Genomic DNA, 223,998 nt, shown 5'->3' on the forward strand with positions numbered 1-223,998 from the left:
ACGGTCCGACGTCATTCGGCGCTGGGATACTTGACGCCGCGGGAGTTTGAGTTAGGGTATCGGCATCTAGACGAGATCGCGCAACTTGCAGCTTAATCCCGTGTCCACGAAACCGGGAACGCTCCAGGGCGCATCTGGAGCGGCTGGGAGGCGACCGATCCGGCCTGGGAGGGACCCGCGGTCCAACTGCTGGACTCCCCCGCACCGGGGCATGTCGTCGGCCTCTGGTGGGACTAGGCGGCCGGCGACACAACCGGGAGAAAAATCCCGGCCTGACTGTAGGTGAGGTGGGGCGGGTGCCGGATTAAGCATCCCTGGGTCGAAGGCTGCGGGCACCCCTATGGGCTGCATGGATCGCTAGGGTCTATACACACACCTTGACCGTCTGTTGGCAGCCCACAAGATTGTACAGGCCCGCTTGCCTGGCTGTAACAGTCCAGCCCAGGAGCCATGTCAGCCCCCTTCACGAGCCGTCCGGCCCAGGCGTCAGGACGCTGACTCCTACTGGCACCAGGAGGACGTTGACGGACACCGCAGACTTGATCACCTACCAGCAGGTCCAGGACTCTTCCGCGTCCGGAGGCTCTTACATCGACCCTGTATCGGCTACCCCTCTGCACTTGGACAGCCCCGCGTCTTCTGACTCCTGGATGCAGAAGAGCCCCGAGCCCATGGAGGCTCGGGGCTTCTGTCGGCTTTCGGGCTGCCGCCTCGTTCGGTCCGTGTTCGGTCCCTGTTCGGTGGGATGGGGTGCCACACCGTGTCTTGGAGTGTCGCGGATGTAGCCAGATTCGCTGTCTCAGAACGAGAGCCGAAACGTCCTCCCAGGTCCAGGACCCGGGGTGATGAAGTTATGAGTTCCCTGCTCTGACCGACTGAGCTACCGCCCCGCGCGGCCCGCGAGCCGCCCGGTGAGGATATCCGAGGCGGGGCGCCGCCCTCACCCGCCGAGCAGCGCCGACCGCCCCTGCTCCCACGCCCCCAGGACGTGCCGCCCCAGCCGCTCGTCGAGCGCGACCGCGGCCTGGATGCCGAACACGACGTCGGCGGCCAGAGCGGGGTCGGAGGCGACGAGCGGGGCGATGATGCCGTGCCGCACGACCTGCTCGTGCACGGCGTCGGCCTCGACGTGCTCGGCGTAGAAGCGCTCGGTCGCCGGGCCGCAGCCGAGCCGGCGGGCCGCGTCGACGAGGCGCTGCGACCCCGGGGACGAGGTGAGTTCCACGACGGCGAACTGCCCCACGAGCGCGCCGCGCAGGCTGCGGTGCAGACCGAACATCGACATGAGGTTCACCTCGGCGAGGACCTCGGCGGGGGCGACGTCGAGGAAGTCCCCGTAGGCGTCGCTGAGGCCGAGTTCGCGCATCATGGCGGCGAACAACCCCGAGTGCATGCGGTCCCCGCGGCCCGCGCCGTACTCGTCGTGCTCAACCGTGACGAGGGCGGCCTTGGCCGCGCCCTCCAGCCGGGGGATCACCCACGCCTGCGGGTCGGCCTCCTTGAGGTGGTACACCGAGCGCAGCGCGATGTACTCGCGGAACTGCTCCAGGGTCCCGCGTTCGCGCAGGGCGTGCGAGGTCCCGCCCTCGCCGTCGCTCGCGACGAGCAGGGCCGCGATCTCCCCGTCGAGGTCGTCCCCACCGGCGACGACGGATCGGACTGCGGCGCAGAAGGACCGCTCCAGCTCCCCGCGCAGCGCGAGGAGCGCCGGGTCCCACTCCAGGTCGTCGTCGACGTCGGCGAAACCCCGGTAGTGCAGTTCGTAGCAGAGGTACAGGGCGAGCTGCAGGTCATCGCCCCACGGGTCGGCGCCACCGACGTCGACCGCCGGCACCTCCTGCCCGCGCAGCCGGGCCCGGACGGCTGCGCTGACCGGCCCCCGCGAGGGCGGCAGGGCAGGGCGCGTGCGAACGGGTTCGGTCGAGGTGGTGCTCACGCGTTCTCCTCCGGTGGTTTCCTGCGGGCGCGACGGCGGTGGCTGGTGTCGCACCAGGGGTGGATGGCACTGCGCCGGCACACGCACAGGGCGACGACGGGCCGTTCGGACCGCGCCGTGGTCCCGTCGGGCAGCTCGACCTCGACGGGACCCTCCAGCAGGAGGGGACCGTCGCCGGTGAGGACGACGCGCTGCGCCGCGTCGCCCGCGTCAGGCGACACGGGGTGCCTCCACGGCGGCGGGGAGTTCGGCGCGGATGACGACGAGCTCCTCGTGGTCCTGGCCCGGCCGCAGCAGGCCGCGGGCGCGCAGGAGCTCGGCGCGGCGGCGCATCACCGGCCCGAACGGCTCGGGCGCCCGAGCCACGACCTGCGCCCGCAGGCCCGCCGCCGTGACGCGCTCGACGGTGCGCTCGGCGTCGGCGAGGACGGACTGGGTCAGCAGCAGGTGCCCCCCGGGAGCCAGCACCCGGTGGACGTCGTCGCAGATGCGGTCGAGCACGGCGCGGCCGTCGGTCCCCCCGTCCCAGGACCGCCCGGGGCGGTGCCGGGGCAGGCGGTCGGTCGCGGCCGGCACGTAGGGCGGGTTCGCCACGACGAGGTCGAAGCGGCGGCCGCGGACGGGGGCGAACAGGTCCCCGCGGCGGACGTCGACCGTCACCCCGGCCAGGACCGCGTTCGCGCGGGCGGTGAGCACCGAGCGCATGGACAGGTCGATAGCCGTGACGCGGCGGGCACCGGCCCGCGCCGCCGCGAGGGCGAGGGCTCCACCGCCGGTGCAGACGTCGAGGACGTCCCGCCCGCCGGCCAGGTCGAGCTCGACCAGGGTGCGGGTCAGGAGCCTGGTGTCCCCCTGGGCGGGGTAGGTGCCGGGCAGTCGCAGGAGCACGTGCTCATCGTGGGTCGGGCTCGCTGGCACCGCTCGGCGAAACGGGAGTCCGTTCCACAGCGTCGGTGGGCGCGCAGCCCCGCACGCACGAGAGGGCGCACCGGAACCGGTGCGCCCTCTCGTCGGAAGCTCCCGCAGTTGGACTCGAACCAACAACCTGCCGGTTAACAGCCGGCTGCTCTGCCAATTGAGCTATGCGGGACCACTCCACGTCCGTGCGGTGGACCCGCCGTGACGACTCTCCCACCGTACCAGCCCATCAGGCGTCCCCGTGCACGCGCGGTCACGGGTCAGGCCCCGCCCTGGGCCCGTTCCTGCCACGTCCGGCGGGCCTGCTCCAGCCGGAACAGCTCGGCCGAGGCGGCCTGGTACTCCTCGGCCTGGGCCGCCGGGTCCAGGCGCATGAGGGTGCGCCGCGCGTCGGCCACGGCGCGCGTGGCGGCCTGGCCGGCGAGAGCGGCCACGAGGGAACGGCCCCAGCGTTCGAGCTCCTCCTCGCTGGAGACGGGCAGGTCGGCGGCGGCGAGCTCGTCGACCAGGGCGGCCACGGGCCCGTCGGCGTAGTCGAGCACCCGCGCCAGCCAGGCCGGGCCCTGCGGCGCCTCGACGGGCCCCCCGGCGGCGACGATCGCGTCGTGCACGGCGCGGTGGCCGGGTGCCCCGAAGGCGTCCGCCTCGAGGGCGTCGAAGACCTCGGCCACCGACCACGGCGCCTGCAGCGCGCACGACAGCACGCGCCGCTCCAGCTGGGCGACGGGGTCGTTGAGGTCGACCGCGGGGCGCGGGGGCGGCGGCGCGGCCTGGGACCGGGCCCCACCCGGCCCGGACCCGCCGGAGTGGCGCCGCACGCGGTCCAGGACGAACCGCTCGTCGAGGAACCCCGTCCAGCGGTCGAGGTTGATGGCGTACCGCTGCTGCAGCCCGCGGTCGCGGATCGCGCCGATGATCGGCGCGGCGGCGTCCAGGGCGGCGAGCCGGCCGCTCTCGGAATCGAGGTCGTAGCGCTCGATGGTGGAGCGGATGGCGAACTCGAACAGCGGCACCCGCCCCTCGACGAGCTGGCGCACGGCCTCGTCCCCGGCGGACAGGCGCAGCTCGCACGGGTCCTGACCGCCAGGGGCGACCGCGACGTACGTCTGCGCGCTGAAGCGCTGGTCGAGCTCGTAGGCCTTCATCGCGGCCTTCTGCCCGGCCGCGTCCCCGTCGAAGGTGAAGACCACCTCGGCGGCCACGTCGGCCCCGCCGAGCATCCGCTGCACGATCCGGGCGTGCTCCTCGCCGAAGGCCGTCCCGCAGGTGGCGACGGCCGTGCCCACGCCCGCGAGGTGGCAGGCCATGACGTCGGTGTAGCCCTCGACGACGACGACGCGCTTGGTGCGGGAGATCTCCCGCTTGGCCAGGTCCAGGCCGTAGAGGGCCTGGGACTTCTTGTAGACGGGCGTCTCGGGCGAGTTGAGGTACTTCGCCTCGATGCGGTCGTCGTCGAACAGGCGCCGCGCCCCGAAGGCGACGGTGTGCCCGCTGACGTCGCGGATCGGCCAGACGAGGCGGCCGCGGAACCGGTCGTACAGCCCGCGCTGGCTCTGCCCCGCCAGCCCGGAGGCGACGAGGTCGTCCTCGCCGAACCCCTTGGCGCGCAGCTGACGCAGCAGCGCATCCCCGGTGTTGGGCGCGAACCCGACGCCGAAGCGGGCGGCGTCCTCGCGGCTGAAACCCCGCTCGGCGAGGAACTGCCGCGCGGTCTCGGCCGGCCCGGGCGCCTCGAGCTGACGCGCGTAGAACTCCTCGGCCACCTCGTGCATCCGCAGCAGGCGCTGGCGCTGGCCGGCGTTGCCGGCGGGACGCTGGGCGGTCCGGCCGCCGTCGTCGACGTAGCGCAGCTGGATCCCGGCGCGCTGGGCCAGGCGCTCGACGGCGTCGGCGAACCCGAGGCCGTCGATCCTCATGACGAACTCGATGGCGTCCCCGGACTCCCCGCAGCCGAAGCAGCGCCAGCGGCCCGTGACGGGGCGGACGGTGAAGCTCGGGGTGCGCTCGTCATGGAAGGGGCACAGGCCCTTGAAGGACCCCACGCCCCCCGAGCGCAGCGTCACCTGCTCGCCCACGACCTCGTCGAGGCGGACGCGCTCCTTGACGGCCTGGAGGTCGTCTGGATGGATGCGCCCGGCCACGGGTGGAGTGTAGGCGCCGGTGCCGGCGCCCCCGGCGGGCGGCGGGTGGCAGGATCGCCCCGTGAGCAGCGAGCAGAGCAGCGGCGACGACCGCACCTGGGGCTTCCGCACCCGCGCCGTGCACGCGGGCGCCGTCCCCGAGCCCACCACCGGGGCCCGGGCCGTCCCGATCTTCCAGACGACGAGCTTCGTCTTCGAGGACGCCGCCGACGCCGCGAACCTCTTCGCGCTGCAGAAGTACGGCAACATCTACTCGCGCATCTCCAACCCGACGGTGGCCGCCTTCGAGGAGCGCATCGCCTCCCTGGAGGGCGGCCTGGGCGCGCTGGCCTGCGCCAGCGGGCAGTCCGCGGAGTTCCTGACGTTCGCGGCCCTGGCCGGAGCCGGCGACCACGTCGTCGCCTCCAACAACCTCTACGGCGGCACCGTCACCCAGCTCGACGTGACGCTGCGCCGCTTCGGCGTCGACACCGTGTTCGTCGACCCGACCCCGGAGGCGGTGCGGGCGGCGATCACCGACACGACCCGGTTCGTCTTCACCGAGCTCGTCGCGAACCCGTCCACGGTCGTGGCCGACGTCCGCGCCCTGGCCGACGTCGCGCACGAGGCGGGCATCCCGCTGGTCGTCGACGCCACCACCGCGACGCCGTACCTGTGCCGGCCGATCGAGCACGGCGCCGACATCGTCATCCACTCGGCCACGAAGTTCCTCGGTGGCCACGGCACGACGCTGGGTGGGGTCGTCGTCGACGCCGGCACGTTCCCGTGGGACAACGGGAAGTTCCCCGCCATGACCGAGCCCGTCGCCTCCTACGGCGGCCTGTCGTGGTGGGGGAACTTCGCCGAGTACGGGTTCCTCACCAAGCTGCGCAGCGAGCAGCTGCGCGACATCGGCGCGACCCTCTCGCCGCACTCGGCGTTCCTGCTGCTCCTGGGCGTCGAGACGCTGCCGCAGCGGATGCGCGAGCACGTCGCCAACGCCCAGCGCGTCGCGGCCTGGCTCGAGGCCGACGACCGGGTGTCGTGGGTGCGGTACTCCGGGCTGCCCTCGCACTCCCACCACGCCCTCGCCCAGCGGTACCTGCCCGAGGGTCCCGGGGCGGTGTTCTCCTTCGGCGTCGCCGGCGGACGCGCTGCGGGGGAACGGTTCATCGACAGCGTGCAGCTGTGCTCGCACCTGGCGAACATCGGCGACGCCCGCACGCTCGTGCTGCACCCGGCGTCCACCACGCACCAGCAGTTGTCCGCCGACCAGCTCCAGGCGGCGGGGGTGCCCGCCGACCTCATCCGCATCAGCGTGGGCCTGGAGGACGTCGAGGACGTCCTGTGGGACCTCGACCAGGCCCTCGCCGCGGCCGTGAAGGGGAACTCGTGACCGATCCGCAGACCAGCTCGGGCAGCCCCTCCGACGTCGGGACCGTCGCGGCCCCGGAGAACCTGCGGGAGCAGCCCGCGGCCACGGGGTCCAAGGACGCCCCGAGCACGACGTGGACGGCGCCCTCGGCCGGGGAGCGGCTGCGGATCCTGCGCCGCACGAAGACCGTCGCGGTCCTGGGCGCCTCGAACAAGCCGTCGCGGGCCTCGTACTTCGTCCAGACCTACCTGCTCGCCGACTCCGACTTCGAGCTGTGGTTCGTCAACCCGAACGAGACCGAGATCCTCGGCCGCCCGGCCTACCCCTCGCTCGCGGAGCTGCCCGGCGTCCCCGACCTCGTCGACGTCTTCCGCCGCCCCAGCGAGCTGGACGCGGTCCTCGACGACGTCATCGCCGTCGGCTCCCCCGTGCTGTGGATGCAGCTCGGCCTGGCCGACGAGGCCGTCGCCCGCCGCGGCGCCGAGCACGGCGTGACCGTCGTGATGAACCGCTGCCTGAAGATCGAGCACGCCCGGTTCCACGGCGGGCTGCACCTGGCCGGGTTCGACACCGGGGTCATCTCCTCGCGGCGCCGCTCGCGCTGAGGCCGGCCCGTCGGGGCCTGGTGCCGTCCCGGTCTCCACAGGGCCCCGCCGTCCACAGCCGGCTCGCGGCCGCGTCCCGGGAACGGCCGGCCCGCCTAGCGTCCCGGGCATGACCAGACGACTCCCCTGGGTCGCCCTCGGCGCCGGCGGCGCCCTCGCCGTGCAGGTCGCCGCCGGGCTCGGCGTCGCCGCGTACGCCGTCGCGACCGACCGCGGCGACTCCGAGACGATCATGAACCCACCCGTGGCCCGGGAGCTGGACTCCCCGCCGCCCTGGCCCGTGGGCACCTGCCTGCGCGAGCAGCGACCGGCCCCGTGCACCGAGGGGCACGACGCCGAGGTCGTGGCGATCACCGACCCCGGCGGCGTGCCCACCGACGACGTGCGGCGCTGGACGGCCGACGCCGTGTGCGCCCGGACGGTGACCACCCTCGCCGCCGGCCTGCGGCCGGCGCTGTTCACCTACGCCTCGCTCTACCCCTCACCGGAGGTGTCCCGGCGCGACGCCCGCGTGACGTGCCTCCTGGTCGCGCCCCGGCGCACCCCGCTGGTGGGCTCGCTCACGGCCGGGGACCTGCGTCCCCCGCAGCCGCCCCTGCCGTTCGAGTGACCCTCAGCGCGACCCGGTGAGCCTGTCGTGCCAGGCCAGGGCGGAGACGTCGGTGAGGGAGGCGACCTGGTCGACGACGACGCGCAACCGCGCGGCGTCGTCGGCGGCCTGGGCGTGGTCCTCGCGGAACGGGGGTTCGAGCACGTCGGGCCCACCCGCGACGAGGGCGGCGAGCAGTTCGTGCAGAAGTTCGCGCTGGCGGGCGTAGAACGGCTGGCGTTCCTGCGCGCTCATGACGAACGTGGCCGCGACGCCCTTGAGGACGGCGACCTCCAGCGTCGTGTCGGCCGGCACCACGACGTCGGCCGCGTACCGGGTGAGGCGGCCGTCCCCGTGGCGTTCGCGGGTCGCGCGCTCGGCGGCGTTCGCGAACCGGCCGATGAGCTGGGAGGTCATGTCCTTCAGGGCCGCGAGGTGGCGCCGCCCGCCGAAGACCTCACCGGGTCGTTCGCCGGCCCAGAAACCGGAGGAGGACAGCCGTTGCAGCGCAGCGTCCACCGCGTCGTCGGAGGCCTCGGGCAGGTACCAGTCCCGCACCTGCGCGGCCACCCGGGCCCGGATCTCGGCCTGCTCCAGCCAGTCGAGGCGGACGTGCCCGGCCACGACGGCGTCCTCGACGTCGTGCACCGAGTAGGCCACGTCGTCGGCGAAGTCCATGACCTGCGCCTCCACGCACGGGCGGTTCTCCGGCGCCCCCGGTTCCCCGCCGCGCAGCCAGGCGAAGACCTCGGCATCCTCGGCGTAGGCGCCGAACTTCGACGTCGCCCGCGGGGCCTTGCCGTGCAGCCAGGGGTACTTGGTGGCCGCGTCCAGGCTGGCCCGGGTGAGGTTCAGCCCGACCGGGGACCCGTCCGCGGCGACCGACTTCGGTTCCAGGCGGGTGAGGATGCGCAGCGTCTGGGCGTTGCCCTCGAACCCGCCGATGCCGGCGGCGGCCTCGGCCAGGGCGCGTTCGCCGTTGTGCCCGAACGGCGGGTGCCCGAGGTCGTGGGCCAGGCAGGCGGTGTCCACGACGTCGGGGTCGCACCCGAGGGCGGCCCCGAGTTCGCGGCCGACCTGGGCGACCTCCAGGGAGTGCGTCAGCCGGTTGCGGACGAAGTCGTCGGTGCCCGGGCCCACGACCTGCGTCTTGGCCGCGAGGCGGCGCAGCGCCGAGGAGTGCAGGACGCGGGCCCGGTCGCGCATGAAGGCGCTGCGGCCGTGGGTCTTCGGGGGCTCGGTGGCCCACCGTTCGACGTCGGCCGGTCCATAGCCGCTCATCCGCCAGACACCGACAGCTCGGCCTGGCGGATCATCTCCGCGGCCGCGCCGGTGAGCTCCTGGGACTCCAGCCACCCCTCGGGCAGCGCGACCCGCGCCTGCGGCGACCCGGCCCGGCCGCGCGAACCCTCCGCGGCCGCCCCCGGGTGGGGCTGGTCCAGGTCGAGGTCGGCGATGAGCTCGTCCAGCGCCTCCAGGGTGTCGACCAGGCCGAGCCGGGCCCGCATGTCCCCGCCGACGGCGTACCCCTTGAAGTACCAGGAGATGTGCTTGCGGATGTCGCGGCAGCCGCGCAGCTCGTCGCCGTAGAAGTCGACGAGGAGCTTGGCGTGCCGGCGCAGCACCTGCGTCACCTGGCGCAGCCCGGGCCGCACGCGCTCGGGGCGGCCGGCGAACCCGGCCTCCAGGTCGGCGAACAACCAGGGCCGCCCCAGGCAGCCGCGTCCGACCACGACCCCGTCGACCCCGGTGCGCTGCACCATGTCGAGGGCGTCCTCCGCGCTCCAGACGTCCCCGTTGCCCAGGACCGGGATGGAGGTGACGGTCTCGCGCAGCCGGGCGATGGCGTCCCAGTCGGCGTGCCCGGAGTAGTGCTGGGAGGCGGTGCGCCCGTGCAGGGCGACGGCGGCCACGCCCTCCTGCTCGGCCGTGCGGCCGGCCTGCAGGTACGTCAGGTGGTCGTCGTCGATGCCCTTGCGCATCTTCACCGTCACCGGGATGCCGCCCCTGGAGGCTTCGGTCACCGCCCCGCGCACGATCTGGCGGAACAGGTCCGCCTTCCACGGCAGGGCCGACCCGCCGCCCTTGCGCGTGACCTTCGGGACGGGGCAGCCGAAGTTCAGGTCCACGTGGTCGGCGAGGTCCTCGGCCACGATCATCTCAACGGCCTTGGCGACGGTCAGCGGGTCCACCCCGTACAGCTGCAGGCTGCGCGGGCGCTCGGCCGGGGTGAAGGAGATGAGCCGCATCGTCTCCGGCGTGCGCTCCACGAGCGCGCGGGAGGTGATCATCTCGCTGACGTAGAAGCCCTCGCCCTGCTCACGGCAGAGCTGGCGGTAGGCGGAGTTGGTGATGCCGGCCATCGGCGCCAGGACGACCGGGGTCGCCGAGACGAGGGGGCCGATCCTCAGCGGCCGGACGGCGGTCGTCGTGGGTGCACTCACGCACCCATTGTGGACCCCGCCGGCGGCCCGACGTGGCCTGCCGCCTCAGCTCCGGGACGTCGCGTGCCGGCCCGGCGGCGCCGGCCGGCGCAGCACCGCGAACACCACCAGCCCGGCCAGCAGGCCCCAGAACGCGCTGCCGATCCCGGCGAACGTCAGCCCCGAGGCCACGACGGCGAACGTCGCACCGGCGGTGACCCGGTGCGCGGTGTCGGCCAGGGCCGAGACGAGCCCGCCGACGAAGGAGTCCAGCAGCGCCAGGCCCGCGACGGCCTCGACGAGCACGGGGTCGGTGCTGCCGACGAGCCCGGCGATGGGTGCGGCCAGCAGCCCGAGGACGAGGTAGCCCGCTCCCCCGGCGACGGCGGCGATCCAGCGCCGGCCGGGGTCGCGGTCGGCGCCGGGCCCGGCGATGATCCCGGCCGCGAGCGCCGAGAGGTTGACGGTGTGCCCGCCGAAGAGGGCGGCGGCCCCGCTGCCCAGGCCCGCGCCGACGAGGACCCGGCCGGTGGGCACGTCCCGGTAGCCGAGCTGCTCCAGGATCGTGAACCCCGGGATGTTCTGCCCGGCCATCGTCACGACGTACAGGGGCACGCCGAGGGAGACGAGCACGAACGGGTCGAGCTCGGGCAGGACGGGGGTGAGCCGGGGCACCCAGTCCAGCGCGACGCCCCCGGGCAGGTCCGCGACGGTGGCCGCGAGCGCGACGAGCATCGCGGCGGGCACGGCCAGCGCCGGCCGGGACCGCCGCAGCACGAGCCAGACGAGGACGACGAGCAGGGCCGGGGCGGGCACCCGGCCCACGGCGGTGACCGGCGCCAGGCACAGCGGGAACAGGACCCCGGCCAGCAGCGCCCCGGCGACGGGGGTCGGCACGCGGCGCACGAGCCGGGCCAGCGCGGGCCAGGCGCCGGTGACGACGACGAGCAGCGCGCACAGGCCGAAGGCGCCGACGGCCGCGTCGAGGGAGCCGGTGCGCCCCTGGGCGGCCACGAGCAGCGCGGCCCCCGGCGTCGACCAGACGAAGGACAGCGGCAGCCGCGTGCGCCAGGACAGCAGCGCGGCCAGGGCGCACTGCGCCAGGCACAGCGCCAGCAGACCAGACGCGGCCTGCGCCGGGCTCGCCCCGACGGCCGTGAGGCCGGCGAGGACGAGCACGAACGAGGAGGCGAACCCCGTGACCGAAGCGACCGCCCCGGCCGCCAGCGGCTGGCTCAGCGGGCCGGACGTCGCCGGTGCGGTGGGCACCACGGGACCCACCGGGGGTCAGGCCCCGAGGAGGCGGGCCCCCAGCCACTGCGACACCTGGGACAGGCCGACGCGCTCCTGGGCCATGGTGTCGCGCTCGCGGATCGTCACGGCCTGGTCCTCGAGGGTGTCGAAGTCGACGGTGATGCAGTACGGCGTGCCGACCTCGTCGTGGCGGCGGTAGCGGCGGCCGATGGCCCCGGCGTCGTCGAACTCGACGTTCCAGTGGGTGCGCAGCTCCGCGGCCAGGTCCTTGGCCTTGGGCGAGAGCTGCTCGTTGCGCGACAGGGGGAACACGGCCGCCTTGACCGGGGCGAGCCGGTGGTCCAGGCGCAGCACGGTGCGCTTGTCCACGCCGCCCTTGGTGTTGGGGGCCTCGTCCTCGGTGTAGGCGTCGACGAGGAAGGCCATGAGCGAGCGGGTCAGGCCCGCGGCGGGTTCGATGACGTAGGGCACCCAGCGCTCGCCCTTGGTCTGGTCGAAGTACGACAGGTCGACGCCGGACTCCTCGGCGTGGGTCTTCAGGTCGTAGTCGGTGCGGTTGGCGATGCCTTCCAGCTCGCCCCACTCCGAGCCCTGGAACCCGAACCGGTACTCGATGTCCACGGTCCGCTTGGAGTAGTGCGACAGCTTCTCGGCCGGGTGCTCGAAGAACCGCAGGTTGCCCGCGTCGATGCCCAGGCCGGTGTACCAGGACATGCGCTCGTCGAGCCAGTACTGGTGCCACTGCTCGTCGGTGCCGGGCTCGACGAAGAACTCCATCTCCATCTGCTCGAACTCGCGCGTGCGGAAGATGAAGTTCCCCGGCGTGATCTCGTTGCGGAAGCTCTTGCCGATCTGGCCGATGCCGAACGGCGGCTTCTTGCGCGCCGAGCCCATGACGTTGGCGAAGTTCACAAAGATGCCCTGCGCGGTCTCGGGCCGCAGGTAGTGCAGGCCCTCCTCGTTGTCGACGGCGCCGAGGTAGGTCTTCATGAGGCCGGAGAAGTCGCGCGGTTCGGTCCACTGCCCGCGCACGCCGGTGTCGGGGTCGGGCACGTCGGCCAGGCCGTTCTCCGGCGGGTGGCCGTGCTTGGCCTCGTAGGCCTCCAGCAGGTGGTCGGCGCGGTAGCGCTTGTGGGTCTGCAGGGACTCCACGAGCGGGTCGGTGAAGACGGCGACGTGACCGGAGGCCTCCCACACGCGCCGGGGCAGGATGACCGAGGAGTCCAGGCCCACGACGTCCTCGCGGGTGGTGACCATCCGGCGCCACCACTGGCGCTTGATGTTCTCCTTCAGCTCCACGCCCAGGGGGCCGTAGTCCCAGGCCGAGCGGGTACCGCCGTAGATCTCCCCCGACGGGAACACGAACCCCCGCCGCTTGGCGAGGTTGATGACGGCGTCGAGGCGGGATGCGGCCACGCTGGGGTCTCCTGTCCGGCTGGGTGTCGGCGGCGTCCGCGCGCTCGGGGCGCGGACCCCTGGGAGGTTACGCGCTGAGCGAGCACCCGCGCCGCGGGGCCCGCAGCGTTCGGTCCCGGTGGCCCGGCCGCCGTAGGCTGACCCGACGGGCCCGGCGGTGCGACCGGGCCCGACCCGAGGAGAGCGAGGAACCGTGTCGGTGCCGGCCCGTCGGTCCACCAGGCAGCGCTCGGCCGTCTCGGCGGTCCTCGACGAGACGGACGCGTTCATGTCGGCCCAGGACCTGCACGCGCGGTTGCGCGAACGCGGGGAGAACGTGGGCCTGGCCACCGTCTACCGCGCTCTGCAGGTGCTCGCCGAGGACGGCGACGTGGACGTCCTGCGCACCGACGACGGCGGCGAGGCCGTCTACCGCCGCTGCAGCACCGGGCACCACCACCACCTCGTGTGCCGGCGCTGCGGGGCCACGGTCGAGGTCGAGGGCCCGCAGGTCGAGGCGTGGGCGAAACGGGTCGGCGCCGAGCACGGCTTCACGGCCGTGCAGCACGTCGTGGAGGTCTTCGGCGTCTGCGCCGCCTGCAGCGCCCGGTCCTGACCCGCACCCGACCCGCACCCGACCCGCACCGCCCGACCCGCCCCTCAGCGGTCCCCGAGCCAGGGTTCCAGACCGTCCTGCGGCGCGGTCCAGGCCGCGCTCTCGGCGGGGGTGGCCAGGATCCGCTCGAAGGCGGCGCTGACGCGCTCGGCGTCGCCCTCGTCGACGCCGGTGACGACGAGGCGGGTGCGGGGGCGCTCGCCGCGGCGGGCGTCCCAGGTGCCGATCGTGCCGATGCTGAGCTGCCCGCCGGCGCCGTCCCACGCGCACACCACGTCCGGGCGCGAGGGCACCCAGAAGAACCCCCGGGCCCGCAGCCGGCCCGCGCCGACGGCCTCGATCTCGGCCAGCAGCCGGCCCGGGTGCAGCGGCGCGGTCGTGCGCAGGTCGAGGGTGAACACCCCCAGCCGGTCGTCGGCCCCGCTCGGGCGCGCCGCGCGCAGGTCGCTGCGGCGCAACGGTTCCGCGGTCCGGCCGGGGGTGGCGAGGCGACGCGGGGCGAGGACGTCGGCGGCGTCGGCGGCGAGCAGGTCGGCCACGACGCACCCGGGCGCGGTGACGTGGTCGAGCAGCACGGCCGAGCGGGCGGGCAGCTCGCCGTCGACGAGGACGAGGTCGGCCTCGTCGAGCTGGTGGGCCAGCACCTCCCCCACGGCGCGCTCGGTCTCCGCGCCACCGGCGTCGACGACGAGCTCGTCGCCGAGGAGGTCCTCCAGCAGGCCGGGACCGTGGGTCACGGCGACCACGCCGGTGACGGTGACCAGGTCGGCGAGGTCGTCGCCGCCGTCGGTGCCCAGGGTCAGGGCCTGCAGGACGGCCAGGGGTTCGGCGGCGACGGGCAGGGCCAGCACCAGGTGCCGCACCCGCCCGGCCCGGGCGAGGGCGGCCACCGCGGGCAGGACGTCCTCGCGCAGGGCGCAGCCGAGGCAGGCGTGCTCCAGCGGGACCTCGACGTCCTCCAGCACGTGGTCGAAGGCGGCGGCGAGGCGGTGCAGCCGGCCGGGGGCCAGGTCGTAGCGCAGCAGCACCGTGCCGGGCCCGCCCCACAGGGCGGTGGCCGTGGCGCTGTCGCGCAGCACGGGGTCCATCGACGTCAGCACGGTCACGGGCAGGGGCACGGGCACTCCTTCTTGAGATCCATTCTCAGGTGGAGGACGCTACCAGAGGCCCCGACGCGCCCCACGCCCTCCCACGTGCCCGGTACCGGCGGTGACCCCCGGTAACGTCGGGGGCCAACCACCGTCCTCGACATCCCCGGGAGTACCCGTGAACCGCTCCGAGCTCGTCACCGCCGTCGCCCAGCGCGCCGGTCTGACCCAGTCCGACACCGACTCCGTGATCAACGCCCTGGGCGACGTGCTCGTCGAGGCCGTCGCCAAGGGCGAGCCCGTCAAGCTCCCCGGCCTGCTGACCGTCGAGCGCGTCGAGCGGGCCGCCCGCACCGGCCGCAACCCGCGCACGGGCGAGACCATGGAGATCGCCGCCTCCTACGGCGCCAAGCTGACCGCCGGCTCCAAGCTCAAGGCCGCCGCCAACGGCAGCTGAGGCCCGCACCGCCCCGGCTCCCTGCCGGGACCCCCCTCGGTTTCGCATCGGAGGGGCGACACGCAAGACTGCTCCGCGAGAAGCAGTCAGCACGTGCACACGGAGTCAGCGTCGACCCCCGGGCACCCGGCAGGGAGGCGAGGCGACGCATGAGCGCACCGACGGACGAAGGGCTGCAGCCGGAGCTGCAGACCCCGCCCGGGCAGAGCACGCCCGGAGCGACCCGCGCGTCGAACGACGTGCTCACGGTCGACGGGGTCTCCTCCGACGAGGGGCACGCCGCGTTGCGGGCCTCGGTCCGCAAGCTGGGCGAACTGCTCGGGGAGTCCCTGACCCGGCACGAGGGGCGCGAGCTGCTCGACCTCGTCGAGCAGGTCCGCCAGCTCGCCCGCCGCCCCGACGACGGGGCCGAGCTGGCCCAGCTGCTGTCCGGCGTCGACGACGCCACCGCCATCAACCTGGCCCGCGCGTTCACCGCCTACTTCCAGCTCGCCAACGCCTCCGAGCAGCTGCACCGCGGCCTGGAGCTGTCCCGCGCCTCCGCCGGCGGCCTGGACGGCACCCTGGAACGACTGGGTGAGGCGCTGCGCTCGGGGGACCTGGACCGGGGCGCGGCCCAGGACATCCTCGGGCGCCTGCAGCTGCGGCCGGTCTTCACCGCCCACCCCACCGAGTCCAGCCGCCGCTCGGTCCTGGACCTGCTGCTGCGCATCACGACGATCGTGGAGGCCTCCGAGGACGCCTCCCAGCGCCCGCTCGACGCCCGCCGCGGCCAGCGCCGCCTGGCCGAGCTCGTCGACGAGCTGTGGCAGACCGACGAGCTGCGCGTCCTGCGCCCCCGCCCCGCCGACGAGGCGCGCTCGGCCCTGCACCACCTGCGCAACCTCACCTCCACCGTCCTGCCGGACCTGCTGGAGGACCTCGCCGTCGGCCTCGACGAGCTCGGCCTGGCCCTGCCCGCCGACGCCCAGCCCCTGCGCTTCGGCAACTGGGTCGGCGGCGACCGCGACGGCAACCCCAACGTCACCCCCGAGGTGACGGCCGAGGTCCTGGGCATGCAGCACGACGCCGCCCTGGACGTGCTGACCGCCGCCACCCGCGACCTCATGACCGAACTGGCCGCCTCCACCCAGATCGTCGGGTTCTCCGAGGACCTGCTGGCCTCCCTGGAGGCCGACGCGCAGGCCCTGCCGCAGGTGCGCACCGCCCGCGCCCACCTCAACGGCGAGGAGCCCTACCGGTTCAAGCTGTCCTACGTCCTGGCCCGCCTGGAGGGCACCCGCGCCCGCCTGCACAGCGGCGCCGAGCACGTGCCGGGCCGGGACTACGCCGGGGTCGAGGAGTTCACCGCCGAGATCCGGATGCTGCAGGACTCGCTGCGCGCCAACGACGGCGACCTCGTCGCCGACGGCGCCGTCGCGCGCCTGCTGCGGGTGGCCCGGGCCGTCGGGTTCGGCCTGGCCACCCTCGACGTGCGCGAGGACGCCGGCAAGCACCACACCGCCCTGGCCGCGATCTACGACCGCCTCGGGGAACTCATCACGCCCTACGCCGACCTGGACCGGACGGCCCGCACGAAACTGCTGTCCAAGGAGCTGACGGGCCACCGGCCGCTCATCGGCTCGGCCGCGCGGACCCTCACCGACACCCCGGCCACGGTCCTGCAGCTGTTCTCCACGATCCGCACCGCGCTGGAGCGCTACGGCGACGACGTCATCGAGACGTACATCGTCTCCATGACCAAGGGCATCGACGACATCTTCGCCGTCGTCGTCCTGGCCCGTGAGGTCGGCCTCGTGGACCTGGCCGAGACGCCGGGCGCGAACGACGTGGCCCGCATCGGGTTCGCCCCGCTGTTCGAGACGGTCACCGAGCTGGAGAACGCCGAGGAACTCCTGGAGGGGCTGCTGTCGGACCCCTCCTACCGCCGCGTCGTCGCCGCCCGCGGGGACGTGCAGGAGATCATGCTCGGCTACTCCGACTCCTCCAAGGACGCCGGCATCGCGGCCTCGCGCTGGCAGATCCACCGCGCCCAGCGCGCGCTGCGCGACGTGGCCCTGCGCCACGGGGTGACCCTGCGGCTGTTCCACGGCCGCGGCGGCTCCGTCGGCCGCGGCGGCGGGCCCACCGGCGAGGCGATCCTGGCCCAGCCCTACGGCACGCTCGACGGGCCGATCAAGGTCACCGAGCAGGGCGAGGTCATCTCCGACAAGTACGTCCAGCCCCGCCTGGCCCGGCACAACCTCGAGGTCGCCCTGTCGGCCGCGCTCGAGGCGTCCACGTTGCACCGCACGCCGTTGCAGCCGCGGGAGGTGCTCGACGGCTGGGACGAGACGATGTCGGTCGTGGCCGCCGCGGGCCAGAGCGCCTACCGCTCGCTGGTGCGCGACCCCGGCCTCGTGCCGTTCTTCCTGTCCGCCACCCCGGTGGAGGAACTGGGCAACCTCAACATCGGCTCCCGCCCCTCCCGGCGCCCCGGGGGGACCGGCGGGCTGGAGGACCTGCGCGCCATCCCGTGGGTGTTCGGCTGGACCCAGAGCCGCATCAACGTCCCCGGCTGGTTCGGCGTCGGGTCCGGGTTGCGGGCCGCCCGCGAGGCCGGCCACGGCGAGGACCTGCGCGCGATGGTCACCGACTGGGCGTTCTTCCGCAGCTTCATCTCCAACGTCCAGATGACGCTGGCCAAGACCGACCTCGGGATCGCGGCGCATTACGTCGAGGAGCTCGTCGACGCCGACGCCCGCAGCGCCTTCGAGACGATCCGCGCCGAGCACGCCACGACGCTGGAGCAGGTGCTGTGGCTGACCGGCCAGGACGAGCTCCTGGAGTCCGCACCCGTCCTGCGCCGCACCCTGGAACTGCGCGACGCCTACCTCGCGCCGCTGCACGCGCTGCAGGTCTCGCTGCTGGCCCGTTCGCGCGCCAGCGGTGAGGACGTCGACCCGGCCCTGCGCCGCGCGCTGCTGCTGACGATCAACGGGATCGCCGCGGGGATGCGCAACACCGGCTGAGCCGCCCCTCGCGGGCGGCGGTCACTCCCCCGGGGTGACCGCCGCCCCGTCCGCGGGATCGGGGGTGTCGGCCGCGCCGCCGTAGCGGCGGTTGCGCGTCGCGTACGTCTCGATCGCCGCCCACAACGCCCGCCGGTCCACGTCGGGCCACAGCACGTCGGAGAACACCATCTCGGCGTACGTCGACTGCCACGGCAGGAACCCCGACGTCCGCTGCTCCCCCGAGGACCGCCAGAACAGGTCCACGTCCGGCATGTCGGGTTCGTCGAGGTAGCGGGCGAACGCCCGCTCGTCGACGCGGTCGGGGTTCACGACCCCGGCCGCGACGTCGCGGGCCAGGGCGCGGGCGGCGTCGGCGATCTCGGCGCGCCCGCCGTAGTTCACGCACATCGTCAGCGTGCAGACGGTGTTGTCCCGCGTCATCTCCTCGGCCGCCTCCAGCTCGTTGATGACGCTGCGCCACAGGCGGGGACGACGACCGGCCCAGCGGACCCGGACCCCCCAGGAGTCCATGACGTCGCGGCGGCGGCGGATGACGTCGCGGTTGAACCCCATGAGGAACCTGACCTCCTCGGGGCTGCGCCGCCAGTTCTCCGTGGAGAACGCGTAGGCCGAGACGTGCCTCACGCCGATCTCCACGGCCCCGGCGACGACGTCCAGCAGGGACGCCTCCCCCATCTTGTGCCCCTCGATGCGCGACAAGCCCCGCTGGTTGGCCCAGCGGCCGTTGCCGTCCATGACGATCGCCACGTGCTGCGGGACCAGCTCGGCCGGCAGGTCCGGCGGCCGGACCCCCGAGGGGTGCGGCGGGGGCGGGACGACCGGGCGTCCCTCGCGGGCGGCGGGCGGGGCGGAGCGGCGTCGTCGGGGTCCGGTCACGGGCACGGGCACCAGGGTGCCAGGTGGGACCATGGGGCACGTGCCCGACCACGTGACCCCCGCCCGTTCCCCCCGCACCGCCCTCGTCCGCCACGGCGAGACGGACTGGAACCGCGACGGGCGGTTGCAGGGCCGCACCGACGTCCCGCTCAACGACACCGGCCGGGAGCAGGCGCGAGCCCTGGCCGAGCAGCTCGCCGACCCGCTCGGGGACGTCCGGTGGGCCGCGGTCACGTCCTCCCCGCTGTCCCGGGCCCGCGAGACCGCGCAGATCATCGCCGACCGCCTCGGCCTGGACCTGCTGCCGGCGCACGACGACCTCGTGGAGCGGCACTTCGGGGAGGCCGAGGGCGGCACCCTGGCCGAGCTGACGGCCCGCTACCCGCAGGGGGAACGCCCCGGGCAGGAACCGTGGGAGGACCTCGTCGCCCGGGGGTCGGCAGCCCTGCGCCGGCTGCGCGCCGAGCACGGTGACACCCCGCTCGTCGTCGTCGCGCACGGGACGTTCCTGCGGGCCACGGTCGAGGGTCTGGCCGGGGTCGAGCTGGCGCGCATGGCGAACGCGACGTCCGTCGTCGTCGAGGGGTCCGGTGGGGACTGGCGGCTGGACCGGGCGCCTCAGCGCGCCTGAACCGCCTCGGGCACCTCGAGGGGCCGTTCGACGTGGCGCAGGGAGCGGATGCCGCGTTCGAGGTGCCACTGCAGGAAGGCCGCGACCAGACCGCTGCCCTCGCGCCGGCACCGCTCCTCGGCGTCCTCGGCGAGCGCCCACTCCCCGCTGAGCAGCGCCGCGAGCAGGCCGAGGGTCTGCGGGTCCGGCGCGGCCGACCCCGGCGGGCGGCAGGCGGCGCACACCGCACCCCCGGCGGCGACGTTGAACGCCGTGTGCGGGCCGGGGTCCCCGCAGCGGGCGCAGTCGACGAAGCTGGCGGCGTACCCCGCCACGGCCAGGGAGCGCAGCAGGAACGCGTCCAGGACGAGGGGGGCGGGGTGCTCGCGGCGCGAGAGCGTCCGCAGCGCGCCGACGAGCAGCAGGTACTGCTGGGTCGCGTTCTCGCGCTCGACCTCGGTGAACCGCTCGGCCGTCTCCACCAGGGCGTGCCCGACGGTGTAGAGGCCGTAGTCGGCCGCGAGCACCTGCCCGTAGGGGGCCAGCACGTCGACCTGGGTGACCGTGTCGAGGGACCGGCCGCGGTGCAGCTGCACGTCGACGCACGTGAACGGTTCCAGCCGCGCCCCGAACCGGGAGGAGGTGCGCCGCACGCCCTTGGCCACGGCGCGGACGCGGCCGTGGTGGCGGGTCAGGAGGGTGACGATCCGGTCGGCCTCACCGAGCTTGGTGGCCCGCAGGACCACGGCCTCGTCGCGGTAGCTCTTGGCCCCGCCGATGCTGGACCCGCGCCTGCCGGACCCGCGACTGCCCGAACCCCCGCTGCCGACCACGCGACCACTGTAGGTCGCCCCACCGACAGCGCCCGTCAGCCGGCGACGAGCCGGTCGCGCCCGGAGCGCTTGGCGTCCAGGACCGCGCGGTCGGCCGCGGCGAGGGCCACGGCCGCCGAGGCCGGCCCGGCCAGGCCCGCCGAGACGGTCACGCGCAGCCCGAGGGAGATCTCCAGCCACGGCTCCTTGCGCACGACCTCCAGGAGCCGCTCGGCCGTCTGCTGCGCGCCGTGGCCGCCGGGGACCAGGACGACGAACTCGTCGGCGCCGTAGCGCACGACGACGTCGTTCGCGCCCACGGTGCGCTGCACCAGGTCCGCGACGCGGCGCAGGACGGCGTCCCCAGCGTCGCGGCCGTGCTCCTCGTTCACGGCGCGGAACCGGTCGACGTCCAGGAGGACGGCGCTGAAGCGCTGGTCGGGCCGTTCCAGGACCTGCTGCAGCCGGCGGCGGTTGCCGAGCCCGGTCATGGGGTCGACGAGGCTGGCCCGGCCCAGGCGTTCCTGCTGCTCGGCCAGCTCCCGCTGCCGGACGCGGTCCTGCAGCGCCTCGAACCGGCTCTCGCGGTCCTCCCACAACCGGGTGAGGGACACCTGGGCGAGCAGTTCCAGGGCGTCGGCGGCCTCGCTGCGCCCGTCGTGCTGGACGGCGTGACGGGCCCGCACGGACAGGGCGGTGAGCCCCCACACGTCGAGCTGGGTGGCCGAGGACACCCGCTGGACCGCGGCGAGCAGGTCCGCGGCCTCGGCCCGCTGCCCCGCGTCGGAGGCGAGCGTGGCCAGGGCGATGCGGGCGATCTGCGTCTCGGCCAGCTCCTCGCGCAACCGGAAGGCCTCCACGGCCGGGCGCAGCCGGGCCCGGGCCAGCCCGGTGTCCCCCGTGCGCTGCAGGACGAACGCCTCGACGGCCTCGGCCCGGGCCAGCATCTCGGGGTAGTCGGCCTCGGCCGCGAGCCGGCGCATGCGGGCGGTGCGCGCCAGGGCCTCGGTGTAGTGGGGCCACGCCTCCCCGGCCCGGCCGGCCACCTCGAGCATCGAGGCCCAGGCGACCTGCAGGACGGCGGCCTCCTGGGCCACGTTGAGCCGCACCCGCGCCGGGGGGAAGGTCAGGGCCAGCATCTGGACCATGAGTTCGTCGGCCGGTTCGAACAGCGCCAGGGCGTTGAGCGCCAGGGCGACCGACATCGTCGCCGAGAGGTGGTCGTAGGTGCGGATGGGCTGGGCCGAGACGATGAGCTTGCCCTCGGCGAGGTGGTCCATGGCCAGGGCGGTCATGCCGAGGTCGACGCGGGACTCGGCGAGCAGGGCCAGGGCCTTGGCCCGCCAGACGGGCTCGGCCCCGGTCCCGAGGCGGCGCAGCAGGTGCCCGGCCTCCTCGCTGGCCTCACCGGCGCGGCCGAGCTGGTGCAGCGCGACACCGCAGATGAACTGCAGGTACCGGGCGGTCCGCTCGTCCCCGACGGCCTCGCAGAACGCCAGCCCCTCGCGGCTGGCGGCGATGGCCCGCTCGCCGAAACCGTCCAGGTACAGCTTGTGGGCCCACTCGGCCAGGGTGTCGAACGGCCCGAACGGGCTCACGGGTTCGAGCTCGCCGCCCACGCCGCCCCCTCCCGATGTCGCCACCGGTGACCGCATGTCACAGGTGGTGACTGATCCTAACCGTCCGCGCCGTCCGGGGGGAGTCGAACCCGGACGGCGCGGACGTCGACCGCGGGGGCGGGGCCGTGGACCCGCGCCGGTCAGCGCAGGGCGCGGTTGACCGCCGAGACGATTGCCTTCAGCGAGGCCGTCGTGATGTTGTGGTCGATGCCCACGCCCCACAGCACGCGCCCGTCGACGGCGCACTCCACGTAGGCCGCAGCCTGGGCGTCCCCACCGGCCGACAGGGCGTGCTCGGCGTAGTCCAGGACCCGCACGTCCACGCCCTGCCCGGCCAGGGCGGCGCAGAACGCGGCGATGGGACCGTTGCCGGTGCCCTGCACCGTGCTGACGGTGCCACCGTCCCAGAGGTCGACCTCCAGGGTGTCGGCCCCGTCCACGACGCTGACGGACCGGGTGCCGCGCAGGGCGAACCGGCCCCACTCGGGGGTGCCCGTCGGGGAGGGCAGGTACTCGTCGGTGAACACCTCGAAGATCTGCCGCGAGGACACCTCCCCGCCCTGGGCGTCGGTGCGCTCCTGGATGACGCGGGAGAACTCGATCTGCAGGCGGCGCGGCAGGTCCAGCTGGTGCTCGGCCTTGAGCAGGTAGGCGACCCCGCCCTTGCCGGACTGGGAGTTCACGCGGATGACGGCCTCGTAGGAGCGACCGAGGTCCTTGGGGTCGATGGGCAGGTACGGCACGGCCCAGGTGATCTCGTCGACCCCCTTGCCCGCGGCGGCCGCGTCGCGCTCCATCGCCTCCAGGCCCTTCTTGATGGCGTCCTGGTGGGAGCCGGAGAAGGCCGTGAAGACGAGGTCGCCGCCGTAGGGCACGCGCTCACCCACGGGCAGCTGGTTGCAGTGCTCGACCGTGCGGCGGACGTGGTCGATGTCGGAGAAGTCGATCTGCGGGTCGATGCCCTGGCTGAACATGTTCATGCCCAGCGTGACGAGGTCGACGTTGCCGGTGCGCTCGCCGTTGCCGAACAGGCAGCCCTCGATGCGGTCGGCCCCGGCCAGGTACCCCAGCTCGGCCGCGGCCACGCCCGTCCCGCGGTCGTTGTGCGGGTGCAGCGACAGGATGACGTTCTCGCGGTGGTGCAGGTGCCGGGACATCCACTCGATCGAGTCGGCGTAGACGTTGGGCGTGGCCATCTCGACGGTGGCGGGCAGGTTGACGATGACCTTGCGCTCCGGCGTCGGCTCGAGAACCTCCAGGACCGCGTTGCAGATGCGCGCCGCGAACTCCAGCTCGGTGCCGGTGTAGGACTCCGGGGAGTACTCGTAGTAGACGGTCGTGCCCGGGATCGTCTCCTCGAACTTGCGGCACAGCCGGGCGCCCTGCAGGGCCAGGTCGACGATGCCGTCCTCGTCGGAGCCGAAGACGACGCGCCGCTGCAGCACCGAGGTGGAGTTGTAGAGGTGGACGATCGCCTGCTTGGCCCCGCGCAGCGACTCGTACGTGCGTTCGATGAGGTGCTCGCGGGCCTGGGTCAGCACCTGGATGCGCACGTCGTCGGGGATGAGGTCGTTCTCGACCAGCGTCCGGACGAAGTCGAAGTCGGTCTGGGAGGCCGAGGGGAACCCGACCTCGATGTCCTTGTAGCCCATGTCGACGAGCAGCTGGAACATGCGCAGCTTGCGCTCGGAGTCCATGGGGTCGATGAGCGCCTGGTTGCCGTCGCGCAGGTCGACCGCGCACCAGCGCGGGGCCTGCGTGATGCGCTTGGTCGGCCAGGTGCGGTCGGGCAGGTCGACGGTGATCTGCTCGTGGAACGGCACGTACTTGTGGAACGGCATCGGGCTGGGCGTCTGGGTGTTCTGCACGTCGTCATCTCCTGCGGGGCGGGCGGTGTGGGCGGCCGGCACGCACGACGAGGTCCCGCGACGGGGAGACCGGCCTAGCTGGCCCCGCCGCGGCGACGAAGGAGGAGGTTCTCCAGACGGGCCACGGGGCCACCGTACCCCCTCCCCTCCGGGGCGCGCCCGGCGCGCAGGGTATTGCCCTGCCGGATAGCCACTGATATCCACCATCGTCATGCGCCTCGATCGCAGGAGCGCACCGTGCCGACCGTCACGTTCACCACCGGCGCCCAGGTGGGCCGCTGGCTGCACGGGCTGCGCCGGCAGGCCGGGCTGACCCAGACGCAGCTGTCCGAGCGGACCGGCGTCTCGCAGCGCTGCATCTCCGAGCTCGAACGCGGCAAGACCGACCTCACGCTGTCCCGGCTGTTCCTGCTGACCGAGACTCTCGGCGCCACCCTCAGCGGCGGCACCTCCCCCGACGGCCCCTCGTGACGACCCTGGACGTCTGGCTGCACGGACGACGGGTGGCCGACGTCACCGACGACCCCGGGCGCCTCGTCCCCACCTGGTCCACGGACCTCCTCGAGCACGTCCCGGCTGGGCCCCGTCCTGTCGGTCCGCCTCGCGGCGCAACCGGTCGGCGTGCGACCCCCGCCTGCGCTCGTCCGCGCCCACCTCGGCGGCCTCCTGCCCGAAGTCTCGACGAGGCGCTGAGCTCACGAGCAGCGGAGGCGGTCGGGTTGCGCAGCGCCGTCTCGCGCGGCGTCGAGTTCGACGGGTTCCCCGCCCTGGTGGTCCCCCGGTTCGACCGGCACGTCGACCCCGCGACCGGCGAGGTGTCCCGGTCCCACCAGGAGGACGGAGCAGCGGCTCTGGGACTGACGAGCGATGAGATCGAATCCACGTCCGACGGGCACGGCCGGCTGCGGGCGGAGCGCAGGCCCTGCACGGTCTCGGTCTCGGGCTCGTCCTGCAGGTCGACGTAGTCCCCACCCTCCAGGACGCCAGGGCGTACCGCAGGTTCTACGCCGTCGTGCGGTAGTTCGACGTCAGCCGGCGCGCGCGGCCACGGATGTCGATGCCGTACCGGCTCAGGACGACACGCTGCCCGTGGATGCGCTGATGGGAGTCCTCGGCGATGAACAGGTCGTTCGCGCCGGGGGCGACGAGCGCGCGCAGGGAACGCCACTGACTCGGGGTGAGGTCCTGACCCTCGTCGACGAGGACGTGGCCGGAGAGCGTCGTGGATCCCTGGGCCAGTCCGGCGGCGGCGCTCGGTCAGGAGGCGGGCCAGCCGGTTGTCCTGCGAGGTGGAGTTCGTGACGTCGTGGGACTCGTCGATCACGACGGCGTCCCAGTGCTGCTTGCGCAGGTGGGCGAGGTACCGGCCGGACTCGAGGGTGTCGATGGAGATGACGACGCGCTCGTAGTGCGCGAACGGAGTGCGGTTGGCGGGCAGGTGCTGGCGGATGCGCTGGATCCCGACCGGGTCCAGCCGGACGAACGGCAGGGCGAACCGCGTCCACAGTTCGAACTGCATCTGCTCCAGGACGTGCGTGGGCGTGACGACGAGGATCCGGTCGCCCCGGCCCCGGCGAGCGACGGAGCACCGACTCCAGCCACAGGCTCGTGCGGCGGTAGCCGGGGGTGGGGTCGGCGACGGCCCGGGCGTCGGCGGGATCGACGACCTGGACGTCGTCGAGGGCGGTGGAGAAGGTCGCGGTGGTGTCCCGGACGAGCTCGGTGAACCCCTGGACCGCGACGTTCCAGTCATCGGCGGCCGACACGCCACCCGCAGAGGCGATCACCTCGTGTTCAGCACGTCGACGAGAGCAGCAGGGCCCCCGGGGACAGGACGACACCGTACCGACGATCCCGCTTGTGCTTTGGTAGCCGCTAAACCACAAGCAGGCCCACGGCAGGAGGGGTGGAGTGGGGATTCAGCCTGGAGGCGAGGCCTGGGACGACCGCCGGCGGCTGACCGCAGCCGACGAGCGCGCCCTGGCCCTCCTCGCCCGCGGCGCGAGCGCCGACGCCGCCGAGACCGAGCGGGTCGACTTCAAGGAGGAACGCGGCCGCCGCGCCTCCGGGGGGCGCGTCCTGCCCGGGGAACCCCGGTCGGGGTCCACGAACAACCGCACCCCGCGTTCCAGCGGGGAGATCACCCAGGCATCCCGCACTCCCCGGGCGAAGGAGAACGGCACCTCCTGCCACGTCTCGTCCCCGGGCGACTCCAGCTCGACGACGACCTCCCCGGAGGACACGTAGAGCTCGGCGCTGAGCCGGTGGGCGAACTCGCCGTGGTCGCTGCGTGCGTGCGGAACCGCGTGGTGGACCCCGTCCCAGACCTCGTCGCGACCGTCCTGCCCGAGGCGGCGGCGTTCCTCCAGCCAGTCGTCCAGGCCGCCGTCGTTCACGACGAGCGCACCCGCGTCCCCGTCGTCAGGTGCTCTCCCCGCTCACCCGGCGTCCCGGGCCAGGGTGCCACGCGAGGCCGGGGCCGGGGCGAGGTCCACGTCCACCCCGCCCGGACGCGGGGCACCGCGTCCACCCACAGCACCGGGGACCGCGGTGATCCCGCGCGTGTAGCGTCGGCGGCGCACCGGCGGTCACCGAGGACCCCGGCCCGACGAGGAGGAGACGGCGTGTCCCTGCACGAGATCGAGTTCGCTTCAGCCAACGGCCGCGACACCGTCCAGGCCTGGTTGTACCGGCCGCCGGGGACGGTGCGGGGCGTGGTCCAGGTCGTCCACGGCCTCGGCGAGCACTCGCGCCGGTACCTGCACCTGACGTCGACGCTGCTCGACGCCGGATTCGCCGTCGTCGCCGACGACCACGCCGGGCACGGGCGCACCGCGGTGCTGCAGGGCACCTGGGCCGACGCCGGCGCCGAGGCCGACCGGGTCGTCGTGGCCGACGAGATGACCCTGCAGCGGCACGCGCGCGAACTCCTGCCCGACCTGCCCCACGTCGTCTTCGGGCACAGCTGGGGTTCGCTCATCGCCCGCGCGATGGCCACGGACCCGGCGGCGCGGCTCAGCGGTCTGGCGCTCGGCGGGATCGCGGCCCAGATGCAGGGGTTCGAGTCCGGCCTGGACCGGTCGGCCCTGCGAGCCCTGGCCGAGGGCGAGCAGGCCACGCAGCCGGCTCCCCCGGAACTCGTGGGTCAGCTCTTCGCGGGTTTCCTGGAAAGGTTCGGCGAGGGCGCGGGCCCGACCGCTTGGGTCGCGCTCGACGAGGACGTGGTGGCCGACCACGGCCGGGACCCGCTGAACAACTTCGGCGCCCCGTTGAGCAACCGGTTCCTCATGGGGTTCGCCGACCTGTACGACCGGGTCACCGGGGACGAGTGGTACGCGGCCGTCCCGCCGGAACTGCCGGTGCTCATCACGGCCGGGGACCAGGACCCCGTCGCGAACTACGGCGAGGGCGCCTACCACGTGGCGAACCGGCTGCACCGCAGCGGCCACGCCGACGTGCGGACCCGGGTGTTCCCCGGCGTGCGGCACGAGGTCCACAACGAGCCCCCGACGCGGGCGGAGCTGGAGCGTGAACTGGTGGAGTTCGCCACCCGCGTCTGCGGCGGCTGAGGTGGCCCACCCCGGGCACGCCTCACCCCGGGTCGCGGGCGTGCGGGTCGTGCCCGTGGCGGGGCAGGACTCCATGCTCCTCAACCTCTCCGGGGCGCACGCGCCGTTCTTCACGCGGAACGTCGTCGTGCTCACCGACACCGACGGCCGCACCGGCGTCGGGGAGGTCCCCGGCGGGGAGCCGATCCGGGCCACGCTCGAGGCGGCCGGGGACCTGCTGCGCGGCCGGCTCGTGGCCGACCACCGGAACCTGCTGCGGGCGGTCGGGCAGACGTTCGCGGGCCGCGACGTCGCCGGCCGCGGCCTGCAGACGTTCGACCTGCGCACCACCGTGCACGTCGTCACCGCCCTGGAGTCGGCGTTGCTGGACCTGCTGGGGCAGTTCCTCGGGTTGCCGGTGGCCGACCTGCTCGGGGAGGGCCGGCAGCGCGACCGCGTGCAGGCCCTGGGGCACCTGTTCTTCGTCGGGGACCGCAGGTCCACGGACCTGCCGTACCGCAGCGCGGCGGACCCCGTGGACGACTGGACCCGGCTGCGGGACGAACCCGCCCTGGACGCGCAGGCCGTCGTCGCCCTCGCCGAGGCGGCCCACGAGCGCTACGGGTTCGCCGACTTCAAGCTCAAGGGCGGGGTGGTGCCCGGGGAGGAGGAGGCCGAGGTCGTCACGGCGCTGGCCCGGCGGTTCCCGGACGCGCGGATCACGCTGGACCCCAACGGGTGCTGGCCGCTGACCGGGGCCGTGGCCCTGGGCCGGCGGCTGCGCGACGTGCTCGCCTACGCCGAGGACCCGTGCGGGGCCGAGGGCGGGTTCTCCGGCCGCGAGACGATGGCCGAGTTCCGCCGCGCGACGGGGTTGGCGACGGCGACGAACATGGTCGCCACCGACTGGCGCCAGCTCGCGCACGCGGCGCAGGCGCACGCCGTGGACATCCCGCTGGCCGACCCGCACTTCTGGACGATGGCGGGGTCGGTGCGCGTCGCGCAGCTGTGCGAGGCGTGGGGCCTGACGTGGGGGTCGCACTCGAACAACCACTTCGACGTGTCGCTGGCGATGATGACCCACGTCGCCGCCGCCGCCGCCGGGAACGTGACGGCGATCGACACGCACTGGATCTGGCAGGACGGTCAGCGCCTGACGAGGGAACCGCTGCGGATCCGCGACGGGTTCCTCGACGTGCCGACCGTTCCGGGTCTGGGGGTCGACCTGGACGAGGACCGGCTCGCAGAAGCGCACGAGCTGCACCTGACGCACGGTCTCGGCGCCCGCGACGACGCGGCCGCGATGCGGTTCCTCGTCCCGGGCTGGACGTTCGACGCCAAGCGGCCCGCGCTGGACCGGCCGGGCACCCGTGGGGTTCCCGCGTGACGTCGCCCACCTGGGACCCGGCGCAGTACGCCCGGTTCTCCTCCCCCCGGTCCCGCCCCTTCCACGACCTCGTGGCGCAGATCGGCGCGACCGCACCGCGCACCGTCGTCGACGTCGGCTGCGGACCGGGGAACCTCACGGTCGAGCTCGCCCGACGCTGGCCCGGGGCGAGCGTGCGCGGCCTCGATCCCTCCGCCGAGATGGTCGCGGCGGCCCCGGCCGACGCCGGGGTGGAGTTCGCCGTCGCGAGCGCCGAGGAGTTCGACGCGACGGGGATCGACGTCGTGGTGTCGAACGCGGTCCTGCAGTGGGTCCCGACCCACCGGGACCTGCTGCGGCGGTGGGCCTCCCAGCTCTCCCCCGGCGCCTGGCTGGCGTTCCAGGTGCCCGCGAACTTCGACGCCCCCTCCCACGTCCTCATGCGGGAACTGGCGGCCTCCCCGCCGTGGCGGCACCGCCTCGCCGGCGTCCTGCGCGGGACGGAGTCGGTCGCGGCCCCCGGGGAGTACCTCGACCTGCTCACGGGCGCCGGACTGCTCGCCGAGGTGTGGCAGACGGAGTACCTGCACGTGCTGCCCGGCGAGGACCCGGTGCTGGAGTGGGTGCGGGGCACCGGGTTGCGCCCCGTCCTGCAGGCCCTCGACCCCGCGAGCGCGGCCGAGTTCGAGCGCGAGTACGCGGCCCTGCTGCGCGAGGCCTACCCGGCGCGCGACTACGGCACGCCGTTCCCGTTCCGGCGGACGTTCGCGGTCTCGACGCTGCCCACCTGACCCGCGGGCACCGCGCCGTCGACGTCCAGCAGTTCCAGCAGGTGCGGCGCCGGGGAACTGCCCGCCGACGTCACGACCGACACCACCCACTCCGGGGCGTCGGCCGGCATCGCGAGGACGCTCAGCCGCGCCGCCTCGGGCTTGGCGGCGACGTGCCGCGGGACGACCGCCGTCCCCAGCCCCCGGTTCACCAGATCGAGCAGGGCGTGGACGTCCCCCACGGAGAACCGGACGCGGCGGTGCACGCCTCGGGCCGCGCACGCCGCGTCGGTCAGCGGCCGCACCCCCCACGAGGCGACGAAGTCGATGAACGGCGAGGCCGGCAGGTCGGCCCAGTCCACGCCCGCCCGGCCGGCGAGGGGGTGCTCCGGGGGTACGAGCAGGACGAGGGGTTCGCGACCCAGCTCGGTGGCCGGGAGGACCCCGAGGTGCTCGGTGGTGGCGACGAAGGCGAGGTCCAGCTCACCGTCGCGGACGCGGCTGACGAGGTCGTGGGACCCGGCCTGCTCGAAGTGCACCTCGACCTGGGGGAAGCGGCGGTGGAACCGCTCCAGCAGCGTCGAGACGTCGACGACGCCGAGGCACTGCTCGGCCCCCACCCGCAGCGTCCCGGACAGCCGGTGGGTCGCCTGCACGACGGCGTCCCGGGCCGCCGTGGCCTGCGCCAGCATGGTCCGCGCGAACGGCAGCAGCGCCAGCCCCGCGTCGGTGGGCTGCACCCGGCGGGGGCTGCGCTCGAACAGCGCGGTGCCGAGCTCGTCCTCCAGCGTCCGGATGGCCGCGGACAGCCCCGACTGCGACACCCCGCTGAGGGCGGCGGCGCGGGTGAACTGCCGCTCGTCGGCCAGCGCCACGACGTACTGCATCTGTCGGAGGTCCATGCAGAAATCGTACTCATGGACTTGATGAGTCCCAGTTGTTGGACTTCTGGGACCGGGGTTCCTAGGCTCGCCGACGTGAAGCAGCGCAGCCTCGGGCGCCCCGGCGCCCCCACCACCCGACAGGTCTCCGCCATCGGCCTCGGCGGCATGCCGCTGAGCATCGAGGGCCGCCCCGACACCGACCGCGCGATCGCCACCGTGCACGCCGCCCTCGACGCGGGCGTCACCCTCATCGACACCGCCGACGCCTACCACCGCGACGCGAACGAGGTCGGCCACAACGAGGAGCTCATCGCCCGCGCCCTGCGCGAGTACGGTTCCTCGACCGACGACGTGGTCGTCGCCACCAAGGGCGGGCACCTGCGCCCCGGCGACGGCTCCTGGACGAAGAACGGCGACCCGGCCTACCTCAAGGAGGCCGCGAAGGCGTCCGCGCGCCGTCTCGGCGTGGAGGCCATCGGCCTCTACCAGTTCCACCGCCCCGACCCGGACGTCCCGTACGCCGACTCCGTCGGTGCGCTGGCCGAACTCCTCGACGAGGGCGTCATCGTCCGCGCCGGCATCTCCAACGCCGACGTCGACCAGATCGAGGAAGCCGACCGCGTCCTCGGCGGCCGGCTCGTCTCGGTGCAGAACCAGTTCTCCCCCGCGTTCCGCAGCAGCCTGGGCGAGCTGGAGCACTGCGCCTCGCGCGGCATCTCGTTCCTGCCGTGGTCGCCGCTGGGCGGCATCTCCAACGCCGCCGAGCTCGGCAGCCGGCACGCGGTGTTCGCCGAGGTCGCGCAGGCCCACGGGGTGAGCCCGCAGCAGGTGACGCTGGCCTGGGAACTCGCCCTCGCTGACGTCGTGCTGCCCATCCCGGGTTCCTCGCGGCCCGCGAGCATCACCGACTCCCTCGCCGCCGCCGACCTGGAACTCTCGGCGGACGAGATCGCCCGCCTGTCCGCCGCGACCACCGGGGACGCCGCGTGAAGACCTTCGCCCTCGGCACCTCCGACCTGCAGGTGCCCAACGTCGTCCTCGGCCTCATGCGCATCGCGGAGATGCCCGACGAGGACATCCGCACCCTCGTGGCCACCGGCCGCGAGGTGGGCATCACGATGGTCGACCACGCCGACGTCTACGGCGGGTCCAAGCACCGGTGCGAGGAACGCTTCGCGCAGGCCGTGCAGCTCAGCTCCTCCGAGCGCGAGCGGACGATCATCCAGTCCAAGGCCGGGATCGTCCCCGACGGCCCGTACTTCGACTTCTCCCACGAGCACATCGTCGACTCGGTCGAGGGGTCGCTCAAGGCCCTGGGCACCGACCACCTCGACGTGCTCCTCCTGCACCGGCCCGACGCCCTCGTCGAACCCGAGGAGGTCGCCAGGGCGTTCGACGAGCTCCACGTCGCGGGCAAGGTCCGGCACTTCGGGGTCTCCAACCAGACGCCGGGCCAGATGGACCTGCTGCGCAAGCACGTCCGCCAGCCGCTGGTGGCCAACCAGCTGCAGTTGTCCATCACCCACGCCCCCCTGATCGCCCAGGGCGTCGCCTCGAACATGCAGGGCCTGGACCAGTCGGTCTCCCGCGAGTCCGGGACGCTGGACTACTGCCGCCTGCACGACATCACCGTGCAGGCGTGGTCGCCGTTCCAGGCCGGGTTCTTCGACGGGGTGTTCCTCGACGACGACCGCTACCCCGAGCTGAACGCGGTGCTGGACCGCCTCGCGGCGCAGTACGACGTGCCGAAGCTCGCGGTGGCGACGGCGTGGATCACCCGGCACCCGGCGAACATCCAGGTCGTGCTCGGCACGACGAACCCCGAACGGGTCCGCGCCGCGGCCCAGGGGTCCGACCTGCCCCTGACCCGGGCGGAGTGGTACGAGCTGTTCCGTGCGGCCGGTTACACCGTGCCCTGACCCGCCCTGGACCACCCGTGGTCGTGCGGGATGTCTGCACGGTGACCCGTCAGGGCCCCTCGTCCGGGCTCGTCGGGCGTCGGCGTGCAGACATCCCGCGCACCTGAGCCGCGTCGTCGAGGCGCACCCGCCCGCCCACCCCGACGTCGAGCGCGCCGCCGGCCCCGAGGCGGCGGGCGTGGGCGACGAACGCCGGCCCCGGCGCCGAGAAGCGGTCCCCCATCGTCCGGCCCAGCGCCACGGGGTGCAGCGTCCCCCAGTGCACCGGCACCGAAACCCCCGGCCGCACCCGGGCGACGAGTTCGGCGGCCTGGCGCGGGTCCAGGTGGTGCGGGCCGAGGGTGTGGCCCCACCCGCCGACGGGCACGAGGGCGACGTCCGGCGCGCGGCCCCCCGCGGTGAGGACGTCGTCGGACCCCTCGAACTCCCCGGTGTCACCGATCGCCCACAGCAGCAGGTCGTCGCGGTCGCGGGCGGGGAACGCGCCCGGCACCCGCACGAGGTGCTCGACGGCGACCGCGTCCCGGGGGGCGCGGCTGAACCCGCTGCCCGTGCGGTGCCCGGCGTGGTGGGCGGGCAACGCGGTGACCGCCACCGCCCGCCCCCGCACCCGCAGCTCACGCGTCTGGCCGACCGCGACCTCCACGACGTGGGTGCCGGGGCGGTCCAGGCGCCAGCGCACCCAGTCCGAGGACCCCGGCGGGGTGACGAGCACGGCCGGGCGCAGCCGCCGCAGCGACGGCAGGTCGAGGTGGTCGTGGTGCAGGTGCGAGACCAGCGCCACGTCGCACCCCTGGGAGGCCGAGGCGGCCGGGGTCCGCGGCCGGCGCCGCAGGTGCCCCAGCCCTGCCCGCAGCACCGGGTCGGTGACCACCCGCAACCGGCCACCCGGTGCGTGCACGTCCACCGTCACCGTCGAGTGCCCCAACCACGTCACGTCGACCGCCACGGATGTCCCTCCTCCTGGTTCACGGCCGGAGCCCGACCTGCTGCATCCACCGCACGAGCTGGTCGTGCACCGTCGCGGCCCCGACCAGCGGGGCCTCGCCCGCGACGGTGCGGTCGCGCAGGTCCTCGTCGACCGTCCACTCCGCCGGGTGCACGAGGACGGCCTCGTTCTGCCAGCCGCCCAGGCCCCCGTGGGACCCGACCTGCTCCTCGAACGCGTGCACCTCCCCCGTCACCGGGTCGACGCTGGAGTGCACGAACAGCGCCGGGGCGGTCTCGAAGCGCATGACGCGCAGCAGGTCCACGGCCGCTCGGGGACCGAGGACCGCCAGCGGGTCCGTGCCGGCGACCTCCCCGGACACCAGGTGCCGCTCCCCCGCCGGACCGCGGACGACCACCTCCTCCCCCCGGTGCCCGGCGACGAACCCGATGCCCGGCGTCGTGAGCAACCCCGGCAGCAGCGCCGGCCACCGCGCCTGCAGCGCGTCGAGGTCCAGGCGCCCGGAAGGGGCCTGCGGGACCGACAGCAGCGCCGTGCACCCGGAGGTGGCCACGACCACTGCGTCGGGGACGGGCACCGGTTCGGCCTCGTGCCGGGTGCTGACGCGTTCGGAGCGCGCGGGGGTGGAGAACTCGCGGACGAGGACGTCGACGCGCCCGCGCATCTCCTCCCCGGCCGCGGTCGTGACGACGGGGTGGGCCTGGCCGCCCTGCCCGCCCGGTTCGCCGTCGTGCCCCGGACCGGCGGCGTCGAGGAGTTCGGTGACGAGGTCCTGCAGGGACCGGCCGCTGACCTGCGCGAAGGTCGGTCCCTGCGCCTGGCCGTGGTCGGAGACGACGACGACGCGGTACTCGCGCGGGGCGACGTCGGCCACGTCGGCCAGGGTCTGCAGGACGCGGTCGATCCCGGCGAGGGCGTCGAGGGACTCCGGGCGTGCGACGCCGGCGTGGTGGGCGACCTCGTCGTAGTCGAGGAAGTCGACGAACACGACGGGGCGGCCGTCCTCCAGCGCCTGCGCGACGAGGGCCACGTTGAGGTCGCGCAGCAGCGCGTTCGTCAGGGCCCGCAGCAGGACGTACCAGCCGCGGCGGGCGATGCGCGGTTCGATGCGGCGCACCCGTTGCTGCCACCCCTGGTACAGCTCCTTGACGATCTCGCCGAGGGTGAGGATCAGGCTGCGCAGCAGCACGAACGGGCGGGCGACGTACCGCAGGTAGGGCCGGCCGGACCCCCCGGCGCGGGAGGTGGACACGACGAGGTGGGCGTGGGCGGCCTCCCCGGAGAACAGGTTGCCGATGCTCGCCCCGCCCCCGGTGAGCAGACCGGTGCGGCCGGCGGCGTGGCCCGCGGCCCGCGCCCGGCGCTCGATGACGGCGGCGTCGGCCGGGCGGTTCGCGACGAGCACGCGCCCCAGCTCGGGGTCCCACCAGCGGAACGCGGGGATGCCCTCGGTGCTGCCGTGCAGCAGACCGGCCTGGCTGGCGGGGGTCGTGGAGGGCAACTGGGCCCGCCAGCCCTCGGCCAGGTGGCTGCCCTGCCGCAGCCAGCGCGCGACCGTCGTCAGCGTCCCGGAGTGCAACCCGAACCGCAGCAACGGCATCGACAGGCCGTCGACCTGCACGACGAGCAACCCCGGCGGCCGGCCGTCCCCGGGGCGCCGGGTGCGGTGGCGCAGCAGACCGCGCACCACCCAGCGGCTGTCGTTGGACCCGACCAGCCAGCGGACGACGACCCCCACCAGACCGGTCCAGAAGTAGACCTGCCACAGGGCGTTGAACGAGTCCAGGTCCAGGCCGGGGACGGCCGTCAGCGCCGTGTGCAGCAGCAGGAGCTGGACGGCCACGCCGAGGACGACGGTGACCAGCGGCCCGAGCACCGCCACGAGCGGGCCCAGCAACGGCCGCACGAGCAGGTCCCCGACGGCCAGCACGGCCGCGGAGGCCAGCAGCCAGAACGGGGAGGAGACCTGGACGCCCGCCACGAGGTGCACGCTGATCCACAGCGCGAACGCCGTGGGCAGCAGCGACAGCAGCAGGTCCCGCGCGTCACGGGCGGTGAGGGCGGACCAGGAGCGCACGGGCGGGAGGGGCCTGGGACGGGGGCGGGGGCGGGGGCGGGGGCGGGGTCAGAATCCGAGCCGCTGCAACTGCTTGGGGTCGCGCTGCCAGTCCTTGGCCACCTTGACCCGCAGGTCCAGGTGCACCCGGGCCCCGAGCAGCGCCTCGATCTGCCGGCGGGCACGGGTCCCGACGTCCTTCAGGCGCGCGCCGCCCCGGCCGATGACGATGCCCTTCTGGGACTCGCGCTCGACGTAGAGCCACACGAAGACGGTGAGGACCCCGTTCTCGCCCTCGGTCATCTCCTCCACCACGACGGCCAGGGAGTGCGGCAGCTCGTCGCGCACCCCCTCCAGCGCCGCCTCGCGGACGAGCTCGGCGACCATGACGGTCTCGGGCTCGTCGGTCAGCTCCCCGTCGGGGTACAACCGCGGGCCCTCGGGCAGGTGCGAGAGCAGGACGTCGGCGACGGTGTCGACCTGGCGGCCGGTGACGGCCGAGGCGGGCACGACGTCGGCGAACCCGCCGAGCACCTCCTCCCCGAGCGCGGCGACGGCCAGGAGCTGCTCGGCCACCTGCTGCTGGGAGGCCTTGTCGGTCTTGGTGACCAGGGCGACCTTCGTGGAGCGGGGGACGGCGCCGAGGGCGTCGGCGATGAACCGGTCGCCGGGGCCGATCTTCTCGTCGGCGGGGATGGTCAGGGCCACGACGTCGACCTCGGCCAGCGTCTCGTGGACGAGGTCGTTGAGCCGCTGCCCGAGCAGCGTCCGCGGCCGGTGCAGCCCGGGGGTGTCGACGAGGACGAGCTGGGCGTCGGGGCGGTGGACGATGCCGCGGACGGTGTGCCGGGTCGTCTGCGGCCGGGAGCTGGTGATCGCCACCTTCTGCCCCACGAGCGCGTTGGTCATCGTCGACTTGCCGGCGTTCGGGCGGCCGACGAGGCAGGCGAAACCGGACCGGTGGGGCCGGGCGGCGGAGTCCTGGGACGCGTTCTGCTCAGTCATGTTCTCGCCCTCCGGCGCGGTCGTCGACCAGTTCTGGATCGGGGTCGGGCAGGCGGTGGACGAGCACCGTCCGCACCTGGTTGCGCCGGCCCTCGCGCCCGTCGGCCTCCAGCCGCAGGCCGTGGACCTCACCGACGGACCCGGGCACGAGGACCTCGCCGAGGGTCTTGGCGAGCAGGCCGCCGACGGTGTCGACGTCGTCGTCCTCGATCTCGCGGCCGAACAGCTCCCCGAGGTCCTCCACGTGCAGGCGCGAGGAGACGCGGAACCCGCCGTCGGGCAGCTCCTCCACCTCCGGGCGGGCGCGGTCGTACTCGTCGGAGATGTCACCGACGATCTCCTCGATGATGTCCTCGATCGTCACCAGGCCGGCCGTGCCGCCGTACTCGTCGACGACGACGGCGACGTGCACGTTGTCGCGCTGCATCTGCCGCAGGAGGTCGTCGACGGGCAGGCTGTCGGGGACGAACACCGCGGGCCGGGCCACGTCCTCCACGCGCACGGCGCGCGCCCCGGTGGGGTCGGCGTGGAAGCGGCGGGCGATGTCCTTGAGGTAGACCACGCCCAGGACCTCGTCGGCGTCCTCCCCCACGACCGGCATCCGGGAGAAGCCCGAGCGCAGGAACAGCGCCTCGGCCTCGTGCAGCCCGGTGCCGCGCCGGGCGGTGACGACGTCGGTGCGCGGCACCATGACCTCCCGGGCGAGGGTCTCGCCCAGCTCGAACACCGAGTGGATCATGCGGTGCTCGCCGGCCTCGATGACCGAGGTCTCCCCCGCCAGCTCGACGATCTCGCGCAGCTCGGTCTCGGAGCCGAACGGACCGTGGCGCAGGCCGCGACCGGGGGTGACGGCGTTGCCGATGGCGACCAGCCCCCGCGCCACCGGCCCCAGGACCGTCGTGAGCGGGGCCAGGACGGGGGCGGCGAGCAGGCCGACGGACTCGGCGTGGAAGCGGCCCAGGGTGCGGGGGCCGACGCCGACGAGGACGAAGTCGAGCGCGGACATCCCCAGGCCCGCCAGCAGCAGGACCAGGAACCAGGAGTCGACCCAGCTCGCGACCACGACGGTGACGCAGACGGCGGCCAGGGTCTCGAACACGACGCGCAGCAGCGTGCAGACGGCGATGACCGGGGCGGCGCCCTCCAGCACGCGCGAGAGCGCGGGAGCCCCGCGGCGGCCGTCCTCGACGAGGTCCCGGGCCCGGCGGCGGGAGGTGACCGCGATGGCGGACTCGGCGGCCGCGATGAGCCCGGCGGCCACCACGAGGACGAGGGCCAGCACCAGCAGGGGCCCGGTGGGGGCGCCCACGCTCAGTCCCCCGAGGGCAGCGCGCGGTGCCCGACCGTGGGGGTCGGGTCGCCCGGGCGGCCGATGCGGGCCAGGAACCCCAGCACGAGCCGGCGCTGCAGCGTGAACATCTCGCGTTCCTCGTCCGGTTCGGCGTGGTCGTAGCCGAGCAGGTGCAGGATCCCGTGCGTGACGAGCAGGAGGACCTCGTCGGCCGTGGCGTGGCCCGAGGCCTTGGCCTGGGCCGCGGCGACCTGCGGGCAGACGACGACGTCGCCGAGCAGGCCCGGTTCGCTCGTGCCGCCCTCCCGGCCCGGCCGCAGCTGGTCCATCGGGAAGGACATGACGTCGGTGGGGCCCTCCTCGTCCATCCACTGCACGTGCAGCCGGGACATGGCCTCCTCGTCGACCATGAGGACGGACAGCTCGGCCAGGGGGTGGACCCGCATCTCCTCCAGCACGTACCGGGCCAGGTGCGACACCTCGACGGTGTCCACCCCCCGGCCGGCGGCGAAGGAGCTCTCGTCGACGACCTCGATGCTCACGCGCTCACCGCTTCCGGGGGCCGTGGCCCGTGGTCGAGACCCGCGGGCGGGCCTCCTCCCAGCGCCCGTAGGCGTCGACGATCTCGCCCACGAGGCGGTGGCGGACCACGTCGCTGGAGGTCAGGCGCGAGAAGTGCACGTCCTCGATGCCCTCGAGGATGTCCTGCACGACGCGCAGGCCCGACTCGGTGCCCGAGGGCAGGTCGACCTGGGTGACGTCACCGGTCACGACGATCTTGGACCCGAACCCCAGGCGGGTCAGGAACATCTTCATCTGCTCGGGGGAGGTGTTCTGGGCCTCGTCGAGGATGATGAAGGCGTCGTTGAGCGTGCGCCCGCGCATGTACGCCAGCGGCGCGACCTCGATGGTCCCGGCCGCCATGAGCCGCGGGATCGAGTCGGGGTCGAGCATGTCGTGCAGCGCGTCGTACAGCGGCCGCAGGTACGGGTCGATCTTGTCCGTCAGGGTGCCGGGCAGGAAGCCCAGCCGCTCCCCGGCCTCGACCGCCGGCCGGGTCAGGACGATGCGGTTGACCTGCTTGGCCTGCAGCGCCTGCACGGCCTTGGCCATCGCCAGGTACGTCTTGCCCGTGCCCGCCGGGCCGATGCCGAAGACGACGGTGTGGTCGTCGATGGCCTCGACGTAGTGCTTCTGGTTGACCGTCTTGGGCCGGATCGTCCGGCCCCGGCTGGACAGGATGTTCATCGTCAGCACGTCGGCCGGGCGGTCGTCGGCCGTGCCGGCGGCCTGCGCGCGCAGCATGGTGACCGACCGCTCGACGGCGTCGGGCGAGAGGGCCTGCCCGCTGCGCAGGACGGCGGTCATCTGGTCCACGAGCCGTTCGAGCAGGGCGACCTCGCCCGCCGCGCCGGTGACGGTGATCTCGTTGCCCCGCACGAGGACGTCGGTGCGGGTGAACGCCCGTTCCAGGACGCGCAGCAGCTCGTCACGAGCGCCGAGGAGACCCACCATCGGCACCTCGGGCGGCACCACGATGACGTGCCGCGCCTGCGCCGGGGGTTCGGGAGTGGTGTCGGTGCTGGCCATGATCGCCCCGAGGGGCTGTTCGCCTCCGTGCTGAGAGGGTGCGGTGGGGTCCGCGCTGTCGGGTCGATCCTAACGAGGGGCGCCAGCCGGGGCTCGCGGGTTCACCGTCGGCGGAGCCGGCCCGGCCCCGGAGCACCGGACGGGCAGAACCTCTCGCCGCCGCGACACGGGCCCCCGGTCCAGCACGGGCCCCCGGTCTAGGGTGGGAGGTGCGCGGCGGCCGCCCTGACCGGCGGCGCGGACCGGGTGGGGACGCGGGAGGGCACGATGGCCTGGATCGACCACCACGACCGACGCCGCGCGACCTCCCTGGCGGTCGCCGCGGCGATCACCGCTGTGCTCTCGTGCCTGCCGGGGTGCACCCAGGACGGGCGCGGCACCGCGGGGGCGACCACGGTGCCCGCCCCTCGAGCAGGAGGTGGGCAGGAGATGGTCGAGCGGGACCCGCAGGTCCACGTGCCGCGGCGGGAGCGCCGCGTGCGCCCGCCCGCCCCGGCGCGGTGGCAACCGCAGCCCGGCTCGGCGTGGCAGTGGCAGCTGTCCGGCGAGCTGGACCTCTCCCTCGACGTGCCCGTCTACGACGTCGACTGGGAGGTGCCGCGCAGCGTCGTCGACCGGTTGCGGGCCGATGGCCGTCGGGTGATCTGCTACGTCAGCGTCGGCACCGTCGAGAGCTACCGGGAGGACGCGGACAGCTTCCCCGAGGTGGTGCGGGGTGAGCCCCTCGCGGACTGGCCGGACGAGCGCTGGCTGGACGTCCGGCGCCTGGACCTGCTCGCCGAACCCCTGCTGAGGCGTCTGGACGTGTGCCGCGCGAAGGGTTTCGACGCGGTCGAACCCGACAACGTCGACGCCTACACCAACCGCAGCGGGTTCCCCCTGACGGCCCAGGACCAGTTGCGCTTCAACCGGTGGATCGCCCGGGCCGCCCACGAGCGCGGTCTCGCGGTGGGGTTGAAGAACGACGTGGGCCAAGCGGCTGAGCTCGTCGACGACTTCGACTTCGCCGTCAACGAGCAGTGCCGCAGGTACGAGGAGTGCGATGCGCTGCAGCCCTTCGTGGCCGCGGGGAAGGCCGTGTTCCACGTCGAGTACGGGATGACCCCCGAGGAGTTCTGCGCTGCGCCCCCGCTGCCGGGTTTCTCCTCGATGCTGAAGAACGTCGAGCTGGACGCGTACCGCTTCACCTGCCCGCCGGCCTGACCGGTCCCGGGAACGACGGCGACCGGACCGGTGCGCGAGCCGAGAACCCCTCCGGACAACTACCTCGAGTAGCTGGATTTCTACTCTCCGCGAGATCATCTCGGTATCCCGGCACCATTGCCGGAATCGGGACCTTCAACGCTCCACCATCCGTTACGGTCGTCGCGGACGACGTGGGGAGACGGGGCGGTTCCGCCCGCGAGGAGTGGCATGACGACGGTGCGCTGGTGGCGACGCGGCGGAGCGGCGGGGGGTGACACGGCTGAGCTGCACCGCGAGGTCGAGCGGCTCACCCGGGAGAACATGCGGCTGAGGCTGGAACGGCAACGCCCGCACAGCCTGAGCCAGGTCGCGGAGCAGTTGCGCGTCATCTCCGAGCAGTCCCCCGAGACGCTGGAGGCCCTGGAGGCCCAGGACGAAGCGCACCACGTGCGAGCGCAGACGGAGTCGATGCGCCGGGCCCTCGTGGACGCCCTGGACGCGCTGACCGTGGCGGTCGCCCAGACGCGGCGCCAGCTGGCCGTGGACCTGCCCCTGACCGAGATCGACCGGCGCGTCGTGGAGCGGCGCCGGTCCCGCGGCGCGCACGTCGCCGACTCCGACGCCGACGCCGACGCCGAACGCGCGCCGGCGTGAGCGGTGGGTTCACCCGTTGGCTCGGCCGCGCCGAACCGGCCGGGGTGAGCACCGACCTGCGCGTGCTGCTGCTGGCCGGGGCGGACGACGATCCCACCACCCGCGCCTGGCGAGCCGTCCTGGACCGCACCGGGACCGACCACGTCGTGCTGCGTCCCGACGAGGAGCGGCCGCTGCGCGCGGAGGACCTGCTGCGTGACGGTGACCCCGACCACGGCCGGTACCACGCGGTCATCGCGGGGACGGACACGTCGGCCTTCTGGAGCAGCGCCCCGGTCCTGCTGGACTACCGCCGCCGGTTCGGGGTCCGTCAGCTCGCCGCCTTCGAGTTCCCCCGCGCCTCCGCCGGGTTGCAGGAGGGGGGCGGGCGCGACACCACGGGCCTGACGGCCCGGGTCACCGCCGCCGGCAGCGGTGTCTTCGGCTACCTGCGCGGCGAGATCCCCCTCAGCCCCGGCAGCTACGGGTACCGCGCCACGGTCATCGAGCCCGCGCGGTTCACCACGCTCGTCGAGACCGACGACGGGCACCCGGTCGTGGGGGTCGCCGACGACGGCGAGGGCCTGCAGGACGGCCTCGTGCTGGTCAACCACGACGAGTGGATGCTGCACGGGCTGCTGCTGGCCCGGGGGTTGCTGACCTGGGTCGCGCGCGGGGTCCACACCGGTGTCGACCGCCACCACCTGTCCTGCCACGTCGACGACGTGCTGCTGGGCAACGCCACCGCGCGCGAGGGCCAGCCGGCGCCGATCGACCGGCCGGCCGTCGTGCGGATGGACCCCACGGACGTGGACGCCCTGAGGAGGTGGCAGTCCCAGCGCGGGTTCGTCCTCGACCTGGCCTACAACGGGTGGGGAGCGGACCCCCGGGACCCCCTCACCCGCTGCCTGCTGGACCACGCGGAGGACTTCCGCTGGATCAACCACACCTGGAGCCACCTCGACCTCGGGCGGGCGGCGGTTCCCGGAACCCCCGGTGGGACCCCGCCGTGGCTGGACACCGCCGCGTTGATCGAGGAGATCGGCGCCAACCAGCGGTGGGCCGCCTCGGTGTCGCTGCCGGCCAGCACCACCGCCCTGGTCACCGGGGTGCACTCCGGTCTGGACAACCCCCACCTGCCGCAGGCGCTGCAGGCCTGCGGCATCACCGCCGTCGCCGAGGACGCCTCCCTGCCGGGGCACGGACCGACGATCGGGCCGGCGACGACGGTGCCGCGTCACCCCAGCAACGTCTACGCCCACGTCAGCACCTGGCGCGACCTCCTCGAGGACTACAACGCGCAGTACGCCGCCCAGGGGATCCACGCGGCCACGGTGGAGGACTTCCTCCGCGCCGAGACGGCGATCGTGCTGCGCCACGTGCTGACCAACGACCCCGCCCCGCTGTTCGCCCACCAGGTGAACCTGGCGGGTGAGCGCGTCCTGCTGACGTTCCTCGGCCACGTCCTCGACGTCGTCAGCTCCCACCTGGCCGACCACGCGTCCCTGGTCAACGCCTCGATGGACGACGTGGCCCTCGAGCTGCGCCGGCGGCAGCGGTGGGGGGCCGCGCGCCAGCGCGGTGAGGCCCGTGCGGTGCTGCGGGGGGACGTCGTCGAGATCGAGGTCGACCACGACGTCGAGGTGCCGCTGACGGCACCGCCGGGAACCCGTCCGATGGCCGCTCCCCGGCGTGCGCGCTTCGGGGAGGAGTACGCGGGGTCGCGGTCGGGGTGGGTCCTGGTGCGCACCGGGAAACCCCTCCGGCTGAGGGTCCCGGGTCCGGGGACCGCGTGAGCGCGCAGGTGGCCGCGCAGGTTCCCGCCCCGGTCGACGCGACCGCCGGGAACGGCGCGACGGGTGCTCCTCGCGTGCTGCTGCTGACCGAGGGCACCTACCCCCACGTCGTGGGCGGGGTCAGCACGTGGTGCGACCTGCTGGTCCGCGGGTTGCCCGACCTGCAGTGGGCGGTGTTCGCCTTCACCGCCGGCGACGTCGGGGAACCGGTCTTCGAGCTGCCGCCGCAGGTGCGCGCCACCGGACGCCTGCACCTGTGGGGGACGGCTCGCGTCCCCCGGCCTCCGGGACCACGACGTGCCCGGACCCGAACCCGCAACCGCGTGCACCTCGCCGCCGAGATCGTCGAGGGGCTCCTGGGGTGGTCCTCGGACCCGCTGGCCCTGGTCGAGGGCCTCGTCTGGTGCCGTCTCCACCCCGACCGCCTCGTCTCCACCTTCCGGGACGAGGACACCTGGCACCACTACACCGTGGCGCTGGCCCGGGTGCTGACCGGAGCCGACGGGAGCTCCGGACCGGCACCGGCCTTCGACCTCTCCCGAGCGGTGGACCTCTACCAGACGGTGTACTGGCTCGCCCGTGCCGCTGCCGAGCCGACCCCGTCGGCCGACGTGTCCCTGGTGACCGCAGCGGCGTGGTGCAGCCTGCCGGCAGCGGTCGACAAGGCGTTGCACGGGCGCCCGGTGGTCCTGTCCGAGCACGGGCTGTACGTGCGGGAGAGCTACCTGGCCGCCGTGCGCTCCTCCGACCCCGCCGCGGCGCGGTTCCTCACCACGCGGCTGGCGCGGGGACTGTCCCGGTTGACGTACGCGATCGCCGACGTGGTCGCTCCCGTCACGGAGGCCAACGCGGCGTGGGAGGAGGCGCTGGGGGTCGCCCGCGAGCGCATCGTGGCGATCCCCAACGGCGTTCCCGTCCCCGGGGACCCGCGACCGGCGCCGCGGAGCCGGACCGTGGTCTCCGTCGGCCGCCTCGACCCGCTCAAGGACGTGCACACCATGCTGCGGGTGGCCGCGGCGGTCCGCCGACGTGTTCCCGACGTCACCTTCAGGCACTACGGGCCCGTCCCCCAGGGGCAGGAAGCGTACGGCGACAGCTGCCTGGCCCTGCACCGGGAGCTGGACCTCGGGGCCTCCTTCGAGTTCATGGGTGCCACCACGGACCCCACCGGGGTGATGGGTGAAGCCGACGTGGTGCTGATGACGAGCATCTCGGAGGGCTTCCCGATGTCCGTGCTCGAAGCCCTCTCCCAGGCCCGCCCGGTGGTCACCACCCTGGTCGGGGGCGTGCTGGACGCGGTTCGCGGAGCCGGGCTGACCGCGCCCCCCGGTGACGTCCACGCCCTGGCCGACGCGGTGACCACGCTGCTCGTGGACCCCGACCTGGCCGAGCAGCTGGGTGAGCGCGGGCACCGGCGCGTGCTGCGGTTGTTCGGCCAGCAGCGGTGCCTGGACGGCTACGACGTCCTGCTGCGCGCCGTGGCCCCCTCCCCCCTCGACGTGGGACCCGCCGACCTCCCGACCACCACCGCAGCAGGAGCAGGACGATGAGGAGACGATGAGGATCACCCCCGAGCAGGCCGCGGCCCGGGTGCGGGCGGGGCTGGGACGCGACCCGCAGGACGCCTTGGAGGCCAGCGTCGTCCTGGAGGCCTGGGGAGGCCTGACCGCACGCTCGGCCCTCCCCCTGGCCCGTCAGGTCGCGGCGATCCCCCGTCCGTCCTCACCGGCCGGCTTCTCCCGCCGCGTGACGGGCGTGGTGCAGTCGGAGTCCACCCGGGAGGTCCTGGGGCTCATCGCCACGCTGCTGGCGACCACGGCGTGGGTCGCTCCGCTGGCGACCGCGCTCGGCGCGGGATCGACCGAACGGGCCTGGAAGATCGCGTTGCCGATCAGCCTGGCGGTGCAGTGGTTCCTGCGCAGGCGCTACCTCACCGACGCCCGGGGCCTGGGCAGGTTGCGCACCGACCGGGGGGTCGCCGCGGGCGGCACCGTCCTGTCGCTGCTGGTCGTCGTGGCGATGCTGCTGCAGCCGGCCGCCGCCCTGCCCGCGGCCCTGGTGGTGACCTGGGTGGGGGGTCTGCTCGTCGTGGTGCGCGGGTGGGGCATCCCCTACGCGGCGTGCCTGCTCGCGGCGACCGCGGCGATGGGGCTGGGACTGCCCGTGGTGACCGACGTCCTGCTCGTGGTGACGCTCACGGTGGCGGCGGTCGCCGCCGCGATCGTCACCTGCCCGCCCTCCTCGCTCGCCCCCACCCCGTGGCCGCGCTCCCTGGTCGCCGGCGCCATCGGCGGGACCACCGCCCTGCTCATCGTGGTCGACCCCACGGTCGAGTGGTCCAGCTGGCGCCCGTTCCCCGTCATCGCCCTCGTGCCCTGCCTGCTGGGGACCGTGTGGGCCAGTCGCCACCTGAACCGGATCTGGACCGTGCTGCTGGCCGCGCTGGCCTCCACCGACTTCGGCGACCGGTCCAGCCGACGCCACCGGCGGGTGTTCGGTCGCATCATCGTGGGCGCCTTCGGGCGGCTGGTCCTGCTGACCGCTGCGGTCTCGGTGCTCACCTACGCCCTCGTGCACTCGGTGGCGACCTCCGGTCGCGGGCTGGCCCTGCTGCTGCTGGGACTGGGCTGCTTCGGGGTCGTCGGGTTCGTCGCGGCCCTGCTGGAGTCCTTCTCCCGCCTCCTCGCCGCCGGCGTCGTGGCGGTCGTGGCCGTGGTCGTCGCCGCGGCCGCTGCGAGCGGACGGCTGCCCGGACCGGACCTGCCCCCGCTGGCCGCCGCGGCCGTGGCCGCCGCCGTCGTGGCGCTGTGGCCGGTGGCGCGGCTGGTGAGCCAGCCGGACCGCACCCTCGCCACGATGATCTGAGCCCGGCCCCCGCCGGCGCCGGCCGATGCACGACACTCCCGCTGTGGACCCCCGCCCCCGCCCCCGCACCGCCGTCCTCGGCGCCGGTGAAGTCCCCTGGGACTCCCCCGTCGCGCCGGCCGACGACGCGGGCCTGCGGGGGGACGGCTGCTTCGAGACCCTGCTGGTGCACGGCGGGGACCCCGCGCGCACGGTCCGGCTGGAGGAGCACCTGGACCGGTTCGCCCGCGGAGCGGGCCAGGTGGGGATCCCCTTCGACCGGGCGGGGTGGGTGGCGCTGGTGCGCTCGCTGACCGGCGACGTCCCCGCCGGGACCGAGGCCGCCCTGCGGCTCTCGCTCTCGCGCAGCGAGCTGGGGGTGGCCACCCTGCGCCCGGTGCCGGCGACGGTGCGGGCCGGCCGGGACGGCGTCCACGTCGTGACGCTGGCCCGCGGCACGAGCACGGTCCCGGACGCGCCGTGGCTGCTGACGGCGGCCAAGACGTCCTCCTACGCCGTGAACTCCGCGGCGCTGCGGGAGGCGCGGCGCCGCGGCGCCGAGGACGCCCTGTTCCTCGACGCCGCCGGCGAGGTCCTGGAGGCCCCGACGGCGAACCTGCTGTGGCGGGCGCAGGGGCGCTGGTGGACCCCGCCGCAGGCGGGTCGCGCCGTCCTGCCGGGCACGACCCTGGCCGCGGTCACCGCGCGGTTCGGCGTGCAGGAGCGGGCCTGCCGCCCCGGCGACCTGCTGCGCGCCGAGGGGGCGTGGTTGCTGTCGAGCCTGCGCGGTGCGGCGCCGGTCCGCTCCCTCGACGGAACCCCCCTGCCCGTGGCGGCGACGCTGACCGGGGCCCTGCAGCGCACCGCCCTGGGGCTCTGACCCCCTCCCGGCAGGGGCCCCGTCCCCGGTTCGAGGGCCGGCTCAGCCCACGACCCGCGTCGTCAGCGCCGCGAGCGGGGCCCGCAGCTTCAGCAGCACCTCGGCCACCTCGGCGTCGGGGTCGGAGTCCAGCACCACCGCGCCGCCGGCCCCGACGTGCCACTCCTGCCCGACGCGCACGGCGGTGCGGATGACGACGGCGAGGTCGGCGGCGCCGGTGAGGGAGAACCAGCCCAGCGTGCCCGAGTAGATCCCCCGCGGGCGCCGTTCGAGGGCGTCGATGATCTCGGTGGTGCGCAGCTTCGGCGCCCCCGTCATCGACCCCGGCGGGAAGCAGGCGCGCAGGCACTCCACGGCGGAGACGTCGGGGCGCAACCGGCCGCGGACCGTCGTCACGAGCTGGTGCACGGTGGCGAGGGTCTCGGTGACCATGAGGTGCGGAACGGTGACCGTGCCGGGCACGCAGACCCGGCCGAGGTCGTTGCGCAGCAGGTCCACGACCATGAGGTTCTCGGCGCGGGTCTTCGGATCGGCCTGCAGCGCCGCGGGATCGGTGTCCAGCGGGGCCGTGCCCTTGATGGGCCGGGTCTCCACCGCACCGTCCTGCCCCACGTGCAGGAACCGCTCGGGGGAACTGCCCACCACCTCCACGCCGCCGGTGCGCAGGTACGCCGCGTACGGGGCGGGGTTCGCGCGCCGCAACCGCCGGTAGGCCGCGACGCCCGCACCGGGGGTGCCCTCGACGGGGACCCGGGCCCGGGTCGTGAGGCAGACCTCGTAGCTCTCCCCGGCGCGCAACTGCTCCTGCGCCGCCACGACGTCGTCCCGGTAGCGGTCCGGGGCCGTGTCCAGGACGACGGGCAGGTCCGGGGCGGGCGCGGGCTCGCCGACGGGTTCCAGAGCGTCCAGCGCCGCGAGCGTCCGCCCGGTCCAGGCCGGCTCGTCCTGCCCGTCCGACAGCGCGCACACCCACGTCGCGTCCTCGTCGTGGTCCAGGACCAGGAACCGGTCGACGAACACCCACCGGGCCGCGGGGGTCCCGGCATCGCGCGAGCCGTCGCCGGCGACGGGGAAACCGCACTCGTCCTTCGCCTCGTACCCGGCCCAGCCGACGAACCCGCCGGCGAACCCGAACGGGACGTCGTGGGCGCCGTCGACCCCGACGCCGTCCAGGCACGCCGACACCGCCGCGAGGGAGGTCTCGGCGGGGCCCGTCAGCGGTCCGAGGAAGGAGAACCGGCCCGACCCCGCCCCGCGGCTCGCCGAGTCCAGCCAGAACACGTCCTCGCCGGTCAGCACCTGCGTCAGCACGGCCTCGGCGTCCACGACACCGGGGACCCGGTGGCGGTGCAGCCGGTACCGCTGCGGGTGCCCCCAGCGCCGGCACCAGCGGACGAAGTTCTCCACGATCAGCGCCCCGGAGGAACTGGCGACCGACTCGGGGTGGAACTGCACGCCGACCTGCGGGCGTTCCCGGTGCCGCACCGCCATGAGGACGCCGTCCTGCCCCCACGCCAGCGGTTCCAGGACGTCCGGCAGGGGTTCGGCCACGCGGAAGGAGTGGTAGCGGGTGGCGGCGAACCCGTCGGGCAACCCCGCCAGCACGGACCCGCCGGTGTGCCGGACGTGGTCGACGAACCCGTGCCGCGGTCGCGGCGCGGCGTCCACGACGGCCCCGGCGGCCAGCGCGATCCCCTGCATCCCCAGGCACACCCCGAGGACGGGGACCTGCGCGCGGGCCAGCACGTCCGCGGACAGGGCGAAGTCGCGCGGGTTGGCCGGGTGGCCCGGCCCCGGGGAGACGACGACCCCGGCGAAACCCGCCAGGTCCAGTTCCCCCGGGGCCACGTCGTCGTCGCTGACGACGACCGGGTCGGTGCCCGAGGCCACGGCCAGCAACTGCACGAGGTTGTGGGTGTAGGAGTCGTGGTTGTCCACGACGAGCCAGCGCACGGGGGGATCCTGCCAGGCCGGACGGGCCGGGTCAGCCCTTGCGCAGGTCCCGCGCGAGCTCGGCCTGCGCGACCACCTCGGCCAGCCCCGCCCCGGTGGAGGCGGTCACCACGGCGGCCACGGCCCCCTCGACGAACGGGGCGTCCACGAGGGCGACGGGCGCGCCGTCGGGCAGGTCGGCCAGCACGGTGCGGGCCGTGAGGACGGCGCTGCCGAGGTCGACGAGCACGGCCACCTCCTCCCCGGCGGCCAGCCCCGCCTCCACGGCCGCCTCCAGCGCGTCGGCGTCGGTCCCCAGGCGGCCGTCCGCGGTCCCGCCCACGGGGACGACGGCGGCCGAGGACGCCACCTGCCCGGCGAGGTCGGCGACCCCGCGGGCCACGTCGGCGCTGTGCGAGAGGAGGACGACGCGCACGCTCACGACCCCTCCCCCGCACCCGACCCCGCGAGCGCCGCGAAGAGCAGCGCGATGGACACGGCCCCGGGGTCGCGGTGCCCGGTCCCGCGGTCACCGAGGTAGCTCGCCCGTCCCTTGCGGGCCACGAGGTCGTCGGTGGAGGCGGCCCCGCGCTCGGCGGCCTCGGCGGCCTCGGCCGCGGAACCACCGGCCTCCAGCGCCTCCACGGCCGGGGCCAGGGCGTCGACGAGGGTCGCGTCGCCCACCTGCGCCCCGCCCAGGGCCACGACCGCGTCCAGACCGGCCCGCAACCCGGTGGCGAGCGCCGCCCCGTCCACGGACCCGCTGTCCCCCAGCGCCTTGCCGGTCCGGCGCAGCAGGGTTCCGAACAGCGGCCCGCTGGCCCCGCCGACGGTGCTGACGAGGGTGGACCCGGCCTTGGTCAGCGCCGCGCCCGGGGTGGGCGGGTCGGCGGCCTCCAGCGCGGCGAGGACGGCGCGCGTCCCGCGCTGCAGGTTCACACCGTGGTCGGAGTCGCCGATGGGGCGGTCGAGGTCGGTCAGCTCGGCGGCGTGCTCGTCGACGGCGGTCGCGAAGCGCTGCAACCACTCCCGCGCCCCGGCCGCGGTGAGCGCGGGGTTCACGCGCCCCACCGCAGCGCGGGGGTGCGGACGGGGGCGTCCCACAGCTGCAGCAGCTGCGGGGTCGCGCGGCAGACGCTGACCATGCTGCCCGCCATCTCCAGGCTCGTGACGTGGTTGCCGACCAGGGCCCGGGCGATGCGGGCGCCGCGGCCGGTGAGTTCGGCGACGACGTCGCCGGCGAGCACCTGCAGCTCCAGCAGCGGGGTGCCGCCCATCCCGTTGACGAGCAGCAGGAGGTCCTCCCCGTCCAGCGGCATGTCCTCGGCGATGGCCGCGACCGACGTGCGCGCCACCTCCCGGGCCACCCCGGTGGCCGGGACGGGCACGCGGCGGCGGCCCGGTTCGCCGTGGATGCCGATGCCCAGTTCCATCTCCCCGGGTTCGAGGTCGAAGCCGGGGCGGTCCGAACCCGGTGTGATGCAGGGGCTCAGCGCCACCCCGAAGCTGCGGCTGCGGGCGACGACGTCCCGCCCGAGGGCGGCGAGCTCGGCCAGGGCCGTGCCCTGCTCGGCGGCGGCACCGAGGACCTTCTCGACGAACAGCGTCCCGCCGGTGCCGCGCCGGCCGGCGGTGTAGAGGCTGTCGGTGACGGCCACGTCGTCGTCGACGAGGACGGTCTCGACGGCGATGTCCTCGTCGTCGGCGAGGTCGGCGGCCATCTGGAAGTTCAGGACGTCGCCGGTGTAGTTCTTCACCACGTGCACGACGCCGCCGCCGCTGGAGGCGGCCGTGGTGGCGGCCAGCACCTGGTCGGGCACGGGGGAGGTGAACACCGCCCCGCACGCGGCCGCGTCGAGCATCCCCAGGCCGACGAACCCGGCGTGCAGGGGTTCGTGCCCGGAGCCGCCGCCGGAGACGAGCCCGACCTTGCCGGGCCGGTGGTCGCCGTGGTGGTCGTGGTTGCGGGAGACGACGTGGTGCTCGAGGTCGACGGTCAGCTCGGGGTGGACCGCGGCCAGCCCGCGCAGCGCGTCGGTGACGGCGTCGGCGGGGTCGTCGAGCAGCTTCGTGGGGACGTGCATGGGAGCTCCTTCGCCCGGGAGCGCCCAAGCTATCCCTCCGCGCCGGCGTCCGGAACCGTCCCCCGGCGGGAAGGCCTGCCCTCGGTGGCCCCGCGCGGTCGATGATCGACCGCGCGGGGCCAACGGGGCAGAACCCCGGCCGCGGCGCCCTTCAGTCCGTGACGACGGTCCGGTCGAGGGGTTCGGGGTCGGCCGGCTGCACGCTGCGGCTGGGGAAGTCCGCGAGGGGGCCGGCGTCGGCCTGGTCCCAGTCGTCGAACGTGAGCCCGCTCTGCAGGTACACCACGAGCAGGCGCGCCAGGGCGACGAGGCCGTCGACGTGGGCGCGCTCGTGGCCGTGGCTGGAGTCCAGCCCGAACCCCAGCAGGGCGTGCCGGGCCTCGATGCCGGCCTCCAGGGCGGGGGCGGCGTCGGAGCGGTAGTGCCGGTAGACGTCCCGGACGGCGGGGATGTCGTGCTCGCGCGCCAGGCCGTGCAGCCGGCGGGACAGGTGGTAGTCGAACGGGCCGGTCATGTCGAGCATGGCGACGCTGGCCATCTCCTCGCGGGAGTTCTGCCCCTCGGCCACGACGGCGTTGTCCACCGCCACCAGCTCGGCCACGTCGGGGGCCAGCCCGTGGGTGGCGCCGAACCCGACCTCCTCGCCGATGGTGACGAGGAACTGCGCGCTGACGGCCAGGGGCAGGCCGGCGTCGCGCAGCGCCTTGAGCGCGGCCAGGCACGCGGCGAGACCGGCCTTGTCGTCGAGGTGGCGGGACTTCACGTAGCCGCGACGGGTCAGCTGCGGGGCGGCGTCCAGGGCCACGTAGTCGCCGACCTCGACGCCGAGGGCGCGCACGTCCTCGGCGGAGGAGACGGGCTCGTCGATGCGGATCTCGACCTGCGGCCAGCCGACGCCCTGGGTGTCGATCTCGTCGCCGAAGGTGTGCCCGCTGCTCTTCAGCGGCAGCACCGTGCCGGTGTACACGCGGTCGTGGTCGTCGGTGAAGATCGTCACGTGCGCGCCCTCGGAGAAGCGGGCGCTGTGGCTGCCGACGGGCACGACCTCCAGCCGGCCGGACTCCTTCACCCGCTTGACCATGAGCCCGATGGTGTCGGCGTGCACGACGACCGCCCGGCGCACCGTGTCGGTGCGCCCGGTCAGGGTCGCGCGCAGGATGCCGCGGCGGGTCAGGTCGAAGGGGATGCCGAGGGCGGCGACGTGGTCCCCGACGGCCTGCATGACCGCGTCGGTGCGCCCGGAGGGGCTGGGGATCCGGAGCATCTCCATGAGGGTGCTCGTCAGGTACTCGACGTCGATCGGGACGTCGACGGTCGCGGGACTCTTCTGGTCGCTGGTGCGGGCCTGGCTGCTCATCACCGGTGATGGTCTCAGGGCCCGGGCGCGGACGCGCCGGGGGACCTCGCGGGCGGGGCGACCGCGGCGCCGCACCCACCCTCGCACCCACCGGTGTCACCACGTGGAGCGAGCCGCGGGTGTCCTGTCCCGGTCGTCCCGGCGACGTCCCGGGGCACCCACGGCTCGCTCCACGGCCCGTCCCACGGCTGGTCTCACGGCCGACCCGAGGTGGGAGCGGCCGTCGGACCGGCGAGGACGTCACCCCGCCCCCCGCCCGGCCGGTCCCACCGCTGTTCCGATCCCGCTGCCCTCCCGCGGTGCGCGGGCGCGCAGTCATCTCGCGGACCGCCTGCCCGTGGCCCACGCTGGAGCGGTGGCTGACGTCACCTCCGGCCCCGCGCCCGGCCCACCCCGCCGCCCGGGGCGGCGGGGACGCGGTACGGCTCCGCGGTCGCCCGGGTGGGTCGTCCTGGACTGCGTGACCGCCCTCGTCGCGCTGATCGTCGCCTTCGTCGCCCTCGTCGCCCTCCCCCTCTGGGTGGGGCTTGTCTTCACCGCCGTCGCGGGCCTGGCCCTCTTCTTCGCCGTCCGGGAGGTGTTCCTGGGGGTGCAGCACTTCGCCGGGGTCTGCCGCACTGGTCGATGACACCTGATCGTGCAGCAGACCCGCAGACCCTCCATGTGGGGGCGGTCAAGAGTGCGCCACCCGCAGCTGCCGGTGACAGCCGTACATCGAGGCTCGTCCCGCCCCAGTGTCCCGAAAGTCGGTGTCCTCGGGACGTTGCTGGAGACGTCACGGTCATCCCGCGAGGTGCGCGGTCGCCAGCGGCTGGCGACGTCGCGGTCTTGGCGAGAAGCCAGCGGCCCTGCAGCTGCCGGTCGGTCAGCCGTTACCCGCTTCAGCGATCAGCCACGGCTCCTGGTCGCTGTGCCGGACCAGCACGTACCCCCACCCCGAAGGTTCCCCCGTGGGAAAGCCCTGATCGGGGTCGGTCACGGTGAAGGTCACCGGCACCGACACCACCTGCTCGTACGCCTTCAGCGCATCCGGGCTCCAGGTGGTGTCGTACGGCGCGACCTTGGAGGAGACCTCCACGTCCTTCAAGCCCGGGTCATCCCCGTGCTGCCACTGGTCCTGCGCCGCGAATCCGGGAGTCGAGACCTGCGCTGCGCTGTCCGCATCCTCGTGCTGGATCGCGTCCAGGTAGCTGCGGACCACGTCATCCGGGGTCTCGGAGGCCGTGTGCTGCTGGGCCACCTCGGCCCGCGCCTGCCCAGAGGAACCGCAGCCGGCCACTGCCACGGCGAACGCCAGCGCCAAGCCCGTCGAGGACCACACGACCACGCGGCGTTGCTCTCTCATCACTCCGGTCTAGCAGCAGCCGCGCAGGCTCGTCCGCACTGGCGACACTCGTCTGCAACATCCGCACATGCCGCGCGACCACTCGGTCATCCCGCGTTGTGTGCGCCGCCGCAGCTACCTTCCCGTCGAGGTCAGACCCTCTCCTCGTAGAGACGGAACCCGTAGTCGGGGTCGGCCAGCCACTGCAGCAGTGAGTCACCGTCATCGGCCCATACGTCCCAGCCGTGTCCGGCACCGGTCAGGTACAGGTGCCGGCCATGCGGGTCCCGGTCGTCGGGCTCGACGTGCAGCGTGTCGCCAGCCCACCGACCGGCCGTCACCGTTCCCGTGCGCGCACGGCGCTGCACGATCCACTCCGGCAGGGCCGTCGGCTGCTCGACGGGTGAGCTCACCGGTGCACCGGCCGCGAAAGTGAAGCCAGAGGCTCTCGCTCGGCACGGTTGGGCGGGGGCGTCGGGGTCTTCGTGCTCGATCTCGTACAGGCAGTCGTCGCAGCCTTCGGCGGGGTCGTGCCCGCGCCAGTCGTGGCGGCAGTGCGGGCAGTCGCCGTAGAACGCCTGCAGCGCCCGTTCGGTGCGCCAGCGGTCCCGTCGCCGCCTGAGGTAGCTGAACACCGGATCACTGTGTCAGGACGACTACCCGGTCATCCGCGTCGTGTGCGCTGTCACTGACTGCTGGTGACTCCACTCCACATCGAGCCGCACGTGCGGTGGGTGCAGGAGACCCGCCCTCCTCCTCCACCGTCCTCAGCCGCACCCGCTCCCCCGAGCGCAGCTCGCGCGGAACCCGTCCTGCCGGGTCCGGAGCCGCGACGTCCCGTACTCCCGCACGCCGACGCAGCCGGAGCCGACGTCGTCGTCTCGCCGGCGGTACGGCACACCAGGCGACACCTCGTTCGACGGCGGCGATCATCGACGCGTGACCGGAGCCCTGCACGACCGCGTCGTCATCGTCACCGGCGCCAGCCGGCGCATCGCCATCGGCGCCGCCTTCGCCCGCCGCGCCGTCGCCGACGGCGCCGCGGTCCTGCTGCACACCTGGTCCCCCCACGACGCCGGGCAACCCTGGGGCGAGGACCCCGGCGGCCCGGCGGCCCTGCTCGCCGAACTGCGAGCCGCGGGCGGCCGAGTCGAGCACCTCAGCGCCGACCTCGCCGACCCGCAGGCCCCCGCCGCCGTGCTCGAGGCAGCCCGGGGCGCCTTCGGCCACGTCGACGCCCTCGTCGCCAACCACGCCCGCAGCAGCGGTCAGGACCTCGAGCACCTCACCGCCGCCGAGCTCGACCTCAGCCACGCCGTCAACACCCGCGCCACCCTGCTGCTCACGCAGGCCTTCGCCGCCCAGCACGACGACACCCGCCCCGGCGGGCGCGTCGTCCTGTTCACCTCCGGGCAGTACCACGGCGCCATGCCTGCCGAGCTGCCGTACATCGCCTCCAAGGCCGCCCTGCACGGGCTCACCCGCAGCCTCGCCGTCCACCTCGCGCCCCAGGCGATCACCGTGAACTGCGTCGATCCCGGCCCCAACGACACCGGGTACGCCGACGAGGAGCTGCGCGCCGCCGTCGCCGCGGCCCACCCGGGCGGTCGGTGGAGCACCCCGGTCGACACCGCCCGCCTGGTCGGGTGGCTGCTCAGCGACGAGGCGGGCTGGATCACCGGGCAGACCATCGCCTCCGACGGCGGCTGGTCCGCCCGCTGACCTCCCGCGGACGACCCTCCAGCGTCACCGGAACGGTCGTGCGCCCCGGGCACGGGGCTAGCCATGCTGCCCGTGCTGCCCCTGCTACCCCTGCTCCGACTGCCTGCCCCCGGTCCGGCGGGTCTCGGGGAACAGCAGGTCCAGGAACCGCTGCGCCGTGGGCCGGGGCGAGTGGTTGGCCAGGCCCGGCCGCTCGTTGGCCTCGATGACGACGTGCTCGGGGCCGGAGACGTCGGGGACGAGGAAGTCCAGGCCCGTGACGGGGATGCCGATGGCCCGGCTCGCCGCGACGGCCGCGTCGACGAGGTCGGGGTGCAGGTCGTCGGTGACGTCGTCGATGGTGCCGCCGGTGTGCAGGTTCGCCGTGCGGCGCACCTCCAACCGCTGCCCGCGGGGCAGGACGTCGTCCATCGCGTACCCGGCGTCGGCCACGACGGACTCGGTGGTCGCGTCGAGCGGGATGCTGGACTCCCCGCCGGTGGCGGCCTGCCGGCGCCGGCTCTGCGCGGTGATCAGCGCCCGGATGTCGTGGGTCCCGGTGCCGATGACGGCCGCGGGCCGGCGCACCGCGGCGGCGACGACCTCGTGGTCGATGACGACGATCCGCAGGTCCTGCCCTGCGACCAGTTCCTCCACGAGGACGTCGGGGCAGTGCCCCGCGGCCGCCGCGACGGCCGCGCGCAGCTCGTCCCCGCCGCGCACGCCGACGGTGATCCCCTTGCCCTGCTCCCCGCGGGCGGGTTTGACCACGACGGGGCCGGTCTCGGCGACGAGCCGGTCGCACTGCTCCAGTCCCCCGCTGTCCTGCAACGGGTCCTGCGCCAGTTCCACGGCCCGCGGCACCCGCACGCCGTGGCTGGCCAGCAGGCGGCGGGTGACGCGCTTGTCGTCGCACCGCGACATCGCCACGGCACTGGTGAGTTCCGACAGCGATTCGCGGGTCAGCAGGGAGCGGCCCGCGTACGTCAGGCGCATCTCCCCGCTGGGGGCGTCGGTGACCTCGACCCGCACCCCGCGGCGCAGGGCCTCGTCGGCCACGATCCGCGCGTAGGGGTTCAGGTCGCCCAGCCCCTCGGGCTGGGGGGAGAACAACGGCCGGTTGATGGGGTTCTTGCGCTTGACCACGACGGGTGCGGCGGGCCGGAAACCCAGCCGCCGGTACAGCGCGATGGCCCCGGCGTTGTCGTGCATGACCGACAGGTCCAGGATCGCCCGCCCGCGGGCGACGTAGCGTTCGGCCAGCACCCGCACCAGCGCCTCCCCCGTGCCGCGCGGGGCGGCCTGCGGGTCGGCGGCCAGGCACCACAGGCTCGTGCCCTGGTCGGGGTCGCCGAAGGCCAGGACGTGGTCGACCCCCGTGACGGTCCCGACGACCTCGCCCGTGCGGGTGTCCTCGGCCACGAGGTAGGTGAACGTCCGCGTCCGGTGGTTGGCCCACATGACGTCCACGTCGGAGACGACCATCCCGCAGGCCGCGTAGATCCGGTTCACCTCGTCGAGCTCGGCGCGTTCGCGGACCATCCGGACGAAGACATCGGGGTTGCGGTCCTTGGGCGCCCGGTACCGCGCGAGCGGGAGCCGGAACGTGATCGAGGGGTCCATGAACAACTCGTGCGGGGCGAGCCCGACGAGCACCTGCGGTTCGCGCACGTACATCGCGATGTCGCGCTCGCCGGTCTCCTCCGCGCGCAGGGCGTCGACGACGGCCCGCTGGTCGGTGAAGGTCTGCCCGAGCACGAGCCGGCCCCACCCCATGTCCAGGACGACGTCGCGCGTCATGTCCTCGGTGAACCACTGCGGGGGTCGCTGCCAGGTGCGCCCGGAGATCGTCGGGACGTCCAGACCGCGCTGGCGCAACCCGGCGACCGTGGTGCGGCGCTTGGTGTTCGACACGTGTTCCTCCCCGTGTCCCGCGTCAGCCGATGCCGTGCTGCTGCAACCACATCTCGAGCAGGCCCAGTTGCCACAGCTTGTTCCCGCGCAGCGGGGTGAGGCCGCCGTTGGGGTCGCCCAGCAGCCCCTCGACGTACTCGGGGCGGAACAGCGCGCGGTCCCGGGCGGCCTGGCTGGACAGCGCGTCGCGGACCAGGCCCAGCACCTTGCCCTCCAGGTGGGTGATGGCCGGGACCGGGAAGTACCCCTTGGGCCGGTCGATGACCTCGCGCGGGATGACGCGGTACCCGACCTGCTTGAGGATCCCCTTGCCGCCGTTGGCCAGCTGCAGCTCCGGCGGGATCGCGGCGGCCAGTTCGACGAGCTCGTGGTCCAGGAACGGCACGCGCGCCTCCAGACCCCACGCCATCGTCGTGTTGTCCACGCGCTTGACCGGGTCGTCGACGAGCATCACCTCGGTGTCCAGCCGCAGCGCCGCGTCCACGGCCGTGTCGGCCCCGGGCCGGGTGAAGTGGCGTTCGACGAACTCGCGGGAGACGTCGCTCGCCGTCATCCACTGCGGGTTCAGCACCTGCGCCATCTGCGCGTGGTCGCGGTCGAAGAACGCCCGCGCGTAGGCGTCGACCCCCTGCGCGGGGGTCAGCCCGGTCAGCGGCGGGTACCAGTGGTACCCGCCGAACACCTCGTCGGCGCCCTGCCCGGACTGCACGACCTTGATGGTCTGGGAGACCTGCTGGGAGAGCAGGTCGAAGGCGACGACGTCGTGGCTGACCATCGGTTCGGCCATCGCCCCGACGGCGTGCGGGAGGGCCCCGACGAGTTCGTCACCGGTGACGCGGATGCGGTGGTGGTCCGTGCCGAACCGCTGCGCGATGACGTCGGAGTACTCGAACTCGTCGCCCTCGCGGCCACCGACGGACTCGAACCCGATGGAGTACGTCGCCAGGTCCTGCTGGCCCTGCTCGGCGAGCAGGGCGGTGATGAGGCTGGAGTCCAGCCCGCCCGACAGCAGCACCCCCACGGGCACGTCGGCGACGGTGCGCCGGCGCACGGCGGTCCGCAGCGACTCCAGGACGGCGTCCTCCCAATCCCGCTCGGAGAACCCGGCGAACTGCTCGCGGCGCACGTGGTCCGGGGACCAGTACCGGTGCTCGCGGGAGGTGCCGTCGCGCTCGACGACGCGGACCGTCGCCGGCGGCAGCTTGCGCACCCCCTGCAGGACGGTGTGCGGGGCCGGGACCACGGCGTGCCAGGTCAGGTAGTGGTGCAGCGCGACGGGGTCGATCGTGGTGTCCACGTCCCCGGCGGCCAGCAGCGCGGGCAGGCTGGAGGCGAACCGCAGCCGGCCCGGCGTCTCGGCCAGGTACAGCGGCTTGATGCCCAGGCGGTCGCGCATGAGCACGACGCGGCCGGTGTCGCGCTCGTGGACGACGACGGCGAACATGCCGACGAGGTGGTCCACGACGTCGGTGCCCCAGCGGTGGTAGCCCTTGACGATGACCTCGGTGTCCGAGGTCGAGGTGAACCGGTAGCCGTACCCCGTCAGCTCCTCGCGCAGCTGCGGGTAGTTGTAGATGCAGCCGTTGAAGACCGCCGTCAGCCCCAGCTCGGGGTCCTGCATGGGCTGGGCGCCGCACGCCGACAGGTCGATGATCGACAGCCGGCGGTGCCCGAAGGCGACGCGGCCCTGGGCCCAGACACCCTCCCCGTCGGGGCCGCGGGGCGCCAGCGTCTGCGACATCCGCTGCACCGCCGCCACGTCGGCCGCGTGCCCGTCGAACCTGACCTCACCGCACAAGCCGCACATGGCGCACCATCCAACCGTGTGATCAGCCGGGGGGCCAGGTGAAGTCCCGGCCACCGAGCACGTGAGCGTGCACGTGGAAGACCGACTGGCCCACCGCCGTGCCCGTGTTGAAGACGAGGCGGTGCTCCCCGCCGCACCGCTCGTCGGCGATGCGCTGGGCCACCTCCACGAGCCGGGCCAGGGCCTGCGGGGAGGCCGCGGCGAGCTCGGCGACGTTCTCGTACCGCTCGCGCGGGACGACCAGGACGTGGACGGGCGCCTGCGGGTTCACGTCCTCGAAGGCGACGACGAGGTCGTCGGAGTGGACGATCGTCGCGGGGATCTCCCCGGCCACGATCTTGAGGAACAGGTCGTCGGGGGCGCGCTGCACGCGGGAGACCTCGGCCATGCCCCCGCACGCTACTCGCGGGACCCCGGGGCGCACCCTCGGCACCCGGCGCGAAGATTGTCCGGTTGGATGTCAACCGTGACCCTGCGTGACTCGTCTACACGGTGTGATGGTGATGAGGGAGCGCGCGGTGGTCGCTGACGACCCGCGCTCGTGGTCGGCCGACGAGGCCGTCGGGGCGCTGTACGCGGCGCACTGGCGGCGCTTCGTGGCGCTCGCGGCCTCGCTCATGGGCGAGTCGGCGAGCGCCGAGGAGGTCGTGGCCGACGCCTTCGTCACCCTGCACCGCCGGTGGGACCGGCTGGCGGACAAGGGGTCCGCCGTCGCCTACCTGCGCACGAGCGTCGTCAACGGGGCCCGGGACGTGCTCAGGCACCGGGTCGTGGCCGACCGGCGGCGACCGCTGCCCGACCCCGCGCCGGAGGGTCCCGAGGAGCACGCCGTGCGGGCCTCGGAGCACCGGGCCGTGCTGGCCGCCCTCGACGGGCTGCCGGCGCGGCAGCGGGAGGTCCTGGTGCTGCGGTACCAGGGCGAGATGTCCGAGCAGGACATCGCCGACGTCCTCGGCATCAGCCGGGGCGCCGTCAAGACGCACGCGCACCGCGGGCTGTCCGCGTTGCGCGAGGCGATGAGCCGGGAGGACCACCAGTGAGTGACGTGACCCCGTCGGGTCCGCTGCCGGACCCCGACGGCGACGACGACCTGAGCCCCACCGCGCGCAGGCTGCGCGACGCCCTGGCCGCCCGCGCGGCCGACGCACGACCCACCGACCGACTCGAGGAGATCCGCATGACCAGCCGAGCCGCCCGCCGCCGTTCCCGCGCCTGGTCCGCCGTGGCCGGGGTCGCCGCCGTCGTCGTCGTGGGCGGTGGCGCCTACGCGGTCACCCAGCGCGCCGACGACAACGTCAGCACGGTCGCGGCGAGCACGTCCGCCGCCCCCGAGACGTCCGCCGCGGACCCCTCGTCGCCCGCCTCCTCGTCCGCCGCGACGTCCGCCTCGTCCGCCTCGACGTCCGGGGCCACGAGCTCCGCCTCGACGACCGACGCCCCCGCCACCGGTGCGGGGACCGGGGCCGCGACCGGGTCGCTGCCGTCCGGCGCCGCGACGGTCCCCGTCTACTGGGTCGGCGGCCAGCCGGCGAGGCTGTTCCGCGAGTACGTGGAGGCCGGGACCGGCGAGAACGACCCGACGAACGCGCTGCGCGCCATGCTGGCCGGGAAGCCGTCCGACCCGGACTACTCCAGCCCGTGGTCGGCGGACCCGGACGCGACCGTGACCGCCGGCGGCGGCCGCCTCGTCGTCGACCTGTCCGCGGCGGCCGCGAGCGGCACCGCCGGGGCCGGCGGGGCGCAGCTGGCGGTGCAGCAGCTCGTCCACACCGTCACCGCGGCCGCGGGCTCGAACGACCCGGTCGAGGTCCGCGTCGACGGGCGGGCCCGGCCCTCGCTGTTCGGGACGACCGTGGCCGAGACGGTCTCGCGGGCCCCGCAGGCCGAGGTGCAGGCCCCGGCGTGGATCACCTCGGTGACCCCGGGCGCGGGGTCGGTGACGGTGAAGGGCGTCGGGACCGCCTTCGAGGGCACGCTCCTGTACACGCTGACGGACGCGGCGGGGACCGAGGTCGCCCGCGACGCCGTGCAGGCGGGGGCGAACGGGACGTTCGGGGAGTTCACCTTCACCGCGCAGGTGCCCGCCGGCACCTACACCGTCGCCGTGTTCGCCCCGGACGAGTCCGGCGGCGAGGCCGGGCCGGTGACCGGGGACACCAAGACGGTCACCGTCTCCTGATCGAGGTCCGGTGGGTCCCCGAGGGGGGACCCACCGGTGGTGCTCAGCGCCGGGCGCGGGGCCGGTCGTAGGACAACCCCGCCCCGCGGGGGAAGAGCGGGTCGGCCGAGTCGTCGGCCACGTCGGGCAGTTGCGCCTCGACGGCGGCCGTGGAGGACGGCAGCTCGAACGGCAGCCGCCCGCCCGGTGCGCGCACCCCCAGGACGGTGTCGAGCAGCACGCCGTCGGAGACGCCGTAGTTGGCGAGCACGGCGTCGGCGGTGGCGGCGACGCCGGTGAGGATGAGCGGGCGGTCCAGCTTGGGCACGGCGACGGTCGGGGTCCCGGTCGCCGCGGCGGCGCGCAGCAGCCGGACGTCCGCCTGCTCCCCGGTCGGTTCCAGGCCGGTGAGGTCGGCCCCCGCGCGCGGGTCGGCGATGCGCACGACGGCGAGGTCGGCCTGCGCCGGGTCGTCGGTGACGCGCAGGCCGCGGGCCGCCGCGGCGGCGGGGTCGACCCCGGCCAGGTAGACGGTGCGGACCGAGGCCCGGTCGACGGGCAGCAGGCCACCGGTGTTCTGCAGCAGGGTGAGCGAACGTTCCTGCGCCTCGTCGCCGATCCGCTGGAACCGGTCGTTCCCGGCGAGCCGGGCGGCGGCCGCGGGGTCGACGAAGGGGTTCTCGAACAACCCGAGCTGGAACTTCTGCACCAGCACGCGGCGGGCGGCCCGGGCGACGCGCTCGGCGCTGAGCAGCCCCTGCTCGACGGCCGCCACGACCTGCGCGGAGTCGGGGTCCCCGCCGATCTGGTCCACCCCGGCGTTGAGGGCCTTGGCGAACCGCTCGGTGCGGGAGGCGTCCTCCATCCCCCAGGGCATCCCCACGCCCCAGGGGCCGACGAAGCTGTTCGGGGGCCTGTTGTCCTTGGCCTCCTGCGGGCAGTCGCCGGTGATCGCCCAGTCCGACAGGACGAGTCCGTCGAACCCCTTCTCCCCGCGCAGCACGTCGCGCAGGAGGTAGGAGTTGAACCCGGCGCCGACCTGCTCGACCTCGTGCCCGCCGCGCACCAGACCCCGAAGGATCGAGTAGGTCGGCATGATGCCGGCCGTCCCCGCCTCGAAGGCCCCGTCGTAGGGGAGGAGGTGCTCGTCGAAGTTCCCGCCGGGGAACGCGGCGTAGCGACCGTAGAAGTAGTGCGAGTCGTAGCCGTCGACCTGGGCGCCGTAACCGGCCCAGTGCTTGGTGACGGTGGCGACGCTGTCGCGGGTCAGCCCACCGGCGCCGCCCTGGACTCCCTCGACGTGGGCGCGGACCTGGTCGCGGACGGCGAGGGCGTCCGACCCGAAGGTCCCGTCGATGCGCGTCCAGCGCGGTTCGGTCGCGAGGTCGGCCTGCGGCCCCAGGAGCTGGGCGATGCCCATCGCGCGGAACTCCTGGCGCACGACGTCACCGGCGCGGCGGGTCAGGTCGGGGTCGCCGGCGGCGCCGAGACCGGTCGGGTTCGGCAGGGAGGTGGTGCCCCTGCCGGCCACGGTCTGGCCCTCGACCTCGGAGAAGCCGTTGCGGGGGTCGCTGGAGATCAGCACGGGGATCGCGAACGGCTGCTGCTCGGCGATGAGCTGCACGAGGTTGTTGGCCTCGGCGATCTGCTGCGGCTCGGCCGACAGGCGCGTGATGAACGTGGTGACGTGCCGCTCGGCGATGTCGCGGGCGGTGGCGGCGACGTCGTAGGTGGTGCCGGCGGTGGTGAGGCTGCCGTGGACGAGCAGGCCGGCGCGCTGGGCGAGGTCGAGGCGGGCGAGCAGGTCGTCGGCGCGCTGCTGGGGGGTCAGCCGCCAGTCCTCGAAGGGGGCGAGCCGGCCGTCGCGGTCGAGGTCGCGGAACCGCAGTCCGTCGACGTGCAGGACCTGCACGTCACGGGTGGACAGCACCGGCTGCGCGGGGGGTCCCGGGGCCGGGGGGTGGGGGTCCATGGTTCTCCTCCGGGCCGGGCGGTGTCGTCCCCCGACGGCACCGCCGGAGCACGGGCACCGTACCCGGGGCCCCCACCGCCGCGGGAACCGGGCGGTGACCGGGGTGACCGGTCACCGCCCGGTCACCCCGGTCACCCGGTGCGGGGCGCCTCAGCGCCCGGAGAACCGGTCGCGCAGCTTGGAGAAGACGCCCTGGTGCGTCTCGGACAGCTTCCCGGCGGGCCGGACCTCCCCGCGCAGCTCGGCCAGGCGGCGCAGCAGCTCCTCCTGCTCCTCGTCGAGGTCGCGCGGGGTGAGGACCTCCAGGGTGATGAGCAGGTCGCCGCGGCCCTGGGCGCGCAGGTGCTCGGCGCCCTTCTGCTTCAAGGTCACGACCTCCCCGGCCTGGGCGCCGGGACGGACGTCGACCTCCTCGTCGCCGTCGAGGGTCTCCAGCGGGATGCTCGCCCCGAGCGCGGCGGCGGTCATCGGCACCTGCAACGTGCACAGCAGGTCGTCCCCGGAACGGGAGAACACCGGGTGCGGGCGCTCGTGGATCTCCACGTACAGGTCCCCGGGAGGACCACCGGCCGTGCCGACCTCGCCCTGGGAGGCGAGCTGGATACGGGTGCCGGTGTCGACGCCGGCGGGGACCCGGATGGTCAGGGGGCGACGGGCGCGGACGCGGCCCTCCCCGGAGCACTCCAGGCACGGCGAGGGCAGCACGGTGCCGAACCCGCGGCACGTCGGGCACGGCTGCTGCGTCATGACCTGCCCGAGCAGGGAGCGGACGACGCGCTGGACCGAGCCCTGCCCGTGGCAGATGTCGCAGGTGGCGGGGCTGGTGCCGGGCTGGCAGCAGGACCCCTTGCACGTCGGGCACAGGATCGCGGTGTCGACCTGGATGGAGCGCTCGCCGCCGAAGGCCGCCTCGGCGAGGTCGACGTCGACGCGGATGAGGGCGTCCTGGCCGCGCTGGGTGCGGCTGGCCGGGCCGGGACCGCGACCGCCCCCGCCGCCCTGGCCGAAGAACGCGTCCATGATGTCCGAGAAGCCGAACCCGGCCCCGAAGCCGGCACCCGCACCGCCGGGCACGGACCCGCCCCGGTCGTAGGCCGAGCGCTTGTCGGGGTTGGACAGCGTCTCGTAGGCCTGGGAGACCTCCTTGAACTGCTCCCCCGCGTCGGGGTTGACGTCGGGGTGCAGCTTGCGCGCGAGCTTGCGGTACGCGCGCTTGATGTCCTCCGTGGAGGCGTCGCGGGAGACGCCCAGGACGTCGTAGTAGTCGCTCACGAGGTCGGGGTTCTCCTGTCGGTTCTCTTCCGGGTGCTGGTCACTGGAGGGTCCGCCGCCGGTTCACGAGGCGAGGATCCGCGAGACGTAGCGCGAGACCGCTCGCACCGCGGCCATGGTCGTCGGGTAGTCCATGCGCGTGGGGCCCAGGACGCCGAGGCGGGCCAGGACCGCCTCGCCGCCGTAGCCGGTGGTGACCACGGAGGTCCCGTCCAGGCCCAGGTGCAGGTTCTCCGCGCCGATCCGGACGCTGAGGCCCCCGCGCTCGCCGAGGTCCTCCTCGGCCAGCTCCTGCACGAGCCGCAGCAGGACGACGTGCTCCTCCAGGGCCTCCAGGACGCTGCCCAGCGACAGCGACAGGTCCGCCCCGGACTTGACCAGGTTCGACGTGCCCGCGATGACCACGCGCTCCTCCAGGGAGGCCGTCAGGCAGTCCCCCAGGGAGGCGGCCACCTCCGCGGCGATGGCGATGTCGGCCGGCGGTGTCTGCTGGACGAGGTCGGTCAGCGCGTCGCGGGCCTCGCGCAGCCGCTTGCCCGCGACGGAGGCGTTGACCCGCGTGCGCAGGGCGGCCAGGGAGACCCCGAGCGTCTCGACGTCGACGGCCGAGCGGACGTCCAGGACGCGCTGCTCGACGCGGCCGGAGTCGGTGATGAGGACCAGCAGGGCGCTGCGCCCGCCGACGCCGACGAGCTCGACGTGGCGCACGCTGGCGCGCGAGAGCGAGGGGTACTGCACGACGGCGGCCTGGCGCGTCAGCGAGGCCAGCAGCCGCACGGTCCGGTCCACGACGTCGTCGAGGTCGTCGGCCCCGTGCAGGAACGTCTCGATGGCGCGCTTCTCGGCCGGCGTCATGGGTTTGACGTTGGCGAGGCGGTCGACGAAGAGGCGGTAGCCCTTGTCCGTGGGGATGCGCCCGGCGCTGGTGTGCGGCTGGGTGATGTACCCCTCGTCCTCCAGCACGGCCATGTCGTTGCGGATCGTGGCCGGGGACACCCCGAGCTGGTGGCGCTCGACCAGCGCCTTGGACCCGACGGGTTCGTGGCTGGAGACGTAGTCTTCCACGATGGCCCGCAGCACCGCGAGCCTGCGGTCGTCGCTCATCCACCCCTCCCGTGCTCGGCTCCGGCACGCACGTTGGCACTCCTGGCGCGTGAGTGCCAAGTCTAGGACGTGCGTCCCGGCCGCGCCTCCACCCCGCGGCACGGATCGCTCGTTAGCGTGCCGCGGGTGAGCCCCACGCCCCGCACCGACGGCCGCTCCCACGACCGGTACGGCACCGACGTGCTGTCCTCGGACCCGCACGCCCGCACCCGCCCCCGGCCCGTGCACCGCGACGAGCCGGCCGTGCGCGGCCTGGTCGTCGAGGACGTCGACACCGGCTGGGTCGGCGCCGTGGTGCGGGTGGAGAAGAGCGGCGGCGTCCACGTCGTCGTCCTGGAGGACGCCAAGGGACGCACCCGCACCTTCCCCCTCGGCCCGGGGTTCTGGGTCGAGGGCCAGCCGGTCCGCCTCGTCGCGCCCACGAGCGCCGGCCCGGCCCGCCCGGCCCGTACCGCCAGCGGCTCGGTCGCCGTCACCGGGGCGGCCGCCCGCACCGCGCGCGCCTCCCGGATCCTCGTCGAGGGCCGCCACGACGCCGAGCTCGTGGAGAAGGTGTGGGGCGACGACCTGCGCGTCGAGGGCGTCGTGGTCGAGATGCTCGACGGCGTCGACGACCTCGACGCCGCCATCCGCGCCTTCGGCCCCCGCCCCGGGCGGCGCATCGGCGTCCTCGTCGACCACCTCGTGCCGGGGTCGAAGGAGTCGCGCATCGTCGCGAAGGTCGCCACCAGCCCGCACGTCCTCGTCCTGGGGCACCCGTTCATCGACGTCTGGCAGTCGGTCCGCCCGCAGCGGCTGGGCTGGACGACCTGGCCCACCATCCCCAAGGGTCAGGACTGGAAGCACGGCATCCTCGCCGAGCTGGGCTGGCCGCACGCCACGCAGGCCGACGTCGCCCACGGGTGGAAGAAGATCCTGGGCACGGTCCGCACCTACGCCGACCTCGAACCGGCCCTGCTGGGCCGGGTGGAGGAACTCGTCGACTTCGTCACCGCCGACCTGGCGGACCGCTGAACGAACCGGGAGGATCGACCTCGTGAGCCAACCGCCGTACCCCCAGCAGCCGCCGTACGCCCCCGTGCCGATGCCGCCGTCCGACGAGCGGATGTGGGGGATGTTCGGGCACCTGTCCGCGATCGCCGCGACGTTCGTCGGGTTGCCGTTCCTCGGCCCGCTCATCGTCTTCCTGGTCTTCAAGGACCGCAGCGGTTTCGTGCGCGGGCACAGCGCCGAGGCGCTGAACATGACGATCTCGCTCATCGTCTACGAACTGGTGCTGGGCCTCGTCCTGGGCGTGTTCACGCTCGTGACGCTGGGGATCGGGGCCATCTTCTTCTTCGTGGCCTGGATCCCGGCCGTCGTTTTCCTCGTGTTCACGATCCTGGCGGCCGTCGCCGCGAACCGGGGCGAGGTCTACCGCTACCCGCTGATCTTCCGCCTGGTGCGCTGAGGTTCACGCCACCGCGCGCAGGTCGCCCTCGGCGTCGGCACCGAGGGGGACCAGCGCGACGGTCGTGACGCCGGCGCGCTCGTAGTCCGCGAGCCGCCGGCGCACCGCGTCGGCGGACCCGACCAGGCTCGTCGCCTCCACCAGACCGGCCGGGACCCGTTGCACCGCTTCGTCCTTGCGCCCAGCCAGGTAGAGGTCCTGCACGGCGTCGACGGCCTCGCCGAACCCCAGGCGGCGGCCCAGGTCGGCGTAGAAGTTCGCCTCCTTCGACCCCATCCCTCCGACGTAGAGCGCGATGAGCCGGCGGACGGGGAGTTCCGCGCGGGCCCGGTCCTCCCCGGTGGCGTCGGTCAGGACGAACGGCACCGAGGCCGTCACCTCGAACCGCTCCGGGGGGCTCGCCCGGCGCGCGAACCCCGCGGCGAGCCGGTCGGTGGACTCGGCGGCGTTCTCCGGCACGAGGAACGAAGGCAGCCAGCCGTCGGCGATCTCCCCCGCCAGTTCCACGTTCCGGGGCCCCACCGCGGCGAGGTGGATCGGCAGGTCCGCCCGCGGCGGCAGTTGCATGAGCTTCAGCGGGACGCCGGGCCCGCCCGGCAGCGGCAGCGTGAGGTGCTCCCCCGTGAACGTCGAGTCCTGCCGGGCCAGCAGCTGCCGGACGAGGGCGACGTACTCGCGCGTGCGGGCCAGGGGTTTGGCGAACGGCTGGCCGTACCAGCCCTCGGCGACCTGCGGTCCGGACACCCCCAGGCCCAGGCGGAACCGCCCGCCGGACAGCCCGTCCAGCGTCGCGGCCGTCATCGCGGTCGAGGCGGCGGCCCGGGCGGGGACCTGCAGGACCGCCGACCCCAGGCCGATCCGGCGTGTCTGCCCGGCCAGCCAGCCGAGCACGCTGACCGCGTCGGTGCCGTAGGCCTCCGCGACCCACACCGAGGCGAACCCGGCGTCCTCCGCCGCGCGCGTGAGCTCCAGCGCCCGCGCGGCGGCGGGCCCGACCGGGCCGGTGAGGTAGCCGACGCTGAGCCCGAGGTCCATGCGCCGCACGCTACCGGCGCCGGTCAGTCCAGCAGCCGCCGCACCACCGCGTCGGCCAGCAACCGCCCCCGCCGGGTCAGCGCGACCCGGCCCCCGGCGGCGGGGGCGAGCAGCCCGTCGAGCAGGAGCTGGGCCGCCTGCGGCCGCACGCCCCACCACGCCGGGTCGAACCCCTCGGCGAGCCGGGAGCGCAGCAGCACGTCCTCCACCCGGCGGTCCTCGTCCGAGAGGCGTTCGCGGGCGTGGGCGGGGGACGTCCCGGCGTCCAGCCGGCCCGCGTAGGCGCTGGGGTGCTTGACGTTCCACCACCGCACGCCGCCGACGTGGCTGTGCGCGCCGGGTCCGATCCCCCACCAGTCCCCGCCGCGCCAGTAGGCGAGGTTGTGCCGGCAGGCGAACTGCGGCCCGCGGGCCCAGTTGCTCACCTCGTACCAGCCGTACCCGGCGGCGGTGAGGGTGTCGTCGAGGACCTCGTACTTGTCGGCCTCGTCGTCGTCGGAGGGTTCGGGGACCTCCCCGCGGCGCATCTGGGCGGCGAGCTTGGTGCCCTGTTCCACGATGAGGGCGTAGGCCGAGACGTGGTCGGGGTCGCAGGCCAGGGCGGCGTCCAGGCTGGCGCGCAGGTCGTCCACGGACTCCCCCGGCGTGCCGTAGATGAGGTCGAGGCTGACGTCGAGACCGGCCTCGCGCGCCCAGCGGACGGCGAGCGGGACGCGGGCGGGGTCGTGCGTGCGCTCCAGGACGGCCAGGACGTGCGGGACGGCCGACTGCATCCCGAAGGAGACGCGGGTGAACCCGGCCTCGCGCAGCGTCGCGAGCCCCTCGGGCGTCACGGAGTCGGGATTGGCCTCCGTCGTGACCTCCGCGCCGGGGGCGAGGCCGAACTCCTCGCGGACGGCGGTGAGCATCGTGGCGAGGTCGTCGGCGGGCAGCAGCGTGGGGGTGCCGCCGCCGAAGAACACCGTCCCGGCCGGGCGCAGCGTGTCCCCGCGGTCCCCCAGCACGCGCGCGGCCAGCCTCACCTCGGCCGTCGCCGTCCGGGCGTAGGCGGCCTGGGAGGCGCCACCGCCGAGCTCGGTGGCCGTGTAGGTGTTGAAGTCGCAGTAGCCGCAGCGGACGGCGCAGAACGGGACGTGCAGGTAGACGCCGAAGGTGCGGTCGCCGGCCCCGGCGAGGGCCTCGGGCGGCAGGGCGCCGTCGGTGGGGACGGTCTCGCCGTCGGGCAGGGTGCTCGGCACGTCCTCCAGTGTCACCCCTGGCCGGGGGTGCCCGGGTACCCGTAGGGGGTAGGGGTTGCATCACGTACCCCGGAGGGGTACCAAGGAGGTATGGAGCACGGACCGGGCTACGCCGGGGAGAAGGACGAGGTCCTCAAGCGGTTGCGCCGCGTCGAGGGCCAGGTGCGCGGACTGCAGCGCATGGTCGAGGAGGACGCCTACTGCATCGACGTCCTCACCCAGGTCTCGGCGGCGACGAAGGCCCTGCAGGCCGTGGCCCTGTCGCTGCTGGACGACCACCTCGGGCACTGCGTCGCTCACGCGGCCGCCGAGGGCGGCGCGGTGGCCGACGAGAAGATCAAGGAAGCGAGCGCGGCGATCGCGCGGTTGGTGAGGTCCTGATGGAGTTCGGTGTCACTGGCATGACCTGCGCGCACTGCGTGGCGGCGGTCACCGAGGAGGTGTCCGCGCTGCCCGGCGTCGCCTCGGTCCGCGTCGACCTCGTCCCCGGCGGCACCTCGACCGTCACGGTCGACTCCAGCACCCCCCTCGACCCGGCGGCGCTCGCCGCCGCCGTCGACGAGGCGGGGTACGAGCTGGTGCGCTGATGGCGGCCCCCCTCGGCCCCTCCGTGGACGGGGTCGCCCCGGTCGAACTGACCATCGGCGGGATGACCTGCGCCTCCTGCGCGCACCGCGTCGAGAAGAAGCTCAACCGCATGCCCGGCGTCGAGGCCAGCGTGAACTACGCGACCGAGAAGGCCACCGTGCGGCTGCCGGCCGGCACCGACGTGGCCGAGGCCATCGCCGTCGTCGAGAAGACGGGGTACACGGCCACCGCACCCGCGCCGGACCCCGAACCGGCTGCGGTGCAGGACGACCCCGTGACCGCCGAACTCGGCCGGCGGCTCGCCGTGACAGCCGCCCTGGCCCTGCCGGTGCTGGTGCTGTCGATGGTCCCGGTCCTGCAGTTCACGAACTGGCAGTGGCTCGCGTTCGCCCTGGCCTCCCCCGTCGCGGTGTGGGGAGCGTTCCCGTTCCACCGCGCCGCCGTCGTGAACGCCCGGCACGGCGCGGCCACGATGGACACCCTCGTGAGCATCGGCGTCGCCGCCGCCTGGCTGACCTCCGTCGCGGCCCTGTTCCTCGGCGAGGCCGGGATGCCGGGGATGCACATGGAGTTCCGGCTCTGGGGGTCGACCGGCGACGAGCTGTACCTGGAGGTCGCCGCCGTCGTCACCGTGTTCGTCCTCGCCGGCCGGTACCTGGAGGCCCGGGCCCGGCGCCGGTCCGGGGCCGCGCTGCGCGCCCTGCTGGCCGTGGGGGCCAAGGACGTCGGGGTGCTGCGGGACGGCGCCGAGCACCGGGTGCCCGTGGCCGACCTGCGTCCCGGCGACGAGTTCGTCGTCCGGCCCGGTGAGACGGTCGCCACCGACGGCACGGTGGTCGACGGCAGTTCGGCGGTCGACGCCTCCGTGGTGACGGGCGAGTCCGTGCCGGTCGAGGTGGCCGCCGGTGACGACGTCGTCGGCGGGACGGTCAACGCCGGTGGGCGGCTCGTCGTGCGCGCCACCCGCGTCGGGGCCGACACCGCCCTGGCCCGCATCGGCCGCGCCGTCGAGCAGGCGCAGTCGGGCAAGGCCGCGGCCCAGCGCCTCGCCGACCGCGTCTCGGGCGTCTTCGTGCCCGTCGTGCTCGCCGGGGCGCTCATCACGTTCGCGGCGTGGTGGCTGGCCGGGGCGGGCGCGGCGCACGCGCTGACCACCGCCGTCGCCGTCCTCGTCATCGCCTGCCCCTGCGCCCTGGGGCTGGCCACCCCCACCGCGCTGCTCGTCGGCACCGGCCGGGGCGCCCAGCTCGGCATCCTCGTCAAGGGCCCGGAGGCGCTGGAGGCGACCCGTCGCGTCGACACCGTCGTGCTCGACAAGACCGGCACCGTCACCACGGGCCGGATGACGCTGGCCGCCGTCGTCCCCGCCACCGGGGTCGACGCCGCGGACCTGCTGCGGCGCACCGGCTCCCTGGAGGACGCCTCCGAGCACCCCGTGGGCCGGGCCGTCGCCGCCGCAGCTCGCGAGGCCGGCCCCCTGGCCCCGGCCAGGGACGTCGTCGCCACGGCGGGCGCCGGGATCGCCGGGACGGTCGAGGGCGTGGCCCTGCGGGTCGGCCGGCCGGACTGGACCGCGGGCGAGCTGCCGGCCGAGCTGCGGGCGGCGCTGGAGGACCACGAGTCCGCGGGCCGCACCGTCCTCGTCGTGACCGCGGACGGGCACCCCGCGGGGGTGCTCGCCGTCGCCGACGCCGTGCGCCCGACGAGCCGCGACGCCGTCGCCGGGTTCCGGGCCCTCGGCCTGCACCCGGTGCTGCTGACCGGTGACCACGAGCGCACCGCGCGCACCGTCGCGGAGGCCGTGGGCATCGACGACGTCGTCGCCGGGGCCGGCCCGGAAGACAAGCTCGCCCACGTCCGGGCGCTGCAGGCGCGGGGCCAGGTCGTGGCGGTCGTCGGGGACGGCGTGAACGACGCCGCGGCGCTGGCCGCGGCCGACCTGGGCATCGCCCTGGGCAGCGGGACCGACGTGGCCGTCGAGGCCGGGGACCTGACCCTGGTGCGCGCCGACCTGCCGGCCGCCGTCGACGCGGTGCGGCTGTCCCGGGCGACCCTGGGGACCATCCGCGGCAACCTGTTCTGGGCCTTCGCCTACAACGTCGCCGCGCTCCCCCTGGCCGCGGCCGGGCTGCTGAACCCCGTCGTCGCGGCGGCGGCGATGGCGTTCTCCTCGGTGTTCGTCGTCACGAACTCGCTGCGGTTGCGCCGGTTCCGCTGAGGCCCCGCAGCCGGCGGTGACGCCTCGTTGGCCCCACGCGGCCGATGATCGGCCACGTGGGGCCAACGAGGCGAACCCCGGGCGGACGTCAGGGCAGCGCGTTGGCCCGCGCCACGCCGCCGTACCAGTGCGCGCTGGGCTTGGGCGTCCGCTCGAACGTCTCGCGGTCCCAGGCGACCAGCCCGAACGTGGGCCGGTAGCCCGAGGCCCACTCGTAGTTGTCCAGCAGGCTCCAGTGCAGGTACCCCCGCACGTCGATCCCCTCGGCCAGGCAGTCGTGGATCCCCTCCAGCGACGCCTGCGTGTAGGCGATCCGGCGGGTGTCGTCGGCCGTGGCGATGCCGTTCTCGGTCACCATCAACGGCACCCCGCCGGTCAGCTCCCACGCCGAGCGCAACCCGTCGGCGGCGGCCTGGGGGTAGAACTCCCAGCCCGTCAGGGTCGTCTCGACGTCCTCGCGCACCGGCAGCGGGCCCTCGGGGCCGACGAAGGTGCGGGTGTAGGCCTGGACGCCGACGAAGTCGTTGCCCTTGGCGGCCTCGAGGTACCAGTCGTCGCGCGGGTGGCCGTACTCGGCGACCTTGTCGTCCGCCCCGGGCTCACCGGTGCTCTTGAACGCCTGGGTGGCGACGGTCCAGCCCGTCTTGGCCTGCGGGAGCTGCGACAGCACGTCCCGGGCCCGCTCGTGGGAGGCCAGGAGCTGGTCGGCGACGTGCAGGTCCGGGTTCGGCAGGCCGTGGGCGACGAGGTTGGAGGCGTCCTCGCCGCCGGCGAGCATGGCGGCGATGTTCGGCTCGTTGACCGTGCAGATCCACTCCACGTCCCGGACCACGGGCAGCGCGGCCTCGACGTAGCGGCCGAACAGGTCGGGGGCGTCCTCGGCGCGCCAGAACCCGTCGCGCTCGAACCAGCGGGGCACCGTGAAGTGCATGAGCGTCACGACGGGTTCGACGCCGAGCTCCCGGCAGGTGTCCACCATCCGCCGGTAGTGGTCGACGGCGGCGCGGGAGACGACCCCGCGCTCGGGTTCGATCCGGGCCCACTCGATGCTGAACCGGTAGGAACCCAGCCCCAGGTCGGCCAGGACCCTGATGTCCTCGCGGTAGCGGTGGTAGCTGTCGGCGGCGTCGCCGGAGGGTTCCACGATCCCCCACGCCGCGGCCAGCGCCGGGTCGTGCTCGTGCTGCCACCAGTTGCTGGCGACGTTGCCGCCCTCGACCTGGTGGGCGGCCGTGGCCGCGCCCCAGAGGAAACCGTCGGGGAAGGTGCGCATGTCAGGACTCCTGGCGGGCTCGTGCCGGGTTGAGGACGGCGTCCAGCAGGGACACCGTGTACGGGTGGGTGGGGTGCTGCAGCACCTGGGCGGTCGGACCGCGCTCCACGACGCGACCCTCGTGCAGGACGAGCAGGTCGTCGGTGATGAGCCGGGCGCTGAGCAGGTCGTGGGTGATGTAGAGCAGGGACACCCCGAGGCGTTCGCGCAGGTCCTCCAGCAGCGCCAGGACGCCCGCACGCAGCGTGACGTCGAGCATCGAGACCGGTTCGTCGGCCACGATGACCTGGGGTTCGCAGGCCAGGGCGCGGGCGATGACCACGCGCTGGCGCTGCCCGCCGGAGAGCTGGTGCGGCAGCTTCTGGGCGAACTGCCCGGTCGGGGTCAGCCCGACCGTCTCCAGCAGTTCGTGGACCCGCCGGCGCGCGTCGGCCCCCCGGCGGCCGGTGTGGTTGAGCACCGGCCGGGTCAGGGCGTACTCCACGGTGTGCAGGGGGTTCAGGGCCGCGTAGGGGTCCTGGAACACCATCTGTACGCTGCGGTGCAGCGTCTTGAGGTTCCGCCGCTTGAGGCGGCCGACGTCGAGGTCGCCGAAGCGCACCGACCCGGCGGTGGGCGCCTCGACCCCGGTCACCATCTTGGCCAGCGTCGACTTGCCCGACCCGCTGGCCCCGACGAGGCCGAGCGCGGACCCGGGTTCGAGGGTGAAGGAGACGTCGGAGACGGCGTGCACCTCGGCCTCCCCGCGCCGCGGCGGCGGGTAGGTCTTGGAGGCGCCCTCGACCACGACGGCCGACCCCCCGGCGGGCGGGGCGGGGCGCGGGCGCAGCGAACGGTCCTCGAACCCCGGCAGCGAGACGGTCTCCGCGCGCGGGTCGGCGTAGTGGCTGAGCAGCATCCGCGTGTACTCGTCCTGCGGGGCCCGCAGCACCTCGCGCGAGGGGGCGTCCTCGACGATGCGGCCCTCGTGCATGACCAGGACCCGCTGGGTCGCCTCCAGCACGATCCCGAGGTCGTGGCTGATGAGGACGGCGGTGAACCCCTCGGTGCGCTGCAGCTCGACGATGGTGTCCATGACGGCGTGCTGGACGAGGACGTCCAGCGCCGTGGTGGGTTCGTCGAACACGACGAGCTGGGGGTCCAGGGACAGGGCCAGGGCGATGGACACGCGCTGGCGCATCCCGCCGGACAGCTCCCCGGGGTAGCGGTCCAGGACCTTGGGGTCCAGCTCGACCTTGGCGAGCAGTTCGCCCGACCGCTCCTCCCACCGCTGCTTCGGCACGTGGCCGTGCGCGCGGTAGATGTCGGCGAAGTGGTCCCGGATCCGGCGCACGGGGTTCAGGGCGTTCATGCCGGACTGCAGGACCATGGCGAACCCGCCCTGGCGCTGCCGGCGCAACCCCTCCTCGTCGAGGTCGCGGACGTCCTGGCCGCCGAAGAGGATCTGGCCCCCGTTCGTGCGGGCGGGGGGTTTCTGCAGCCGGGTGATCGCGTAGCCCAGGGTCGACTTGCCCGACCCCGATTCCCCGACCAGCCCGACGAACTCCCCGCGGCGCAGCCCGAAGGAGACGTGGTCGACGGCCTGCACGGCCTGCTGGCCGTTCGACTCGTAGACGACGGACAGGTCGCGGACCTGCAACAGCTCCTCGCCCAGGGCGGTCGGGGTCCCGGTGCTCGTGGCCTGCGTGCTCATCGGTCCGCCTTCCGGGTCCGCGACCTCTCGCGTAGTCGCGGGTTGCTCACGGCGTCGACGCCGAAGTTGACGAGGGTCAGGGACAGGGCCAGCAGCGCGATGCACAGACCGGGGGCGAACAGCAGCGCCCACTGCCCCGTGAGCAGGGCGCTGGAGTTCTGCGCCCAGTAGATCATCGTGCCCCAGCTGACGATGGAGCTGTCACCGAGGCCGAGGAACTCCAGCCCCGCCTCGGCCAGGATCGCCGCGGTCGCCGCGCCGAAGAAGCTGCCCGCGATGAGCGAGGTCATGTTCGGCAGGATCTCCCGGAACACGATGCGCGGGGCGCTGTCGCCGGAGAACCGGGCGGCCTCGACGAAGTCGCGCGAGCGCAGGGACTGCGTCTGCGAGCGCAGGACGCGCGCGCCCCAGGCCCACCCGGTGATGACGATGACGGCGATGATGACGGTGATGCCGCCGTTCTGCAGGTACGCCGCGATGACGATCATGAACGGCAGGCCGGGGATGACGAGGAACAGGTTCACGACGAACCCGACGACCTCGGCGAGCCACCCGCGGGTGTAGCCCCAGGACAGGCCGACGAGCACGGCGACGGCCGTGGCGAGCAGCCCGGCGGTGAACCCGACGAGCACGCTGATCCGGGCGCCGTGGACGAGCTGGGACAGCACGTCCTCCCCGGCGGCCGTGGTGCCCAGCCAGTGCGCGGCGCTGACGTCCTGGCTGCGCTCGAACGTGTTGTCCTTCGCGCCGTGAGGGGCCAGGAGGGGCCCGGCGAGGGCGAGCAGGAGGAAGAACGCGAGCAGGACGAGCCCGACGCGCGCCTTCTTGTTGTCCCACAGCGTCGCCAGGACGCGGCCGGCGCTGCGCCAGGTGCTGGGGGCGTGCTGGACGTCGAGTTCCGACGAGGTGCCGGTGGTCGTTCCGCTCATCGCGCCGCTCACCTCCGGGTCCGCGGGTCGAGGAGGCCGTAGAGCACGTCGACGAGGAAGTTCGCGACGAGCACGCTGACCGTGATCATGAGGAAGAGCGCCTGCATCAGCGGGTAGTCCTGGCCGATGACGGCGTTGAACAGCAGGTAGCCGATGCCGGGGTACCCGAACACCTGCTCGACGAGGACGGACCCGCCGACGACCCCGCCCAGGGCCAGGCCGAAACCGGTGAGGTTCGGCAGGATCGCGTTGCGGGCGGCGTAGCGCAGGGCGACGGTCCGCCCGCGCAGGCCGTTGGCCTCGGCGAAGGTGACGTAGTCGTCGCCGAGGGTGTTGATCATGGCGTTGCGCATCCCGAGGATCCAGCCGCCCAGGGAGGTCAGCAGGATCGTGATGGCCGGCAACGCTGCGTGGGTCAGCGCGTCCCCGAGGAAGTCCAGGCTGAACCCCGGCGTCGTGGTGGCCGAGTAGGCCCCGGTCGTGGGGAACCAGTGCAGGACGTACCCGAGGAAGAACAGCAGCAGCAGCGCCGTCCAGAAGTACGGGAACGTCGACAGGAAGCTGCCCGACAGGGTCGGCAGCGCGTCCAGCCAGGTCCCGCGCTTCCACGCCGACAGGACGCCGATGAGGGTGCCGATGGCGAAGGCCAGGACCGTGACCAACCCCACGAGCAGCAGCGTGTAGGGCAGGGCCTGGGAGACCATCGAGGAGACGGTCTGCGGGTAGAACGTGTAGGACACCCCGAAGTCCAGGGTCGCGACCTGGCGCAGGTAGGAGCCGTACTGCGCCAGCAGGTTGCCGTCCGGCACCCCGAGCTGGGCCTCGATGGCGGCGCGGGTGGCCTCGCTCACGGGCCCGTTCTGCGACAGCTTGGCGACGGCCGCGTCCGCGGGCGTGCCGGGCATGAGCCGGGGCAGGACGAAGTTGACGGTGACGGCGGCCCACAGGGTGAGGACGAACAGCCCCAGCCGTCCGAGCAGGTAGCGGCCGGGGAAGGACCCGCGGCCGGTCCGCCCGGCCGGCGCCGGTGCGGTGTCGGTGGGGTTCAGGACGCTCACGCCGCACCTCCGGCCAGCTTCAGCCGCGTGAAGATCCCCAGCGGCGCGGAGTCGTAGTTCTGCGGGGCCATGTAGGGGTCCTCCTCGGAGGGCCAGCCGACGAACTTCGCGTCGTTGTAGAGCCCCCACAACCCGCCGTAGTACATCGCGATCGCGGGCAGCTCGTCGTAGACCTGTCGCTGCAGGCCCCGGGCCGCGGCGAGCTGGGCCGCGGGGTCGGTGCTGGACTTGAACTCCAGCAGGAGGGCGTCGGCCTCCGGGTCGGAGAACCGTTCGTAGTTCGCCTGCGTCGAGGTGCCGACGTCGACCTTGAACTCGCTGGACATGAGGGTGTTGAACGCGCGGAACACGTCCCCGCCCCCCATCCCGCCGAGGGCGACCTGGAAGTCGCCGTTGGCGATGGCCGCCTGGTACCCGGCCGGCTGCGGGAGCTGGAGGCTGACGTCGATGCCGACGGCGCCGAGCTGCCCGGCGACCTCCTGGGCGGCCCGCGTCCAGTCGGTGTAGCCGTTGGCGGAGGTGAGGGCGAAGGAGAACTGCTCACCCGCCGCGTCGAGCAGCCTGCCGTCGCGCAGGGTGTACCCGGCGCGGGCGAAGGACTCCAGCGCGGCGGCCCGGTCCTGCGTGATCATGCCCGCGTCGGGGATGTCGGGGTCGAGCCAGTCCTGCTGGTTCGGGAGCACGAGCCCGGTCTGGCCCGCGGGCTGCATGTAGCCCTCGGTCGCCACGTCGGCGATCCGCGCCCGGTCCAGCGCGAGCGACAGCCCGCGGCGCACGTCGACGTCGTCGAACGGGGCGACCGTGTGGTTGGGCAGCAGGCCGATGATGCCGCCCGGCGGGAACCACCAGCGGTTGCTCGGGCTGGCCGCCCCCCACGTGCCCTGCACGTCGGAGATGAACGAGTAGCTCCAGTCGTAGCCGCGGGTGACGGTGTCGAGCTGGTCGTTCGTGGCGGGCAGGATCAGGTGCTCGATCTCGACGCTGTCGGCCTGCCAGTACCGGGGGTTCTTGTCCATCGAGTACTGCTGGGAGTTGTAGTTGCCCAGCACGAACGGGCCGGTCCCGACGGGGTTCTCGTCGCGGTGGGTACCGGGGTCGGCGACCTGCGACCAGTGGTGCTGCGGGACGAGGTAGGTCGCCCCGATGATCGGCAGGGCGGGCACGTCGTCGGTCTGCAACCGGCACACGACGCGGTCCCCGTCGGCCTCCACCGAGGCCAGGTGCTGCCACACGCCCTTGGCGTCCAGCGCCGGGACCTCCTTGAGCAGCTCGAGGGTGAACACGACGTCGGCGGCCGTGAACGGTTCCCCGTCGCTCCACTCGGCCTCGCGCAGCGTGAACACGATGGTCCGGGCGTCGGGCAGCTCCCACGACTGCGCGAGCCACGGGATCTGCTCACCGTCGAGGGGGTTGACGAGGACCAGCGGTTCGTAGATCCACTTCGCCGCCGTCCGGGTGTTCACCAGGTAGGGGTTGAAGACCCGGTTGAACAGCGGGTTCCCCTTGTCCGCGTTGATGAGCATCGTGTCCTGCCCGATCGTCGGATCGGGTTGGCTGCGCACCTGCACGCTGCAACCGCTCAGTCCGGTGCCCACCAGGGCGGCTCCTGCACCGAGCCCTGCCAGCACCCCCCGGCGGCCCAGCGCCGGTCCCTGCCGAAGCGTCATCGCTCGACCTCCACGTTCGTCGTGGACGTCAGCGTATGCGCTTACATCGACGTGTCAACCGGGGGGCAGCTCTCCCGCAGCAGCACCTCGACCGGCAGCCGGGCCGACAGCGGCGCGGCGGCGGGGTCGGCCAGCCGCGCCACCACGGCCCGCACGGCGGCCCGGCCCAGCTCGGCCATCGGCTGGGCCACCGTGGTCAGCGGCGGCTGGGTGAACCGCCCCACGTCCAGCCCGTCGAAGCCCGTGACGTACACGTCGCCGGGCACCGACAGCCCCCGGCGCCCCAGCGCGTCCATCGCCCCCAGGGCCGACTGGTCGTTGGCGCACACCAGCGCCCGCGGCACCCGGCGGGCCAGCAGCTCGGTGACGGCCGCCTCGGCGGTGTCGCGGCGGAAGTCCCCGCGCACGTGGGGCACCGCGGCGCGGTCCAGACCGACCGCGTCGAGCGCGGCGAACAGCCCCCGCTGGCGTTCGGCGTCGTCCGGGGAGTCCGGCGGCCCCGCGACGTAGACGACGTCGCGCACCCCCAGCCCGCGCACGACGTGCGTCACCAGGGCCGCCATCCCGGCCGCGTTGTCGACGCTGACCTGGTCGAGCCCGGCCAGCGGGTTCGTCCCCGTGCGGGCGGCGTCGGCCAGCACGACGACGGGCAGGCGCCGGGCCACGTGGACGAGCAGGTCGTCGGAGACCGTGCGGGCCAGCACGGCCAGACCGTCGACCCGGCCGGCGATGTCGTTGACGATGACGTCGCGCGCCGGGCCGCGCCCGGCGGCCACCATGAGGGCGAACCCCCGCCGCCAGGCCTCCACCTCGGCCCCGCGCAGGACCTCGTCGAAGTACAGGTTGGGGCTCTGCCAGCCCGCCCCGCGCCGGCGGTCGTCCACGATCCGCACCCCGCCGGCCGCGGCGGACCCGGGCGCGGGCCGGTCGGCCTCCTCCAGGCCGTCGTGACCGGGGAAGCACAGCCCGATGACCCCGGTCTTGCGGCCCGCGAGCGCCCGCGCGTTGCCCGAGGGCACGTAGCCGAGGTCGCGCACGGCGTCCAGGACGCGCGCCCGGGTGGTCTCGCGCACGGCGTCGGGGGTGCGCAGGACCCGCGAGACGGTGGCGATCGAGACGCCGGCGCGGTCGGCCACGTCGTAGACGGTCGGGGTCTTGGGCCCGTCGGTGGTCTCCCCGCGCGTCGGGTGGCGGGCCATGCCCACGCCTCCTGCTCTGCTCCGGCTCCTGGGTGCGCCGATGCTAACGACCCGGGGCGCCGGGGGTGAGCGGGGTCGCCCGGGGCCGGGCGCGCGAGCGGTTGCGCGCCGCGGCCGGGGGCGTTTCCCTGCTCCCATGCCGGATTCAGCGAGGTCCCAGGTCCGCGAGCACGCCCGTCGGGGCGAGGCGTTCGCCCAGCGGCACGAGCACGGTCTGCGGCTGGTGGGCCGGGCCGGGGTGGCGGCCGAGGGGGTCGTCTACCTGCTCGTCGGCTGGCTGGCGGCCCAGGTCGCGCTCGGCGGGGCCTCGACGTCGGCGGACTCCAGCGGGGCGATGGCCCAGATCGCCGCCCAGCCGTTCGGGTCGGTGCTGCTGGTGGTCCTGGCGGTCGGCTTCGCGGCCCTGCTGCTGTGGCAGGTCGTGGAGGTGGTCACCGAGGACGAGACGTCCCACCGGCTGCGGGCCGTGGTCAAGGGGGTGGCCGCCGCCGCGCTGGGCTTCTCGTGCGTGCGCTTCGCCACCGGGAGCGGGTCCTCCTCGGCCTCCCAGCAGCAGACCCTCACCCAGCGCGTCCTGGAGGCTCCCGGCGGGGCGGTGCTCGTCGTCCTGGTCGGTGTCGCCGTCGTGGTCGTCGGTGTCGTCACGGCGGTGAAGGGCCTCAAGGGCGACTTCGAGGACAAGATCGAGGGGTCGCTGTCGCCGGCGCTGCGGCGGCTGGGGAAGGCCGGCAAGCTCGCCCGGGGCATCGCCTTCGCGGTGCTGGGGGTGCTGGTCGCACTCTCGGCCACCGGGGACACGGGCAAGTCGCGGGGGCTGGACGCCGCCTTCCACGAGATCGCGGCCCAGCCCTACGGCGTGGTCCTGCTGCTCGTGGTCGCGGCGGGGGTGATCGCCTTCGGCCTGTTCCAGCTCGTGACGGCCCACCGGCGCGTCCGGGCCTGACCGGCGCGGGCGGCGCGGGCGGCGCGGGCGGCGCGGGCGGCGAGGACGGCGCGACTCGCCCGCTCGGGGAGTGATCCAGGCCACAACGGCTCGGGGAACCCATCCGATCACCGATCGGTTGCGAACTGAGGATGCCCTCACGCGGGGTGCGCTGACCGTGCACACTGTCCCGGGGGACTCTCGTCCGGTTCGACCTCGAAGCAGGAGTGCACGTGTCGCGCAAGATCATCACCCCCGGGGACATCCGCGACCACGTCCTGCGCCTGGGCGAGAAGTACCCGCCCATCCCGCTGGACTCGGTCGACCGCACGGTCCACGACCCCCGCGGGGTGCGCGAGCGCTTCGGGCACGTCATCGACTACCTGGCCCGCGTCGAGCTGGAGGTCGACCGCAACGTCCTGGAGCTGCTGACCCTGCTGCCGGACGTCTCCGAGACCGACCGGCTCTTCTACGCCGACGTCTGGCAGCCGCAGGAGATCCAGCACGGCCTCATCCTCGACCGGCTCCAGCAGGACATCGACCTGTCCCCGGCCGACCCGAACACCGACCACGTGAGCCCGAAGATCCGCATCCTCGGCTCCCTGGCCCACCTCAGGCCCGTCCAGGAGGTCGCGCGGCTGCTGTACTACCTGACGGGGGCCGCGACGGAGAAGGCCGCGGTGGTCGCCTACAACCTGCTCGTCGACGGGCTCGACGAGATGGGCGAGGACGCCGTCTCGCGCACCGTCGTCCAGCCGATCCGCCGGCAGGAGCCGGGGCACTTCGCCTTCTACCGGCTCTCGGCGACGGAGATGTTCCAGCAGAACGTCCTCTCGCCCTGGCAGCTGCGGCTGGCCCGGGTGCTGCGGCGGGCCTCCTTCAGCCCCGTCGGCGCCCACACCCCGCAGCACCGCGCCCAGTTCGGCGGGGTCCTCACGACGCTGGGCCTGCACGAGAAGGTCGAGGACTTCGGCGCCCAGATCGGCCTCGTGGAGCGCGAGCTGCTGTGGGCGCGGGACCAGGGGATGCGGGTGCCGGACTACATCCTCGCCGCGCTGCGCGACACCCTCGAGCAGTTCCGCGCCACCGCCGCGCCCGTCCCCGCGTGAGGAGGGCGGGACGGGCGGTGGGGCCGGGCAGTAGCGTCGGGGCGTGCCGCTGACCGACCTGCCCCTGGACGAGCTCCGCACCTACCGCGGGGACGACACCGACCTGGCCGAACCCGCCGACCTCGACGCGTTCTGGGCCGGGAGCCTGGCCCAGGCCCGCCGCCACGACCTCGACGTCGAGCTGACCCCGTGCACGGGCCCGGCGCTGCCGGCGCTGCACGTCCAGGACGTCCGGTTCGCGGGGTGGGGCGGGGACCGCATCGCCGCCTGGCTGGTCCGCCCCGCGCACCTGCCCGGGCCGTTGCCGGTCGTGGTGGAGTTCATCGGCTACTCCGGCGGGCGCGGGCTGCCGGTGGACCGGACCGCCTGGGCCGCGGCCGGTTTCGCCCACCTCGTCGTGGACACCCGCGGGCAGGGCCACGACACCCCCGACCCCGACCCCGACGTCACCGGCGGGCAGTGGGCGCGGGGGTTCATGACCAAGGGCATCGAGGACCCGCGCACGTACTACTACCGCCGCGCCCTCGTCGACTGCGCCCGCGCGGTCGACGTCGCCCACGCCCTGCCCGGTCTCGGGATCGAGGTCGACACCTCCCGGATCGTCGTGCGCGGCGGCAGCCAGGGCGGGGCGTTCTCCATCGCCGCGGCCGCGCTGTCCGGGGACCGCGTCGCCGCCGCGCTCGTCGACGTCCCGTTCCTGTGCCACGTCCGGCGCGGGACCCACGTCGCCGGTGACGGTCCCTACCTGGAGGTCGTGGACTACCTGCGCCGGCACTCCCCGGAGAACGTCGAGCGCGCCTTCGCCACGCTGGCCCACGTCGACGGCGCGAACCTGGCCTCCCGCGCCCGGGTCCCGGCGCTGTTCAGCGTCGCCCTCATGGACCCGGTCTGCCCGCCCTCGACGGTGTTCGCCGCCTACAACCGCTGGGGCCACGAGGACCGCGAGATCGACGTGTGGGAGTTCGCCGACCACGCCGGCGGGATCGGGTTCCAGGTCCAGCGGCAGTTGCGGTTCCTGGACCGGCGCGGCCTGCGGTGAGCGGACCGGAGCCACGGGTGCCCGTCGAGGACGAACCCGACCCCTGGTCGCTCTCGCTCGTCGCCCGCGTCGAACGCGACGCCCCCGGCCGGCGCCGCCCCGCGCACACCGACGTCCTCGTCGCCGCGGCGCGCGCCGTCGTGCTGCTGCTGGACGACCCGCGCGTCACCGACCCCGACGGGGAGCTGCACGCCGCGGTGCAGGCGTGGCGGGACCGGCGCATCCGCAAGATCTGCCGCCGCGCCCGCGGGGCGGCGTGGGAGCGCACGGCCGCGCTGGCGCACAGCGAGGCGGCGTCCGGCGACGCCGTCGTGCGGGTGTTCGCCCCGCACCCGCGCGAGGAGGTCCCGGACCTGCTGCGCCCGCTGCAGGTCGGTGGGCTGGACCTCGACGACCCCGACGACCTCGCGGTCCCCGGGCCGGACGGGGTGCTGACGGTCCGGCTGACGCCGGGGGTCGCGATGACGACGGGCAAGGCCGCGGCCCAGGTCGGTCACGCCGCGCAGCTGGCGTACGAGCGCCTCCCGCACACCGGCGCCTGGCGCCGCAGCGGTTTCGGCGTCCGCGTCGTCACCGGCCCCGTCGTGCTGGCCCCCGCGGACCGGGTGGACGTGCGCGACGGGGGTTTCACCGAGGTCGCTCCGGGGACGGTCACCGCGAGCGCGGGTTTCGAAGGGACGGTCTGACGTGCCGCAGCAGGGAGCGCCGTTGCGGCGCATGGGGTTCCTCACCATCGGGTCGTTCGACCCGGCCGACCCGCGGCCGGGGCACGAGAGCACCCTGCGCGTCGTGGAGCTCGGCGAGCGCCTCGGGTTCGACAGCGCCTGGCTGCGCCACCGCCACCTGCAACCGGGGATCTCCTCCCCCGTCGCGGTCCTGGCCGCGCTGACCCAGCGCACGACCCGCATCCACCTCGGGACGGCCGTCACCCCGCTGGGGTGGGAGAACCCGCTGCGGCTGGCCGAGGACCTCGGGACCGTCGACGTGCTGGCGGGCGGGAGGTTGCAACCGGGCGTCAGCGTCGGCCCGCCGATGCAGTTCGAGCACGTGAAGTCCTCGCTGTACCCGGACACCGCCGACGTCGAGGACTTCGGCTACGAGCGGGTCCTGCGGCTGCACCGGTTCCTGCGCGGGGACGAGGCCAGCGACGTCGCCGGCACGCAGGGCGTCGAGGTGTTCTCCGACCGCGTCGAACCGCACTCCCCCGGGTTGGCCGACCGGCTCTGGTACGGCGGGGCGAGCCTGCGCTCGGCGCAGTGGACCGGGCAGCAGGGGTTGCACCTGCTGGCCTCCAGCGTCGTGCGCGCCGAGGACGGTTCCACCGACTTCCCGACGATCCAGGCCGCGCACCTGCACGCCTACCGGGAGCTGAACCCCACCGGGCGCACGTCGCAGGGGCTCGTCGTCATCCCCACCGACTCCGCGAGCGCGGCGCAGCGCGAGCGGTACCGCGCCTACGTCGAGCACCGCTCGGCGCGGGTCGGGGTCCCGCAGGGGCCCGGGCGGCTGCTGTTCGCGCAGGACCTGCTGGGCACGAGCGCCGAACTGGCCGAGCGGTTGTGGGCCGACGCGGGGTTCCAGCTCGTCGAGGAGGTCGTGTTCGCCCTGCCGTTCGGGTTCGAGCACGAGGACTACGTGCAGATCCTCACCGACATGGCGACGCACCTCGGACCCCGGCTCGGGTGGACCCCCGCTACGGGGTGAGCACCAACCGCAGGACCGTCGCGTCGGCCAGCCGGTCGAACCCGGAGCCGATCTCGTCCAGCCCGAGGTGCCCGGACACGAGCCGTTCCAGCGGCAACCGGCCCTCCCGCCACATCTGCACGTACTGCGGGACGTCGCGGGCAGGGACGGCCGAGCCGAGGTAGCTGCCGACCACGGTGCGCGCCTCGGCGGTCAGCACGAGCGGGTCGAGGGCGACGTGCGAGCCGGGTGCGGGCAGGCCCACGGTGACCGTCGTACCGCCCACGGCCGTCGCCGCGAAGGCCGTCTCGAACGCACGGGCGGACCCCGCGGCCTCCACGACCTTCTCCACCCGCCGGCCCGAGGCCGCCAGCTCCTGCGGGGTGGCGACCTCGTCGGCGCCGAGCTCCCGCGCGGTCCGCAGCTTGTCCGGCGAGGTGTCCACCGCCAAGGTGCGCACCCCGTCCAGGCCCGCGGCGACGAGCAGCGCGGCCATCCCCACCCCGCCCAGGCCGACGACCGCGAGCGTCTCGCCGGGTTCGGGCCGGGCGGCGTTCCGGACCGCGCCGCCGCCGGTGAGCACGGCGCACCCCAGCAGCGCGGCGAGGTCGGCGGGCACGTCGGGCGGGACCGGGACGACCGAGCGGCGGTCGACGACGGCGTGGGTGGCGAACGCCGAGACCCCGAGGTGGTGGTGGACGGGCATGCCGTCCCGGCTCAGCCGCCGCGCGCCCGAGGGCAGGACGCCCTCGGCGTTCGTCGCGCTGCCCCTCGCGCAGGGGATCCGGCCACCCGTCGCGCAGGCGGCGCAGTCCTCGCACCGGGGCAGGAACGTCGTGACCACGCGGTCCCCCGGCGCGACGTCCCCGACGCCCGGCCCCACGGCCTCGACGGTCCCGGCGCTCTCGTGGCCCAGCAGCATCGGCAGCGGCCGGGGCCGGTTGCCGTCGACGACGGACAGGTCGGAGTGGCACAGGCCCGCCGCCTCGACGCGCACCAGCAGTTCCCCGGGGCCGGGGTCGTCGAGCTGGACCTCGGTGACGACGAGCGGGCGGCTCCTCGCGTAGGGGCGCGGCGCGCCGGACCGTTCGAGCACCGCACCCCGGATCGTCCGCACGCACGGCAGCGTGTCAGAGCGCCGGCCGGGGCGCCCGCGCGCACACGGCCGCGAGCGCCGCGACGCCGGCCAGGACGAGGAACCCGCCGCCGAGGGAGGTGGCCGCGGCCACCGCCCCGAGCACGACGGGGCTGAGCGTCGAGCCCAGGCCCTTGGCCACGGAGTCGGCGGCCGTGACGCTGCCGCGCAGGTCCGGGTGCCACCCCACGAGGACGGCGGGGCTCAGGGGCATGAGCATCCCCAGGACGACCCCGAGGCCGACGAGCAGCACGAGCAGGAGGGCCACCGCGCCGTCCCCGCGGCCGCCGACGACGAGGGCCAGCACCGCGCAGGCGAGCGGCAGGGCGGGGTAGGTGCGGCGGAACAGGTCCTCGGCGCTGCGCCGGCCGAGGACGACCTGGTTGGCGCCGGCCCCCAGGAACACCCCGGCCGGGATCATCACCGACAGCGCGATGCGTTGCGCCAGCGGCGGATCGAGGTCCTGCGCGAGCAGGCTCACCGCGTAGTGGGTGGCCTGGATCGCCCACCCGACACCGGCGGCGGCCAGCAGCAGGGCCGCCGTGCGCGGCACCCGCAGGGCCAGCGACGCCTCCCGCACGACGGTCCGCAGCCCCGTGCGGGCCCCCGGACCGGCGGGACGGGCGCGGGCGGGGGGCATCCGGCGCACGGTGAACGGGGTCAGGACCAGGACGAGGAGCCCGTAGGCCACCACCGTCCACGACCACACCGCGGGCGCCCCCAGCCCGGCGGCGGCCGCGCCGAGGCCGAGACCGACGACCGCGCCCAGGCTCGTGAACGTCTGCAGGACCGAGAACCCCCGGTCCCGCCCGCCGGGGTCGTCGCGGAGGGCGTCGGCGACGAGGACGGCTGCGCACAGGACGAGGGCGCTGTTGGCGACCCCGGTCAGGACCCGGGCCAGCAGGACCCCGGCGTACCCCGGGTCCAGCAGCAGCGCCGCCGAGAGCAGGACGTTGGCGGTGACGGCGACGGGCAGCACCCGGCGGGGTGCGACGAGGTCGACGACGGGACCGAGGACGGCCGTGGCGAGGGCGGCGGCCGCGGCGTAGACCCCGACGGTCAGCCCGACCTGCCCGACGCTCAGGCCCAGCCGTTCCCCCAGCACCACCGAGACCGGGGTGAACCCCAGCTGGGACACCGGGGACAGGGCGACCAGCAGACCGGGCAGCACCCCGACGCGACGACGGGAGCGGGGGTTCCGGGACACGGTGCCGAGCCTAGGGCGGTCACCGCGGCCGGCGACCCGCCGGTCACTCCTTGCCGGTCCGGCAACGAACGACGACGGCCGGGCCGGCGGTGCCTACCGTTCGGGACATGACCTCGAACTCCCCCGGGCACGACGGGACCGCCTCGCCCCCGCCCTCCGCCCGCACCTGCGACGTCGCCGTCGTCGGCGGTTCGGCCGCGGGCCTGGCCGCTGCGCTGCAACTGGTCCGTCAGCGCCGGTCGGTCCTCGTCGTCGACGACGGAACCCCTCGCAACGCCCCCGCCGCGCACATGCACGGCTTCCTCGGCCACGACGGCCTGCCGCCGGGGGACCTGGTGGCCAGGGGGCGGGAGGAGGTGCGCGGCTACGGCGGGGAGGTCCTCACCGGGCGCGTCCTGGGGATCGGCACCGGACCCGACGGCGGGTTCGACCTCGCCCTGACGGGCGGGAACCGGCTGCGCGCCCGCCGGGTCCTGGTCGCCACCGGCATCGTCGACGAACTGCCCGACATCCCCGGTCTGGCGCAGCGCTGGGGACGGCAGGTCATCCACTGCCCGTTCTGCCACGGCTACGAGGTCCGGGACCGGCGCGTGGTCCAGATCGTCACCTCACCGGCGGGGTTGCACCCCACGCCGCTGGTGCGGCACCTGACCGACCGGCTCACCGTCGTGCTGCACGACGGCGCGGGAGTCGACCCGGTGGCGGTCCGGGCGCTGACCGAGTCCGGGGTGCCGGTCCTGGAGGCCACCGTGGCCCGCGTCGGCGACGGGGACGACGGAGCTCTGGTCGTCGAGCTCGGGGACGGGAGGGCGCTGCCGGCGGACGCGGTGCTGACCGGCGGTCGCTTCGCCGCACGGACCTCGATGCTCGAGGGACTGGGGGTGGCCACCGCACTGCACCCCAGCGGCCTCGGCGACGTCCTGGTCGCCGACCCGACCGGCAGCACGACCGTGGACGGCGTCTTCGCCGCGGGCAACGTCACCGACCCCGCGCTGCAGGTCCTGCCGGCGGCGGCGCACGGGAGCTTCGTCGGTGCGCAGATCGCCTTCAGCCTCGCCGCCGAGGACGTCGCCACCGGCACCCGCCCCTCGGGGGTGCAGGCCGAGTGGGACGACCGGTACGGCGGGACCGACCGCGTCTGGAGCGCGAACCCGAACGGCACCCTGGTCGCCGAACTCACCGGCACGCCTCCGGGGCGGGCCCTGGACGTGGGCGCCGGCGAGGGCGCGGACGCGCTGTGGCTGGCCGAGAACGGGTGGGAGGTCACCGCCTCCGACGTCTCCGACCGGGCCCTGGCCCGGATCCGCGCCGAAGCCACCCGCCGCGGGACGGCCGTCGAAACCCTGCACCGCGACGTGAACGACCTGGCCGGTCTGGAGGGCCGGACGTACGACCTGGTCAGCCTGCAGTACGGCTCCTTCCACCGGACGCCGGACCAGCGAGGTCTGCACACCCTGCTCGACGCGGTCGCGACCGGCGGGATGCTGCTCGTCGTCGGGCACGCACCGCACCGTGCCGGCGAACCGGTCGACCCCGCCGAGCGGACGGTCCTGTGGGATCCGCAGGCGTACGTGGGGATCGAGGAGATCGCCGCGGCCGTAGCGGCGTCCGGGCGGTGGCGCGTGGAGGTGCACGAGACCAGGCCGCGACCCGCCGGAGCGGTCAGCTCCCACCACGCCGAGGACGTGGTGTTCCGGGCGGTCCGCACCGCCTGAACCCGCCCCACGCACGGACGGCCCGCCCCCGACGGGGAGCGGGCCGTCCCGGCGCGCGGTCACGGCACGCGGCGCCTCACTTCTTGGCGTTCTTCTCCTTGGGCTTGTCCCCGGAGGCGTCGGAGGACAGCGCGGCGATGAAGGCCTCCTGGGGCACCTCGACCCGCCCGACCATCTTCATCCGCTTCTTCCCCTCCTTCTGCTTCTCCAGCAGCTTGCGCTTGCGGGTGATGTCACCGCCGTAGCACTTGGCCAGGACGTCCTTGCGGATCGCGCGCACGTTCTCGCGGGCGATGACCCGGGCCCCGATGGCGGCCTGGATCGGCACCTCGAACTGCTGGCGCGGGATGAGGTCCTTGAGCTTGCCGGCCATCATCACGCCGTAGCCGTAGGCCTTCTCGCGGTGCACGATCTGGCTGAACGCGTCGACCTGCTCGCCCTGCAGCAGCACGTCGACCTTGACCAGGTCCGCGGCCTGCTCGCCGTCCACGTCGTAGTCCAGGGAGGCGTACCCGCGGGTGCGGGACTTCAACTGGTCGAAGAAGTCGAAGACGATCTCGGCCAGCGGCAGCCGGTAGCGCATCTCCACGCGGTCCTCGGACAGGTAGTCCATGCCCTGCAGGTCACCGCGGCGCTGCTGGCACAGCTCCATGATGGCGCCGATGAAGTCCGAGGGGGCCAGGATCGTGGCGCGCACGACGGGTTCACGCACCTCGGCGATCTTGCCCTCGGGGAACTCCGAGGGGTTCGTCACCTCCACGACCCGCTTGTCCTCCAGCGTCACCTCGTACGGCACGCTCGGCGCGGTCGAGATGAGGTCGAGGTTGAACTCCCGCTCCAGGCGCTCGCGCACGATCTCCAGGTGCAGCAGGCCGAGGAACCCGATGCGGAACCCGAACCCCAGCGCCACCGACGTCTCGGGTTCGTAGGTGAGCGCGGCGTCGTTGAGCTTGAGCTTGTCGAGCGCGTCGCGCAGCAGCGGGTAGTCCGACCCGTCGATCGGGTACAGCCCGGAGAACACCATCGGCTTGGGGTCGCGGTACCCGCCGAGGGCCTGCGCGGAGGGTTTGGCCGCGTTGGTGACGGTGTCGCCGACCTTGGACTGCCGGACGTCCTTCACCCCGGTGATGAGGTAACCGACCTCCCCCACGCCCAGCCCGCGCGAGGGGGTGGGTTCGGGGGAGCTGACCCCGATCTCCAGCAGTTCGTGCGTGGCCTTCGTCGACATCATCGCGATGCGCTCGCGCGGGGACAGGCTGCCGTCGACCACGCGGACGTACGTCACGACACCGCGGTAGGTGTCGTAGACCGAGTCGAAGATCATCGCGCGGGCCGGGGCGTCCGGGTCACCCACGGGGGCCGGGATCTGCCGGACGATGTGGTCCAGCAGCACGTCGACGCCCACGCCGGTCTTGCCCGAGACGCGCAGGCAGTCGTCCGGTTCGCAGCCGATGAGCTTGGCCAGCTCCTCGGCGAACTTCTCCGGCTGGGCCGCGGGCAGGTCGATCTTGTTGAGGACCGGGATGATCGTGAGGTCGTTCTCCATGGCGAGGTAGAGGTTCGCCAGGGTCTGCGCCTCGATGCCCTGCGCGGCGTCCACCAGCAGCACCGCGCCCTCGCAGGCGGCCAGCGAGCGGGACACCTCGTAGGTGAAGTCGACGTGCCCCGGGGTGTCGATCATGTTCAGGGCGTACGCCGTGCCGTCGACGTCCCAGGGCATGCGCACGGCCTGCGACTTGATCGTGATGCCGCGCTCGCGCTCGATGTCCATCCGGTCGAGGTACTGCGCGCGCATGGCCCGCTCGTCCACGACGCCGGTCAGCTGCAGCATCCGGTCGGCCAGCGTCGACTTGCCGTGGTCGATGTGGGCGATGATGCAGAAGTTGCGCAGCAGCTGCGGCGCGGTCGCGGCCGGTGCCGGTGCGTCGGCGGCTCTCGGGGACACGGGCGGGGGGCACCTCTCGGTCGGACGGACGGGCAGCCCCCATGGTCGCACGAGCGGAACCGCCGGGCCGGTCGCGGCGTCCCAGCGCCGCGGTCACGGCGGCCGCCCCGACGGAGGTGTCCGATGCGCGCTCCCACCCCTGCCCCCGCTCCCGCCTCCGGCCCCGCGCCCGGCCGCGCGCCCGGCCGCGCCCGCCGGTGGGCCGCCCCCGCCCTGGCCCCCGTCCTGGCCCTGGGCCTGCTGCTGGGGGCCGCGGCCTGCACCGGCGGCGGCGCCGACTCCGCCGGCTCCACCGGGGGTCCCGCGGCCGAGACCGCGGGCACCGCCGGGGGCGGGTCGGCGGCGCAGGCCGGGGCAGCGGCCCAGGACCAGGCGGGCGTGGACGTCGCGGCGCCGGGCCGGGCCGTGGTCTCCACCGCCACCCTGGCCGTGCGGGTCCCCGACGTGCCCGCCGCGGTCCGGGCGGCCACGGCCCGCACGACGGCGGTGGGCGGGATCGTGGCGGCGAGCCGGTCCGGCGGCGCGGACGGGGTCGAGACCGCCCACCTGACGCTGCGCGTGCCGGCACCGGCGTACCCCGGCGTCCTCGACGACCTCGCCGGGCTGGGCCGGGAGACCGACCGGACCACGACGAGCACCGACGTCACCGCCGAGGTCGCCGACGTCGACAGCCGCGTCACCTCCGCCCGGGCCGTCCTGGACACGTTCCGCTCCCGGCTGCCGCAGGCGACGACGATCCCCGACGTCCTCGCCGTCGAGGGCGAGATCGCCCGCCGGGAGGCCGACCTGGAGGCCCTGCAGGCCCGCCAGCGGGTGCTGGCCGACCAGACCGCGCTGGCGACCGTGGACGTCGACCTGACCCGCGACGCCCCGCCGGCCACCGCCACCACCGGTCCGGGGTTCCTCGCCGGGCTGGCCGCGGGGTGGGACGCGCTGGGCGGGGCCGTGCGGCTCGCCGCCCTCGTCGCCGGCGTTCTGCTGCCCTTCCTCGTCCCGGCCGCGGTGGTCGGCCTCCCGCTGTGGTGGCTGGTCCGCCGGCGCCGGGCCCGCAGCGCCCAGGACCCCGCCTCGACGGCCCCCTGAGCGGGCCGCCCCCGGTGTCCCCGGCCCCGTGCCCGCGCTGGTAACCTTGACGATGCCTTCGCTGCGTGCGGAGGTCACGGTCACCCGCCGTCCCTCCCGGTGTCCCCACGCCGGAGTCCCCGGTGGAGCGATCGCCCTCTGACACTGATCCAGACCGACAGGAAGACGGAGCACGTGGCGAACATCAAGTCGCAGAAGAAGCGCATCCTCACGAACGAGAAGGCGCGCCTGCGCAACAAGGCCGTGAAGTCGGAGCTGCGCACCGCGGTGCGCGCGTTCCGCCAGGCCCTGGCCGCCGGCGACACCGAGAAGGCGCAGGCGACGCTGAAGGTCGCCAACCGCAAGCTCGACAAGGCCGTGAGCAAGGGCGTCATCCACAAGAACCAGGCGGCCAACCGCAAGTCGGCCATCTCCAAGGCTGCGGCCAAGGCCTGATCCTCGGATCCTCACCGGAGGGCCGGTCCCCGTCGGGGGCCGGCCCTCCGTGCGTCCGGGCCCGACCGTTCAGCGGCGGGCGGCGGCCACCACCCGCACGGCCCGCTCCAGCGCGTGCTCGGCGTGCGCGCCACCGCCCTTGACCGCGTGGTCGGCGGCGGCCACGGCCAGGATCGCCTCGGCCATGCCCTCCGGGGACAGCCCGCGCACCTCCCGCTGGGCCTTCTCCACCAGCCACGGCGCCATCCCCAGCTCGCGGGCCAGGTCGGCCGGCCGTCCCCGGCCGGCCCCGGCGACCTTGGCCAGCTGCCGCAGCCGGGAGGCGAGCGCGGCCACGACGACCACGGCCGGCACCCCCGTCGCCTCGGCGTGGCGCAGCAGGACCAGCGCCTGCCCCTCGCGCCCCTCCACGGCCGCGTCGGCGACCTCGAAGCCGCTCGCCTCGCGCCGGCCCCCGTGGTAGCGGTGCACCGCGTCCTCGGTGAGGGGTCCCTCGGTGTCGGTGAGGAGCTGGTCGACGGCGGCGGCGAGCTCACCCAGGTCGCTGCCGAGGGCCGCGACGAGGGCACGGGCGGCCTCCACGTCGATCGACCGGCGGGCGCGGCGGACGTCGGAGACGACGAGGTCGACCTTGTCCTGGTCCCGCTTGAGCGGCTGGCAGGACACCTCGGCCACCCCCCGGACCGTGCGGGCCGCGTCCAGGACCTTCTTCGCGCGGTTGCCCCCGCGGTGGCGCAGCACGAGGACCACCGAGTCGGCGGGAGCCCGCAGGTACTCCAGGACGTCCTCGACGAAGGCCTCGCTCGCGGCGTCGACCCCGTCGACGAGCACGAGGGAGCGCTCGTCGAACAACGACGGCGACGTCCACGTCGCCAGCTGCCCCTTCTGGTACCCGGCGGCGGCGACGTCGGTGCGCTCGAAGGACGGGTCGAGCCCGCGCATCCGCGTCAGCAGCGCCGTCAGGGCGCGGTCGGCCAGCGCCTCCTCCGAGCCGGCGAGCAGCACGACGGGGGCGGGGGCCAGGTCGTGCGGGGAGATCCCGGGCGCCGCGCCGGCGGCCTTCTTCGCGGGGGACTTCGCGGCGGTCTTCTTGACGGCGGGCACGGCGTCACTGTGGCACGGGCCCCGGACACGACCCGACCGGTGCTCAGCCGGCCCGGTGCGTGAGGACCCCGCCGACGAGGGTGGCGACGACCTCGCTGCGCCGCAACGCCTGCGCTCCCCCGGCGGCGAACGTGCGCGCGGGGTCCTCGGCGAGGAGGACGAGGTCGGCGGTGTCCCCGACGAAGACCCCGCGCCGGCCCCCGCACGCGGCGGCCAGGGCGACGTCGAACGGCAGGTGCTGGTCGGGGTGCCAGGGCGCGCGGTCGTCGACGGTGCGGTGCACCGCGCTGGCCAGGGCGTCCCACGGGTCCAGCGGCGCGACGGGCGCGTCGGACCCGAGCCGCAGGTCGGCGCCCGCGGCGTGCAGGTCGGCGTACCGGTAGGCGCGGGCGGCGCCCTCGGGCCAGTGCACGGGCACGGCGTCGCGGTCGTCGACGACGTGCCGGGGCTGCACGCTCGCCACGACCCCCAGCCGCGCGAACCGGGGCACGTCCCCGGGGTGGACCTGCTGGGCGTGCTCCAGGCTGCCCCGGCAACCGGCCGCGGCGAAGGCGTCGAGGGTGACGCGCACGGCGTCGTCGCCGATGGCGTGGACGGCCACCTGCAGCCCGTGCGCGGTGGCCCGCCGCAACGAGGCCTCCAGCTCGGCGGGCGGGATGCGCAGGACCCCGTGACCACCGGTGGGGTACTCCTCGTGGCAGAACGCCGTCCGGGTGCCCAGGGACCCGTCCACGACGAACTTCACCGGCCCGACGCGGACGCGGTCACCGGCCAGGACGTCCCCGCTGCGGCGCCCGGCGGCGATGGTCTCCTCCAGCCAGTCCGGCCACACGCCGGCGGCGACGCGGACCGCCGGTTCGGCCCGCCGGCACCAGACGTCGACCGGTGCGTACTCCAGGTCGACCAGGCCGGTGACCCCGCGGGCGGCGGCGGCCGTCGTGGCCTCGGCGACCCAGCGGTCCTGCACCGCGTCCTGCACCGTGCTCGCCCGCGCCAGCAGCTCCATCGCCGGTGCCTCCGTCAGCACCCCGGTCGGCTCGCCGACCCCGAACCGGTGGGCGGCAGCGGAGTTCACCCAGACGGCGTGCAGGTCCGCGCCCACCACGAGGACCGGCCGGTCGCCGCAGCGGGCGTCGAGGACGTCGCGGTGCGGTGGGCGGTCCCACAGCGCGTCGCGGTACCCGTGCCCGACGACGAGGTCGTCCCCGGGCCCGGCCCCGGCCCGCACGAGCTCGGCGACCTCGAGCGCGGACCGGGCGCCCAGGACGTCGATGCGCCGGCGCGCGGCGGCCCACTGGGTGAGGTGGACGTGGCTGTCGACGAACCCGGGCAGCAGCACCGCGCCGTGGGCGTCGAGGCGCTCGGCCGCCGACCACGGCGCGGCGCTCGCGAGCCCGCGGCCGATGGCGACGACGCGGCCGTCGGCGAGCGCCACGTCGACGGGCTCTGGTCCGCCGAGGGGGCGGCGGACGTCGTGCAGGACGAGCACGGGGGACCTCCGGTCGGTGGGACTGTTCTGCCGCGACTCTGACGCGACGCCGGCTCCACCCCGTGGGCCGGGCCGGCGACCCGGGTGGATCAGGCCGGAGGCAGGATCGCGCCGAGGGCGTCCGCGGCCCACCCGGCCGTGCCGGGGTCGCCGTGCCAGGTGCTGGTGCGGGTGACCGGGTCGACGACCACGTGGAGGGGGATGCCCCACTCGGCGTAGACGGCGCGCTTGGTGACCGTGTCGGTCAGCCGGGTGGAGGGGGACACGACCTCCACCGCCAGCAGCACGTCGCCGGAGTCGAGGTAGGTCCCTCCCCCCGCAGCGGCAGCGGCCACCACGACGTCGGGGATCAGCAGGTCGCTCTCGCCGTCACGGGTGTGGCGCACGTTCGCCCCCGGGTAGACCGTGACCGTCTGCGGCGCTGCGCTGCGCAGGGCGAAGTAGGCGTCCCCGACCACCGCCTGGTGGGTCGTCCCGGCCCACGGCGTCACCAGCAGACTCCCGTCGATGACCTCGTGCCGGGGCCAGGTCGTGTCCTCGGGCAGGTCCTCCAGGCGGACCCGGCCCTGCACCTGCAGCGTGTCCATGACGCTCCTCCGGCTCCTCCCGAACCCCTCGGCGGCTCCAGGTTACGGCCCCCGGGGAGGTCGTCGTCGCTCCCGTGCGCACCGCCCCGTCCCGGCGCGCTCACCCGCTGCCGTACCGGGCCCGCCGCTCGGCCTGGCGCGCGTCCGGCCCGCGGTCCAGCGTCCGCAGCGCCGCCGCCGTCCCGGCCACGGCGACGTCCCCGCCGGTGTCGGTGCGCAGCACCCGCGCCCCGGTCGAGGCCAGGACGTCGAGCGTCGAGGCCGCGGGGTGGCCGTAGTCGTTGACCGCCCCCACCTCGATCAGCGCCACCCGCGGCCGGGCCGCCGCGTACAACGCCGGCACCTGCGTCGGGGACCCGTGGTGGGCGACCTTGACGACGTCCGCGACCGCCCCGGCCGGCCACCGCGCCAGCACTGCCCGCTGCTCCTCTCGCTCGGCGTCCCCGGTCAGCAGCACCCGCACCCCCTGCACGTCGGCCAGCAGCACGACGCTGGAGTCGTTGACCTGCGCGGAGTCCGGGTCCCGCACCCCCGCCACGTCCGGCGCGGGCCCGAGCACCGTCCAGGTGACCTGCCCGGCGCCACCGGTCTCCCCCGCGCTGAGCGGGACGACCGGGGTGGCCCCGGCCTGCGCGCGCACCCGGGCGGCGGCCGGTTCCACCGCGAGCGGGGAGACGTGGACGACCCCCACCTCCCGCCCGGCCAGGGCACCGGCCAGGCCGCCGACGTGGTCGGCGTGGAAGTGGGTCAGCACGACGGCGTCGAGCCGGTCCACCCCGAGCCGGTCCAGGCACCCGTCGACCAGCACGTCGTCCGGGCCGGCGTCCACCAGCACCGCCGAAGCCGGCCCCGAGCGCAGGACGACCGCGTCGCCCTGACCGACGTCGCAGCCCACGACGAGCCAGTCCGGGGGTGGCCACGGGCCCGCCGGGCCGCCCCAGCGCGGGGCGCACCGCACGAGCAGCGCCGCGGACAGCACGAGCACGAGGGCCAGGGCCGGCCACCGCCGGCCCGGACCGTGCCGCCACCGCAGGGTCGCGGCCACCGCGCCCAGGACCAGGACCGTCAGCAGCGCCACCACCACCACCCCGGCCACGCCTGGTGGCACGGCCACCGAGGTCGGCACCCGGGCCGCGACCCGCGCGACCGTGGCGATCCACGCCGCGCACCAGCCCGCGGGCCAGGCGAGCACGGTGGCCCCGGCCGGCCAGGACGGGGACAGCACCGTGGCGGCCAGGCCGAGGACGGTGGCCGGGCCGACGGCGGGCGCCACGAGCACGTTGGCCGGCACGGACACGACGTTCACCGCCGGTTGCAGCAGGGCGACGACGGGACCGCACACCGCCTGCGCGGCCACGGGAACGGCCAGCGCGTAGGCCACGACCCGCGGGGCTCCGGCCCGCACCAGCCGGTCCGCCCACGGCCGGGCCAGCAGGACCAGCGCCGTCGTGGCCAGCACGGACAGGACGAACCCGAACTCCCGGGCCAGCCACGGGTCGGCCACCAGCAGGACCAGGGCCGCGCCGGCCACGACCGGGATCCCCCGCACGGGACGGCCCGCGGCCAGCCCCGCCATCCCCACCCCGCCCATCACGGCCGCCCGCAGGACGCTGGGTTCGGGCCGGGCCAGCACGACGAAACCCACCAGCCCGGCCCCGGCCACGAGCAGCCGGGACCGTCGCCCGAACCCCGCCCACGAGGCGGCCAGGACGAGGAACCCCACCACGAGCGTCGTGTTCGACCCGCTGACGGCGGTGAGGTGGGTCAGGCCGACCGAGCGCATCGCCGCCTCCAGGTCCGGCGGCAACGCCGAGGTGTCCCCCACGACGAGCCCGGGCAGCAGCCCGCGGACGTCGGGCGGGCGGCCGGACACGGCCTGCCGCAACCCCCGGCGCAGGGTCTCGGACACCTCCAGCACCCCCGAGGGGCGGTCGGTGCCGAGCAGGTCACCGGCGGCGACCGTGACCACGGACCGCTCCCCCGGGTCGGCCGGTCCGAGCCGGCCGCGGAAGACGAGCCGGTCCCCCCAGCGCACGTCGGCCCACTCCTCGGCGGCCGCGAACACCGTCGCCGGGGCGGCGAGCTCCCGCGTCGAACCCCGCGCATCGACGGCGGTCAGCCGCACGTCGAGGACGACCCGTGGAGGTTCGCCCTCGCGCCGGGCCGGCAGCGCGTGCGGGTCGGCGGTGACGACGGCCGAGAACTCCCCCGACACGCGGCGCTGCGCCAGGTCCTGCACGCCTGCGGCGGTGAACCGGCTGTGCTGCAGGCAGACCGAGAACACCACGAGCGTGGTCGCGGTGAGGACCAGCGCGAGGCGGGCACCCCGCCCGCGCCGCAGGAGCACGCCGAGGACGACGACGAGCAGGGCCGCGGACCCCGCGAGGACCCACCCCGCGACGGCCGGGTGGCCGGTCGCGGCGAACGCGGCGCCCCAGGCCGCGAGCGCCGCCGCGGCCAGCCGCAGGTCCACCGGCACCGGTGGCGGTCCCACCGCGCGGGGCGCGCCGGGCCCGGCCGGGTGGTCCGCGCTCACACGCTCACCAGGTCCCGCAGGCCGTCGAGCACCTTCGGGCCGATGCCCCGCACCTCCCCCAGGTCCTCCACGGAGCTGAACCGCCCGTTCTCCTCGCGCCAGGCCACGATGCGCCCGGCCAGGACCTCCCCCACCCCGGGCAGCGCGTCGAGGTCGGCGGCCGTGGCGGAGTTCAGGTCCACCCGTGCGGCCGGTCCCGCCGCGCCCGCCGCCGGGGCCGGCACCGCCGCTCCCGGTTGGCCGGGGGCCGGGACGAGCACCTGCTCACCGTCCTGCAGGACGCGCGCGAGGTTGAGCGCGTCCAGGTCCGCCTCCGGCGCGGGTCCGCCCGCGGCCGTGAGCGCGTCGGCCACCCGGCTGCCCGCGGACAGGGTGACGATCCCCGGCCGCAGCACGCGGCCGGCGACGTGCACGACGACGGTGGCCGGGCTCGACGTCTTCGAGGGTGTCGCGGTGGTGGGGTCCGGCGCGCTCCCGGTCGCAACCGCCACCGGCGCCGTGCGCGCGGGCAGCGCCTGGCCCTGCGGCGCAGCGGGGTCGGGCCAGGACCGCCACGCGGCGAACCCCAGCCCGGCCGCGACGAGGACGCAGACCAGGACGGCACCGGCGACCGCGCGCGGACCCACCCGCAGCCGCACCGCCCGCCACCCCGGCGGGGTGCGGTCGGCCAGGCGCCGCGACCACTCGCCCACCACCCCCGGGGCCGCGCGGGGACCCGTGGGGTGCGCGTCGAGCCCGTCGTCGAACTCATCGCTGAACTCAGCGTCGAGCTCGTCGTCGATCTCGTCGTCGAGCTCGTCGTCGATCTCGTCGTCGAGCTCGTCGTCGAGCCCGTCCCCGGCCGTCCGGAACTGCCGCACGGCCAGGGCGCGGGCACGGACCGCCGCGTCGCGGCGGGAGGGGGACGTGGACACCCGGGAAACCTAGGCAGCCCCGGGGTCCTGCGGGCCGGACGCGGGGGCCGCTGTGGACGGCGCGGTGCCCACCGCCCCCTGTGGAGCCCGGGACGTCACCGGCCGGTCGTCGTCCCCGGTTCCTGGTATCACGTCGCAGGACATCGGTGAAACTCCCAGCCGTCGAGGTGGAGGCACTTCCCGACCTTGAGACCCCGCCCTGGTGCGCCGCACCGGTCACCGCGCAGTGCGGAGTTCGCCCCTGCACCAGGCGACGCGCGCGGTGGGCACGGAGCCGGCGGACGGGTGCCGCGAGGCGAGCAGCGTGCGAGAGGCATCGACGACTCACCTGCAGTGCGCCGACTGCTCGGTCACGGACGTCACGGTCTTGGCGAATTGAGGATGACCTGCATCGTCGGAGCGGTGGCACCAGACCAAGCAGTGCAGCGACACGCCATAGTCAAACGATCGGTATGCATCGTCTGACTGACTATGTTCGGGTCATGGCATCGAGCGAGATGCGCGAACCGACCTTCCTGCTGCTGACCGCCCTGGCCGGCCAGCCGCAGCACGGCTACGCGCTCACCCAGGAAGTCGCCCACCTCTCCGGCGGCCGCGTCCGCCTCAAGCCCGGCACCCTCTACGCAGCCTTGGACCGCCTGGCCGACGAAGGACTCATCGCCCTCAGCGGTGAGGAAGTCGTCGACGGGCGCCTGCGCCGCTACTACTCCCTGACCTCAACCGGCGCAGGCACGCTGGAACGCGAGACGCAGCGCCTACGCGCCAACGTCGAGGCCGCCACCGTGCGCCTGCGCACCCACGGAGCAACCTCTGCAGCGACCTCGCAGGTGACCCCATGAGCACGACCGGACGCTACGAAGCCCGGTGCCGACTGCTGCTGCGCACCTACCCCCGCTCCTGGCGCGCCCACCGCGAACAGGAGATCCTCGGCGTGCTGATGGACATGCACGATCAGCACGACGAAGACCCCAGCGCGAGCCGTGCCCCGGCCCACCGCCCCTCCTGGGGAGTGCACCTGGACCTGCTCACCGGCGGACTGCAGACCCGCTGGGAGCGGCTGTTCTCCTTCCTGCCCACAGCCGTCCGTGACCGCATCGCGATGCTGGGCCTGGTGCTGGGGGCCGCGGTGTCCACGGTCATCGTGGCCTTCGGTGAGATCACCTGGCCCTGGCGAACAGCACCGGTCACCACCCTGACCGACGGCTCATCCTCCAGCTACGTCGCCCCCGTGATCCAGACCGCCGGGCCCGTCATCTACGGGCTGTGGGTGCTCGCCTTGCTCCTCACCCTGGCCGGGCGGGCTCAGCTGGGGCGCTGGCTGCTGGCCGGTGCCGCCGCCGGCGCGTTGCTGCTGAGCATCGTCCGGGTCATCCCGCACCCGCCGGTCTACGTGCTGGCTCCCTTGGCCCTGGCCGCGGGGCTGAGTACGACGGGGCGCCTACCCACTGCCCGCACCACCCGAGGCTGGATGGCCGCCGGGTACATCGCGCTCACCGGAGCGCTGGCCGCCACCCAACTGAGCCAGGCCGACACCTCGACGATCTGGAACCCTTTCCAGGGCTTCTACCGGCCCGGGTACGCCGACCAAGGCATGCACTCGCTCAGCGTCGCCGTCCTGGCCCTGAGCGCGGTCTGCGTCGTTGCGGGCGCCATCGCCTCCCTGACCGGCCGCCGGTGGTTCGTGGCGGTCCTGGTGACTGCCTTGCCCTACCTGTACTTGACGCTGCTGTCCTTCAGCGGGGTCGATCGCCACCAGATGCTCTCCACCGCAGCCGAACTGACGACGGTCCTCCTCGTCGGGACTGCGCTGGTGGCTGCCGGCGCGAAGTGGGCCCGGCGCGACGCGTCCCGTCCTGCAGATCACCAAGACCCGCTGTCGTAGCCGGCCAACCAGTGGGCATGGACTGCGCGAGGGGACAGCCCGTGCCCACCCGGGGGGGGTAGCTGCAGAGTGATCTACCGGTCATCCCGCGTTCCGCGCTGCGCTCGGCCAGGGCGCGACAGGGACGCACCTCGACCACCACCGGCCCGTCTCAGCAGCGCGTCAGGGGCTCCTCACGTCGAGCAGCGCGCCCAACCCCCGGTAGTCGTCGAGGTTGGCGGTGATGAGCGCGAGGTCGTGCGCTCGAGCGGTCGCCGCGATCATCAGGTCCAAGCGCCGGGGCCTGGGCTTGCGACCGGTCGCCACCACGGCCGAGTCGATGTCGTGGTGGGCGTCCAGAACCCGCCGGGACACGGGGAAGGGGTCGAAGACGGCTGCGGCGACGTCGTACCGGCGCTGTCGCGCCGCCCGAACCTCGGGGTCGGCGACGCTGTCGATCCCGCCGGCCAGCTCGAACATGGTCAGGATGGAGATGGAGGCGCCGTCGACGACGATCCCGTCGATGAGCACGTCGCTGTCGATCAGCACGGCCACGGGCGAGGTCACCGTTCCCGACGACGGGACGCGCGGGCGTACGGGTCGTCCACCTCGTCGTCGAAGACCTCGCGGACGTCCCGCTTCCAGTCGTCGGCCTGCTCGGCGCTGAGGGGCGCGTCGGCGTAGAGAGCTCGGAGGGTGTCGGCACGGACGAACCGCTGGGGCTTGGCCGGAGGTGGGGTCATCGTCAGGATGCCGAAGCTCTCGCCGTTGATGGTGACTTCGAACTCTTCGCCGTCACGCAGCTCGCGGAGGATCCTGCCGCTGTCGTTGCGCAGCTCGCGCTGGCTGATCGTCCTCACGCCACCAGCGGAGCAGCGGGCTGCTACAGGCGGCCGTCCCCTCGGGTGGACCTACCGGCCGGTCCGCGGGCCGCCGCGGGCTCGACGCGGCGACCGTCACCGGCGCCCTGACGCAGAACCGTCGCCGGCGTCCGGGCACCTCGCGGTCCCCAGTTCCCGTTCCACCTGCGCCCGGACCTGCTCGACCATGTCGACGTCGTCGGGGTGCAGGAGCCACTGCACCTGCAACCCGTCCATGACGGCCACGAGCCGGCGGGCGGCGGAGGCGGGGTCGGGGTGCCCGCAGTCGGTGAAGGCCGCCGTCAGGGTCGCCACGACCCGCCGGTAGCGCTGGTCGAAGAACGCGTGGGCCGGGTGGTCCGGGGAGGTCGCCTCGGCCGACAGGACGCAGAACAGCTCCACGATCCCGCGGCGGGAGGTGTTGCGGCGCACCACGTCCAGCAGGTAGGACAACTGCTGCTCCCCCGGCGGGGCGGGGTCGGCGGGCACCAGCGCGGCGTCCTCGACGTCCCGGCGTTCCAGCACGGCCAGCAGCAGCGCCTCCTTGCTGGCGACGTGGTGCAGCAGTCCCGCGTGCGTGAGCCCGCAGCGGGCGGCGAGGTCGCGCAGCGACGCGGCGCGGTAGCCCGACTCGCCGAACAGCCCGACGGCCTCGGTGAGGATCTGCTCGCGCCGGGCCCTGCCCCTGGCGTACTCCCCGCGTGCGGCCACGGGACCTTCCTACCACCAATACCTTCCACTCGGTAGGTGTTCGGGCGTAGCCTGCGGCCATGACCGACACCGGCGTCACCCGCTCACCGACCGACCTGCTGGCCGAGCTGACCCTGGAGGAGAAGGCCGCCCTCCTGGACGGTTCGGACTTCTGGCACACCGAGCCCGTCGAACGCCTCGGCATCCCGGCGCTCATGGTCACCGACGGCCCCCACGGGCTGCGCAAGCAGGCCCAGGACGCCGACCACCTCGGCCTGGCGAACTCCGTCCCGGCCACCTGCTTCCCGCCCGCCGCCGGCCTCGCCTCCTCCTGGGACGTCGACCTGCTGCGCCGCGTCGGTGAGGCCCTGGGGCGCGAGACGCGCGCCGAGGGCGTGTCCGTCCTGCTCGGCCCCGGCGTCAACATGAAGCGCTCCCCGCTGTGCGGACGGAACTTCGAGTACTTCTCCGAGGACCCGGTGCTGGCCGGCGACCTCGCCGCGGCCCTGGTCCAGGGCGTGCAGAGCCAGGGCGTCGGGACCTCCCTGAAGCACTTCGCGGCCAACAACCAGGAGACCCAGCGCATGACGGTCTCCGCCGACGTCGACGAGCGCACCCTGCGCGAGATCTACCTCACCGCCTTCGAACGGGTCGTCCGCACCGCCCAGCCGTGGACGGTCATGTGCTCCTACAACCGCATCAACGGCGTCTACGCCTCCGAGGACCCCTGGCTGCTGACCCGGGTCCTGCGCGAGGAGTGGGGTTTCGAGGGGCTCGTCGTCTCCGACTGGGGCGCGGTCAACGTCCGCGAGGACGGCGTGCGCGCCGGGATGGACCTGGAGATGCCCTCCTCCTCCGGCGCCGGCACGCAGCGGATCGTGGAGGCCGTGGCGATGGGGACCCTGAGCACCGGGGACCTCGACCGCGCCGTCCTGCGCGTCCTGGAACTCGTCGAGAAGTCCCGCCCGGCGCTGGCCGACCCCGGGACCGTCGACGTCGAGGCCCACCACGCCCTGGCCCGCGAGGCCGCGGTCCGCAGCGCCGTCCTGCTGCGCAACGAGGACCGCATCCTGCCGCTGGCCCCCACCGGCGGGACGATCGCCGTCGTCGGGGAGTTCGCCCGCACCCCCCGCTACCAGGGCGCGGGCAGTTCGCAGGTGAACCCGACCCGCCTGGACGACGCGCTCACCGCGCTGCGCGCGCAGTTCGACGGCTCCCGCGAGGTGACGTTCGCCCCCGGCTACGTCCCCGAGACCGACGCCTCCGACACCACGGGCGAGGCCGCGCGGGCGCTGGCGGCCGAGGCCACCGAGCACGCCGCGGCCGCCGACGTCGTCGTGCTGTTCCTCGGCCTGCCCGCCTCCTACGAGTCCGAGGGCTACGACCGCGAGCACACGAACCTGCCGCCGGAGCAGCTCGACCTGCTCGAGGCCGTCGTGGCGGCCAACCCCCGCACCGTCGTCGTGCTGGCCAACGGCTCGGTCGTCAACCTCGAACCCTGGCAGCACCGCGTCCCGGCCGTCCTGGAGGGCTGGCTCGGCGGGCAGGCCGGCGGCGGCGCCGTCGCCGACCTGCTGTCCGGGGTGGCCAACCCCTCGGGCAGGCTGGCCGAGACGATCCCCGTGCACTTCCGCGACAACCCCGCGGTCGGGAACTTCCCCGGCGAGCACGGCCACGTCCGCTACGGCGAGGGCCTGCTCATCGGGTACCGCTGGTACGACGCGCACTCCCTGCCGGTGGCCGCCGCGTTCGGGCACGGGTTGTCCTACACGACGTTCGGGTACTCCGACCTGCGCGTGGAACCCCGCACGGCCGGCGGCGTCGACGTCCACGTGACCGTCACCAACACCGGGGACGTCGCGGGCAGCGAGGTCGTCCAGGTCTACGTCGCCGACCTCGACGCGACGGTGTTCCGGCCCGACGCCGAGCTCAAGGGCTTCGCCCGCCTCACCCTGGAACCGGGTCAGGCCCGCGAGGTCTCCATCGCCCTGGACGAGCGCGCGTTCTCGTTCTGGCACAGCGCGACCGGCCGCTGGGTCGTGGAGGGCGGGGAGTTCGGGATCCGCGTGGGCGCCTCCTCCCGCGACGTGCGGCTCGCGACCACCGTGACGCTGCCCGGGGACGACGCGAGCGTCCCGCTGCAGGTCGACTCCGAGCTCGACGTGTGGCTGGCGCACCCGGGCGCCGGTCCTGTCGTCCGCGAGCGCCTCGAGGACACCCAGTGGGCGGGCATGGTGTTCGACCCCCAGCACGGGGCGATGATGCGGGCCATCCCGCTGGTGCGGCTCACCCGCTTCCCCGGGTTCCCGATCGCGGAGTCCGAGCTCCCCGGTCTGATCCCCGCCTGATCCCCGCCTGATCCCCGCCTGATCCCCGCCTGAGCCCGGGGCGGCCGCGCGTCAGAGGTCCAGGACCGTGACGACGTGCGGCCGCCCCTCCCGCTCGGCGCGCCACCCCTGGGTCATCCCCAGCTTGCCGGTGACGGCCAGGCTGGCGGCGTTGTCCGGGGCGACGACGGAGATGAGCCGGGGCAGGTCCAGACCCCGGGCGTGCTCGACCCACGCGCGGGCGGCCTCGGTCGCGAACCCGTGGCCCCAGGCCGACCGCGTCAGGCGCCAGCCGATCTCGACGTCCTCGGGGTACCAGCGCATCCGGTGCAGGCCGGTGAACCCGATGAACTCGCCGGTGTCCCGGCGTTCGAGGGCGGACAGGCCGAACCCCAGCCGGTCGAAGCACCCGTCGGCGTAGTCCGCGAGCCGGTCCGAGGCCGCCCGGTCGAGCGGGTCGCCGGAGACGTGCCGCACGACCTCGGGGTCGGCGTTCATCGCCGCGAAGGGTTCGCGGTCGCCCGCCGTCCACCGCCGCAGCAGCAGCCGCGGGGTGGACGGCGGGAGAAGACCGGCCATCAGGCCGGGACGATGTTCACCAGCTTGGGGGCGCGGACGACGACCGTCCGGATCCCCGCCCCGGCGAGGGCCGCCTGCACCTTCTCCGAGGCCATCGCCAGCTCCTGCAACGCCTCACCCGTGATGTCCGGGGCCACCTCGAGGCGGTCGCGGACCTTGCCCTTGACCTGCACGACGCACGTGACGGTGTCCTGGACGAGCAGCGCGTCGTCGACGGCCGGCCACCCCGCGCGGGCCACGGCGGGTTCGTGGCCGAGCAGGGACCACATGTCCTCCGCGACGTACGGGGCGAACAGGGACAGCACGACCGCGACGGCCTCGGTGGCCTCGCGCACGGCGGGGTCCCCCGCGCCCGGGCCGGAGTCGATGGCCTTGCGCGTGGCGTTGACCAGTTCCATGACGCGCGCCACGGCCACGTTGAACCGGTACGCCTCGACGTGGCCGGCGACGTCGTGCAGCGTGCGGTGGGTCACCCGCCGCAGGGCGACGTCCCCGGTCGTGACGTCGGCCCCGGCGGGGGAGGTGACGTCGCGCGCCAGCCGCCACGCGCGGCCCAGGAACTTCGCCGACCCCGACGGGGACACGTCGGCCCAGTCGATGTCGTCCTCGGGCGGGCCCGCGAACGCCATCGTCAGCCGGATGGCGTCGACGCCGTGCTCCTCGAGCTGGTCGGACAGCCGGACGAGGTTGCCCTTGGACTTGCTCATGGCCGACCCGTCCATCTGCACCATGCCCTGGTTCAGCAGGCGGGTGAACGGCTCGTCGAAGGGCAGGTACCCCAGGTCGTGCAGGACCTTGGTGATGAACCGCGCGTACAGCAGGTGCAGGATCGCGTGGGTCACCCCGCCGACGTACTGGTCGATCGGACCCCACTGGCCGATGAGGTCGGTGTCGAAGGGTTTCGTGTCGTCGTCCGGGGAGACGAACCGCAGGTAGTACCAGGACGAGTCGACGAACGTGTCCATCGTGTCCGGGTCCCGGCGCGCGGGGCTCCCGTCGACCGGGCTGGGCACGTTCACCCAGTCCTCCGCCGCCCCCAGCGGGCTCGTGCCCTTGGGCGTGAGGTTCAGGCCCTCCGACGGCGGCAGCAGCACGGGCAGCTGGTCCTGCGGGACGGGGACCTCACCGGTCTGCGTGTGCACGATGGGGATGGGCGTTCCCCAGTACCGCTGGCGGGAGATCAGCCAGTCGCGCAGCCGGTAGTTCTTCGCCGGCCGTCCCTTGCCCTCGGCCTGCAGCACCTCGATCGCCTTGGCGATGCCGGCCTGCTTGTCCAGGCCGTCCAGCGGACCGGAGTTCACCAGCACGCCGTCGCCGGCCGTGGCCTCGCCCGACTCGGCGGGGTCGGGCAGCGGGTTCCCGTCGGCGTCGCGCACGTCGACGACGACGCGGACGGGCAGGCCGAACGCGCGGGCGAAGTCGAGGTCGCGCTGGTCGTGGGCGGGCACGGCCATGATGGCGCCGGTGCCGTAGTCGGCCAGGACGTAGTCGGCGGCCCAGATCGGCAGCCGTTCACCGTTGACGGGGTTCACGGCGAACCGGCCCAGGTCGACGCCGGTCTTCTCGCGCTCGGAGGCCAGCCGGTCCATGTCCGAGGTCTCCTGCACCGTGGTGCGGTACGCCTCGAACGCCTCCCGCACCTCCGGGGCGGACCCCGCGGCCAGTTCCCCGGCCAGGTCCGAGTCGGCCGCGACGACCATGAACGTCGCCCCGTGCAGGGTGTCCGGGCGCGTCGTGTAGACCGTGACGGGTTCGTCGCGACCCTCGATGACGAACTCGACCTCGGCGCCCGTGGAGCGGCCGATCCAGTTGCGCTGCATCGAGATGACCTTGGACGGCCACTGGCCCTCCAGGCGGTCCAGGTCGTCCAGCAGCCGGTCGGCGTACTCGGTGATCCGGAAGTACCACTGGGTCAGCTTCTTCTTGACGACCTTGGCCCCGGAGCGCTCCGACGTGCCGTCGGGCAGGACCTGCTCGTTGGCCAGGACGGTCTGGTCGACCGGGTCCCAGTTGACCAGGGAGTCCTTGCGGTAGGCCAGGCCCTTCTCGTACAGCTTGAGGAACAGCCACTGGTTCCACTTGTAGTACTCCGGGTCCGACGTGTGCAGCACGCGGTCCCAGTCGAAGGAGCAGGCGTAGCGGCGCATCGAGGCGCGCTGCTGGGCGATGTTGTCGTACGTCCACCGCCGCGGGTCCAGCCCGCGCTTGATGGCCGCGTTCTCCGCGGGCAGGCCGAACGCGTCCCAGCCGATGGGGTGCATGACGTCGAACCCGCGCTGCAGCCAGTACCGCGCGATGACGTCGCCGAGCGCGTACGCCTCGGCGTGACCCATGTGCAGGTCCCCGGAGGGGTAGGGGAACATGTCGAGCACGTACTTCTTGGGGCGCTCGTCGCCCGGTTCGCCGCTGCGGAAGGGCTTGAGGTCGTCCCAGACGGGCAACCACTTCTCCTGCAGGGCGAAGGCGTCGTAGCGCTCCTCGTCACGGCTCTCGGTCTGCTCGACCGACACGTCAGTCATCTCGTCCTCCCGGTGCTCGCGTGCGTCCCGCACCTGCGACCTGCCCCTGACAGCGGAAGACCCCTCGCGCAGGAGGGGTCTCGGTGCGAGCACCTGCGAGGTCGCAGCAGCTCAGCACCGGCTGGGAAGTCGGCGGGAGGACACCGGGACAGCCTACTCCGACACGGTCGCGGCGACGGTGGGCAGGTCAGGCCCCGGGCCGCTCGGGACGGGCGCCCCGGTCGCTGCGGCGGCGTCCCCACCCGTGCGCCGGGACGCTGCGGCGCAGGGCCCGGCGCTGGGCCAGGGCCTGCTCGGCCCGCACGAGCAGGTCGCTGACCCCGCCCTCGTCCCACGGCGCCAGCACCGCGGCCCCCGCCTCGACGGCCAGGCGCGCGGTGCGGTCCCCGCCCCCGGCCAGCCGGCCCTGGGCCAGGCCCACCCGCAGGCGCCGTTCGAGCTCCTGGGCGTGCAGCCCCGCGCCCGGGCCGAGGACGACGAAGCGGCCCTCGCCCTCGCGGGCCACGACGTCGGACGTGCGGGTCGCCGCCCGCAGGGCGGTGGCGGCCGCGGCCCACTCGGCCTCGCGCGCGGCGCGGACCTCCTCGACCGACCGGCTGCCGGCGCCGAGCTGGACCCCGGGGGTGACCTCGACGACGCACGCGTGCACGGCACCCCCCGAACGGCGCGCCGACTCCAGCACCTGGTGCCCGACGAGGACCAGCCCGCGGCGGTTCAGCAGCCCCGTCACCGGGTCCTGCACCGTCTCGTCGCGCGCGGCCTCCAGCGCCGCGAGCAGCGACCCGGCCGAGCGTTCGGCCTCCCGGTGGGCCCGGACCGTCACGGCCAGGGCCACGGCCAGGGTCAGGGCCAGCGCCCCCACCGCGACCAGGGCCACGAGGAGCACCACGGGGGTGGGGGCCAGGACCGCGGCCAGCACCACCGCGACGGCCCCGGTGACGGGCACCAGGACCAGGGCCGCCGCGCGGCCGCGGACCGGGGAGCCGGGGCGGCGGGCGGTCGCGGGTGCGGGCGCGGCCGGCGGCGCGACGGCGGGGTCTGCGGCGTCGCGGGGTCCGGGCGCGGAGGTCACGCTCTCCCCCTCGGCACCACCGGGACCGGGCTCAAGGCGGCGAGCGGGTGACGACATGCTCCGATCATGCGGTCGGCGCGGCGTCCGTGCGGCCCGACGGGGCACGGTTCACACGGCGCGCCGGGAGAACTCACCCGCTCGGCGGACCTGGTCGGCGCTCGGGCGGACGCCGGTGTAGAGGGCGAACTGCTCGGCGGCCTGCCAGGCGGCGACCTCGGTCCCGGTGACCAGCGGCGTGCCGAGCTCGCGGACCAGCCGCACCAGCGGGGTGTCCTCGGGGACGGCCACGACCTCCACGACGGCCCCCGCCGCGACGACGGCCTCGCGGGGGACGGGCAGGTCCCCGGCCGCGGGTCCGCCGGCCATCCCGACCGGCGTGGCGTTGACCAGCAGGTCCGGGCGGGTGCCGTCGAGCGCGGGCAGCCAGCGGGCCCCGTACTGCGCGGCCAGCGGGGCGCCGGTAGCCTCGGTGCGGGCCACGACGAGCAGGTCGGCGAACCCGGCGTCGCGCAGCGCCGCCAGGCAGGCCTTGGCCATCCCGCCGCTGCCGAGGACCGCGGCGGTGCCGGGCGTGCCCTGCGGGGTGATGCCGCGCTGGGCCAGCAGCCCGGCGACGGCGAGGTAGTCGGTGTTGTGGGCGACGAGGTGCGAGCGCCCGTCGCGGGGGGTGTTGACGATCGTGTTGACCGAGTCGATGGCGGCGGCGGAGGCCTCCAGCTCGTCGACCAGCGGGATGACGGCCTCCTTGAAGGGCATCGAGATCCCGGCGCCGCGGATCCCGAGGGCGCGGATGCCGGCGACCGCGGCGGGCAGGTCGTCGGTGGTGAACGCCTTGTAGACGAAGTCCAGGTCCAGCTCGGCGTAGAGGAAGTTGTGGAAGCGGGTGCCGAGGTTGCTCGGCCGCCCCGACAGCGACAGGCACAGTCGGGTGTCCTTGCTGATCCGGTCGGGCAGGTCGCGGGAAGTCACCGGCCCATCATGGAACAGGCGGGGGTTGTTGTTGGTTCAATGAGAGCGTGAAGCGCATCGGTTTCCTGTCCTTCGGGCACTACCAGCCGGTCCCCGGCTCGGCCGCGCGGACCGCGCGCGAGGCCCTCGTCCAGACCGTCGAGCTGGCCGTGGCCGCCGAGGAGCTCGGCTTCGACGGCGCCTACGTGCGGGTGCACCACTTCGCCCGCCAGCAGGCCGCGCCGTTCCCGGTCCTGGCCGCGATGGCCGCCCGCACCAGCCGCATCGAACTCGGCACCGGCGTCATCGACATGCGGTACGAGAACCCCCTCTACATGGCCGAGGAGGCCGCGCAGACCGACCTCATCTCCGGTGGCCGCCTGCAGCTCGGCGTCAGCCGGGGATCACCCGAGCCCGCCCTGCACGGCCCCGCCACGTTCGGGTACGTCCCCGCCGAGGGTGAGACCGAGGCCGACATGGCCCGCCGGCACACCGACGTCTTCCGGCGCGCGATCACCGGGGCCGGGGTGGCCGAGTCGAACCCGCGGATGACCGGGCGCAGCGTGCACCTGCCGGTCCTGCCGCAGTCCCCCGGGCTGTCCGAGCGGATCTGGTGGGGGTCGGGCACCCGGGCCACCGCGCGCTGGGCCGCCGAGCAGGGCATGAACCTCATGAGCTCGACCCTGCTCACCGAGGACACCGGGATCCCCTTCGACGAGCTGCAGGCCGAGCAGATCGCCCTGTACCGGCAGGTCTGGCGCGAGTCCGGCTGGGAGCGCGAACCGCGCGTCTCCGTCAGCCGCAGCGTCATGCCCATCGTCGACGACCTCGACGAGGCCTACTTCGGCCGCGACCGCGGCTCGACCGACCAGGTCGGCTCGCTCGGGGAACCGGGGCTGGCGCGCTTCGGCAAGACGTACGCCGGCGACCCCGACCAGGTGGCCGAGGACCTCGCCAAGGACGTCGCCGTGCGCGAGGCCGACACGCTCCTGGTGACGATCCCGAACGCCCTGGGCGTGGACTACAACACCCACCTCATGCGCTCGATCGCCGAGCACGTGGCCCCCGCCCTGGGCTGGCATCCGGCGCGCTGACCGGCGGGATCCCCGCCGGGGAACGACGAAGGGCCCGGACGACTGTCCGGGCCCTTCTGCGGTGGAGCTGAGGGGACTCGAACCCCTGACCCCCTCCATGCCATGGAGGTGCGCTACCAGCTGCGCCACAGCCCCTTGCTCTCGTCACCAGGCTTTCACCCCGTGGGTTTCCCCCCGGCAACGAGGACAACACTACCGCACGAACGACGGTGGTCGTGACCACCCGCGTCGCCCAGCCGGGTCGGCCCCGGTCAGCCCTCGGCGCCCACCCCGGCCCCGGCCGGGCCCGCGTTGTACTCCTCCAGCACCCAGCCCTCACCGCGCCGGGCCAGGACCGCCCAGTGGCAGTTGCGGAACCCGGCGAACGCCCCGCCCGCCGTCACCGGCAGCCCGAGCAGGCGCAGCACCGCGGTCTTGAGCGCCGCGCCGTGGGAGGCGACGAGCAGGGTGCCCTCCACGGCCGCGGCGTGGCGTTCGACGGCCGAGGCCACGCGCAGGCCCAGTTCGCCGCGGCTCTCCCCGCCACCCATCCGCACGTCATCCCCGCGGCGCCAGGCGGCGTGCTCGACCGGCCAGCGCCGGGCGATCTCCTCCCCCAGCAGCCCCTGCCACTGGCCCGCGTCGACCTCGCGCAGCGCCGGGTCCTGGAGCAGGTCGTGGCCGGTGAGGGCGGTCAGGGCGCGCGCGGTGTCCACGGCCCGGGACAGGTCCGAGGACACGACGGCGGCGACGTCGGTCGTCGCGGCCAGGTGCGCGGCGGCCTCGGCCGCCTGGGCCCGGCCCACGTCGTCCAGGGGGACGTCGAGCTGGCCCTGGAAGCGGTTCTGCGCGTTGGAGGCGGTGCGGCCGTGCCGCCACAGGACGACCCGGCGGGCGCTCACGCCTGCTGGTCGCTCGTCGCCGGCTGCGGCAGGTCCAGCAGCGGGCAGTCCTTCCACAGCCGCTCCAGGGCGTAGTACTCGCGCTCCTCGACGTGCTGGACGTGCACGACGACGTCGATGAAGTCGAGCAGGATCCAGCGGCCCTCGCGCTCGCCCTCGCGGCGCACCGGCTTGGACCCCAGCGGCAGGAGCTTCTCCTCCACCGCCTCGGCGATGGCGCGCACCTGGCGCTCGTTGGGGGCCGAGGCCAGCAGGAAGGCGTCGGTGATGAACAGCTGGTCCGAGACGTCCAGCGCCACCACGTCGGTCGCGAGCTTGTCCGCGGCCGCCGCCGCGGCAGCGGTCACGAGCTCGAGAGAACGGTCGGATGCGGGCACGGGACTCCTCGGGCGGTGCGGTCGGTCGGGCGGGTTCAGCCCGTCGATTCTCCCACGGCCGGCACCGCGGGCCCGTCCACCGCCGCGGGGGCGTAGAGGCGGTGCTTGGAGATGTGCTGCACGACCCCGTCGGGCACCAGGTACCAGACGGGCAGGCCGTCGGCGACGCGCCGGCGGCAGTCGGTGGAGGAGATCGACAGGGCGGGGACCTCCAGCAGGCTCACCCGGTCCATCGGCAGCCCGTCGTCGGTCAGGGCGTGCCCGGGGCGGCTGACCCCGACGAAGTGCGCCAGCGACCAGAGCTCGACGACGTCCTTCCACTGCAGGATCTGCGCCAGCGCGTCGGCCCCGGTGATGAAGAACAGGTCGGCCTCGGGGCGCAGGTCGCGTAGCTCGCGCAGGGTGTCGATGGTGTACGTGAAGCCACCGCGGTCGATGTCGATGCGCGAGACCGTGAACCGGGGGTTGGACGCCGTCGCGATGACCGTCATGAGGTAGCGGTGCTCGGCGGGGGCGATGTCCCCGCGCGACTTCTGCCACGGCCGGCCCGTGGGGACGAAGACGACCTCGTCCAGGTCGAAGCGGGCCGCGACCTCGCTGGCCGCGACCAGGTGACCGTGGTGGATCGGGTCGAACGTGCCCCCCATGACCCCCAGGCGGGGTCGCCGCGACGGCGGCGGGCCGGGCACGTCCGGCAGGACCGAGATCAGTGACGGGTCCCGACGCTGCGGAAGGCCACGGTCACGATGAGCAGCGAGGCCAGGACGCAGAGCGCGACGATGCCGAAGACGTAGGGCGAGGGCAGACCGGCGCCGTGCGTCTCCTCGGTCTGCTGAGCGGCTTCGGCGACGAGCGCGTGCAGCATGGTCGGGTCCTCCTGCGGGTACGGCGTCGGGTGCGGCTGGGGGTGCGGCCGGAGCGCCAGTCTCGCACGCTCCCCGGGCGGGTGCTGCGGCAGGATCGCCCCGTGTCCCCCCCACCTGCCCGCGAAGCCCCCGCCCTGTCCGTCGTCGTGCCCGCCTTCGACGAGGCCGAGGTGCTGCCGGCGTTCGCGGCGCGGCTGCGGCCGGTGCTCGACGGGCTGCTGGCCGAGGGCCTGGGCGGCTACGAGGTCCTCGTCGTCGACGACGGCAGCTCCGACGCCACCCCCGTCGTCCTGGCACGGCTGCGCCGGGACTGGCCCCAGCTGCGGGTGGTGCGGCTGCGGGCCAACGCCGGGCACCAGGCCGCCCTGTCGGCCGGGCTCGCCCGGGCCCGGGCCCGCGCGGGCGTGGTGACGATGGACGCCGACCTGCAGGACCCGCCGGAGGTGCTGCCCCGGCTGCTGGCCGCGGCCGGGCGCGGGCACGACGTCGTCTACGCCGTGCGGCAGGACCGGTCGGTGGACTCGCGCCTGAAGCGGCTGACGGCGGCGGCGTTCTACCGCCTCGTGCGGGCCCTGGGCGGGCGCGCCCCGCAGCAGGCCGGGGACTTCCGCTTCACCCACCGCACGGTCGTCGACACCGTCCTGCGCCTGCCCGAGGCGCACCGGGTGCTGCGCCTGGTCATCCCCGAGCTGGGCTTCTCCTCCACCACCGTCGGGTACGCGCGCCAGGCCCGCAGCGCCGGCCGCACGAAGTACCCGCTGACGCGGATGCTGCGCCTGTCCCTGGACGCCATCACCGGCTCGTCCACGGCGCCGCTGCGGCTGGCCTCGTTCTTCGGCCTCGGCGGCGCCCTGCTGACGTCGCTCTTGCTGCTCTACGCGCTCGTGTCGTTCGCGCTCGGCCGGACGGTGCCGGGGTGGACCTCGACGCTGGCCGTCGTGGCGGGCGTGGGCACGCTGCAGCTGCTGTGCCTGGGCGTGCTCGGCGAGTACGTGGGACGGCTGTACGTCCAGCTGCAGCAACGCCCCACCTACCTCGTCGCGAGCGACTCCCTCGACGAGAACCCGTGACCCTCAGACCCGGACGTGCCCGTCGCCCAGGACCTGCCACGTCGTCGTCGTCAGCTCACCCAGCCCCATCGGGCCGCGGGCGTGCAGCTTCTGCGTGGAGATGCCGACCTCGGCCCCCAGGCCGAACTCCCCGCCGTCGGTGAAGCGGGTCGAGGCGTTGACGGCCACGACGGCGGAGTCGACGGCGGCGCAGAAGTAGTCGCTGACGCGGACGTCGGTGGCCAGGACGGCCTCGGTGTGCGCCGAGCTCCACCGGCCGATGTGCTCCACCGCGTCCTGCACCGAGTCCACGACGCCCACGGCGATCTCCAGGCCGTGGAACTCCGCGGCCCAGTCGGCCTCGGTCACGGCCTGCGCCGGGACGCCCGCGGCCCGCGCGGCCTGCGCTGCGCGCTCGTCGGCGTGCAGGACGACCCCGGCCCCGTGCAGGGCGCTCAGCAGCGTCGGCAGGAAGTCCGCGGCCAGCGCGGAGTGGACCAGGACCGTCTCGGCGGCGTTGCAGACGCTGGGCCGGGAGGTCTTGGCGTTCAGGACGACCTCGACGGCCTGGCGCAGGTCGGCCGAGGCGTCGACGTACACGTGGCAGTTGCCGACGCCGGTCTCGATGACGGGGACGGTCGCCTCGCGCACGACGCGCTGGATGAGGTCGGCCCCACCGCGCGGGACGAGCAGGTCCACCAGGCCGCGCGCGGTCAGCAGGACGCCGACCCCGTCGCGGCCGTGCTCGTCGATGCTGGTGACGGCGTCGGCGGGCAGCCCCGCGGACTCCAGCGCCCCGCGCACGACCTCGACCAGGACGGTGTTGGACTCCAGCGCCGCGGACCCGCCCCGCAGCACGACGGCGTTGCCGCTCTTGAGGGCCAGGACCGCCACGTCGACCGTCACGTTGGGCCGGGCCTCGTAGACGACGCCGAGCACCCCCATCGGCACCCGCACCTGCCGCAGCCGCAGCCCGTTGGGCAGGGTCGAGCCGCGCACGACCTCCCCCACCGGGTCGGGCAGGGCCGCGACCTCGCGCACGGCCGCGGCGATGGCCGCGATGCGGGCGGGGTCCAGGGCCAGGCGGTCCAGGAGGTGCTCGGAGGTGCCCTCGGCCCGGCCCCGGTCCAGGTCCCGCCCGTTGGCGGCCACGATGCGGTCCGTCGCGGCCTCCAGGGCGTCGGCGATCGCTTGCAGCGCAGCGTCCTTGGTCGCCCGCGTCGCGACGCGCAGCGGTCGGGAGGCGGCCTTGGCGCGTCGGCAGACGTCCAGGACGGCGTCCGCGAGCGTGGTGTCGGGGGTCGCGACGGTGGTCATGGCGACACCCTAGCCCGCACCCGGCGATCGTTGAACGATCCGCGGTGGCTCACCAGGGCGCGATGTCCCCGATGAGGTCCAGGGTGCGCACCCGCCGCCCGGGCAGGCCCCGCCGCCGCCGGGCCGCGGCCTGCGTCTCGGCGCGGTGCTCCACCGTGGCGCGGTCGACGACCTCGACCCCCGCCACCGACCAGTCCGGCAACCCGGCGCTGACCCGGTGCTCGGGCCACAACCGCAGGGCCATCGCCGCGGCGTCGTCGACGTCGCGGGCCTCGTCCCAGTAGCGCAGCTCGGCGCGGGTCGCGCTGTAGCGCACGCTGGACAGGAACGGGTGCTCACCCAGCAGCCGGTCCAGCGCCGAGCGCACCTCCGTGACCTCGGTGGCCTTGCCCGCCACCGTCAGCGTCACCGACCACAAGGGCAACGTCTCGCCCACGCACGGTCCCTTCGTTCGCCACCGGTCGTCACCTGCCTCAGCGCCCCAGGAGGACCAGGTGGTCCCGGTGCACGACCTCGCGCTCGTAGGCCGGGCCCCACCGCCGGGCCAGCTCGCGCGTCGTGCGCCCGAGCAGGTCCGGCAACTCCTCCGAGGAGTAGTTCACCAGCCCGCGGGCCACGGCGTCACCGTTTCCGTCGACCAGGTCGACCGGGTCACCGGCGCTGAACCGGCCCGACAGGCCCACCACCCCGGCCGGCAGCAGCGAGGACCGGTTCGAGCGCACCGCCCGCACGGCCCCCTCGTCCAGCACCAGGCGCCCGGCCGGGGCCGCCGCGTGGGCCAGCCACAACTGCCGGGTGCTGCGCCGGGCCGCACGGGTGGGCGGCACGGAGAACCACGTCCCGACGTCCTGCCCCCCCAGGGCGGACGCGGCCCGCGCCGCGGACGTCACCAGGGTGGGCACCCCCGCCGACGTCGCGATCCGGGCCGCGTCGACCTTCGTCGTCATGCCCCCCGTGCCGACCCCGGCCGGCCCGGCCGACCCGATCGTCACCGCGGACAGGTCCTCCGGCCCGCGCACGTGCGCGATCCGCCGCGCCCCGGGACGCGACGGGGGCGCGTCGTAGAGCGCGTCCACGTCCGACAGCAGCACGAGCGCGTCGGCGCGGACGAGGTGCGCCACGAGCGCGGCCAGCCGGTCGTTGTCGCCGAAGCGGATCTCGTGGGTGGCCACGGTGTCGTTCTCGTTGACCACGGGCACGACCCCCAGGGTCAGCAACCGCTCCAGCGTCCGCTGCGCGTTGCCGTAGTGGGTCCGGCGCACGACGTCGTCGGCGGTCAGCAGCACCTGCCCGACCGTCAGCCCCGCCCGGGCGAAGGCGCGCGCGTACTGCGCCAGCAGCAGCCCCTGCCCCACGCTCGCCGCGGCCTGCTGGCCGGGCAGGTCCCGCGGGCGCTTGGGCAGCCCCAGCGGCGCGAGCCCCGCCGCGATGGCCCCGGAGGAGACGAGCACGACGTCCCCGCCGTCCAGGCGCCGCCGGGCCAGGACCTCCACGAGCGCGTCGAGCCGGGACACGTCGAGCCCCCCGGCCGCCGTGGTCAGCGAGGAGGACCCCACCTTGACCACCACGCGCCGGGCCGTGGCCAGGTCCGCGCGACGCACGACCGCGGGCGCGGTGGCCGGGGTCGCGGTGGAGCCGTCCACGTCGCCGCCCTCAGTCCTCGTCGTCCCCGCCGGTCCAGTGCCCGGCCAGGCGCTCGCTCTCCAGCTCCCCGCGCGCGGCGGCCTTGGCGGCCCGGCGCTCGCGCTCCTCCTCGCGCTTGGCCGCGCGGGTCGGGCGGGACTGCTCCTCCAGGCGCAGGTCCGAGCCGCGCTGGCCGAGCACCTCCGCGCCCGCGACCATCGTGGGCTCCCAGTCGAAGACGACGGCGTTGGCGTCGTCGCCGATGACCACCTCGGCCCCCGGCGTCGCGCCCTTCTTGAACAGCTCGTCCTCGACCCCCAGCCGTGCGAGGCGGTCGGCGAGGTAGCCGACGGCCTCGTCGTTGGTGAAGTCGGTCTGGCGGACCCAGCGGCGCGGCTTCTCGCCCCGGACCCGGAACCGGACCTGGGCGTGCTCGGCGTCGCCGTACTCCTCGCGCGTCACCGTGAAGCCCGAGGCGTCCACGGCCGGCGGGTTGAGGACGACCCGCATGGGGACGGCCTCGGGCGCGGCGGCCCGGGAGGCGGCGACGAGCTCGGCCATCGCGAAGGACAGCTCGCGCAACCCGGTGCGGGCCACGGCGGAGACGACGAAGACCGGCGCACCGCGCTCCTGGAGGTCCTCGCGGACGATGTCGGCCATGTCCACGGCGTCGGGCACGTCGGCCTTGTTGATGACGACGAGGCGCGGGCGGTCCTGCAGCGGCACGGTGCCGTCGTCGACGGTGTAGGCCGCCAGCTCCTTCTCGATGGCCTCCAGGTCGCTCACCGGGTCGCGGTCGGTCTCCAGCGTCGCCCCGTCCAGGACGTGGACGAGGGCCACGCAGCGCTCGACGTGGCGCAGGAAGTCCAGACCGAGACCGCGTCCCTCGCTGGCCCCGGGGATGAGCCCGGGCACGTCGGCGACGGTGAAGCGCGTGGAGCCGGCCTCGACGACGCCGAGGTTGGGCACCAGCGTCGTGAACGGGTAGTCGGCGATCTTGGGCCGGGCCGCGGACAGCGCCGCGACGAGGCTGGACTTGCCGGCGCTGGGGAACCCCACGAGCGCGACGTCGGCGAGCGTCTTGAGCTCGAGCACGACGTCGAGCTGCTCGCCCGGCTCACCGAGCAGGGCGAACCCGGGCGCCTTGCGCTTGGTCGTCGCCAGCGCCGCGTTGCCCAGGCCGCCACGGCCACCGGGGGCGACGACGTACCGGGTGCCGGGGCCGACCATGTCGGCGAGCAGGTCCCCGGAGGCCGACCGCACGATCGTCCCGTCCGGGACACCGATGACGAGGTCGTCGCCCTCGGCGCCGTTGCGGTGGCTGCCCATGCCGAAGCGGCCGTCGGGCGCGCTGCGGTGCGGGCGGCGGTGCAGGTCCAGCAGGGTCGTCACCTGGGGGTCGACCTCGAGGACGACGTCCCCGCCGCGGCCGCCGTTGCCCCCGTCGGGCCCGCCGAGGGGCTTGAACTTCTCGCGGTGCACCGAGGCGCACCCGTTGCCGCCGTCACCGCCGGACGCGTGCAGCACGACGCGATCGACGAAGTGCGTCGACATGTCATCTCCTCGAACTGGGGGTGGAACCGCTGGTGGAACGCACGAGGGGCGGACCGGATCGCTCCGGTCCGCCCCTCGTGTTCACGACGGGTGCGTCGTCACTCGCCCGCGACGATGTTGACGACCTTGCGACCACGACGGGTGCCGAACTCGACGGCCCCCGGGACCAGCGCGAACAGCGTGTCGTCGCCGCCGCGGCCCACACCCGCACCGGGGTGGAAGTGGGTGCCGCGCTGACGGACGAGGATCTCGCCCGCGCTGACGACCTGGCCGCCGAAGCGCTTCACACCGAGGCGCTGCGCGGCGGAGTCACGACCGTTGCGCGAGGAGCTCGCGCCCTTCTTGTGTGCCATCTGACGTCACGCCCCGATGCTGGTGATCTTGACGCGGGTGAGCTTCGCGCGGTGACCCTGGCGCTTGCGGTACCCGGTCTTGTTCTTGTACTTGAGGATGGTGATCTTGGGGCCCTTGGCCTCCTCGACCACCTCGGCGACGACCTTGACACCCGCGAGCGCCGAAGCGTCGTGAGTGACGGTCTCACCGTCGACGAGGAGCAGGGGCTGCAGCTGCAGCGTCTCCCCGCTGGCCACGGGGACCCGGTCGATGGTCAGCACGTCGCCGACCGAGACCTTCTCCTGCCGGCCGCCGGCGCGGACGATGGCGTACACCACAACGAACCCGTTTCTCTCGTCACGAACTGGATCGCCACCGAACCGCACGTGCAGTCCGAGGCTCGCGCACGACGGCGCACCAAGGGCCAAGCGTACGGAACGCCTGCCCCCGGGGTCAAAACGACGCGTTCACTCCCCCGCCGGCGCGACGGCCGGCTCGGGGGTGTCCCGCTCCCGCCGGCCCGCCGCGGCGACGGCGGCGATGGCGGCGAGCACGGCCGGGTCCTTCACCGACTCCTGCGCGGGCTCCTGGGGCGTCTCCTTCGCGGACTCCCTCGCGGCGCCGCCGGAGGCGTCCGCCTCGGGGCGGGCCTCCTCGGCCGACCGGTCGCGGCCGCGGCGACGGCGGGACTTGCCCGAGCCGCTCGAGCCGCCGTTCGACCCGCCGTTCGAGCCGCCGTTGCCGTGGCCGCCACCGTTGCCGTTCGGGGACGGCTGCGGTGCGGGGTTGGCGTCGGCGGCCGCGTCGAGCTCCTCCAGGACCGCGGCCAGGCCCTGCCCGGTGCGCTTGCGGGTCATCTGGACCAGCCCCAGCGAGGTCACCTCGGCGACCTGGTGCTTGGTGCGGTCCCGGCCCAGGCACTCCACGAGCCGGCGCAGGACGAGGTCGCGGTTGGACTCCAGGACCATGTCGATGAAGTCGATGACGATGATCCCGCCGATGTCCCGCAGCCGCAGCTGCCGGACGATCTCCTCCGCGGCCTCGAGGTTGTTGCGCGTGACGGTCTCCTCCAGCGTCCCGCCGGCCCCGGTGAACTTCCCGGTGTTCACGTCGATGACGTGCATGGCCTCGGTCGGGTCGATGACGAGGGAACCGCCCGAGGGGAGCCAGACCTTGCGGCCCAGCGCCTTCTGCAGCTGCTCGTCGATCCGGAAGTGCTCGAAGACGTCCTGCTGGCCGTCCCAGCGCTCCAGCCGGTCGGCCAGGTCCGGGGCGACGTCGGCGACGTACCCGTGGACGGCCTCCCAGGCCTGCTCGCCGGAGACGACGACCTTGGTGAAGTCCTCGTTGAACACGTCGCGCACGACGCGGACGGTGAGGTCCGGCTCGCCGTGCAGCAGCAGCGGGGCGTTCTTGCTCTGGGCCTTGGCCTGGATGGCCTCCCAGGTCGCCTGCAGCCGCTGGACGTCGGCGCGCAGCTCGTCCTCGGCCACGCCCTCGGCCGCGGTGCGGACGATGACGCCGGCCCCCGGCGGGACGACCTCCTTGAGCACCTTCTTCAGCCGGGCCCGCTCGGTGTCGGGCAGCTTGCGGGAGATCCCGGTCATCGACCCGCGCGGCACGTACACGAGGTAGCGGCCGGGCAGCGAGACCTGGCTCGTCAGGCGGGCGCCCTTGTGCCCGACCGGGTCCTTGGTGACCTGCACCAGGACGGGGTCACCGGACTTCAGCGCGGCCTCGATGCGGCGCGGCTGGCCCTCCAGCCCCGCGGCGTCCCAGTTGACCTCACCGGCGTACAGGACGGCGTTGCGCCCCTTGCCGACGTCGACGAAGGCCGCCTCCATGCTCGGCAGCACGTTCTGGACGCGACCGAGGTAGACGTTGCCGACCATCGTGGTCTGCGCCTGCAGCGCGCCGTAGTGCTCGACGAGGACCTTGTCCTCCAGCACCCCGATCTGGGTGCGCTCGTCCTGCTGGCGCACGACCATGACCCGCTCGACCGCCTCGCGGCGGGCCAGGAACTCGGCCTCGGTGAGGATGGCGCGCTTGCGCCCGGCCTCCCGGCCCTCGCGGCGGCGCTGCTTCTTGGCCTCCAGCCGGGTCGAGCCGCGCAGCGCGGTGATCTCGTCCTCGCCGGTGCCGCCGATGCCGCCGGCGCCGCGGGAGCGGCGGGGTTCGCGGACCCGGGTGACGGTGTTCGGCGGGTCGTCACCGGAGATGTCGTCCCCCTCGCCGGACCCGCTGCGGCGGCGGCGACGGCGACGGCGGCGCGAGGAGCCGGACTGCTCGTCCTCCTCCGAGCCGTCGTCGGCGCCGTCGTCCGAGCCGTCGGCGTCGTCGTCCTGCGCCTCGGCCCGGCCGCGGCCGGTGTCCGGGGTGGCCTCGTCGTCGCGGTCCTCGTCCTCACCGGGGTCCTCGTCCCGGTCGTCCCGGTCCTCGGCGTCGCGGCCACGGCTGCGCCGGCCCCGCCCACCCCGGCGACGACGGCGACGGGGCGCACCCGCGTCGTCGGTCGCGTCGTCGTCCCCCGCGTCCTCGGCGGACTCGTCGGTGTCCTCGGTGTCCTGGAGGTCCTCGGTCTCGTCCGCGTCGTCGGAGTCCTCCTGGGCACCGGCCCGGCGGGTGGCACCGCGGGAGCGGCGCAGGTCGCGCAGGCTGTCCAGGACCTCCTCGTCGCGGACGCCGGCACCGGGGGCGTTCTCCCCGGCGTCCTCCGCGGTCGCGTCGGCGCGCACGTCCTGGTCCCCGTCGGAGGACCGGGCACCGGGCGGCGGGCCGGCCGGGGCCGAGGCCCGCCGACGGCGCGGCGGGGTCTCGGCGTCGGGGGCCTGGAAGAAGAGGGCGGTCGCACGGGCCGCGGCGTCCGCGGCGCGGTCGGCCGGCTCGGCCTCGTCCCGGCGGGACCCCCGGGCGAACCCGGCCGCGCGCAGCAGGACGGGGTCGTCCATGAGGTCGGCGTCGTCGGCCGGCTCGGCGGGCTCGGGGTCCTCGACGGCGTGCGCGGCCGGGGTCGGGTCCGTCGTGGCGGCGGGCGCCTCGACCGGGGCCTCCTCGACCGGCGCGTCCTCGGCGGCGGCGACGGCGGGGGCGACGGCGGGAGTGGCCGCCGCGGGGTCGGCGGGCGCCTCGGCCGCCGGGGCGGCGGCGGTCTTGCGGGCACGCCGACGGCGTGCGGGAGCGGGTTCGGCTGCCACGGGATCGGCCGTCGGGGGCGCCTCGGTCGCGGGCTCCTCGGCCACCGGGGTCTCCGGGGTCTCCGGGGCGGCGACCTTGCGGGTGGCCCGGCGGGCTCGCTTGCGCGGCGCGGGCGCCTCGGTGGGGGTCTCGGCCGGGGTCTGGACGGAGCCCTCCACGGGGGCCGCGGACGGCTCGGTGGCCGGGGTCTCCTGGGCCGTATCCCCCGGGGCCGAGGCCTCGGGGACCGGTGCGGCCGTGGGTTCGGCGCCGGCCGCCTCCACGGCGGCCGGGGGACCGGCCGGTCGGCTGGCCGCGCGACGGCGGCGGGGTTTCGTCGCCCCCGCCCCCGTCCCAGCCCCTGCCGTCGCCGGCGTCGTCGCGTTCTCGTCGGGTGTGCTCGTCACGGGTGCTCCGCTTCGCCCGCAGCGCCCGCTCCACCGGTCGTCCCCGCGGACGCCCGGGCGTCCTCGTCGGAATCGCCGGGCGGGTCGACCCGCGCCCGACGGAAGTTCTGGTGCACCGGTGGGGTCGCGCGACGCGTGCTCCCCCCGGAGCCACCGGCGGTCGTCGTCCGGGGCACGGGCCGGGGCGCCTGCGAGGTCCTTCCACCAGACCGCGGCGCTGCCCGGGACCCACGCACCAGGCGACGGTCTCGACGGCGGACCGCGCGCCCGGTGTGGTGGGAACGCACGGCCGTCCTCAGTGTCGCACAGCCCTCCCGGCCGGGCCCTGCGCACTCGCGGCCCGCGAAAGCGTTCCCGCGGGCCCCGGTGATCCGCTACGCTCGCCGGAACACCATCCAGAGTGGCCGAGAGACCTGGCTCGACGACGCCACAGCAACCACCGCACGCGCGGCAGGTGCTCCCGCCAGGGACGATGGAGGACTGCAGTGGACAGCTGTACCCAGCTCACCCGGCGCTACCACGTCGACCTCGCGCGCACGGCCTCGATGGCCTGTCGCCCCGGGGCACCGACGTGCCGGGGGACGGCACCCGCGGCCTGACCGGCCGCCCCTCCTCCCCCGGGGTCCTCACCCCGCACCGCACGAGCGCGCCGTTCCGCGCGCACCCTCCCGGACGCGTCCCGTCCGCCCACCCTCCGGAGCACCCGCATGCCCGCGACCCCTCGCACCCCTGTGTCCGTCCCCCGCTCCAGCACCTCGCGCCTGCTCGCCAGCCGCCGCCGCGTGCTGTCCGGCGCCCTCGGCGTCGGCGCGCTGGCCGCCACCGGCACCCTCACCGCCTGCGGTGAGGGTGCGGCCGCCTCGGGCCTGGCCGCGCAGAAGGCCGTCGACCTGCAGGGGGCGACGCTCAAGCTCATGGTCAACCAGCCGCACGTGCTGGCCTTCACCGAGCTGCTGGGCACGAAGTTCACCGAGGAGTTCGGCGGGAAGCTGGAGGTCACGGCGATCCCCTACGACCAGCTCACGAGCAAGCAGATCCTCGACGTGCAGGGCGGCGACGGCGAGTTCGACGTCTTCGACTACTTCTACTTCGGCCTCGGTGAGCTGGTGGAGGCCGGCGCCCTCGTCGACCTCACCGAGTGGATCGGCGCCAACGACGAGATCGCCACCGACGACTTCCTGCCGTCGATCTACGACCCCTACACGCTCATCGACGGCAAGCGCTACGGCCTGCCCTTCGACGGCGACACCCACGTCCTCTACTACAACGCCGAGGTCTTCCAGCGGTACGGCGTCGAACCGCCGAGGACGTGGGACGAGTACGACGCGGCCGCCGAGAAGATCACCAAGGACTCCGGCGGCGCGGTCCACGGCGCGATCGTCGAGGGCCAGCAGGTGCCGATGATCCTGGGCTGCTCCTTCATCAACCGGCTCGCGGGCTACGGCGGCACCCTCGTGGACGCCGACGGCAGGCCGGCCTTCGCGGGTGAGGAGGGCCTCGCGGCCCTGCAGCACCTCATCGACGTCTCCCCCCACGCCCTGCCCACGCCGCTGCAGACGGGCTTCGACCAGGCCAACTCCGCCTTCCTGTCCGGTCAGGGCGCCATGCTCGACACCTGGACCGACCTCGGCCTCAAGGCGCAGGACCCCTCCAGCTCGAAGATCGTCGACAAGTGGGGCGTGGTGACCCTGCCGGTCGGGGGGAGGAACACGACGCCGCGCACCGCTCTGGACGCGGGCTTCGGCCTCGGCGTGTCCAGCGCGTCGGGGCAGCAGGACAAGGCCGCGGCGTTCGTGCAGTGGGCGACGAACCAGGAGAACAACCTCCTGCTGGCCTCGACCGCCGGGTCGGGCATCGACCCGGCCCGCACGTCCGTCCTGGACGCCGACTCGTACGCGGAGGCCGCCGGCAAGGCGACCGACGTCATCCGCGAGGGCCTGGACGGCACGCCGCTGGCGTGGCCGAACCAGCAGGGCGCCCCCAAGGCGCTGCAGGACCTCGTCGACCAGCTCGCGCTGGCGATCCAGGGCAAGACCCCGCCGCAGGCCGCGCTCGACGAGGCCGCGCAGAGCTGGGAGAAGACGCTCGGATGACGCAGCTGACGGAACGACGCCGGGAACGGACCCGTGCGGGGGTGCCGCGCCCGCGGCGCGGGTCCGCCCCCGACGGCACCCGCCGGGCGGTCCCGGGCCGGCACCGACCGGGACACGTCCCGGCCTGGCTGGCCGCGCCGAGCCTGGCCGGGCTGGCCCTCATGCTCGTCTACCCCACGCTGTTCGTCGTCGCGCTGGCGGTGACGAAGTCGTCGCTGGCCCGGCCGCTGCAGCGGTTCACCGGCACGGACAACCTCGTCGAGGCCTGGGAGTCCCTCGCCTTCGCCGGTTCCCTCGTGCGGTCGGTCGTGTTCGCCGTCGTCGCCGCGCTGGCGGCCACGCTCATCGGCGTGCTGCTGGCCCTGCTGCTGCACGCCCGCGGGACGCGCTTCGGCGTCGTCGGGACGATCCTGCTCCTGCCCCTCGTCACCCCGCCGGTCATGGTCGGGGTGGCGTGGAAACTCATGCTGGCCCCCGTCGGCGGCGCCTTCGGCGGGGTGTTCTCCGCGCTGGGGTTCCCCGGCGCGAACCCCCTGGGCGACGGCGTCGGGGCGTTCAGCGCCCTCGTCGTCATGCACGTCTGGCAGTGGACGCCCCTGGTCACGCTGCTGGTGTTCGCGGCGCTGCTCGGGGTCCCCGGGGAACTGCGCGAGGCGGCCGCCCTCGACGGGGCCGGGGCGTTCCGGTCGTTCACGAACGTGGTGTGGCCGGTCGTCGCGCCGAACGTGTTCTCGGTGCTGCTGCTCGAACTCGTCATCGGCCTGAAGGTGTTCGACCTCGTGGCCGTCGTGACGCAGGGCGGTCCCGGTGTCTCCACGATCGTCGCCGGTTTCGAGATCTTCCGGACCGGGATGCGCGGCAGTTACGAGATCGGCACGGCCGCGGCGCAGACCCTCGTCTTCGGCCTCGTCGTGGGCGTCCTCACCACGGCCGTCACCCTGCTGCGGGCCCGTGCCGTGAAGGCCGACCGGTGAGCGCCGCGAGCCCGGCGGCGACCCCCGCGGTCACGCTGCGCCGCGGCGGGGTGCGCGTCGCCCTGGCCGCCGTCGCGGTCGTCGCCCTGCTGCCGCTGCTGTTCCTCGTCTCGCTGTCGCTGCGCAGCGTCGACGACATCGCCAACGGCGGGTGGCTGCCCAGCCGGTTCGTGTGGTCGAACTTCTCCGCGGCGTTCTCGACCGTCCCCCTGTCGACGATGCTCGCGAACTCCTGGGTCGTCGCGGTCGGCGCGACCGTGCTCACCTCGCTCGTGGCGGTGCCCGCCGCGTACGTCACGGCCCGGGCCGGGGCGCGCGGGGAGCGCCTGCAGGCGGTCCTGCTGGCGAGCTACTGCGCGCCGCCGATCGTCGCGGTGCTGCCCCTGTACTACCTGCTCAAGCAGGCCGACCTGACGAACACCGCCGCGGGGTTGATCCTCGTCAACGGCCTGGCCAACGTGCCGGTCGCCGTCTGGCTCCTGGACGGTTTCGTCCGGCGCGTCCCGGTCGAGGTCGAGGAGGCCGGCTGGGTCGACGGGCTGTCCACCACCGGCGGGCTGGTCCGCCTCGTGCTGCCGCTGCTGGCCCCGGGCCTGGTGGCCGCGCTGCTGATCTGCCTGTTCCTGTCGTACAACGAGTTCCTGTTCGCCGTGTCGTTCTCCCAGAGCACCGGCAGCCAGACCCTCCCGGTCGGCCTGTCCCTGTTCCAGGGCGACCGCACCGTGCAGTTCGGCCAGCAGGCCGCGGCCTCGCTCGTCGGGATCGTCCCGATGTACGTGCTGGCCGTGGTCGCCCAGAAGTGGCTCGTGGGCGGATTGTCCGCGGGCGCGGTCAAGTGACCGGGATGTCGCACGACCCGACCGGGAAGAACCCGACCACCCTCGACCAGGAGCCCCCTCGATGACTCACACCCCCGCCCAGCGGGTGCACCTGAACGCCTTCGACATGACGTGCGTCGGGCACCAGTCCCCCGGCCTGTGGCGCCACCCCGACGACCAGTCGCACCGCTTCGACGACATCCGCTACTGGACGGACCTGGCCAGGCTCCTCGAGCGCGGCAAGTTCGACTCCCTGTTCATCGCCGACGTCCTGGGGATCTACGACGTCTACAAGGGCGGGCCGGAGACGGCGCTGCGCGAGTCGACCCAGGTGCCCGTGGGCGATCCGCTGCTCGCCGTCTCGGCGATGGGCGCGGTGACCGAGCACCTCGGGTTCGGGGTGACGGTCTCCCTGACCTACGAGCAGCCCTACTCCTTCGCCCGCACGATGGCGACGCTGGACCACTACACGAACGGCCGCGTCGGCTGGAACGTCGTGACGAGCTACCTGGAGTCGGCGGCGAAGAACCTCGGCCTGTCGACGCAGATCTCCCACGACGACCGCTACGAGCTCGGCGAGGAGTTCATGGAGGTCGTCTACAAGCTGTGGGAGGGCTCCTGGGAGGACGACGCCGTCGTCCGCGACGCCGAGGCCGGGGTGTTCACCGACCCGGCGAAGGTCCACCCGATCGAGCACCACGGCAAGTTCTTCGACGTCCCCGGCATCGGGCTGACCGCCCCCTCGCCCCAGCGCACCCCGGTCATCTTCCAGGCCGGCGCCTCCCCGCGGGGGATCGCGTTCGCCGCCCGCCACGGCGAGGCGGTCTTCAACACCGCCACCCGCCCGGAGGTCATGCGTCCCTGGGTGGACCGCCTGCGCGACCAGGCCGCGCAGGCCGGTCGCGACCCCCGCAGCGTCAAGGTGTTCACGCTCGTCACCATCATCACCGCGGCCACCGACGAGGAGGCCCGGGCCAAGTACGAGGAGTACGCGCAGCACGTCAGCTACGACGGCGCCCTGAACCTCTACGGCGGCTGGAGCGGGCTGGACCTGTCGAGCTACCCGCCGGACGAGCCGCTGGAGTACGCCGAGACCCAGGCCGTCCGCAGCGCCGTCGAGGCGTTCTCCACCGCCGACCCGGACCGGAGGTGGACCCCGCGCGACATCGCGAACTGGGTCGGCATCGGCGGGATGGGCGCCGTCATCGTCGGTTCGCCGTCCACCGTGGCCGACGAGCTGCAGCGGTGGATGGAGGTCGGCGACGTCGACGGGTTCAACTGCGCCTACGCCATCACCCCCGGCACCTTCGAGGACATCGTCGAGTTCGTCGTGCCGGAACTGCAGCACCGCGGCGTCTACCCGAGCGAGTACGAGGGCGAGACGCTGCGCGAGACGATCTACGGCAAGGGCCAGGTCCACGTCCGCGACGACCACCCCGCGGCCGCCTTCCGCGCCGGCGCCCGCTGACCACCCCGAGAAACCCCAGGAGATCCCGCATGACCACCCGCGACCAGGTCCTCGACGCCGCCCGCGACGTCGCGAACCACCTCGGCCTCGACGCCCTCGAACGCGACCGGGCCAACGCCGAACCCGCCACCGAGGCCGAGCTGCTGCGCAAGGCCGGGTTGCCCGCCGTCCTGCTGCCGACGTCGATCGGCGGGGCCGGGCTGCCGTGGTCGGTCGCGCTGGAGGTCGTGCGCGAGATCGCCCGCACCGACGGGTCCATCGCCCAGCTGCTGGCCTACCACTACGTCAACGCCCACAACCTCGTGTGGGTGGCCGACGACGCGGGCCGGCGGCGGTGGGGCGTGCCGACGGCCGAGCAGCAGTGGCTGTGGGGTGACGCGGTGAACCCCGTCGACCCGGACCTGCGGCTGCGCCCGGACCCCGCCGTGGACGGCGGCTGGATCCTGTCGGGCACGAAGAACTTCGCCACCGGGGCCAGCGTCGGGGACGTCACCGTCGTCGGCGGGCTGAGCGACGACGGGCGCGACCTGCTCGTCGTCGTCCCGCGCGAGACCCCGGGGTTCGTCAAGGGCGGCGACTGGGACAACCTGGGCCAGCGGCTGTCGGCGTCGGGGTCGGTGCGGTTCGAGGACGTGCCGATCGCCCCGGACGCCGTCCTGGGGTCGGCCTCGACGAGCGGGGCGTCCGGTTCGCTCGTCACCCCCGCGATCCAGGCCGCGTTCGGGCACTTCTACCTCGGGGTGACCCGCGGGGCGCTGGAGACGGCCGCGGAGTACACCCGCACGACGTCGCGCCCGTGGTTGCTGTCCGACGTGCAGGACGCCGTCGAGGACCCGTACGTCCTGGCCACCTACGGCCGCCTCGTGGCCCGGTTGCGGGCGGCGGAGGCGCTGGGCCGCAGCGTGGGTGAGTCGCTGTCCCAGGCCCACGAGCGCGGGGCGGACCTCACGTGGGCCGAGCGCGGCGAGGTCGCCGAGGAGATCGCGGCGCTCAAGGTCGTCTCCTCCGACCTGGCCGTCGAGGCGACGTCGGCGGTCTACGAGGTGACCGGGGCCCGGGCGACCTCGAACCGGTACGGGTTCGACCGGTTCTGGCGCAACGTCCGCACCCACACCCTGCACGACCCCGTGCAGTACAAGGCGCGGGAGGTGGGAAACCACTTCCTCACCGGTGCCCACCCGGAGTTCACGCTCTACACCTGAGCGGCGGTGCGGTGGGCGAGCTCGGCGAACCCCTGCGCGGAGGGGACGTCGAGGCGCCGGTCGACGACCACGGTCAGCAGGCCCACCTCGACGGGCACCCCGGCCGCCAGGACGCGCGGCTCGTCCCAGGCCAGGGCCGGACCGGCGCCGACGTAGTCGGTGCCGCGCGCGAACCAGGGCAGGACCGGGCCGTGCCGGTCCTGCACGAGCAGCACGCTGGACCACGACCGGCCGTGGCGGCGGGCGAAGGCCAGCCACGGGGTGCGCGACCCCATGACCGCGGCCTCCCCCTCGGCCGCGGCCGTGAACAGCACGGTCTCCTCGGCGTGGGCCAGTCGCCAGTACACCCCGCCGTACCCGGCGCCGACCCGGCCCCGGGACACGGGGCTGGTGAGGGTCAGGTCCCGGCGCGGCAGCAGCCGGCTGCGCCAGTCCAGGAGCCAGGCCTCCTGGTGGGGCAGGACGTGCGCGGTCAGCGACCGCTGCTCGTCCAGCTGCGGCTCGCCGTCGCGGTCGACCCAGCGGACGTCGGCCTCCAGGCGGTCGCCCTCCCCCGCCGCCCGCAGACCGGTCAGTTCCTGGCGCCCGTGGTCCATGAGCAGGGTCGGTCCCTGGCCGCTGACGTACGTGCGCCCTCCCCAGTGGTTCGTCCCCTCCACGTCCGGCAGCGCCAGCGACAGGCCGTTCTGGTGCCGGTGCAGGACCGGGCCGGCCGCCGAGACGGGCACCCCGGCCAGGGAGTGCACGGGGTGCAGGAACGGCCGGGGGCTGTGCACCCGGGGCGTGGCCGACCCGTCGTCCAGGCGGGCCAGCACCGTCCCGGCGGCCCGCAGGTGCGCGCCCGCGCCCTCCAGCACCCACCGCGCCGGCTCCGGCGGGAGCTGCCCGTCGGCCCCGCCGTCCTGCCCCCGGGACCCGCGCCGGGCCGGCGGGACCGGGCCGGTGCTGGCGCGCACCAGCAGCTCGGGGACCAGGACGTCCACGCTCCACCCGGCGTCCTCGCGGCCCGCGACGAGGTCGAGCAGCCGGCGCACCGCCCGCCGCCCCAGCTCGGCCTGGTCGACGCTGGCGGTGGTCAGGGGCGGGGTCGCGAAGCGGGCCAGCTCGATGCCGTCGAACCCGGCGACCGACAGGTCGGCGGGCACCGCGACCCCGGTCTCGTTGAGCCGGGCCAGGACGCCGAAGGCCACGAGGTCGTTGAAGGCCACGACGGCGCTCGCCCGGGTCTGCAGGACCTGGTCGGCGACGGCGTACCCGTCGTCCAGCCGCGTGCCCGAGGGCAGCGTCGTCACCCGCAGGCCGTCCCAGCGGCGGGCGGCCTCCTGCAGCGTCCGGGCGCGTTCGGGGGTCGCGGCCGCCGTGGCCGGCCCCTCCAGGTGGACCAGGTGCCGGTGCCCCAGACCGACCAGGTGCTCCACCAGCGCGTGCAGCCCGTGGCCGTGGTCGACCGAGACCGAGGGCGCCGGTGACCCCGGCAGCACCCGGTTGACCAGCACCACCGGCGAGACCTCCCCCAGCAGCTGGCGCAGCGGGGCGTCGGGGACCGTGGGCGAGACGAGCACGAGGGCGTCGCAGCGGGAACGGGCCTCGCGGACGATGTCGAGCTCGCGCCCGGTGCGGCCCGCGGTCTCGGCCACCAGGACGCGGTGCTCGGCCGCCTCCGCGGCCTCGACCGCACCGCGCATCACCCGCTGGAAGACGGGGTTGGCCAGGTCCGGGACGATCAGGGCGACGGTCCCGGTGCGGCCCAGCGACAGGCTGCGCGCCGAGGTGCTGGGCCGGTACCGCAGGGCCAGCGCGGCCTCGCGCACCCGCTCGGCGATCTGCGGGGAGACGGTGGCGCGCCCGTTCATCACGCGCGAGACGGTCGCCTGCGAGACCCCCGCGGCGGCCGCGACCTCGCTGATGGTCGCCCCGGCCGCCGCGGAGCGCCGGGTCACCCGTGGCACCGGACGATCGTAAGCGCCGCCGCCCCGGGTCCCCCCGGACCGGGGCGGCGCAGGCTCACCGTCGCAGCTCCGCCGGGCGCGGCACCCCGCGCACGGTCACCGTCGGCCAGGCCGGGTCCACGGTCAGCACCTGCGGGCCGGCGGCGCCCGGGTCGAGCACGAGGGTGTCCTCCACCTTCACGCCCGGGGCGGTGGGGTTCCACGCGAAGGCCTGCCCGGGGACCACGACGTCGGCCGCCTCGGGCGTGGCCCGCGGGTCGCGCCCGGCGTACCCGGTCGGGCCGCCCTGGTGGTGGTTCGTCCACTCCCGGGGGGAGAAACCGTGCCGGGGGTAGGCCCGGGCGACGTCCTGGAGCACCTCGGCCAGGGTGCGCCCGGGACGGCAGGCGGCCAGGACGTCGGCCTCGACCTCCAGCAGGGCGCCCGTGCCCTCGGCGGTGGCCGGGTCCGGCGCCTCGAAGGCCACCCACCGGGTGAGGTTGGCGACCAGGCCGTGCCGCCGCCCGCAGACCACGACCATCGCCCGCCGCCCCAGCGGGCCACCCCCCGGCACGGGGTGGCGCAGCCCCAGCCGGTCGTGCCCGGCGACGAGCACGACGAGCGGGTCGATCCCGTGGGCGAGCAGCAGACCACCCACCCGCCCGGCCAGGCCGCGTTCGCTCTCGGTGGGCTCGGCCGCGCCCAGCGCGGCGGTCAGGACCTCGGCGCAGACCCGGCCCAGGTCGGCGTACCGCGCGCGCTCGGCGGGCAGCAACCGGGCGCGCGCGGCGCGCAGCCCGGCCTCCAGCCCACCCTCCCCGGGCAGGTCCCCGGGCACCGCGAGCGCCGGCGGCACCGGCCAGGGCACCGGGCGGACCTCCACGTCGTCGGGCAGTTCCTCGGCCCGCAACCGGTCGATCTCGTCGACGGCGCAGTGCACGACGTCGTCGCGGCCGTCCGCGACCACCGCCAGGACCGGCGCGGCACCGGCCCCGACGTCGACGCGGGCCCCGTCGAGGTACCAGGCCAGGGTGGGCCCGGTGCTCAGCAGGACGCGCTCCAGCCCGGCCCGGTCCAGCAGGTCGCGCAGCCGGCGCCGCTTCTCGGGGCGGTCGGCCCCGGGCGGCGGGATCGGGGCGGGGGTCACGTCGCCGTCCTGAAGTCGAACCCCAGCCCCGTGCGCGCACCACCGCGGAAGGACCCGTCCGCGCAGCTGCCCCCCGTGGGGGTGCGCAGGACACCGAGCTCGGCGAACCCGGCGTCCTCGACGTCCTCGACCCAGGTGCGCCCGGGCAGGGCCAGGGCCAGCTGGCCGGACAGTTCCGGCAGCAGGTGCGGGGCCAGTTCCAGCCCGGCGCCGCGCACGAGGTCGGCGATGCGCAGGAACGGGGTGATGCCCCCGACGCGGACCACGTTGGGCTGCAGCACGTCGGCGGCCCCCGCCTCGATCAGGTCGCGGAACCGGTACCAGGTGTGGACGTTCTCCCCCACGGCCAGCCGGACGTCGGTGCGCCGGCGCAGTTCCACCAGGCCCGAGGTGTCGTCGGCGCGCAGGGGTTCCTCCACCCAGGCCGGGTCGAACTCGGCCAGGGCCTGCACGGCGGCGCTCGCCCGCGGCAGGTCCCAGCGCTGGTTGGCGTCGACCATGAGCGCGCGGTCGGGGCCGAGCAGGTCGCGCACGAGCGCCACGCGCCGCAGGTCCTCGGCCAGGTCGGGGCGCCCGACCTTGACCTTCACCCCGGAGTGGCCGGCGTCGACCCAGCGGCGGACCTGGTCGGCGAGCTCGGCGTCGGAGTAGTGCAGGTTCACCCCGCTGCCGTAGGTGGGCTGGCTGTCGTGCCGGCGGCCCAGCAGGTCGGTCAGGGAGCGGCCCGCCCGGCCGGCGGCCAGGTCCCACAGCGCCAGGTCCAGGCCGGCCAGGGCGATCGTCGTGATCCCGCCGCCGCCGGCCTCGTGCAGGTGCTCCCAGGCCAGGTCCCACCAGCCGGTGGTGGCGGGCCGGCCCAGGGCGACGTCGCGCACGTCGTGGGTGAGCATCGCCTCCACGGCGCTCGCGCCGATGGTGGGGGTCCAGCTGAACCCCGTCCCGGTGCTCCCGTCGGAGACCTCCACGCGGGTGACCAGGACGTGCACGACGGTCACGTCCGGTCCCCAGGGGCGGCGCAGCGGGACGGTGAGGTGCTCCACGCGCAGGTCGGTGACGACGGGGACGTCCCCCGCGTCCCCCGTGTTCCCCGTGTTCCCAGCGCCCGGTCGTTCGTCGAGGGCGGTCACGCCGGCCCCCCGGCGGTCAGGACCGGGCCGGGCCGGGCACCGACGAGGTCGGGGGCCCCCTGCAGCTCGCCGCGCCAGCTGCGCCGGGGTGTCCAGCCGAGCAGTCGTTCGGCCTTGGCGCAGGAGAACGCGGCGCTCGTGCCGGGCAGGTGGGCGGCGGCACCGGCCGCGGAGGGCAGCGCGCCGGCCACCGCCTGCGCCGTGGGCAGCACGGCGAGGGCGTCGGCGGCGCCCACGAAGAACGCCTCGCCGGAGATCGAGGCGTCGGCGACCTCCAGCCAGCGCAGCACGAACTCCCCGGCGTCGCGGGCGTCGACGTAGTTGAACAGCGACACCGCGGCCAGCGCCGGGTCCCGCAGCCGGTCGGCGATGGTGTGGCCCTGCTGGGTGGGGGCTCCCGCCCACTCCTCGGGGCTGACGACGAAGCAGGGGCGGAAGCTGCCCAGGACGGCCTCGGGCGCGGTGCGGGCGTGCATCGCGACGACCCCCTCGACCACCTGCTTGGACAGGGCGTAGGCGTTCCAGGGGGCGGTGGGGTGCTCCTCGTCCAGCGGGAGGTACCGGGGCGTCCAGCCCCCCGGGGCGCCGTACCCCAGGACGGTCGGGCTGCCGGCGGCCAGGACCTTGCGGGCCCCGGCGCGCAGGGAGGCGTCCACGACGACCTGCGCGAGGCGGGTGTTGGTCGTGAGGATCTGCAGTTCCGGGGCGCTGAAGGGCACGGCGATGGCGGCCAGGTGGACGACCGCGTCGGGCCTCAGGTCCGCGAAGGCGGACACGACGGCGTCCTCGTCGAGCAGGTCCAGGCGCACGTCGTCCACGGCGGGGTCGGGGTGGTCGACCCGGTCGACGCTGACGGCGTGGTGTCCGGCCTGGTGCAGCACCGTGGCGACGCTGCGGCCGAGCCGGCCGGCGCCGCCGGTGACGAGAACCTTCACGGGTGTCCTCCTGGGGGTGAGACGTCGGGCTGAGCGGTGGACGGGCCCGCCGGCAGGTGCCGGGCGAGCCAGTCGTGGGCCTCGTCCTGCTGGGCGCGGCCGAAGCTGTGCGGCACGTCGTGGACGGTGCCGCGGAAGGAACCGGGGGCGGTGGCGTAGGCGGCGGCCAGGACCTGGCGGGCGCGGTCCGCGCCGGCGGCGGGGAACAGCGCGTCGCGGGCGGCGAACTGCACCAGCAACGGGGTCGGGACGCCGGCGGCGACGATCTGCGGCCAGTCCGCGACGCGCCCCAGGCCCGGGGTCATGAGGGCCCAGGTGTGGCAGTGCAGGTGCTCGGGCAGCACCTCCTCCAGGGTGGCGACCATCGCGGCGACCACGACGGCCCCCACGGTCCCGGCCAGCCGTTCCTCCTCGCGGGCCAGGGCGGCGGTGATCGCGGCCCGGGCCCCGCCGCCGGACAGTCCCAGCACGCCCACCCCGCCGGCGGCCACGCCCGGGTCGGCGGCCAGCAGCTCCAGGGCCAGCAGGTCCTCGCGGGCGAGCATCCCGGCCCACGACGTGCCGAGCACCCCGAGCGCCTTGGCCACCGCGTCCTCGGCGGGGCCGGCGTGCAGGTCGTAGGTGGCGGCCTCGTCGGGGCGTTCCCCGCGGGCGTGGCGGACGGCCAGCTCGGCGGCGGCCTGCCCGGTGCTGCGGGCGGGCAGGGCGGACAGCGGGGTGCGCCGGCTGCCCCAGCCGAACCCGTCGTGGACGAGCACGTGGAAACCGCGGCGGGCCAGGTCCTCGGCCGGGGCGCGCCCGCCGTAGAGGGTGTCGCGGACCGGGACGAGGAGGTCGTGCACGGGCCGACCGTCGGCCCCGTCGGCCAGCTTGTCCAGCCCGAAGGACTTGATCCCGCCGTGGCAGTGCAGGAACAGCGCCCCCGGCAGCGGTCCGGTCCTGCCCGCGGGCCGCAGCACCCGCCCCCGCACCCGCGGGCCGAAACCGGCGTCCCAGCTGACCTCGGCCCCCTCCAGCCCGTCCCGGGTCCAGCGCTGGTGGACGGTGAGGTCGGCCTCGGCGACGGTGGGGCGCACGGGCACGCCCAGCGCCGCCCGCAGCCGGTGCCGGACGGTCGCCGGGTCCGGGGCGTCCTCGCCGAACAGCGGCCAGGACCGGGCCAGCACGTCCCGCAGCCCGTCGAAGGCCCCCAGGTGCCCCGAGGCGCTGGGCGGGTGCGGCGGGGCGGCGGTCGCGGGGGCCCCGGCACCGGCGGTGAAGTCCTCGACCAGCCGGTGGAACCACCCGGGCTGCTCGCGCATGACGGCGTGCCCGCCGTCGGTGACGCGCTCGCACCGGATCCCGGCGGCCCGCAGGTCCTGCCACCGCTCGTAGTCGCGCTGACCGGCGACGAGCAGGGTCGGCACCCTCGTGCGGAGCAGGACGTCGTTGAGGGTCCCGCCCAGGGCGTCGGTGACGGCCCGCGCCCCGCGCACCAGCGCCAGGGGGTCGGCCGTGCGCACCTCGGCCCGGCGCTCGGGGTCCTCCTGCTCCAGCAGCCGTTCCCACCCGCCCCGCGCCAGGTCCTCCTCGTCCTGCGCGGCGGGGTGGCCGGGCCCGACGGGCGCGGGGTCCAGGCCGGGTTCGACGAGCACCAGGGAGCGCAGCAGGTGCGGATACCGGTCGGCCAGCACGACGGCGACCGAACCGCCGAGGCTGTGGGCCAGCAGGTCCACCGGGGCGCGTCCGCTCGCGGTGAGGGCCGCGGCCACCGCGTCGGCCTGCTCGGGCAGGGAGTGCCCGAAGGTGGCCGGCCGGTCGGACAGGCCGTGGCCGACGAGGTCGACGAACAGACCCGGGCGCCCGAGCCGGGCGGCGGTCTCGGCCCAGCTGGCCAGGCTGCTGCAGCCGAGCCCGTGCAGGTAGGCGACCGGGTGCCCGGTCCCGGTGGTCCGGACCCAGCGGATCACCCCCTCGCACCGGGCCAGCCGGGCAGCCCCCGTCGTCATCGTCCGCAGCACCTCCTGGGTCGTCCGGCGTTCCCGCCCGGCGCCGACCGCCGTGTCGCGCGCTCCTCTGGGAAACCGGTTCCTCGCACCCTACCCGGAGGGCGGCCGGGACGGAAGGAGGCGCTGCGGGCCATCCTTTCCTCGTTGCCCTGCAACGTTTTCAACAGGAGACGGGCACGAGGTCGGGGGACGGACGGACGAATCGTCCGCACCCTCTGGACCACAAACGAGAAAGCGATTACCGTACCGGACCACGGCGCCCGACGGAGGTCGCCGACCGTCGCGCACGAGGGGTCGAGGAGGACTCCCCCGGCCACGCACCACCCGCTGACCCGCACGCCGACCCGCCCGGACAGGCCCGCGCCGCCGGCACCCCACCCCGAGGAGACACCCGTGTCCGCTCGCTCCATCAGTCGCCGCACCACCCTGGCCGCCGGCATGGCGACCGCCTCCGCCGCCGCGCTCACCGGGTGCAGCCGCTTCGGCGCCTCCGGTGGGGGGACGGACGCCGACAGCGTCCAGCTGACCGTCATGACGTGGGCCGACGCCCAGCGGGCCGCCGACCTCGAGACGGTCTTCGCGGCCTACCACGAGGCCAACCCGGGGGTGACGGTGAAGCTGGAGTGGATGGACGTCGGCAGCTACCCCGACAAGCTGAACACCCGGTTCGCCGCCGGCAACCCGCCGGACGTCATGTTCATCGTCGGCCGCTGGCTCGGGGAGTACGCCTCCCGCGGCGCCCTGGCCGACCTGTCGACCTACCCCGACCAGCTGGACCTGAGCCCGCTGGACGACTCCGTGCTGGCCTCCAGCCGGCTGGACGGCAAGCTGTACGGCGTCCCGACCGGCACCACCAGCCCCGGCCTGGTCTACAACACGCAGATCCTCGGCGACGCGGGCCTGACCCTGCCGGACACGGACACGTGGACCTGGCAGCAGTTCCACGACTTCAACGTCGCCATCACCGAGGCCACCGGGCGCCAGACCTACGGCACGGGCTACTACATCCCCTGGCCCCCCACGATCTCGCAGTGGGCCGGCCAGCACGGGCAGAGCCTGTACACCGAGGACGGCGCCCTGGGCATGTCCGCCCAGACGCTGGCCGAGTACTTCGAGATGACGGTCGCGCTGCGCGACGCCGGCGGGTACGCCCCGGCCGGCAGCCTGGACGACCAGGGCACCACGGTGGAGGACTCCGCCCTGGGCAAGGGGTTCGTCGCCTCCCAGACCATCCCCGCCAACGTCTTCGCCGACTACAACTCCGCCCTCGACGGGAAGCTGACCCTCGTCCGCCTCCCCGGTGAGGTCCCCACCCCCGGGTACCAGGTCACCCCCACGCTGCTGTGGTCGCAGGCCAGCGCCTCCCCGCACCCCGAGGAGGCCGCCGCGCTCATCGACCACCTGACCAACGACCCGGCGTCCTTCGAGGTCCGCTCGGCCGGGCTCGGCCTGCCGGTCAACCCGCAGGTCGCGACCGAGGTGGCCGCCACCCTGCCGCCGGACGGGCAGACGTTCGCCGACTTCCTCATCGGCCTGCAGGACGAGGACCTGCCGCCCTACTACCTCGAACCCGCCGGGGCCGGGGAGATCGCGAACAACCTCGTGAGCATCGCCACCGAGGTGGAGTTCGGCCGCATGACCCCGCAGCAGGCCGGGGAGAAGTTCGTCACCGACGCCCAGGCCAGCCTCGACCGCGCCGCGTCCTGACCACGGTGCGCCAGGACCCCCGCCCGCGGACCCAGCAGGAGGAACCATGAGCACCAGCACCACCCCGGCGGCGGCCGGCGCCCTCGCGCCGGACCGGCCACCGACCCTGCGGCGGCGGCGCAGCTCGGCCGCCGCCGCCGAGGAGCGCGCCGCCTACGTGTTCCTGCTGCCCTGGTTCGTCGGGCTGCTGTTCACCGTCATCCCGTTCGGCGTCTCGCTGTACCTGGCCTTCACCGACTACAACCTCCTGCAGTCCCCCCAGCTCGTGGGGCTGGAGAACTTCACCCGCGTCTTCGAGGACCCCAAGGCGGAGACCTCGGCCCGGGTCACGCTCACGTACACCTTCGTGGCCGTCCCGATCTCCCTGGTGACGGCCCTGGCGGTGGCGATGCTGCTGAACAAGGGCGTGCGCGGGCTGAAGTTCTACCGGTCGGTCTTCTACCTGCCCTCCCTCATCGGCACCAGCGTCGCCATCGTCATGCTGTGGCGCTCGATCTTCGGCTACGGCGGCGTCGTCAACTCCTTCCTCGGGTTCTTCGGCATCGAGGGCCCGGGGTGGGTGACCGACCCCGACTGGGCCCTGGTCACCCTCATCACGCTCAGCATCTGGACCTTCGGCGCGTCGATGGTGATCTTCCTGGCCGGGCTGCGGCAGATCCCCGTCGTGTACTACGAGGCGGCCGCGGTCGACGGGGCCGGCTGGTGGCGGCAGTTCCGCTCGATCACCGTCCCCCTGCTGAGCCCGGTGATCTTCTTCAACCTCGTGCTCGGCCTCATCGGCTCCCTGCAGACGTTCACCCAGGGGTTCGTGTTCTCCGGCGGGACCGGCGGACCGGCCGAGTCCACGCTGTTCTTCAACCTCTACCTGTACCAGCAGGGTTTCCAGCGGTTCGACATGGGCTACGCCTCCGCGCTCGCGTGGGTGATGTTCATCGTCATCGCCTTCTTCACCGCTCTCAACTTCCTCGTCTCCAAGTGGTGGGTGTTCTACGATGACTGACACGACCCTGCGCCGCACCCTGCGCTCGGCCACCTCCCGCCTGCGCGGGGTCGAGGCCTACCAGGAGGAGCTGACCGGGACCGCCCGGACCCGGTTCCTGCGCCACGTCGTCCTGGTCGGCGTGGGCCTGGTCATGATGTACCCGCTGCTGTGGATGCTGTCGGCGTCGTTCAAGCCGAGCGCCCGGGTCTTCTCCGACGCCGGTCTCGTGCCCGAGCAGACCGACCTGGGCAACTACGCCGCCGGCTGGTCGGCCCTGGAGCACCCGTTCCAGCTCTACCTCGTGAACTCCCTGATCCTGGCCGTGCTCAACATCGTCGGCAACCTCGCCTCCTGCTCGATGGCGGCGTACGCCTTCTCCCGGCTGCGCTTCCGCGGCCGCCGCCCGTTCTTCGCCGCCATGCTGGGGACGATGCTGCTGCCGGCGCACGTCGTCCTCATCCCGCAGTACGTCATCTTCGCCAAGCTGGGCTGGGTGAACACCTACCTGCCGCTGACGGTCCCGGCGTTCCTGGCGACCAACGCGTTCTTCGTCTTCCTGCTCGTGCAGTTCATGCGCGCCCTGCCCATGGAGCTGCAGGACGCGGCCAGGATCGACGGGTGCGGGCCGTACCGCACGTACCTGCAGGTGATCATGCCGCTCACCGTCCCCGCGATGGCGACCGTGGCCATCTTCACGTTCATCGCGAGCTGGAACGACTTCTTCGGACCGCTGCTCTACCTCACCGACTCCCAGCTGTTCACCGTCCCCCTGGCCCTGCGGCAGTTCATGTCCGCCGAGGGGGCCAGCGACTGGGGCCCGATGTTCGCGATGTCGGTCGTGTCCCTGCTGCCCGTCGTGGCGTTCTTCTTCATCGGGCAGCGCTACCTGCTCAACGGCATCGCCACCACCGGGATGAAGTGACGTGAGCCCCGGCCCGATCCCCCACGACCCGACCACCGAGAGCACGAGGCGAGGCACCATGGACGAGGCACGGCAGACGCAGCGAGCGGTGGGGCGGCGCCGGTACGCCGTCGTCGGCACCGGTGGGCGGTCGCAGATGTACCTGGAGGCGCTGTCCTCCACCCACGCCGACGTCGGGGAGGTCGTCGCCCTCCTGGACGGCAACGACGTCCGGATGGACTACTACGAGCAGTTCCTCACCGGGCGCGGGCAGCGCGCGCCCCACCGGTACCGGCCCGAGGAGTTCGAGGAGCTGCTGCGCACCGAACGCCCCGACGTCGTCCTGGTCACCAGTCCCGACCACACCCACGCCCGGTACGTGGTGGGTGCGCTGCGCGCCGGGGTGGACGTCGTGTGCGAGAAACCGCTGACGATCGACGCGACGTCGTTGCGGGACGTCGTCGAGGCCGCGCGCACGTCCACGGGCCGGCTCGTGGTGACGTTCAACTACCGCTACTCCCCCCGGAACACGCTCCTGCGCCAGGTGATCGCGGACGGGCGGGTCGGGGACGTGACCTCGGTCCACTTCGAGTGGTGCCTGGACACCGTGCACGGCGCCGACTACTTCCGCCGCTGGCACCGCGACAAGGCCAACTCCGGCGGGCTGCTGGTGCACAAGTCCACCCACCACTTCGACCTGGTGAACTGGTGGCTCGACGACGTCCCGGAGACGGTGTTCGCCCTGGGCGGGCTGCGGTTCTACGGCCGGGCCAACGCCCTGCGCCGGGGGCTGGGCCCGCGCCCGCAGCTCGGCCGCGAGGCCGTGGGCCAGGGCGACCCGTTCGTCCTGGACCTCGCCGCCGACGAGAGGATGCGCCGGCTGTTCCTGGAGGGCGAGGCGCTCGACGGGTACCACCGCGACCGCGACGTGTTCACCGACGGCATCACCATCGAGGACAACCTGACGCTGGCCGTCGGGTACGCCGGGGGCGCCTCGATGGCGTACACCCTCAACGCCCACTCCCCGTGGGAGGGGTACCGCGTGGCCGTCAACGGCACCCGGGGCCGGGTCGAGCTGGAGGTCGTGGAACGCTCGCACGTCGCGGCCGCCGCCGCGGCCTCGGGGGCCACGCCCGGCAAGTCGGCCCCGGTCCTGGACCCCAGCGCCGAACCGGACGACCCCGAGGTGGCCGCGCAGTCCCTGCGGCCGTGGGGGTCGCGCCTGCTGCTGCAGGAGCACTGGCAACCGCCCCGGCTCCTGCCGATCCCCGAGGGGGCCGGGGCCCACGGCGGCGGGGACGCCATGCTGCTCGACGACGTCCTGCGGGGTGCGGCGCCGGACCCGCTGCAGCGCCAGGCCGGGTACCTGGACGGGGTCCGCAGCGTCCTGGTCGGGGTGGCGGGGAACGCCTCCCTGGAGTCCGGGCAGGCGGTCCGGACGGCCGACTTCGGCCTGCCCCTGGACGCCGAGGCGGTGACCGCGTGAGCGGGCGGCCGGGCGGACGCGACCTCGTCGTCGTCATGGGCCAGTCGAACGCGAGCGGCACCAACACCGACGTCGAACCCGACGGGGCCGACGCCCTGGACCCCCGCGTGGAGGTCTTCGCCGCCTCCGGCCCCGACGCGGGCAGGATCGTCCCGGCCCGCGAACCGTTCTGGCCGTTGCTGGGCCACCCCCCGGGCGGTGTCGGTCCCGGGGGCCCCTTCGCCGCCCTGCTGCTGCCGACCCTGCCCGCCGACCGGGGCGTCCTGCTCGTGCCGGCCGCCGTGGGCGGCACGGGCTTCCGCCACCACACGTCCTACCCCGGCGTGTGGACGGTGGGTCTGGACCTGCCGGGCACCCCGAACCTGTTCGCGCGCGCCGTCGCGCACGTGCGGGCGGCCCTGGACGCCGCCGGCCCGGACTCCCGCGTGCGGGCCGTGCTGTGGCACCAGGGCGAGACCGACGGCAACCACGGCCGCACCGAGGCGGAGTACGCCGCCGACCTCGACGAGCTCATCGCCACCTTCCGGGCGCAGGTCCCCACGGCGCGGGACGTCCCGTTCCTGCTCGGCGGCATGGCCCCGGAGCGGATCGCCGCGTACCCGGACCACGCCGGGGTGGCCGCCGCGCACGCCGCCACCCCCGAGCGGGTGCCGGGGACGGCGTTCGCGCCGTCCCCGGCCGGTCACGTCAACGACGGGACGACCCACCTCACGGCGGCCGGGCAGCGGCTGCTGGCGGCGGACCTGTTCGCCGCCTTCACCGCCCTGGACGGGCTCACCGCAGCAGGCCCAGGTCCCGCAGCCCGCGGGTGACCAGCCCGGCCACCGCGACGGCCCCCGCCCGCGACAGGTGGGTGTCGTCGCGCTCGCCGTCGGGGTAGCCGGCGTGGACGCCGGGGCCGAACCACAGGAACGAGTCCCGGCTGCCCTCCTCCCCCTGGTCCTGCCACAGCCGGCGGCTGGCCACGGTGAGGTCGAACCACGCCACCCCGTCGGCCTGCGCCAGCCGGCGCACGGCCTCGGGGTGGCCCCCGTGGGTGGACCGGGCCCGCCCACCGGCGTCGAAGGAGCGGCGTTCGACCGAAGTCAGCAGGACCGGGTGGGCCCCGCGGGCGCGGGCCCCGACCACCATGCGGCGCAGGTTCGAGGGGTAGGTGCGGTGCACGTCGGCGTGGCGTTCGTCGGGTTTGGTGTCGTTGTGACCGAAGGCGATGAGCAGCAGGTCCCCCGGGCGGACCTGCTCCAGCGTCTCGTCGAAGGCGCCGGAGGCGAGGAAGCTCGTGGTGCTGGCCCCCGAGATCGCCCGGTTCACGACCTCGGTGCCCGTGCACCCGGCCAGGACCTGGGCCCAGCCGGTCCGCGGGGCGCGCTCGGGCGGGTAGTCCGAGGCCGTGGAGTCCGAGACGACGACGATGCGGCCCGTGGGGGCCGGCGGGCCGCCCCAGCCGGCCAGGAACTCCGCGGGGCGGCAGGGCGACCCCGCGAGGACGGCCGGCCACCCGGGGTTCGCCCCGGTCCCGCCCCGCACCCCGAACCGGGCCTCGCGCCAGTCGAAACCGGCCATCTCGGTGAAACCCTCCGGGCTCAGGTGCGGCCCGAACTCGCAGTCGACGAACAGCGCCTGCCCGATCGCGTCGGGTTTCCCGCCGGGGTGCCACGGCCGTCCCAGGTGGACGCTGCCCTCGGGCAGGCCGGGGCCGGTGAACCGGACCCCCGAGAACAGCAGCCCCCGCGGGTTCTCCCGCGCGGTGGAGGGGGCCGACACCCAGCCCGGGCCGTTGCTGCGGACCTCCCCGCCCTCCAGGACGGCGGTGGCCCGGCCGTAGACGAAGTCGACGTCCCCCTCCACGAGGCAGTCGAGGAGGTGGACGTGCCGGACGTCGGACCACCCGGGGGCGTCGAGCAGCAGCGTGTCCTGCCGGGCGAGCACCCGGCAGCGCTGCACCGTGATCCGGTCCCCCAGCGTCCGCAGCGCGATCGCCTGCGCCTCGACCTGGTCGGGTTCCGCGTCCCGGTCGAAGGTGTTCTCGACGGTGAGGTCGGCCAGGGTCACGTCGTCGGCGGCGACGGTGAGGGTCGCGCAGTCCTGCCCGTAGGGCAGGCCCGTCCGGTCCCGGTCCCCCTGGCACAGGTCGAAGGTGAGGACGACGTCCTGCGCGCGACCGGTCAGGGAACGGATCGTCAGGGGCGCGGGGCGGGGTTCGATGCGCAGGTGCTCGACGTAGCGCCCGGGGTGCACGACGATCTCGGTGACGGCGGGATCGGCGAGGGCACGTCCGATCGAGGGCAGGAGTTCGGCGTCGTCGCCGACCACGGCGGTTCGGGTCATGCCGGAACCCTAGTTTCCCGCCGGGACTGAGTAAACGCTTTCCGGTAGAGTTCCACCATGTCCGCCACCGATGTCGCCGGCGCCGCCGGAACTCCCGGGCCGACCTCCTGCGCGACCACGTCACCGGCCGCCCCCACCCCCACCTACCGCAACCCGGTGCTCGCCGCCGACTGGCCCGACCCCGACGCCGTGCGGGTGGGCCCGGACTACTACCTGGTCGCCTCGAGCTTCAACCGCTCCCCCGGTCTGCCCGTGCTGCACTCCCGCGACCTCGTGAACTGGCGGCTGCTCACCCACGCCCTGCCCCGGCTCGAGGAGGGCGGGGGTTCCTCCCTGCCCCGCCACGGCGGCGGGGTCTGGGCCCCGGCCATCCGGTTCCACGCCGGGCGTTTCCACGTCGTGTTCCCCGACCCCGACCGCGGGATCTCCGTGGTGAGCGCCACCGACCCGGCCGGCCCCTGGTCGGCCCCCCGACCGCTGCTCACCGGCCTCGGGCTCATCGACCCCTGCCCGTTCTGGGACGTCGACGGGTCGGCCTGGCTGGTGCACGGCTGGGCCCGCAGCCGCAGCGGTACCGGGAACCGGCTCTCCCTCGTGCCCGTCGACGCCGACCTGACCCGGGCGACAGGTCCCGGTCGCGTCCTGGTGGACGGCCGGGACGTTCCCGGGTGCACCACGCTGGAGGGGCCGAAGCTGTACCGGCGGGGCTCGTCCTACTACGTGTTCGCCCCCGCCGGGGGCGTGGCGACGGGGTGGCAGTCGGTGTTCCGCGCCGCCTCGCTGGAGGGCCCCTGGGAGCACCGGATCGTCCTGCACCAGGGCGGCACCGACGTCAACGGGCCCCACCAGGGGGCGTGGGTGGACACCCCCACCGGCGGGCACTGGTTCCTGCACTTCCAGGACACCGGCGCCACGGGCCGGGTCGTGCACCTGCAGCCGCTGCGCGGGACCGACGACGGCTGGCCCGTCGTGGGCGCCGCCGGGGCCGGGCGGGAGTGCGGGGAACCGGTGGCCACGCACCCCACCCCGCACGGCACCGTCCAGGGCTCGCGGGTCCCCGGTGGCGGGGACGACTTCGCGGACGGGCCGGGGCCGCAGTGGCGCTGGCAGGCCGACGTCCCCGCCGACCGGGCGAGCACCCGGGACGGCCGGCTCGTCCTGCGCGCGGACCCGTGCGACACGGGGAACCTGCGGACGCTGCCGCAGGTGCTCGGCCAGCCGCTGCCGGTCCCGGCGACCCGGTTCACCACGACGGTCTCGGTGGAGGGCCCGGCCGGCGCACGGGCCGGCGTGGTCGTGCTCGGACGGGCCTACACCTGGACGGGTCTGCGCCGCCGGCCCGACGGGGACGAGGAGGTGGTCGTGGGCCGGCGCTCCCCCGAGGAGGTCGACGAACGCGTCGAGGTGCACGCCAGGGTTCCCGCCGGCACGGTCCTGGAGGTCGAACTCCTCGTGCGCGACGCGGCGACGAGCACGGCGGTGCGGGTGCCCGGGACCGGGTGGACGTCCCTGACCCGGGACGAACCCGCCGTGGCCGGCCACTGGATCGGGGCCGAGACCGCCCTGTTCGCCACCGCCCCCCTGGGCGGTCCACCCGGCACCGGGTGGTTCGGGCCCGTCGAACGCACCGTCGAGGAGGAGCAGCCGTGAGACCGACCGTCCTGCAGGAGACCACCCCGGGACCGGACGCTCCCGCCCCGGGGGACGTGGTGGGGTTCCGCTCCGGTGACGACCTGCCACCGGCGCAGTCCCCCCGGCCGCACCTGCACCCCGTGCGCTCCCTGGCCGGCACGGTCCTCACGGACAGCGCACCGGCCGACCACCCCCACCACCACGGCGTGGGGATGGCCGTGGCCGACCTCGGCGGGACGAACCACTGGGGCGGGCGCACGTTCGTCCCGGGCCGGGGTTCGACCCTGCTGGACGACCACGGCCGGCAGCGGATCGGTTCCCGGCGGGACCTGCCGGACGGGGCCGACCTGCGGATCGAGTGGCTCGACGCGCGGGGGCAGCGGCAGGGGGTGGAGGAACGGCGCGTGCGCGTCCGCCCGCACCCCCGGGGGTGGGTGCTGTCGTGGTCCTCCACCCTGGTGCCCGGCTCCCCGGTGTCGGTGGGGTCACCGGCGACCAACGGCCGGCCGGGCGCGTTCTACGGCGGGTGGTTCTGGCGCACCCCCTTCCCCGGCGCCGACGTCGCGACCGCGGCCGGTCCCGGCGTCGAGAACGCCCACGGCGCCCGCTCGCCGTGGTTGCTGGTCACCGCCGCCCCCGGTCCGCAGCAGCCGGCGGTCTCGCTGCTGGCCGTCCAGCGACGGCGGCCCCGGCCCTGGTTCGTGCGCACCCGCGGCTACGTCGGGTTCGGGCCGGCCCTGGCCGTGTCCGACCGGTTGCCGCTGAGTTCCGGTGCACCGCTCGTGGAGGAGGTCGACGTGCTGGTCCTGGATTCCCGGCCCACCGCCGCCCAGGCCGCCGACCTGGCGGCGGACCTGCTGGCGCCACCGGGTCCCGGTGGTCGTCCGGGCACGGCGGGGGGTCCGGCGTGAGCGGGGCCGGCCGGGGACGTCCCACCGTGGCCCTGGTGGGGGTGCACGGCTACGGGCGCCTGCACCTGGAGCGGTTGCTCGCCCGGCAGCACCGCGGCGAGATCGACCTGGTCGCGGTCGCCGACCCCGTCCCGGCGGACGCCGCGCTCGAGGGGGCCCGGCAGTTCCCCGCGCTGGACGACCTGCTGGCGGTGCACGGACCCGAGGTCGTCGTCGTGAGCACGCCGCTGCACACCCACGCCGACCTGGCCGGTCAGGCCCTGCGGGCGGGCGCGCACGTCCTGGTCGAGAAACCCGCCACCGCCGACCTGCCCTCGTTCGAGGAGCTGCTGGCCCTGAGCGAGCGGACGTCCCGCTGGTGCCAGGTCGGTTTCCAGAGCCTGGGGTCCGCGGCCGTCGAGCACGTCCGCGAGCGCGTCGCCGGGGGCAGGATCGGCACCGTCACGGGGTACTCCGCGGTGGGGTGCTGGGTGCGGACGCGGGCGTACTACGACCGCGCCCCCTGGGCGGGCCGGCGCCGGTTGCAGGGCCGGGTCGTCGCCGACGGGGTGCTCACGAACCCGCTGGCGCACGCCGTGGCGACCGTGCTGGCCGTCGCCGGTGCCCGCCGGCTGCAGGACGTCGTCGAGGTCGAGACGGACCTGTTCCACGTCAACGACATCGAGGCCGACGACACCTCCACCGCGCGGATCGTGCTGGGCGACGGCCTGGACGTCCTCGTCGCCGTCACCCTGGCCGCGGCCGAGCAGGGGGAACCCTTCGTCACGGTGACGGGCACCGCGGGGTCGATCCGGTTGTTCTACACCCTGGACACCGTCGTGGAGGAGACGCCGGGGCGCCCGCCGCGGGTCACCCGGCACGAGCGCGTCGACCTGTTCGACGACCTGCTCGACGCCGTGCGCACGGGCGCCCGGCCGCGGTCGGCGCTGCGGGAGGCCGGGGGTTTCGCCCGGGTCCAGGACGCCGTCGTGAACTCCCCCGCCCCCCGCGCGGTGCCCGCGGAGTTCCTGCGCCGGCACGACCTGCCCGGTGGTGACGTGCGCTGGGAACTGCCGGGGATCGAGGAGGCCGTCCAGCGGGCGGTCACCCGGCGCCGGACCTTCAGCGAGCTCGACCTCGACTGGGCCCGCGCCGCCCGGTGACGCACCCACCGTGCTGTCCACGGATGCAGACACTGTTCAGGGAGGAGAACGACTGGTACGTTCACGGGAAACCCCTCCCCTGACGCCCCGTGACCCTGGAGAAGCTCGTGAACGAGAGCACCTGCTCCCCCGACGACCTGCGCCGCACCCTCGGCGCGGGACTGCTGTCCTTCCCGGTGACCCACACCCGCGACGACCTCTCCTTCGACGAGGACGGGTACCGCGAGCACGTCGCCCACCTGGCGCAGTTCGGGGCCTCCGGGCTGTTCGCCGCCGGCGGCACCGGGGAGTTCCCCGCGCTCACGCAGGAGGAGGTCCAGCGGATCGTCCGCGCCACCGTCGAGGCCGGCGGGGGCGCCGCACCCGTCGTCGCGCCGGTGGGCTACGGCACCTCGACGGCGGTCGCGATGGCCCGCGACGCCGGGGCCGCGGGCGCGGACGGCGTCTTCGTCCTGCCGCCCTACCTCAACGAGCTGACCCAGGAGGGGCTGTACCAGCACGTCGCGGCGGTGTGCCGGGCGACACCCCTCGGCGTGGTCGTCTACCACCGGGCCAACGCCCGGTTCACCGCGGCCACCGTGGGCCGGCTCGTCGCCGAGTTCGACAACTTCGTCGGGTTCAAGGACGGCATCGGCGACGTCGAGCTCCTGGCGCGGCTGAACGCCACCCACGGTGAGCGGGTCCTGACCGTCGGCGGGCTGCCGACCGCGGAGACCTACGCCCTGCCCTACCTCGAACTCGGGGTGACCACGTACTCCTCGGCCATCTTCAACTTCGCCCCGCGCTGGGCGACCGAGTTCTACCGCGCGGTCCGCGCCCGCGACCGGGACACCGTGCTCGACGGGCTGCGCACGTTCGTCCTGCCCTACCTCGGCATCCGCGACCGCTCCCCCGGGTACCCCGTCTCCATCGTCAAGGCCGGCATGACGGCCGTCGGGCGCAGCGCCGGACCGGTCCGTCCCCCGTTGACCGACCTCACCGCCGACGAACTCGCCGAACTGACCGACCTCGTCCAGAAGGTGGCCTGACCGCGACATGACCACGACCGCAGAGACCGCAGAGACCGCACGAACCGCAGAGGCCGCGGGGACCACCGGCGGCCCGGCCGCGCCCCTGACCGGGGAGATGGTCCTGGCCGGCGCCCGGGTGCGTGGACGCGGGCGGACGGTGCACGCCGTCGACCCGCGCACGGGTCGGACCCTCGACCCCGGGTACGCCCTCGGCGGGGCCGAGGACGTCGACCGCGCCGCGACCGCCGCCGCGGAGGCGTTCCGCACCTACCGCCGCACCGACCCCGGGGTGCGCGCGGCGTTCCTGGACACCACCGCCGAGATCCTCACCGACCGCACCGAGACGATCGTGGCGCGGGTGCAGCAGGAGACGGGCATCCCCGAGGCGCGGGTGCGCGGGGAGCTCACGCGCACCGTGAACCAGTTGCGCCTGTTCGCCGGGGTCCTGCGCGAGGGTTCCGCGGCGGGGGTGCGCATCGAACCGGCCCTGCCGGACCGGACCCCCCTGCCCCGCCCGGACCTGCGTCAGCGACGGGTGCCCCTGGGACCGGTCGCGGTGTTCGGGGCCTCGAACTTCCCGCTGGCCTTCTCCGTCGCCGGTGGCGACACGGCCGCCGCCCTGGCCGCGGGGTGCCCCGTCGTCGTCAAGGCGCACGGTTCCCACCCGGGCACCTCCGAGCTGGTCGGCCTCGCCGTCACCGAGGCCGCGGCCCGGCACGGCCTGCCCGCCGGGGTGTTCTCCCTCGTCTACGGCGAGGGCCGCGAGGTCGGCACCGCGCTGGCCGCGCACCCGGCGGTCCGGGCGGTCGGGTTCACCGGCTCCCGCGCCGGCGGCACCGCGCTGATGGCGGTCGCGCAGGCCCGCCCGCACCCGATCCCGGTCTACGCGGAGATGTCCAGCACCAACCCCGTCGTGCTGCTGCCCGGGGCGCTGGGCGAGCGGGGTGCGGACATCGGCGCCGGGTTCGCCGCCTCGCTCACCACCAGCGCCGGCCAGCTGTGCACCAACCCCGGCCTGGTGCTGCTCGTGGAGGGCCCCGGCAGCGCGGAGTTCCTGGACAGCGCCGCGGACGCGGTCCGCCGCACCCCGGCCACCCCCATGCTGTCCCCGGCGATCTCCTCGGCCTACCGCGACGGGGTGCAGGCCCTGCGCGAGCACCCGGCGGTCACCGAACTGGCCGCCGGGGAGGAGGACGAGTCCCTCGCCGCCCCGGGCACGGCGCACCTGTTCACCACCACCGCCACCGCCTTCGCCGCCGACGAGGCCCTCGCCGCGGAGGTCTTCGGGGCGACCTCCCTCGTCGTCCGGGTCCCCGACGTGGCGGACCTGCCCGCCCTGCTGGAACGTCTGGAGGGCCAGCTCACCGCCACCGTGCACCTGAGCGAGGCCGACACCGCCACGGCGGCCGACCTGGTGCCGGTGCTGGAGGAGAAGGTGGGCCGCCTCGTCGTCAACGGCTGGCCCACGGGCGTCGACGTCGGTGCGGCCATCGTCCACGGCGGGCCCTTCCCCGCGACCAGCGACGGGCGGTCCACCTCGGTCGGGACGCTCGCGATCGAACGGTTCCAGCGGCCGGTGGCCTACCAGGACGCGCCCGCGGCGCTGCTCCCGCCGGAACTGCGCGACGGGGCGTCCACCCCCACCACCTGACACCCGCCCGTGAGGCCCACCCGTGCCGCCGCCCCGCAGGACGGCGGCACGGGGTGGCGCACGGTCCGGTTCAGCCCAGGGGTTCCAGCACGAACCCGAAGCTCACCGGACCGGCCTGGAGCCGGTACCGCGGCAGGGCCCCGGGGCCGCACGAGCCGGACCCGATGCCCTGCTGGGCGTGGTCCAGGTGCAGCCAGATCCGCCCCTCGTCGTGCAGGGCGGACGTGTGCGCCGCCGCGTCGAGCGCCTCGGTGCTCCACGGGCGGGCCGTCAGACCGAACGGGGTGGTGCTGCGCACGCGCAGCCCGCGCCCGGCGCCGTCGGTGAGCTCGGCCCAGCGCACCCCGGCCCGTTGCCCGTTCTCCTGGGGCCGGACGTAGGGCGTCTGCAGTTCCTCCACGCTCGCGCGGAACCGGCTCGTCCACGTCGCCCACCCCGTGTCGGGGTAGGCCTCCCCCGGCCCCTGCCCGAACCACGTCAGGTGCCGCAGCTCGCGCGGCAGCGCGAGCCGGAGGCCGACCCGGGGCAGCGGGACGGCCAGGCCCCCGGGGGTCTCGGGGACGACGTCGACGTGCAGGTGCACGGCGCCGCCGGCCGACGGGGTCCAGCGCCACGTCGTGACGAAACCGGTGTCCGTGCCGGCCGGGGCGCTGCGCCCGGCCACGAGCACCGCGGTGTCGGTGCGCTCGAGGTGGCCGGTGCGGTGCCGGAGCCGGTGCAGCCCGAGGGAACGCCACGTCGGGGCGAGGGGTTCCCCGAAGTCCCCGCGGTCGTTGTCGGTGGGGGCGCGCCACAGGGCGAGTTCGGCGACCTCGACGGGCACGGACCCCACCTGCCGCAGGCGGCCGGTGCGGGCGTCCAGGACGGCCGGGCCCACCAGGAGGTCCGGGCCGCGCAGCACCGGGGCCCCCTCGGCGGGCGGGTCCGGCACGGGTCCCGGGTCGAGCTGCACCTGCCCCCGGCCGAGTTCGTGCCCGGCCGGCGCCCACGACGTCGCGGCCGCCAGGTGGGCGGTCACGGTGAACCACCGCTCCCCCGCCGCCGGGCCCAGACCCGCGACCTCCTCGGGCAGGTCCAGCAGCGTCGTGGCCCGCGGCGCCAGTTCCGGTGTCGGCAGGGTGCCCGCAGCCACCTGCACCCCGTCGTCCTCCACCGACCACCGCAGGGCGACGTGCGCGAGGTCGACGACGTCGTGGTGGTTGGTCAACCGCAGCAGGTCACCGGACGGCGTGGTCTGCGGGCGCAGCCGCACCTGGGCGATGACGGCCTTGTAGTCGAGCAGACCCGGGGAGGGCGTGCGGTCGGGGAACACCAGGCCGTCGGCGACGAAGGCCCCGTCGTGCACGGGTTCACCGAAGTCCCCGCCGTAGGCGAACCGCTCGACCCCGTCGGGACCGGTCTGCCGCAGGCCGTGGTCGATCCACTCCCAGACGAACCCGCCCATGCACCGCTCGGAGGACTCGAACAGGTCCTGGTACTCCACGAGCCCGCCGGGGCCGTTGCCCATCGCGTGCGCGTACTCGCACTGCACGAACGGCATGGCCCGGCGACGCGCGTCGGCGGCCGCGTCGTCGAGGGGTTCCTCGCGACGGCCGGCGATGGCTTCGACCTCGGCGTGGCCGGCGTACATCCGCGAGTAGACGTCCGCGTACGGGACGGACCAGTCGTGCTCGTAGTGGACGGGGCGGGAGGGGTCCCGGTCCTTCACCCAGGCGGACATCGCGGCGAGGTTCTGCCCCGTGCCGCTCTCGTTGCCGAGGGACCACAGCACGACGCTCGGGTGGTTCTTGTCCCGCTCGACGGTCCGGGCCATCCGGTCCAGGTAGGCCTCGCGCCAGCGCGGGTCGTCGGAGGGGTTGCCGCGCCAGTCCAGCAGCCAGAAACCGTGCGTCTCCAGGTCGCACTCGTCGACGACCCACAGACCGTGCTCGTCGCACAGGTCCAGGAAGCGCGGGTGCGGCGGGTAGTGGCTGGTCCGGACGGCGTTGACGTTGTGCCGCTTCATGAGCAGCACGTCGGCGAGCATCTCGGCCTCGGTGACCGCGCGGCCGCGGTCGGCGGAGACCTCGTGCCGGTTGACGCCGCGCAGCTTCACGGGGGCACCGTTGACGGTGAACACGCCCTCGACGATCGCGACGGTCCGGAAACCCACCCGCACCCGGACGCGCTCGGCCCCACCGTCCGCGACGACCTCGGCGTCGTACAGGCGCGGGACCTCCGCCGACCAGGGCTGGACCCCGGGAACCTCGACGTCCTGCCCGCACGGCACGTCCAGGCCCAGCTCGGGCACCAGCAACCGGGCGGGCGACGGCGTGTCGACGCGCAGCGAACCGGTCCCCGTCGCGTGGTCGTACCCGGCGTGGACGAACACGTCCTCGACGGCCCCCGCGGGCCGGGACAGCAGCGTGACGTCGCGGAAGATCCCCGACAGCCACCACATGTCCTGGTCCTCGAGGTAGCTGGCGGCCGACCACTGGTGGACGCGGACGGCCAGCACGTGCTCGTCCCGGTCCGCGAGCAGCGCCCCGGTCACGTCGAACTCCACGGGCAGCCGCGACCCGACCGACCGGCCCACCTCGGTGCCGTCGACCCAGGCGGTGAAGGCCGAGTCGACCCCCTCGAAGCGCAGCACGGCCCGGGCGCCGCCGTCGAGGAACCCCGCCGGCAGCGCGAAGGACCGCCGGTGGTCACCGGTGGGGTTCTCCTCGGGCACGAACGGCGGCTCGACCGGGAAGGGGTAGGTGATGTTCGTGTAGGCCGGGGTGCCCCAGCCCTGGAGCTGCCAGTGCCCGGGCACCTCGATGCGGTCCCAGGCCGAGTCGTCCAGCGCCGGGTCGGCGAGGTCGGCGGGGGTGTCGGCGTGCTCGGCGTGGCGGAAGCGCCACCCGCCGTTCAGCGACAGGGCGGGCGCGTCCGACCGCACCCAGGCCCGGGCGGGCAGGGCCCCTCGTGCGGGAGTGAACTCCTCGAACCAGTGGTTCATCCTTCGGGCGCTCCGTCGGTACGTCGGCGTACGGGACGAGGGAAGTTCTACGCTGAAACCCCCACGGCGTCAACGACCGGTGCGGACCCCTCCCCGGTGGAGGATTTCCCCGGCGGGGGGTTTCACACCAGAACTCCCCCACGTACGATCGGGCCCCGACGAAGGAGGCGGACCATCGACGTCCCCGCACCCGGCGCCCGCACCGCACCGGCGGCCGTGGCCTGGACACCGCTGACGGGCACGGCGCACAGCATCGCCCTGGAGGTGCTGCTGGACGGGCCGCTGCCGCGCAGCGAGCTGGCCCGGCGGCTGGACCTGTCCGCCGGCACGCTGACGCGGCTGGCGCGGCCGCTGCTGGACTCCGGCCTGCTGCGCGAGATCGGTGAGGCCCCCGACCCGGTGACGGGCCGGCCGACCCGGCCGATGGACGTCGACGAGAACGCCCACCTGTTCGTCGGGGTCAAGCTCACCGCCACGACCGCCCACGTGGTGCTGACCTCGTTGCGCGCCACCGTCCTCGCCGCCGCCGAGGCCGTCCTGCCCGACGCGGCCCCCGACGTCGTCCGGCGGACCGTGGCCGACCTCGTCCGCGCCGTCGTGGCCGACCACGACCCCGCCGGCCCCGGGGAGGTCCGGGCCGTCGGCGTGGCCCTCGGCGGCCTGGTGGGCGAGGACGGGACCGTGCTCAGCGCGAGCTTCCTGGGCTGGCGGGACGTGCCGTTCGGCCCCGACCTCGAGGCCGACCTGGGCCTGCCCGTCGTCCTCGACAACGACCTGCTGTCCTTCACCCGCGCCGAGCAGTGATTCGGCTCCGCGCGCCGGTGCGGCCACTTCGCCGTGCTGACCATCGGTGAGGGCCTGGGCTACGGCCTCGTCGTGCACGAGCAGGTGCTCGACCGCCCCGACGCCGGGGTCGGCCTGCTCGGGCACTTCCCCCTGCTGCCCGGGGGTCCGTTGTGCCCCGAGGGCCACCAGGGCTGCGCCGACGCGCTGCTGACGGTGGCGGCCGTGGAGTCGCGCGCCTGCGCCGCCCTGCGCCGCCCCGTGCGCTACGAGGAGGTCCTCGACCTCGCCGCGGCCGGGGACCGGCTGGCCACCCGCGTCGTCGAGGACTCCGCCTACGGCCTGGGCGTGCTCGTCGCGGCCATCGGCAACCTCACCATGCCCGAGAAGGTCATCCTCTCGGGCGAGGGCGTCCACCTGGCCGTCGTCGGCCGGGACGCGCTGCACCGGGGACTGCGCGAGCACCGCAGCCCGTACGCGAGCCCCCTGGACCTGCAGGTCCAGCCGACGGGCTTCACCGAGTGGGCCCGCGGCGCCGCCGTCACCGCGATCCAGACCTTCGTGCTCGGCCACCGCCGCACCGCCTGACCCCGCCGCCGGCGGGCAGGGGGCGCGCGCTCGCCTACCCTGGGCACGTGCGGATCGCGGGGACGACGAACGGCCGGCTCGTGCGCCGCCGTCACGTCGACCTGTGCCGCACCCACACCGCCACGTGTCGCTGAGGAGCGTCCCCGGAGTCCCCTCCGTCCCTCCCCAGGAGCCCTCGTGAGCCTCACCCTGCTCTTCGTCGGCGCCGGCCCGCGCACCCTCGGCGTGCTCGACCGGCTGTCCGCGCACGCCCGCGCCACCGGTGCGCGGGTCGACGTGCACGTCGTGGACCCCCACCCCGCGGGGGCGGGCCGGGTCTGGCGCGCCGACCAGCACCCGCTGCTGTGGATGAACTCGCGCGCCGCGGACGTCACCGTGCTGCCCGACGCGTCCTGCCGGCTCCAGGGCCCGGTCCGCACCGGCCCGACCCTGTACGCCTGGCTCGACGCCCACCGCGCCGAGCTCGCCGCGCAGTTCGCCGCCGCGGGCGAGGACGTCCTGCGCCGGGAGGTCCTGGCGGTGCGCGAGGGCACGTTCGTCTCCCGCGCCCTGGGCAGCCGCTACCTGACCTGGGCCTGGGACCACGTCGTCGCGGACCTGCCCGGGACCGTGCGGCTGACGGTGCACCGCACCCGGGTCACCGACCTGCGCGGCACCGGCCGCCAGCACGTGGACCTGGCGGACGGGACGGCGCTGGCCGTGGACGCGGTGGTCCTGGCCCAGGGCCACCCCGACGTGGTCCCCGGCCCCCGCGAACGGGCGGCGCGGGAGTTCGCCGCGCGGCACGGCCTGGGGTACGTCGCGCCGGGGTACACGAGCGACCTCGGGCTGAGCGGGGACGAGGAGACCCTGCCCCCGGGCCGCGACGTGCTCGTGGCGGGGATGGGGCTGGCGTTCGTCGACCTGCTGGTCCTGCTGACGCAGGGCCGGGGCGGGCGGTTCGAGGAGACGCCCGCCGGCCTCGTCTACCACCCCAGCGGCCGCGAACCCGTGCTGCACGTGGGATCGCGCCGCGGGGTCCCCTACCGCTCGAAGATCACCTACGAGCTGGCCGAGCGTCCCCGCCTCCCCCGGTTCCTCACCCCGCAGGCGCTGCCGCCGGGCCCGGGGCTGAACCTGCGCCGGGACGTGTGGCCGCTGGTGGCCGAGGAACTGGCCGGGGCCCACTACGCCGAGCTGTTCCGCGCCCACCCCGGGCGGACGACGATGGACGCCGCCGAGTTCGAGCGCCGGTCCGCCGCCACGGGCCGGGGCAGCGCGGAACGCGACGCCCTCGTGGCGCAGGCCGTGCCGGACCCGTCGGACCGGTTCGACCTGCACCGCCTGGACCGCCCGCTGGAGGGATGGTGGGCGCCCACCGGCGCGGCCGTGCACGAGCGCGTCCGCGCGCACGTGGCCGCCGACGTCGAACGCCGCGGTGATCCGCGGTTCAGCATGGACGCCGCCGTGTTCCACGCGCTGCTGTCGTGCTACGTCACCGTCGCCGGGCTCGCGCACGACGGGCGGCTCGACGAGACGTCCGTCGCCGAGGTCGACGGCTGGTGGCACGGGACGTTCAGCTACGTGGCCTCCGGCCCCCCGCCGCGGCGGTTGCGGGAACTGCTGGCGCTGGCCGACGCCGGCGTCGTGCGGTTCCTCGGCGGGGACGTGCGGTTCGCGCCCGACGAGGTCGGCCGGTGCTGGACCGCCCGCTCGGCGAACTCCCCCGACACGGTCGGCGCGGCCGTGCTCGTCGACGCGCGGTTGCCCGAGGCGCGCGCCACCGCGAGCGCGGACCCGGTGCTGCGCCACCTCACCGGCCGCGGGGAACTGCGCGAGCTCGCCGGCGGGAAACTGGTCGTGGACCCCGGGCAGCGCCTCGTGCACGCCGACGGTTCCGTGCACCCGCGCCGGTTCGCGGTCGGGCCGTGGGTGGCCGGCGGGGGCTGGGCGGCGGCGTTCGCCCGTCCCGGGCTGGACGCGGGGTTCTTCCGCCTCAACGACCGCCTCGCCCGGGCCCTCCTGGCGCTGGACCCGCCGTTGGACGGTGGGTTCAGCGTCGACGGCCCGCGCGCAGCCAGTAGCGCGCCGTCCCGGCGAACGCCGGCCGGACGCTGAGCTCGACCTCCAGCTCCTCCAGGTCGGCGGCGACGCGGTCGTCGGCGCGGTGGGCGTCCTCGAGCAGGGCGGTGACGGCGAGGACCCCGGCGCTGCCGACGACGTCGCAGCCCGCGTCGGCGAGGGCGTCCTCGGCGAACTCCGGGGACAGGCGCAGCGCCGTGTGCCCGGTCGCGGGGTCGGCGGCCCGGTCGGCGTCCAGGGCCACCCAGGCCGCGGCGGGTCCGCGGCCCAGGACGGTCGCCACGACGTCGGCCGGCGGGTTCGGCGCCAGCAGCGAGACGAGCCCGCCCGGGCGGACCGAGGACACGAGCGTCGCCACGTCGGCCCGGACCTGCGCGTGGGAGGCCCGGTGCTGCAGCACGTCGTGGCAGAACACGACGTCGAAGGACCCCGACCCGCCCTCCCGGTGCCGGGTGAGGGCGGCCAGCGCCGTGAGGTCCTCCAGGTCGGCCGCCACGGTGTGCACGCGCTCGCCCACCCCCGCGGCCCCGGCCGCGGCCCGGGCCAGCGCCAGCATCTCCGGCGAGCGGTCCAGGACGGTGACGTCGTGCCCGGCCAGCGCGAAGGGCAGGGCGTCGCGGCCGTCGCCCCCGCCGGCGTCCAGGACCCGCAACCGGTCGCCGAGGTCCGCGGTCCACGACCGCAGCAGCCGGGCCACGACGTGGTACCGCAACCGCCCCCACGGGGAGTCCTGCCACAACGCCCAGGCCGCCGCCCCGGCCGGCCCGCTGGTCGGGGTCACCGTGCACCCACCCGGTTCACCGGAACAGGCGCGACCCGGCGAGGCGGGCCCCCTCGCCCAGGGCCGCGAGCTTGGCCACGGCGATCTGGGGGTGGATGCGGCCGCCGAGCCCGCAGTCGGTCGAGGCGACGACGTTCTCCGCGCCCACGACGGAGGCGAAGCGTTCGATGCGGTCGGCCACGAGGTCGGGGTGCTCGACGACGTTCGTCGCGTGGCTGACGATCCCGGGCACGATCTGCTTCCCGGCGGGCAGTTCGACGTCGCGCCAGACCTTCCACTCGTGCTCGTGCCGCACGTTCGCCGCCTCGAAGGAGTACGACCCCGCCTCGATCTCGAGCATGAGGTCCACGATGTGCCGGAACTCGACGTCGGTGGTGTGCGGGCCGTGCCAGCTGCCCCAGCACAGGTGGAACCGCACCTGCTCCGGCGGCAGGCCGCGCAGCGCGTGGTTGAGCGCCTCGACGCGGATCCGGGTGAACGCGCGGTAGTCCTCCACGGAGGGTTCGGGGTTGATCTGGTCCCAGTTCTCCGCGATGGAGGGGTCGTCGACCTGGACCGTCAGACCGGCGTCGACGATGGCGCGGTACTCCTCGCGCATGACGTCGGCCCACGCCCAGATGTGTTCCTCCTCGGTCGCGTAGTACCGGTTGGCGATGCGGGCGGCGCTGCCCGGGGACAAGGAGGTGATGAAACCCTCCTCCAGACCCGCGGCGGCCAGGCCGGCCCGGAGGTTGGCGATGTCGGAGGCGATGGCCTCCTGGCCGGTGTAGGCCAGCGGGCCGGTGGTGGCGGGGAACGCGGTCGCGTTCTTGCCCGTGGAGATGCCCGAGGTGGGGTCGGTGTAGGCGTCGCGGAACAGCGTCCAGTCCCGGCGGTCGGGGAAGCTCGTCAACCGGACGTTCCCGGGCTCGGACCGCACGACCGGCTGGGTGAACAGGTCCTCCCCCGTCACCTCCAGACCCGCGACGCGCTGGAACGAGTACGACCACCAGGCGCCGTAGTCGACGGCGCTCGTCATCGCCTTGCCGTACTCCCCGTCCCCGACGATCGTGACGCCGAGGTCGCGCTGGCGGCGGACGAGGTCGACGACGGCGCCGGTGAGCAGCGCCTCGAACTCGGGCGTGCGTTCGAGGGTGAAACCGTCGGCGGCGAGGGTGCGCGCGTCGTTGGCGGCGATGAGTTCGGGGGTGCGCGGCAGGCTGCCGGCGTGGGAGACGGGGACGGACCTGGTCACGGGCGGTGCTCCGTTCGGGAGGGGGGTCGGGGGACGGCGGGGCGCGCCGGGGCGGTGCGGGCCCTCACCGCGGGGGACGGCCCCGGCCGGGGCGGGCCCCCGCCCGCGATCTCGTGCTGGACCCCCTGCGGGGCGACGTCGACGGCACGACCGTTCCTCCCATCGGTCCTGGCCTGAGCACCCTGCAGGGCGCGGTGCGCCCCCCGGGGTTGCTGCGGCGTCGACGAGCCAGGTCTCTCGGCCGCTCTGGATGGTCCGGTCAGCCTAGGGCATCCCCGCCCGGACCCGGAGACCGACGTGCGGGCACCTCACGGGCACCTCAGAGGAAGCGGTGCATGACGTGCAGGCCGACGTAGCCGTGCTCGGGGTGGTCGAAGGCCTGCGGCACCGTGCCGACGACCGCGAAGCCGAGGGACTGCCACAGGGCGACGGCGGGCCCGTTGGTCTCCACCACGGCGTTGAACTGCATCGCCAGGAAGCCCTGCCCGCGCGCCCAGGCCAGGACGTGCTCCCCCAGCGCCCGGCCGACGCCCCGCCCGCGCGCGGCCGGGGACACCATGAAGCTGGCGGTCGCGACGTGGGAGCCGGCGCCGGGGCGGTTCGGTCCGCACGTCGCGGTCCCGAGGACGGTCCCGGCCTCGTCGACGGCGACGAACGTCCCGCGCGGCGGTGCCCCCACCCAGTCGGCCCGGGCCCGCTCGGAGGTCAGGCCCTGCGGCAGCGCGTACGTCTCGCCGTCGGCGACGATCTCGTCGAAGAAGGGCCAGATGCCGGCCCAGTCGGCGTCGGTGTAGTCGCGGATCTGCACGGGGGCACGCTAACGACCCCGGTCCGGTCCCGTCAGGCCCGCAGCACCGCGTCGGCCAGCGCCGACCAGCTCAGCAGCGCGCACTTGACGCGGGCCGGGTACTTCGCGACCCCGGCGAAGGCGACGGCGTCGCCGATGACCTCCTCGTCGCCGGGGTCCTCGCCCCGGCTGGTCAGCATCTGCTGGACCGCCTCGCGCAGCTCGCCCACGTCGGCGACGGACCGGCCCACGACGAGCCCGTGCAGCACCGAGGCCGAGGCGCGGCTGATCGAGCAGCCCAGCGCGTCGTAGGACACGTCGCCGACGACGGGGGAACCCGCGGGGCCGTCCAGACGGACCCGCAGCGTGATCTCGTCCCCGCACGTGGGGTTGACGTGGTGGGCCTGCGCCGTGAACGGCTCCCGCAGCCCCTCACCGTGCGGCTGCTTGGAGTGCTCGATGATCAACTGCTGGTACAGGTCCACGCGCGTCAGGTTCTCACGCCGCCTCGTCCCCCGGGTCAGCCGAACAGGGCCCGTGCCCGGTGCAGCCCGCGCAGCACGGCGTCGACGTCGGAGGGCTGGTTGTAGGGCCCGAAGCTGACCCGGGTCGTGGCCGTGACGCCGAACCGCCGGTGCAGCGGCCAGGCGCAGTGGTGCCCGACGCGGACCGCGACCCCTTCGTCGTCCAGGAGCTGCCCGACGTCGTGGGCGTGGACCTGCAGGTCCGGGCCGTCCACGACGAAGGAGACGAGGCCCACCCGGTCGGCGGCGTCGAGGGGCCCGAGGACGCGGACCCACGGCAGGTCCGCGAGTTCGCCGAGGAGCCGGGCGGTCAGAGCGCGTTCGTGCGCCTCGACCCGCGCGATCCCGCTGCCGTCCGGGCCCAGGCCGCGCAGGAACTCCACCGCCGCGTGCAGCCCGACCGCCTGGGCCGTCATGGGCACCCCCGCCTCGAACTTCTGCGGGGGCGGGGCGAACGTCGAGCGCTCCATCCGGACGAGCTCGATCATCGAGCCGCCGGTGAGGAACGGGGGCACCGCCTCCAGGAGTTCGGCGCGACCCCACAGGACGCCGATGCCCGAGGGTCCGAGCAGCTTGTGCCCGGAGAACGCGGCGAGGTCGACGCCGAGGGAGGGCAGGTCGACGGGCAGGTGCGGGACGGACTGGCACGCGTCGAGCACGACGAGCGCACCCACGCGGCGGGCGGCCGCGACGAGGTCGGTGACCGGCGCGAGACCGCCGAGGACGTTGGAGGCGTGGGCGAAGGCGACGACCTTCGTCCGCGCGGTGACCAGCTCGTCCAGACCGGACAGGTCCAGGACTCCCCCGTCGGTCACGGGGACCCACCGCAGGACGGCCCCCGTCCGTGCGCACACCTCCTGCCACGGCACGAGATTGGCGTGGTGCTCGGCCTCGGTGACGAGGATCTCGTCGCCCTCGGTCAGCACGAACCGCGGGTCGACGGCCTGGCCGGCCGGTGCGGACCCCCGGGCGGCGTAGGCGGTGGTGGTGCTGAACGCGTGGGCGACGAGGTTCAGCGACTCGGTCGCGTTCTTCGTGAACACGACCTCGTCGGCGGGCGCGCCGACGAACCCGGCGATGGCGGCGCGGGCGGCCTCGAAGTCGTCGGTCGCCTCCTCGGCGAGCTGGTGCGCGCCGCGGTGGACGGCGGCGTTGTGCGTCTCGTAGAACCGCCGCTCGGCGTCCAGGACGGCGCGGGGTTTCTGCGACGTCGCCCCGGAGTCCAGGTACACCAGCGGCCTCCCGGAGCGCGTGGTGCGGGACAGGATCGGGAACTGCGCGCGCAGCGCCTCCAGCTCGGCCGGGGAGAAACCCGCCAGGAGCGTCGTCACCGCGGGTCCTTCTCCCCCGCCGCGACGGGCACGGTGAGCCGGTTCTCCACCGGCGGCAGCGGGCACGTCGCGAAGTCGGTGAACGCGCACGGCAGGTTCTGCGCGCGGTTGAGGTCCAGGACCACCGGGCCAGGCGTCGTGGGGACGGTGACCGACCGCGTCGTCCCCGTCGTCGTCACCCCGCTGGTGGCATCTGTGAACAGCGTGGTTCCGCCCTGGAACACGGTGAGCTGCTGCGGTCCGTCGAGGTCGAACCGGACGAGGCCGACGCCCCGGTACCGGTGCTCCAGACCCTCCACGACCGCGCCCACCACGACGTCCTGCACCTGCTCGTGCGGGACGAACTCGGCGGGCAGCACGTACCGCGGCGAGAACCTGAACACGGGCACTCCGGCGAACGCGGCGAGCGTCGGGGACTGCGGGTCGCGGACGCGCAGCGCGTGGTTCCCGCTGCGCTGCAGGACCTCCACCCGTCGCTCGCCGACCTCGACGAGGGTCCCCGGCGCCCCCTCGGTCGTGCCGACGCGGACGGTGCCCTCGACGGGCGATCCGTCGAGGACGATCCCGTCCGCGGCGGTGGCGGTGACGTCCACCCCGCCGTCGACCGAGGTCCACCGGCCCGGCAACCCCTCGACGGCGGCGGGTTCGGCGTCCAGCCAGTGCAGCCCGGTGAGGCTCAGCCAGCCGTGCGGGGCGGACAGGGTCGTGGTCCGCTCCCGCCGCCAGTCCTCCCACGCGGTGCGGGCGGCGGCGAGGGTTCCCTCGTCGATCGTCGTGGGGGTCCCCGTGGTGGTCACTGGCTGCTCCTCAGGCGGTGTGGCGGTCGGCGGGGCTGGTGCGGGGCGTGTCGTGCGGGTGGGCCAGGCCGAGGTGCTCGCGCAGGGTGGTCCCGGTGTACTCCGTGCGGTACACCCCGCGGTCCTGCAGCAGCGGGACGACGCGGTCCACGAACTCGTCCAGACCGGTCGGGGTGAGGTGCGGGACGAGGATGAACCCGTCGCAGGCGTCGGCCTGCACGTACGCGTCGATCTCGGCGGCGACCCGGTCCGGCGTGCCGACGAACTGCTGGCGGCCGGAGACCTCGACGACGAGTTCGCGCGCGTTCCAGCCGTTCGCGGCGGCCAGCTCGCGCCACTCGCGGGCGACCTCGATCCGGTCGCGCGGGAACCGGGTGCGGCCCTGGGCGATCGTCGAGGTGGGGTCGGGGTCCTGCGCCGGCAGCGGCCCCCCGGGGTCGAAGCCGGTGAGGTCGCGACCCCAGACCTGTTCGAGGAACGCGACGGCCTGCTCGGGCCCGACCTGCTGGAACCGGATCTCGCGGGCGTTCTCCCGCGCCTGCTCCTCGGTGTCCCCGAGCACGAACGAGGCGCCGGGCAGGATCCGCAGGTCCTCGCCCGAGCGGCCGTGGCGGACGGCGCGGGCCCGCAGGTCCGCGGTGAACCGCTGTCCCGCCTCCAGCGTGCCGTGCATCGTGAAGATCGCGTCGGCGTACGCCGCGCCGAACTCCCGGCCGTCGTCGGAATCCCCGGCCTGGAACAGGACCGGGTGCCCCTGGGGACTGCGCGGCAGCAGTCCGGGCCCGCGCACGGCGAACTGCGGGCCGTGGTGCTCGACGTCGCGCACGTCGCGCGCGAAGACACCGCGTCCCGCGTCGGCGACGAGGGCGCCCGGCCCCCAGGAGTCCCAGAACTCCCGGGCCACGTCGAGGACCTCGCGGGCCCGCACGTACCGGTCGGCGTGGTCGAGGTACCCGCCGCGGCGGAAGTTCTCCCCCGTGAACGCGTCCGAGCTCGTGACGACGTTCCACGCGGCCCGCCCGCCGGAGAGGTGGTCGAGGCTGGCGAACTGGCGGGCGACCTCGGCGGCCTCGTTGAACGTGGCGTTGATGGTCCCGGCCAGGCCCAGGTGGGTCGTGACCGCGGCCAGGGAGTTCAGCACCGTCAGCGTGTCCGGCCGCCCCACCACGTCGAGGTCGTGGATCCTCCCGCCCTGCTCGCGCAGGCGCAGGCCCTCGGCGAGGAAGAAGAAGTCCATGAGCCCGCGCTCGGCGGTGCGGGCCAGGTGCTCGAAGGAGGTGAAGTCGGTCTGGCTGCCCGCGCGCGGGTCGCGCCACACGGTGGTCTGGTTGACGCCCGGGAAGTGGGCCCCGAGGTGGACCTGGCGCTTGGTCGTCACGCGGGCACCCCCCGGGCGTAGCGGCTGGCGGGTCGGGGCAGGCCGAAACGTTCCCGCAGCGTGCTGCCGCGCACCACCGGGCGCGCGACCCGGGGCACGACGTCGGCGGCGAGGAGGTCGAGGGTGACCGGCAGGTCCAGCGGCACGACGGCGACCCCGCCGACGCCGGCGGGCAGGTCGCCCAGCAGGTCCAGGAACGTCTCGGGCGTCCCGACGTGCCGCAGGGTCCGCGGCGCGTGCCCGGGGCTCCACTCCTCCAGCTGCGCGGCGACGTCGGCGGCCTCGCCCGCCTCCCGGCGCAGCAGCACCTCGACGTCCAGCAGGACGGTCGCGTCCGGCAGGGCCGCGGCCCACGTCCCGGCCCGGTCGGGGTCGGCGGTCTCCAGCCGGGCGACGTCGGCCTGCGCGGCGGCCAGCGCGAGGGAGGGCTCCTCGCGCACGGGGACGACGACCAGCGGCTGCCCCTGCGGGGAGCGCGGGGTGATGGAGGGGCCCTTCACCGAGAAGAACTCCCCCGCGAACTCGACGGGGTGCAGCCTGTCCCGGTCGACGTACCGGCCGGTGGCCACGTCGCGGATCACCGCGTCGTCCTCCCAGGAGTCCCAGAGCCGGCGGGCCACGTCGACGGTCTCGGCCGCCTCCCGCCACAGCTCCTCCGCGGGCGCGGACGGCTTGCGGCCGAACAGGTCCGCCTCGACGGAGGTGGTGGACACCTCCACCTGCCAGCCGGCGCGGCCCCGGCTCGTGAGGTCCAGCGTCGCGATCGCCTTCTGGGTGTGGAACGGCTCGGTGTGCGTCGTCGTGACGACCGGCACGAGCCCGGCGCGGCGGGTCAGCGGCGCGAGGTGGGCCGCGAGCGCGACCGCGTCGAGGCGGCCGCGCTGGTCGCCCTCCTCGGCCGACTGCAGGCGGTAGGCGTCGGGGACGACGAGCAGGTCGAGGTCGGCGGCCTCGACCGTCGCGGCCAGCCGTCGCCAGTGGGCGGCGGTGAACAGCTCACCGGGACGGGCGCCGGGCAACCGCCAGGCGGCGGGGTGGCGGCCGGCGCCGTCGAGCTCGACGGCCCAGCGCAGGGGTTCGCGCACGGGGGGACGGGGGGACACGGGGCTCCTCGGGGTGGTCCTGACCTGCCGGGCGGCCCGGGAGGGTCCCGGGCGGTGCGAGCGGGTCAGCGACAGACGGCGGAGCGGGTGCGGCACAGGTCGACGTGCCGGCGCTGGACGGCGACGAACGGGCGCGCGACCGCGGTGTCCGCACCTCCGGTCCTGTCCACGGGCCCACGGTACGGCGCGGCTACGCTGGCGGCCAAGCCACCCCGTGACCCTCCGGAGGACCCATGCCCGACGAGCTCGTCGTCCCGCCCCCGGCGGAGTTCGCCGCCCAGGCCAACGTCGGCGCCGAGGAGCACGCGCGGGCCGCCGCCGACCCGCAGGCCTGGTGGGCCGAGCAGGCCCGTCGCCTGCAGTGGGACGAACCGTTCACGACGGTCTTCGACGGCTCGACGCTGCCCACCGCGCAGTGGTTCACGGGCGGGAAGCTCAACGTGGCCGTGAACTGCGTCGACCGCCACGTCGCGGCCGGCCGCGGGGACAAGGTCGCGCTGCACTGGGAGGGCGAACCGGGCGATGCCCGGACCATCACCTACGCCCAGCTCCAGGACGAGGTGTGCCGCCTCGCCAACGCGCTGACCGAACTCGGCGTCGGGCACGGCGACCGCGTCGTCCTGTACCTGCCGGTGCTGCCCGAGACGATCGTCACGACGATGGCCTGCGCCCGGATCGGCGCCGTCGTCTCCCTGGTGTTCGGCGGTTTCTCGGCCGAGGCCCTGCGGTTCCGCGTCGAGGACACCGGCGCCAAGCTCCTCGTCTGCACCGACGGGCAGTTCCGCCGCGGGAGCGCCGTGGCCGTCAAGGGGGCCGCGGACGCGGCGGTCGAGGGCCTGGACCACGTCGAGCACGTCCTCGTCCTGCGCCGCACCGGGGAGCTGACCCCCGACGTGCCGTGGACCCCGGGCCGCGACGTGTGGTGGCACGACCTCGTGGACCGGCAGCCGGCCGAGCACGTCGCGCCCAGCTTCGACGCCGAGAACCCCCTGTTCATCATCTACACGTCGGGGACCACGGGGAAGCCGAAGGGTCTGGTCCACACCTCCGGCGGGTACCTGACCCACACGTCGTGGTCGCACTGGGCCGTGTTCGACGTCAAGGACGACGACGTCTACTGGTGCCAGGCCGACCTGGCGTGGGTGACCGCGCACTCCTACGAGATGTACGGGCCGTTGTCCAACGGCGTGACCCAGGTCATCTACGAGGGGTCGCCGCTGACGCCGCACCCCGGCCGGCACTTCGAGGTCATCGAGAAGTACGGCGTGACGATCTACTACACCGCCCCCACGCTCGTGCGGACGTTCATGAAGCACGGCCCGGACCTGCCCGCGCGGTTCGACCTGTCCTCGCTGCGGCTGCTGGGGTCCGTGGGTGAGGCGATCAACCCCGAGGCGTGGCTGTGGTTGCACCGCAACGTCGGTGGCGGCCGCTGCCCGATCGTCGACACGTGGTGGCAGTCCGAGACGGGCGCCGCCGTCGTCGCCCCCCTGCCGGGCGTGACGCCGCTGAAACCCGGCTCGGGCACCGTCCCGCTGCCGGGGTTGTCCGCGACCGTCGTCGACGAGGCGGGGAACGAGGTGGCCCCGGGCGAGCAGGGCGTCCTGGTCATCACGAAACCCTGGCCGGGCATGGCCCGCACCGTGTGGCGCGACCACGCCCGGTTCGTCAAGAGCTACTGGGAGCCGTACGCGGAGCAGGGGTACTACCTGGCCGGGGACGCCGCCACGAAGGACGCCGACGGCTACGTCTGGATCGGCGGCCGCATCGACGACGTCCTCAACGTCTCCGGGCACCGGCTCTCCAGCATCGAGCTGGAGTCCGCCCTCGTCGCGCACCCCCGGGTGGCCGAGGCCGCCGTCGTCGGGGCGCCCGACGCGACGACGGGCCAGCGGATCGTCGCGTTCGTCATCCTGCGCGGGGAGGGCTCCGACGACGTGGCGGCGGACCTGCGCGAGCACGTCGCGCAGCAGATCGGCCCCGTGGCCAAACCCCGCGACGTCGTCGTGGTGCCGGACCTGCCCAAGACGCGGTCGGGCAAGATCATGCGCCGGCTCATGGCGGACATGACCGCCGGGCGCGGTGGCGGGGACGTCACGTCGCTGCAGGACGAGACCGCCCTGGCCGCCGTCGAGACGGCGTGGGCGCGGTACGTGCAGTCGCGCTGACCGCCCCCGGGGTTCGCCTCGTTGCCTCCCCGGGGTCGATCATCGACCCCGGGGAGGCAACGAGGCGTTCGGAGGGCGGGCGGTCCGGCCCTCTTGCCCCTGTCGACCTCAGCGTGCCGCAGAACTCACCGGTCGGTCAGAGGTGGGGGAACCAGAGACCGATCTCGCGGGCCGCGGACTCCTCGGAGTCCGAGCCGTGCACGAGGTTCTGCTGGACCTTCAGGCCCCAGTCGCGGCCGAAGTCGCCGCGGATGGTGCCGGGGGCGGCTGTCGTGGGGTCGGTGGTGCCGGCGAGGGAGCGGAAGCCCTCGATGACGCGGTCGCCCTCGACGACGGCCGCCAGGACGGGGCCGGAGAGCATGAACTCGACGAGGGGCTCGTAGAACGGCTTGCCCTCGTGCTCGGCGTAGTGGCCGGCGAGCAGCTCGCGCGTCGCGGTGCGCAGCTCGACGGCGACGAGGGTGTAGCCCTTGGCCTCGATGCGCCGCAGGACCTCCCCGGACAGGTTGCGCCGGACGCCGTCGGGCTTGACGAGGACGAGGGTGCGCTGGGCGGTGTTCGCGCTGGAGGTCTCGGTCACGCGGACGACCCTAGCGGGGCGGGCGGCGTCTCCCGGGTGTGGACTGGGGGCGTGGACCGGACGGGCTACCGCGAGCGCACGTCGTCCGTCCCGGGCGCCGTCGTCTGGACCAGCGCACCGGCCGGGGTGGACACCGGTCCGGTGCTGCCCGACGGTTGCCTGGACCTGCTGTGGCGCAGCGACACCGAACGTCTGCTCGTCGCCGGTCCCGACACCCGGCCCCAGTCACCGGACGAGCCAGGGGAGGCGGGGGCCGGGGCCTGCTGGACGGGGCTGCGGTTCGCCCCCGGTCACGCTCCCGCGGTGCTCGGCGTGCCCGCCGACGTCCTGCGCGACCGGCGCGTGGACCTCGCCGACCTCTGGGACGCCGCCCGCGTCCGCCGCCTCACCGCCCTGGTCGCCGCGAGCGCGACGCCGGGCACGCTCCTGGAGGCCGTGGCGGGGACCGAACCGGCGCGGGAGGAGTCGTTGCGGCACGCGGTGCGGGCGCTCGCCGCGGGTCGCCCCGTGGCGCGGGTGGCGGCCGACCTCGACGTGAGCGAGCGGACGCTGCACCGGCGCAGCCTCGCGGCGTTCGGGTACTCCCCGCAGCTGCTGGCCCGCGTCCTGCGCTTCCGGCGGGCGCTGACGGTGTTGCGGGCCGGGGCCGCGCCCGTGCGGGTCGCCGCCGACCTGGGGTTCACCGACCAGGCGCACCTCACGCGGGAGGTGCGCCGGTTCGCCGGGACGACGCCCGGTGCGCTTCAGCTCGGCAGCGGCGCGAACAGGTCGACGGCGCCGCCGTCGGGGTCGAGCACCGTCGCGTAGCGCTGCCCCCAGACCGCGTCGAACGGGGCCAGGTGGACGGGCGCGCCGGCCGCGGTGAGTTCGGTGAACAGCGCGTCGACGGCCGTCGGGCTCGCGCAGAGGAAGGCCAGGCTCGTCCGGTTGCCCGCGGCCTCCCGCGCGTAGGAGGGGTCGAAGGAGCGGATGGTCTCCTCGGTGTCCCACGCCAGGCGCAGCCCGCCGGGCAGCGTCGTCTCGACGTGCGAGGCGTGGTCGGCGTCGGTGGGCAGGTCCAGACCGAGGCGGCGGTAGAAGGCCAGCGAGGCGGCCATGTCGGCGACGACGAGGCCGACGAGGTCGAGGCGGGGCGAGGGTGCCGGGTCGTGGTGGGAGTCGCTCATGCCCCGAGCGTGCCGCCACAGCGCGGCCGCGTCTTGCACGCGTCGGACAGGACGTCGACCGGGTGGTCCAGGATGTGGGGGTGCGTCACGACCGCGAGGACACCGCCGCCCAGGAGGAGGCGCTGCGCGCCGCCCGCGCCGAGGCCGCGCAGGTCCTCGCCGAGCTGGCCGCCGAGGCGCGGTCGCTGTCCAAGGCGTACGCCGGGCGCACGGCGCGCCTGCCGGACGGGTCGGCGCTCGCCGGGCTCGTCGACGCCGCCCGCCGCGCCGAGGAGGCCGTCGACATGGCCGCGCACGACCTCGCCACCGCCCGCGGTGAGGACGCCTGAGCGTTCACCGCTCGCGCGCCGGACACGCGCTCGACGTGCGGTGATCCACCGGTGGGCGGACCATCGGGGGCGGGTTCCGGGCTCGGGGCTCACCGCACCGAGGGAGAACCGCATGAGTTCGGAGAGCGCGCAGGCGCCGAGCGAGGACGAGAAGCACACCACGACGAAGGTGGTGATGATCTCGGTCGTCGCCGCCATCGGCGGGTTCCTGTTCGGGTTCGACACCTCGGTCATCAACGGGGCCCTGACGGCGGTCACGAACCAGTTCGAGCTGTCCGCCGGCCTGTCCGGGTTCGCCGTCTCGTGCGCCCTGCTGGGTGCGGCCGTGGGGGCCTGGTTCGCCGGGCGCCTGGCGGACCGCTTCGGCCGGAAGTCGATCATGATCGTGGGTGGTGTCCTCTTCGCGATCAGCGCGGTGGGCTCGGCGTTCGCCTTCGCCGTGTGGGACCTCATCCTGTGGCGCGTCGTCGGTGGGCTGGGTGTCGGCATCGCCTCGGTCATCGCCCCGACGTACATCGCCGAGGTCGCCCCCGCCCACATCCGCGGGCGGCTGGCCTCGTTGCAGCAGCTCGCCATCACCGTCGGCATCTTCGCCGCCCTGCTGTCCGACGCGTTCATCGCCAACACCGCCGGGTCGGCCGAGAACACCACCTGGCTGGGCTGGGAGGCGTGGCGGTGGATGTTCCTCGTCGGGGTGATCCCGTCGGTGGTGTGGGCGTTCCTGGCCCTGCAGGTCCCCGAGTCCCCCCGGTACCTCATCGCCAAGGGTGAGACCCAGCGCGCCGGGGAGGTCCTGCGCGAGGTGCTCGGCACCCGCAGCCTGGAGGCGGTGCAGCGCAAGGTCGCCGAGATCAAGAACTCGATGCGGCGCGAGCACGACCCGAGCCTGCGCGACCTGCGCGGACCGAAGTTCGGCCTGCTGCCCGTCGTCTGGGTGGGGATCCTGCTGTCCGTCCTGCAGCAGGGCGTCGGCATCAACGTGATCTTCTACTACTCCAACACCCTGTGGCAGGCCGTCGGGTTCCAGGAGTCCGACGCGTTCACCACGTCGGTCATCACGGCGGTCACCAACGTCGTCGTCACGTTCATCGCCATCGCGACCGTCGACAAGGTCGGCCGCAAACCGCTGCTGACCGCGGGGTCGGCGGGGATGTTCGTCTCCCTCACCGTCATGGCGATCGCCTTCTCCCAGGCCGGTGGCACCAGCGAGAACCCGACCCTGGCGGACCCGTGGGGCCCGATCGCGGTGGTCGCGGCGAACGTCTACGTCATCTCGTTCGGCGCGACGTGGGGCCCGGTCGTCTGGGTGCTGCTGGGTGAGATGTTCCCCAACCGGATCCGCGCCGCCGGCCTGGCCGTCGCCGCCGCCGCGCAGTGGCTGGCGAACTTCGCCGTCTCCACGAGCTTCCCGGCCCTGGCCGGGATCGGGCTGCAGTTCGCCTACGGCCTGTACGCCGTCATCGCGCTGCTGTCGTTCGTCTTCGTCCGCAAGGCGGTGCGCGAGACGAAGGGCCGGGAGCTGGAGGACATGGACGACGACGCCCCCGCGACGGCACGGTGACCCTCCACCTCACTCACGCGGAGGGCCGTGACGCCCTCCTCGACGAGCTCGCGGAGTGGGAGCGGCTGCTGGGGGCGTTCGACGACCTGGACGCTCCCAGCCGGTGCGAGGGGTGGACCTGCGGGCAGGTGGTCGTGCACGTGCACCTGGGTCTGCAGGAGATCGCCCTGGCCCTGCCGGCCGTGGACGGCCCCGGCGCGGTGGACGTGGACGCGGCCGGCTGCTGGAGTCGGTACCCGGTCGCGGCGGACCCCGACGCGGGATCGGCGTTCCTGGCCGGCCTGGTCGCCGCCCACCCGCACGCGGGCGCCCTCACGAACCACGTGGCCGCGACCGTGCGGGGGCTGGCCCGCGGGGTGGAGCGGGTGCCGGAGGGCCGCGTCGCGTTCCAGGGCATGACGTTCTCGACGGGCGACCTGCTCGGCAGCTGGGCCGTGGAGTTGGCCGTGCACCACCTCGACCTGGAACTCATCGCCGACCCGCCCGCGGCGAGCGCGCTGCACCTGGCGCGGCGCACGGTGGACGACCTCGCGGGCGGATCGGTGCCCGCCGACTGGGACGACGCCACCGTCGTCCTGGCCGGGACCGGACGGGTCGCGCTCAGCGACGCCGAAGCCGGGCGGCACTCCGGGCTGCGCGAGACGTTGCCCGTCCTGCGCTGATCGGGGCACCGCGACAGCTCACTCCACGACGACGTGCGCCCGGACGGTCCGGTCGCCGGCGGTCCCAGCGACCCAGCCCTGCGTCTCGGCGAACGCGAGCATCCCCTCGAACCGCTCGTCCCACCCCGCGTCGGCGCCCTCGGCGTGGGCGGTCCCGTGCAACCAGGACACCGAGACGCGGACGTGCGCGGCCGCGACGTCGTCGCCCTCGGCGTCCAGCTCGCCCACCGGCCCCAGGACGGCTGCCAGGTCGCCCACGGACGTGCCGGCGGGGACGGTCACGTCGAGGGACGTGAAGACGTCGTGGTCGAGCAGTTCGGCGGGCTGGGCCGCGGTGGGGTCGACGGCGATGCGCACTGCGCCTCCTCGGGGCTGGTCACGGACGGGACATCGAGACCTCGGGAACACCCGTCCCGGCGTCGACCCGTTCGCTGCCGGCCACGACGGTGAACCCGTGCCGAGCGTAGAACCGGCGGGCCCGCGTGTTGTCGCGGAACACCCGCAGGTGGGCCGCCCGCTCCCCCACGGCACGCCGCAGCAGCGCGTCCGCGATCCCGGTGCCGCGGACCCCGGCCGCCACGTACAGGCTGCGGAGCTCCCAGCTCGGCTCACCCGGGACCCAGCTCGCGACCCCGACGACCTCGGTGCCCCCGGGCCCGTCCGCCTCCGCGAGCGCGCAGCCGCGCGATCCGGTCCGCAGCGTCCGCGTCCACCGGGCCAGCCGTTCCGGGACCCGCTGGGCCCGCAGGTAGGCGTCCGGGACGAGCCCGGCGTAGCACTCGTCCCACGTCCGGGTCTGGAACTGCGCGACGGCGAGAGCGTCCGCCGGGACCACGTCGCGCAGGATCACTCCTGCGCCATCCTCCGCGCCACCTCGGCCTGCTCCCGCTCGATGCGGTTGCCGACGACGATCGCGCAGACCCAGATGATCGCGAACACCCCGCCGACGGCGAACATCAGCGGCACGACGAACCCCCCGGCCACGATGGCGACCTGCAGGACCCAGCCGAGGGCGTACCCCCCACGGCGGCGCAGCATCCCCGCCGCCAGCAGGCACAGCAGCACCAGGGCACCACCCACGACGAGGTAGGTCGCGCTGCGCTGCGCCATCGGCACGAGCCCGTAGGCCACGAGGGTGGCGAAGAACACGACGAGCGCCTCGCTGCCGAGGGTCGTGGCGGCCATGAGCCGCTTGGGGTTCCTCACTGCTTCCCCTTGCCCAGCAGCGCCCGGGCGTCCCCGGCCAGCACGACCGACCCGGCGATGACGACCCCGGCCCCGGACCCGCCGATGCCGCCGCCGGCGCCCGCCTCGGACTCGGCGAGGTCGACGGCGGTGGCGATGGCCTCGTCGAGCCGTTCGACGAGGTGCACGCGGTCCTCACCGAAGACGTCCTCGGCCAGTTCGGCCAGTTCGGCCGGTTCCATCCCGCGTGAGGAGCTGGAGCGGGTGACGACGACCTCGGCCAGGACCGGTTCGAGGGCGTGCAGGACGCCCTCGACGTCCTTGTCCCCCATGACGGCCACGACCCCGACGAGCCGGCTGAGCGTGAACGCCTCGGCGATGGCCGCGGCCAGGGCCTGCGCCCCGGCCGGGTTGTGCGCGGCGTCGGCCAGGACGAGCGGCGACGTGCGCAGCACCTCCAGCCGCCCCGGGGAGGAGACGTCGGCGAACGCGGCCTCGACCAGCCCGGGCGACAGCGTCCCCCCGGGCAGGGCGAGCAGCGCCTCGGCCGCCGACAGCGCCACGGCGGCGTTCTCGGCCTGGTGGGCCCCGTGCAGGGGCAGGAACACGTCGGCGTACAGGCCGCCGCGCGTGCGCAGGGAGACCTGCTGCCCGCCGACGGCCAGGGTGCGGTCCTCGACGCCGAAGTCGAAGCCCTCGCGCACGACGGTGACGCGCTCGGCGGCGGCCTTGGCCAGCAGCACCGCGCCGGCCTCCTCCTCCTGCTTGCCGACCACGACCGTCGAGCCGTGCTTGACGATCCCGGCCTTCTGCCCGGCGATCTCCTCCAGCGTCGAGCCCAGCCACGTCTCGTGGTCCATCGAGACGGGTGTGATGACCGCGACGTCGGGCTGCACGACGTTCGTCGTGTCCCACGTGCCGCCGAGGCCGGTCTCGATGACGGCGACGTCGACGGGGGCGTCGGCGAAGGCGGCGAACGCCATGAGGGTCAGGACCTCGAAGAAGCTCAGCCGCGGTTCCCCGCGCTCGGCGGCCCGTGCGTCGACGATGGTCACGACGGGTTCGACGTCGTCCCAGGCGCGCACGAACGCGGCGTGCGAGATGGGGTCGCCGTCGATGGAGATGCGTTCGGTGATGTCGACCAGGTGCGGGCTGGTGAACCGGCCGGTCCGCAGGTCGTGCTCGCGGACCAGCCGTTCCACCATGCGCGCCGTGGACGTCTTGCCGTTGGTACCGGCCAGGTGCACGACGCGGCAGGCGAGCTGGGGGTCGCCCAGCAGCCCGCACGCCTCGCGCACCCGGTCCAGCGTCGGGTGGATCCGGTGCTCGGGGTTGCGGTCCAGGATCTGCGCGACGACGTCGGCGAACCGGCTGTCCTCCTCCTCGACCGGCCCGGCCGCCACGAGCCGGCCCTCGGCGTTCACCCGGGGCGAGCGGTGGTCCTGCGGGACCCGCCCGCGGCGCAGGCCGTCGGTGCCGAACGCCTCCCCGGTGTCGTCGGTGCCGTCCCCGAGCGGGCCCAGGAGCTCCTCGAGCTCCCGGTCCTCCTCCCGGTACCCCTCGTCCCCGGGCCCGTTCACCGCTGACCCCCGTGCTCCTCGGCGCGCTGCACCGCGATGCGCACCTCGTGCCCCTCGACCGACCCCACGAGCGTCGCCTCCTCCTGGCTCACCGCCGACACCGAACCGCTGGACCCGAACTGCTGGGCCAGGGTCTCGGACACGACGAGGTTCTGGTGCGTCACGAGGGCCTCCCACACCGGCCCGTCGGCGGCCACGGTCAGCCGGATGCGGTCGCTGACGTGCAGCCCCGCGTCGCGCCGGGCCTGCTGGACGAGGCGGACCACGTCGCGCGCGATCCCCTCGGCGGCCAGTTCCGGCGTCACCGTCGTGTCGAGCACGACGAAACCGCCACCGTCCAGCGCCGAGGTGGCCAGGGCGTCCCCGGCCCCCTCGACGGTGGTCGTCAGCTCGTACTCGCCCTCGAGGAGTTCGATCCCGCCGGAGACCACGGTCCCGTCGGGACGTTCGGTCCAGTCCCCGCTCTTGGACCCCTTGATGGCCTGCTGCACCTGCTTGCCCAGGCGCGGGCCGGCCGCGCGGGCGTTGACGGTCAGCTTGGCGACCACGCCGTACTCGGTGGCGCGGTCGATCGGGGCCAGCGCGACGTTCCGGACGTTCACCTCGTCGGCGACGAGCCGGGCGAACGGTTCCAGCGCGGCGGGGTCGGCGACGAGGACCTCGAGCCGCTCCAGGGGCAACCGGACCCGCAGGCCGTTCGCCTTGCGCAGCGCCAGCGCGCTGGAGCAGGTGGCGCGCACCTCGTCCATGGCCGCCACGAGCGCGGGGTCGCTGGGCAGGTCCAGCACGTCCGGCCAGTCGGTGAGGTGCACCGACCGCCCCCCGGTCAGCGTCCGCCAGATCTCCTCGGCGAACAGCGGCAGCAGCGGCGCCAGCATCCGCGTCGTCGTCTCCAGCACCGTGTAGAGGGTGTCGAACGCGTCGCGGGCCCGGTCGGACTCCCCGTCCCAGAACGCCGACCGGGACCGGCGGACGTACCAGTTCGTCAGGGAGTCCAGGAACTGCCGGGAGGTCTCGCACGCCCCGGCGATGTCGTAGGCGTCGAGCTGCGCCGTGACCTGCACGACGGTGTCGTGCAGCTTGGCCAGCACGTACCGGTCCAGGACGTCGCCCGACGTCGTGCGCCAGCGCGGGGTGTGGCTGGAGGTGCCGGAGTAGAGCTGGAAGAACTGGAAGGTGTTCCACAGCGGCAGCAGCACCTGGCGCACCGAGTCGCGGATGCCCTGCTCGGTGACGATGAGGTTCCCCCCGCGCAGCACGGGCGAGCTCATGAGGAACCAGCGCATCGCGTCGGAGCCGTCGCGGTCCAGGACCTCGGACACGTCGGGGTAGTTGCGCAGCGACTTGCTCATCTTGCGGCCGTCGTCGCCGAGCAGGATGCCGTGCGAGACGCACGTGCGGAACGCCGGCCGGTCGAACAGCGCCGTGGCCAGGACGTGCAGCGTGTAGAACCAGCCGCGGGTCTGCCCGATGTACTCGACGATGAAGTCGCCCGGGTAGTGGCTCTCGAACCAGTCTGTGTTCTCGAACGGGTAGTGCACCTGGGCGAACGGCATCGACCCGGACTCGAACCAGCAGTCCAGGACCTCCGGGACGCGGCGCATGGTCGAGCGCCCCGTCGGGTCGTCGGGGTTGGGCCGGGTCAGCTCGTCGACGTGGGGGCGGTGCAGGTCGGCCGGGCGGACGCCGAAGTCGCGTTCGAGGTCGTCGAGGGAGCCGTAGACGTCCACGCGCGGGTACGCCGGGTCGTCCGAGGTCCACACCGGGATCGGGCTGCCCCAGTAGCGGTTGCGGCTGATCGACCAGTCGCGCGCACCCTCCAGCCACTTGCCGAAGGACCCGTGCTGGACGTGGTCGGGGACCCAGGTGATCTGCTCGTTGAGCTCGACCATGCGGTCGCGGATCGCGCTGACCTTGACGAACCAGCTCGACACGGCGCGGTAGATGAGCGCGTTCCCGCAGCGCCAGCAGTGCGGGTAGGAGTGGTCGTACGTCTCCTGGCGCAGCAGGACGGCACCGCTGGGCAGGCCGTTCTTCAGCGCCCGGTTGATCTCCTTGTTCGCGTCGAAGACGTGCGTGCCGGCGAAGTCGGTGACCTCGGCCGTGAAGGTCCCGTTGGAGGCGACGGGGACGACCGGGACGATGCCGGCCGCGTCGGTGACGAGCTTGTCGTCCTCACCGAAGGCGGGGGCGATGTGGACCACCCCCGTGCCGGAGTCGGTCGTGACGTAGTCCGCCGCCAGGACCTGGTGGGCGTTCTCCCGGCCGGCGAAGTAGTCGAACGGGGGGACGTAGCGGCGGCCGAGCAGCTCGGACCCGCGCTTGCGCGCCACGACGCGGTCGGCGGCGTCCTCGCCCAGTTCGCGGGCGTAGTGGGCCAGCCGGTCGGCGGCGAGCAGGAACTTCCGTCCCTCGTGGTCGCCGGTGCCCGTGACGACGACGTACTCCAGGTCCGGGTGGACGGCCATGGCGAGGTTGCTGGGCAGCGTCCACGGCGTCGTGGTCCAGATCAGGCCCAGCACGCCGTCGAGGTCGTCACCGGCGTCGGTGAACGCGAACCCGACGGTCACCGCGGGGTCCTGCCGGTTGCGGTAGACGTCGTCCAGGCGCGTCTCGGAGTTGCTCAGCGGCGTCTCGCAGCGCCAGCAGTAGGCCAGGACGCGGAACCCCTCGTAGACCAGGCCCTTGTCCCACAGCGTCTTGAACGCCCACATGACCGACTCCATGTAGTCGGTGTCGAGGGTCTTGTAGTCGTTCTCGAAGTCGACCCAGCGCGCCTGGCGGGTGACGTACTCCTCCCACTCCTTCGTGTACTTCAGCACGGAGGTGCGGCAGGCGTCGTTGAAGGCCGCGACGCCGAGGGCGTCGATCTGGGACTTGTGGGTGATGCCGAGCTGCTTCTCGGCCTCGACCTCGGCGGGCAGGCCGTGGGTGTCCCAGCCGAAGCGGCGCTCGACCTGGTGCCCGCGCATCGTCTCGTAGCGCGGCACGAGGTCCTTGACGTAGCCGGTCAGCAGGTGGCCGTAGTGCGGCAGGCCGTTGGCGAAGGGCGGGCCGTCGTAGAAGACGAACTCCCCGGCCGCGGAGCCCTCGCGGGCCTCGACGCTGGCGCGGAAGGTGCCGTCGGCCGCCCAGGAGTCCAGGACGGCGCGCTCGATCTGGGGGAAGCTCGGACCGCCCGGGGTCTGCGCGGCGACCTCGCCGGGGCTCTGGGGGGCTTCCGTCACGTCCTCGGACACCGTGCCTCGTCTCCTCGACTGAACTGCTCCAGCCGCGAGGACGACACCCGCCGGGGCCGGCGGTGCCGCGGTACCACCCCGCTTGCCGCCCGGGCCCTCCCCCGCGGGGGAGGACGGGACGACCGCTCTCGTCCGGCTGTCACGGGCCGCACCCGTCCGGTTCTAGTGAGGCACCCGGGGGGCACCCGTTCTTCCGGAGGCTCACCGGTGATGGCCGGATCGACGCCTGTGGCTCCATCGTAACCGGGACCGCCCCGCCGGTCTCCCCCGTTCGCCCCGCCCCCCTCCGTCGCCGTCACGGATGACGACGCAGCGTGACACCAGCTCGGAATCGCCGTGAGTAGTCGTGACCGCGAGTGACGGATGCGGGGCCACCCGGTCGGTTGATAAGCGCAGCGTTACCTCTAGCGGCGGAACGGAGCTGTTGGTGGAGCAATCGGCTACCTAACGTCACTGACGAGCCCCACCGCACCCCGCCAGCCCCGCCCGAGCCCCGCCCACGGAGGCAGCCCCATGGCCGTTCACGACCTCGCTCCGCTCCTCGTCCAGCCCGAGCCGCGGGTCGTCGAGGGCACCGTCCTGCCCCGCACGGCCGTCCCCGCCCCCCGCTCCGGCTTCGCCGACCGCCTCGCCGACACGGCCCTCACCGCCCGGCGTGCGCTCGAGGTCACGATCCACCGCCTGCGCTACCGCCCCGCGACCCGCCGGGTCGCGAAGATGGCCGTCCTGCTGCCGGCGCACAACGAGGAGGCCGACATCGAGGCCTGCCTGGACTCCCTCGTGACCCAGACCCGCACCCCCGACCTCATCGTCGTCGTCGCGGACAACTGCACCGACGACACCGTGAAGATCGCCCGCCGCTACCGCGGGATCAAGGTCGTCGAGACCTCCGGCAACACCGACGCCAAGGTCGGCGCCCTGGCCACCGGGTACGCCGAGTTCCTCGCCGGCGGCGCCTTCGACGTCATGGTGAGCATGGACGCCGACGTCGTGCTCGACCCCGACTGCCTGGCCGACCTGGAGGCCGAACTCCTCAAGACGCCCAGCGCGGCGGCCGTCTCGGCCAAGTACCACTTCGCCGAGGGCCAGGGCGGCTGGTTCAACCGCCAGCTCGTGCGCGCCCAGAAGATGGACTTCACCCAGTTCCAGGTGCGCGCCAACGAACGCGCCCGCCGCACCACGATCGTCGGCGGGCAGTGCTCGGCGTTCCGGTTCGCCGCCATCGACGAGGTGACCCGCCGGCACCGCCGCGCGGCCCCCTGGACCAACGAGACCGCGACCGAGGACGCCCAGCTCGGCCTGGAGCTGCAGGAGATGGGCTGGACGACCGTCATGTCGGCCACCGCCCGCGCCCAGGTCGGGGCCATGCCCACCGTCCGCGCCCTGTCCGGCCAGCGCGCGAAGTGGAATGCCGGGCTCATCGCCCTCATGACGAGCATGCCGCTGTCCAAGCGGACCCTGCCGTTCTGGTTGCAGCACCTCGGCCTGGGGCTCAACGTCTTCATGCGCCTGGCCTTCGTCGCCCTGCTGGCCGCCTCGGTCTCCACCCACCAGTTCGTCTGGTCCTGGTGGTGGATCACCCCGACCGTCCTGGCCGCGCTCTACCAGCTGAAGATGGCGCACCTGTCCCCCCACCGCCGCGGCGCCGACTACCTGTTCGCCGCGCTGTGGCTGCCCGGTGAGCTGTGGCTGTGGTTCTCGGGCTGGAACACCGCCAAGTCCTGGGTGACGCACCTGCTCGGCACCCGCCGCGACCTGTGGGCCGCGCAGGCCGCCGCCGAGGCCGGCAAGCGCAGCGGCGGCGGGGCCGGGGCCCTGCTCGCCACGATCGTCGGGTCGGTCGTCGTCTCCTCCGTCGGCGCCTGGTACTGGCTGACGCAGGCCAGCGCCGAGTTCCAGCGCGTGGTGCTCACCGTCGGCTGGCGCTCGCTGGCGTTCATGACGATCGTCGCCAGCGTCCTGCTGCTCATCAAGCTGCTGCGCCCGACCCGCGGGCTCACCGCCTGATCCAGGACTCCCCGACCGGCCCGGACCTCGTCAGGTCCGGGCCGTTCGCCGTTCCCGGACCACGGTGCCTGGACGGGGTGCGCGACGACGTCCGCCACCCCGCCGCACCACGTGCCTCAGCTCGTCAGCCGGCGATCACGGAGGACCGGGACAGCGCCGCCGCCCCCACCACCCCGGAGTCGTCGCCCAGGGCCGCGACGCAGAACCGCAGGTCCGGGCTCGGACGCATCACCCAGGGTCTGGTGGACTCCGCGATCCGGTCGGCCAGGTCCGAGCCGAGCTTCTCGGCCAGACCCCCGCCGATGACGACGAGGTCGACGTCCAGCACGTTCAGCACGGCACCGATCCCGACGCCGAGCGCGTCCACGCCCGTGGCGAACACCTCCTGCGCCAGGTCGTCCCCGTCCTCCAGGGCGGCCTCCCAGACGCTGGAGGTCATCGACTCCTTGCCCTTGTCGATGCGCAACTGCTCCAGGGTCGTCTCGCGCCCGGCGTCCACCAGGGCCCGCACGGCGGTCTGCATCGACCGGCGCCCGGCGTAGGCCTCCACGCACCCGCGCCGCCCGCAGCCGCACAACTGGCCGCCGTCGCGGACGACGACGTGCCCGATCTCCCCCGCGGCTCCGTGCGAGCCCAGGTACGGTCGACCGCCCAGCACGAGCCCGCCGCCGACCCCGGTGCCCAGCCACACGCCCAGCACGTCGTCGTGGCCCTTGGCCGCTCCGTGCAGCCACTCCCCGAGCAGACCCACGTTGCCGTCGTTGCCCAGGACGACGGGCAGCCCGGTGCGGTCGGACAACCCCCCGACCAGGTCGACGGGGTCGCCCCAGCCCGGCAGGTTGGGCACGGTCAGCGCCCGCCCCTCGTGGACGACGCCGGGGATGCCGAGCCCGATGCCCACGGGATCACCCCCGACCTCGGCCACCAGGTCGGCGATGACGTCCAGGACGGCGTCGGGCCCCTCCACGGGGGTGTTCTGCTTGGCGTTCCCGAGGACCTCGTGGTCGTCCCCGACCAGTCCGACCTCGATGTTGGTGCCTCCCACGTCGACCCCGACCGTCTGCATGGCCCCTCCTCCGCGTGCGCTGGTGTCGTGCTGGTGCCGTCCGGGCGCCGGGTCGCGCCGGACGTGCGGCGCGCGACGGGGGACCCGGCCGGGAGGCCGAGCCTGGCACGGCACCGGGCCCGGGGCGATCGGGCGGTGGGGCGGGGTGGGCTGGTCCGACCCGGCGCCCTCCCCCGGGTGGTTACCAGGGACCGCCGGTACCGCTTACCTCGTGCGGCGCGTACGGTGGCCCCACACGCACCCGTGACGAGGAGGTCCTGTGGTCCACACGCCCGCCCCCGGACGGAGCGTCGTCTTCGCCGACGGCGTCCGCACCCCGTTCGGCAAGGCCCGCCCCGACGGCATCCACGCCCAGACGCGCGCCGACGACCTCGTCGTGGCCTGCCTGCGCGAGCTGATGCGCCGCAACCCGTCCCTGCCGCCGGAGCGGGTCGAGGAGGTCGCGATCGCGGCGGCCACCCAGTCCGGGGACCAGGGCCTGGTGCTGGGCCGCAGCACCGCCCTGCTCGCCGGGCTGCCGGTCACCACGCCCGGGTACGCCATCGACCGCTGGTGCGCCGGGGCGATGACGGCCGTGACGACGAGCGCGGCCTCCATCGCCGTCGGTGCCCTCGACGTGGCCCTCGCCGGCGGGGTCGAGCACATGGGCCACCACCCGCTGGGGTCCGGCATGGACCCCAACCCGCGGTTCCTCACCGAGCGCATCGTCTCCCCCGACGCCCTGGACATGGGCAAGACGGCCGAGGCGCTGCACGACCGGTTCCCGCAGCTGACCAAGGAACGCGCCGACGCGTTCGCCGTCGCCAGCCAGGAGAAGTTCGCCGAGGCCGTCGCGAACGGGCAGGTCGAGGCCGACCTCGTCCCGGTCGCCTCCGCCAGCGCCGAGCTCGGCTGGGGCCTGGCCACCGCCGACGAGCTGGCCCGGCCCGGCACGACGATGGAGGGCCTGGCCGACCTGCGGACGCCGTTCCGCCCGCACGGGCGCGTCACCGCCGGCAACGCCTCCCCGCTGACCGACGGTGCGACCGCGTGCGTCCTGGCCGCCGAGGACGTCGCCGCCGAGCTGGGGCTGACCCCGAGGATGCGCATGGTCGGTTTCGGGTTCGCCGGCGTCGAACCGGGGGTCATGGGCCTGGGCCCGGTCCCCTCCACCGAGAAGGTGCTGCAGCGCACCGGGTTGAGCATCGACGATATCGGCCTGTTCGAGCTGAACGAGGCCTTCGCCGTGCAGGTGCTCAGCTTCCTGGACCACTTCGGCATCGCCGACGACGACCCGCGGGTGAACCTCTACGGCGGCGCGATCGCCATCGGCCACCCGCTGGCCGCCTCCGGGGTGCGGCTCATGACCCAGCTCGCCCGGCAGTTCTCCGAGCACCCCGAGGTCCGCTACGGGCTCACCGCCATGTGCGTGGGCCTGGGCCAGGGCGGGTCGGTCGTCTGGGAGAACCCGGCCTGGGAAGGGTTCGCGAACGGGGAGGGTGAAGCCTGATGGCCGTCCACGTCCGCACGCTCGACCTGCCCCCCACCCCTGCCGGGGTGCGCCCGGGCAGGATGGCGCTGCTCACCCTCGACTCCGGCGACCCGCGCCGGCCGTTCGTCCTGGGCCAGCCGGGGCTGGCCGACCTGGAGGCGGCCCTGGACCGGGCCGAGGCGCTGGTGCGCGAGGAGGGTGTCGTCGCGATCGGCGTCACCGGGGCGACCCACGTGTTCTGCGCCGGGGCCGACCTCAAGGCCGTCGCCTCCATCGGTGACCTGGAGTCCAGCCGGGCCGTGGGGGCCCAGGGCCACCGCGTCCTGCGCCGCTTCGCCGACGCCGGCGTGCCCACGTTCGCCTTCGTCAACGGCCTCGCCCTCGGCGGCGGGCTGGAGACGGCGCTGCACTGCTCCTACCGGACGATCTCCGGTGCCGTGCGCGGCATCGGGCTGCCCGAGGCGTACCTGGGTCTCGTGCCCGGCTGGGGCGGGACGTACCTGCTGCCCCGCCTGGCCGGCCCGGACGTCGCGGTGAAGGTCGCGATCGAGAACGCCCTGGCGAACAACAGGACGCTGTCCGGCCCGCAGGCGTTCGAGGCCGGCATCGCCGACGCGCTGTTCGAGCCGGCCGACTTCCTCGTGCAGTCGCTGCGCTGGGCCGGGACGGTCCTGGTGGGCGAGAGGGGCGTGGAACGCGCCGAACCCGCCGACGAGGCGACCTGGGCGGCGGCGATCACCCGCGGCCGGGCCGTCGCCGACACCCGCGTGCACGGGGCCGCTCCCGCGCCCTACCGGACGCTGGACCTCCTGGAGGCCGCCCGCACGAACGACCGCGACACCCACTTCAGCGCCGAGGACCAGGCGCTGGCCGACCTCGGGGTCTCCCCCGAGCTCAAGGCCGGGCTCTACGCCTTCGACCTCGTGCAGCGCTACGGCCGCAAGCCCACCGGTGCGCCGCAGGTGGATCCGCGCAAGGTCACCTCGGTCGGCGTCGTCGGGGCCGGGCTCATGGCCTCCCAGCTCGCACTGCTGTTCCTGCACCGGCTGCAGGTCCCCGTCGTCCTCACCGACGTCTCGGCCGAGCGCGTCGAGAAGGGCGTCGGGTTCGTGCGCCAGGGCGTCCAGGACCTGCTGGCCAAGGGCCGGATCTCCCCCGACACGGCCAACCGGCTGTCGGCGTCGGTGTCCGGGTCGGTGGAGAAGTCGGCGCTGGCCGACTGCGACGTCGTCGTCGAGGCCGTCTTCGAGGAGATGTCGGTCAAGCAGGACGTCCTGCGCGAGCTCGAACCCCTGCTGCGCGAGGACGCCGTCCTGGCCACGAACACCAGTTCCCTGTCGGTGACCGAGATGGCCTCGGTGCTGAAGAACCCCGAGCGGTTCGTCGGGTTCCACTTCTTCAACCCCGTCGCCGTCCTGCCCCTCGTGGAGGTCGTGCGGACGGGCACGACCGACGACGTGACGCTGGCCACGGCCTTCGCGGTCGGGAAGAAGCTCAAGAAGACGTGCGTGCTGGTGCAGGACGCGCCCGCGTTCGTCGTGAACCGCATCTCCACCCGGATGTTCGACGAGGTCGTCAAGGCCGTCGACGCGGGCACGCCGCTGCTGGAGGTCGAGCACAGCCTGGATGAGCTGGGACTGCCGATGACCCCGTTCCGCCTGGGGCACTTCGTGGGCCCGGCCGTCATGCTGCACGTCCACGAGACGCTGGCCGCGGCGTTCCCGGAGCGCTACACGGTCTCGGACACCCTGCGCCGCTGGGTGCAGGCCGGTGGGCCCGCACTCGTCACCCCGAAGGGGCCGGTGGAACTGACCGGCGCCCACGAGGGGATCGTGCAGGGGGGCGGTACCCCGCGGACGGGCCAGGAGGTGCTGCGCGCCGTGCAGGACGCCCTGGCCGACGAGGTCCGCCGCGTCCTGGACGAGGGGGTCGTCGCCGGTCCCGAGGACGTCGACGTGTGCCTGGTCCTGGGCACCGGCCACCCGTTGTTCACCGGGGGGATCACCCCCTACCTCGACCGCGTGGGCGCCAGCGAGCGCGTCACGGGGCGGCGCTTCCACCCGGCGCGCGCCGGGAGCTGACCCGCCGGGACCGGGGGCGCGGGACACCCGCCGCGCCCCCGGTCCCGCGGCGGTGGGCTCAGTGGATGAGCTTGCCGCCGTCGACCTGCAGGCTGGCGCCGTTGACGTACCCGGCGTCCTCACCCAGCAGGAACGCGACCACCGCGGCGACGTCCTCGGGCCGGCCGACCCGGCCCACCGGGATGCCCGTCGCCATCGCGGCCTTGCGGTCCTCGGTCAGCGGCCCGCCCATGATGTCGGTGTCGACGGGGCCGGGCAGGATCGCGTTCGCCGTGATGCCCAGCGGGCCCAGCTCGCGGGCCGCCCCCTTCGTCAGGCCCAGGACCGCGGCCTTGGAGGCGGCGTAGGCGGTCTTGGAGAACGTCCCCCCGCCGTCGAGGGCGGTGATCGAGGACGTGGTGACGATGCGCCCCACCCCCACCTGCGCCATCCGCGGCGCCGCGGCCTGGATCATCAGCATCGTCCCGGTGGCGTTGACGGCGAAGCCGGCGTTCCACTCCGCCAGCGTCAGCTCCAGCAGCGGGGTCGGGCAGGCGGTCCCGGCGAGGTTCACGAGCCCCACCACGGGCGGCAGCGCCTCGTCGATGCGCGCGAACGCCGCGGCGACGTCCTCGGGGGAGGTGATGTCCAGCGGGACGCCGAGGACCTGCGCGCCGTCGGGGACGGTGCCGGCCAGCTCCTCGGCGATCTCGGCCACACCGTCGGCGCGGACGTCGACCAGGGCCAGGCTCCACCCGTCGCGGGCCAGCCGGCGCGCCACGACGCGGCCGATGCCGCGGGGAGCTCCGACGCCGGTGACCACGGCCGTGCGTGCGGCGGGGAACGGGGTGCTCACGGGACGCATCTCCTTCGATCGACTACCGCCGATCCAACATCCAATAGGATCTGCCGTCAAGGGGAACCCCCGGTCTCCCGGGGGGTCCACCGCGCCCGTCGGGCCGGGCCGGCGTCGGACCGGAGTCGAGGCGGGGTCTGGCTCAGGTGAAGCTGGACACGCCCGTGAGGTGCCGGCCGACGATGAGGGTCTGGATCGACTCGGTGCCCTCGTAGGTGTGCAGGGCCTCCACGTCGGCCATGTGCCGCGCGACCCGGTGCTCCAGCAGGATCCCGTTGCCGCCCAGCAGGTCGCGCGCCATGGCCGTCACGGTCCGCGCCTTGCGCGTGGCGTTGACCTTGGCCAGGGAGGCCTGGGTGTCGGTGAGCGTGCCCGCGTCGGCGAGCTTGCCCACCCGCAGGCAGAACAACTGCATGGCCGTCACCTCGGCGAGCATCTGCACGAGCTTGTCCTGCACGAGCTGGAAGCTCGCCAGCGGCTGGCCGAACTGCTTGCGCTGCAGGGAGTAGGCCAGCGCCGTCTCGTAGGCCGCCGTCGCGTGCCCGAGCGCGCCCCAGGCGATGCCCGCGCGGGTGGCGGACAGGACGCGACCGGTGTCGCGGAAGCTGCGCGCCCCCGGCAGCTTGTTCTCCGCCGGCACCCGGACACCGGTGAGGGTGATGTCCGCGTTGTGGATGGCGCGCAGCGACGCCTTGCCCTCGATGACGGACGCCTCGAACCCCGGGGTCCCCCGCTCGACGAGGAACCCCTGGACCTGACCGTCCTCACCGCGGGCCCACACCACGCACACGTCGCAGACGGTCCCGAACCCGATCCAGCGCTTGGCCCCGTCGAGGACGTACTCGTCGCCGTCCTCGCGGGCCGTGGTCCCCAGGGCCACGGCGTCGGACCCGTGGTCGGGTTCGGTCAGGCCGAACGCCCCGAGGACCTCCAGCCGGGCCATGGGCGGCAGCCAGCGCTCCTTCTGCTCGTCCGAGCCGAGGAACGCGATGGACCGCATGGCCAGCCCCGCCTGGACGCCGAGCATGGTGGCGAAGCTGCCGTCACCGCGGGACAGTTCCATGGTCACCAGACCCGCGGCGGTGTGGCTCAGCCGCGGGACGCCGGGCCCCTCCAGGCCGTCGCCCACGAGGTTCAGCTGGCCGTACTCCTTGAGCAGGTCCATCGGCATCTCGGCGCGTTCCCAGTACCCGCCGGCGACCGGGATGACCTTCTCGTCGACGAAGGCGCGGACGGTGGCCCACGTCTCGCGCTCGGCGTCGGTGAGGTCGGCGGCGATGTCGTAGTAGTCGACGCCGGTGGGGACCGCGTCGCTGGTCGTGCTGGTGCTCGCGTGCTGGGGGGTGCTCATGCCGGGGTTTCCTCCGTCCGTGCAGGGGGTGTGATCTCGCGCTTGAGGATCTTTCCGGTGGGTCCCTTGGGCAGGTCCGACACGATCCAGATCCGCCGCGGGTACTTGTAGGCGGCCAGTTGCGCCTTGACGTGCTGCTGCAGTTCCTCCGGGGTCGCGCTCGCGCCCGGTTTGAGGACCACCGCCGCCCCGATCTCCTCACCCACCAGGGGGTCGGGGAAACCCACGACGGCCGCCTGCTCGACGGCCGGGTGCTCGTACAGGACCTCCTCGACCTCCCGGGGGTACACGTTGTACCCGCCGCGGTCGATCATGTCCTTGGCCCGGTCGACGATCGTGTAGTAGCCGTCGGAGTCGCGCGTCGCCAGGTCCCCGCTGCGGAACCAGCCGTCGGTGATGGCCTGGGCCGTGGCGGTCTCGTTGCGCCAGTAGCCCTTCATGACGTTCTCGCCCTTGATGACGATCTCCCCGACCTCACCCGGTGCGACGGGGGAACCGTCGGCCGAGCGCAGGTCCATCTCGCAGCCGCGGACCGGGACGCCGATGGTCCCGGGTCTGCGCGGGACATCGGGAAGGTTGAACGAGGCGACCGGCGAGGTCTCGCTCAGCCCGTACCCCTCCAGGATCACCACCCCGTACTTCTCCTCGAAACCCCTCAGCACCTCGACCGGCAGCGAGGCCCCGCCGGAGACGCAGGACCGCCACGAGGACAGGTCCCGGTCGGCGGCGGTGGGTTCGCCCAGCATCGCCACGTACATCGTGGGGACCCCGGCGAAGTGGGTGACGCGGTCGCGCTCGACGACCGCGAGCGCCGCCTCGGCCGTGAACCGGGGCAGCAGCGTCATGGTCCGGCCGGCGACGAGCGCGGTGTTCATGGCGCAGGTCTGGCCGAAGGCGTGGAACAGCGGCAGCGCACCGAGGATGACGTCGTCCTCGCCCATCTTGACCAGGGACTCCTGCGACGTCACCGCGTTGCTGAGGAGGTTGTGGTGGGTCAGCTCGGCACCCTTGGGCGCCCCCGTCGTCCCGGAGGTGTAGAGGATGACGGCGGTGTCCTGCGGGTCGAGGGCCTGCAGGACCTCGTGGTCGGCGGACGGGTCGGGCTCGACCCCCGCCAGCAGCGCGGCGGTCGCGGACGGCTCGATCTCCACGACGCGGGTGGGGGTGCCCACGGCACCGGCGTGGGCGGCCTCGGCGACGGTGTGCCAGACGAGGGCGAGGACGGCCCCGGAGTCGGTGAGGTGGTGGTTCACCTCCCGTCCGCGCAGCAGCGGGTTCATCGGCACGACGACCGCCCCGGCGCGCAGGATGCCGTGGTAGAGCACCGGGAAGTGCGGGACGTTGGGGGCGATGAGCGCCACCCGGTCCCCCCGCCGGACGCCCTGCGCGCGCAGCAGCGCGGCGACGCGGGAGGTGGCGTCGTCGAGGGCGGCCCAGGTCAGGACGTGGTCGTCGAGGCGGACCGCGACGTCCTCGGGACGCGAGCGCGCGTGGTCGGTGAGGAGGCTGGCGAAGCTGTGCATCTGGACTCCTGCGGACGTCGTCGTCGCTGGTCTCGTCGCTGTCACGTGCAGCTTCGCACACGTCGGGCGGCCGGGCGCACCGGCCCGGCACCGGGGTCGGCCGTCCGGGTGCACGCCCGGCCGGCGTGCTTGGCCGCGTACAGCGCGGCGTCGGCGCGGGCCACGAGGGCCTCGAGGGGTTCGGTCCCGTCCCAGCGGGCCAGACCGGCCGAGAAGGTCTGACCGTCCGGCACGACGGCGCGCAGGTCGGCCAGCAGCCGCTCCACCCGCGCCGGCGCGACGCCGGCGGCCAGGACGGCGAACTCCTCCCCGCCCCAGCGGGCCAGCGCCACGCCCGTGCCCGCGAGCGCCGAGCGCCACGCCGTGGCGGCGCCCACGAGCAGGCGGTCCCCCGCCGGGTGCCCGAACGTGTCGTTGAAGACCTTGAACCGGTCGAGGTCGAGCAGGCCCACGACGAGGTCGGTGCCCTCGAGCTCGGCGCGCTCGCGCAGCCGGCGCAGCTCGGCGTCGGCGCTGCGGCGGTTCAGCAGACCCGTCAGCGGGTCGGTGCGGGCCAGCTCGGCGAGCTGGTCGGCCTGCTCGCGGACCCGGCGCACCAGGGCGTGCAGGCGCGCGACGACGAGCAGGAACAGGACGGTGGACCCGACGACGACGGCCCAGGCCTGCGGGGGCCGGCCGAGCAGCAGCTGCAGCACCAGCGTGGCCGGGGCCAGCAGGCTCGCCCCCGTGAGCACGAGCAGCCGGGTGGTGGAGAACTGCGCCGTCTCCGGGGCCGGGACGGGATCGGACAGGCGCCGCATCGAGGGGTGCAGGGCCGCGCACCCCCACAGCACGTACGAGGCCTGCCACAGCCAGTCGATCCCGGAGCCGTCGAAGGAACCGGACGTCGTGGCGACCTGGTAGAGGGTGTCGACCAGGAGCATGACGAGGGCCGCCGAGGCGAACAGCCCGGAGGAGACGGAGTGACGCCCGGCGGCGGTGACGACCCGCACGAGGGCGCCGAGGACGAGGACGTCGCCCACCGGGTAGGCGGCGGAGACAGCCGCGCCGAGGGGGTCGGCGCCGGCGTGGGCGAGCGTGGGGGCGATGAGGAACGTCCACGACAGCAGCCCGCAGCCGACGACGAGGATGGCGGCGTCGATGGTCCCCTCGACGTCGCGGGCCGGCCGGGCCTGCCGGGCCAGCCGCAGCAGCGCGGCGGTCAGCAGGGGGTAGGCGGCGACGTAGAAGACGTCCGGGGGGCCGGGGAAACCGCGCAGGTCCAGCACCCACCAGCACAGCCAGTAGGTGGCGTCGCCGAGGGTCCAGGCCCCCAGGCCCGCCACCAGCAGCCACCACGCGCCGGCGCCCCGGGGCCGGTGCCGGCGCACCCCGGCGGCGGTGGCGAGCACCGCCGCGGCACTGGAGAGGACGAAGAGGCTGTCGGTCGCGGGACCGGGCGGGCCGACCTGGACGGCCAGGGCGACCAGGACCCCGAACACCGCGTAGGCCCGCCACGGCGAGCGGACCCGGCGCCCAGCGCGCCACCAGGGCGCCGGGGTGCCCTCAGCCACGCGGCACGGGGTGCACCGGGCGGCGCTCGCCGCGGGCGGGCAGGGCGGGCAGGGACGGGAGGGCCGGCGTGGGGGCTCCCGGTGCTGCCGGGGCCTCAGGGGCCCAGCACGTCCGGTCCCGCCCACCGGCCTTGGCCGCGTAGAGGGCCGCGTCGGCAGCGGCGAGGAGGGCGGGCAGGTCCTGGGCCGGACCGGCCCACCGCGCCGCTCCGGCCGAGAAGGTGCGCCCGTCCGGGACGACCCGGCGCATCCGCCCCAGGAGCGCCTCGACCGCGGCGCGGTCCGGGCCGGGCAGGACGAGGAGGAACTCCTCCCCGCCCCAGCGGGCCAGGTGCGCCCCGGCACCGTCGAGGACCTCGCCCCAGGCGTGGGCGGCCCCGACGAGCAGCCGGTCCCCGGCGGGGTGGCCGTGCGTGTCGTTGTAGGCCTTGAAGTGGTCCAGGTCCACGAGCACGACGACGAGGTCGGACCCGCTGCGCGCGCAGCCGGCCGCGGCCCGCTGCAGGGCCGCGTCCCCGCTGCGGCGGTTGAGCAGGCCCGTCAGGGGGTCGGTGCGAGCCAGGGCCCGCAACTGCTCGGCCTGCACCCGCAACCGGCGCAGGAGCGTCCACATGCGGGCCACGACGAGCAGGAACAGCACCGCGGAGGAGGTCGCCACGGCCCACGACGACGGGTGCTGCTGCAGCAGCAGTTGCAGCGCGAGCGTCGCGGGGGCCAGCAGGCTCGCCCCCGCCAGGAGCACCAGGCGCCCACCGCCGAGCTCGCTGCCGCTGTGCGCCGGGACCGGGTCGGACAGTCGGCGCATGGACGGGTGCAGCGCGCACGCCCCCCACAGCAGGTAGCCGGCGAGCCAGACCGGATCGACGGCGGTCCCGTCGTAGCCGACGGCGGCGTAGGCGACCTGGTACGCGGCGTCGGCGGCGAGCATCGCGACCGCCGCCGCGCACAGCAGGGCGAAGCTCGGCGAGCGGGCCCCGGCCGCGGAGGTGAGCCGGACGAGCATGGCCAGGACGAACACGTCGGCCACCGGGTAGAGGGCCGAGACGGTCCCGCCGAGCAGGTCGTCGGACATCGAGCGCAGGGCCGGTTCGAGCAGGAAGACCCAGCTCAGCAGACCGGCCCCGACCGACAGGATCGTCGCGTCGATGACGCCCTCGACGTCACGGCCCGGACGGGCCTTGCGGGCCAGCGCCAGCAGCGAGAACCCGAGCAGCGGGTAGGCCAGCAGGTAGGTCACGTCCGGCGGTGCCGGGTAGGCCTGCGAGCCGCCGACGTCGTAAACGAGGACGTACAGGACGTCACCGGCCCCCCAGCACGCCATCCCGGCGGCCATCGCCCACCACGCGCGGGGCTGGACGGGCCGGTGGACGCGCACGCCCACGGCGATGGCGGCGGCGCTGCTGCAGGACACGAGCGCCAGCAGCGCGTCGTGCACGGTGCCGGTCGTCAGCAGGCACGCCAGCGCCACCGCGCCGCCGAGGAGGAGGTAGGCCACCCACGGGGGCGGTCGGTGCGGGAGGTGGCTCACCGGGGAAGCATCGGCCGTCCCGGGACCGGCCTGAGTGGGCCGTCCGGGGGTCGCCGGGCGTGCGGGCCGGGTGCGGGATGATGGGGGCATGTCCGACGCCAGCACCCCCTCCCCCGACGGCGCCGCCTCCGCGCCGGCGCAGTTCCGCGCGACCACCGCACCCGGCGTCGAGGTACCCGACCGTCCGACGGTCGACGGCCTGGAGGAGCGCTGGGCCCCGGTGTGGCAGGACCGGGGCACCTACGCCTTCGACCGCTCCGCCCAGCGCGCCGACGTCTACTCCATCGACACCCCGCCGCCCACGGTCTCCGGGTCGCTGCACGTGGGGCACGTCTTCAGCTACACCCACACCGACGTCGTGGCGCGCTTCCAGCGGATGCGCGGGAAGTCCGTCTTCTACCCGATGGGCTGGGACGACAACGGCCTGCCCACCGAGCGGCGCGTGCAGAACTACTACGGCGTGCGCTGCGACCCGACCCTGCCCTACGACGCCTCGTTCGTGCCGCCGGAGAAGGCGCCGAAGAACGACCGCGACTTCGTCCAGATCTCCCGGCGCAACTTCGTCGAGCTGTGCGACCGGCTGACGGCCGAGGACGAGCAGGTCTTCGAGTCGCTGTGGCGGCGCCTGGGCCTGTCGGTGGACTGGTCGCACACCTACTCCACGATCTCGGCGACCTCCCGGGCCACGGCCCAGCGGGCGTTCCTGCGCAACCTGGCCCGCGGTGAGGCGTACACGGCCGAGGCCCCGACGCTGTGGGACACGACGTTCCGCACCGCGGTCGCCCAGGCCGAGCTGGAGGACAAGGACACCGAGGGCGCCTACCACCGGCTCGGCTTCACGCCCACCGCCGGCGGGGAGCCGGTGTTCATCGAGACGACCCGGCCGGTGCTGCTGCCGGCGTGCGTGGCCCTGGTGGCCCACCCCGACGACGAGCGGTACCAGCCGCTGTTCGGCACGACGGTGCGCACGCCGCTGTTCGGCGTCGAGGTGCCCGTCGTGGCGCACAAGCTGGCCGACCCCGAGAAGGGGTCGGGCATCGCGATGATCTGCACCTTCGGCGACACGACCGACATCACGTGGTGGCGCGAGCTGAACCTGCCCAACCGCGCCGTCATCGGCCGCGACGGCCGCCTGCTGCGCGAGACGCCGGCGTGGCTGTCCGGGGCGGGGGCGGAGTTCTACGCGACGCTGGCCGGCCAGACGGTGTTCTCGGCGCAGAAGGCGGTCGTGGAGGCGTTGCAGGCCTCCGGCGACATGGTCGGGGAGCCGAAGAGGATCACCCACCCGGTGAAGTTCTACGAGAAGGGCGACCGCCCGCTGGAGATCGTCTCCACCCGGCAGTGGTACCTGCGCAACGGTGGCCGGGACGCGCAGCTGCGCTCGGCGCTGCTGGAGCGCGGCGGGGAGCTGGCCTGGCACCCCGAGCACATGAAGCACCGGTACGACCACTGGGTCTCCGGGCTCAACGGCGACTGGCTCATCTCCCGGCAGCGGTTCTTCGGGGTGCCGTTCCCCGTCTGGTACCCCCTGGACGCCGACGGCGAACCCGTCTACGACTCCCCCGTGGTGCCTGAGGAGTCCACGCTGCCGGTGGACCCGGCGGCCGAACCCGCGCCCGGGTACACCGAGGACCAGCGCGGCGTGCCGGGCGGGTTCGCGGCCGACCCCGACGTCATGGACACGTGGGCGACGTCGTCGCTGACCCCGCTGCTGGCCGGCGGCTGGGAGCGCGACGGGGACCTGTTCTCCCGCGTGTACCCGATGGACCTGCGCCCGCAGGGCCAGGACATCATCCGCACCTGGCTGTTCTCCACCGTCGTGCGCTCGCACCTGGAGTTCGACGGGCTGCCGTGGCAGCGGACGGCGCTGTCGGGGTGGATCCTGGACCCGGACCGCAAGAAGATGTCGAAGTCCAAGGGCAACGTCGTCACGCCGCTGGGCCTGCTGGAGGAGTTCGGCTCCGACGCGGTGCGCTACTGGGCCGCCTCCTCCCGGCTGGGGACGGACGCGACGTTCGACACCGGGCAGATGAAGATCGGCCGCCGGCTGGCCATGAAGCTGCTCAACGCCTCGAAGTTCGTGCTCGGCCTCGGCGTCGAGCGCGGGACCACCGCCGACCCGGCCGCGGTGACCGAACCGATCGACGCCGCGGTCCTGGCGGGGCTGGCCACCGTCGTGACCCAGGCCACCGACGCGTTCGAGCGCTACGACCACGCCACCGCCCTGGACGTCACCGAGAAGTTCTTCTGGAACTTCTGCGACGACTGGGTGGAGCTGGTCAAGGACCGCGCCTACGGCTCGCGCGGCGAGGGCCCGGCCACCAGCGCGCGGGCGACGGCGGCGCTGACCCTGCGGACCCTGCTGCGGCTGTTCGCCCCGTTCCTGCCCTACGCGGCCGAGGAGGTCTGGTCGTGGTGGCAGGACGGCTCGGTCCACACCGCGCCGTGGCCCACGACGGGTGAGCTGGGTGCGGTGGACGCGGGCGCGACGCTCGTGCTGCCCGCCGCGGGGCAGGCGCTCTCGGCGCTGCGCAAGGTCAAGAGCGAGGCGAAGGTCTCGCAGAAGACGCCGCTGAGCGCGGCGACGATCTCCGGCCCGGCGCACCTCGTCGAGGCGGGCCGGCGCGCCGAGGCCGACGTGCTCGCGGCCTCGCGCGCCGCCTCGATCGAGTGGACCGTCACCGAGGGGGCCGAGGGGCTGACCGCGGTCGCGCAGATCGCGCCGACCGAGGGCTGACGCACCGCGGCCCCGTCCTCCCCCAGGGGAGGACGGGGCCGCGGTCGGCGCGGGGTCAGCGTGAGGTCGGCGTGGGGTCAGCGCTCGACGGTGCCCGCGATGAACGCCTCGACGCCGGCGCGGCCGGTCTCGTCGTCGCGCTGCTCCGGCGGGGACTTCATGAAGTAGGCCGAGGGGGACAGCAGCGGGCCGCCGATGCCGCGGTCCAGGCCGATCTTGGCGGCGCGGACGGCGTCGATGATGACGCCGGCGGAGTTCGGGGAGTCCCAGACCTCCAGCTTGTACTCCAGGTTCAGCGGGACGTCGCCGAAGGCCTTGCCCTCCAGGCGGACGTAGGCCCACTTGCGGTCGTCGAGCCACTGGACGTAGTCGCTGGGGCCGATGTGGACGTTGCGGGTGCCGAAGTCGGCCTCGACGTTGGAGGTGACGGCCTGGGTCTTGGAGATCTTCTTGGACTCCAGGCGGTCGCGCTCGAGCATGTTCTTGAAGTCCATGTTGCCGCCGACGTTGAGCTGGTACGTCCGCTCCAGCTTGATCCCGCGGTCCTCCAGCAGCTTGGCCAGGACGCGGTGGGTGATGGTCGCCCCGACCTGGGACTTGATGTCGTCACCGACGATCGGGACCCCGGCGTCGGTGAACTTCTGCGCCCACTCCGGGGTGCCGGCGATGAACACGGGCAGGGCGTTGACGAAGGCGACCTTGGCGTCGATCGCGCACTGGGCGTAGAACATCGCCGCGTCCTCGGACCCCACGGGCAGGTAGCAGACGAGGACGTCGGCCTTCGTCTCGCGCAGCGCGGCGACGACGTCGACCGGCTCGGCCGCGGACTCGCTGATCGTCTCGCGGTAGTACTTGCCCAGGCCGTCGAGGGTGTGGCCGCGCTGGACGGTCACGCCCGTGGCCGGGACGTCGCAGATCTTGACGGTGTTGTTCTCCGAGGCGCCGATGGCGTCGGCGAGGTCGAGACCGACCTTCTTGTCGTCGACGTCGAACGCGGCGACGAACTCCACGTCGCGCACGTGGTAGTCGCCGAACTGCACGTGCATGAGCCCGGGGACGGACTGCGACGGGTCGGCGTCGCGGTAGTAGTGCACGCCCTGGACGAGGGAGGCGGCGCAGTTGCCGACGCCGACGATCGCGACGCGGATGGGACCTGCCATCAGTGGTTCTCCTTCAGGGAGGGGTGGTGTTCGGCGGTGATGAGGCGTTCGAGCCAGTCGACCTCGCTGCGCACGGTCTCCAGACCGTGCCGCTGGGCCTCCAGGGCGTAGGAGTCGAGCTGGGCCTGGGTGCGCTCGATGGAGCGGTTCATCTGCTCCAGGCGTTCGAGCAGCCGGGTCCGGCGGCCCTCCAGGACGCGCAGCCGGGTGCGCGGGGCGACCTTGCCGAAGAGGGCGAAGTGGACGCCGAACGCGTCGTCCTCCCACGCCTCGGGCCCGGACTCCTCGAGCATCGTGCTGAGCCGGTCGCGGCCGTGGGCGGTGATCTCGTAGACGACGCGGGCGCGCTTGGGGCTGATGGTGCCCGGCAGGCGCTGCTCGGTCGTCTCGGTGACGCAGCCCCCGGCCTGCAGGGCGCGCAGCGCGGGGTACAGCGTCCCGTAGCTCAGGGCCCGGAACACCCCGAGGCGCTGGTCGAGCCGCTTGCGCACCTCGTACCCGTGCATCGGGCCGTCGGCCAGCAGCGCCAGGACCGCCAGCAGCACGACGTCGCCGCGTTTGCGGACCACGACCAACTCCCCCGTTGACTCCTCCACGATGCATCGGTTCGATGCATCTGTCCGGGACAGTAGGCGGCCGGGGCCGACCCGACAAGCCTCCCGACCCCGGCGTGTCCCGGGCCCCTGCCCCGCCGGGCGGGCGGGCCGGTAGGTTCCGGGGATGGTCAGTGGCCCCGCCGAAGCGCTGGAACGCGAACTCGCCGTGCTCCTGCGGCGCTCACGCGCCATCAACCGGGAGACCGCGCGCAGCGTGCACCCGGACCTGGAACCGGAGGCCTACAGCCTCCTGGTGCGCCTCGACGACGTCGGGGAGTCGCGCCCCTCGGACCTGGCCTCGTTCTTCGGCATCGGCAAACCGACGCTGTCCCGGCAGGTCCAGCTCCTCGAGCGCCTGGGCCTGGTCAGCCGCGAGGCCGACCCCACCGACGGGCGGGCCGTGCGCCTGACCCTGTCCCCCGACGGCCTGGAGAAGGTGCACGCCGCCCGCGCCGCCCGCCGGCAGCGGCTGCACACGCGGCTGGACGGCTGGCCCGAGAGCGACATGACGGCGCTCGCCGACCTGCTGCACCGCCTCAACTCGGCCATCTGAGCCCTCCCCCGCACCCCCGCGCCCGGACCCGGGCGCGGGGGTGCGGCGCGTGCGCCGGCCCACGACCTCGGGGTTGCATGGAGCAACCAACTCGTCCTATAGTTGCTTGCACACACCAACCGATCGAGTCGAGGTCGTCATGGCCACACCCCACGCGTGCGCCGCGCTCGTCGACGTGTTCCCGGACCTGCTCCGGGCCCGGCGATCCCTGGTGGGCACGCACAGCACCCCGGCGGTCGCGACCCTCGCCGTCGTCGTCCAGCACGGCCCGCTGCGCGTCAGCGAGGTCGCCGAGCACCTCTCCCTCGACCTGTCGACCGTGAGCCGGCAGGTCGGCCACCTCAAGCAGCGCGGACTGCTCACCTCCTACCCCGACCCCGCCGACGGCCGCTCCCACCGGTTGAGCATCACCCCGGCGGGTACGCAGGAACTGCGGACCGCCCGCCGCGCCGTCGTCGGCCGGCTCGTGGGCCACCTCGACGACTGGCACGACGAGGAGGTCGGCGACCTCACCCGGCTGCTGGGCCGCCTCGTCGCAGCGGTCGAAGCCCGTCCCGACCCGCCCCCCGACGCCGACCGGCAGACCGCCCGTCCCACCAGCCGCCCCACCACCCACCCGACCAGCCACCAGAAGCAGTTGCAGGGGAACGCATGAGCAGCACCACCGACGTCGACACGACGTCCACCACGGGCACCGGACCCGGTGGCCCCCCGAAGATGACCCACGCCCAGGTCCTGGAGGCCCTCTCGGGCCTGCTGCTGGGCATGTTCGTCGCCATCCTGTCCTCCACGGTCGTCTCCAACGCGCTGCCGCGCATCGTCAACGACCTGAACGGCACCGAGTCGGGCTACACCTGGGTCGTCACCGCGGCCCTGCTGGCCACCACCATCTCCACGCCCATCTGGGGCAAGCTGGCCGACCTCTTCTCCAAGAAGCTGCTCGTCCAGATCGCCCTGGTCATCTTCGTGGTGGCCTCGGCCATCGCGGGGCTGTCGACCAGCATGGGCATGCTCATCACCCTGCGGGTCTTCCAGGGACTGGGCGGCGGCGGTCTGCTCGCCCTCGCCCAGGTGATCCTCGCCTCGATGGTCACCCCCCGTGAACGCGGCCGGTACTCCGGCTACCTCGGGGCCACCTTCGCGCTCGCGACGGTCGGCGGGCCGCTCATCGGCGGTGTCCTCACCGAGCACCTGTCCTGGCACTGGTGCTTCTACGTCGGCATCCCGTTCGCCGTCATCGCCTTCATCGTGCTGCAGACCCGCCTGAAGCTGCCCCCGCAGCCCACGCGCGCGGTCTCGATCGACTACGTCGGCGCCGTGCTGCTCGCCGCCGGCATCTCCGCCCTGCTCATCTGGGTCTCCCTGGCCGGCAACCAGTTCGACTGGGCGTCGTGGTGGACCGTCGCCCTCGTGGCCGCCGGTGTCGTCCTGCTCGCCCTGGCCGTCCTCGCCGAGCACCGCGCCGCCGAGCCGATCGTCCCGCTGAAGTTCTTCCGCAACCCGACGATCGCCCTGTCGGCCGCGGCCAGCCTCTTCGTCGGCGTCGCGATGTTCGGCGCCACGATCTTCCTCAGCCAGTACTTCCAGCTGGCCCGCGGGGAGTCCCCCACCACGGCCGGCGTCATGACCATCCCGATGATCCTCGGGCTCTTCCTCGCCTCCACCGTCGCCGGGCAGTTCATCACCCGCACCGGCCGGTGGAAGGGCTGGCTGGTCACCGGCGGTGTCCTCCTGACGGCCGGGCTCGGCCTCATGGGCACCATCGAGTACGACACGAACTACTGGGTCGTCGCCCCGTTCATGGCCCTCATCGGCCTGGGCGTCGGGATGATGATGCAGAACCTCGTCCTGGCCGTGCAGAACGTCGTCGAACCCCGCGACCTCGGCTCGGCCAGCTCCTTCGTCGCCTTCGCCCGCAGCCTCGGTGGTGCCATCGGCGTCTCCGCGCTCGGCGCCGTCCTGGGCCACCGGGTCACCGACCACCTCGAGGACGGCCTGCGCGCCGCCCGCATCGACCCGGGCCAGGCCCTGGCGTCGATGGGCTCCTCGACCGGCGTCCCGGACCTGCGCGCGATCCCCGAGCCGGTGCGCTCGATCGTGCAGTCCGCCTACGGCTCCTCCATCGCCGACGTGTTCCTCATCGCCGCCCCCTTCGCGCTCATCGCCTTCCTCATCACGATCTTCTTCAAGGAACGCGCGCTGCGCACCGACGACGACGCGCCCGAGACCCCCGACCGCACCTCGGCCACGGCCGTCGCGGCCACGACGGGCCAGGAGGGCGTCGGCAGTGCGAGGATCGGCGGGACGGTCGAGCACACCGACGGCCGGCTGAGCGGCCAGGTGAACGGTCGCCCGCACCCCGACCGGGAGGAGATCCCCAGCGTGCCCGCCCAGTCCCCCCGCACCGACGCCGGCCTGTCGCTGTCCGGCACGGTCCGCCACCACGACCGGCGACCGCTGGTGGGTGCGGTCGTCACCCTCGCCGACCAGTCCGGGCAGCAGGTCGCCCGCACCAGCACCGGGGACGACGGTGCCTACTCCCTGGCGCTGCCGACCGGTGGCACCTACCTGCTGATCGTCGCCGCCGCGCACGTGGCGCCCTCGGCCACCCTCGTCGGCGTCGGGAACACCTCCGTCACCCGCGACGTCGTCCTGGCCGGCCGCTCGGCCATCACCGGCCGCGTCCTGGCGCACACGCCGCCGGAGGGCCCCGACGCCCACGAGGGCCGCACCACCGGCGTCCAGGGCGCCCTGGTGACCCTCACCGACGTCACCGGTGAGGTCGTCGGCTCCACCCGCAGCGACGGGGGCGGCGGGTACGCGTTCGACCAGCTCATGGGCGGCACCTACGTGCTGACCGCCCAGAGCCAGACGCACCGGCCGCTGGCCCGCAGCGTCGAGGTCCCGGACTCCGGGGCCCTGGCCTGCGACCTCGTCCTGACCGGTGGCGGGCGCCTCACCGGCACGGTCGTCGCCGCCAGCGACGGCCGGGTCCTGCGCGAGGCGACGGTGACGCTCGTGGACGCCGACGGCGAGGTGGTCGGCTCGGTCGTCACCGCCCCCGACGGCAGCTACGCCTTCGAGGACCTCGCCGGCGGCCACTACACGCTGACCGCCGCCGGGTACGCCCCGGTCGCCACGTCCGTCGACATCGAGGAGGACACCGTGTCCGCCGCCCAGATCACCCTCGGCGCCCGCGAGGGCGGCGCCACGCTGGACCTGACCCGGTTCGAGTCCCGCTCGGAGCAGCGGTGAGCCCGGACCCCTCGGCCCCCTCGGCCACGCCCCGGCAGACCGTCCCCGCGCCGGGGGTCACCGGGGAGGGACGCGTGCTGGACCGCGAGGGCTGGCCCGTCACGGGGGCCTCGGTGACGCTGCTGGGCGCCGACGGCACCCAGGTGGCGCGCGCGGTGACCGCCGGCGACGGCGGGTTCGCGCTCGCGGGGGTGCCCGCGGGGGCGGCGACCATGCTCGTCGCCGCCGCGGCCCACGAACCGCGCGCCACCAGCGTCGTGGCCCCGGGCGAGGGGTCCTGGCGGATCGGTGAGGTGCGGCTGCGCCGCCAGGGCGGCAGCGACGTGCCGCCGCCCGGCGTGTGGGCCATCGACGTCACGCACTCCTCGATCTCGGCCCGGGCCCACCACCTCGGCCTGGCCGCGGTGAACGGGCGGTTCACGGGCTTCTCCGGGGTCATCACCGTCCCCGAGGACGTGACCCGCGCGAGCGTGCAGGTCGAGATCGACGCCACGACGATCGACACCGGCAACGCCCAGCGCGACGAGCACCTGCGCTCGGCGGACTTCCTGGACACCGACCGGCACCCGACGCTGACCTTCACCGCGACGGGGGTCCAGCGCGGGGCCGACGGGTGGGTCCTGGCCGGCGACCTGACGCTGCTGGCCACGACGCGCCCGGTGCAGCTGCAGCTGTCCTACGCCGGCTCCGGCCCCGACCCCTGGGGCGGCACGCGCGCGGCGTTCTCCGCGACGACGGAGCTGCACCGCGACGACTTCACGATGAACTGGAACCAGGCCGTCGGCATCGGCGTGGCCGTCTTCGGCACGACGCTGAAGGTCCAGATCGACGTCGAGGCCGTCCTGCAGCAGTAGGCCGCGCGCGAGGGTCCCCCGGGACGCCCGAGAGCCCCGCACCGGACGGTGCGGGGCTCTCGGGCGTTCAGCGGCCGGCGACGGCCGGTCAGGCCGACTTCTCGCGGCGCTCCCGGGGGGACTTGCGGGCCGGGGCCTCGCGCGGGACGAGCGTCGGGTTGACGTTCTTGAGCACGACCTCGCGGGTCACCACGACGCGGGCGATGTCGTCGCGGCTGGGCACGTCGAACATCACCGGGAGCAGGACCTCCTCGATGATCGCGCGCAGACCGCGGGCACCGGTCCCCCGCAGGATGGCCTGGTCGGCCACGGCCTCCAGGGCGTCGTCGGAGAACTCCAGCTCCACGCCGTCCAGCTCGAACATCCGCTGGTACTGCTTGGCCAGGGCGTTGCGGGGCTGGGTGAGGATCTGCACCAGGGCGTCCCGGTCGAGGTTCTCCACGCTCGTGATGACCGGCAGGCGCCCGATGAACTCGGGGATGAGCCCGAACTTCATGAGGTCCTCGGGCATGACGTCGGCGAAGGACGGCTCGGCCTTCTTCTCCGTGGCCGACCGCAGCTGCGCGCCGAAGCCCAGGCCCTGCTTGCCCGAACGGGCCTCGATGATCCGGTCCAGACCCGCGAAGGCCCCGCCCACGATGAACAGGACGTTCGTGGTGTCGATCTGGATGAACTCCTGGTGCGGGTGCTTGCGCCCGCCCTGCGGCGGCACCGAGGCCGTGGTGCCCTCCAGGATCTTCAGCAGGGCCTGCTGCACGCCCTCGCCCGAGACGTCCCGCGTGATGGAGGGGTTCTCGGACTTGCGGGCGATCTTGTCGACCTCGTCGATGTAGATGATGCCCGTCTCGGCCTTCTTGACGTCGTAGTCGGCGGCCTGGATGAGCTTGAGCAGGATGTTCTCGACGTCCTCGCCGACGTAGCCGGCCTCGGTCAGCGCCGTGGCGTCGGCGATGGCGAAGGGGACGTTGAGCATCTTGGCCAACGTCTGGGCCAGGTACGTCTTGCCGCAGCCCGTCGGCCCGATGAGCAGGATGTTGGACTTGGAGATCTCGACGGCGTCCTCGCCGCGGGCCTTGCCGCTGCCGGCGGCCTCACCGACCTGGATGCGCTTGTAGTGGTTGTAGACGGCCACCGCGAGCGACTTCTTCGCCGTCGACTGGCCGATCACGTACTGGTCGAGGAAGTCGAAGATCTCCTTCGGCTTCGGCAGCTCCACCAGGCCCAGGTCGTTGGCCTCGGCGAGCTCCTCCTCGATGATCTCGTTGCAGAGGTCGATGCACTCGTCGCAGATGTAGACCCCTGGGCCCGCGATGAGCTTCTTGACCTGCTTCTGGCTCTTGCCGCAGAACGAGCACTTCAGCAGATCGCCACCGTCACCGATGCGTGCCACCGACGAATCCTCTCCTCGACGTGCGGGGTGCTGCCGCTACCGGACGCGAGGACCGGTCACCGGCCCGTCGCACCCCGCCGGTCCGACCCACGCTACCTGCCGGGTCCACCTCGCCCGACTCATTAGACGCTCCCGGGGGACACGGTGCCAGACCGGCCCCCCGGAAGCGTGGAATGACATCACTCACTGCTGCACACGAGTGACGCGAAGTGACCTCACAGGGAGGGGGCGGACGCCTTCCGGCTCGTCAGCACCTCGTCGATGAGGCCGTACTCCACGGCCTCGGTCGCGGTGAGGAACTTGTCGCGCTCGATGTCCTCACGGACCTGGTCGGCCGTGCGGTGGGAGTGGAACGCGAGCGTGCTCTCCAGCCAGGAGCGCATCCGCAGGATCTCGTTGGCCTGGATCTCCAGGTCGGAGGCCTGCCCGTAGTCCCCGCCGGCCATGGCCGGCTGGTGGATGAGGATGCGCGAGTTCGGCAGCGCGAACCGCTTGCCCGGGGCACCGGCGGCCAGGAGCACCGCGGCGGCCGAGGCGGCCTGACCCATGCAGTACGTCTGGATGTCGGGCCGGATGTACATCATCGTGTCGTAGATCGCCGTCAGGGCCGTGAAGGACCCGCCCGGGGAGTTGATGTACATGATGATGTCGCGCTCGGTGTCCTGGGACTCCAGGACGATGAGCTGGGCGATGATGTCGTCGGCCGAGGCGTCGTCCACCTGCACGCCGAGGAAGATGATGCGGTCCTCGAAGAGCTTGGTGTACGGGTCCGAGCGCTTCATGCCGTAGGAGGTGCGCTCCTCGAACTGCGGGAGCACGTACCGGGCGGACTGGTCGTAGGCCGGGTTGAGGCGGGCCTGCGGGTTGTGCGGGTTCATCGGGCGGTCTCCCCTCGAGGCGGTGAACGGCGGGCGGAACAGCTCAGGCACCGGTGCCGCCCCCGCCCTCGACCTCGCTGGTGTGGCCCACGACGTGGTCGATGAGCCCGTACTCCTTGGCCTGCTCCGCCGAGAACCAGCGGTCGCGGTCGGAGTCGCGGGTGATGGTCTCGAACGTCTGGCCCGAGTGCTGGGCGATGAGCTCGGCCATCTGCCGCTTCGTGGCGATGATCTGCTCGGCCAGGATCTTGATGTCCGAGGCCGAACCGCCCAGCCCGCCGAGCGGCTGGTGCATCATGATCTTCGCGTGCGGCAGCGCCGAGCGCTTGCCCGGGGCCCCCGCGCAGAGCAGGAACTGGCCCATCGAGGCCGCCATGCCGGTGGCGATCGTCGCCACGTCCGGCTTGATGTACTGCATGGTGTCGTAGATCGACATGCCGGCGGACACCGAGCCGCCGGGCGAGTTGATGTACATGAAGATGTCCGCGTCCGGGTCCTCCGCGGCCAGCAGCAGGAGCTGCGCGCAGATGGCGTTGGCCATGTCGTCCCGGACCTCGGTCCCGAGCCAGATGATCCGCTGCTGCAGCAGCCGCTGGTAGACGTTGTCGTCCAGGCCCATGCCCGGCTGACCCGTGCGGGCCTGCGGCGTCACCAGTCCCGGTGCGCTCAAGATCTCGCTCACGCTGTTCCCTGGCCCTCTCCTGGCGTCGACCACCCACCCCGGACGTGTCCGGGAGGGTCCGGCGGATGCTCCGCCGATCTCGATCGACCCTAACGCGCAGGCCCCGACGACCATGTCGGGGCAGGGCCCTTTTCGCTGTGGGCGCACCGGGTGCGGTGCGCCCACAGCGGCGGGGATCAGCTCTTGCCCGACTCCTGCGCCGGCTCCTGGTCGCCGACCTGCTCGGCCGCGGCCTGCTCGTCCTCACCGGTCGGGTCGACGGTCTCGCCGGCCTCGGTGGCGGGGCTCTCGACGGCCTCGTCCGCAGCCTCGTCCGTGGTCTCGTCGTCGCCGCCGACGAGCTCCTCGAGGTCGACCGCGTTGCCCGAGGCGTCCTTGACGGTGGCCTGCTCCATGGCGACCGCGAGCGCCTTGCGGCGGCGGACCTCGGAGACCATCGAGGGCACCTGGCCGGCGCCGTCGACCATCTGGACGAACTGGTTGGGGTCCATGCCGTACTGCTGGGCCTGCCCGACGAGGTACTCGATGAGCTCGCCCTGCTCGACGCCGATCTCCTCGCGCTCGGCGAGGGCGTCCAGCAGCAGCTGGCTGCGGATCGCCTGCTCGGTGGACTCGGCGATCTCGGCGCGGTGCTCGGCGTCCTCCAGGCGGCTCTCGCGCTCGAGGTGGGCGTGGATCTCGGCCTCGACGAGGGAGACCGGCACCGGCACCTCGACGACCTCGAGCAGCTTCTCCAGGACCTTGTCGCGCGCCTGCAGGCCCTGCTCGAACTTCTTGGACTGCTCGACCTGGGTCAGCAGGTCGGCCTTGAGCTCCTCGAGGGTGTCGAACTCGCTCGCGAGCTGGGCGAAGTCGTCGTCGGCCTCGGGCAGCACGCGCTCCTTCACCGACTGCACGGTGACGGTGATCTGCGCGTCCTGGCCCTGGCGGTCGCCGCCGGCCAGCGGGGCGGTGAAGGTGGTGGTGCCCTCGGCGGCGACACCGGTCAGGGCCTCGTCGAGCCCGTCGATCATGTTGCCCTGGCCGATGCGGTAGCTGATGCCCTTGGCGCTCTCGATCTCCTCGCCGTCGATCTCGGCGAGCAGGTCGATGGAGACGAAGTCGCCGTCGGCGGCGGCGCGGTCGACGCCGGTGAGGGTGCCGAAGCGCTCGCGCAGGGAGGTCAGACGGGTCTCGACCTCCTCCTGCGGCACCTGCAGGTCGTCGACCGTCACCTCGATGGTGGACAGGTCGGGCAGCTCCAGCGTCGGGCGGACGTCCACCTCGACGGAGAACTTCAGGTCCCCGCCGTTGGCCGGGTCCGGGGCCTGGGAGACGTCGACGGTCGGGGAGCCCAGGGGCAGGAAGTCCGAGGCCTCCACGGCCTGCTGGTAGAACTTCGGCAGCGCGTCGTTGACGGCCTCCTCCAGCACGACGGCACGGCCGAAGCGCTGGTCGATGACGCGCGGGGGCACCTTGCCCTTGCGGAAGCCGGGGACCTGCACCTGACCGGCGATCGACTTGTACGCCTTGTCGAGACTGGGCTTCAGCTCGTCGTAGCCGACCTCGACGGTGAACTTCACCCGGGTCGCGTTGAGGGTCTCGACGTCGCTCTTCACAGCAGGGGTCTCCTGGGGTCTCTCCGCGCACGGCGGAGGTCGTGGTCAGGCGTGCGGCACGCCGGGGCAGCCCCGGCGCACCGCGAAAGCGTAGCCGTCCGCGCCGGGGCCCATCACTGCACGACCGACCGCACGGTGGCCGGACGCGTGTCCGTCGGGGTACCCGGATTCGAACCGGGGGCCTTCCGCTCCCAAAGCGGACGCGCTACCAAGCTGCGCCACACCCCGCGCACCACCCCGCGGGCGGCACAGGCAGCAGGCTACCGCTCACGACCCGCTAGGCTGTCCTCCGAGGCGCACCACGAGAGCGTCTCGACCGCGTGGTCACCCGTGACCGCGTGCGGGCGTAGCTCAATGGTAGAGCCCTAGTCTTCCAAACTAGCTACGCGGGTTCGATTCCCGTCGCCCGCTCCAGGTCCGCGCAGCGGCCGGCTCCCCCGGGGACCGGCCGCTGCGTCGTCGTGGACCACCCCCTCGGTAGGGTCCGCGACATGCCGACCCCCGAGCAGACGGCCTTCCACGTCGTCGTGGCGCCCGACAAGTTCAAGGGGTCGCTGACGGCCACCGAGGTGGCGCGCACGATCGCCGAGAACTTCCGCGACGGCTTCCTGACCGTCTTCCTCGAGGTCACCCGGGCACGGGGGCTGGACACGACCGGGTGGGGTGTCGTCTCGACCACGCTCCCCGTCGCCGACGGCGGCGAGGGCACCGTCGAGGCCGCCGTCGGCTCCGCGGGCTTCCAGGCGGTGACCGTCCGCGTGGCCGGCCCCACCGGCGACCCCGTCGAGGCGACGTACGCGCGCGACGGGGACACGGCGATCGTCGAGATGGCGCAGGCGTCCGGCCTGGACCGGTTGCCGGGCGGCGCCCACGCCCCGCTGACGGCCTCCACCCGGGGCACGGGCGAGCTCGTGCGCCACGCCCTGGACGCCGGGGCCCGCGACGTCGTGCTGGCCGTCGGGGGCAGCGCGAGCACCGACGGGGGTGCGGGCCTCCTCACGGCGCTGGGTGGGCGGCTGCTGGACGCGGCCGGGGACGACCTGCCCGACGGCGGGGCCGCCCTGCTCGACCTGGACCGCGTCGACCTGTCCGGGCTGGACCGGCGGCTGGGGTCGACGGGGTTCACGCTGGCGGCCGACGTCGACAACCCGCTGCTCGGCCCGCGCGGCGCGGCGGCGGTCTTCGGGCCGCAGAAGGGGGCGAGCCCCGCGGACGTCGACCTGCTGGACCGGGCGCTGACGCGCTTCGCCGACGTCCTGGCGGCCGCCACGGGGACCGACGCCCGCGACACCCCCGGCGCCGGGGCGGCCGGCGGGGTCGGGTTCCTGGCCCTGGGGCTGCTCGGCGCCACCCGTCGCCCGGGGGTGGAGGTCGTCCTGGAGCTGGCGGGCTGGGAGCACCGGACCGTGGGCGCCTCCCTCGTCATCACGGGCGAGGGCAGCTTCGACGAGCAGTCCCTCGGCGGCAAGACGCCCGTCGGCGTCGCCGCGGCGGCGGCCCGCGTCCCCGCCCCCGTGGTCGTCGTCAGCGGCCGCCGGACCCTGCCCGAGGAGCGCTGGCGGGCCGCGGGGTTCACCGACGCCCGCGCGCTGACCGACCTCGAACCCGACCCCGCGGTGTGCGTGCGCGAGGCGGGCCGGCTGCTCGCCGAGCTGGCCGGGACCCTGGGCGCCGAGCACGGGGCCCGGGTCGCGGCGACGTGGACCGCGGACGGCCCCGGCGCCTGAGTCAGCCTGCGTCGCGCCACAGCAGCAGGGCGGTCCGGTCGTCGGCCTCCCCCGGCGCGACGTCGTCGACCAGACCCGCCAGGGCGCCCTGCCGGGCCCCCGGGGCCAGGGACAGCAGCCGCGCCACGAGCGCGCCGATCCCCTCGCCGAGGTCGACGTCGCGCTGCTCCACGACGCCGTCGGAGTAGACCAGCAGCGCGTCGCCGGGGGCGAGGGTGGCGCGCACGGCCGGGAACCGCGCGCCGGGGACCAGCCCCAGCGGCGGTCCCGTCGTCGTCTCGAGCAATTCGGCCTCGTGGGCCCCGTGCGCGTGCACCGCCGGCGGGTGCCCGGCCGAGGACACCGAGACCTCCCCGGAGGTGAGGTCGACGGCGACGTGCACCGCGGTCGCGAAGCCCTCGAACCAGCCCAGGCGCAGGACGTGGCGGTTGGCCGCGGGCAGGAACTCGTGCGGGGGCAGGGCCCCGAGCAGGCCGCCGAAGGCCCCGGACAGCAGGAGCCCGCGGCTGCCCGCGTCCTGCCCCTTGCCCGAGACGTCGACGAGGGCGACCTCCAGCCGCCGCCCCTGCAGGCAGGACAGCAGGACGTCGCCGGAGAACGCGTCGCCGTGGGCGGGGCGGACCAGCCCCTCGGCGTGCCAGCCCGGCGGCAGCGGCGGGAGCCGGCCCTGGGCGAGCAGCCGGTCGCGCAGGTCGACGAGCATCGCCTCACCGAGGTAACCGGTGAGGCCGAGCTGCTGACGGCCGCGGGCGAACTGCACGGCCATGAGGGTCGTGAGCACGATGACGACGACGAGGCTGGGGGTCACCGGCGGCCGGTGGTCGGCGCGCAGCACGATGGAGGCGAGCAGGGCCAGCACCGTGGCCCCGGCCAGGACGAGCACCGGGGTCAGGCGCAGGAGCAGCGCCCCGACGAGGACGAGCGGGACGACCGACGTCAGCGGGACGGTGCCGGTGCGCGCGGAGGCGGCTCCGACGGCCAGGACCAGCAGCACCAGGACGGTCGCTGTCGGGCGCTGCGGGGGCCGCTCCAGCAGCCGCCGCAGCGCCGCGCGAGAGCCTGGACTGAGACCGGGCCGGGTGGCCCGGCGGGGGGCGGACCGCTGCACGCCCGCATCCTAGGATCGACACAGCGTATCTAGGTAATTACCGGAAGTGACTGCTCCGGTTGTCCGGACGCACGCCCCGCGCCCCGGGGCCGGCGGCTCGGCCGGTCAGGCGCCGGGCAGCGCGGGCAGCTCGCCCGTGCGCGCGTACTCCTCGAGCATCGCGATGCGCCGGACGTGGCGCGGGTCCTGGGAGAACGGGGTGGCGAGGAAGGTGTCCGCCAGCGCGGTGGCCTCCTCCAGGGTGTGCATCCGGGCCCCGATGCCGATGCACTGGGCGTCGTTGTGCTCACGGGCCAGGCGGGCGGTGTCCACCGACCAGGCCAGCGCGCAGCGGATGCCCGGGACGACGTTCGCGGCGATCTGCTCGCCGTTGCCGGACCCGCCGATGACGATGCCCAGGCTGCCCGGGTCCTGCGCCACGGCGTGCGCGGCGCGCAGGACGAACGGCGGGTAGTCGTCCTGCCCGTCGTAGACCGGGGCGCCGTGGTCGACGACGTCGTGCCCCTGCTCGCGCAGGTGGGCGACGAGGTGCTCCTTGAGCTCGAAACCGGCGTGGTCGGTGCCGACGTGGACGCGCATGGGGTCAGCTTGGCAGCCCGGTGCGACGATCGCGCCGTGGGGTCGGGCGAGGGGTCGGGCGAGGGGTCGGGCGTGGTCGTGCTGGGGGTCGACGGACGCCGCGGCGGGTGGGCCGTCGCCGTCGTCGAGGGCGGCCCGGACCGGGCGCGGGTGCTCCGGTGGGTGACCCTGCCCGGCCAGGACGCCAGGCCCGTCCTGGACCTCGCCCGGCGGCACGGCGCCACCGCCGTCGGGCTCGACGTCCCGGTGGGGCTGCCGGCGCACGACTGGCGGCCGGTGGACCTGCTGGCCAAGCGGGCCCTGGGACGCGCCCACGCCCGCGTCTTCCTCGTGCCGCCGCGGGCCGTCCTGCACCAGCCGGACTACGCCACCGCCCGCGCCCGGTGCCGCGACCTGCTCGCCGGCCGGGGCCTGTCGGCCCAGACGTGGGGGCTGCGGGGCCCGGTGCTGGCCCTCGACGAGGCCCTGGCGGCCGACCCGGGCGCCCGTGGGCTCGTCGTGGAGACGCACCCGGAGCTGTCCTTCGCCGCGATGACCGGGGGCGTCCTGCCCTCGAAGAAGACCCCCGCCGGTCGCGCGGCGCGCGAGCGCGCCCTGGCCGGGTGGGCGCAGGGGCCACCGGCCCCACCGGGTGACGACCACCTGGACGCGGCCGCGTGCGCGTGGTCGGCGCTGCGGTGGGCGCGCTGGCCGCCCGGGGGCACCGCGCGCGTCCTCGTCGGGCAGGAGGACGAGCGCGGGCTCCCGATGCGGATCGTCGTCTGAGCCCGCCGGGCGTCAGTCGAAGACGGGGCCCTGCGTGCGGGTGCGCTTGAGCTCGTAGAACCCGGGCACCCCCGCGACGAGGACGCACCCGTCCCAGAGCCGGCCCGCGGTCTCACCGCGGGGGGTCGGCGTCACGACGGGCCCGAAGAAGGCCACGTCGTCGAAGGCCACGACCGGGGTGCCGACGTCCTCGCCCACCTTGGTGATCCCCTCGGTGTGGGAGGCGCGCAGCTCGGCGTCGTAGGTCGAGGAGTCGGCGGCGGCGGCCAGGTCGGCGGGAAGCCCGACCTCGGCCAGCGCCTCGGCGATGACCGCGTCGAAGTCCTGCCGGCCCCCGGGGTGGATGCGCGTGCCCATCGCCGTGTAGAGGGGCAGGACGACCTCCTCGCCGTGCAGGAGGCGGGCCGCCGTCACCACGCGCACCGGGCCCCAGCCCTTGGCCATGCGCTCGCGGTAGTCCTCGGGCAGGTCCCGGCCCTCGTTGAGGACCGACAGGCTCATGACGTGCCAGCGCACGGAGATGTCGCGGACCTCCTCGACCTCCAGCATCCAGCGGGAGGTCATCCACGCCCACGGGCACATCGGGTCGAACCAGAAGTCGGCCTGGGCCTTGCTCTGCGCACCCGTCGGCGCACCGGTCTGCTCGGTCGTCTGCGTCGTCATGCCTCCATCGTCCCCCCGGGGCCCGGCACCCGGTTGCAGGGGGCGCCGTCGCGGCGGCGTGGCAGAGTCGTGCGCGACACCGGCCGCCGCGGGCGGGTCCGGACGACGAGGAGAGGACGTGCAGTGCCTGGCGAGAACCTGACGCGCGAGGAGGCCCGGACCCGGGCGGACCTGGTGCAGGTCGAGCACTACGAGGTGGACCTGGACCTGACGACGGGCCCGGAGACGTTCCGCTCGACCACGACGGCGCGGTTCACGGCCACCCCGGGCGCCTCGACGTTCATCGACCTCATCAGCGCCGCGGTGCACGAGGTCGTCCTCAACGGCACGGCCCTGGACGTGGCGGCCGTGAACGACGGCGTGCGGATCCGGCTCGACGGCCTGGCCGCCGAGAACGAGCTGCGCGTCGTGGCCGACTGCCGCTACATGAACACCGGCGAGGGGCTGCACCGGTTCGTCGACCCGGTCGACGACGAGGTGTACCTGTACTCGCAGTTCGAGGTCGCCGACTCCCGCCGCGTGTACGCGGTGTTCGAGCAGCCCGACCTCAAGGCCGAGTTCACCTTCGCGGTCACCGCCCCCGGGCACTGGCGCGTCGTGTCGAACTCCCCGGTGGCCCGGCGCGAGCCGGTCGAGGCCGGCACCCGCTGGACCTTCGAGCGCACCCCGCGGCTGTCGTCGTACGTGACCGCGGTCATCGCCGGCCCGTACGAGGGTTCGGAGGACTCCCTGGTCTCCTCCGACGGCCGGACGATCCCGCTGGGCGTCTACTGCCGCAAGTCCCTCGCCCAGCACCTGGACGCCGACAACGTCGTGCGCGCCACGAAGCAGGGGTTCGAGTTCTTCGAGCGCGAGTTCGACCGCCCCTACCCGTTCGCCAAGTACGACCAGGTGTTCGTGCCGGAGTTCAACGCCGGCGCCATGGAGAACGCGGGCGCGGTCACGTTCGTCGAGAGCTACGTCTTCCGCTCCAAGGTCCCGCAGGCCACGGTGGAGCGCCGCGTCGTCACGGTGCTGCACGAGCTGGCGCACATGTGGTTCGGCGACCTCGTGACGATGCGCTGGTGGAACGACCTGTGGCTCAACGAGTCCTTCGCGGAGTTCGCCTCCACGCTGGCCGCGGCCGAGGCGACGGAGTGGAAGGGGTCGTGGACCACCTTCAACTCCCTGGAGAAGTCCTGGGCCTACCGCCAGGACCAGCTGCCGACCACGCACCCGATCGTCGCCGAGATCAACGACCTCGAGGACGTCGAGGTCAACTTCGACGGCATCACCTACGCCAAGGGCGCCAGCGTGCTCAAGCAGCTCGTGGCCTACGTCGGCCGCGAGGAGTTCCTGGCCGGGGTGCGGGCGTACTTCGCCCGGCACGCGTTCGGCAACACCGAACTCGTCGACCTCCTGCGCGAGCTCGAGGCCACCTCCGGGCGGGACCTGTCCGCCTGGTCGCGCGAGTGGCTGGAGACCGCGGGCGTGGCGACGCTGCGCCCGGTCGTGGAGACCGACGCCGACGGCACGGTCACCGCGGCCCGGCTGCTGCAGGAGGCCCCCGCGGACCACCCGCACCTGCGCGCGCACCGCATCGCGCTGGGCTGCTACGACCTGCGCGACGGCAGCTTCGAGCGCACCGACCGCATCGAGCTGGACGCCGCCGGCGCGAGCACCGAGCTGCCCCAGCTCCTCGGCCGCGAGCGCCCGGACCTGCTGCTGGTCAACGACGACGACCTCGCCTACGCCAAGATCCGGCTCGACGACGTCTCGCTGGCCACGGCGCTGCAGCACCTGGACGCGTTCCGCGACTCCCTGCCCCGCTCGCTCGTGGCCGCGGCCCTGTGGGACATGACCCGCGACGGGGAGTCCCCCGCCCGCGACTACGTCGACCTGCTGCTGACGACCCTGCTGCCCGGGGACGCCGCCCGGGCCGACTCCACCGTCGCCCTCGTGCTGCTGCGCCAGCTCACGACGACCGTCGAGCTGTACACGGCCCCGGCCAACCGCGAGGAGGTACGCGCCCGCACGGCGAGCACCCTGCTGGAGCTGCTGCGCGCGGCCGCCCCCGGCAGCGACACCCAGCTGCAGTTCGCCCGCGCGTTCGCCGCGGCGGCCCGCAGCCCCGAGCACCTCGCCGTCGTCGCGGGCCTGTACGACGGCTCGCAGGGCATCGACGGCCTCGAGGTCGACGCGGACATGCGCTGGTCGCTGCTCACCGCCCTCGTCGCCGGTGGCGTCCTGGAGGCGGGGGCCGTCGAGGCCGAGCTGGAGCGGGACGCCACCGCGACCGGCCAGCGCTCGGCGGCCGCGGCCCGGGCGGCGGTCCCCACCGCCGAGGCCAAGCAGCGGGCGTGGGCCGACGTCGTCGAGCGCGGGGACCTGCCGAACGCGGTGCAGGCCTCCGTCATCGGCGGGTTCTCCCGCGTCCACGACGACGAGCTGCTCCGGCCGTTCGTGGAGCCCTACTTCGGCGCGCTGCGCACGGTGTGGGCCGAGCGGACCAACGAGATGGCCCAGCAGATCGTCACCGGGCTGTACCCGGTGGAGCTGGCCGACCAGGCCCTCCTGGAGCGCACCGACGCGTGGCTGGAGGCCGAGGCGGACGCGCCGCCGGCGCTGCGCCGGCTGGTGCTGGAGAACCGCGACGGCGTGGCCCGTGCGCTGCGGGCCCAGGAGCGCGACGCGCAGTAGTCCCGGGACGTCCCACGGACGAGGCCCGCTCCCGCGGTGGTGGACACCACCGCGGGAGCGGGCCGTCGTCGGTGGTGGTCCCGGACGGCCCGTCGGGCACGCCCGTCGGGACCGCCCGTCAGGGACGCAGGGCGCTCTCGACGGTCCGGGCCAGGGACCGGGCGCGGGCGTCGCCGGCGAGGTCGTCCAGCAGCACGACCTCCCCGTCCGGGCCCGTCAGCGGCATCCGCCAGTTCGGGTACTCCTCGGACGTGCCGGGCTGGTTCTGGGTGCGCCGGTCGCCCACGGCGTCGACGAGGGCGACGCCGACCATGAGCGAGGGCGAGAGCGCCAGGTAGCGGTGCAGCGCCTCGACGGTGGCCTGCTCGCCGGCGCCCTCGGCCAGCAGCCCGCGGTCGCGGACCAGCCCGAGGATGCGTTCCTGCTCGGCCTCGTCCTGGGCGCGCTCCTCGGCGACCGGGCGGGTCAGCAGGCCGAGCCGGTCGCGCAGGGCGACGTGCTCGTGGGCCAGGTAGCCCGCGGTGGGCGGCAGGTCGTGGACGGTGACGCTGGCCAAGGCCAGTTCGCGGTAGGCCTCCGGGGCCCTGGGGTGTTCCCCGTCGTACTCGAACCACAGGACGGCGCTGCCGAGGATGCCGCGGTCGGCGAGGTAGTCGCGCACCCACGGTTCGACGGTGCCGAGGTCCTCGCCCACGAGGACCGCCCCGGCCCGCTGGGCCTCCAGGGCCAGGATCCCGATGAGGGCGTCGTGGTCGTAGCGCACGTAGGTGCCGGCCGAGGGGTCGGCGCCCCGGGGGATCCACCACAGGCGGAACAGGCCGATGACGTGGTCGACGCGCAGGCCGCCGGCGTGCCGCAGGATCGTGCGGACCATGTCGCGGAACGGGGCGTAGGCGATCTCGGCGAGCTGGTCGGGCCGCCACGGCGGCTGGCTCCAGTCCTGGCCCTGCTGGTTGAACGCGTCCGGCGGGGCCCCGACGGTGACGCCGTGGGCGAGGGCGTCGCCCAGGGACCACACGTCGGCACCGTCGGGGTGCACGCCGACGGCGAGGTCGTGGACGATCCCCGGGCCGGTGCCGGGGGCCGTGGCGGCGTCCTGGGCGGTGCGCAGCTGCTCGTCGCACTGCCACTGCAGCCAGCGGTGGAAGTCGATGCGCTCGGCCAGTTCCGCCACGAGCCCGCTGTCGGCGGCGGCCTGCGGCGTGGCCGCCTCCGCGGGCCAGTCGGCGGTGGGCAGGCCGAAGCGCTCGGCCAGGGCGCACCACGTCGCGAACCCCGACAGGCCCGGTTCCTCCGAGGCCACGTAGCGGCGGAAGGCGGCCTCGCGCGCGGCGGTGCGCCCGTGGGCGTGGACGATCTCCAGGGCCTGGCGCTTGGCGGCCCAGGCGGCGTCGCGGTCGATCTCGGAGCTGTCGTGCACGGCGGGGCGCACGCCGGCGGCGAGGCGTTCGACGCGGGCGCGGTCCGGCGCTGAGAGGTAGGCGACCTCGTGGACGTCCTCGACCCGCAGGTACAGCGGGTTGACGAACCGCCGGGTCGTGGGCAGGTACGGGGAGGCCTCCATCGGCGGGACCGGCTGCGCCGCGGCCAGGGGGTTGACCAGGACCCACCCGGCGCCCTGGTCGGCGGCGACCGCGGACAGCTCGGCGAGGTCGGCCAGGTCCCCGACGCCCCACGAGCGCGAGGAGCGCACCGAGTACAGCTGCGTCTGGTAGCCCCAGCTGCGGCCGGTGCGCAGCGCGGCCGGCAGCTCCAGGACGTCGGGGGTGACGACCACGGGGCAGCGGAACTCGCCCTCGGGGGTGCGGGCGGTCAGCACGTGCCAGCCCAGGGGCAGGTCGTCGGGCAGCTCGAAGGTGGCCCGGCCGGTGAGCCGGCCGTCGACGCGCACGGGGTCGACCCAGCGGTCGAGCTGGCGCAGCGGCGCCCACCCCTGGTCCTCCTCCAGCTCGACGGTGACGCCGACGGGGTCGCCGTGGGCCACGTGCACGGGCACGGGGTGGGCCCGGCCCTCGCGGGCCACGACCACGGGCGGCAGGACGCGGCGCCAGGGCCGCAGCTTGACCTCCCGCAGGGCCTCGCGGACGGCGTCGCGGGAGGAGACGTCCAGACCCATCGCCGCCAGGACGGCCGTCACGGTGGCGGCCGGGACGGTCGTCTGCCGTCCCCGCCAGTCGGTGAAGGTCGTCGCGACCCCGCAGGCCGTCGCGAGGTCGGTGAGCTCGGAGCCCAGCTCGGCGGTCGGTGCGTCGGTGGCCACGGGCCGACTGTGCCAGACCCGGTCGGCGACGGCGCGTCCGAGCGCCGGGCCGCCGTGGACGTCCCCGGCGGGGGCCGGGAGGAGCCTGTGGAGCCCGCACCCGGGGGTCCCCGCCCCGACCTAGGCTGGTTCCCCATGGACACCCAGCCGCCCCCCGCCCACCCGCCCGCGGGGCCGGGGCCCGACGTGGCGCCGCGCCTCGACCTCGTCGAGGACGTCCACGGCGTCCCGGTCGCCGACCCCTACCGCTGGCTGGAGGACCCCGCCGACCCGCGCACGCGGGCCTGGTCGCAGTGGCAGGACGAGGCGTGGGAGGGCTGGGCCGCGCGGCTGCCGGGCCGGTCGGGCCTGGAGCGCCGGGTGCGCGAGCTCATGGCGACGGGGTCGGTGGGCACCCCGGTGCACCGGGGCGAGCGGGTCTTCCGGACCCGGCGCGACCCCGACGCCGAGCACGGCGTGCTGACGGTCACGGACCCGGGCGCACCCGCGCGGGTACTGGTGGACCCGGTGGCCCTGGACCCCTCGGGCACGACGACGCTGGACGCGTGGCGGCCCGACGTCGAGGGCGACCTCGTCGCCTACCAGCTCTCCGAGGGCGGCAGCGAGGAGAGCGTCCTGCGCGTGCTGGACGCGACGACGGGTGAGGTCGTCGACGGCCCGATCGACCGGGCCCGCTACTCCCCCGTCGCCTGGCTGCCCGCCCGCGAGGGCGTGCGCTCCTTCTACTACGTGCGCCGGCAGCCGCCGGGGTCCGTGCCCGAGGGCGAGCGGCAGTACCACCGGCGGGTGCACCTGCACGTCGTGGGCACCGACCCGGACACCGACGTCGAGGTCTTCGGCGCCGGCCGCGCGATGACGAACTACTACGGCGTGTGGACCTCCCGCGACGGCCGCTGGCTCGTCGTCACGGCCGCCGAGGGCACCGCCCCGCGCAACGACGTGTGGATCGCCGACCTCGCCGGCGCAGACCCGGCCCGCCCGCAGTTCCGGTCCGTGGTCGAGGGCCGGGACGCGAGCACGAGCGCCTGGGTCGGCCGGGACGGGCGGCTGTACCTGTTCACCGACCTCGACGCCCCGCGCGGTCGCCTGGCCGTGACCGACCCGGCGACGCCGGGGGTGGAGCACTGGAGCGACCTCGTCCCGCAGGCCGACGCGCTGCTGGACGACGTCGCCGTCCTGGACGGCCCGGAGCTGCCCGGGCCGCTGCTCGTCGTGGGCTGGACCGAGCACGCGGTCAGCTCCCTCACCGTGCACGACCTCGCCACGGGCGAGCGGCTGGAGGGGGCGGCGGGCCGGCTCGACCTGCCCGGGGCGGGCGCGATCGGCGGGCTCGTGGGCCGGCCCGAGGGCGGGCACGAGCTGTGGTTCGCCTACACCGACACCACGACGCCCGCGCACGTGTGGCGCTTCGACGCCCGCACCCGCGATCTCGCGGTGGAGGCGGCCCCGCCGGGGGCGGTGCAGGTCCCCGCCGTGGTGAGCCGGCTGCTGGAGTACCCCAGCGCCGACGGCACGCTCGTCCGGCTGCAGGTGACCGCGCGCGCCGACCTGCTGGGGGAGGACGGCGTCCCGCGCACACCCGCGCCGACGATCCTCTACGGCTACGGCGGGTTCGGCATCAGCCTGTCCCCGCACTACGCCCCCGACGCGCTCGCGTGGGTCGAGGCCGGCGGCGTGTACGCCGTGGCGAACCTGCGCGGCGGCGGGGAGGAGGGCGAGGACTGGCACCGGGCCGGGATGCGCGGGCGCAAGCAGAACGTCTTCGACGACTTCCACGCCGCGGCCCGGTCCCTCGTCGACCGCGGGTTCACGACGCCGGCGCAGCTGTGCGTGCACGGCGGCTCGAACGGGGGCCTGCTCGTGGGCGCCGCGCTGACCCAGGAGCCGGGGCTGTTCGCCGGCGTCGTGTGCTCGGCGCCGCTGCTGGACATGGTCCGCTACGAGCTGCACGGCCTCGGTGCGACGTGGAGCGATGAGTACGGCACGGCGGCCGAGGCCGAGGAGTTCGGCTGGCTGCACGCCTACTCCCCCTACCACCGGGTCGTGGAGGGCACGGCGTACCCGGCCGTGCTGTTCACGGTCTTCGACGGCGACAGCCGCGTGGACCCGCTGCACGCGCGCAAGCTGTGCGCCGCGCTGCAGCACGCGACGTCCTCGGACCCGGCGCAGCGGCCGGTGCTGTTGCGCCGGGAGAGGGACGTCGGGCACGGCGCACGCTCGGTCTCGCGCAGCGCCGGGCTCGTGCGTGACACCCTCGCGTTCGCGGCGCGGGCCACCGGTCTGCCGCTGACCCACCTCGACGAGCAGGTCTGAGGACCTGAGAAGGAGTTGTCCCACCTCGTGCTGGACTCGATCACGCAAGCCCTCGACAGCAGCGTGGCGGAGGAGGCCCAGGCCGGCGCGCAGGGCGTCGTCGCCTTCCTGCTGGACAAGCCGCTCAAGGTCGTCGTCATCCTGCTGGTGTGCTGGATCGCGCGGTTCCTGGCGCTGCGGCTCATCGGCCGCGTCGCCTCGGGCATCTCGACCGGGGCCGGCAGGCTCGGCGGCGGCCGGCGCAACGGCCTGCTGGAGTCCTCCCCGCTGCTGAACGAACGGCGCCAGCAGCGCGCCGAGACCCTGGCCTCGGTGCTCAAGAGCACGGTGACGTTCGTGCTGGGGATCCTGGCCATCCTCATGGTGCTCGACACCGTCGGCATCGCCATCGCCCCGTTCCTGGCCTCGGCCGGGATCGCCGGGGTGGCCCTGGGCTTCGGGGCCCAGGCCCTGGTGAAGGACTTCCTGTCCGGGATCTTCATGCTCGCCGAGGACCAGTACGGCGTCGGGGACGTGGTCGACCTCGGGGACGCCAGCGGCACGGTCGAGGCGGTCGGGCTGCGGGTGACGCGGTTGCGCGACGTGAAGGGCACCGTCTGGTACGTGCGCAACGGCGAGATCCTGCGGGTCGGCAACCAGAGCCAGGGCTGGGCCCGGGCCGTCCTGGACGTCTCGGTGGCCTACGGGGAGGACCTCACGCACGCGCAGCGGGTGCTGCAGCGGGTCGCCGACGACCTCGTGGCCGAGGAGGCGTGGAAGGAGCTCGTCGTGGACGCCCCCGAGGTGTGGGGCGTGGAGCAGATGGGCGCCGACGGCATCGTGCTGCGCCTGGTCGTGAAGACGAAGCCGCTGCAGCAGTGGGCCGTGCAGCGCGAACTGCGGCGCCGGACCAAGGCCGTGTTCGACGCCGAGGGCATCGAGTTCCCCTTCCCCCAGCGCACGGTGTGGCTGCGCCACGACGACGAGCCGCGCCAGGTGGCCCCGCCGGCGCAGCGCTCGGCCGCCCTCGACCGGCAGCCGCCCCCGCCCAGCGAGGCGGACGTCGCCCGGGACGACGCCGCGGCCGCCGATCCGGCGCGGATCGACCGGGGGGTGTGAGCCGCCGGAGGAGTCGGCTCGCGCGCCGGGGCACCCGCTCCGAGACTGGTCGCCATGAGCGAGCCCTCCTCCGACGAGCACCGCCCCTCCCCCGACGACGTCCTGGCCGGGAACGGGCGGCTGGCCCTGGTGACGGGGGTCACGGGGTACATCGGCGGCCGGCTCGTGCCCGAGCTGCTGCAGGCCGGGTTCCGCGTGCGCGCCCTGGCCCGCCGGCCCGAGCGGTTGCGCGACCGGCCGTGGATCGACGACGTCGAGGTGGTGGCGGCCGACGCCTCCGACCGCGACCAGGTGGCCGCGGCCATGGAGGGCGTCGACGTCGCCTACTACCTGATCCACGCCATGAGCGGGGGCTCTTCGTTCGCGGCGAAGGACCGGCGCACGGCCCGCACGTTCGCGCGGGCGGCGGCCGACCAGGGGGTGCGGCGGATCGTCTACCTCGGCGGGCTGCACCCGGAGGACGAGGACCTGTCGACGCACCTGGAGTCGCGCCGGGAGGTCGGGGAGATCCTGCTGGACGCCCCGGTCCCGGCGACGGTGCTGCAGGCGGCGGTCATCCTCGGCTCGGGCTCGGCCAGCTTCGAGATGATGCGGTACCTCACCGAGCGCCTGCCCGTCATGGTGTGCCCGGCGTGGGTCTACAACCGCATCCAGCCCATCGCCGTGCGCGACGTCCTGCGCTACCTCGTGGGCTCGGCCTCGATGCCCGAGGACGTGAACCGGACCTTCGACGTCGGCGGTCCCGACGTCGTGACGTACCTGGACATGATGCGCGGGTACGCCGAGGTGGCGGGCCTGCCCAAGCGGCACGTCCTGCCGGTGAAGGTCATGTCCCCGCGCCTGTCCAGCCACTGGGTCGGCACGATCACCCCCGTGCCCGGGTCCATCGCCCGCCCGCTGGTGGAGAGCCTGGTCCACGAGGTCGTGTGCAAGGAGAAGGACGTCGAGCGCTACGTCCCCGACCCCCCGCAGGGCCTGACCCCGTTCCGCCGCGCGCTCCAGCTCGCCCTGACGCGCATCCAGGAGGCCGACGTGACGACGCGCTGGAGCTCGGCGTCGGTGCCCGGGGCCCCCAGCGACCCGCTGCCGACCGACCCGGACTGGGCCGGCGGCAACCTCTACGTCGACGAGCGCACGACCGTCGTGGACGCCTCCCCGCGCGAGCTGTGGCAGGTGCTGGAGGGCATCGGCGGTGAGCAGGGCTGGTACTCCTGGCCGATGGCCTGGGCGGTGCGCGGGGTGATGGACCGGTTCTCCGGGGGGCCGGGGCTGCGCCGGGGCCGACGTGACCCGCGGCACCTCATGGTCGGCGACGCGGTCGACTGGTGGCGCGTGGAGGAGCGCCACCAGGACGAGCTGCTGCGCCTGCGCGCGGAGATGAAGCTGCCCGGCCTGGCCTGGCTCGATCTGCGCGTGGGCCGGGACCCGGTGGGGCGCACGCTGTTCCAGCAGCGGGCCCTGTTCCACCCCAAGGGCCTGGCCGGTCAGGCGTACTGGGCGGCCATCAGCCCGTTCCACGGCGTCGTCTTCGGGGGCATGCAGCAGAACGTCAAGGAGGCCGCCGAGGCCCTGGCCCGCCGGCACGCGGACGACGCCCCGGAGTCGGCCGACGTGCGCCCGGGGGCGACACTGGTGCGGTGAGCCCCGACCTGCCGTTCGTCCGCCCGCAGAACCTCATCGGGCGCACGCCCGCGGGGCCGGACGGTGGGACGCGGACCTTCTACGACGAGGTGGGCGGGCACGAGACGTTCGTCCGCCTCGTCGACGTGTTCTACGACGGGGTCGGCACCGACGACGTGCTGCGGCCCATGTACCCCGAGGCCGACCTCGGCCCGGCCAAGGAGCGCCTGCTGCTGTTCCTGGAACAGTACTGGGGTGGTCCGACGACGTACTCCGAGCAGCGCGGTCACCCGCGGCTGCGGATGCGGCACGCGCCGTTCAAGGTCAACCCCGACGCGCGGGACCGCTGGCTGCGGCACATGCGCGCCGCGGTGGAGTCGCTGGGGCTGCCGCCCGCGCAGGAGGGGGTCCTGTGGGACTACCTCGACCGCGCGGCGCACAGCATGCTGAACACCTTCGAGGACTGAGCGCGTCGTCACAGCGGGCTGACGCGCACCCCCGCCGCGTCGGCCTCGACGAGGGAACGGTCCGGCACGTCCTCCCAGCGGGGGTCGTCGTCGTGGGGTTCGCTGGCCACGACGACCCCGTCGTCGGTGCGCAGGACGCTGAGGGTGTCCCCCCAGGCCGTCGCGACGAGCCGGGTGCCGTCGGCGGCCAGGACGTTCAGGCGCGCGGTGGGGTCGGCCTCCCCCGCGGCGCGCACGCGCGGCCCGATCTCCTCGGGGGCCTGCAGCAGCCAGGCGGCCAGCACGGCGGAGTCGCACACGGACTCCGCCACCGGCCAGGCGTCCGCGGGCAGCACGGACCGGTCGAGGCGGCCGTTGTGCGACAGCGCCCAGGCGCCGGCGACGAACGGCGCGCAGGCCGTCTCGTCCGCCGGCATCCCCACGGTGGCGTCCCGGACCGCGCCCAGCACGCAGCCCGAGGCCACGTGCGGGGCGACGGAGGCGAGCGAGGCGTCGGCCCACAGCGGGGCCGCGCGACGCCACCGGGCGGGGCCGGGACCGGCGCCGGTCCACCAGGCGGCGCCCCAGCCGTCGGCGTTGACCGTCCCGTGCCGCTGCCGCCGCGGGGCCCAGCTCTGCTGCAGCAGACCGTGCGGGCGTTCCAGCAGCAGGTCGGCCAGGGTCCGCTCAGCCCCCAGCCACGCCGTGTGCCGGCACACGCTCAGGCGTCCCAGGCCAGGCGGACGCCGGTGAAGATCTGCCGGCGCACCGGCCAGTCCCAGTTCCGGAACGAGGGGCGCACCGAGACGGGCGTGCTGGCCCAGGACCCCCCGCGCAGCACGCGGTAGCCGCCGCCGAAGAACGGTGCGGAGTAGGTGTCGTAGAGCATCGGGGAGAACCCCGGCCACGGCGCGAACTCCGAGGACGTCCACTCCCACACGTCCCCCATGAGCTGCTCGACGCCGTAGGCGCTGGCCCCGGCCGGGTACGCCCCGACCTGCGCGGGCCCGAGCGCGTCGCCCCCGAGGTTGGCGCGCTCGGGCGTCGGCGCCTCCTGCCCCCACGGCCAGCGGCGCCGCCGGCCCAGGGCCGGGTCCCAGGCGCACGCCTTCTCCCACTCGACCTCACTGGGCAGCCGCGCCCCGGCCCACCGCGCGAACGCCTCCGCCTCGTGGCAGTCCACGTGCTGCACGGGCGCGGCCGGGTCGAGGGCCACCTCGGTGGCGAACCGCCGCTGCGTCCAGCCGCCGGCGCCGTCGCGGGCCCAGCCGAGCGGGGTCGTGATGCCCTCGGCCCGCCGGTGCGCCCAGCCCTGCCGGGTCCAGTGCCGCGGGTCGTCGTACCCGCCGTCCTCGACGAAGGCGGCCCACTCCCCGTTCGTCACCGGCACCCGGCCGATGCGGAAGGCCGGGACGTGGACGCGGTGCTGCGGGTGCTCGTTGTCCAGAGCCCAGGGCTCCTGCGCCGGGTCGACGCCGAGCAGGAACTCCCCCGCGGGCACGAGGACGGGCTCGGCGGGCACGACCCGCCCCGGCGGGGTCGGCGCGGCCGCGAGCAGCGGGTCCCCCGAGCGCAGGTTGTGCGTGGCGAACATCGTCTCGTCGTGCTGGTGCTCGTGCTGGGCGACCATGGCCACGGCGAAGGCGGCCTGCTCCGGGTCGCGGGCCCGCACGCGCGCGACGCGGTCCAGGACGCGGTTGCGCACGTCGGCCACGGCCCGCCGGGACTGCCCCGGGTCCAGCAGCGGCAGCTGCGTCCGCGTGGCGCGGGGGTGCTCGGCGGCGTCGTAGAGGCAGGCGATGGTCGGGTGGAAGACGGGCGTCCGGTCGGCCCCGGCGCCCTGCTGCAGGAGCCACAGCTCCTCCTGCTGGCCGATGTGGGCCAGGTCCCACACGAGCGGGCTCATGAGCCGGGAGTGCTGGACGGTCAGCTCGGCGTCGGCGGCGTCCGTGAGGCGGGCCGTCGTGCGGCGGCCGGACTGCAGGGCGGCGACGGCGCCGCCGAGGGAGGTGTCGGGGGTCTGGTCGGGGGTGTGGTCGTCCAGGGTGGTCACCGGAGCTCCTCGGCGGTCAGGCAGGCGTCGGGTCCGTCGGCGCGGAACCGGTCGGTCACGAGGTCGGCGGGGCTCCCCCCGGCCGCCAGCAGGTCGCTCCACGTCTGGACCGCGGGACGCAGGGTGGGGTCGACCCGGGCGGCGGCCGCGTCCAGGACACCGAGCCCGGCCCGGCGCAGCGCGGGGTCGCCCAGCCCGTGCCGGACGGCGTCGGCCCCGCGGTGGGCCACCGGGTCGGCGGCCGCGGCGGCGGCGTCGGCGGCCACCGGGTCGTCGACGACGGTCGCGACGACGGCGGCCAGGCCCGGGCGCAGCGCCGCCGGGACGGCGTCGAGGAACCGCAGTTCGGCGAACCCCCGCAGCCGCACGGGCGGCCACAGCGTCGTCAGGTGCGCCTCGACGTCCTCGGTGCCGGGGCGGCGTCCGTCGAGCAGGACCTCCCCCGCGGCCCAGTCGCCGAACGGGACGTGCGCGCGGACGGGCTCGAACTCCCCCGACGCCTGCGCCCGGACGAACATGACGGGGGCCGCGACGGCGAACTCCGTCCACTCCGCCACCGGGTCGCTCCCGGCCCCGCCCGCCCGGCAGCGGCCGGGTTCCAGCCGGCCCCACACCGCCTGGCGCCCGCAGGCGGCGCCGGTGGGGGCACCGGCGCGCAGCGGGGACGTGGCGGCCAGCGCGAGGAGGACGGGCGTGAGCCGGCGCACGTGCTCGAGCCGGTCGGCCCAGCCCGCGGCGGGACCGGCGTCCAGGTTGACCTGCAGGGAAGCCGTCGAGGCCATCATCGCGGCCCCGTCGAGGTGGTGGCCGACGGCGTCGAAGTGCGCCTCCATCGCCCGGTACCGCGAGCCGGGGTGCACCCGCGCGGGGGGCCGGACGGGGTCCAGGCCGGTGGCCAGCGCGACCAGCCCGTCGGAGGCGAGCAGCGCGTCGACGGCGGCCGCGTCCTGCTCCAGGACGGCGACGGTGCCGACGAGGTCGCCGGGTGGGGTGGACAGCTCCACCTGCCCGCCGGGTTCCAGGGTCAGCCGCGACCCGCCGGGCGGGGCGAACCCGGCCACGAGGGAGGTCAGCCGGTCCCAGGTCACCCGCCGGCGCGGGGCGTGCACGTCCACGACGTGGCGTTCGAGCTCCAGCCCGACCGTGCCGGTGCCCGAGGGTCGCAGGGCGCTGGCGGCGACGTGGGCGCGCAGGTCCTCCGGCGAGGCGGGGGGCCCGGCCGCGGGGACGGCGGGGGGAACGGTGAGGGACACGGTGGCGCAACCCCTTCCAGGTCCGGACCGGTCGGGAGACCGCGGGTCGGCGTGGGGCCAGGTCCTGGCCTCGCGCTCACCCTCGCACGCGGTCCCGGACGCCGCACCCGGGGTCCGTCAGTCCCCCGCGCCCCGGTCCGCCGGGCCCTCGGGGCGCGGGGCGTGGGAGGTGAGGAAGGAGTAGACCTCCAGGTCGTCGACCCCGGGGAAGCGACCCGAGGGCAGCGGCGCCAGGGTCTGGGCGTGCAGCCGGGCGCTGGGCCAGGCGTGCTCGGCCCACCGTTCGGCCATCCCCGCCGGCGGCCGACGGCAGCAGGCCGCCTCCGGGCAGGTGCTCCGGGTCCGCACCCGGGTGTCGCGGCCGCGGAACCACTTCGCGTGCGCGTACGGCACGCCGACGGTGATGGAGAACCCGCCGTCGTCGCTGGTGCCGGTCTGGCTGGAGCACCAGAACGTCCCGGCCGGGGTGTCGGTGTACTGGTAGTTCTCCGTCGTGCGGTTGCGCACGTCGAACACCGTGCGGGCCGTCCACTTCCGGCACACCGGCTGCCCCTCGATGGCCCCGGAGGAGTCCTCGGGGAAGGGGACGCCGTCGTTCTCGTACCCGCGGTACAGCGCCCCGTCGTCCCCGACGCGCAGGAAGTGCACGGGGATCCCGAGGTGGGAGGTCAGCAGGTTCGTCAGCCGGTGCGCGGCGGCCTCGTGGGTGACGCCGAACGCGTCGCGGAAGTCCTCCACGGCCAGGTCCTTGTCGGCCTTGGCCGCCGAGAGGAACTCCACCGCGGCGCTGCGCGGGAGCAGGCAGCAGGCGGCGAAGTAGTTGATCTCCAGCCGCTGGCGCAGGAACTGCGTGTAGCTGGCGGGACGCTCGTGCTCCAGCACGCGGTGGGCGATCGCCTGCAGGGCCAGGGACCGCAACCCGTGGCCACCGGGGATCGAGGCGGGCGGGAGGTAGATGCGCCCGTGGGCCAGGTCGGTGACCGTGCGGGTGGAGTGCGGCAGGTCGTCGACGTGGATGATGCTGAACCCGAGGTCGGCGGCCATCCGCGCCACCTGCCGGTGGGTCAGGGCCCCCACGGTGTACCCGGCCGAGCGGACGAGGTCCTCGGCGACCTCCTCGATCTCGGGCAGGTGGTTGTCCACGGCCCGCATCAGCAGCCGGATCTCGGTGTTGGCCCGTCGCGCCTCCTCCGGGGTGGCGTTGGAGGCGTCGTGCCGGCGGGCCAGTTCCCGGTGCAGTTCGACCAGCGCTTCCAGGGCGTCGGTCGGGAGTTTGCGGCTCGAGCGCACCTCGGGCAGCCCCAGCGTCCGGGCGAGCGGGGACCGCTGGGCGTGGTCGAGCTCGATCTCCAGCGCCGCGCGCCGGCTCGGCGGGGGCGCGGGGTCGAGCAGGTCCGAGGGGGAGACCCCGAGGGCGCGGGCGACGGCGGTGATGAGGGACAGGCGGGGTTCGCGCTTGCCGTTCTCCACCTGCGACAACTGGCTCTGGGCGGCCCCGACCTCCTCGCCGAGCTGGGCCAGCGTCCACCCCTTCGCCTGCCGGTGGTGCCGGATCCGGCGGCCGACGGTGAGGGCGTCCAGGCCCGTCTCCGGCACCGGCGGGGCGATGGCGGGATCGGTGAGCGGTTCGAGCGCAGCGACGCGCAGCGGAGCCATGCGGTTCACGGTAGGTGAAGAACGCCGCATCTTCACCCCTCTTCACCGTTGTCCGGGGGTTGCGTACGCCACATTCTTGGAAGACGAACCGCAGCCGACACCGCTCCCGAATGGAGGCACGCCGACGTGACCATCGAACTGACGCGCGACGTCCCCGCCCAGCCGACGGAGGCCCCGCGCCCGGCGGGCACGACGACCCTGCTCCCCCCGCAGGAGACCCGTCGCGGGTCCGCCGGCCTGTCCGTGGACCACCCGGACGCCGCGCCCTCGGTCGTGGCCTGGGTCCGCTCGATCGCGGCCCTCACCGAACCGGACGCGGTGGTGTGGTGCGACGGGTCGCAGGAGGAGTACGACCGGCTGACCGCGCAGATGGTGCAGACCGGGACGTTGATCCCGTTGAACCCCGACCTGCGCCCGGGCTCGTTCCTGGCCCGGTCCGCGCCCACGGACGTGGCGCGGGTGGAATCGCGCACGTTCATCGCCTCCCACCGCCGCGAGGACGCCGGTCCGACGAACAACTGGCGGGAGCCGACGGCGTTGCGCGAGGAGCTGGACGGGGTGTTCGCCGGGTCCATGCGCGGGCGGACGATGTACGTGGTGCCGTTCTCGATGGGCCCGGTCGCTGGGCCGATCTCCCAGCTGGGGGTGCAGGTCACCGACTCCCCCTACGCGGTGGTCTCGATGCGGATCATGACCCGGATGGGGGCGCAGG

187 protein-coding genes, 4 tRNA genes, 5 pseudogenes and 1 riboswitch are annotated in these 223,998 nt (G+C 74.6%); of the genes and pseudogenes, 81 read left to right on the forward strand and 115 right to left on the reverse strand.

Annotated elements, in window-relative coordinates; translation table 11 throughout:
* Window positions 1-940: 940 nt before the first annotated feature.
* The 5 genes from AB2L27_RS05190 to dnaG form a co-directional block, all read right to left on the reverse strand.
* Window positions 941-1,936 (reverse strand): iron-containing redox enzyme family protein, encoded by a 996-nt coding sequence (locus tag AB2L27_RS05190; protein WP_370440417.1) that lies wholly within the window; start codon window positions 1,934-1,936, stop codon window positions 941-943.
* Window positions 1,933-2,157 carry a CDGSH iron-sulfur domain-containing protein gene (locus AB2L27_RS05195; protein WP_370440418.1) on the reverse strand — a complete coding sequence of 75 codons (225 nt, stop codon included), beginning with the start codon at window positions 2,155-2,157 and terminating at the stop codon, window positions 1,933-1,935. The genes AB2L27_RS05190 and AB2L27_RS05195 overlap by 4 nt, the downstream gene beginning before the upstream one ends.
* A complete protein-coding gene (locus tag AB2L27_RS05200) occupies window positions 2,147-2,824 on the reverse strand; it encodes a HemK2/MTQ2 family protein methyltransferase (RefSeq protein ID WP_370440419.1) in 678 nt (225 codons plus the stop codon). The genes AB2L27_RS05195 and AB2L27_RS05200 overlap by 11 nt, the downstream gene beginning before the upstream one ends.
* Before the next feature lie 129 nt (window positions 2,825-2,953).
* Window positions 2,954-3,026, reverse strand: a tRNA-Asn gene (locus AB2L27_RS05205).
* Window positions 3,027-3,114: 88 nt separating this feature from the next.
* Window positions 3,115-4,995: a DNA primase gene (dnaG, locus tag AB2L27_RS05210; RefSeq protein WP_370440420.1), complete on the reverse strand. Its 1,881-nt coding sequence runs from the start codon at window positions 4,993-4,995 to the stop codon at window positions 3,115-3,117.
* 61 nt (window positions 4,996-5,056) lie between these two features.
* On the opposite strand from dnaG, the gene AB2L27_RS05215 reads away from it, so the two are divergent.
* The 3 genes from AB2L27_RS05215 (at window position 5,057) to AB2L27_RS05225 (ending at window position 7,564) form a co-directional block, all read left to right on the forward strand.
* Complete coding sequence (locus tag AB2L27_RS05215) at window positions 5,057-6,370, forward strand: O-acetylhomoserine aminocarboxypropyltransferase/cysteine synthase family protein (RefSeq protein WP_370440421.1); 1,314 nt, start codon at window positions 5,057-5,059, stop codon at window positions 6,368-6,370.
* 62 nt (window positions 6,371-6,432) lie between these two features.
* Complete coding sequence (locus tag AB2L27_RS05220) at window positions 6,433-6,954, forward strand: CoA-binding protein (RefSeq protein ID WP_370440591.1); 522 nt, start codon at window positions 6,433-6,435, stop codon at window positions 6,952-6,954.
* A gap of 109 nt (window positions 6,955-7,063) precedes the next feature.
* The gene (locus tag AB2L27_RS05225; RefSeq protein WP_370440422.1) at window positions 7,064-7,564 is read left to right on the forward strand and encodes a hypothetical protein; all 501 of its coding nucleotides are present in this window, start codon (window positions 7,064-7,066) and stop codon (window positions 7,562-7,564) included.
* Window positions 7,565-7,567: 3 nt separating this feature from the next.
* On the opposite strand, the gene AB2L27_RS05230 is transcribed toward AB2L27_RS05225, so the two are convergent.
* Genes AB2L27_RS05230 through AB2L27_RS05245 form a run of 4 tightly spaced genes read right to left on the reverse strand, consistent with a single transcriptional unit; the run spans window position 7,568 to window position 12,636 of the window.
* Window positions 7,568-8,824: a deoxyguanosinetriphosphate triphosphohydrolase gene (locus tag AB2L27_RS05230; RefSeq protein ID WP_370440423.1), complete on the reverse strand. Its 1,257-nt coding sequence runs from the start codon at window positions 8,822-8,824 to the stop codon at window positions 7,568-7,570.
* On the reverse strand, window positions 8,821-9,987 hold the full coding sequence (gene dusB / locus AB2L27_RS05235; RefSeq protein ID WP_370440424.1) for a tRNA dihydrouridine synthase DusB: 1,167 nt from the start codon (window positions 9,985-9,987) through the stop codon (window positions 8,821-8,823). The genes AB2L27_RS05230 and dusB overlap by 4 nt, the downstream gene beginning before the upstream one ends.
* A gap of 45 nt (window positions 9,988-10,032) precedes the next feature.
* Window positions 10,033-11,235, reverse strand: coding sequence for a benzoate/H(+) symporter BenE family transporter (locus tag AB2L27_RS05240; RefSeq protein WP_370440425.1), 1,203 nt, complete (start codon window positions 11,233-11,235; stop codon window positions 10,033-10,035).
* 18 nt (window positions 11,236-11,253) lie between these two features.
* The gene (locus AB2L27_RS05245) at window positions 11,254-12,636 is read right to left on the reverse strand and encodes a glycine--tRNA ligase (protein WP_370440426.1); all 1,383 of its coding nucleotides are present in this window, start codon (window positions 12,634-12,636) and stop codon (window positions 11,254-11,256) included.
* Window positions 12,637-12,829: 193 nt separating this feature from the next.
* Here AB2L27_RS05245 and AB2L27_RS05250 point away from each other — a divergent pair, with 193 nt between their 5' ends.
* Window positions 12,830-13,231 carry a Fur family transcriptional regulator gene (locus AB2L27_RS05250; RefSeq protein ID WP_370440427.1) on the forward strand — a complete coding sequence of 134 codons (402 nt, stop codon included), beginning with the start codon at window positions 12,830-12,832 and terminating at the stop codon, window positions 13,229-13,231.
* 44 nt (window positions 13,232-13,275) lie between these two features.
* Here the strand turns inward: AB2L27_RS05250 and AB2L27_RS05255 are convergent, their stop codons facing one another.
* Complete coding sequence (locus AB2L27_RS05255) at window positions 13,276-14,349, reverse strand: GTP-binding protein (RefSeq protein ID WP_370440428.1); 1,074 nt, start codon at window positions 14,347-14,349, stop codon at window positions 13,276-13,278.
* A gap of 148 nt (window positions 14,350-14,497) precedes the next feature.
* Between AB2L27_RS05255 and AB2L27_RS05260 the strand changes: the two genes are divergently transcribed.
* Together AB2L27_RS05260 and ppc are read left to right on the forward strand one after the other, a co-directional pair.
* Complete coding sequence (locus AB2L27_RS05260; protein ID WP_370440429.1) at window positions 14,498-14,776, forward strand: HU family DNA-binding protein; 279 nt, start codon at window positions 14,498-14,500, stop codon at window positions 14,774-14,776.
* Window positions 14,777-14,925: 149 nt separating this feature from the next.
* Window positions 14,926-17,787 carry a phosphoenolpyruvate carboxylase gene (gene ppc, locus AB2L27_RS05265; protein WP_370440430.1) on the forward strand — a complete coding sequence of 954 codons (2,862 nt, stop codon included), beginning with the start codon at window positions 14,926-14,928 and terminating at the stop codon, window positions 17,785-17,787.
* Between the two features lie 21 nt (window positions 17,788-17,808).
* On the opposite strand, the gene AB2L27_RS05270 is transcribed toward ppc, so the two are convergent.
* Window positions 17,809-18,666 carry an isoprenyl transferase gene (locus tag AB2L27_RS05270; RefSeq protein WP_370440592.1) on the reverse strand — a complete coding sequence of 286 codons (858 nt, stop codon included), beginning with the start codon at window positions 18,664-18,666 and terminating at the stop codon, window positions 17,809-17,811.
* A gap of 40 nt (window positions 18,667-18,706) precedes the next feature.
* On the opposite strand from AB2L27_RS05270, the gene AB2L27_RS05275 reads away from it, so the two are divergent.
* Window positions 18,707-19,297, forward strand: a complete 591-nt coding sequence (locus AB2L27_RS05275) for a histidine phosphatase family protein (RefSeq protein ID WP_370440431.1) — start codon at window positions 18,707-18,709, stop codon at window positions 19,295-19,297.
* On the opposite strand, the gene recO is transcribed toward AB2L27_RS05275, so the two are convergent.
* From recO to leuA, 3 genes are all read right to left on the reverse strand, one after another.
* The gene (gene recO, locus AB2L27_RS05280) at window positions 19,285-20,055 is read right to left on the reverse strand and encodes a DNA repair protein RecO (RefSeq protein ID WP_370440593.1); all 771 of its coding nucleotides are present in this window, start codon (window positions 20,053-20,055) and stop codon (window positions 19,285-19,287) included. The two genes, AB2L27_RS05275 and recO, sit on opposite strands and share 13 nt — an antisense overlap.
* An 89-nt stretch (window positions 20,056-20,144) precedes the next feature.
* The gene (locus AB2L27_RS05285; protein ID WP_370440432.1) at window positions 20,145-21,707 is read right to left on the reverse strand and encodes a GGDEF domain-containing protein; all 1,563 of its coding nucleotides are present in this window, start codon (window positions 21,705-21,707) and stop codon (window positions 20,145-20,147) included.
* A 140-nt stretch (window positions 21,708-21,847) separates the two neighbouring features.
* Window positions 21,848-23,575: a 2-isopropylmalate synthase gene (gene leuA / locus AB2L27_RS05290; RefSeq protein WP_370440433.1), complete on the reverse strand. Its 1,728-nt coding sequence runs from the start codon at window positions 23,573-23,575 to the stop codon at window positions 21,848-21,850.
* Window positions 23,576-23,812: 237 nt separating this feature from the next.
* Between leuA and AB2L27_RS05295 the strand changes: the two genes are divergently transcribed.
* Complete coding sequence (locus AB2L27_RS05295; protein WP_370440434.1) at window positions 23,813-24,046, forward strand: helix-turn-helix domain-containing protein; 234 nt, start codon at window positions 23,813-23,815, stop codon at window positions 24,044-24,046.
* 32 nt (window positions 24,047-24,078) lie between these two features.
* Window positions 24,079-24,540 (forward strand): HipA domain-containing protein, encoded by a 462-nt coding sequence (locus AB2L27_RS05300; protein ID WP_370440594.1) that lies wholly within the window; start codon window positions 24,079-24,081, stop codon window positions 24,538-24,540.
* Here AB2L27_RS05300 and AB2L27_RS05305 read toward each other — a convergent pair.
* The 3 genes and pseudogenes from AB2L27_RS05305 to AB2L27_RS05315 form a co-directional block, all read right to left on the reverse strand.
* Window positions 24,471-24,832 (reverse strand): annotated as a pseudogene (locus AB2L27_RS05305) (UvrD-helicase domain-containing protein); the annotation flags it as partial. The gene AB2L27_RS05300 and the pseudogene AB2L27_RS05305 sit on opposite strands and share 70 nt — an antisense overlap.
* A gap of 1 nt (window position 24,833) precedes the next feature.
* Window positions 24,834-25,390: pseudogene (locus AB2L27_RS05310) on the reverse strand (SNF2-related protein); the annotation flags it as partial.
* 104 nt (window positions 25,391-25,494) lie between these two features.
* Complete coding sequence (locus AB2L27_RS05315) at window positions 25,495-25,971, reverse strand: hypothetical protein (protein ID WP_370440435.1); 477 nt, start codon at window positions 25,969-25,971, stop codon at window positions 25,495-25,497.
* A 228-nt stretch (window positions 25,972-26,199) separates the two neighbouring features.
* On the opposite strand from AB2L27_RS05315, the gene AB2L27_RS05320 reads away from it, so the two are divergent.
* The 3 genes from AB2L27_RS05320 (at window position 26,200) to AB2L27_RS05330 (ending at window position 29,280) form a co-directional block, all read left to right on the forward strand.
* The gene (locus AB2L27_RS05320) at window positions 26,200-27,144 is read left to right on the forward strand and encodes an alpha/beta fold hydrolase (protein ID WP_370440436.1); all 945 of its coding nucleotides are present in this window, start codon (window positions 26,200-26,202) and stop codon (window positions 27,142-27,144) included.
* Window positions 27,145-27,217: 73 nt separating this feature from the next.
* The gene (locus AB2L27_RS05325) at window positions 27,218-28,510 is read left to right on the forward strand and encodes an enolase C-terminal domain-like protein (protein WP_370440595.1); all 1,293 of its coding nucleotides are present in this window, start codon (window positions 27,218-27,220) and stop codon (window positions 28,508-28,510) included.
* Window positions 28,507-29,280, forward strand: coding sequence for a trans-aconitate 2-methyltransferase (locus AB2L27_RS05330; protein ID WP_370440437.1), 774 nt, complete (start codon window positions 28,507-28,509; stop codon window positions 29,278-29,280). The genes AB2L27_RS05325 and AB2L27_RS05330 overlap by 4 nt, the downstream gene beginning before the upstream one ends.
* Here the strand turns inward: AB2L27_RS05330 and AB2L27_RS05335 are convergent.
* Window positions 29,223-30,161: a LysR family transcriptional regulator gene (locus AB2L27_RS05335; protein ID WP_370440438.1), complete on the reverse strand. Its 939-nt coding sequence runs from the start codon at window positions 30,159-30,161 to the stop codon at window positions 29,223-29,225. The two genes, AB2L27_RS05330 and AB2L27_RS05335, sit on opposite strands and share 58 nt — an antisense overlap.
* Before the next feature lie 75 nt (window positions 30,162-30,236).
* On the opposite strand from AB2L27_RS05335, the gene AB2L27_RS05340 reads away from it, so the two are divergent.
* Complete coding sequence (locus AB2L27_RS05340; protein WP_370440439.1) at window positions 30,237-31,133, forward strand: aldo/keto reductase; 897 nt, start codon at window positions 30,237-30,239, stop codon at window positions 31,131-31,133.
* Window positions 31,130-32,062, forward strand: a complete 933-nt coding sequence (locus AB2L27_RS05345) for an aldo/keto reductase (protein ID WP_370440440.1) — start codon at window positions 31,130-31,132, stop codon at window positions 32,060-32,062. Before AB2L27_RS05340 ends, AB2L27_RS05345 begins: the two co-directional genes overlap by 4 nt.
* Window positions 32,063-32,111: 49 nt before the next feature.
* Here the strand turns inward: AB2L27_RS05345 and AB2L27_RS05350 are convergent, their stop codons facing one another.
* The 6 genes from AB2L27_RS05350 to AB2L27_RS05375 are packed head-to-tail and all read right to left on the reverse strand — an operon-like array spanning window position 32,112 to window position 38,953.
* Window positions 32,112-33,011, reverse strand: coding sequence for an MBL fold metallo-hydrolase (locus tag AB2L27_RS05350; RefSeq protein WP_370440441.1), 900 nt, complete (start codon window positions 33,009-33,011; stop codon window positions 32,112-32,114).
* 19 nt (window positions 33,012-33,030) lie between these two features.
* Window positions 33,031-35,088 carry an alkaline phosphatase family protein gene (locus tag AB2L27_RS05355; RefSeq protein WP_370440442.1) on the reverse strand — a complete coding sequence of 686 codons (2,058 nt, stop codon included), beginning with the start codon at window positions 35,086-35,088 and terminating at the stop codon, window positions 33,031-33,033.
* A 48-nt stretch (window positions 35,089-35,136) separates the two neighbouring features.
* Window positions 35,137-36,072, reverse strand: coding sequence for a GTPase Era (gene era / locus AB2L27_RS05360; RefSeq protein ID WP_370440443.1), 936 nt, complete (start codon window positions 36,070-36,072; stop codon window positions 35,137-35,139).
* A complete protein-coding gene (locus tag AB2L27_RS05365; RefSeq protein ID WP_370440444.1) occupies window positions 36,065-37,381 on the reverse strand; it encodes a hemolysin family protein in 1,317 nt (438 codons plus the stop codon). Before AB2L27_RS05365 ends, era begins: the two co-directional genes overlap by 8 nt.
* Before the next feature lie 2 nt (window positions 37,382-37,383).
* Window positions 37,384-37,905 (reverse strand): rRNA maturation RNase YbeY, encoded by a 522-nt coding sequence (gene ybeY, locus AB2L27_RS05370; protein WP_370440445.1) that lies wholly within the window; start codon window positions 37,903-37,905, stop codon window positions 37,384-37,386.
* Window positions 37,906-37,909: 4 nt separating this feature from the next.
* Entirely contained in the window at window positions 37,910-38,953 is a 1,044-nt protein-coding gene (locus AB2L27_RS05375; RefSeq protein WP_370440446.1) for a PhoH family protein, read from the reverse strand.
* A 267-nt stretch (window positions 38,954-39,220) separates the two neighbouring features.
* Between AB2L27_RS05375 and AB2L27_RS05380 the strand changes: the two genes are divergently transcribed.
* From AB2L27_RS05380 to AB2L27_RS05405, 6 genes are all read left to right on the forward strand, one after another.
* Window positions 39,221-40,156, forward strand: a complete 936-nt coding sequence (locus tag AB2L27_RS05380) for an endo alpha-1,4 polygalactosaminidase (RefSeq protein WP_370440447.1) — start codon at window positions 39,221-39,223, stop codon at window positions 40,154-40,156.
* 210 nt (window positions 40,157-40,366) lie between these two features.
* Window positions 40,367-40,792 carry a hypothetical protein gene (locus tag AB2L27_RS05385; RefSeq protein WP_370440448.1) on the forward strand — a complete coding sequence of 142 codons (426 nt, stop codon included), beginning with the start codon at window positions 40,367-40,369 and terminating at the stop codon, window positions 40,790-40,792.
* A complete protein-coding gene (locus tag AB2L27_RS05390; RefSeq protein WP_370440449.1) occupies window positions 40,789-42,567 on the forward strand; it encodes a hypothetical protein in 1,779 nt (592 codons plus the stop codon). Before AB2L27_RS05385 ends, AB2L27_RS05390 begins: the two co-directional genes overlap by 4 nt.
* On the forward strand, window positions 42,564-44,117 hold the full coding sequence (pelF, locus tag AB2L27_RS05395; RefSeq protein WP_370440450.1) for a GT4 family glycosyltransferase PelF: 1,554 nt from the start codon (window positions 42,564-42,566) through the stop codon (window positions 44,115-44,117). Before AB2L27_RS05390 ends, pelF begins: the two co-directional genes overlap by 4 nt.
* 7 nt (window positions 44,118-44,124) lie before the next feature.
* Window positions 44,125-45,432 (forward strand): hypothetical protein, encoded by a 1,308-nt coding sequence (locus AB2L27_RS05400; protein WP_370440451.1) that lies wholly within the window; start codon window positions 44,125-44,127, stop codon window positions 45,430-45,432.
* A 43-nt stretch (window positions 45,433-45,475) separates the two neighbouring features.
* Entirely contained in the window at window positions 45,476-46,291 is an 816-nt protein-coding gene (locus AB2L27_RS05405; protein WP_370440452.1) for an aminotransferase class IV, read from the forward strand.
* Window positions 46,292-46,333: 42 nt separating this feature from the next.
* On the opposite strand, the gene AB2L27_RS05410 is transcribed toward AB2L27_RS05405, so the two are convergent.
* From AB2L27_RS05410 to AB2L27_RS05430, 5 genes are all read right to left on the reverse strand, one after another.
* Window positions 46,334-48,244 carry a chorismate-binding protein gene (locus tag AB2L27_RS05410; RefSeq protein WP_370440453.1) on the reverse strand — a complete coding sequence of 637 codons (1,911 nt, stop codon included), beginning with the start codon at window positions 48,242-48,244 and terminating at the stop codon, window positions 46,334-46,336.
* 31 nt (window positions 48,245-48,275) lie between these two features.
* Complete coding sequence (gene dhaM / locus AB2L27_RS05415; protein ID WP_370440454.1) at window positions 48,276-48,665, reverse strand: dihydroxyacetone kinase phosphoryl donor subunit DhaM; 390 nt, start codon at window positions 48,663-48,665, stop codon at window positions 48,276-48,278.
* Window positions 48,662-49,294, reverse strand: coding sequence for a dihydroxyacetone kinase subunit DhaL (gene dhaL, locus AB2L27_RS05420; protein WP_370440455.1), 633 nt, complete (start codon window positions 49,292-49,294; stop codon window positions 48,662-48,664). Before dhaL ends, dhaM begins: the two co-directional genes overlap by 4 nt.
* Window positions 49,282-50,307, reverse strand: a complete 1,026-nt coding sequence (gene dhaK, locus AB2L27_RS05425; RefSeq protein ID WP_370440456.1) for a dihydroxyacetone kinase subunit DhaK — start codon at window positions 50,305-50,307, stop codon at window positions 49,282-49,284. The genes dhaL and dhaK overlap by 13 nt, the downstream gene beginning before the upstream one ends.
* 151 nt (window positions 50,308-50,458) lie before the next feature.
* Window positions 50,459-51,664 carry an osmoprotectant NAGGN system M42 family peptidase gene (locus AB2L27_RS05430; RefSeq protein WP_370440457.1) on the reverse strand — a complete coding sequence of 402 codons (1,206 nt, stop codon included), beginning with the start codon at window positions 51,662-51,664 and terminating at the stop codon, window positions 50,459-50,461.
* A 460-nt stretch (window positions 51,665-52,124) separates the two neighbouring features.
* Between AB2L27_RS05430 and AB2L27_RS05435 the strand changes: the two genes are divergently transcribed.
* Window positions 52,125-52,292: a hypothetical protein gene (locus AB2L27_RS05435; protein WP_370440458.1), complete on the forward strand. Its 168-nt coding sequence runs from the start codon at window positions 52,125-52,127 to the stop codon at window positions 52,290-52,292.
* A gap of 237 nt (window positions 52,293-52,529) precedes the next feature.
* Here the strand turns inward: AB2L27_RS05435 and AB2L27_RS05440 are convergent, their stop codons facing one another.
* Both AB2L27_RS05440 and AB2L27_RS05445 read right to left on the reverse strand, forming a co-directional pair.
* Window positions 52,530-53,009, reverse strand: coding sequence for a hypothetical protein (locus AB2L27_RS05440; protein ID WP_370440459.1), 480 nt, complete (start codon window positions 53,007-53,009; stop codon window positions 52,530-52,532).
* Window positions 53,010-53,140: 131 nt separating this feature from the next.
* Window positions 53,141-53,623, reverse strand: a complete 483-nt coding sequence (locus AB2L27_RS05445) for a hypothetical protein (RefSeq protein WP_370440460.1) — start codon at window positions 53,621-53,623, stop codon at window positions 53,141-53,143.
* Window positions 53,624-53,927: 304 nt separating this feature from the next.
* Between AB2L27_RS05445 and AB2L27_RS05450 the strand changes: the two genes are divergently transcribed.
* Window positions 53,928-54,710, forward strand: coding sequence for an SDR family oxidoreductase (locus AB2L27_RS05450; RefSeq protein ID WP_370440461.1), 783 nt, complete (start codon window positions 53,928-53,930; stop codon window positions 54,708-54,710).
* Between the two features lie 84 nt (window positions 54,711-54,794).
* On the opposite strand, the gene ngg is transcribed toward AB2L27_RS05450, so the two are convergent.
* The 3 genes from ngg to AB2L27_RS05465 all read right to left on the reverse strand — a co-directional run bounded on the left by ngg (window position 54,795) and on the right by AB2L27_RS05465 (window position 58,798).
* A complete protein-coding gene (gene ngg, locus AB2L27_RS05455; RefSeq protein WP_370440596.1) occupies window positions 54,795-56,537 on the reverse strand; it encodes an N-acetylglutaminylglutamine synthetase in 1,743 nt (580 codons plus the stop codon).
* 88 nt (window positions 56,538-56,625) lie between these two features.
* The gene (locus AB2L27_RS05460) at window positions 56,626-58,410 is read right to left on the reverse strand and encodes an N-acetylglutaminylglutamine amidotransferase (RefSeq protein WP_370440462.1); all 1,785 of its coding nucleotides are present in this window, start codon (window positions 58,408-58,410) and stop codon (window positions 56,626-56,628) included.
* A 22-nt stretch (window positions 58,411-58,432) separates the two neighbouring features.
* The gene (locus tag AB2L27_RS05465) at window positions 58,433-58,798 is read right to left on the reverse strand and encodes a histidine triad nucleotide-binding protein (protein ID WP_370440463.1); all 366 of its coding nucleotides are present in this window, start codon (window positions 58,796-58,798) and stop codon (window positions 58,433-58,435) included.
* A 130-nt stretch (window positions 58,799-58,928) separates the two neighbouring features.
* On the opposite strand from AB2L27_RS05465, the gene AB2L27_RS05470 reads away from it, so the two are divergent.
* Together AB2L27_RS05470 and AB2L27_RS05475 are read left to right on the forward strand one after the other, a co-directional pair.
* Window positions 58,929-59,450 (forward strand): RNA polymerase sigma factor, encoded by a 522-nt coding sequence (locus AB2L27_RS05470; RefSeq protein ID WP_370440464.1) that lies wholly within the window; start codon window positions 58,929-58,931, stop codon window positions 59,448-59,450.
* Window positions 59,447-60,589, forward strand: coding sequence for a Gmad2 immunoglobulin-like domain-containing protein (locus AB2L27_RS05475; RefSeq protein ID WP_370440465.1), 1,143 nt, complete (start codon window positions 59,447-59,449; stop codon window positions 60,587-60,589). The genes AB2L27_RS05470 and AB2L27_RS05475 overlap by 4 nt, the downstream gene beginning before the upstream one ends.
* A 43-nt stretch (window positions 60,590-60,632) precedes the next feature.
* Here AB2L27_RS05475 and AB2L27_RS05480 read toward each other — a convergent pair whose 3' ends face one another.
* The 3 genes from AB2L27_RS05480 to hrcA form a co-directional block, all read right to left on the reverse strand.
* Window positions 60,633-62,540 carry a glycoside hydrolase family 3 protein gene (locus AB2L27_RS05480; protein WP_370440466.1) on the reverse strand — a complete coding sequence of 636 codons (1,908 nt, stop codon included), beginning with the start codon at window positions 62,538-62,540 and terminating at the stop codon, window positions 60,633-60,635.
* Between the two features lie 150 nt (window positions 62,541-62,690).
* Window positions 62,691-63,812 (reverse strand): molecular chaperone DnaJ, encoded by a 1,122-nt coding sequence (gene dnaJ / locus AB2L27_RS05485; RefSeq protein WP_370440467.1) that lies wholly within the window; start codon window positions 63,810-63,812, stop codon window positions 62,691-62,693.
* Between the two features lie 63 nt (window positions 63,813-63,875).
* The gene (hrcA, locus tag AB2L27_RS05490) at window positions 63,876-64,916 is read right to left on the reverse strand and encodes a heat-inducible transcriptional repressor HrcA (RefSeq protein WP_370440468.1); all 1,041 of its coding nucleotides are present in this window, start codon (window positions 64,914-64,916) and stop codon (window positions 63,876-63,878) included.
* A gap of 126 nt (window positions 64,917-65,042) precedes the next feature.
* On the opposite strand from hrcA, the gene AB2L27_RS05495 reads away from it, so the two are divergent.
* Window positions 65,043-65,930 carry a DUF3097 domain-containing protein gene (locus AB2L27_RS05495; protein WP_370440469.1) on the forward strand — a complete coding sequence of 296 codons (888 nt, stop codon included), beginning with the start codon at window positions 65,043-65,045 and terminating at the stop codon, window positions 65,928-65,930.
* 22 nt (window positions 65,931-65,952) lie between these two features.
* Entirely contained in the window at window positions 65,953-66,366 is a 414-nt protein-coding gene (locus tag AB2L27_RS05500; protein WP_370440470.1) for a DUF4870 domain-containing protein, read from the forward strand.
* A 3-nt stretch (window positions 66,367-66,369) separates the two neighbouring features.
* Here AB2L27_RS05500 and AB2L27_RS05505 read toward each other — a convergent pair whose 3' ends face one another.
* On the reverse strand, window positions 66,370-67,401 hold the full coding sequence (locus AB2L27_RS05505; RefSeq protein WP_370440471.1) for an LLM class F420-dependent oxidoreductase: 1,032 nt from the start codon (window positions 67,399-67,401) through the stop codon (window positions 66,370-66,372).
* 23 nt (window positions 67,402-67,424) lie between these two features.
* Complete coding sequence (gene hemW / locus AB2L27_RS05510; RefSeq protein ID WP_370440472.1) at window positions 67,425-68,639, reverse strand: radical SAM family heme chaperone HemW; 1,215 nt, start codon at window positions 68,637-68,639, stop codon at window positions 67,425-67,427.
* Window positions 68,640-68,729: 90 nt separating this feature from the next.
* Here hemW and AB2L27_RS05515 point away from each other — a divergent pair, with 90 nt between their 5' ends.
* Genes AB2L27_RS05515 through AB2L27_RS05525 form a run of 3 tightly spaced genes read left to right on the forward strand, consistent with a single transcriptional unit; the run spans window position 68,730 to window position 71,445 of the window.
* The gene (locus AB2L27_RS05515; RefSeq protein WP_370440473.1) at window positions 68,730-69,020 is read left to right on the forward strand and encodes a metal-sensitive transcriptional regulator; all 291 of its coding nucleotides are present in this window, start codon (window positions 68,730-68,732) and stop codon (window positions 69,018-69,020) included.
* Entirely contained in the window at window positions 69,020-69,226 is a 207-nt protein-coding gene (locus tag AB2L27_RS05520) for a heavy-metal-associated domain-containing protein (RefSeq protein ID WP_370440474.1), read from the forward strand. Before AB2L27_RS05515 ends, AB2L27_RS05520 begins: the two co-directional genes overlap by 1 nt.
* Window positions 69,226-71,445, forward strand: coding sequence for a heavy metal translocating P-type ATPase (locus tag AB2L27_RS05525; protein ID WP_370440475.1), 2,220 nt, complete (start codon window positions 69,226-69,228; stop codon window positions 71,443-71,445). Before AB2L27_RS05520 ends, AB2L27_RS05525 begins: the two co-directional genes overlap by 1 nt.
* Before the next feature lie 88 nt (window positions 71,446-71,533).
* On the opposite strand, the gene AB2L27_RS05530 is transcribed toward AB2L27_RS05525, so the two are convergent.
* The 6 genes from AB2L27_RS05530 to AB2L27_RS05555 all read right to left on the reverse strand — a co-directional run bounded on the left by AB2L27_RS05530 (window position 71,534) and on the right by AB2L27_RS05555 (window position 79,264).
* On the reverse strand, window positions 71,534-72,718 hold the full coding sequence (locus AB2L27_RS05530; RefSeq protein WP_370440476.1) for a glycoside hydrolase family 1 protein: 1,185 nt from the start codon (window positions 72,716-72,718) through the stop codon (window positions 71,534-71,536).
* Window position 72,719: 1 nt separating this feature from the next.
* Entirely contained in the window at window positions 72,720-74,411 is a 1,692-nt protein-coding gene (locus AB2L27_RS05535; protein ID WP_370440477.1) for an ABC transporter ATP-binding protein, read from the reverse strand.
* Window positions 74,408-75,340, reverse strand: a complete 933-nt coding sequence (locus tag AB2L27_RS05540; protein ID WP_370440478.1) for an ABC transporter permease — start codon at window positions 75,338-75,340, stop codon at window positions 74,408-74,410. The genes AB2L27_RS05535 and AB2L27_RS05540 overlap by 4 nt, the downstream gene beginning before the upstream one ends.
* A gap of 8 nt (window positions 75,341-75,348) precedes the next feature.
* The gene (locus tag AB2L27_RS05545) at window positions 75,349-76,320 is read right to left on the reverse strand and encodes an ABC transporter permease (RefSeq protein ID WP_370440597.1); all 972 of its coding nucleotides are present in this window, start codon (window positions 76,318-76,320) and stop codon (window positions 75,349-75,351) included.
* 74 nt (window positions 76,321-76,394) lie between these two features.
* Entirely contained in the window at window positions 76,395-77,993 is a 1,599-nt protein-coding gene (locus tag AB2L27_RS05550; RefSeq protein WP_370440479.1) for an ABC transporter substrate-binding protein, read from the reverse strand.
* 113 nt (window positions 77,994-78,106) lie between these two features.
* Complete coding sequence (locus AB2L27_RS05555) at window positions 78,107-79,264, reverse strand: LacI family DNA-binding transcriptional regulator (RefSeq protein ID WP_370440480.1); 1,158 nt, start codon at window positions 79,262-79,264, stop codon at window positions 78,107-78,109.
* Between the two features lie 136 nt (window positions 79,265-79,400).
* Between AB2L27_RS05555 and AB2L27_RS05560 the strand changes: the two genes are divergently transcribed.
* The 5 genes from AB2L27_RS05560 (at window position 79,401) to AB2L27_RS05580 (ending at window position 84,038) form a co-directional block, all read left to right on the forward strand.
* Complete coding sequence (locus AB2L27_RS05560; RefSeq protein ID WP_370440481.1) at window positions 79,401-80,207, forward strand: DUF1206 domain-containing protein; 807 nt, start codon at window positions 79,401-79,403, stop codon at window positions 80,205-80,207.
* A 212-nt stretch (window positions 80,208-80,419) separates the two neighbouring features.
* The gene (locus tag AB2L27_RS05565) at window positions 80,420-81,295 is read left to right on the forward strand and encodes a GTP-binding protein LepA (protein WP_370440482.1); all 876 of its coding nucleotides are present in this window, start codon (window positions 80,420-80,422) and stop codon (window positions 81,293-81,295) included.
* 43 nt (window positions 81,296-81,338) lie between these two features.
* Window positions 81,339-82,334, forward strand: a complete 996-nt coding sequence (locus tag AB2L27_RS05570) for an acetylxylan esterase (protein WP_370440483.1) — start codon at window positions 81,339-81,341, stop codon at window positions 82,332-82,334.
* A gap of 17 nt (window positions 82,335-82,351) precedes the next feature.
* Window positions 82,352-83,020 (forward strand): aminoacyl-tRNA hydrolase, encoded by a 669-nt coding sequence (locus tag AB2L27_RS05575; protein WP_370440484.1) that lies wholly within the window; start codon window positions 82,352-82,354, stop codon window positions 83,018-83,020.
* 1 nt (window position 83,021) lies between these two features.
* Window positions 83,022-84,038: an LLM class flavin-dependent oxidoreductase gene (locus tag AB2L27_RS05580; RefSeq protein WP_370440485.1), complete on the forward strand. Its 1,017-nt coding sequence runs from the start codon at window positions 83,022-83,024 to the stop codon at window positions 84,036-84,038.
* Here AB2L27_RS05580 and AB2L27_RS05585 read toward each other — a convergent pair.
* Together AB2L27_RS05585 and AB2L27_RS05590 are read right to left on the reverse strand one after the other, a co-directional pair.
* Entirely contained in the window at window positions 84,028-85,134 is a 1,107-nt protein-coding gene (locus tag AB2L27_RS05585) for an alcohol dehydrogenase catalytic domain-containing protein (protein ID WP_370440486.1), read from the reverse strand. The two genes, AB2L27_RS05580 and AB2L27_RS05585, sit on opposite strands and share 11 nt — an antisense overlap.
* A 13-nt stretch (window positions 85,135-85,147) precedes the next feature.
* Window positions 85,148-86,359 (reverse strand): MFS transporter, encoded by a 1,212-nt coding sequence (locus tag AB2L27_RS05590; protein ID WP_370440487.1) that lies wholly within the window; start codon window positions 86,357-86,359, stop codon window positions 85,148-85,150.
* Between the two features lie 107 nt (window positions 86,360-86,466).
* Here AB2L27_RS05590 and AB2L27_RS05595 point away from each other — a divergent pair, with 107 nt between their 5' ends.
* Entirely contained in the window at window positions 86,467-88,074 is a 1,608-nt protein-coding gene (locus tag AB2L27_RS05595) for an FAD-dependent oxidoreductase (protein WP_370440488.1), read from the forward strand.
* Window positions 88,075-88,150: 76 nt separating this feature from the next.
* On the opposite strand, the gene lepA is transcribed toward AB2L27_RS05595, so the two are convergent.
* Window positions 88,151-90,019: a translation elongation factor 4 gene (lepA, locus tag AB2L27_RS05600; RefSeq protein ID WP_370440489.1), complete on the reverse strand. Its 1,869-nt coding sequence runs from the start codon at window positions 90,017-90,019 to the stop codon at window positions 88,151-88,153.
* Between the two features lie 123 nt (window positions 90,020-90,142).
* Here lepA and AB2L27_RS05605 point away from each other — a divergent pair, with 123 nt between their 5' ends.
* Both AB2L27_RS05605 and rpsT read left to right on the forward strand, forming a co-directional pair.
* Complete coding sequence (locus tag AB2L27_RS05605) at window positions 90,143-91,102, forward strand: DUF4349 domain-containing protein (protein ID WP_370440490.1); 960 nt, start codon at window positions 90,143-90,145, stop codon at window positions 91,100-91,102.
* Window positions 91,103-91,276: 174 nt separating this feature from the next.
* The gene (rpsT, locus tag AB2L27_RS05610) at window positions 91,277-91,537 is read left to right on the forward strand and encodes a 30S ribosomal protein S20 (RefSeq protein WP_370440491.1); all 261 of its coding nucleotides are present in this window, start codon (window positions 91,277-91,279) and stop codon (window positions 91,535-91,537) included.
* A gap of 69 nt (window positions 91,538-91,606) precedes the next feature.
* Here rpsT and holA read toward each other — a convergent pair whose 3' ends face one another.
* The 5 genes from holA to AB2L27_RS05635 all read right to left on the reverse strand — a co-directional run bounded on the left by holA (window position 91,607) and on the right by AB2L27_RS05635 (window position 98,167).
* A complete protein-coding gene (gene holA / locus AB2L27_RS05615) occupies window positions 91,607-92,641 on the reverse strand; it encodes a DNA polymerase III subunit delta (protein WP_370440492.1) in 1,035 nt (344 codons plus the stop codon).
* A 43-nt stretch (window positions 92,642-92,684) separates the two neighbouring features.
* Window positions 92,685-94,130, reverse strand: coding sequence for an amidohydrolase (locus AB2L27_RS05620; protein ID WP_370440493.1), 1,446 nt, complete (start codon window positions 94,128-94,130; stop codon window positions 92,685-92,687).
* Window positions 94,131-94,219: 89 nt separating this feature from the next.
* Window positions 94,220-94,717 (reverse strand): Uma2 family endonuclease, encoded by a 498-nt coding sequence (locus AB2L27_RS05625; protein WP_370440494.1) that lies wholly within the window; start codon window positions 94,715-94,717, stop codon window positions 94,220-94,222.
* A gap of 100 nt (window positions 94,718-94,817) precedes the next feature.
* Complete coding sequence (locus tag AB2L27_RS05630; RefSeq protein WP_370440495.1) at window positions 94,818-97,253, reverse strand: ComEC/Rec2 family competence protein; 2,436 nt, start codon at window positions 97,251-97,253, stop codon at window positions 94,818-94,820.
* Complete coding sequence (locus tag AB2L27_RS05635) at window positions 97,250-98,167, reverse strand: ComEA family DNA-binding protein (RefSeq protein WP_370440496.1); 918 nt, start codon at window positions 98,165-98,167, stop codon at window positions 97,250-97,252. The genes AB2L27_RS05630 and AB2L27_RS05635 overlap by 4 nt, the downstream gene beginning before the upstream one ends.
* A gap of 482 nt (window positions 98,168-98,649) precedes the next feature.
* On the opposite strand from AB2L27_RS05635, the gene AB2L27_RS05640 reads away from it, so the two are divergent.
* Window positions 98,650-99,006: a PadR family transcriptional regulator gene (locus tag AB2L27_RS05640; protein ID WP_370440497.1), complete on the forward strand. Its 357-nt coding sequence runs from the start codon at window positions 98,650-98,652 to the stop codon at window positions 99,004-99,006.
* Complete coding sequence (locus AB2L27_RS05645) at window positions 99,003-100,049, forward strand: hypothetical protein (protein ID WP_370440498.1); 1,047 nt, start codon at window positions 99,003-99,005, stop codon at window positions 100,047-100,049. Before AB2L27_RS05640 ends, AB2L27_RS05645 begins: the two co-directional genes overlap by 4 nt.
* Before the next feature lie 162 nt (window positions 100,050-100,211).
* Here the strand turns inward: AB2L27_RS05645 and AB2L27_RS05650 are convergent, their stop codons facing one another.
* From AB2L27_RS05650 to AB2L27_RS05660, 3 genes are all read right to left on the reverse strand, one after another.
* Complete coding sequence (locus tag AB2L27_RS05650; protein ID WP_370440499.1) at window positions 100,212-100,583, reverse strand: PIN domain-containing protein; 372 nt, start codon at window positions 100,581-100,583, stop codon at window positions 100,212-100,214.
* An 8-nt stretch (window positions 100,584-100,591) separates the two neighbouring features.
* On the reverse strand, window positions 100,592-100,888 hold the full coding sequence (locus AB2L27_RS05655) for a type II toxin-antitoxin system Phd/YefM family antitoxin (RefSeq protein WP_370440500.1): 297 nt from the start codon (window positions 100,886-100,888) through the stop codon (window positions 100,592-100,594).
* A 96-nt stretch (window positions 100,889-100,984) separates the two neighbouring features.
* A complete protein-coding gene (locus tag AB2L27_RS05660; RefSeq protein ID WP_370440501.1) occupies window positions 100,985-101,599 on the reverse strand; it encodes a TetR/AcrR family transcriptional regulator in 615 nt (204 codons plus the stop codon).
* Between the two features lie 59 nt (window positions 101,600-101,658).
* On the opposite strand from AB2L27_RS05660, the gene AB2L27_RS05665 reads away from it, so the two are divergent.
* Window positions 101,659-103,926, forward strand: a complete 2,268-nt coding sequence (locus AB2L27_RS05665) for a glycoside hydrolase family 3 C-terminal domain-containing protein (protein ID WP_370440502.1) — start codon at window positions 101,659-101,661, stop codon at window positions 103,924-103,926.
* 51 nt (window positions 103,927-103,977) lie between these two features.
* Here AB2L27_RS05665 and AB2L27_RS05670 read toward each other — a convergent pair whose 3' ends face one another.
* From AB2L27_RS05670 to AB2L27_RS05685, 4 genes are all read right to left on the reverse strand, one after another.
* Window positions 103,978-104,484, reverse strand: a complete 507-nt coding sequence (locus AB2L27_RS05670; RefSeq protein ID WP_370440503.1) for a GNAT family N-acetyltransferase — start codon at window positions 104,482-104,484, stop codon at window positions 103,978-103,980.
* Window positions 104,484-107,003: a leucine--tRNA ligase gene (leuS, locus tag AB2L27_RS05675; RefSeq protein ID WP_370440504.1), complete on the reverse strand. Its 2,520-nt coding sequence runs from the start codon at window positions 107,001-107,003 to the stop codon at window positions 104,484-104,486. Before leuS ends, AB2L27_RS05670 begins: the two co-directional genes overlap by 1 nt.
* Window positions 107,004-107,190: 187 nt before the next feature.
* The gene (locus AB2L27_RS05680) at window positions 107,191-108,075 is read right to left on the reverse strand and encodes a diguanylate cyclase domain-containing protein (protein WP_370440505.1); all 885 of its coding nucleotides are present in this window, start codon (window positions 108,073-108,075) and stop codon (window positions 107,191-107,193) included.
* 108 nt (window positions 108,076-108,183) lie between these two features.
* A complete protein-coding gene (locus AB2L27_RS05685) occupies window positions 108,184-109,044 on the reverse strand; it encodes a shikimate 5-dehydrogenase (RefSeq protein ID WP_370440506.1) in 861 nt (286 codons plus the stop codon).
* Window positions 109,045-109,091: 47 nt separating this feature from the next.
* On the opposite strand from AB2L27_RS05685, the gene AB2L27_RS05690 reads away from it, so the two are divergent.
* Window positions 109,092-110,117: an LLM class flavin-dependent oxidoreductase gene (locus AB2L27_RS05690; RefSeq protein WP_370440507.1), complete on the forward strand. Its 1,026-nt coding sequence runs from the start codon at window positions 109,092-109,094 to the stop codon at window positions 110,115-110,117.
* A gap of 62 nt (window positions 110,118-110,179) precedes the next feature.
* On the opposite strand, the gene AB2L27_RS05695 is transcribed toward AB2L27_RS05690, so the two are convergent.
* The 5 genes from AB2L27_RS05695 to AB2L27_RS05715 all read right to left on the reverse strand — a co-directional run bounded on the left by AB2L27_RS05695 (window position 110,180) and on the right by AB2L27_RS05715 (window position 112,240).
* Window positions 110,180-110,252 (reverse strand) — tRNA-Ala (locus AB2L27_RS05695).
* Between the two features lie 116 nt (window positions 110,253-110,368).
* On the reverse strand, window positions 110,369-110,998 hold the full coding sequence (locus tag AB2L27_RS05700; RefSeq protein WP_370440508.1) for a histidine phosphatase family protein: 630 nt from the start codon (window positions 110,996-110,998) through the stop codon (window positions 110,369-110,371).
* Complete coding sequence (rsfS, locus tag AB2L27_RS05705; protein ID WP_370440509.1) at window positions 110,995-111,375, reverse strand: ribosome silencing factor; 381 nt, start codon at window positions 111,373-111,375, stop codon at window positions 110,995-110,997. Before rsfS ends, AB2L27_RS05700 begins: the two co-directional genes overlap by 4 nt.
* Window positions 111,376-111,410: 35 nt before the next feature.
* Window positions 111,411-112,064 carry a nicotinate-nucleotide adenylyltransferase gene (gene nadD / locus AB2L27_RS05710; RefSeq protein ID WP_370440510.1) on the reverse strand — a complete coding sequence of 218 codons (654 nt, stop codon included), beginning with the start codon at window positions 112,062-112,064 and terminating at the stop codon, window positions 111,411-111,413.
* Window positions 112,065-112,081: 17 nt separating this feature from the next.
* A complete protein-coding gene (locus tag AB2L27_RS05715; RefSeq protein WP_370440511.1) occupies window positions 112,082-112,240 on the reverse strand; it encodes a hypothetical protein in 159 nt (52 codons plus the stop codon).
* Between the two features lie 102 nt (window positions 112,241-112,342).
* Between AB2L27_RS05715 and AB2L27_RS05720 the strand changes: the two genes are divergently transcribed.
* Window positions 112,343-113,311: a glycosyltransferase family 2 protein gene (locus tag AB2L27_RS05720; RefSeq protein WP_370440512.1), complete on the forward strand. Its 969-nt coding sequence runs from the start codon at window positions 112,343-112,345 to the stop codon at window positions 113,309-113,311.
* 3 nt (window positions 113,312-113,314) lie between these two features.
* Here the strand turns inward: AB2L27_RS05720 and AB2L27_RS05725 are convergent, their stop codons facing one another.
* The 7 genes and pseudogenes from AB2L27_RS05725 to AB2L27_RS05755 all read right to left on the reverse strand — a co-directional run.
* The gene (locus AB2L27_RS05725) at window positions 113,315-114,607 is read right to left on the reverse strand and encodes a glutamate-5-semialdehyde dehydrogenase (protein ID WP_370440513.1); all 1,293 of its coding nucleotides are present in this window, start codon (window positions 114,605-114,607) and stop codon (window positions 113,315-113,317) included.
* 49 nt (window positions 114,608-114,656) lie between these two features.
* Window positions 114,657-115,043 carry a hypothetical protein gene (locus tag AB2L27_RS05730; RefSeq protein ID WP_370440514.1) on the reverse strand — a complete coding sequence of 129 codons (387 nt, stop codon included), beginning with the start codon at window positions 115,041-115,043 and terminating at the stop codon, window positions 114,657-114,659.
* 37 nt (window positions 115,044-115,080) lie between these two features.
* Window positions 115,081-116,250 (reverse strand): glutamate 5-kinase, encoded by a 1,170-nt coding sequence (proB, locus tag AB2L27_RS05735; RefSeq protein ID WP_370440515.1) that lies wholly within the window; start codon window positions 116,248-116,250, stop codon window positions 115,081-115,083.
* 10 nt (window positions 116,251-116,260) lie between these two features.
* Window positions 116,261-117,784, reverse strand: a complete 1,524-nt coding sequence (obgE, locus tag AB2L27_RS05740; RefSeq protein ID WP_370440516.1) for a GTPase ObgE — start codon at window positions 117,782-117,784, stop codon at window positions 116,261-116,263.
* Window positions 117,785-117,882: 98 nt separating this feature from the next.
* Complete coding sequence (gene rpmA, locus AB2L27_RS05745) at window positions 117,883-118,137, reverse strand: 50S ribosomal protein L27 (protein WP_179749488.1); 255 nt, start codon at window positions 118,135-118,137, stop codon at window positions 117,883-117,885.
* A gap of 6 nt (window positions 118,138-118,143) precedes the next feature.
* Window positions 118,144-118,455: a 50S ribosomal protein L21 gene (gene rplU / locus AB2L27_RS05750; RefSeq protein ID WP_179749490.1), complete on the reverse strand. Its 312-nt coding sequence runs from the start codon at window positions 118,453-118,455 to the stop codon at window positions 118,144-118,146.
* 135 nt (window positions 118,456-118,590) lie between these two features.
* A pseudogene (locus AB2L27_RS05755) lies at window positions 118,591-120,879 on the reverse strand (Rne/Rng family ribonuclease); the annotation flags it as partial.
* A 1,207-nt stretch (window positions 120,880-122,086) separates the two neighbouring features.
* Window positions 122,087-122,177: riboswitch (SAM riboswitch) on the forward strand.
* Between the two features lie 228 nt (window positions 122,178-122,405).
* Here AB2L27_RS05755 and AB2L27_RS05760 point away from each other — a divergent pair.
* The 5 genes from AB2L27_RS05760 (at window position 122,406) to AB2L27_RS05780 (ending at window position 128,253) form a co-directional block, all read left to right on the forward strand.
* Window positions 122,406-123,791, forward strand: a complete 1,386-nt coding sequence (locus AB2L27_RS05760) for an ABC transporter substrate-binding protein (protein WP_370440518.1) — start codon at window positions 122,406-122,408, stop codon at window positions 123,789-123,791.
* Window positions 123,788-124,765 (forward strand): carbohydrate ABC transporter permease, encoded by a 978-nt coding sequence (locus AB2L27_RS05765; protein ID WP_370440519.1) that lies wholly within the window; start codon window positions 123,788-123,790, stop codon window positions 124,763-124,765. The genes AB2L27_RS05760 and AB2L27_RS05765 overlap by 4 nt, the downstream gene beginning before the upstream one ends.
* A complete protein-coding gene (locus tag AB2L27_RS05770; protein ID WP_370440520.1) occupies window positions 124,762-125,604 on the forward strand; it encodes a carbohydrate ABC transporter permease in 843 nt (280 codons plus the stop codon). The genes AB2L27_RS05765 and AB2L27_RS05770 overlap by 4 nt, the downstream gene beginning before the upstream one ends.
* Before the next feature lie 61 nt (window positions 125,605-125,665).
* Entirely contained in the window at window positions 125,666-127,051 is a 1,386-nt protein-coding gene (locus tag AB2L27_RS05775) for an LLM class flavin-dependent oxidoreductase (protein WP_370440521.1), read from the forward strand.
* A gap of 29 nt (window positions 127,052-127,080) precedes the next feature.
* Window positions 127,081-128,253 carry an acyl-CoA dehydrogenase family protein gene (locus AB2L27_RS05780; RefSeq protein WP_370440522.1) on the forward strand — a complete coding sequence of 391 codons (1,173 nt, stop codon included), beginning with the start codon at window positions 127,081-127,083 and terminating at the stop codon, window positions 128,251-128,253.
* On the opposite strand, the gene AB2L27_RS05785 is transcribed toward AB2L27_RS05780, so the two are convergent.
* The 5 genes from AB2L27_RS05785 to AB2L27_RS05805 are packed head-to-tail and all read right to left on the reverse strand — an operon-like array spanning window position 128,244 to window position 135,378.
* Window positions 128,244-130,202: a DUF6807 family protein gene (locus AB2L27_RS05785; RefSeq protein WP_370440523.1), complete on the reverse strand. Its 1,959-nt coding sequence runs from the start codon at window positions 130,200-130,202 to the stop codon at window positions 128,244-128,246. The genes AB2L27_RS05780 and AB2L27_RS05785 overlap by 10 nt on opposite strands.
* A gap of 55 nt (window positions 130,203-130,257) precedes the next feature.
* Window positions 130,258-131,328 (reverse strand): M24 family metallopeptidase, encoded by a 1,071-nt coding sequence (locus tag AB2L27_RS05790; protein ID WP_370440524.1) that lies wholly within the window; start codon window positions 131,326-131,328, stop codon window positions 130,258-130,260.
* On the reverse strand, window positions 131,325-132,455 hold the full coding sequence (locus AB2L27_RS05795) for a mandelate racemase/muconate lactonizing enzyme family protein (RefSeq protein WP_370440525.1): 1,131 nt from the start codon (window positions 132,453-132,455) through the stop codon (window positions 131,325-131,327). The genes AB2L27_RS05790 and AB2L27_RS05795 overlap by 4 nt, the downstream gene beginning before the upstream one ends.
* Window positions 132,452-133,390, reverse strand: coding sequence for an NAD-dependent epimerase/dehydratase family protein (locus AB2L27_RS05800; protein ID WP_370440526.1), 939 nt, complete (start codon window positions 133,388-133,390; stop codon window positions 132,452-132,454). Before AB2L27_RS05800 ends, AB2L27_RS05795 begins: the two co-directional genes overlap by 4 nt.
* On the reverse strand, window positions 133,387-135,378 hold the full coding sequence (locus AB2L27_RS05805; RefSeq protein ID WP_370440527.1) for an alpha/beta fold hydrolase: 1,992 nt from the start codon (window positions 135,376-135,378) through the stop codon (window positions 133,387-133,389). Before AB2L27_RS05805 ends, AB2L27_RS05800 begins: the two co-directional genes overlap by 4 nt.
* Before the next feature lie 393 nt (window positions 135,379-135,771).
* Between AB2L27_RS05805 and AB2L27_RS05810 the strand changes: the two genes are divergently transcribed.
* From AB2L27_RS05810 to AB2L27_RS05830, 5 genes are read left to right on the forward strand one after another with little or no spacing between them, the layout of a single operon-like run.
* The gene (locus AB2L27_RS05810; RefSeq protein WP_370440528.1) at window positions 135,772-137,085 is read left to right on the forward strand and encodes an ABC transporter substrate-binding protein; all 1,314 of its coding nucleotides are present in this window, start codon (window positions 135,772-135,774) and stop codon (window positions 137,083-137,085) included.
* A gap of 46 nt (window positions 137,086-137,131) precedes the next feature.
* The gene (locus AB2L27_RS05815; RefSeq protein ID WP_370440529.1) at window positions 137,132-138,085 is read left to right on the forward strand and encodes a carbohydrate ABC transporter permease; all 954 of its coding nucleotides are present in this window, start codon (window positions 137,132-137,134) and stop codon (window positions 138,083-138,085) included.
* Complete coding sequence (locus AB2L27_RS05820) at window positions 138,078-138,989, forward strand: carbohydrate ABC transporter permease (RefSeq protein WP_370440530.1); 912 nt, start codon at window positions 138,078-138,080, stop codon at window positions 138,987-138,989. Before AB2L27_RS05815 ends, AB2L27_RS05820 begins: the two co-directional genes overlap by 8 nt.
* A 58-nt stretch (window positions 138,990-139,047) precedes the next feature.
* Window positions 139,048-140,454, forward strand: coding sequence for a Gfo/Idh/MocA family protein (locus tag AB2L27_RS05825; protein WP_370440531.1), 1,407 nt, complete (start codon window positions 139,048-139,050; stop codon window positions 140,452-140,454).
* Window positions 140,451-141,266: a sialate O-acetylesterase gene (locus AB2L27_RS05830; RefSeq protein WP_370440532.1), complete on the forward strand. Its 816-nt coding sequence runs from the start codon at window positions 140,451-140,453 to the stop codon at window positions 141,264-141,266. The genes AB2L27_RS05825 and AB2L27_RS05830 overlap by 4 nt, the downstream gene beginning before the upstream one ends.
* Here AB2L27_RS05830 and AB2L27_RS05835 read toward each other — a convergent pair.
* The gene (locus AB2L27_RS05835; RefSeq protein ID WP_370440533.1) at window positions 141,229-142,782 is read right to left on the reverse strand and encodes a pectinesterase family protein; all 1,554 of its coding nucleotides are present in this window, start codon (window positions 142,780-142,782) and stop codon (window positions 141,229-141,231) included. The genes AB2L27_RS05830 and AB2L27_RS05835 overlap by 38 nt on opposite strands.
* A gap of 57 nt (window positions 142,783-142,839) precedes the next feature.
* Here AB2L27_RS05835 and AB2L27_RS05840 point away from each other — a divergent pair, with 57 nt between their 5' ends.
* From AB2L27_RS05840 to AB2L27_RS05860, 5 genes are all read left to right on the forward strand, one after another.
* Window positions 142,840-144,432, forward strand: coding sequence for a glycoside hydrolase family 43 protein (locus AB2L27_RS05840; protein WP_370440534.1), 1,593 nt, complete (start codon window positions 142,840-142,842; stop codon window positions 144,430-144,432).
* Complete coding sequence (locus AB2L27_RS05845; RefSeq protein ID WP_370440535.1) at window positions 144,429-145,325, forward strand: DUF6807 family protein; 897 nt, start codon at window positions 144,429-144,431, stop codon at window positions 145,323-145,325. Before AB2L27_RS05840 ends, AB2L27_RS05845 begins: the two co-directional genes overlap by 4 nt.
* Window positions 145,322-146,467, forward strand: a complete 1,146-nt coding sequence (locus AB2L27_RS05850; RefSeq protein WP_370440536.1) for a Gfo/Idh/MocA family protein — start codon at window positions 145,322-145,324, stop codon at window positions 146,465-146,467. Before AB2L27_RS05845 ends, AB2L27_RS05850 begins: the two co-directional genes overlap by 4 nt.
* Window positions 146,468-146,562: 95 nt before the next feature.
* A complete protein-coding gene (kdgD, locus tag AB2L27_RS05855; protein WP_370440598.1) occupies window positions 146,563-147,495 on the forward strand; it encodes a 5-dehydro-4-deoxyglucarate dehydratase in 933 nt (310 codons plus the stop codon).
* A gap of 97 nt (window positions 147,496-147,592) precedes the next feature.
* Entirely contained in the window at window positions 147,593-149,128 is a 1,536-nt protein-coding gene (locus AB2L27_RS05860; protein ID WP_370440599.1) for an aldehyde dehydrogenase (NADP(+)), read from the forward strand.
* A 70-nt stretch (window positions 149,129-149,198) separates the two neighbouring features.
* Here AB2L27_RS05860 and AB2L27_RS05865 read toward each other — a convergent pair whose 3' ends face one another.
* Window positions 149,199-152,111 carry a glycoside hydrolase family 2 TIM barrel-domain containing protein gene (locus AB2L27_RS05865; RefSeq protein WP_370440537.1) on the reverse strand — a complete coding sequence of 971 codons (2,913 nt, stop codon included), beginning with the start codon at window positions 152,109-152,111 and terminating at the stop codon, window positions 149,199-149,201.
* Window positions 152,112-152,534: 423 nt separating this feature from the next.
* Between AB2L27_RS05865 and AB2L27_RS05870 the strand changes: the two are divergent.
* Together AB2L27_RS05870 and AB2L27_RS05875 are read left to right on the forward strand one after the other, a co-directional pair.
* Window positions 152,535-153,482 (forward strand): annotated as a pseudogene (locus AB2L27_RS05870) (ROK family protein).
* Between the two features lie 177 nt (window positions 153,483-153,659).
* Window positions 153,660-155,579, forward strand: coding sequence for an FAD/NAD(P)-binding protein (locus AB2L27_RS05875; RefSeq protein WP_370440538.1), 1,920 nt, complete (start codon window positions 153,660-153,662; stop codon window positions 155,577-155,579).
* Here the strand turns inward: AB2L27_RS05875 and AB2L27_RS05880 are convergent.
* The 8 genes from AB2L27_RS05880 to AB2L27_RS05915 form a co-directional block, all read right to left on the reverse strand.
* Window positions 155,515-156,324, reverse strand: coding sequence for a class I SAM-dependent methyltransferase (locus tag AB2L27_RS05880; RefSeq protein WP_370440539.1), 810 nt, complete (start codon window positions 156,322-156,324; stop codon window positions 155,515-155,517). The two genes, AB2L27_RS05875 and AB2L27_RS05880, sit on opposite strands and share 65 nt — an antisense overlap.
* A 16-nt stretch (window positions 156,325-156,340) precedes the next feature.
* A complete protein-coding gene (locus AB2L27_RS05885; protein WP_370440540.1) occupies window positions 156,341-157,558 on the reverse strand; it encodes a cobalamin-independent methionine synthase II family protein in 1,218 nt (405 codons plus the stop codon).
* 319 nt (window positions 157,559-157,877) lie between these two features.
* Window positions 157,878-158,366 carry a GNAT family N-acetyltransferase gene (locus AB2L27_RS05890; protein ID WP_370440541.1) on the reverse strand — a complete coding sequence of 163 codons (489 nt, stop codon included), beginning with the start codon at window positions 158,364-158,366 and terminating at the stop codon, window positions 157,878-157,880.
* A 32-nt stretch (window positions 158,367-158,398) separates the two neighbouring features.
* Complete coding sequence (gene sufU, locus AB2L27_RS05895; RefSeq protein ID WP_370440542.1) at window positions 158,399-158,830, reverse strand: Fe-S cluster assembly sulfur transfer protein SufU; 432 nt, start codon at window positions 158,828-158,830, stop codon at window positions 158,399-158,401.
* Between the two features lie 35 nt (window positions 158,831-158,865).
* The gene (locus tag AB2L27_RS05900) at window positions 158,866-160,200 is read right to left on the reverse strand and encodes a SufS family cysteine desulfurase (RefSeq protein WP_370440543.1); all 1,335 of its coding nucleotides are present in this window, start codon (window positions 160,198-160,200) and stop codon (window positions 158,866-158,868) included.
* Window positions 160,197-160,997 carry a DUF1684 domain-containing protein gene (locus AB2L27_RS05905; RefSeq protein ID WP_370440544.1) on the reverse strand — a complete coding sequence of 267 codons (801 nt, stop codon included), beginning with the start codon at window positions 160,995-160,997 and terminating at the stop codon, window positions 160,197-160,199. Before AB2L27_RS05905 ends, AB2L27_RS05900 begins: the two co-directional genes overlap by 4 nt.
* A gap of 10 nt (window positions 160,998-161,007) precedes the next feature.
* Complete coding sequence (locus tag AB2L27_RS05910; protein WP_370440545.1) at window positions 161,008-162,375, reverse strand: NtaA/DmoA family FMN-dependent monooxygenase; 1,368 nt, start codon at window positions 162,373-162,375, stop codon at window positions 161,008-161,010.
* Window positions 162,372-163,478, reverse strand: coding sequence for an LLM class flavin-dependent oxidoreductase (locus AB2L27_RS05915; RefSeq protein ID WP_370440546.1), 1,107 nt, complete (start codon window positions 163,476-163,478; stop codon window positions 162,372-162,374). The genes AB2L27_RS05910 and AB2L27_RS05915 overlap by 4 nt, the downstream gene beginning before the upstream one ends.
* A 233-nt stretch (window positions 163,479-163,711) precedes the next feature.
* Here AB2L27_RS05915 and acs point away from each other — a divergent pair, with 233 nt between their 5' ends.
* Entirely contained in the window at window positions 163,712-165,646 is a 1,935-nt protein-coding gene (gene acs, locus AB2L27_RS05920; protein ID WP_370440547.1) for an acetate--CoA ligase, read from the forward strand.
* 136 nt (window positions 165,647-165,782) lie between these two features.
* Here the strand turns inward: acs and ndk are convergent, their stop codons facing one another.
* Complete coding sequence (gene ndk, locus AB2L27_RS05925; protein WP_370440548.1) at window positions 165,783-166,226, reverse strand: nucleoside-diphosphate kinase; 444 nt, start codon at window positions 166,224-166,226, stop codon at window positions 165,783-165,785.
* A gap of 51 nt (window positions 166,227-166,277) precedes the next feature.
* On the opposite strand from ndk, the gene AB2L27_RS05930 reads away from it, so the two are divergent.
* Complete coding sequence (locus AB2L27_RS05930; protein ID WP_370440549.1) at window positions 166,278-167,033, forward strand: helix-turn-helix domain-containing protein; 756 nt, start codon at window positions 166,278-166,280, stop codon at window positions 167,031-167,033.
* Here the strand turns inward: AB2L27_RS05930 and AB2L27_RS05935 are convergent.
* Window positions 166,970-167,392, reverse strand: a complete 423-nt coding sequence (locus AB2L27_RS05935; protein WP_370440550.1) for a VOC family protein — start codon at window positions 167,390-167,392, stop codon at window positions 166,970-166,972. The genes AB2L27_RS05930 and AB2L27_RS05935 overlap by 64 nt on opposite strands.
* A gap of 80 nt (window positions 167,393-167,472) precedes the next feature.
* Here AB2L27_RS05935 and AB2L27_RS05940 point away from each other — a divergent pair, with 80 nt between their 5' ends.
* The 3 genes from AB2L27_RS05940 (at window position 167,473) to AB2L27_RS05950 (ending at window position 169,944) form a co-directional block, all read left to right on the forward strand.
* Window positions 167,473-167,721 carry a hypothetical protein gene (locus AB2L27_RS05940; RefSeq protein ID WP_370440551.1) on the forward strand — a complete coding sequence of 83 codons (249 nt, stop codon included), beginning with the start codon at window positions 167,473-167,475 and terminating at the stop codon, window positions 167,719-167,721.
* A 112-nt stretch (window positions 167,722-167,833) separates the two neighbouring features.
* Window positions 167,834-169,282, forward strand: a complete 1,449-nt coding sequence (locus tag AB2L27_RS05945; RefSeq protein ID WP_370440552.1) for a sugar porter family MFS transporter — start codon at window positions 167,834-167,836, stop codon at window positions 169,280-169,282.
* Window positions 169,279-169,944: a maleylpyruvate isomerase N-terminal domain-containing protein gene (locus tag AB2L27_RS05950; protein WP_370440553.1), complete on the forward strand. Its 666-nt coding sequence runs from the start codon at window positions 169,279-169,281 to the stop codon at window positions 169,942-169,944. Before AB2L27_RS05945 ends, AB2L27_RS05950 begins: the two co-directional genes overlap by 4 nt.
* An 18-nt stretch (window positions 169,945-169,962) precedes the next feature.
* On the opposite strand, the gene AB2L27_RS05955 is transcribed toward AB2L27_RS05950, so the two are convergent.
* From AB2L27_RS05955 to ileS, 5 genes are read right to left on the reverse strand one after another with little or no spacing between them, the layout of a single operon-like run.
* The gene (locus tag AB2L27_RS05955) at window positions 169,963-170,301 is read right to left on the reverse strand and encodes a hypothetical protein (protein WP_370440554.1); all 339 of its coding nucleotides are present in this window, start codon (window positions 170,299-170,301) and stop codon (window positions 169,963-169,965) included.
* Between the two features lie 19 nt (window positions 170,302-170,320).
* Entirely contained in the window at window positions 170,321-170,794 is a 474-nt protein-coding gene (locus AB2L27_RS05960; RefSeq protein ID WP_370440555.1) for a GNAT family N-acetyltransferase, read from the reverse strand.
* A complete protein-coding gene (locus tag AB2L27_RS05965; RefSeq protein WP_370440556.1) occupies window positions 170,791-171,150 on the reverse strand; it encodes a DUF4233 domain-containing protein in 360 nt (119 codons plus the stop codon). The genes AB2L27_RS05960 and AB2L27_RS05965 overlap by 4 nt, the downstream gene beginning before the upstream one ends.
* On the reverse strand, window positions 171,147-172,709 hold the full coding sequence (locus AB2L27_RS05970) for a bifunctional folylpolyglutamate synthase/dihydrofolate synthase (protein ID WP_370440557.1): 1,563 nt from the start codon (window positions 172,707-172,709) through the stop codon (window positions 171,147-171,149). The genes AB2L27_RS05965 and AB2L27_RS05970 overlap by 4 nt, the downstream gene beginning before the upstream one ends.
* Window positions 172,706-175,948, reverse strand: coding sequence for an isoleucine--tRNA ligase (gene ileS / locus AB2L27_RS05975; protein WP_370440558.1), 3,243 nt, complete (start codon window positions 175,946-175,948; stop codon window positions 172,706-172,708). Before ileS ends, AB2L27_RS05970 begins: the two co-directional genes overlap by 4 nt.
* 513 nt (window positions 175,949-176,461) lie before the next feature.
* Between ileS and AB2L27_RS05980 the strand changes: the two genes are divergently transcribed.
* Window positions 176,462-177,955 (forward strand): glycosyltransferase family 2 protein, encoded by a 1,494-nt coding sequence (locus tag AB2L27_RS05980; protein WP_370440559.1) that lies wholly within the window; start codon window positions 176,462-176,464, stop codon window positions 177,953-177,955.
* A 124-nt stretch (window positions 177,956-178,079) separates the two neighbouring features.
* Here the strand turns inward: AB2L27_RS05980 and AB2L27_RS05985 are convergent, their stop codons facing one another.
* On the reverse strand, window positions 178,080-179,021 hold the full coding sequence (locus AB2L27_RS05985; protein WP_370440560.1) for an ROK family protein: 942 nt from the start codon (window positions 179,019-179,021) through the stop codon (window positions 178,080-178,082).
* Window positions 179,022-179,280: 259 nt separating this feature from the next.
* On the opposite strand from AB2L27_RS05985, the gene AB2L27_RS05990 reads away from it, so the two are divergent.
* Together AB2L27_RS05990 and AB2L27_RS05995 are read left to right on the forward strand one after the other, a co-directional pair.
* A complete protein-coding gene (locus AB2L27_RS05990) occupies window positions 179,281-180,510 on the forward strand; it encodes a thiolase family protein (protein WP_370440561.1) in 1,230 nt (409 codons plus the stop codon).
* On the forward strand, window positions 180,510-182,573 hold the full coding sequence (locus AB2L27_RS05995; RefSeq protein WP_370440562.1) for a 3-hydroxyacyl-CoA dehydrogenase NAD-binding domain-containing protein: 2,064 nt from the start codon (window positions 180,510-180,512) through the stop codon (window positions 182,571-182,573). The genes AB2L27_RS05990 and AB2L27_RS05995 overlap by 1 nt, the downstream gene beginning before the upstream one ends.
* Window positions 182,574-182,631: 58 nt before the next feature.
* On the opposite strand, the gene AB2L27_RS06000 is transcribed toward AB2L27_RS05995, so the two are convergent.
* The 5 genes from AB2L27_RS06000 to AB2L27_RS06020 all read right to left on the reverse strand — a co-directional run bounded on the left by AB2L27_RS06000 (window position 182,632) and on the right by AB2L27_RS06020 (window position 189,363).
* On the reverse strand, window positions 182,632-183,417 hold the full coding sequence (locus AB2L27_RS06000; RefSeq protein ID WP_370440563.1) for an SDR family NAD(P)-dependent oxidoreductase: 786 nt from the start codon (window positions 183,415-183,417) through the stop codon (window positions 182,632-182,634).
* Between the two features lie 133 nt (window positions 183,418-183,550).
* Window positions 183,551-184,759, reverse strand: a complete 1,209-nt coding sequence (locus AB2L27_RS06005) for an acyl-CoA dehydrogenase family protein (protein ID WP_370440564.1) — start codon at window positions 184,757-184,759, stop codon at window positions 183,551-183,553.
* A complete protein-coding gene (locus tag AB2L27_RS06010; RefSeq protein ID WP_370440565.1) occupies window positions 184,756-186,282 on the reverse strand; it encodes a long-chain-fatty-acid--CoA ligase in 1,527 nt (508 codons plus the stop codon). Before AB2L27_RS06010 ends, AB2L27_RS06005 begins: the two co-directional genes overlap by 4 nt.
* A gap of 41 nt (window positions 186,283-186,323) precedes the next feature.
* A complete protein-coding gene (locus AB2L27_RS06015) occupies window positions 186,324-187,835 on the reverse strand; it encodes a GGDEF domain-containing protein (RefSeq protein ID WP_370440566.1) in 1,512 nt (503 codons plus the stop codon).
* A complete protein-coding gene (locus AB2L27_RS06020; protein ID WP_370440567.1) occupies window positions 187,828-189,363 on the reverse strand; it encodes a GGDEF domain-containing protein in 1,536 nt (511 codons plus the stop codon). Before AB2L27_RS06020 ends, AB2L27_RS06015 begins: the two co-directional genes overlap by 8 nt.
* 88 nt (window positions 189,364-189,451) lie before the next feature.
* On the opposite strand from AB2L27_RS06020, the gene valS reads away from it, so the two are divergent.
* Entirely contained in the window at window positions 189,452-192,100 is a 2,649-nt protein-coding gene (valS, locus tag AB2L27_RS06025) for a valine--tRNA ligase (protein ID WP_370440568.1), read from the forward strand.
* A gap of 77 nt (window positions 192,101-192,177) precedes the next feature.
* Here the strand turns inward: valS and AB2L27_RS06030 are convergent, their stop codons facing one another.
* A complete protein-coding gene (locus AB2L27_RS06030; RefSeq protein ID WP_370440569.1) occupies window positions 192,178-193,260 on the reverse strand; it encodes an inositol-3-phosphate synthase in 1,083 nt (360 codons plus the stop codon).
* Window positions 193,260-193,829, reverse strand: a complete 570-nt coding sequence (locus AB2L27_RS06035; RefSeq protein WP_370440570.1) for a PadR family transcriptional regulator — start codon at window positions 193,827-193,829, stop codon at window positions 193,260-193,262. The genes AB2L27_RS06030 and AB2L27_RS06035 overlap by 1 nt, the downstream gene beginning before the upstream one ends.
* A 151-nt stretch (window positions 193,830-193,980) precedes the next feature.
* On the opposite strand from AB2L27_RS06035, the gene AB2L27_RS06040 reads away from it, so the two are divergent.
* From AB2L27_RS06040 to AB2L27_RS06055, 4 genes are all read left to right on the forward strand, one after another.
* Complete coding sequence (locus AB2L27_RS06040; protein ID WP_370440571.1) at window positions 193,981-194,409, forward strand: MarR family winged helix-turn-helix transcriptional regulator; 429 nt, start codon at window positions 193,981-193,983, stop codon at window positions 194,407-194,409.
* A 139-nt stretch (window positions 194,410-194,548) separates the two neighbouring features.
* Window positions 194,549-195,064, forward strand: a complete 516-nt coding sequence (locus AB2L27_RS06045) for a MarR family winged helix-turn-helix transcriptional regulator (RefSeq protein ID WP_370440572.1) — start codon at window positions 194,549-194,551, stop codon at window positions 195,062-195,064.
* Between the two features lie 62 nt (window positions 195,065-195,126).
* A complete protein-coding gene (locus AB2L27_RS06050; RefSeq protein ID WP_463605043.1) occupies window positions 195,127-197,664 on the forward strand; it encodes an MFS transporter in 2,538 nt (845 codons plus the stop codon).
* Window positions 197,661-198,518, forward strand: a complete 858-nt coding sequence (locus AB2L27_RS06055) for a YceI family protein (protein ID WP_370440574.1) — start codon at window positions 197,661-197,663, stop codon at window positions 198,516-198,518. Before AB2L27_RS06050 ends, AB2L27_RS06055 begins: the two co-directional genes overlap by 4 nt.
* A gap of 88 nt (window positions 198,519-198,606) precedes the next feature.
* On the opposite strand, the gene clpX is transcribed toward AB2L27_RS06055, so the two are convergent.
* From clpX to AB2L27_RS06080, 5 genes are all read right to left on the reverse strand, one after another.
* Window positions 198,607-199,908 (reverse strand): ATP-dependent Clp protease ATP-binding subunit ClpX, encoded by a 1,302-nt coding sequence (gene clpX / locus AB2L27_RS06060; RefSeq protein WP_370440575.1) that lies wholly within the window; start codon window positions 199,906-199,908, stop codon window positions 198,607-198,609.
* Between the two features lie 215 nt (window positions 199,909-200,123).
* Window positions 200,124-200,786 (reverse strand): ATP-dependent Clp protease proteolytic subunit, encoded by a 663-nt coding sequence (locus AB2L27_RS06065; protein WP_370440600.1) that lies wholly within the window; start codon window positions 200,784-200,786, stop codon window positions 200,124-200,126.
* A 43-nt stretch (window positions 200,787-200,829) separates the two neighbouring features.
* Complete coding sequence (locus tag AB2L27_RS06070; RefSeq protein WP_370440576.1) at window positions 200,830-201,468, reverse strand: ClpP family protease; 639 nt, start codon at window positions 201,466-201,468, stop codon at window positions 200,830-200,832.
* Between the two features lie 176 nt (window positions 201,469-201,644).
* Window positions 201,645-203,066, reverse strand: a complete 1,422-nt coding sequence (gene tig, locus AB2L27_RS06075) for a trigger factor (RefSeq protein WP_370440577.1) — start codon at window positions 203,064-203,066, stop codon at window positions 201,645-201,647.
* 154 nt (window positions 203,067-203,220) lie between these two features.
* Window positions 203,221-203,294: transfer RNA gene (locus tag AB2L27_RS06080), tRNA-Pro, on the reverse strand.
* Window positions 203,295-203,406: 112 nt separating this feature from the next.
* Between AB2L27_RS06080 and AB2L27_RS06085 the strand changes: the two genes are divergently transcribed.
* Together AB2L27_RS06085 and AB2L27_RS06090 are read left to right on the forward strand one after the other, a co-directional pair.
* Window positions 203,407-203,480: transfer RNA gene (locus AB2L27_RS06085), tRNA-Gly, on the forward strand.
* A 77-nt stretch (window positions 203,481-203,557) separates the two neighbouring features.
* Window positions 203,558-204,793, forward strand: coding sequence for a glycerate kinase (locus AB2L27_RS06090; RefSeq protein ID WP_370440578.1), 1,236 nt, complete (start codon window positions 203,558-203,560; stop codon window positions 204,791-204,793).
* A gap of 1 nt (window position 204,794) precedes the next feature.
* Here AB2L27_RS06090 and AB2L27_RS06095 read toward each other — a convergent pair whose 3' ends face one another.
* Window positions 204,795-205,901, reverse strand: a complete 1,107-nt coding sequence (locus AB2L27_RS06095) for a PP2C family protein-serine/threonine phosphatase (RefSeq protein ID WP_370440579.1) — start codon at window positions 205,899-205,901, stop codon at window positions 204,795-204,797.
* Window positions 205,902-206,006: 105 nt separating this feature from the next.
* Window positions 206,007-206,480: a ribose-5-phosphate isomerase gene (locus tag AB2L27_RS06100; protein WP_370440580.1), complete on the reverse strand. Its 474-nt coding sequence runs from the start codon at window positions 206,478-206,480 to the stop codon at window positions 206,007-206,009.
* Window positions 206,481-206,516: 36 nt separating this feature from the next.
* Between AB2L27_RS06100 and AB2L27_RS06105 the strand changes: the two genes are divergently transcribed.
* Window positions 206,517-207,245: a DUF429 domain-containing protein gene (locus tag AB2L27_RS06105; protein ID WP_370440581.1), complete on the forward strand. Its 729-nt coding sequence runs from the start codon at window positions 206,517-206,519 to the stop codon at window positions 207,243-207,245.
* A gap of 12 nt (window positions 207,246-207,257) precedes the next feature.
* Here AB2L27_RS06105 and AB2L27_RS06110 read toward each other — a convergent pair whose 3' ends face one another.
* Entirely contained in the window at window positions 207,258-207,908 is a 651-nt protein-coding gene (locus tag AB2L27_RS06110) for a mycothiol-dependent nitroreductase Rv2466c family protein (RefSeq protein WP_370440582.1), read from the reverse strand.
* Window positions 207,909-208,031: 123 nt separating this feature from the next.
* Between AB2L27_RS06110 and pepN the strand changes: the two genes are divergently transcribed.
* A complete protein-coding gene (gene pepN, locus AB2L27_RS06115) occupies window positions 208,032-210,587 on the forward strand; it encodes an aminopeptidase N (RefSeq protein ID WP_370440583.1) in 2,556 nt (851 codons plus the stop codon).
* Window positions 210,588-210,705: 118 nt separating this feature from the next.
* Here the strand turns inward: pepN and malQ are convergent, their stop codons facing one another.
* Window positions 210,706-212,847, reverse strand: coding sequence for a 4-alpha-glucanotransferase (gene malQ / locus AB2L27_RS06120; RefSeq protein ID WP_370440584.1), 2,142 nt, complete (start codon window positions 212,845-212,847; stop codon window positions 210,706-210,708).
* A 135-nt stretch (window positions 212,848-212,982) separates the two neighbouring features.
* Between malQ and AB2L27_RS06125 the strand changes: the two genes are divergently transcribed.
* From AB2L27_RS06125 to AB2L27_RS06140, 4 genes are read left to right on the forward strand one after another with little or no spacing between them, the layout of a single operon-like run.
* Complete coding sequence (locus AB2L27_RS06125) at window positions 212,983-215,160, forward strand: prolyl oligopeptidase family serine peptidase (RefSeq protein ID WP_370440585.1); 2,178 nt, start codon at window positions 212,983-212,985, stop codon at window positions 215,158-215,160.
* Window positions 215,161-215,187: 27 nt separating this feature from the next.
* Window positions 215,188-216,258 carry a mechanosensitive ion channel family protein gene (locus AB2L27_RS06130; RefSeq protein WP_370440586.1) on the forward strand — a complete coding sequence of 357 codons (1,071 nt, stop codon included), beginning with the start codon at window positions 215,188-215,190 and terminating at the stop codon, window positions 216,256-216,258.
* A 54-nt stretch (window positions 216,259-216,312) separates the two neighbouring features.
* Entirely contained in the window at window positions 216,313-217,899 is a 1,587-nt protein-coding gene (locus AB2L27_RS06135) for an SDR family oxidoreductase (RefSeq protein ID WP_370440587.1), read from the forward strand.
* A 35-nt stretch (window positions 217,900-217,934) separates the two neighbouring features.
* Window positions 217,935-218,345 carry a globin gene (locus tag AB2L27_RS06140; RefSeq protein WP_370440601.1) on the forward strand — a complete coding sequence of 137 codons (411 nt, stop codon included), beginning with the start codon at window positions 217,935-217,937 and terminating at the stop codon, window positions 218,343-218,345.
* A gap of 8 nt (window positions 218,346-218,353) precedes the next feature.
* On the opposite strand, the gene egtC is transcribed toward AB2L27_RS06140, so the two are convergent.
* The 4 genes from egtC to AB2L27_RS06160 form a co-directional block, all read right to left on the reverse strand.
* The gene (gene egtC / locus AB2L27_RS06145) at window positions 218,354-219,043 is read right to left on the reverse strand and encodes an ergothioneine biosynthesis protein EgtC (protein ID WP_370440588.1); all 690 of its coding nucleotides are present in this window, start codon (window positions 219,041-219,043) and stop codon (window positions 218,354-218,356) included.
* Between the two features lie 2 nt (window positions 219,044-219,045).
* Window positions 219,046-220,368, reverse strand: a complete 1,323-nt coding sequence (gene egtB, locus AB2L27_RS06150) for an ergothioneine biosynthesis protein EgtB (protein WP_370440602.1) — start codon at window positions 220,366-220,368, stop codon at window positions 219,046-219,048.
* A gap of 5 nt (window positions 220,369-220,373) precedes the next feature.
* Window positions 220,374-221,630: a glutamate-cysteine ligase family protein gene (locus tag AB2L27_RS06155; protein ID WP_370440589.1), complete on the reverse strand. Its 1,257-nt coding sequence runs from the start codon at window positions 221,628-221,630 to the stop codon at window positions 220,374-220,376.
* Between the two features lie 117 nt (window positions 221,631-221,747).
* Window positions 221,748-223,286 (reverse strand): helix-turn-helix domain-containing protein, encoded by a 1,539-nt coding sequence (locus AB2L27_RS06160; RefSeq protein ID WP_370440590.1) that lies wholly within the window; start codon window positions 223,284-223,286, stop codon window positions 221,748-221,750.
* A gap of 243 nt (window positions 223,287-223,529) precedes the next feature.
* On the opposite strand from AB2L27_RS06160, the pseudogene AB2L27_RS06165 reads away from it, so the two are divergent.
* Window positions 223,530-223,998: pseudogene (locus AB2L27_RS06165) on the forward strand (phosphoenolpyruvate carboxykinase (GTP)); the annotation flags it as partial.

The sequence above is a fragment of the Kineococcus halophytocola genome (assembly GCF_041276425.1).
GTDB lineage: Bacteria > Actinomycetota > Actinomycetes > Actinomycetales > Kineococcaceae > Kineococcus > Kineococcus halophytocola.

Excerpts from the sequence above, each read along its gene's own strand:
- AB2L27_RS06005 (WP_370440564.1), bottom strand. The coding sequence starts at position 184,759 with ATGAGCACCCCCCAGCACGCGAGCACCAGCACGACCAGCGACGCGGTC.
- AB2L27_RS05980 (WP_370440559.1), top strand. The coding sequence starts at position 176,462 with ATGGCCGTTCACGACCTCGCTCCGCTCCTCGTCCAGCCCGAGCCGCGG.
- AB2L27_RS05400 (WP_370440451.1), top strand. The coding sequence starts at position 44,125 with ATGAGGATCACCCCCGAGCAGGCCGCGGCCCGGGTGCGGGCGGGGCTG.
- era (WP_370440443.1), bottom strand. The coding sequence starts at position 36,072 with ATGACTGAGCAGAACGCGTCCCAGGACTCCGCCGCCCGGCCCCACCGG.
- AB2L27_RS05725 (WP_370440513.1), bottom strand. The coding sequence starts at position 114,607 with ATGACCACCGTCGCGACCCCCGACACCACGCTCGCGGACGCCGTCCTG.
- AB2L27_RS05825 (WP_370440531.1), top strand. The coding sequence starts at position 139,048 with ATGGACGAGGCACGGCAGACGCAGCGAGCGGTGGGGCGGCGCCGGTAC.
- AB2L27_RS05505 (WP_370440471.1), bottom strand. The coding sequence starts at position 67,401 with ATGGACCTCGGGCTCAGCGTCGGCTACCTCACCGGCCCGGTCGGGCCC.
- AB2L27_RS06045 (WP_370440572.1), top strand. The coding sequence starts at position 194,549 with ATGGCCACACCCCACGCGTGCGCCGCGCTCGTCGACGTGTTCCCGGAC.
- AB2L27_RS05555 (WP_370440480.1), bottom strand. The coding sequence starts at position 79,264 with ATGGCCCGCCACCCGACGCGCGGGGAGACCACCGACGGGCCCAAGACC.
- AB2L27_RS05335 (WP_370440438.1), bottom strand. The coding sequence starts at position 30,161 with ATGGACCTCCGACAGATGCAGTACGTCGTGGCGCTGGCCGACGAGCGG.
- AB2L27_RS05525 (WP_370440475.1), top strand. The coding sequence starts at position 69,226 with ATGGCGGCCCCCCTCGGCCCCTCCGTGGACGGGGTCGCCCCGGTCGAA.
- AB2L27_RS06090 (WP_370440578.1), top strand. The coding sequence starts at position 203,558 with ATGCCGACCCCCGAGCAGACGGCCTTCCACGTCGTCGTGGCGCCCGAC.
- AB2L27_RS05225 (WP_370440422.1), top strand. The coding sequence starts at position 7,064 with ATGACCAGACGACTCCCCTGGGTCGCCCTCGGCGCCGGCGGCGCCCTC.
- AB2L27_RS06010 (WP_370440565.1), bottom strand. The coding sequence starts at position 186,282 with ATGCACAGCTTCGCCAGCCTCCTCACCGACCACGCGCGCTCGCGTCCC.
- AB2L27_RS06100 (WP_370440580.1), bottom strand. The coding sequence starts at position 206,480 with ATGCGCGTCCACGTCGGCACCGACCACGCCGGTTTCGAGCTCAAGGAG.
- AB2L27_RS05625 (WP_370440494.1), bottom strand. The coding sequence starts at position 94,717 with ATGGACACGCTGCAGGTGCAGGGCCGGGTCCGCCTGGAGGACCTGCCC.
- AB2L27_RS05760 (WP_370440518.1), top strand. The coding sequence starts at position 122,406 with ATGCCCGCGACCCCTCGCACCCCTGTGTCCGTCCCCCGCTCCAGCACC.
- AB2L27_RS05835 (WP_370440533.1), bottom strand. The coding sequence starts at position 142,782 with ATGACCCGAACCGCCGTGGTCGGCGACGACGCCGAACTCCTGCCCTCG.
- AB2L27_RS06030 (WP_370440569.1), bottom strand. The coding sequence starts at position 193,260 with ATGGCAGGTCCCATCCGCGTCGCGATCGTCGGCGTCGGCAACTGCGCC.
- AB2L27_RS05230 (WP_370440423.1), bottom strand. The coding sequence starts at position 8,824 with ATGAGCGGCTATGGACCGGCCGACGTCGAACGGTGGGCCACCGAGCCC.
- obgE (WP_370440516.1), bottom strand. The coding sequence starts at position 117,784 with ATGTCGACGCACTTCGTCGATCGCGTCGTGCTGCACGCGTCCGGCGGT.
- AB2L27_RS05385 (WP_370440448.1), top strand. The coding sequence starts at position 40,367 with ATGACGACGGTGCGCTGGTGGCGACGCGGCGGAGCGGCGGGGGGTGAC.
- AB2L27_RS05380 (WP_370440447.1), top strand. The coding sequence starts at position 39,221 with ATGGCCTGGATCGACCACCACGACCGACGCCGCGCGACCTCCCTGGCG.
- AB2L27_RS05815 (WP_370440529.1), top strand. The coding sequence starts at position 137,132 with ATGAGCACCAGCACCACCCCGGCGGCGGCCGGCGCCCTCGCGCCGGAC.
- AB2L27_RS05640 (WP_370440497.1), top strand. The coding sequence starts at position 98,650 with ATGGCATCGAGCGAGATGCGCGAACCGACCTTCCTGCTGCTGACCGCC.
- AB2L27_RS05805 (WP_370440527.1), bottom strand. The coding sequence starts at position 135,378 with ATGACGACGGGGGCTGCCCGGCTGGCCCGGTGCGAGGGGGTGATCCGC.
- rpmA (WP_179749488.1), bottom strand. The coding sequence starts at position 118,137 with ATGGCACACAAGAAGGGCGCGAGCTCCTCGCGCAACGGTCGTGACTCC.
- AB2L27_RS05945 (WP_370440552.1), top strand. The coding sequence starts at position 167,834 with ATGAGTTCGGAGAGCGCGCAGGCGCCGAGCGAGGACGAGAAGCACACC.
- AB2L27_RS05985 (WP_370440560.1), bottom strand. The coding sequence starts at position 179,021 with ATGCAGACGGTCGGGGTCGACGTGGGAGGCACCAACATCGAGGTCGGA.
- AB2L27_RS05935 (WP_370440550.1), bottom strand. The coding sequence starts at position 167,392 with ATGAGCGACTCCCACCACGACCCGGCACCCTCGCCCCGCCTCGACCTC.
- AB2L27_RS05645 (WP_370440498.1), top strand. The coding sequence starts at position 99,003 with ATGAGCACGACCGGACGCTACGAAGCCCGGTGCCGACTGCTGCTGCGC.
- dhaK (WP_370440456.1), bottom strand. The coding sequence starts at position 50,307 with ATGCACGTCCCCACGAAGCTGCTCGACGACCCCGCCGACGCCGTCACC.
- AB2L27_RS05460 (WP_370440462.1), bottom strand. The coding sequence starts at position 58,410 with ATGTGCGGCTTGTGCGGTGAGGTCAGGTTCGACGGGCACGCGGCCGAC.
- AB2L27_RS06040 (WP_370440571.1), top strand. The coding sequence starts at position 193,981 with ATGGTCAGTGGCCCCGCCGAAGCGCTGGAACGCGAACTCGCCGTGCTC.
- AB2L27_RS05665 (WP_370440502.1), top strand. The coding sequence starts at position 101,659 with ATGACCGACACCGGCGTCACCCGCTCACCGACCGACCTGCTGGCCGAG.
- AB2L27_RS05540 (WP_370440478.1), bottom strand. The coding sequence starts at position 75,340 with ATGAGCGGAACGACCACCGGCACCTCGTCGGAACTCGACGTCCAGCAC.
- AB2L27_RS06125 (WP_370440585.1), top strand. The coding sequence starts at position 212,983 with ATGGACACCCAGCCGCCCCCCGCCCACCCGCCCGCGGGGCCGGGGCCC.
- AB2L27_RS06135 (WP_370440587.1), top strand. The coding sequence starts at position 216,313 with ATGAGCGAGCCCTCCTCCGACGAGCACCGCCCCTCCCCCGACGACGTC.
- acs (WP_370440547.1), top strand. The coding sequence starts at position 163,712 with ATGCCCGACGAGCTCGTCGTCCCGCCCCCGGCGGAGTTCGCCGCCCAG.
- AB2L27_RS05440 (WP_370440459.1), bottom strand. The coding sequence starts at position 53,009 with ATGAGAGAGCAACGCCGCGTGGTCGTGTGGTCCTCGACGGGCTTGGCG.
- hrcA (WP_370440468.1), bottom strand. The coding sequence starts at position 64,916 with ATGAGCGACGACCGCAGGCTCGCGGTGCTGCGGGCCATCGTGGAAGAC.
- AB2L27_RS05530 (WP_370440476.1), bottom strand. The coding sequence starts at position 72,718 with ATGCGCACCTTCCCCGACGGTTTCCTCTGGGGCGCGGCCACGGCCGCC.
- AB2L27_RS05820 (WP_370440530.1), top strand. The coding sequence starts at position 138,078 with ATGACTGACACGACCCTGCGCCGCACCCTGCGCTCGGCCACCTCCCGC.
- AB2L27_RS05670 (WP_370440503.1), bottom strand. The coding sequence starts at position 104,484 with ATGGCCGGTCTTCTCCCGCCGTCCACCCCGCGGCTGCTGCTGCGGCGG.
- AB2L27_RS05560 (WP_370440481.1), top strand. The coding sequence starts at position 79,401 with ATGCCGGATTCAGCGAGGTCCCAGGTCCGCGAGCACGCCCGTCGGGGC.
- AB2L27_RS05520 (WP_370440474.1), top strand. The coding sequence starts at position 69,020 with ATGGAGTTCGGTGTCACTGGCATGACCTGCGCGCACTGCGTGGCGGCG.
- AB2L27_RS05375 (WP_370440446.1), bottom strand. The coding sequence starts at position 38,953 with ATGGCCAGCACCGACACCACTCCCGAACCCCCGGCGCAGGCGCGGCAC.
- AB2L27_RS06160 (WP_370440590.1), bottom strand. The coding sequence starts at position 223,286 with ATGGCTCCGCTGCGCGTCGCTGCGCTCGAACCGCTCACCGATCCCGCC.
- AB2L27_RS05465 (WP_370440463.1), bottom strand. The coding sequence starts at position 58,798 with ATGGCCGAGGTCTCCCGCGTGCAGCGCGCCCCCGACGACCTGTTCCTC.
- AB2L27_RS05515 (WP_370440473.1), top strand. The coding sequence starts at position 68,730 with ATGGAGCACGGACCGGGCTACGCCGGGGAGAAGGACGAGGTCCTCAAG.
- AB2L27_RS05840 (WP_370440534.1), top strand. The coding sequence starts at position 142,840 with ATGTCCGCCACCGATGTCGCCGGCGCCGCCGGAACTCCCGGGCCGACC.
- AB2L27_RS06065 (WP_370440600.1), bottom strand. The coding sequence starts at position 200,786 with ATGAACCCGCACAACCCGCAGGCCCGCCTCAACCCGGCCTACGACCAG.
- AB2L27_RS05430 (WP_370440457.1), bottom strand. The coding sequence starts at position 51,664 with ATGAGCAGCCAGGCCCGCACCAGCGACCAGAAGAGTCCCGCGACCGTC.
- AB2L27_RS05995 (WP_370440562.1), top strand. The coding sequence starts at position 180,510 with ATGGCCGTCCACGTCCGCACGCTCGACCTGCCCCCCACCCCTGCCGGG.
- AB2L27_RS05480 (WP_370440466.1), bottom strand. The coding sequence starts at position 62,540 with ATGGACCCCCACCCCCCGGCCCCGGGACCCCCCGCGCAGCCGGTGCTG.
- AB2L27_RS05605 (WP_370440490.1), top strand. The coding sequence starts at position 90,143 with ATGCGCGCTCCCACCCCTGCCCCCGCTCCCGCCTCCGGCCCCGCGCCC.
- valS (WP_370440568.1), top strand. The coding sequence starts at position 189,452 with ATGTCCGACGCCAGCACCCCCTCCCCCGACGGCGCCGCCTCCGCGCCG.
- AB2L27_RS06110 (WP_370440582.1), bottom strand. The coding sequence starts at position 207,908 with ATGACGACGCAGACGACCGAGCAGACCGGTGCGCCGACGGGTGCGCAG.
- ppc (WP_370440430.1), top strand. The coding sequence starts at position 14,926 with ATGAGCGCACCGACGGACGAAGGGCTGCAGCCGGAGCTGCAGACCCCG.
- AB2L27_RS06000 (WP_370440563.1), bottom strand. The coding sequence starts at position 183,417 with ATGCGTCCCGTGAGCACCCCGTTCCCCGCCGCACGCACGGCCGTGGTC.
- AB2L27_RS05780 (WP_370440522.1), top strand. The coding sequence starts at position 127,081 with ATGACCACCCGCGACCAGGTCCTCGACGCCGCCCGCGACGTCGCGAAC.
- AB2L27_RS05715 (WP_370440511.1), bottom strand. The coding sequence starts at position 112,240 with ATGCTGCACGCGCTCGTCGCCGAAGCCGCTCAGCAGACCGAGGAGACG.
- AB2L27_RS05595 (WP_370440488.1), top strand. The coding sequence starts at position 86,467 with ATGACCTCGAACTCCCCCGGGCACGACGGGACCGCCTCGCCCCCGCCC.
- AB2L27_RS05325 (WP_370440595.1), top strand. The coding sequence starts at position 27,218 with ATGCTCCTCAACCTCTCCGGGGCGCACGCGCCGTTCTTCACGCGGAAC.
- leuS (WP_370440504.1), bottom strand. The coding sequence starts at position 107,003 with ATGACTGACGTGTCGGTCGAGCAGACCGAGAGCCGTGACGAGGAGCGC.
- AB2L27_RS05865 (WP_370440537.1), bottom strand. The coding sequence starts at position 152,111 with ATGAACCACTGGTTCGAGGAGTTCACTCCCGCACGAGGGGCCCTGCCC.
- AB2L27_RS05535 (WP_370440477.1), bottom strand. The coding sequence starts at position 74,411 with ATGAGCACGCAGGCCACGAGCACCGGGACCCCGACCGCCCTGGGCGAG.
- AB2L27_RS05860 (WP_370440599.1), top strand. The coding sequence starts at position 147,593 with ATGGTCCTGGCCGGCGCCCGGGTGCGTGGACGCGGGCGGACGGTGCAC.
- AB2L27_RS05775 (WP_370440521.1), top strand. The coding sequence starts at position 125,666 with ATGACTCACACCCCCGCCCAGCGGGTGCACCTGAACGCCTTCGACATG.
- AB2L27_RS06050 (WP_463605043.1), top strand. The coding sequence starts at position 195,127 with ATGACCCACGCCCAGGTCCTGGAGGCCCTCTCGGGCCTGCTGCTGGGC.
- AB2L27_RS05765 (WP_370440519.1), top strand. The coding sequence starts at position 123,788 with ATGACGCAGCTGACGGAACGACGCCGGGAACGGACCCGTGCGGGGGTG.